This window comes from Brevibacillus brevis NBRC 100599, assembly GCF_000010165.1.
GTDB classification, from domain to species: Bacteria; Bacillota; Bacilli; order Brevibacillales; family Brevibacillaceae; genus Brevibacillus; species Brevibacillus brevis_D.
Window position 1 is genome coordinate 5,923,626 of the sequence record NC_012491.1, and the last position, 230,686, is coordinate 6,154,311.

Consider the following 230,686-nt stretch of genomic DNA (forward strand, 5'->3'; position numbering starts at 1 on the left):
TTCCCTACTTGAAGCGCTCTGAGAGAAGTATTAGCATCAACTACCCATTCTTTACCTTTTTTATTATATTTTCTTAAATCAGCGACTATTGAATCAATCTTATCAAAACCTACGTTAATAATGCTAACAGTAAACGCAGAATCGTTTACTGCGTAGTACAGATACCAAACGTTAGAAATAGCATTAGTGTCTTTATTACGTTTAATTAGTATATTTTCTTTAATGGTAACGTTGTCTGGTTTAGGTTTTTCCAGACCTAATTCGGTAGCTATCTCTTCCAATTTTTCCTCACTAATGTCAATGTCTCGCAGCGCTTCTGGTTTTTCCAATTCTTCAAGAAATAACTCCTCAGACAAAAGCTCATATTTCTCACTCCCCCTCTCTATTGTCGCACTGTCGCCCTTCAATAGATGTTCAAATCCTTGATTTCGAATGTACTCCTCAACATCTGGATGTTCTTTTAGGTCTTCCGTATTAATATTCTCTAAAACAGAGGAAGAAGTCTGTTCCTGTGCAACAGCAAAATTAGCAAAACTTCCTGTGAGCAATAAAGAGCAAAATTAGCAAAACTTCCTGTGAGCAATAAAGAGCAAAACAGTAATGGCATTAACTTCTTTAAGTTCATTAAGATTCCTCCCACTATAAATTGTTGTTTTCTCATTTTGACCGACTCGTTCTTGGATTTTTAACCATCAAGGGTTCATTCTTTTTTCATCATTTTTGACTGAACAACCAGAATGTACTGATCCAACTGCTGGCTTAATTCCACGACTTCATCATCCAAGAAATCATTCTTCTCTAAATACAATTGCACCAGTTGTCTGCGCAATTGTTCCACAATATTTTTCAAATGATCAATATCGTGATAGGTTACTCCTTCCCGATCTAGAGGTAGCGTGATACATTTACTTATAGGAGCTGTAACTGCTCCTCCTGCGGGCGTTCCTTTAACCTGTCGAAGGGGTGGAACGCCCTTTTTAAATGCAATTGCTGCTATAAGACTCACCCTACTTCCTTTACCACCGGATTATACGCTTGGTTTTAGTGGCACCTGTGGCTTCTCTTTTTAGAGATGTTCTTAGATTTCTATTATTCATGGAATATCTTCATCTCCCGCCTCCTTCTTTTTGAGATCTCTTACATAATTAACCATAAATTGATATGCAGGTTTTTACCAACTGCAAAAAATAGAATAAAAAAAACATCCTGGCAGAGGATGTTCATCAATCTACGGCATATTCACAATGACCTAACAGGGTGCTAGCCACCTAACTCGTTTTGGTTACCTATTCGCTTATTCAAATTCCCTAACCATCCAAACAATGCTATGTATGTAAGAGCCTCATCATGTCGATTCATCAAATCTGCTAGAGAAAGGTAATATATACTTTCTTCAATCCCTCTCTCGATCCGCCCCTTACCAAACTCATAAATGGCTGTCTGATACCGAAACTGGAGATGCCGATCTAATCCTATTGCTTCTGTAAATTGATCGAAACTGGCAATTTGCGAAGAAAAGCGATCCAATATCTCATCTACACAAAAATGGTAGGTATTTGCTGATTTCATAATAGAAATCATACCAGCAAGTAATTCGTTGGTGGGCAGACTTTCAAGATAGTCTACATACTCTTCTAAGACGTCTGTATTCCCAGATAACACCTCCAATGTATAGGAGTTCGCCTTTGCCCATACCTTGAATCTCTCTACCTCTTTACGTCCGTCTTCATCAAGTAATTCAAACCATCCTAAATCAGCGTAAACTCGCACATATTGCTTCGCCTCTTCATACAGTCCTTGCATTTCCAGAGCTGCACCTTTATATAAATGTCCCATTCCGTAATAATAGACAAGAGGGCGCTCCGGTTTCAGGGGTTCCCCTTTTTTGTTTCTTTTCAACCTGTCCAATTCATGCATGTGAACAGTTTCTGCAAGAAGCCGTAACTCGTCACCGTACTCTCCTGATTTGTTCCACTTTTGCAAAGCAAAACAGACCCGTGCTAATTGGAATAAAGCATCGAGTTGGTAGTTCTCTGGAAGCCTATTTCGATACGGAGAAAACCGAATCACATTCTCCCAATTTTCTTCTGCATTTGTCCCAAGTACAGCACGAAATAACCGATACTGACTCATTACAAAGTGGTCAGAATAGCTATCTTTTTCATTCTCAATGACATATTCATAAAAGGGCACTGACTCTTTTAGTTGCCCTTTCTCATATAGCTGTTCTGCAAGGGCAAACAGAATCAAGATGTTCTTCGGATTCTCTAACAATATGGAAACAACAGTCTCTATGCAATCCTTTCTCCCAACCTCCACGCATCGAGCCAAATACGGTATTAATCGCGGGCGCGAAATTCTCTGCTCTGACAAACATTCTTCCGGGTATAATTCATATAACCAACCCTGCTCGCGTCCAAATACCTTGGCGAACGCATCTAATTGCCCTATGGTCATAGCCCGCGGCGGATTTCCATTAAGAATCTCACTCAAGCTACCAGGGTTAATGCCTGTTAATTCACTTAGCTTGCTTAATGTATAACCGTGCTTTCTCCGGCATTTTTCAATTTCTGACCGCAGCCACCGATGCATTGTCCCTTGCAGCCCCCCATAAAGAATCATCTCTTGGACCCGTCCTCCATTTTACTATTTATACGACTTGGCCTTCCTATCAATTCGTAATCCAGTTCGAAACTATGATTTAAATATGTCAAGAGTCGGCAATTACCTAGATAGATAATAGTTTAATGGAGGGTTTTGGAGGCCTTGAAGTGTGCGAAGGACTTACTTTTCCGTTTTTAGTCTGTTTTGTGCAATGACAATATATTTATCCAATTGTTGGCTTACAGCCAAAACTTTATCATGTGAGAGACCGTACTTTCCCGCTAACTCCATCATTTCCCGTCGTAGCTGTTCAATTCTATTATCCAACTCTAAGTGGCAACCGATTTCCTTTACCATGCCCCGAATTGTACACTTACTTTTAGGGGCTGATGCTGCGCCTCTTTTGGGGGAGTTTCCAGGGTGAAAAGAAACATCCCTATCTAAAATATTTGCGATAGCAGTAATATCCAACGCCCCCTCTCTTTTACAATTTATTACATATAATTACTATACAGGGATGTGCAGAAATTAACCGACTAAGAAAAATTGAATAGAAAAAAACACCCCATCGATGGGATGTTTCCTGGGTACGAACTATTTAGCCACCTATTCCATGACCATAATTAGCGACTACTACATCGTTTCCTATCTTTGCTGGTTCACTTACAACATTAACACCCAAACCCAAAACGAGAGCAAGTGAGAGTAAAATCCCCTTCATCACTATACAGCCCCTTTCGTAAGGATAGTTTGATACTTGCCTTTCTGTTCATCAGACGCATATTGCAGATGCATCCAAAACAGCGTTGTACATTTTTTGAAGCTATCGTAATCTTTCATGGTATCAGACAGGCTAAGGCATCGAAGCGTTTCATTAAGCCCCTCTGCATACTTCCCTCTTTTAAACAAGTAAATCGCCATTTCATTCCGAAACTGCATATGTTCGCTCATGCCGATAGCGTCCTGACGATCCTCAAAACGATCAATATGTTCTGCAAACTGCTCAAATATCGAATCGATCGAAAAACCGTATTGATTGGCAGCACTCACAATCGTTACTAAACCTGAAAGGACCTCTTTCGGATGATCAGAAAGGAAATGAATATAATCAGGGATGACATCACTATTCCCCATAAGTATGTTCAGCGTGTACAAATTCGCTGTCGCCCATGATCGAAATTTCTGCACTTCGATTTGACCAATTTCGTCCAAGAATTCAAACCAGCTTAAATCAGCGTATCCATCAACATATCGCTTCGCTTCTTCGTACAACTCCTGTTTTTCTAATGCTATACTTTTAATGAGAAATGCTTGTCCATAGTACACAACCAAATGACGTTCAGTTGAAAGCATTTCACTGGCCTTGTTGCTTCTTCGTCTACGCAACTCATCCTCATAGATAATAGTAGCCAATTCCCTTAATTCATCGGCGTATTTATCCATTTCTCTCCATTTGTGGATAGTATAACAAACATTTGCTAATTGTAGTAGTGCATCTAACTGGTTATTTTCGGGTAGGCGTCTTCGATACGGATCAAATCGAATGACAGCCTTCCAATTTTCTTCAGAATTCGTACCTTGCACTACTACTCGAAAAAGTCTGTACTGACTCATCACAAATTGGTTAGAGTAACTATCTTTTTCGTTTTCAATCACGTATTCATAGAAAGGTACTGACTGTTTCTGTTTCCCTTCCTCATATAGCTGCTCTGCTACGGCAAAGAGGGTCGAGATATTCTTTGGATTCTCCAACAGTTTAGGAACAACCTCATCTATACAATCCTGCCGCCCAACCTCTGCACATCGAATCAAATACGGTATCAACCGAGGGCGCGATATTCGCCCCTCTGTTATGCATTCTTCCGTATACAATTCGTACAACCAACCTGGCTCGCGACCAAACACCGCCGCTAGCGCATCCAATTGACCAATGGTCATAGCCCGCGGTGGATTTCCGTTCAAGATTTCGCTTAAACTCCCATGGTTGATTCCCGTTAATTCACCTAATTTACTCAAGGTATAGCCGCACTCTCTACGGTGTCTTTCAATTTCTGACCGCAGCGACCAGTGCATTGTCCCTTGCAGCCCCCCCATAAAGAATCAACCCCTACTTTTTTCCTTAATTTTACAACAAAATATATTTTTTTGATAGATTTTTCTTTACAATCCTTAACATTTCTGTAATCTAGTTCGTCACTCTTCGCACAATTCCTCCAGTGTTTTACAGGTGTTTGCACTTCGTGACAATTACACTCAATTGAATCAGTTGAATCAGCTTTCATGCGAATACAGCTTCTTCCCTCCACTACAGCTACTCTATCCACATTGTAAAAAAAGCTCCGCCAAGATATCTGGCGAAGCCTTCATTTTCATACTATGCTTATGGCATAGCTACTTTCATAACCGCACGAACGGAATCTGCGGATTTATCCAAGGCTGCTTTCTCAGCAGCAGTCAGATCCAGCTCGATGACTTGCTCGATACCGTTTCCACCCAAGAGGGTTGGTACGCCCAGGTAGATATCATTGTAACCATACTCGCCTTGGAGTAAAGCGATGGATGGCAGGATGCGCTTCTGGTCTTTCAAGATCGCTTCTGCCATTTCTACCAGAGCTGCCGCAGGTGCATAGTAAGCGGAACCGTTGCCCAAGAGAGCTACGATTTCGCCGCCGCCTTTGCGTGTACGCTCTACGATAGCGTCCAGACGATCTTGTGGGATCAATTTTTCGAGTGGGATGCCGCCAGCGTAGGAGTAACGCAAGAGTGGCACCATGTCGTCACCGTGGCCGCCCAATACGAAGCCTGTTACGTCATTTACGGATACATTCAGTTCCATCGCTACGAACGTACGGAAGCGAGCTGTATCGAGTACGCCGGATTGACCGATAACGCGGTGTTTCGGGAAGCCGGACGTTTTGTAGAATGTATAGGTCATCGCATCTACCGGGTTGGACAGGATGAGTACGATGGAGTTTGGTGCATATGTTTTCACTTGCTCAGCAACCGAGCGCATGATGGCTGCATTCGTTGCTACCAAGTCGTCGCGGGACATACCTGGCTTGCGAGCAATCCCTGCTGTGATAATTACGATATCGGAGCCTTCGATGTCTTTATAGTCAGAAGTACCTGTAATGCTAGCATCGAAGCCGAGAACGGGAGAAGCCTCCATCATGTCGAGTGCTTTCCCCTTCGTTGGGTTTTCCAATTGAGGGATATCGACCAAAACGATGTCAGCCAGCTCTTTTTGCGCCATGATGAACGCAGTGGTCGCTCCCGTAAAACCACTACCGATTACGGCTACTTTTTTTCTGCGGAATGTCATGAAGAATCCTCCTCGTCGTCATTGGTTCTATTACAAGACTAGTTTTACACCACTTGCTTTTTGCTCCAACATTTTGGAGAGGATTGTCCCGATGTGGGCCCCCGCCTCAACCGGAGATGTACCTTGACGATGAATATTCGAGATCACTGTACGCTCTGATTCTACCATACCTTTGCGTGGACGGTAGCACATGTACGCACTCATGGAATGTGCCGTAACCAATCCTGGACGTTCTCCGATCAAGAGCACCAATACTTCTGGCTCCAGAATCTCGCCGACGTGATCCATGCTGGCTACGCGTCCGCCCTTGATAAAAAACGGAGTGCCGCAGGTCAGTCCGTAGCTTTTCAGAGAGTCCATCAGAGATGGAAGCACGTCTTTCAGGTTCGCATCCACCGCAGCGGCACTCAAGCCGTCTGAAACGACGATTTGTACCTGTGGCTTCTTTTGACCGCGCTCTTGCAGCAAGCGCACGCCTTCCTCGGTGAGGACACGCCCCATATCCGGACGCTTCAAATAGTTTTCGGTGTTGTCATACTGTGTTTCCACTGTGAACAGGGAGAATTGGTCGAGCACCGCTTGACTGACTTCGCCGTATACAGCATCTACAGCCGCAGCATGGTCGCGACGCAATTCGAGCATGGTTTTGGTCAAAGGTCTCACACCTGTACGCCAAACCCCGATGCGCGCTGGCGTGCTGGACAGCAGCTCATCCAAGCCTTCCTTGTACTTCGGATTCGGTACATGTGTGGTTCTCTCTGGTTCTGCTGATGGAGCAGGCTGCTCATTCACTACAGGAGCCGTTGTCGGTGCGGCTGTCGCATTCGCTACTGGCTCTGCCTTTGGCTCCGATCTCAGTTGAATCAAGCCTGTCTCTGCTTTTGGTGACGGAGCTTGTTCTGTGGCTTCTCCCAGCTTCTTTTGCAGCTCTGCTACTACTTTATCTACCAAGAAATCTAATTGTTGTTCCATCCGTCTTTCACCTCCTGATCTTACATGAAGATTGTCGGATCGCCTGCTTTTGCAGTCAGCCTACCGTTTTCCATGATGCCCATTTTCTCCAGCCATTTTTCAAAATCAGGAGCAGGTCGCAGTCCCATCACTTCACGGAATGCCGCAATATCATGGAAGCTCGTCGATTGATAGTTGAGCATGACATCGTCTGCCATCGCTACGCCGATCACGAAGTTAACGCCTGCCGACGAGAGCAAAATGCCGAGATTGTCCATGTCGTTTTGATCGACCTTCATGTGGTTCGTGTAGCATACGTCACAGCCCATCGGCAAACCGTGCATTTTGCCCATGTAATGGTCTTCCAGTCCAGCACGGATTACTTGACGGCTGTCGTACAAATACTCAGGTCCAATGAAGCCAACTACTGTGTTTACGATAAACGGATTGTACTTGCGAGCAAGTCCGTAGCAGCGCGCTTCCATTGTTACCTGGTCCATGCCGTGATGCGCCTCGGCAGACAGCTCAGAGCCTTGACCTGTCTCGAAATACCAGAAGTTCGGCCCGTAGGAAGTGCCTTGTTTGCGCATCAGCTCATCTGCTTCATCCAGCAGTGCTACATCAATACCAAATGCATTGTTTCCTTTTTCACTACCCGCCAAACTTTGGAAGATCAAGTCTGCTGGTGCCCCATTACGGATGGCACGCATTTGCGTGGATACGTGAGCCAATACGCAGTTTTGCGTCGGGATATCAAACTTGGTCATCACGTCTTTGGTCATGTTCAAAATATCCTTCACGCTGTCCGCTGTATCGATAACCGGGTTGATCCCGATTACCGCATCGCCGATTCCGTAGCTCAATCCTTCGTACAGGGACGCCTTGATACCTTGTACGTTATCGGATGGATGGTTCGGCTGTACACGAGAAGCCAGTACGCCCTTATGACCGATTGCCGTGTTGGCATGCGTCACAACTTTAATCTTGGACGCAGCCGTGATCAAGTCCAGGTTGCTCATGAGCTTGGCAGTCGCTGCGATCATCTCGCTGGACAAGCCGCGGCTGATTCGCTTGAGTTCATTATCGCCTGCTTGATGGCTCAAGATGTACTCGCGCAGCTCAGCTACGCTCCAGTTCTTGATTTCGTTGTAAATCTTTTCGTTGATGCCTTCTTCGATCACACGCGATACTTCGTCTTCTTCTGCCGGAACCATCGGATTGTTGCGGATATCCGCCAATGTCAGGTCAGCCAAAACTTGCTTAGCAGCTACACGTTCCCGGGAATCAGCAGCGTCGATACCAGCCAGCTGGTCGCCTGATTTATCTTCATTAGCCTTCGCGAAAACTTCTTTTAAATCGCGAAATTGATAGGTCTGTCCAAGCACAGTCGTTTTCGTGTTCATCAACGTCCACCCCTTCTTACGTTACGGCCTTTCATCAAACGCGAGTGTTTTGACGACGACGGGAATGATCGTTCCCGAGATCGGCTCACCGAGATCGATGTAATCGCCGTATTCCACACGCACCTGATCGATGCAAATGATTTCCGGTGCCCCTTTGCAACGCAGCGCCAAGGCCTGCCCGAGTGCTTTCGCCATATCTGTTTCACAGATCACAACCATGGTTTGACTCTCGGGGAAAGTTGCCCGGTATTGCTCCGACAGCTCCTGGGACAGCGTCTGCAGCAGAGCGTACGAGCAGTACCCGATGCCGGAGATCGCGAGTGCGAAAGGAATCCCTGTCGTTTTTTCAAACAGGCGCTCACCCAGTTGGTAGATCGAAGCCACTTCCTGTCGCAGTCGTGTGGCATCTGCCAATTGTTCCTCGGTAAGCTCTAGCTTGAGAATCGGAATATTTTTAATCGGCAACAGCTCCGGCTTGATATGCACGGTTGAACCACTAATCTCCGTACTCTGCATCCCCGCGCCAATTACCGTTGCCCGTACCGTTTGATCCGGGTCTAGCCACTGTACCGGATACGTTCCTTTTTCGCGCTCCTGCTGGAGTACATATCCGAGCAGTGGGCCAAAATCGCCGTATCGGCTCGCATCCGAAATAGTTTGGACGGGAGGTCCGCTCATGAGTAGACCCACACCGCCTGAGACAGTCAGCTCGGCGACAGGGATGGCATCGCGCAAATGCGGTCCCACTACGAGCAAGCCTGACACTTGGCGCTCTTTCCCCGTCAAATAATCGAGCATACTGCGTCCCAGCTGTTCGGCAACCTCTGTGAGCTGCGCGAATCCGATTTCCTGTCCGACTTGAATACGCAGTCCTTTTGCCGTCAGCCATTGTTGAATGTTCGGCGACACGTATTGAACGACACCTTGCGGACTGAGACGGATCAGCCTTCCTCCGACGTGGAATGTAACCGTTGCAATCGCTCGGCCACGTTGGAAGTAGGCTGCATTCGCTGTTCCTCCGCCAATATCGACGTTGACGATCACACCTTGTATGGCTTGCGAGCGTTTTTCTGCGCCTGCACCCTTGCCCGCCAGCACGCCTTCGAGGTCAGCACCTGCTGTCGCTACCACGAAATCCCCGGAGCGTTCAGCCAGCAGATGAACGATATGCTGTGCGTTCTTTTTGCTGGCTGTTTCTCCGGTAATGATAACCGCGCCGGACTTGATTTGAGACAAGCTGATTTGTGCCTTGTCGTACTCGGCTGCAAGAATCGCTCCGATTCCGTCAGCGTCGATTTCATCAAATCCGATGAGCGGTGTGGAATGTACTTCACTCGCATATAGCAATTGTCGCTCCACGATCTGATAACGCGGCAGCGAAAACGTACTGGACATGCGGCCCAATCGCAATCGGCTTACGATCATTTTGGTCGTGCTTGTTCCCACATCGATCCCGACGCTTTGGATCCATTGTTCGTCCATATGAACCTCCTTGAACCATTGGCGTGTCAGACGGGCCCTACGAAAAAACGCTTGAACAGCCGGTTCCTTGCTCCCGGTCTGATTCAAGCGCCTTTGCTCTCTTCGTATCTACTTGTCACTGCTTTTTATGATAACGTCAGTACTAATCTTGCGTAAAAATGGCCTGCTCGCCCGACAAAATTTCCTCTGCCAGCTTCACAAGCGGCATGCGCCGTTGCATGCTTACTTGCTGCATCCATTTGTAAGCCGCATCCTCTTCCAAGGATAGGGCACTCATCAGCTTTCCTTTTGCCTTTTCCACTGCCTTGCGATCCTCGATCTTTTGCTTCAGATCATTTATATCCTTCTTCAGGGAAACGACTTTTTCCTTTTGGCTGAGTGCGATTTCTACTGCGGGAATCAAGTCATCCTCCGACACCGGCTTCACCAAGTAAGCCGTCACACCCGCTTTTCTGGCATCCTGGACGAGTTCCTTTTGGCTGTAAGCCGTCAAAAGAAGAATGGAACTGTCTGAAAAGGAACGAATGATACTGCTTGCCTTGATTCCATTCAAGACAGGCATTTTCACATCCATAATGATCAGATCGGGCTTGTGACGATGGGCCTGTTCGACTGCCTCTTCTCCGTTTTTCGCCTCGGCAACCACTAAATACCCTTCATTTTCGAGCATCTCGCGCAAATCCATGCGAATAATCGGCTCGTCATCAACCACCATAATCTTCGGCTGTGTCATCTTCATCCTCCTTTTGGATCGGATAGAGTATGGTAACCTCTGTTCCGTTCCCAGTGTTGCGGAAATGCATCGTGCCTTCGAGGTCTTCCCTGACCAGTGTATCGACAATTTTCAAGCCCAGATGGCCCTTTTTGTGGATTTGCTCCATGTCCTCGATGCCTACCCCGTCATCTGTCACAGACAGACTCACGAAGTCCTCCTTGGCAACCAGTGCAATAGAGATTTTCCCTTCTTGCTGCTCAAGAAAACCATGAATCATGCAATTTTGAATCAGCTCGGTGACGATCAAAGCAAACGATGTTGCTTTGTTGGACGGCAGATACACCGATTCGCCCGTCACCACGACGTGTATAGCTTGCTCAGAACGTCTCATCGAAGAGACGATTATTTTCGATATTTTGGTTAAAATCTCTTTGAAGTCAATCTGCTCCAGACCATCCTGTGCCAAGTATTCGTGAATAATGGCGATGCTGTTGATGCGATTGATGCTTTCCCGGTATACCTTTTCAATCTCGTTGGACTGCGAACGCCGCATTTGCAGGCGCAACAGGCTAGAGATGGTTTGCAAATTGTTTTTGACCCGGTGGTGAATCTCTTTGATCACCGCGGATTTGATCATCAATTGCTTTTCTTTTTCCCGAATGTCCGATATGTCTCGCAGGAGAATGAATCCTCCAATGATGTCTTGTTTGCGGACGGACGAAACCGCTTTCATCATAATAAAATGTTTGCCTTTTGACAGCTCCTCCTGAATATAACCCCCGTTGCGTACAAAATTCTCCGGGGAAACTCTCCAGGAAAAAATACGTTCAATGCTCTCTCCCTTTTCTGGTCGTTCAAAGCCAATCAAGGAGAGCAGCTTGTGGGCACGGCCATTGGCGTACGTGATAACCCCACTCTGATCAAACAAAATCATGCCCTCGTGCAACAGCGACGAAATGGGCAGATCAGGCACAGCGAACTGGATGAGCGTCTCGCTTAAATGCTCTGTTGTTTCCTTGAGCATTTCGACGTTCTTTTCCTGTTCCACCTGTTTGGATATATCTTGTTCAGTTATCAAGGTCCCGATTGTTTTTCCAGCCGCATTCGTGATGGGTACGACACTTTGTCGCATCACGACCTGCTCCTGTGAAACCCCACGTGAACCGATGACGGGCTTGCCTGTAGTCAGACAATACATAACGGCCGGCTCATTAATCGCCGTCGCCAAATGCCCTACGACCGATCCACTGTACATAGAGCGTGCCGTACTCGGTGCAGCTTGTGCGACTACCATCGCAGCGCTCCGATCTACCGTTGGACAATCAATAAACATGTCCGCTTGAGACAGATCAGCAAAAATCTGAAGCTTGGAAGCCAGATCCTCCACAATCCGAATGTCGTCATCACTCAACGTCGTGGACGCTTTGCACACTTCTCGTATTGATTGCATGTGAACCTCTTTTCACCTGCTAGGAGTTGATATGACTTCATTTTCTCACAGACACGCTACGGCGGAAAGGGGTGTAATACTGGTTAATCACGCTTACTCGTTTACAATTTGTTGCAAATACGCTCGCAATTCTGGCACTCCCTCACTCGTGAGCGAGGAGGTTCGGAAAATTTTCGCATTGCCGAGCGATTGACGCAGGAATTGTTCTGCCCTCTCCACATTTGCATCAGGATGATCCATTTTGGTAATAACCCCGATGCACGATTGCGGAAACCCTTGTGAAAAGCCAGGAGGGAAATAATTGCGCTCCCGCGTAGCATCCTGCACCATCACAATGATCTTCGCCTCAAGAGAGGTAGCCATAAGCGTTCGGTAAAACATCGGGTTTTCGCTGTACTCACCCGGAGTGTCAATCGCCCAGTCCCGATATTCGAGCGCTTGTGTCTTCCGGGCAGGCTGTTCGTCATTGAACAGCGCCCGCACCAGAGAAGACTTTCCTGCTTCAATTGCACCGATAATCATTACACGGCCGGTCATGATTTCGTCACCAATGCCGGTGTAAACCGCAGTTTTTCGCTCAGCACCTGATTGACCGCTTCGACTGCCATCTCAACAGCGGATACATCTCCTACGACAATCAGTGAACCTGTAAAACGATCGAGAAACCCAAGCTCGACGCCAGCAGCCTTTGTCGCAATATCCGCGGCAATAATGGCTGTTTCGGTAGGCGTCAAAGTCAAGATGCCGATAGCACCAGCCTCATTGATACCTAGCTTGGTATAGAGCATTGGGTCAGGGTTTGCGATTACATGAGCCAACGTGACCTGTTTCCCTGGTACGAATTCCTGGATGACTCGTGAACGTTCCTGTTCCATTCCTATTCCTCTCTTCCTGCGGCACCCGGCACCTCAAACGAATCCACGATGCCTACGATGATCGCATCGATCGGCACACTGGTGCCAGAGAAAAGGATTCGGGCAGGCGTCCCACGAGAGACGATAACCTGCTCCCCGATTCCCGCACCGATCCTATCCGCTGCGATAACGGTTTGTCCGCCTTCTTCGCCACGCCAATCAATCGGCTGAACCACCATGAGCTTGAGATTTTCCATACCTGCTTCTTTTTGCGTGGCCCAGACGCTGCCGATCACTTTTCCCAAAAACATGCGATCACCCTTTTCCTAAATAGCTGACCGTAATGCCGCGTTCTCTCATGCTGTCATAAGCAAGCGGAGAAACAATTGCACCTTTTTTCACGATCAAAGTCGTATCGCGAAGCTCAGGCTGCGATCTGATCCAATCCGCTGTCAACAGCTTCCCGGAAAAGACGGCTTCTTGCTCATCCAAAGGAGTCAATGTCGGTTGTTCTGTCTTGCTAGTAGTCTCCACTTTTTGTAGCTGAGACTTCAGCTTGGAAACCACGCGATCAGCCAGACGGCGTTGCTCCGCAAACTCCACACCCAGTTCTTTCATGCCTTCAACGTGACGGTTGAACAGCTTTTCATAAGCAGGTGTCAGTGTCAATGTTTGCAGGGTACGACGGTCTGCGCGCTTGATCCCCGGCACATCGGAACCAGCAATGACGAATTTACCTGTTACCAGCGCGGAAAAGACGATTTCCGCTTTGATTGTTCCTTTTAGACCGGAAGCAATTCTCGCTGCATTATCCAAATCGATTTCTGGAATCACGATACCGACATAATCTTTCGGCACTTCCAACGGGGCAGGAGCGTACTCGTCTGCTGTAAGAATTTTGCCTGCTCCCCCACATTCGATCTTGTGCATTCCCAACCAAGAAGAGGTCTCTCCGTCCAGGAAGAGAATGTCATGGCAGATCCCGTGGTTTTTCAGTTGGATAAAATGATCCTGAAACGCCTCATGAGCCTGGCTGTCGCAAAAAACGTACAGGACACGAGGCGCTGTGCTGCTTTGCTTTTCTGTATTCATCGATTGCAAAATTTCTTTCGTAATCGACGCCACCATTTCTCTGATGTCCATCAAGCTCAACCTCCGTTAGCCGGAGTAAAATTGCCCGTTCTTGCCGATCACTTTTACCCGGTCGCCCGTTTTCAAATTAGCGGCATTTCCTTCATCCGTATCCACGTGGAAATCAAGTGCAAACTGCGGATGTACACGAACGACTACATCTGGATAGATGATAGGACGATCGCTTTGCGTCGCCAGAATCAGCGTATCGCCATCCTTCACTTGATATTGCTCGGCATCTGCTGGAGACATATGAACGTGGCTCTTCGCAACGATTACGCCTTTGTCCATTACTACTGTCCCTTTTGCCGTTACAAGTACCATACCTGGTGTACCTTCAATATCTCCAGACATACGCACAGGGGCTTGAACACCTACTGCAAAGCCGTCTGTTCTGGAAATTTCCACTTGTGTCGCGCCACGAGCTGGTCCCAAAACGCGAACCCCGTGGATGCTGCCTTTTGGTCCCACGATGGTGACTGTTTCCTGGCAAGCAAACTGGCCCGGTTGCGACAAATCACGCATTGGCGTCAATTGATGTCCGGCTCCGAAAAGCTTCTCGACATCTGCTTGCGACAAATGAATGTGACGGTTAGATACGCCCAAAGGAATTTCTCGCACTGCCTCGGCAGCTTGATTGGTGGAAGGCTGCTGGTTCTGATCAACTTGTTTCACTTGAATCCCTCTTCCTTTCAAGAAATCTGCCGCTGCTGGTGTTATTTTATCCCCTTTCTCAACGAGAAAGGGGTTTGGAATGCCTGACTTATGCATGGCTCTCAAGGATGCTTCTGTAATCACTGCCATAAGGATTTATTACCCTTCGAGTTTAGGCAGAATCAGTTCAATGTCTCCATGAGGGCGTGGGATAACGTGAATAGATACGAGCTCTCCTACTTTTTCAGCAGCAGCGGCACCTGCGTCTGTGGAAGCTTTTACTGCACCTACGTCACCACGTACCATAACCGTCACGAGACCGCCACCTACGTGTACTTTACCGATCAGTTTTACGTTCGCTGCTTTTACCATTGCGTCAGCAGCTTCAACTGCTCCTACCAAACCTTTTGTTTCTACCATTCCCAATGCGGACATTTCTCCAGCCATTTTCATTTCCTCCTTAATTATATCTCCAAAATTTTAGTGTTTTACGACATTAAGACGTCATTTCTGTTAACACGGATTTGATGATGTTCTTGATCTCATCACGGCTCAAGCCAACGTTCATGGAAGAGACAGCTTGTAGAACAGCTTCTTCCGCTTGTGTCGCAGGAGCTTGTGGTGCTGGTGTTGATTGTGGCATTTCTTTGATACCAAATGCAACACGCTTGATGTTGAACATATGCTTCGCACCGATGTTATCGGAAGTGATGTTGCCCCCTAAAGAGCCGCATCCAAGTGTGAACGCTGGTTGTACGCCAGTCGTTGCACCAATTCCTCCGAAGGTCGTACCTGTATTGACCGGAATTCTAGATGCTGGCATTGCTTGACCATACGCTGCGATGACATTTTCATCCTGGGCGTGAATACCCGCTGTATGTCCAAGACCACCATGCTCCAGCAATTCGCGGCAACGGGCAAACGCTTCGCTGTCGCCGTGAACAGTGTAGAGGGCAAGGACCGGAGCCAGTTTTTCAACGGACATCGGATATGCTTTACCTACATTGTTCTCCTCCGCAATAAGGACACGCGTATCAGAAGGGATGGTAATACCCGCCATTTGAGCGATCACATGCGGAGAGCGGCCAACGATTTTCGCGTTTAGCGAGCCGTTTATCGTGACGATGGCAGCTACCTTTTCCTTTTCTTGCTCGTTCAGGAAGTAGGCGCCTTCACGCTTCAGGGCAGCAATCAATTGGTGTTTGGTGGATTCCTCCACTACCAATGCTTGCTCAGAAGCGCAGATTGTACCATAGTCAAACGTTTTGCTCTGCACGATGCGCTTGGCAGCAGCAGCAAAGTCTGCACTGTGGTGGATGTAGACCGGAACGTTACCAGGTCCCACACCGTAAGCAGGCTTGCCGGAGCTATATGCCGCGCGTACCATCGGCGTTCCGCCAGTCGCGAGAATCAAATTGGTCAGCTTGTGCTTCATCAGCTCGTTTGTCGCTGGAAGCGTAGGCTTGGTAACGCAATGAATCAAGCCTTCTGGTGCTCCAGCCGCTACTGCCGCCTGTGCCATCAGTCGCGCTGCTTCCAGCGTGCACTTGGCTGCCGACGGATGCGGGCTGAAGACAATCGCATTTCTCGCCTTGAGGGAGACCATCGATTTATAGATAACCGTGGACGTCGGATTGGTAGAAGGCACGATACCGGCTACGATACCGAATGGCTGCGCCACTTCCCATACCTTGTTTTCTTCGTCCTTACGGATGATGCCAACCGTTTTTACATCTTTCACAGATGCGTACACATCTTGAGCAGCAAACAGGTTTTTCATCCGTTTGTCCGCGATGTTACCAAAGCCTGTTTCTTCTACAGCCATAGCTGCGAGTCGATCTGCATGCTCCACGCCTGCTTTGGACAGGGCTTCGATGATTCTATCGACTTGTTCTTGGCTGTAAGTAGCGAACTTGGCCTGTGCTTCCTTCGCTTGTGCGAGATAGGTACGCACTTCCTGTATGGAATACAGATCAGCGTCGAGTGTCATTAGGCTTTGTCACCTCCGCCTTGTTTCTCTTCCAACAGACGAATGAGATCTTCTTTCTTCGCCATGTTGATTTCGTTCGTTGTCAGCGGGAAGTCCGCATACGAACGAGCCATTTTGCGCAGATCATTGATAGACTGATCTTGCAATTTGGTCGCTGGCACTTCGGCCGGCTCTGCCTTAGCCTCTTCTTTTGCTTCCGGTTTCAGCAGGTTTTTAAGCATTTTGGGTACATTTTCGTCAGGACGTGGAATCACGTGTGAGTGTAGCAATCTTCCGACACGTCTCGCAGCGTCAGCGCCAGCATCTACTGCTGCCTGTACGGACGAGACATCTCCGATTACATACACGGTAACGATTCCTGCGTCCGCGCCTTCATAAGAGACAACTTTGACGTCAGCTGCTTTGGCAGCAGCGTCTGCGGCAGCGATGAGAGCAGGCAAGCCCAATGTCTCGATCATGCCGAGTGAATATGACGTAGCGCGCATTTACATTACCTCCCCTTCAAGAGGGAAATTCCCTATTATCGTTTGACAGGCTGTTGGGCGACACTTCTTACGGCATCGGCAAAAGCTTCGGCGGCTGCCGTGCATGCCGACTGGCTGCCAGTGAGTAGCGCTCCCCCAAAGTTCGTTTCTGTTGGTGGACCAAAAAATTGAACCATTTCTACATCTGCAGCCTTGAGGGCGGCATCAATACCATACATGGCTTCCAGCGGTGGTGCGATCAAGTAGGCAAGCGGTTCACCTTCTCTGATACCCGCCAGTTGGGACAAATAGCTGCCCGTCCGCGACACAACATGGGCGTAATACGCATGCGTCCCTTCATCATTCAAAGAGTAAAAGCATGCTCCGCTCTCCATAAATGCAACGGCTGCATCCAGTCCGCTCTGCACCTCCGATGGCGTCGCGCCTCCGATCATCCCGATGAACTCGCCGGACAACGGTCCAGACGCATGGCCTGAGCCTGCATAAAACGACTTGGCATACACAACTTCTACCGCTGCACTTTTGGTCGCTTCGTCAATGGCTGTATACCCCACATCGTCAATCGTTGAGGTCAAAAGCCCCAGACTTCGGATATGAGAAGGCAGGTTCAGCTTCTCCGCAAATTGAGGATCGACATTGGGAATCAGTCGGATCGCAAGCGGCGTCGCTCGAATTGGTTTTTCCATGCGTGTCACTCCTTTCAAGACAACTTCCCTTTTCAAAAGCAAAAAAAGGTGCCTAAACACGAAAAAATAAGCCGTGTTCAAGGGCACCTTTGCCTTTTGATTATTCACTTGTGAGTAGAAGATAACACGCGATTTACGTGGTCTTTTACCTGTCTCTAATGTAGAACAAGGCACAGAAAAATGCAAGCGTTTTCGGCATTCCGTCACTTTTCCATATTCCGGTCATATTACGGACACACGCCCCCGTTAAATTTGTGTTGTAGCCGAGACGGGCAAGCCCACAAACAAGGCTCACCACAATCTAAAGACCCCCCAAGGAGGAATTTTACAATGAAAAAGAAAATGGCAATGACAGTTATGGCTTTGGCAGTATCTGCAATGGCAGGTTCCGCGTTTGCGGCAAATGAACCAGCGAAAACGACTGGTTCTTCTGCTCCACTGAAAATGGTGAACACAGATGGTACAGATGCTCTTCTAAAACCGATTTTTAGTCTGGAAGAAATGGCGAAAGAAAAAGGCATCTCTGTAGAAGAGTTGATCGAGCAGCTTGAAAAAGAAGGCAAACTGACGAAAGCAACAGCTACCAGCAACCCAGACGGCACCATTCAGGGCTTCGCAGTCATTTCTCTCGATCCTGAAAACAAGGACGGCGGAGCATTCATCGCCCTGGCCCCTGCTATGAATCTGGAAGAAATGGCGAAAGAAAAGGGCATCTCCGTAGAAGAGTTGATCGAGCAGCTTAAAGAAGAAGGCAAACTGGCAACGACTGTTTCCACGACAACAACTATCAATCTGGAAGAAGTAGCGAAAGAAAAAGGCATCTCTGTGGAAGAGTTGATCAAGCAGCTGGAAAAAGAAGGCAAGATCGCCACTGGTGAAGCAGCTTCCTTTACTCAACCTGCAATCAGTTTGGAGCAAATGGCAAAAGAGAAAGGAATCACCGTTGACGAATTGATCAAACAGCTCGAAAAAGAAGGCAAGATCATAAAAGGTACAACAGTCTCAGTAGCTGCCATCAAAAAATAAGCGTTGCCTTTCAAGCACACACAAAAACCTCTGACAGGAAACTGCCAGAGGTTTAGTTATGCTCTTCGCCATTTAACGGACACATAACTCCATTAAGCTAAACAACAAGAACCCTTTTTACATATGATGTCAGTCAAATTGATGTCTATCATTGCTATGATAAGTACAAATTGACTTGAGATAGATAGGAGGTGTTTCTTCGTGAAACGAATTCTACTCATCGAGGATGAAATGCCGATCGCCCGACTTGTCCAGGTCTACCTGGGACGGGCGGGCTATGAGGTAAAATGGAATGAGGGTAATCACGAGGCAATCCCGACTTTTCTCTCCTGGAAACCGGATCTTGTCCTGCTTGACCTGATGCTGCCCGATCATGACGGCTTGGATATACTCGATCAGATTCGCCAATACGGCAGCTGCCCTGTCATTATCATCACGGCGCGCGGTACCGTACCAGACAAGCTCCAAGGGCTAGCACAAGGTGCAGATGATTACATCGCCAAGCCATTTGATCCAGAAGAAGTGCTCGCACGTGTACAAGCTGTGCTCCGCCGTTCCTCTTATATCTCCGAAGCAGATACGATCAGACTCGGGACACTTTCCATAGATGTTACTGCCCAAAATGCCTTGATCGGGAAAACACCCCTTGCCTTGATGCCACGAGATTGGCAGCTGCTCGTTTTCCTGGCGCGACATCCGAACCAATGCTTTAGCCGCGATCAATTACTGGATCAAGTGTGGGGAATGGATTTTGAAGGAGGGGATCGTTCTGTGGATACCGCTGTGAAACGTTTGCGTAAAAGCTTGTTGCCTTGGCCGACTTCCGAAGGGGAGATTAGCACAATCAGAGGAATGGGGTACAGCCTACGTGTTTACTAAACGATTCTCTGCCAAAAGGACTGCCGTGCCTCTCTTGCGCTACTGGACGTGGCGCTATGCCTTGATTTTATCGGTCATTCTTTTTGGCATTGGCTTTTTTGGCATCTATTGGATTAACAAAGCAGCTACAGAACAGCAGTTTCAAGTATTGGAAGCAAGAACAGAGTTGCTCGCTGATTCGTATACCAAGGTGTTGCTTGCCAAGGACACCTCGACTTCTTCTGTAAAGATAGAGGATTTAGCACAAACAACTGTTGGTATCTCCAGTCAGGCTGTCACTGCTGTGACTGGCCCTGCGTCTCCGGCTATTCCTGACACCGCAACACCCGCAGCCACTACCGCCATGATCGCATTTCGAGTCATGCCAACTGTTCCAAGCGATCACGTGGTACAGATTTACGATGATGCAGGCAAGACGTTCAAGAAGGAAATGGTGAATCAGACGATGACCGCTACCATTGCGCAGTTGCCTACTCCTGCCCAACCGGTGGACAAAACGAAAGAAATACGGGAGGTTGTTGCCACAAAGGGAGCTACCTGGCTGCGTGTGGGTGTCCCTTACTATGAACACAATACAGTCGCAGGCACCTATTACGTCAGTACCCCCCTTAACAATGATTTGGTTCACACTTATATCACGATCATGGTTTCCATCGGAATCATCACTTTGTGCGGTTGGGCCATCGTCTATGTCCTGTCTCGCTCGTTAACACAGCCCCTGCGGCAGTTGGCAATAGCGGCAGAGCAAATATCCAGCGGAAATTATACGCCTTCCTTGCCCAATTCCTCCAAAATCAAAGAAGCAGAAATCAGTCAGCTGGTTCATTCCTTTGACGAAATGGCGAAACGGCTTGGACAATTAGAGCGGATGCGCACCGACCTTTTGGCTGGTGTGTCCCATGAGCTACGTACCCCTGTCACCTCGATCCGCGGGATGATTCAAGCGGTCAAAGACGGCGTAGTGAAAGGTGCAGATGCGGATGAATTCATGCAAATCAGCATGGACGAAGCCAAGCGACTCCAGACAATGGTCAATGACCTGCTCGATTTTTCCTCCATGGAAGCAGGTGAGGTATTCGCCGAGAAGCAGTCCATACAGATCGACAGCACATTGGATCAAATAGTCGCACAGGTGCAAGCCTTGCCCTCATTTGCCAACGTATCTGTGACAGTTAATCCGACTGGACAAGATACTGTATGGATCGGTGATGAATCACATGTCAAACAAATTTTGCTCAATTTATTGGGGAACAGTGCTGCCGCAAATGCAACGCAAATCAACATCGGCGTCCATAATCCGAGTGACTTCCTCTCCATCGATATAACCGACAATGGAAAGGGAATTCCTGAGTCAGAGGTTCCCTTCATTTTCGAACGGTACTATCGCGGAGATAGCAAACGGAAAAAGAAGCAAGGCCTGGGGCTGGGCTTGACGATCTCCCGCCTATTGGCAAAAACACACGGCGGCAATGTCGAATTGGTTCAGACATCTCCAGAAGGAACAACCTTTCGACTTACACTCGCCCATCCAGACTCGTCCGCATGAAAATGAACAGAGGAAGCAGCACTGATGAATCGTGCCGCTTCCTCTTTTACGTATGGGCCCCCTCCGGCACATGCGTGCGGATGAGATCCATGAAAATGTCCAATGCTTTGGTATGAAACTCTTCAGACTTCGTGACGAGCGAAAAATCACGGGTAACCGGTGTCCCCGTCACCTTCAATGTACAGAGCGTGCCAAGCTTGCGTTCTTTGCGAATGGCCCAATAAGAAAGCAGGCTGATTCCCAAGCCAGCCTCCACTGACTCCTTGATCACCTGTGTACTGCCGAACTCCATTCGCTTGTGCGGTGTGAATTGCAGTTGGCGAAACATTTTTTCAGCCGCTTCCCTCGTGCCTGACCCTTCTTCCCGTACAATCCACGTTTCCTTCATCAGCTCGTCAATACTGACCTCCGACTGCCCGGCCAATCGATGCTCTGGGGAAGCAATCAAATACATACGATCATCAGCAAACGGCTCTACGCACATTTTTTCGTCCACATACTCGCCCTCAACAATCCCGACGTCGAGTTGTCGCTTCGCCACCAGTTCAGCAATGACGGTGGAATTGTGGATCGTAATCGTGGGGGTAATCATTGGGTAATACTGACGAAGACGGGCAATGACGTGAGGCAGCACATACTCTCCATACGTGTAGCTGGCGCCAATCGTCAAATGCCCGCTCGGTGTATTCATCAAATCATCCACAAGGCTCTGCATCCGCGTATACAAGCCCAAGATCTCCCGAGCGTGATGATAGACAATTTCCCCGGCTTTATTCAAGCGAACATATTTGTTGCTTCGCTCCAGGAGCTTTGTCCCTATCGTGCGCTCGAGCGCATGAATATACTGACTAACGGCAGGCTGCGTCATGTGGAGCTCTTCTGCAGCTCGGGAAAAGTTTTGTCTGTCTGCAACGGTCACGAACACAAGCAAATGCTGATCCAACTGCCTTCACTCTCCTTTCCACCACTAATCATTCATTTCACTTATGATCATTATCGCAATGATTTATTTTTCTTATTATAGCAGTTGCCGTATGCTGAGTTTGTAAAACTTTTCGAGGAGTGATGGCAATGGCAACTCAGATCAAAAGCAGCGTGCCATTGAATGAAAGCAATGCCAGCGTACAGCCCGCAAAAAACAACGAAAGCAAACCTGCATCCTTCTCGCTGTGGATAGCTGGAATCGCTTTTACTTTTTTCATCGCCCTGACAGGCTACGGCTTAGCAAAAATACCTGGCTTTCAACAGGTCGGCCCTCTCGCCTGTTCGATCCTGATCGCGGTCGCGTACCGGCATTTTCGTGGATATCCGGAGGCATTGCGATCAGGGATTCAATTTTCCGCCAAACGTTTACTTCGTCTGGCTATTATTTTGTACGGGCTCAAGCTCAATATCGACGTCGTCTTGAATCAAGGTCTCGGACTTCTCGTCTATGACGCTGGTGTCATTATTTTTGCCATTGTGATTACGATGCTGATAGCCAAATGGTTAAAAGCAGACTCTTCCCTCTCCCTCATGCTCGGAGTCGGTACAGGTGTCTGTGGAGCAGCGGCCATTGCAGCCGTCTCCCCTATCATTGCTGCCAAGGATGAAGATACCGCTATTGGGGTAGGTATGATCGCACTCGTCGGAACCCTGTTTGCCGTTGCCTACACGATCCTCCGTCCATTCCTTCCCCTGTCCGCGGTCGAATACGGCATGTGGTCAGGAATTAGTCTGCATGAGATTGCGCATGTTGCATTGGCTGCTGCACCAGCGGGTCAAGATGGGCTAGCGATTGCCCTGCTGGCAAAATTGGGGCGTGTACTCCTGTTGGTTCCGCTCTGTTTTATCCTGATGGTTTGGATGAAACGCTCCGGGAAATTACAAAGTGGCACCAAGATCGAATTCCCTTGGTTCCTGATCGGCTTCCTCGCCATGAGTGTTTTTGGAAGCTATGTTCTTGGCACATCCATTCCTGTCTCAGAAGCGTTTCATAATGGCATCGCCAATGTCACAACCTTCGTGCTCACCATGGCAATGGTCGGGCTCGGGCTCAATGTCAATCTGCGTGCACTACGGACAAAAGCAGCGCGCCCACTGATTGCCATGAGTATTACCTCGATTCTTTTGTCAGTGCTCTCCTTTGCATTATTGGTATAAAAACTGTGGATAACCAAACACCCGAATTCGAATTCGCCGATTTCTTGATGATCGGCGAGTTTTTTTTGGGGATAAGGACAAAGATTATCCCCATATGTTGATAAAGATGTGTACATCTTTGCCGAGGGGGATCTATATGTCGAGAAAATGGTTGAGGAGACGACCGAATATCTTATTCATCATTGTGGATCAGGAACGATTTCCCCCTGTTTATGAAGAGCCTGCGATACGTGAATGGAGGGAGGATACACTCCACGCCCATGCTTTTTTGCGAGAGCATGGGTTGGAATTCAAGCGTCATTACGTTGGCTCCACTGCCTGTTGCCCTAGCAGAGCTACCTTATTCACTGGTCAGTATCCCTCTTTGCACGGCGTCACCCAAACCAGCGGCGCTGCTAAACGCTCTGCCGACAGCGACATGTTCTGGCTCGATTGCAATACTGTCCCGACGATGGGAAATTATTTTCGCCAAGCGGGCTATCGTTGTTTCTATAAAGGCAAGTGGCATTTTTCCGATGCCGACATTTGGGTACCGGGTACCCATGTTCCTACCCCTAGCTATACCCTTGGAACAGGGGTCCCTGATCCCGATAAGGAACGCTTATACTTGCTTGCCGATCGGCTGGACGGCTATGGCTTCTCCAGTTGGATTGGTCCCGAACCGCACGGAATAGCGCCGCATAACTCCGGTTCGTCCGCAGCCATCGGAGTAAATGGTCGTGATGTGGTGTACAGCAGTGAAGTTATCGAGCTGCTCCATGCCCTAGATCAGGAGAAAGGCTCCGCGGAAAGCTACCACCCTTGGCTGATCGTGGCGTCTTTCGTCAATCCACATGATATCGCCATCTATGGGGATATCTCTGCGAGCTCACCGTTTTTTCGCTTCCATGTGGATAAGTCCGTTCCCACAGTTGCCCCGCCCCCTACTCAGTACGAATCACTTGCGACAAAGCCGCGCTGCCAAACCAGTTATCAAGAGGTATATCCACAAGCGTTCCAACCCATTTCGGACCAAGCCCATTATCGACGACTGTACTATCAACTCCAAAAAAACGCCGATCGGGAAGTGATGCGTGTCCTTGAAGCACTCGTCGCCAGCTCGTTTTATCCCGAGACACTGGTCGTATTCACATCCGATCACGGTGAATTGTTGGGTGCTCACGGCAAGCTGTATCAAAAATGGTACTGTGCCTATGAAGAGGCGATTCACATTCCCCTCATTATCCACAACCCGCTCCTTTTTCCACTCGCGACCTCCACAGAGCTGTTAACCAGTCATGTGGATATTCTTCCGACACTACTCGGGATGGCTGGAGCAGACACAGACAGGCTTCGTGACGAGCTGACCTATACACATAGCGAGGTACGCCCTCTAGTTGGTCGTGATCTTACTCCCATCATCTTGACCCACGAAACGGACACTATCCCCAGCGTGCCGATCTACTTCATGACGGACGACGATGTGACAAAAGGACAGCATCAGGTGAACGTACAACACCAACCCTATGACTCTGTCATTCCTCCGAATCGGATAGAAACCGTCATCGCCTGCATGAATTCTGCCGGGCACAGCGCTTTATGGAAATACTCCCGCTATTTTGCCGGGGATGTATACAACCCTACGATGACTGATTACGAATTGTACAATCTCACGACCGATCCTTTGGAAACACGGAATATGGTTATTCCCCTCTACAAAAACACACACTCGGAGCGCGTCCGCCTGAAGATGGAGCTGCTTTTAGAAGAACAGCGAGCCCAAAAACGGCTGACCCCCTTTTCGCCGCCTTTCGCACAACTACTATCGACGTAAAATTTCCCAGAACAACAGAAAAACCCCTCAAATTCGAGGGGCTTTTCGGCTTTCCTTTTCTCTTTCCTATTCCTGTTCGGTCAATGCTTTTTCCAATGCTGCCATCGCTTCTTGTTCATCGACACCATCGGTGATCAGAGTAATTTCTTCGCCTTTTCCAATCGCTGCTGCCATAATGCCCATGATGCTCTTGCCATTTACATTTTTCTCATTTTTGATGATTTTAATTTCACTGGAAAAAGACGTGGCCACCTTCACAAAGTTCGCAGCAGGACGTGCATGCAGGCCGTGCGCCAATTGAACCACTATTTTTTTCTCTACCATTCTGATTTACCTCCTTCCCTACACTCTCTCAAGCCATTCCTTCACGAACGCCTCTACTTGCACAGAAGTGCTCATCTGCAAAATCGTATCCATCTGTTTCGCTGCGTCCTCTGCACTCAAACGACTCAGCTGTTGGCGCGCAGGCAAAATGCTCCCTGCACTCATACTAAATTCATCCAGACCCATTCCCAACAGAATCGGGATCGCGATTGGATCGCCCGCCATCTCCCCGCACATACCGACCCACTTGTTCTGCGCGTGCCCTGCTTTAATCACGTTGTGCAGCAAGCGCAAAACGGCAGGGTGATAAGGCTGGTAGAGATAAGCGACCTTCTCGTTCATACGGTCGGCTGCCATTGTGTATTGAATTAAATCATTGGTTCCAATGCTGAAAAAGTCAACCTCGCGTGCAAATTGATCGGCCATCAGTGCCGCAGCAGGGATCTCAATCATCATACCCACTTCGTACTGATCGGATACTACAATTCCGCGATTGACCAACGATTTTTTCTCTTCCTCCAAAATCGCTTTCGCCTGGCGGAACTCCTCTAGTGTCGCAATCATCGGAAACATGATTTTCAGATTGCCGTGTACACTTGCGCGCAATAGAGCACGCAGCTGCGTACGAAACAATTCTTGGTTGTCGAGACACAGCCGGATGGCGCGATGCCCAAGAAACGGGTTCATTTCTTCTGGCAAAGCCAAGTAAGAGAGATGCTTGTCCCCGCCAATGTCCAATGTACGAATAACCACCGGGCGGTCGCCCATATGCTCCAGCACGTGCTTGTACGCGAGGTACTGCTCCTCTTCCGTCGGGAAATCATTACGTCCCATGTACAGAAACTCCGTGCGGAACAGCCCGACACCTTCAGCTCCGTTGGCGATTGCCCCAGCAACATCTTCAGGACTTCCGATATTGGCGGCAAGCTCGACATGATGATTGTCCAATGTGACCGTTTTATCGTTCACAAGCTTCGCCAGTTCGGCTTTTTGCGCTTCGTAATCAGCCTGCTTGCGTCTGTAGTCAGCGATCTCTTCTTCACTCGGGTCGATAATCGCGATTCCTTCATGCCCGTCGAGAATGATGAGCGTTGCTTGCTGAACTTCACGAGTAATCCCTTGTGTTCCGACAACAGCAGGAATCTCGAGAGAACGTGCCATAATCGCCGAATGCGAGGTTCGACCGCCAATGTCTGTGACGAAGCCTTTGACATAGCGTCGGTCTAATTGAGCCGTATCAGAAGGCGTCAAATCATCTGCTACAATGATCACTTCTTCTGTCAGCTCACCAAGTCCTGCAAACGGTACACCGAGCAAGTAAGAAAGCACACGTTTGGTCACGTCACGAATATCTGCTGCCCTCTCCCGCATGTATTCGTTGTCCATTTGCTCAAAAAGTCCGATGAATCCTTGTGCGACATCATTCAAGGCACTTTCGGCGTTTATCTTTTCACTCGTAATTTTATCTTTGACGGTATCGACCAGCTCCGGGTCTTCCAAGACGAGCAGGTGAGCTTTGAAAATGTCTGCATGATCCGTCCCCATCTCCTGCTCCACGCGCAGAACGATGCCCTCCAAATCATTTTTCGCACGAGCCAACGCCTCTTGAAAGCGCTGGATTTCATTCGCCGGCTCTTCAATCGCTACGGTATTGATCTGTAAATCGGGCGTTGTCAGTAAAAACGCCTTGCCAATGGCTATACCTGCTGAAGCTTTTACACCTGTGATCTTTTGGGACATCGTAACACCAGCCTCTCTCAATGGCTACCTGACCATTCCTTCAATCTGCGTGCCTGTTCGCGCACGATCTCCTCAAGCGGATGACCTGCCGGAATGCCGGTACAATTGTGTAATGTATTTTCCCATCCAAACTCTTTCAGGCTTGCTTGTATCCGCGCGGACTCCGCATCCTCGGGATAGTCGAATGCCAGTGCCGCTGCAATCGCTAGTCCCAAATATGATGCATTCATCCCCTTTTCCATGCATTGCAGCGCAGGTCCGACCAAACGATCATGCTGCGACAGCTTGCGAATCGGCGAACGCGCCACCCTGACAATATCGTCAGAAAGTAGCGGGTTGGTGTATCTGCCGAGGATTTTTTCTACATACTGCCCATGAACTTGCGGATCAAATCCGTACTTGGCAGCAAGCAGTGCACCTGTCTCCTGAAGAGCCCCACGTGTCGCCTGAACAATCCGGTCGTCTCGCATCGCTTCATCAATCGTTTTCATCCCCAACTGATACCCCAGGTACGCGATGACTGCATGACCTGTGTTGACGGTAAACAGCTTTCTTTCAATGTACGGCGCCAGATCCTCTACATACGTAACGCCCTCAATAGCCGGGACTTCCCCAACTATCTGTGACGAATCTACTACCCATTCAAAAAACGGTTCCACCATAACCAGAAGCTTGTCAGCATGCTGCTGCAAAGGAACAATCCGGTCTACGGCTGCATTGGGGAATCCGATCCATTGTGCTGCCTGGGCTTGAACCGATTCCGTCAGATGCTCATACACATGCTCCTTCAGCTTCTCGCTGCCGCCGATCATATTTTCGCATGCAATCACATTCAGTGGCCTTGCATGAACAGTAAGTCTTTGGGTAATACCAGCTGCGATGGCCCCTGCAATGTGCGGAAGAATGTTAGGACCAACTGCCGTTGTTACCAAATCGGCAGTGGCGATCGCTTCAGCTACCGCCGCTACATCCTGACCATTTATCGCTCGAACTCCTTCCACGACCGACTCCGGTTTTCCTGTTGTTGCTAGTTGCACGCGATACATTTTTCGCTCATTCAGCTCATCGACCAAAGCCGCATTGACATCCACAAACGCAATTTCATAACCAGCCTTTTGCAACAGTTGTCCGATAAAGCCTCGCCCAATGTTCCCTGCTCCAAAATGTACAGCTAGCATAGGGGATTACACCTCCTCGGAGAACATCGCGATGATTTCTTCCGCCGAAGCCGCGTTCACAATCCGCTTGACGTTTTCCTCCTCGGAGCAAAGAATTGCGATGTTCGAGAGCACCTCCAAATGCTCATCTCCAACAGCAGCAATGCCCACCAGCAAATAAGCTGTATTGCCCTCTCCAAAATCTACGCCCTCGGGAACCTGAATGATGGAGATCCCAGTGGATTGAATCTCTGCCTTGGATTCGTTTGTTCCATGCGGGATGGCTACGCCGCTTCCGATGTATGTGGTCGCCAACTGCTCGCGCTCCTGCATTTTCTTTAGATACGCCTCCGTTACGTGGCCTGCACGCACAAGCAATTGTCCTGCCAGTCTGATTGCTTCTTCCTTATTGGCTACCTTTGCGTTCAACATGATTTTTTCTGCTGTCAGTATGTTTTTCATTTCGTTCTCTCCAATCCTATCTTTTTGAGGCAAAACGCATACATTTTGCCCGCTATATAATCAGCAATTTGCTGTGTTTCTCCTGTTTTCAAAACTGCTTGCATTTCTTCTTCAATCAAAAGGGAGCTGATCTCGCTGAGTACTTCCAGCCCTTCCTTCGGCACTTCTTTCGGCCCTAGAAGTAACAGAAGCATATCAATGGATATCACTTCTTCATCCATCGAGCGAAGAAGCACTGGCTCTCGTAATTGGTGAAACGTAAAAGACGCCTTGTTCACTGCTTCATTTCTTCCGTGAAAAAGGGCCAAGGATGTTCCCGGAATCCCTAAACCGCCGAGCTTTTCCCGCTCGATCAGCTGCTTGACTACCGGTTCGACCTCCTCAATCGTTCCGCGCTCTTTTTGCCTCTTGATGATTTGGCTCAAAAGCTGGGCGATGTCCTGATCACGGTTATCCCATCGCATTCCCCACAGCCCATCGTAAAGCTCATTGGCATACGCAGTGTAGTATTGCATGGCCCTTAGTTGTTCGATGGACTGCTGTCCTGCGGGAACCGGCTGACTTTTCTCCTGATGGGATTGTTTTTGGCTCGTCGTGTGCAATTGATATTTAATTTTTTGGATATCGTCTGGCGGAAGCAGCGGGCTGACCACGACATACTCCGCTGGATCAAGCGGCAATGGAAGGGTGGAAATGATCAAGTCATAATCCGTTGCCGGAACCTCTTCCAAGTCAAACATGGACAGATTTTTCAAGCTGACGATCTCCGGTATTTCTTTTTTAATGCGCGTTGCCAAAATCTTGGAGGAGCCGATCCCACTGGAACAGACTACCAATGCCCGGTACCACTGCTGCTCATGGCGCGTTCTCTCCAATGCCGCACCAAGATGCATCACTAGGTATCCGATCTCTTCATCTGGAACCCGTAGCTCTGGCAAAATCGTATGGACCGCTTCACTTGTTACGGCAAACAGCTCTGGATAGTTTTGCTTGATCTGTTCGAGAATCGGATTGCGAATCTCCATCTTCCGCTGTAATCGGTACAACGCTGGCTCCAAATGCGTCAGCAGCCCATGGAATAGCGAGGCGTCATTACTAAGCGGAATGTCCAAACGTTCTTCGCAGGCTTGAATGAAGCGTTTCGTAATGACCATGAGCTCCGTATTTTCGGGCCATACCTGGTCATCCGGAGAATGCCGCAGCTTGGCTCCCCGCAAATGCATCGTAATATAGCCGATCTCATCCGCCGGGATTTCCATTTGGAAAATTTGCTTCAGCCGTTCCATGATGTTGCTGGCAATTTCGTATTCAGGAGTTCCATTCAATTCACTAAGGGTATGCTCGTCAAAATGAATGCCTTCCCCTTTTTCAATCCGTTCCATGGCCAAAGCCAAATGTGTGACCAATCCGAGATAGGCGCTGTCCGCCAAAGGATAGGGAAGCTCCTCGTCCAGATGGCTCAATGCATTCTCGACCTTGATCAGCTTTTCCCGGTCAATCAAGCCAAGTAGCCGTTCCGCTATCGAGTCGATGTCTCGCAGTGCCTTGTTTTGAATATTTTCTTTGATAATCCCTATCAGCTCGTGATCATCCAGATGCTCGGCAATCAGTCGACTAATCGCTCGCCGCTTGGACGACTCTGTACCTTGCAGCTCTACGCCGTACCCTCTTTTTCGCAAGAGTGACAGGTCGTAACGGGCGAGCATGGTCTCCAAATCATCCAGATCATGGCTGATGGTCGCGGTAGTCACTTTCAAATCGATCGCCAGCGAAATCAGCTTGACTGGCTCCGATGCCTCCAGGAGCGCGCATAGGATAATGGCCTTACGTTCCTGCGCGGTGTATTCCTTCGTCATGTGATGCAGGACAGACATTCTGAGTGCACTCTTTTGGTCGTCGGTCCCCACCACTTCAAGTCCTGAGCCTGTTTTTCTGACTAACTCCAGTTCAAATTCTTCAAACAAGGAATCCAGTGCATCCAATTCCCTGTGAACGGTACGGCCGCTTACCCCAATCTGCTCGGCGATCGAACCAACGGTAACTCCTTTTTGTTCCTTCAATAAAATCTCGATAATGGATCGCTGTCGAGAGGATACATGCATGTCTTCGTTCCCTCCTAAACGCCAAAGAGGGAAGACGCTAGCTCTCACTAGCGTTGATTCCCCTTACCCCAGGCGTTTGACCAACTTGTCATACTCGGGACTATTCAAGAAATTTTCAATGGAGATATGCTCCGCAGAAGGCGCTTTGACCTGCGCTCTCTCTGTTAAAGACTTGTGCGTAATGACGATATCAGCGTCACTTGGAATGTCGTTGATCGCCGTATTGATGACCGTAATCTCGGCCAGGCCCGCATCCTTGAACTTTTTGCGCAAGGACGCCGCTCCCATCGCACTGGAGCCCATACCCGCATCGCAAGAGAAGACGACTTTCTTCACGTCAGCAGCAGCAACCTCATGCTTCACGGGAGCTTCTACTACTTCTTGTTCCTGCGCTTTTTTGCCTTTCATCTCTTGCATTTTTTCTGTCGCTTTTTCCAGTTCATCTTCGTCTGTCTTCGCGCTCATTTTCAAGAGAGCAGATGCGATAAGGAAAGACACGACAGTCGCGGCCAACACACCAGCCAGTACCGGTAGCAATCCACCACGCGGTGCCATTGCAATCAAGGCGAAAATACTACCTGGAGACGGTGGCGCCACCAATCCTGCGCCAAGCAAGGTGAAGGTAAACACACCAGCCATCCCGCCACCAATTGCCGCCAGAATCAAGCGCGGATTCATCAGCACATACGGGAAGTAAATTTCGTGGATACCTCCGAAGAAGTGAATGATGACAGCACCCGGAGCCGATTGCTTGGCACTACCTCTGCCAGCAAGCCAGTATGCCAACAAAATTCCCAAACCTGGCCCCGGATTGGATTCAAGCAGGAAGAAAACCGATTGACCTATCTTCGCCGCTTCATCCAGACCGATTGGGCTCAAAATACCGTGGTTAATCGCGTTGTTCAGGAACAAAATCTTCGCTGGCTCGATGAAAATGCTGGCAAGCGGCAACAGCCCTGCACCTACAATGACTTCTACACCCGCTGCAAGCGCCTTGCTCAAGCCTACAACAACAGGCCCAATTGCCTTGAATGCCAAAAGTGTCAGTAAACCACCAACAATACCCGCGGAAAAGTTATTCACCAGCATTTCAAAGCCGGAACGAATTTTTCCTTCGAACAACTGGTCTACTTTTTTGATGACCCAGCCGCCCAAAGGACCCATGATCATGGCTCCCAAGAACATCGGGATGTCTGCACCTACGACAACCCCCATCGTAGCAACGGCACCTACGACCCCGCCTCGAACATCATGGACCATTTTTCCGCCGGTATAACCGATCAGCAGTGGTAGTAAATACGTAATCATCGGTCCGACCAATTTGGCCAACTCTTCGTTAGGCCGCCAACCTGTCGGAATAAATAAAGCGGTAATCAATCCCCAAGCGATGAAAGCACCGATATTTGGCATGACCATCGCACTCAAGAATCGTCCAAACTTTTGTACCGAGACCCGTATTCCACCCGAAGCGTTTTTTGCTTCCACGCTCTCCATACTGCACCCTCCTTTACCCCTATTTATGAGATGTTGACATGATTGAAAAGATAATGTGTACACCTCAAATATAAAGCGTTTTCATAGGGGCTAACAACAAAATCAAAGCGCGAATTTGTCTGACTCGTTGTTGCCAAAACTTAATAGCCCACAGTAAAAAGACCTCTGCTCAGCTGCAGAAGCCTTCTCCTTACAAATTTTCCGATTCAACTTTGATCACTTTTCCAGTCTTCGTTATATCTGTTGGCTCCATGATCGCAGAAATCTCCTTTGTTTGATCAAAGGAATGCCCAGTTGCATGAACCGACATCCCGCCTCCCAATACGGCGAGCCAAATACCAGCCCACTTCCCAATGGCTGTGTTCCTCATCCTTGACTCTCTCCCTGCGCGAAAATTCGTGCCAAAGCACCCCTAGTTTGTCACGGATTTCCCTAAATATTCGCAGGTAGTCCACACAAAAAAGACCGATGCGCACATGTGCACATCAGTCTTTGCTTGCTATACCACTCGATTCCTAGCTGCGTGGTGGACGAGATTCGCCACTGCGTGGACGGGAGTCACCGCTGCGTGGACGAGAGTCACCGCTGCGTGGACGAGATTCGCCACTGCGCGGACGAGATTCGCCGCCGCGAGGACGATATTCGCCATTGCGTGGGCGAGATGGACGCTTTCCACCAAAACCGGAACCGGAACCAAAGCCACCTTTTCCTTTTGGAGGTAGCTTTTTCTTCCCTACACGAAGTGGAGCCTCTTCTGTCAGGCGAACAGGAGTCATATCTGGCTCTTTGGTCAACAGCTTGAGTGCTGCGGATACGAGTGTTACGGAATCGACATCCTCCAGCAATTGCTCTGCCAGCGTTTTATAAGCAGACAGATCGTCTCTTCCAGATGCTTCGAGAATTTTGTCTACCGTCATCTTTTGTTGACCTTCCAAAGCCTCTGCCATCGAAGGAACCGCACGACGCTCCATGCGACGGTTCGTTGTTCGCTCAATCAGACGCAGATGGTCGATTTCACGGGAAGTCACAAACGTGATTGCCAGACCTGTTTTACCAGCACGTCCCGTTCTACCGATACGGTGAACGTAGCTCTCGGAGTCTTGTGGAATATCAAAGTTAAATACATGCGTTACACCGCTGATGTCCAAGCCACGTGCAGCCACGTCAGTCGCTACCAGCACTTCGATCGTACCTTCCTTGAACTTGCGGAGCACGCTGTCGCGTTTCGCTTGGTTCAAGTCACCGTGGATACCTTCTGCACCATAACCGCGCTTGGTCAGGGCTTCGGACAGCTCATCCACTCTGCGCTTGGTTCTACCGAAAATGATAGCCAGCTCAGGGGAGTGAATATCCAGCAAACGGCACAGTACATCGAACTTCTGCTTTTCAGCTACTTCCATGTATTCCTGTGCAATGTTTGGTACGGTTACTTCTTTTGCTTTCACTTGAATGATGGTTGGTTCGTTCATGAACTGCTGGGCGATTTCCTGAATTGCTCTCGGCATCGTTGCGGAGAACAGCAGGGTTTGACGACTTTCTGGAACCTCTTTCAAGATTTCCTTAATGTCGTCGATGAAACCCATGTTCAGCATTTCATCCGCTTCGTCCAAAACAACTACCTCGATGGCATCCAGACGAATCGTTCTTCTTCTCATGTGGTCCATGAAACGACCAGGTGTGGCTACGATGATTTGCGGGCGTTTTTTCAACGCCTTGATTTGACGCGTGATGTCTTGACCACCGTAGATTGGCAGGGCAGAGATGTTTTTAAATTGGGCAATTTTATTAATCTCTTCTGCAACCTGAACAGCCAGCTCACGAGTTGGGGTCAATACAACCCCTTGAATATTTCCGCTTGTTTCATCCATGCGTTCAATCAGCGGAATACCAAATGCAGCCGTTTTACCTGTACCTGTTTGTGCTTGACCGATCAGGTCACGACCTTGCAGTGCTACAGGAACCGTTTGATCCTGAATCGCTGTAGCTTCTTCGAAACCCATGTTGCTCAAAGCTCTAACAATGGAGTGGTGTAAGCCAAAATCATTAAAAGTCGCCAATGAATGTCAGTCTCCTTTATCAATACCTTCATCTATAAAATTCTCAAAAAAAAGGGCACTATTCCTTACGATCCGGAACATGCCCTTTTATCCCGATTGTACGTAGCGCCCTAAAGAACATAGCTGTAATCGTACCATGCAATGACCAAAAAAGCAAACAGCTTATACACCCAAATTGTTTGATTTTTTGGTGATGAATCTTGTAAAAATAACAAAGCAGCCCAGAATCAGGCTGCTTGTCTGTTATTCGACTATTTTACCCATTTGTTGTAAAGCTCATCAAACTTTCCTTGCAGTTTCATTTCATCCATCCACAGATCCAAGTAGTTAGCGAAAATCGCATCTCCGCGGTGAATCATGTACGCTTTTTCACTCTTTGTGAACGGGTTGTCGGTCAGAGCAGCGTACAGACGGGAATCTGCTTTGGAATATACAAGCGCTTCCAGCGTATCCGTGATCATCACATCGTATTTACCGCTTGCTACCAGACCAGGAATGTCGAGGTTGTTTTGTTCAACCGTCACAGTTGCTTTTGTCAGGTGCTCACGAACGAATTTTTCGTTGGTTCCGCCTGGATTCACACCAATGCGCACCTCTGGCTTGTTGATGTCTGCTACACTCTTGTACTTGTCTTTGTCTTCTGCACGGATGAGTGGAGCTTTACCGAACATAATATAAGGATCGCTCATATGCGCTTTTTTCTGACGGTCTGTGTTGCGCGTAACGCCTCCGACAGCAATATCGAATTTATTTGCCAACAAATCATCCATCAGTGTCGGCCAAGAGGTTTGGACAAAACGCGCCTCTACTCCCAGGCTTTTTGCGAATTCCTTCATCGCATCGATATCGTAACCTTCGAATTGGTTTGTTTTCGGATTCAAATATGTAAACGGTTTGTAGTCGCCTGGAGTACCTACGAGGATGTAGCCTCTCGCAATGATTTCGTCCAAACGAGACTCAAACTTCTTCACTTGTGGTTTTTTAGCAGCTTCAGCCGCTACAGTTTGGACAGGCTTAACCGCTGTTGCGGCAAAAGCACCTGTTCCTGATGTCATGAGCATAGTTGCAGCGAGTGTGCTCGCCAAGATTGTTTGTGTGATTTTTTTCATCTGGGTTCTCCTCCTGTTAAACGGTAATGAATTTAGTTATAGAAACAAACTCCATCATCCCCTAATGGCATCCCCCCTTTCAAAAAGAGGACTTACAATCAGATGAGCTGCTTCTTATACCGTAAACCTGCCGATTCCTTGCTGTAATTCTTCCGCCACTGCGTTCAAATGCTCGACAGACTTGCCAATTTCTTGGATGGCTTGAAGCTGCTCTTCGGTTGCCCTTGCCACTGTTTGCGCGTCGAGTGAAGCATGCTTTGCAATGGTATGCATTTCGTCTACAGAAGCACTCACCTGTTGGGAGCCTGCTGACATTTGCTCAGATGCTGCGGATACTTCCAAAATGTGCGCGGCAACGTTCCGGGAAGATTCCAAAATATGCTCGAAGATTTCGCGAACCTCTTCGACCAGTTGGATACCTTGCTGTGCGTTTTGGTTACCCTCGGTCATAACCTCTACCGCGTGATGAGTATCCTGCTGGATTTCCCCGATCAGCATTGCAATTTTCGATGCGGATTCCTCGGATTGGTTCGCCAGTTTTTTCACTTCACCAGCAACTACAGCAAACCCACGTCCATGCTCGCCAGCACGTGCTGCCTCAATCGAAGCGTTCAAGGCAAGCAAATTGATTTGCGAGGTCAACTGACTAATCGTATCGAGAATGCCTTCGATTTCTTTGGAGCGATTGTTGAGCTGCTCGATGGCTACAGTCGCCTTCGAAGTTCCCTCCCCAATGCTTCCCATCTGGCGAACTGCCTGCTCTACCACAGCAGTCCCTTGCTCAGCCTGCTCCGTCGCGATCTGGGCAGCCTCAGAAACATGTGCAGACGTCTCCGCGATTTTCACGATGCCTGCTGCCATGTCAGTCATCGACAATGCGATTTCCTGCGAGCTGGATGCCTGCGCCTCTGCTCCCTCAGAAATCTGTTCGATAGACAAGCCGATTTGGTTGATGTTTTCCGTCGCTTGTTTAATGCCTTCGGATACTTCCTGACTAAAACGCTGAACTTGATCAGACGACAGTGATACGTCTTCGATCAAATTTTTCAAGTGTGATACCGTCTGGTTAAAGTCACGGGACAGAACCGCAATCTCGTCTTTTCCGTCAACCGTTACGGTCTCTTTCAAGTTCCCCTGCGCCACTACATTTACTGCGTGATTCAGACGCTCAATTGGTTTCACCATGCGTACAGCCAAGAAATAAACGAGGACAACCCCAAGCCCCAATACGATGAGGGAAATAATCGTCAATCGGACTAACAGTTGATCGACAGGTGCATGCAGCTCCGCTACGGGTGCAGTGATGTATACCCCCCAGTTCAAATTGGTTGGCGCATAGGAAGCAAATCGCTCTGTATTCTCGTATTCGTATTGGGCGATTCCATGATTCCCTTGCTTGATATCTTCAAAAGCAGTCTGAAGTTGAAGAATCCCCATATTGAGAATGGATTCCTTCAGAATGTACTCGCTATTCGGATGATAAATAAATGTTCCTGTTTTGCTTACTAAAAAGGCGTAACCTAATTCGCCGAATTTCTCTTCAGACACCTTTTTTTGGATCTCATTGATTGGAATCGTAGAACCGATGTAACCGTATTGACGGTTGTCCTTCATCAATGGAACGACCAGTGTCACGATGTTATTCCCTGTCCGCTTCGAAACGACTGGCTCAGAGACAACAACCTTCCCTTCCCCTTTGCTGGCTTCCTTAATATGCGGACGATCTGAGATGTCGGTCACTTCACCCTTGAAATTGATCACTTTCTTACCGCTTAAGTCATGCGAAAAGAAGAACGTCTCAAACTCGGGGTTTTTCTTTTGGGCTTCTTGAATGAGTTTCAGGTCTTGTTCGACATTTTGATCTGCCGACATCAACCCTCCTATCGCTCTTACAATCTCAATTTTCTCTTGAAAGAAACCATCGATACGAATCGAGAGATTGCTAGCTGACAGCTCAGCTTCTTTGTCCAGACTGTTTGCCAAAAGGTTGGAAGCACTCCAATAGCTTGCACCGCAAACCGTACCCAAACTTATCACCAACAGCAGGCATAAAACGATAATTAGCTTATTCTTCAAACTATTTTTCATACCGAATCCCTTCTCCCTTCTCTTTTTTCAACAAAAAAAAGACTGCCCACCGACAGCCCATCATGACTACGGTATGGCAACCCGGCTGTCCTAGCTGCGAAAGTCATTTGACCTTCGTCCTTAGACCCGTGGCTTTGCGTCCCTGCCTTTCAGCAAGTTTGCCTTTGTCATTCCTTGTTGTTTTTCAATTAAGTTCACTTTTTTTCAATCTCACCTTTCATTTCCCATAACTTTCCGCCAATAAACCTCAAAATGGAAAAAAAGCTGACAACCTTTTACAGCTGTCAGCTTTTTGTCACACTTTTTGATTAGCTTAATCCAATCACGTGGCCATCCTCGTCTACAAATAACGATTCCGCAGCCGGCTTTTTCGGGAGGCCTGGCATGGTAACCAAGCTTCCGGTCAGTGCCACGATGAAACCAGCTCCTGCTGATATGCGCACTTCGCTCACATGAATCGTGAAGTCTACAGGTGCCCCCAACAGATCAGCGCGATCCGTAAAAGAGTACGGTGTTTTCGCCATGCACACAGGCAGATGGGACATGCCCATTTCTTCTACCTTTTGCATCGTTTTTAATGCCAACGGCGAAAAGACAACTCCTGATCCACGGTATACTTCTTTCACGACAGTCTCAATCTTGTCTTTAATGCTGAGGTCTTCCTCATACAAGAATCGGAAGGACGAAGGCAGCTCTGCTGCTCGAATTACTTTTTCAGCCAGCTCGACACCGCCTGCTCCTCCTTCTGCCCACACTTTAGAGAGCGCTGCTTCGGCTCCAGCCGCTTGGCACAGTGCAATGACAGCATCAATCTCTGCTTGGGTATCTGTCGCAAAATGATTGATGGCCACCACTGCTGGCACACCGAACTTCTGTAAGTTTTCCAGATGTCGCTTGACGTTTTCGAAGCCTTTTTCCAAAGCAGACAAGTTCTCCACTGCCAAGTCAGGTACTTTTACCCCGCCGTTGTATTTCAACGAACGAACCGTAATGACCACGACAGCAGCCGATGGAGTCAGACCTGCTTTTCTGCACTTGATGTCAAAAAACTTCTCGGCCCCCAAATCGGCACCAAATCCAGCCTCTGTTACGACGTAATCTGCCAGCTTCAAAGCCATTTTGGTTCCGATCACACTGCTGCACCCATGTGCGATATTGGCAAAAGGTCCGCCGTGAATGATGACCGGGGTTCCCTCGATTGTCTGTACGAGATTGGGCTTGATGGCTTCCTTCAAGAGAACACACATCGCATCAACCGCGTTGATTTCTTCTGCCCGTACAGGCTGATCATTGAAATCGTAGCCAATAATGATACGGTTCAACCGCTCGCGCAAGTCTGCTAGATTCTCACTCAAGCATAAGATCGCCATGATTTCCGACGCGGTCGTAATCATGAAGCCATCCTCACGTGTCATTCCATTACCCTCACCCAGACCAACCACGATGTTTCGCAGTGCGCGGTCGTTCATGTCCATAGCTCGTTTCCAGACGATTTTCTTTGGATTGAGTCCGCGCGGATTGCCATGGAAAATATGATTGTCGATCATCGCTGCCAACAAGTTATGTGCAGCTGTAATCGCATGAATGTCCCCTGTAAAATGCAGGTTAATTTCATCAGCCGGGAGAATTTGTGCCTGGCCGCTTCCAGTTGCGCCTCCTTTGATCCCCATGCAAGGACCCAAGGACGGCTCGCGAAGTGCTGCCATTGTTTTCTTCCCGAGATGATTTAATGCTTGTGACAGACCAATCGTCGTGAGCGTCTTGCCTGCTCCCGCCGGATTGGGGTTCATCGCTGTAACAAGAATCAGTTTGCCATCAGGGCGATCCTTCACTTGCTCCCATAGTTCATCTGATAGTTTGGCTTTATATTTTCCGTATAGCTCCAAATGCTGTTCTTCGATACCTGCACTTTTGGCAATTTCAACAATAGACTTCATACTTGCCTCCCTGCCACACCAGAATGTAATGCTGTAATGCACCAGTTACCAATCTTCTACATTCTGCATAATCATCCTTTCTCCTCTCCTCTTCGACACATTACTCAAAAGAAAAAGCCCACATTCCGACAAACGTTCAGAATGCAGGCCCTCTGTTATTTCCCGAAAATTTTTCCCGGATTCAAGATGCCGTTCGGGTCCAGCACATGCTTCATGGCTTGCATAACGTCCAGTGCTTCTCCATGTTCCTTGCGCTGGTATTTGATTTTCCCCACTCCCACACCATGTTCGCCTGTGCAGGTTCCTCCCCGACTCAATGCGTACTCCACCAGATGGGCATTTACTTCCTCGGCACGCGCAACTTCTTCGGGGTCATTCAGGTCGATCATTAGGATGGCGTGATAGTTCCCATCCCCGACATGCCCTGCAATCGCTCCATCCAGCCCAGCGCGATCAATGGCTTGCCGGGCGTCCACAACGGCTTCTGCCAGCTCGGAAATCGGCAAGCAAACATCTGTCACCATCAGCTTTTTCCCGGGGGATTTGTGCACAAAGGCATACGCCAGGTTATGACGAGCGTCCCAGAGCTGCGCCCTCGCTTTTGAATCGGTTTCAAAGAGAAACTGTGTGCAGCCATGTCCATCGGCGATGTTCTGCGCGAAGTCGATATCATACGCGAGCCCTTGTTCACTGCCGTGGAACTCGATAAACAGCGTTGGTGCTTCCGGGTAGCTCGTTTCTTTGTACAGATTCACTTGTTGGATGGAACGTTCATCAACCAGTTCGATTCGCGCTACTTGAATACCCGCTCCGAGAATATCTACGACGGTATCGACAGCATCCTGAACAGAAGGGAAGCTGGCACGCGCCGCCGTTGTCGCTTCAGGGATGCCGTAAACACGCAAGGTCAGCTCTGTGAATACACCAAGCGTTCCCTCCGACCCGACAAACAGCCCAGTAAGATGGTAGCCTGAGGAGGACTTGGCTGTCATGCTCCCTGTACGGATGATACGTCCGTCTGCCGTCACCACTTCCAGATCGCGAACCTGATCACGCATCACGCCATAGCGAACAGAAGTCGTTCCACTGGCGTTTGTAGCAGCCATCCCACCCAAAGTCGCGTCCGCGCCAGGATCAACGGAGAAAAACAATCCGTGCTTTTTCAACTCTTTATTGAGCTGGGTGCGTGTCACACCTGGCTGGACTCTCACGAGGAAATCCTTCGGTCGCACCTCCCGCACTTGGTTCATCAAGGAAAAATCCATGCTGATTCCGCCCGCATAAGGTATCGCATGGCCTTCCAGACTGCTTCCCATGCCAAACGGCGTTACCGCAATGCGCTTTTTGTTTGCCAGCTTCATGATTTGGCTGACTTCCTCTGCCGTCTGCGGAAACACGACCACATCGGGAAGATGCGGGGTATGGTACGATTCATCATGGCTGTGATGCTCCAGTATTGTGGGGTTGGTCGATACTCGTTCTTCCCCCAGCAATCCCACTAACGCTTGCTTGTAATCCACGTTGGTTCCCCCTCCGTTACTTGCTCAAGTTAACAAGGAATAAGCTAATTTCAGGTATGTAGGTGAGATTGTTCCACCTGTTGATCCCATTTTTTGAATAATAGGAGAATTCATCTCACTTTACTAGATCCCCCTTCCACCGTCTACATTCATGACCTCGCCCGTGACAATTTTGGATAGATCAGTAGCCAAATAGAGAGCCGCCTGCGCGATATCCTCTGGCTGAATCAACATGCCCAATGGAACACTGCTGATGAAAATATCTTTTTTCCCGGCTTCAACTTCCGCTTCATCTCCATTGATAAACTTACCCAGCATCGGCGTCTCTGCCGGCCCTGGATTGATGACATTGACCCGGATTTGAAAAGGAGCGAGCTCAATCGCCAATGCCTTGCTCAACATGATAGCGGCCCCCTTGGACGCGCAGTACGCATTCAGCCCCGGACGGGCTCTGATCCCGGCAATCGAAGCGATGTTGATGATGCTGCCTTTCCCCTTCTCCTTCATGTGGGGGACCGCATACCTTGTCGTCAAAAAGATCGACTTCGTGTTCACAGACAGGATGCGATCCCATTGCTCCAAGGTCAGCTCCTCAATGGGGGTAAACGCTTGGGGAACACCCGCGCAATTGACCAGGACATCGATCGAGCCGTACGCTTCGAGCGTCTCCTTCACAAGTGCAGCGACACTCGTATCGTCTGCCACATCTGTTTGTACCGCATGACCTTTCCCTTGTGGCAGCTCTTGGGCGACTGATACTGCCGCTTCTTTGTTCAAATCAGCCAGGATGACGTTGGCTCCCTCGTCTGCAAAAAGCTTCGCAATGGCCTTGCCCATTCCTGAGGCAGCCCCTGTTACAATCGCCGTTTTTTCTTGCAAAAGTTGACCGCTCATAGGTTGATCACCACCATTCGCTCTTCCGTCATCTCTTCGACTGCGTAACGCGGACCTTCCTTGCCCAGTCCGCTGTTTTTGATTCCGCCGTATGGCATGACGTCATTGCGGTAGGTCGAAACGTCGTTGATCACCACGCCACCGTACTCCAGCACGCGTGCCGCTTTCATCGCGACGTTTAAATCACGGGTAAAAATCCCTGCCTGTAAGCCGTACTCCGAATCGTTGGCTTGGGTAAAAGCATCTTCAAGGTCACTGTACGGAATGATCGTGACGACGGGTGCGAACACTTCCCGGCAAACCACCTTCATCTCTGGCCTTGTATCCACCAACACAGCCGGATAGAAAAGAGCACCCTCCCGTTTGACAGGCAAAAGCGATCTGGCCCCTTGGCTAATCGCTTCCTGTACCCATTCCTCTGTGCGGCTCGCTTCTTTTTCACTGATCATCGGTCCGACATCCGTCTCCGGGTCCTCCGGGTTCCCTACCTTCAACTGATGGACATGCGAGATATACAAGTCACTGAACGCCTGCATAACCGATTCATGCACGTAAATGCGCTGAACAGCAATGCACGCCTGACCCGCATTGTGAAAGCTGCGGGAGGCTGTTTGGCGGGCTGCTAACTCCAAATCTGCATCGAGATGCACGATATTAGGAGAGTTGTTGCCTAGCTCCAGTGCAACGGGACGCATGCCACTTCGTTCCTTGATGCGGCGACCAACTTCTCCTGACCCGGTAAAGGTGTACATGGCGATGCGTTCTTCGTCCAGCAGCCATTCCCCTACCTGACTGCCTGCCCCTGTCACGATATTGACGTAGCCCTTTGGCATGCCCGCTTCCTCCAGGATCTCCACCAACAGAAAGGTTGCGATAGGCGTGACTGTAGCTGGCTTAACGACCAGCGTATTGCCCGCGGCAAGCGCTGGCGCGATCTTATGTGTACTGAGCAGCAAGGGATAGTTAAACGGCGTAATAGCACCGATTACTCCTTTTGGGACCCGAATGGTAAAGCCCAGACGGTTTTCCGAGCCTTCCGTTGCTTGCAGCGGAATCATTTCCCCGTGAATTTTCTTGGCTTCCTCTGCCGACAAGCGCAGTGTATTGATCGTCCGATCCAGCTCATTCCTCGCGTCCTTGCGCGTTTTTCCCACTTCGCGAATCAAGGATCGCTCCATCTCGTCCCGGCGGTCCTCCATGAGCTCAGAGGCTTTCAGCAAGATTTGGTATCGTTGAAAAGGTGTTAATTTGTCCGCCTTAAACGTCTCCCACGCCGCTTCCACCGCTTCTGTTACATGCTGCTGACAAGCCTTGGCAATACGCGCGATGCACTCACCGGTGTATTTGTGAAGGACGGGGATGTAGCTCTCGGTTCTCACCCATTCTCCACCGATGTACAAATCATACGATCTCGCTTCCATGTCCTCTTCCTCCCTTATATTTATCTCGTTGTTTGATAGATGTGGCGAACGATTTCGTCCCCCAATTCTTTTGTGGTCGCCGTCCCCCCAAGATCAGGAGTAAGCACCTCCCCATCTTGCAGCACGTTTTCGATAGCGTTCATGATGACAGTACTGAGCTCTGGTAGATCGAGATGATCCATCATCATGGCGAGGCTCCATACTTGTGCGATCGGATTGGCGATTCCTTTGCTCGCGATATCCGGCGCAGAGCCGTGAATGGGCTCAAACATGGAGGGATACTTGCGCTCCGGATTGATATTCGCGGAAGGGGCCAAGCCCAACCCACCGACGATTGCCGCCCCGAGATCAGTCAAAATGTCTCCAAACAAGTTGCTCGCGACAACGACATCAAACGTTTCTGGTCGCGTGATGAAATAGGCAGCGAGTGCGTCGATATGATACAGATTGGTCTGGATACCCGGGTATTCCTGACTGACTTCCTTGACGATCTCATCCCAGAACGGCATGGAATGGTTGATGCCATTGGACTTCGTTGCTGCGGTCACGCTCTTTTTCGAACGCTTTTCCGCGAGTGCGTAAGCGTACTTGAGGATGCGCTCAGTGCCATACCGGGTAAATACGTTGTTTTGCACCGCCATTTCGTACGGTGTACCCTGGTGCATCCGCCCGCCCATATTGGAGTACTCACCCTCTGTATTCTCCCGCACCACGACGAAATCGAGATCGGCATGGTCCTTATAGCGAAGAGGACTTTCCAGACCTTTGAGCAGCTTGACCGGACGAAGGTTCACATACTGCTGGAATGCCCTGCGTATAGGCAAAATTAACTCCCACACAGAGACATGGTCAGGAACCTCGGGCGCACCGATTGCACCTAGCAGGATCAAATCATAGTCTTTTAAAATGTGGAGTCCATTCTCCGGCATCATTTTGCCGTGTTGAAGATAATAGCTACAGTTCCAATCCATGACATCACGGGCAAACCGAATGCCGCCGTGACTCTCTTCTATGGCTCCCAACACCTTCAGACCTTCTTCCATGACCTCGGGTCCGATTCCGTCTCCTGGAATTACTGCAATGGAATAGTGTAGCAACGGTCTCCCTCCTAAAAATCTAAATTTTTCGACTTCATACCACACTTTCCACTTGCATGATTAATGCCAAGCTCCGTATCCTGCACCCTGACCGGATAAAAGTCTTCCATCCGTTCCACTCCATGCATCACTCGAATGGTGACATTGCAAGACAACGCAACAAAATGTTGCAACACACATTGCAACATTTGTTCAGGCCAAGCTATATCGTTTCATCCATTATCGGGTACAGCCGAGATACATGCAAAAATGGGTCATAGCCTTACTTTTATTTCCAAATGATGATTTTATCGAATTCTCCTGCCATGCCACAAACTGCATTAGAAAGATGACAATTGCTGTAAGCTTGCGACCCAAAATTACTCGTATCTCGGCTGTCCCCCTAGATGTGCTACAGCTTTCCTTTGATGGAAAAGAAACAGCAACCATTTATAAATCCGGTTGCTGTTGTATCTCTCATTTTGGTTACTCAACATAACTATGTACAACATTGTGCTACTTTCAATTCATCACTTCTTCTTATCCATAAAGATCCGTCTTCTTTGATCATATAATCAATTTTATTACTCTTTAAAGCTTCTATCTGCTCTGAAGATGGTCCATCAGAAATTCTATAGTATTCGTTTCCAGTCCCCACATATAAAAATCCAAATACTAGCACCACAACTATTGCTGTTGCAGTCAAAGACACGGTTAATTTATTCTTCATAAATATCACCTTCTTTCAAAAAGGAGAATCAGGAATGATTATTCCTGATTCTCTTTTTTCTTACGTAATAGGTGGAAGATCTTGATCTACATAATCCTCTTCTTTACCTGTAAATCTTTCTAGTGTCCAGGTACTCTCTTTTTTAATGTTCGGTTTATTAATTTTTTTAAGCTTTCCGCTTTTGTATAACTCATCAATCGCAATTTTAACGTCAGAACGACTGCTATCACTGTCTATCCCCTCTTGTGCTGCTTTGTATCGTCCTTCTTCATTATTGTGCATATCCATTTTATATGTTAAAGATTTTTTGTTTTGATAGGAAGCACCATCTTCGTGTGCACTCGTCCACTTTTCTGCCCAACTATCATTCACTGCCCATACTATCCACATATTCCATAGTGCATGTCGAAAAGCATCTGATTCTTCATCAGTATCATTTCTACCGAAAGCTAGTTCTGTATAATTCCATGCCCCTTTCCCTGCCATAAGAGCTTTAAATCCTTTTGACGGCGATTGATCATACAACGCCTGCTCTTTTGGATTCAGTGTAACTACTCCATCAGCATAATCATAGAAATCATCCCAATCACCATCAGAGCTTGGAGCCAGGTTCTTTATATTTTTGTTATCCTTGTTGTATATTTCGCACAGTTCCAAAAAATGTTCATTAATTTCATCTTCAGTCGCTTTTGGGTGATCCTTTTCATATTGAGTCAACTCTTCTAAAATTTTTTCTGAAAATCTAAAGTCAACTTTCTCATAAGATTTTTCGTATTTCTTTTTCTCCTCGGCAATACTTTCAGCTATTTTCTCTGTACTTTTAGCAGATGCTGGCGTCAAGACTGACACTGGAGCAACTAATAATGAGAACACGACAAAAGGCACTAGTACTCTTTTAAATTTCTTCATAGCTTCTCTATCCCTCTTTTCATGTTTCTACATCTTTACGCTTCTGACTATAATGGGCATTGCCCGTTGTGAAAACTCCCTCCTCCTTAATGGTTTATCCAAATTGTAACATGGTTTCTAAAAATTACCTTACTTCCCTTTTACAGAAAATATAGAAAAACTGGAAAAATTATTTTTTCGATAGAATTACGTGTTATAGTATTATCCATAAATAGGAAATTGCATTGGGGGTTAATAGCTGTGGTTGTGGCGGAAATGAGATCGTCGTTTGGCTGCGTTTTGAAAAGGTATCGAGAGGAGGCGGGGCTGACTTTAGCGGAGTTATCTATAAAAACAGACATATCCTCTGGCACGATCAGTAAGATCGAAACAGACTCTCTCACTTTGCCAAAATGCGGAATGTAATTCGATTAGCTGAAACGCTAGATATATCTTTGTACGAGGCGGTTATGCCATATTTAGATAAGATTAAAAGGACTAAAACGTTTGAATTATTGCTGGAAACGGCGATTAATCAGGGGAATGCCGTTCTTACGCAAAAAATCGCATCTAAGCTATTAGAATGCCCTAAGAGCAACACGTTTCTTTCGTTAGATTATCTTTATCAATTGGCGGGAAACACGGAAAATATAGAATTTCGATTTTTAATATATGGTGTGATTTCTCAGTATTCGCGCGAACATGGTATTCCTGTATTTTTAGCCAGGTCGTTATATCAGAAATATCTTATTCAACGTGATAGCTTTAAAAAATTGGACGAGTCGTATATAGAAGGTATGGAGTTATTGCACTATATTTCGTATCTACACGTGGATGAAAGGGTTATGACTTACTATAAGTTGGGTTCGCATGCGTTATTTCGAAGATGTCATGAAGAGTGCATTCATCTATGTAAGAAAGGTATTAATGAAGATCATAAGCGAGATGAGCTGACAGCAAAAGCGTACCTAGCTATTATCATCGCTTACATTGAGTTAAGGGACTATATTCTTGCTAAAGTATATTTGGATGCGTATGAACAATTAGATTGTTTAAATGTACAGAAAGAATCTCAATATCTTCGAGCTATACTATACGCAAAGACTACGGATGATATTGAAAAGGCAGTACCATTATTATTAGATTGCTTGCACATGCGCCCGCAAAACGAAAAGTTACCAGTGGTAAATGATCTGCTGGATATTTATATAAGATTAGGTGATGAGTTGGGGGTCGTAGATATTTTTGAGTCAGAATCTTCATTTTTGCCGACTAACGTTGGTACACCGAACCAATGTACTCATCTAGGTTTATATTTTCGCGCAAAAGGGAATTTTTACATTGAAAAAGGTGATTTAGATATGGGGTGTGCCAGTTTATTAGAAAGTGCTATGTATTATAAGAAAATGATGAAATTGGAAGAAGCGATTAAAAGCATTGGGTATATATTTGAGTACTATACAGATAAAAAGGAAAATTTACCTTTCAGCATACTCCAAAAAATGGAAATATTGTATACTGTACATAATACCTAAACCCGCAAGGGGGTGATACTCGTGAAAAAGTTGATGATGTCTTTATGTATTTTATCCGCGTTATTGGTCGTACCAGTTGGGGTAGATACGTTAAGTAAAGAACCTCCGATTGCAAAACACTATCCTGACCCATGGTAAGCCTATTTGCTCCCGACTCCGGTCGGATTTTTTTGTGTTCAAAGGGGTAGCGCCAACAGTTTGACCGATTTATACGCTTAGCATTAGCGGACATGTATTTTCGTCGTTCCTGATGACCTTAGCGGACGTAACTTGCCGTTTTCTGGCATGCTGATGACCGATAATGATGTTTAGCGGTCATTCGCTTAGAGTAATAGAAATCGGCTTTTTATACGGCTTAACGTCTTTAGCGTATATTTCCGTTAAAATGTTGGCGGTCGCCCTCAAAAAACATGCTTTTTGAAATTGCTCCAAATAGATGCAATCACCATTTTTTGTAAGTGTGTGACCCAGAATTACTCGTATCTCGGATGTACCCCATTATGACTCTTCCTGATTAATCGGTGCTCCAATCTGGTATTCTTCTATTTTGCGGTACAAGGTATTTCGTCCAATTTCCAGCATTTTGGCCGCTTTACTGACATTACCGCCACTTTTCTCGAGCGCCTTTTTGATTGCTATTCTCTCTGTTTCACGCAAGGAAGGAATAGCATGATCCGAAGACTCAGGCGGATCGGCTTCCATCAATCCCTCCAGCTGGATGTGATCGCAATCAATGATGTCCCCCTCTGCCAAAAACACCGCTTGAATCAGAACACCTTGCAGTTCCCGGATATTGCCCGGCCACGAATAAGCACGCAGCTTATCCTTTGCCTCCGTGGTTAGTATGTACGGTTGTTCTGTGTCGATCTGCTGCAATAGATGCTCCGCCACCTGGATGATATCACTGCGCTTTTTCAACGACGGCAAATGTATGGAGACTCCTTTGAGCCGGTAGTAGAGGTCAGCCCGAAAACGTCCCGCCTTGATCTCCTCTGACAGGTTTCGATGCGTAGCGGCTATGATCCGCGCATAAATTGGGCGGGATTGATTGCTCCCCACCGGGGTGACGACCTTTTCCTGCAAAACGCGCAAAAGTGCCGCTTGCGCACGCAAAGACATATCCCCGATCTCATCCAAAAAGATCGTGCCTTTTTTCGCCGCTTCAAACTTTCCGATTCTTCCTTCCCGATGTGCTCCCGTGAATGATCCACTTTCATATCCAAACAATTCGCTCTCGATTAAATTTTCTGGAATCGAACTGCAATTCACTGCGATAAAGGGCTCATGCGCACGCGGCCCTGTCTCATGGACCATTTGAGCGAACAGCTCTTTTCCCGTACCGCTCTCCCCCAAAATGATCACAGGAAAATCTACCTGCGCCGCCTTTTGTCCGAGCATCTTTGCCTGCAAGAAGAGTGGGCATGAACCAGCTAGACGCGGAAACGGCTTCAGCTGTACGTTGGGTGCCGCAGACCAAAAACGCGGGCGATGATCTTTCACATGACGGCCAGCACGTTCTTGCTCCGCACTTACTCTTGTTCCCAAGGCTTCCTTTCCGAGCTGCTGTTGCGAGGCCTCATTTAGGCCCACGATACGCTCGTCCCGATCCAAGCCGACGAGCGCCAGCTTCCCTCGACCATCTCCTGGGCGGGATAGAGTTGGTAAGGCAATCACGCGCTCCGCATCTGTTAACAAAAAGCGATTTTGCAGAGCCTCTGCGATCATGCAAGCAATGGTTAGGGCAAACGGATGGGAATATTCTTTACGCGTACTAATGTCAATGATGCCTAACAGCTCACCCGCAGGTGAAAAAATAGGTGCCGCTGAGCATGTAAGAAAGCGATTTTCCAAGAAGTAGTGTTGCTCTCCCTGTACCTGAATCGGCTGCTGTGCAATCAGCGCTGTCCCAATCGCATTGGTTCCTTTGTAGTTTTCTGTCCAGTTCGCTCCAATTTGCAGCTGTACTTTTTGTGCCTGGTTGGCAAAGACCGGGTCCCCGATCGTTTGAATAATATTGCCTTCCCGGTCAGACAAGAGTGCGATGTGCTCTGTCGATAACAAAAAGGGAGCAAGCTTGTTAAAAAGCGGGAGACTCTCACGAATCAGAGGGTGATTATCCTGAATGATTTCTTTGATTCGTCGGGCAGAAATGATTTGATCATTGGTCTTCTCCGTAGCCTTGAGGTTCGATTCCTGACAGCGCTTCCAAGATTGCTGAACAATCGTCGACAACACGATTCCCTCCCCCAAAAATCATTCCCCCTCAGTATAACATGAGAGTCTTTGCTATAGAAAAAACCAGTCGAACCACGAGCACATTTGCCGTCTGGTTGCTAGCCGTCATCGGTCATTTTCCGACAGTATCCACCCTTTTGTCCCAATACGGAACATGGCATGATCCATTATGGAACAATTTCTACCTTGATCCACGCAGGAAAACGCTGTCATTTCGAGCTTTTTCACGTTGGTACGAGACTTGCTTTTAGAGAGGGCTGTAAAGAAATATGTGATAAATGAGGAGGCGCTCGCAATGATCTATGCTCAGCCCGGTCAAGCCGGTTCTAAGGTGACTTTCAAAAATCGTTATGAAAACTACATCGGGGGTAATTGGGTTCCGCCAGTAAAAGGTGAGTATTTCGAAAACGTATCACCTGTAACAGGCAAGGTCTTTTGCGAGGTAGCCCGCTCGACAGCCGAAGATATTGAGCTGGCACTGGACGCTGCCCATGAGGCAAAAGACGCGTGGGGTCGTACCTCTGTTGCACAGCGCGCAAATATGTTGTTAAAAATCGCGGATCGGATGGAAGCAAATCTGGAGATGCTGGCAAACGCAGAGACGTGGGAAAATGGCAAGCCCGTTCGTGAAACACTCGCTGCCGACATCCCGCTGGCAATTGACCATTTCCGCTACTTCGCCGGAGCGATCCGCGCGCAAGAAAGTACACTCGCCGAAATCGATAACGATACGGTCGCTTATCATTTCCATGAGCCACTCGGTGTCGTTGGTCAAATTATTCCCTGGAACTTCCCGCTCCTCATGGCTACATGGAAGCTGGCTCCAGCCTTGGCTGCGGGCAACTGCGTCGTCCTCAAGCCAGCGGAGCAAACACCTGCATCCATCTTGGTGCTGATGGAGCTGATCGGCGACCTGCTCCCTCCTGGCGTCGTCAACGTCGTGAACGGCTTTGGTCTGGAAGCGGGTAAACCGCTCGCTTCAAGCAACCGCATCGCGAAAATCGCTTTTACAGGTGAAACGACGACAGGGCGCTTGATCATGCAATACGCTTCCCAAAATATCATTCCGGTGACGCTGGAGCTGGGCGGAAAATCGCCAAACATCTTCTTCTCGGATGTAGCTGCAAATGACGATGCCTTCTTTAACAAAGCCATTGAAGGATTCGTACTGTTTGCGCTCAACCAAGGCGAGGTTTGCACATGCCCATCCCGCGCGCTCATTCACGAAAGCATTTACGACCAATTCATGGAGCGTGCCCTGCAACGCGTAGCCAATATCAAGCAAGGAAATCCGCTCGATACAGATACAATGATCGGCGCACAGGCTTCCTTGGAGCAGGTAGAAAAAATCCTCTCCTACCTGGATATCGGCAAACAAGAAGGAGCCGAATGCCTGATTGGAGGCGCTCGTGCACAGCTTGCAGGTGAACTCGAGGGCGGCTACTACATCCAGCCAACTGTCTTTAAAGGCCACAACAAGATGCGTATCTTCCAAGAGGAAATCTTCGGTCCAGTCGTCTCCGTAACGACCTTCAAGGATACAGAAGAAGCGCTCGCTATGGCAAATGATACGCTGTATGGCTTGGGTGCTGGTGTATGGACACGCGACACGAACACAGCCTACCGCATGGGCCGCGAAATCCAGGCTGGTCGCGTATGGACCAACTGCTACCATGCTTATCCGGCTCACGCAGCGTTTGGCGGCTATAAAATGTCCGGTATCGGCCGCGAGACACACAAAATGATGCTGTCTCACTATCAACAAACGAAAAACCTGCTGGTCAGCTACAGCGATCAAGCTCTGGGCTTCTTTTGATCAATGAGCCAGCCAGAAAAAGTGCTCGCGACAGATGCTGCACTGGCACTAATTGAACGGCTTCGCGCCAAACACGGTGACCTGATGTTTCACCAGTCAGGGGGCTGCTGCGATGGCAGCTCCCCTATGTGTTACCCGCTCGGTGAATTTCTCGTGGGTGAGCAGGACGTTCTTTTAGGCGAGATCGGTGGCTGCCCGTTCTACATGGGCAAAGCTCAGTATGAGTATTGGAAGCATACGCAGCTCATCATTGACGTCGTGAATGGGCGTGGCGGAATGTTTTCGCTGGAAGGATCTGAGGGAGTACGCTTCCTCACACGTTCACGGGTATTTCCAGACATGGAACCAGAATAAAAGGAAGACCGCTCCTGCCTTTTTACTGGCTGGAACGGTCTTTTTTGCTTGGATAGCTATCTCGATTTTTTGCGAGAGGTACGATTTGCAGGAGCAGAGCTTGTCCTTTTGCCTGGTTTTGCATTCGGACGGGCGGAACTGCGTTGTGCAGATACTGGCTTCTTGCTAGAGCCGCTAGACTTGCGATCAAAACCGCTTGCTGCACGGTTTCCTTCCTTCGGCTTATGTCCAGTACCGCCTGCTGCTCGGTTACCATCCTTTGGCTTGCGATCGAAGCCACCTGCTGCTCGGTTACCATCCTTTGGCTTGCGATCAAAGCCACCTATTGTTGCTCGGTTACCGTTCTTTGGTTTGTACTCAAAGCCACCTGTTGTTGCTCGGCTTCCGTCCTTTGGCTTGCGCTCGAACCCGCCTGCTGTATGGTCTCTGCCCTTTGCCTTGCCCTCAAAGCGACCCTCTACACGTTCACGTTTCCCTGAATTACGCTCAGAACCTCCACCTTTTGCTTGGCGTCGTCCATCTCCATCACGACGCCCCCTAGAACCTTGCTCCCTTCCCTCAGCTGACTTTCCTTTCCCTCTTCCCTGCTTATCCCCTTGCCGATCTGCTTTCTCGGCTCGCTCCCTCTCAGGCTTTTGCTTTTTCTGATCGCCCGGTTCCCCGCGATCCATTTCACGCCGCTCCAGAGACAGATTGATCCCTTGTTCAATCTCTCTTAGCTGTCCCCAATCCTTCGCCGTTACCAAGGTAAAAGCGGTCCCTTTTTCCTTGGCTCGCCCCGTTCTGCCAATCCGGTGTATATAGCTGTCCACATCTTCCGGGATATCATAATTGAAAACGTGCGTGACTCCCTCGACATCAAGCCCACGCGCTGCCACATCCGTTGCGACCAAGTACTGAATCCTAGCCTCGCGGAATCGCTTCATAACATCCTCGCGCTTCGCCTGTGACAAATCGCCGTGTAGCTCGTCAGACATATAATCGAGACCTTGCAGCTCCGCATTTAACTTACTGGCTCTGCGCTTTGTTCGGCAAAAGATCACGGCCAGAAACGGCCGTTGTTCATCCAGCAGACTGCACAGCGTAGCTTGCTTCGCACGATCCGTGGTCTCCACTGCAATTTGGCGAATATCATCTAACGTAATTCGCTTGCCCTGCACTTTGATGTTTTCCGGCTTTTGCATAAAGCGCTTCGCAAGTGCTTGCACCTGCTCTGACATGGTGGCCGAAAACAGCAAGGTTTGTTTTTCAAAAGGCGTGTTTGCCATAATATCTTCTACCTCAGGCAAAAAACCCATATGAAGCATTTGGTCCGCCTCATCTAGGACAAACATCGAAACCTGCGATAAATCGATCGTCCCTCTTCGCAGATGATCCAGCAAACGACCCGGTGTCGCGATGACCACATGTATTTTTCCTTTCAGCTTTCTCAGTTGCTGATTGACATCTTGTCCCCCATAAACTGCGAGTACTTGAATGTCTTCCAGCTTTTCCGTCAGCTTCTTTACCTCTGCCGTAATTTGCAAGGCAAGCTCCCGCGTAGGAGTAAGAATCAACGCCTGAACATGCGTCGCTTGTGGATCCGCGTTTTCCAAGATCGGCAGGACAAATGCGAGTGTCTTCCCGGTTCCCGTCTGTGCTTGCGCGATTACATCTTTTCCTTCCAGCACAACAGGAATTGCTTTTTCCTGAATCGGTGTAGGCTCGGTAATCCCGTTTGCTTGCAGAGCATCTATCAGTTCCTTATGTATTCCCAATCTCAAAAAATCAGCCAGTTTCGCCATCTCCATTCATAAATCAAATCCGTTATTATTTCGTACATACTGCCATGCCGATAAAGTACCGTACGCCATCGCGAGGTGTTTTTTCAAAGGTAACGCCTCTCTGATAGTACATATCCACGTCAGAATAGCGTACAAACAGCTCCGCGAACTCTTCCGCCGTCAGCTGATGAACATGGAAGGGCTCACTCGTCTGCATACCCCGCCCTCTGCCAAATGGACTGGACAGCACGAGCGTACCACCTGGTTTCAGCATCCGATACAAGTTATCCATAAACAGCAAATCGTCTGCGACATGCTCAATGGTCTCAAAGCTCAAAATCGTATCAAACAACCCCAATTGCTCCGGAAGCGCTGGATCAAGCGCGTCACCCTGCTGATACGTAATCTTTTGATGGTTGTATTCCCGATTGGCATAAAAGATCGTCGCCTCATCGTTGTCGACACCGATCAGTTCTGTCAGCTCTCGTTTTCGATCCTTTGCGATCATATGACATCCGTAGCCGGTACCGCAAGCGATATCCAGTACTCGACCTTTTACATAAGGTGCGGCAAAATAATATCTGGCTATATGCTCCAGCAGCATGCCATTCGTAGGTTTTAACAGCTTGGGGATGATTCTCTCCCCTGTCCATTCCAGCAAAGCCATCACCAATTTTCTCTTATTCTTCCTCACATCTTACCTTATTTATCGGCTTGATCCTATCAGCTAGCATTTCCTGAACGGGGTTTATTAAGAAATTTGTAAGACATTTCATTACTGTTTTGTTAGAGCTGGGCGTTAAGATAGTACCATGAATGCATTCATAAGGTGGGACGAATCATGACCAAATATCAAGTCCTCGTAGTCGACGACGAGGAAGAAATCCGCGACGCAATCGAAATCTATCTCAAAAATGAATCCATGACCGTATTCAAGGCTAGTAATGGACAGGAAGCGCTGGACGTACTGGAACGCGAAGATATCCAGCTCATCCTGATGGACATCATGATGCCAAAAATGGACGGAATGACCGCCACCTTTCAAATTCGCCAGAAAAAAAACATCCCGATCATCATGCTGTCTGCCAAGTCAGAGGATACCGATAAAATTCTCGGGCTAAACATCGGTGCCGATGACTATGTGACGAAGCCTTTTAATCCCTTGGAGCTCATCGCCAGGGTCAAATCTCAGTTAAGACGTTTTACCAATCTGGGAAGCGCTCAAATAACAGAGGATGAGATTCAGGTGCGCGGCTTGACCTTGAACAAGAGTACAAAAAATGTAGCAATTGACGGCAACGAGGTCAGGCTGACGGCTACCGAATACAAGATCCTGGAGCTGTTGATGGAAAACAAGGGCCGCGTTTTTTCTATAGAGGAAATTTATGAACGGGTCTGGAGAGAGCCTTATATGAACGCGGAAAACACGGTGGCTGTCCACGTGAGACGCATTCGGGAAAAAATAGAGATCAACCCGAAGGAACCTAAATATTTGAAGGTGGTATGGGGAATTGGATACAAAATCGAAAAATAAACGCTTTGCGGTGCCCGTGCTCGTTGTTATGATCGTGAGTATTTCGCTTGCTCTCCTAACGATGGCCGATCTGTACCATAAGCGCGAGAATCTCCAAGAGAATAATTATTTTCAAAGCTCAGGCTTCAATCGTGAATTAGAGACATTTGCCGAGCTGGTGAAAAAGGTTCATGTAGATTATACAGGCTACACTCCAGGAAAGCTCGACGAGAAGACAGCGAACCAGCTAAAAAAAGAGCATGAGGAAACCCTCCGATCGATTAAGGAAGATAACCAGTTCTTAGATCGGATAAAACAAGCAAAAAGTGAGGGGGACAACGAGAAAGTCGCCCAATTAACCGAAGAATATTCACAAAGCATGCAAGAAGACATCGCGAAAGCAACGTTGCATTATCAGGAGCAGGTGAACAACAGAATCGCCGAAAAAGATGCCGAGTACGAGGAACAAAAAAACAGCCTCACCTTGCGAAGCGGCTCCTTCAAATACTATGTCACCGATAAAAAGAACAACAAAGTTTACACCAATCTCGCGCAAGAACCTACAGAATGGGAACTGGCCCGATATGCGCGCTATACAATTAACCTCCCTAATACGATCGGGGATTTGGAAAGCATCAATCGCACTTATCAACTGAATCAACTTAGTGGTATCTTTTATGTCCCAAAAGACCCAGACGGATATAGTCAGATCCATACAGATGCCCTTTACTATGATTCCATTCGGGATCGACTGATTGGCGAGTTAGTCCTGCTCGGGGGCACTCTGCTCATCCTCGCACTCTGCTACTGGTATTTGCCAGTTAGCAAAACGTTAGAAGTACCGATAGTAGTGAAAAGCCTGGCACTGGTCCGCTTTATCCCGTTGGATATTCGGATGGTACTGTCGTTCATACTTGGCATCACGTATCTCATTATGATCGCGAACATGCGCTTTTTCTTCTTGCCAATTGATGGGGAGCATTTCTTCACCCTTGCGTTCGTTTCGTTGTTTACTGCTTACCTGCTTCTACAATTTATGGAGGCATGGCTTATGTACAACCAACCTGAGAGATTTACGCAGCAGTGGCAAAAGAGTATTTTCGCCAGACAACGTGTCCTTCTTCAAGAAAGCTATGCCAATCGCGGCATGTTCTTTAAAGTATCCACGTTGTTCATCCTGACTGTCATGTTCGGAATGAGTATCGGTTTCGGATTCGTCGCCTTAATCGAAAGTTCTGGTGGCTTACTGATTCTCAGCTTTTTGTATGGCATGTTTTACATGACCGTGGTTTTCCCATACGCGCTTAGACGCTTGGGACTGATGAACCGCATCATGCGAGGTGCCTCCGAAATGGCTGGAGGTAATCTGAACACTACGATCCAAAAGGTAAAAAAAGGGAAGTTATCTGATCTCGCGCACTCTCTCAACAACATCACAATGGGACTCAAGCACGCGATGGAAGAGCAGATGAAAAGCGAGCGCATGAAATCCGAATTGATCACCAATGTTTCTCATGATTTAAAAACACCGCTGACGTCGATTATCAACTACGTTACCCTGCTCAAGCAGGAAGATTTGACTTCTGAGGAACGCAAGAGCTACGTCGATGTCTTGGATCGAAAAGCAGATCGACTGCGCGTCCTCATCGATGACCTGTTTGACGCAGCCAAAATGTCCAGCGGCGCGGTTGAGCTGAATATCGAGCAAGTGAATGTAGCGTCCCTGCTCAACCAATCCATCGCTGAATTCAGTGACAAAATCGACCAATCGACGCTCACTTTCCGCGTAACGACGGAACAGCCGAAGATCGTCGCTCCTCTGGATGGCAAGAAAACATGGCGTGTATTCGAGAATCTGATCGGCAACGCCCTGAAGTATTCCATGCCAAACACGCGCGTCCTGATTCATTTGGCAGAGACAGAGGACGAGGTTATCCTGACGTTCAAAAATGTCTCCGCCTACGAAATCGACTTTGATGCACAGGAACTGTTTGAACGGTTCAAGCGGGCTGACCAATCCCGTCATACCGAAGGCTCTGGCCTCGGCTTGGCTATCGCAAAAAGCATCGTAGAGCTGCAAGGCGGCAGGCTGTCTATCGATATTGATGGCGATTACTTCAAAGTCACGGTCGTATTCCGCAAGCACGTGTAAGGATCAAATAGGAAAGCCAGTGCCCGATCGTCAGGCACTGGCTTTATTACGTGGTTTTATCTCTGTTAGATGGCAAAGTTCCTTTCAAATAGGGCCGCAATACTGGCAGCCACTTCTTGCTCATCGGCCCCCTCCACCTCAAACATAATTTCATCTCCGGTCTTTGCCCCCAGAGCCATTACGCTGAGGATGCTTTTGCCATTAGCCTGCTTGTCATTGTAGATCATCTTGACTGACGAGCTGTATTGATTGAGCAGATTCACCAAGACAGAAGCAGGGCGAGCATGGAGACCTCCACTCACGGCTACTTCCAGATTCATTCGGATCAATTTCACGCCTCCCTTCCTGTCCTTGTACATGCAATCCTCTCACAAGAAAAACTTCTCGATGACTTCTGCCACCCCATGCCGATCATTCGTTTCCGTGACATGCCGAGCCAGCTGTTTCAGGTCATCAGGAGCATTGCCCATCGCCACACCCATTCCGGCGAATTGGAGCATCTCTGCATCATTGTAGTTGTCTCCTACAGCAACGATCTCGTCTGGCTGAATCGCAAGCCTCTCACTCACTACCGCAAGACCACTTGCTTTGGAGATGCCCACAGGCAATATTTCCAAATTATTCGCACCTGATGCCGTCACGCGAATCCCCGAAAGCTCGGCTTTCTCAAGCTCTTGTCTTGCTTCCAACAGACGCTTCTCGTCTCCCGTGACGAATATTTTCGGAGCACACACCTCATGTTTTCGAACGTATCCGGCTATCAACCGCGAAGCCTGGATTTTGAGCGGGTATTGATTTTTCCAGAGCTGGCGCAGTGTCCAGGCATTTAACAGCGGAAACAAATCCGTCAACTTCCAGGTGCGATTCGTGACAGCATAAGCCTCATGCAGCAACATGACATCCAGGCCATGCGATACGAGTATATCTGTAATCCTCGCCGCTATCTCATGCGGAATACGCTGTACATACAGCACCTGATCCGTCTTGGGATCTGCGACGTATGCGCCATCATGGGAAACAAGCGGTGCGCTGATCCGGAACTGCTGCGCCAACGATTTGGCCGATGGGTATGCCCTGCCGGTTGCCAGTGTGACGTGGACTCCTTGCTGCACTAACTGGGTAATGGCCCGCTCTGTTACTTTGGATAAGGTGTGGTTCGACATCAAAATCGTTCCGTCCACATCCAAGGCGAGGAGTTTGTATTTCACACGAGTTCCATCCTTATGTGACAGGCTTGAAAAACTGGGGCAGATGCTCCTTGTGCGCCTCCAGCATTTCATCGAGTATTTTTTTGGCGATCACATCAGACGGCACCAGCGGGTTAATATTCATCGCCAATAGCGCCGTATGGTAATTACCCGTTACAGCTGCCTCAGCTGCCACTCGCTCAAACGATTTGATTTGCTGTACGAGTCCGCGCACAGGAACAGGCAAGTCACCAACAGCCAAAGGAATCGGCCCTTCTCTTGTAATCACGCAGTTCACTTCGACTGCCGAATCATCCGGAATGCTGGCAATCGCCCCATTGTTGCGAACATTTACCGTCTGGATATCGCGCTTGTCGTTGTAAATGGAGTAAATCAGATTGCAAGCAGCCTCACTGTAATAGGCCCCGCCACGTTTCTCCAACTGCGGAGGCTTGATATCCAAGTCTGGATCTTCGTAGAGCGCAAATAGCTCCGCTTCCACCTGCTTGACCACTTCAGCCCGCGTACCCTTCTGCTCCGCTTCTTCCAGCTCATGCTCAAGCATCGTGCGCGTCTGGTAGTAATAACGATGATACGGGCACGGGAGAATCCCCAATGCTTTGATGAAATCCTTATCCCAACCAAGGTCCAAAATGTTTTGCATCGTAATGCCCGATTGGTCGCCCGTTATTTTATCCATTACCTGGGAAATGACATTTTCCCCATCCAGGTACACACCCAGTCCGAAGATCATATGATTCAAACCGGCAAAGTCAATATGAACCCGTGATTGCTCGACGCCTAAAACAGAGGCAACACCCATTTTCATCCCGATGGGAACATTGCATAGTCCAATGACCTTTTTGCGGTTGGTATACCGCAGCACTGCCTCTGTGACCATTCCAGCCGGATTCGTGAAGTTAATCAGCCAAGCATCTGGACATAGCTCTTCCATGTCACGACAAATGTCCATAATGACCGGAATGGTACGCAGGCCTTTGAACAAGCCTCCAGGTCCATTCGTTTCCTGACCGATCACTCCGTATTTCAAAGGAATCCGCTCATCCTTGATTCGCGCATCCAATAGACCCACGCGCATTTGTGTCGTAACAAAATCTGCGCCCGCAAGTGCTTTTCGCCGATCCTGCGTCAAATGGATCTCGATAGGCACCCCTGCCTTCTCTACCATCCTTTTTGCCAAGGCACCTACTGTTTGCAGCTTTTTCTCGCCCTCTGGAATATCAACCAGCCACAGCTCTCGCACGGGCAATTCATCGTAGCGCCTGATGAAGCCCTCCACCAGCTCAGGTGTATAGCTAGACCCTCCACCGATCGTTACAATTTTGATTCCGCTCATACTCCTGCCTCCTTGCCTACATGGATTTGGCTGTACAGCTCTACAAACTCCGTTGCCAAATCCTTGACTGTAATTGCGTTCATCAAATGATCCTGGGCGTGAATCAAGAGCATGCTGATCTCAGTCTTTTCGCCCGCAATCTCCTTCTGGATAAGTGCCGTTTGATTTTGGTGTGCAAGACCGAGCTCTTCTCCCGCACGCTTCAACGCATCCTCTGCGCCTGGCAAGTCTCTATTTTTAGCCAGAGCGATCGCTTCCATTGCCAGACTCCGTGCGTTTCCTCCGTGAAGTATTAGTTGAAAAATAACGTCTGTATGGTCCAAATCTATCTCCACCTATCCAAGTTCGCTAAAAGTCACGAGCTGTATTTTTTGATCATGAATGTACTGCTTTAACTCTGCTGCTGTTAAGATCTTCAATTCTGTGGTTCGTTGCTTTGCGTATGAACTGCCTGTCAGTACCGCTTCGTCCAAATAGGCAGGGTGTGTCATGATCTCAACCACAGGATAATCTGCCATATCCTCTACGATCCTGACGAAGGATTGTACGGTTAGGTCGTCTCCATAAAAATGATGAGAAAAGCCTTCTGTCGTCAAAATACTCAACTGGTCCCGCTTCTCCTGTGTCCCGAACAGCCAGGGATAGCGAACTGGCACCCTATATTCCTCTGCCAGCTTCAGAACAATCGGCAAAATGGCTGGATGTGCATGTACATGGTGGTGGCTGTCGATATGCGTCAGCTTGAGCCCCGCCGCAACAAACCTCCCCAATTGAGCCCGCAGCTCCCGCTCAATCTCCTCCGGTACAGCAGAAATCAGATGATCTTGCCCACGTCGGAAACGCCCCTCTCCATCCGTTAGCGATGGTACATCCTGACTAACTGGCGATCCGCATGTGAGTACCAGATGAATGCCTACTCCGAGCGTCGGATGTTCTTTGGCCAGCCCTACAGCGTGCTCGAACCCCTCCATATTGACCATCAAGGTCGCAGAAGTAACGACTCCTTCCCGATGTGCTTCGACGATGCCCAGATTGACGCCTTTGGAATACCCAAAATCGTCTGCATTCACAATCAATTTCATAGATAGCCTCTCCTCTAGCGTTTACATAGACACAGCATTACTATCGGAAGCAGTGCTGGCTCTTTCTTCGCTTACCTTTTGTTTATCCCACAGACGGAAGAACGGATAGTAGATCGCGAGCGCTATCACGAAGTTCACCGCTTGGAGAACCATACCCGATACCTTCCCACCAGTAGCCAAATATCCACTGATCAACAATGGTGTCGTCCACGGAACTGCTACCCCGCTTGGTTTTGCCACCCAACCGAATGACATGGCCAAATAGCTGATAATGACCAATACGACAGGCGCCAGAACAAATGGGATGATCAAAAGCGGATTCATAACAATTGGCATACCGAACGTGACAGGTTCATTGATGTTAAACAAACCCGGTCCAAGCGAAAGACGGCCAATGTTTTTCATCTGTTTACTGCGTGCCCGAAATACCATTAAGACGACGAGGGCTAACGTAGCACCCGATCCCCCAGCGAATATCCACATGTCAAAAAATTGCGTAGTGACGACGTTTGGCAATTCACCGTTGGGATTAGCCTGGAAAGCGGCTCGGTTCTGGTCCATCAGCGTCAGCCAGATGGGACTCATAATGCCACCGACAATCGCCGCACCGTGCAAGCCAATAGCCCAGAGAATGTGAATAAGCAGCACGCATATAATGGCCCCAATCAAGCTGCTGCCAACAGCGCTGAGTGGTCCGACGAGCAAATCCTTCACAATATTGTGAATACTTCCGAAGGACGTGTTTTCAAGGAGGATACGCAACAACCAAACCACCAAAAGCACCGCACCAGCTGGGATCAATGCCACAAAGGAACGGGAAACTGCGGGAGGCACTCCATCTGGCATAGTAATGACAATTTTCTTTTGAATGATTTTGCGATAAATTTCTGTCGACAATATACCCAATAGCATCGCGACAAATAATCCCTGACTGCCCATCAGTGTGAGAGGAATGACTCCGCCCACCTCTTGAGCTACACTCGTTCCTTCCGGGGTGAACATGATTTTATATGGAGTAGCGAGCAAGAAGGATGCGACAGAAATGGCTCCTGCCGATAGCGGGTCGACCTTGTATTTCTCCGCCAGTCGGTAGGCGACGCCGAAGCTGACGATCAAGGCCATGACGTCAAACGTTGCACCTACCGGATACAGCAGCTTGGTCCGCCAGTTTTCACCGAAAATCCCAATCATGAATTCGTCATAACCAGGTATAGGTATGAAGCCAATGATGAGGAACATTGAACCAATGATCAACAAAGGCAATGTAAGGATAATTCCGTCACGAATAGCCTGCAGATGCTTTTGCTCCGCAATTTTTCCCGCTATCGGCATCATGCGGTTTTCCATAAATGAAACAAATCCGCCCACACGCATCCCCCTCCTACTGTTTTAGACGAAGCGCAAACTCAAGCACGTTTTTCCCGTTCAATGTACCGTAGTCGACCGTGCTGATTACATCTACAGGAATTCCTCTGGATGCTCCTTCTTTTTTCATCTCTGTCAGTTTGTAACGAACTTGTGGTCCCAGCAAGAGCACTGCTGCTTGATCAATATGATTTTTTACCTCATCTGCGGAAACTGCCCATATTTTGGCGTCCAACCCTTTTTCTCTGGCAGCCTCCTCCATTTTTTGAACCAACAAGCTTGTCGACATACCCGCTGCACAACACAATAAAATATTCATTGTACCCCCTCCTCTCAACGAGTGATGCCTTACTGAAAGAGCAAGTTTCGTGCCAAAACACCAAAAAATGTATGCGCTTACCAAAATAACTGCATGGTCAGGCATATTTCGCTACCTCATCGCCCGTCACTCTCACTAGTGTTTTTATGTAAGCGCTGTAGTGTTTGATTTTGAATAGGGAAAGGTCAAAAAATAAAACACTGGTTACGCCAGTGTTTTGTTGTGTATGAAGAAATTCATGATAAAACAGACATCGTCTTCGCTGATTACTACCTCATACTTGTCTTCCAGGGGCAATAATTCATGTCGGATTAAGCTGTACAGCTTGCGGTTCTCCAGCAAAAAACTGTCTTTTTGAATATACGCCACGGATTGCGTCCCTGCTTTCAAGCGATCAACCAGGCAGCAGATGTGCAAGTAGGCCCCAATTCGCGTGTCAAAAACCAAATAATTGTTCAGTCGCTCCTCCATACGGCCGACACACATCCTCACGTCTGCGAGAATATCTTGTCCGTCTACCATTTGCAGGTGCTCTCCTAGCGACTCTTGCATCTTCAAGTAAGCCTCTTCCAGATCGATCACTTGCTGGATATCAGACATCGCCTCTCCGTTCAAAACATCGTCCATGCTATGGTGGCGCAACTCGCGGTCGAGAATGTAATTGCTCACCACGAAGAGAATTTTTCTCTCCTCCTTAATTTTTCGAAGCTGACTGCGGGCTTGAGCCTTATCGATCAGTTGCAGCGGCACAAATTCCAGCAGGCTCTCATCGTACCTGAGCCTCGATTCCAGCAGCTTTTTCAAAAACAAGGCACTGCCTTCCCCAGACAAGCAGGCAGCGACGATCGTCAGCGCCGGAATATGTTTTTGCACCTGCTCCTTCGGCTGCTCCTCCCGCTGGTAGAGCGAAATGCCCAAAACATCACGGTAAACATCCTCGAGTGAATGACCGAGCATGGCTTTTCGAGTGGCTTCAATTACATGCGGCGTGCTGACCATCGGAATGACCTTGACCGGAATGCCGATCTCCCGCTCAATAATCTCGCCAAAGCCGAGCAGCGACCCCATATCTACGAGCAACAGCAGTCCAGCCTTGCTTCCGATCTCTCTGGCTACTTTCAGTGCTTTTTCCAAAACACTCATGGAATCTTCTTCAAGCGGCAGATCGATGGCTCTCGCATATTGTGTGACCAGCAATCGGTTCGTCACATCGACCATCGCTGTCGCACCGCCGCTGCCGTGCGTAATAACGAGCACCCCAATTGTTTCCCGTTCTTCCTCCATGCTGACATCGTCGAGCACGAAAAACATGGTCAAATATCCAGCCTCACCAATCGGCAGATCCATGAGTATCGCTTCTTCTATCATGCGCACGCACTCTAGCGCCACAGCAAACTCTTTCTTGTATTTGATTCGCACGTGGTTGATTTGCGGATTCACGATCTGCTTGCCTTGTGCAAGGCGCTCCTTCGATGTCTGAATATGCAGCGCGAGACCAAAGATCACCTTCTGGCTCAAAATCTTCTCCAGCTTGGCCTCTGCGAAACGAACGATCTCTTCCACGAGATGAATGATGAACGGATCAATAATCCGGGCCATGTCGCCCTTATTCACGCGTTGATGGACGCCTTTGATAAAGGTCGTAAAATAATTCTCGATGTCAAACTCCAATTCTTCTTCACTCACACCGAGGTTTTGTAGCTCGTATATTTTTTGCTCGATTTTTTCATAAACACTGTCCGTCGTATCCCCTGTTTCTCGTCCGATCCAGATGCCCTCTTTGGATGGCTGCACGACAAAGCAGTTGTGCTCCGTCCCAATGATTTGATCTAGCTCCTGTTTGTAATCCTTCACCAAAAGCAGCCCTTGCTTGACATGATGCGGCAAATCCTGAACCGATACGTGCAGCTGATTCTTTTTTAACGAAATGAATTCGGCATAGGCGCTGGCGCAGGTGAGCTGAATATCCGTTTTTAACTGTCCAATGTTATTCGGGCAGTGATAGCACAAGAATGCCTGCACAGCATTGGCCGATATCTGAATCTCTCTCCCCAACCGAAAAGCCTCTTCTTGAAAAATTTCCATCGTAATACGAAAGCGCTCTTCCAAGCCACGCTCCACTAAAGATGGCAGCTTGATGACCATGGGAATGCGCCTCATGAACGTTTTTAAGAGACTCGACTCCGGATTTTCTGTCGTGGCCATGACAATCTGCACCTGAGCCGTCCGCTCCATCTCTGTTTCCCCTACTCGGCGGAATATGCCTTTATCCATAAAGGTAAAAAAGATTTCCTGTCCTTCCGCCGGCAGCCGATGCACCTCATCGAGAAAGAGAATGCCACCGTCCGCCTTCTCCACAAGTCCTTTGCGATCCATCTCCGCTCCGGTGTACGCCCCTTTTTTGACTCCGAACAATTGACTGATTAAGAGCTGCGGGTTGTTGGCATAATCGGCACAGTTAAAAATCACGAAAGGAGCATGCTTTTCCATGCGTCCAATATCAACGGCAAACTCGTGAATCATCCCGGCGAACCACGACTTCCCTACACCTGTTTCTCCCAAAATCAAGCAATGCATCCCTCTCGGCGGATACAAAACGGCCGCCTTTGCCTGCTCAATACGCGTGATCAAGCTCTTGTTAGTTTTCGCCAGCCTGTCCAGCGACGTCTCCGCCAAATAGAGAGAATCGTTTCCTTTCTTGGCAAAAAACAGCGTCGGACGCCCTTCTTCCTTCTCGATTCGTCCTTCCTTCCACAAACGGTTCAAATCGCTGCTCACATTCGCTCGACTCAAACCAAGCCTCTCAGCCAAATCTGAAGCGCTTACTTTTCTATCAGGACCAGCGTCTACTAACGTCTGGAATATTACATCTAATCGTTTCACTCTATCACCCGCCGTTGAATTGATAGAAAGTCACGAAATGCACAACCAATCCTTTTCATTTCCACGAATATTTGGAAAAACCTGCTTGCTGCTTTTTCCCCCTTTCCCCGTTTTTGTCCCGATGATTTATTTTTCCGTCTCCTTTCCCTGGTGTACGATATAATAGAGAAATAATGATTGACAGGAGATAGCAAATCCATGATGGTTTTCATCTTGTTTACCATATGGGCATTGGGTCTGTTTGTTCTGTTCACAGACCCGAAACGAACGTCGATCCGCTGGGCTTGCGCGACTGCCTTTGTTGGGGCTGGGGGCTTTATCTCAGGCGTGATTGACGAGACGATCATGCCCTATTTTGCAGAATATCTGGCCGCAAAGCCCGGGACCACGAACACCCTGATATTGGCGAGCCGCATCTCCTCCTTTATTTGCCAGGTGGGTTTGCCTTACACGTTTCTCATGTTTGCCGTACACTCAGCTGAATTTTTGTCTCGCAAAGTAAAGCTGACGATACAATATGCTGCGCTCATCCTGCCGCTTGGGATGCTTTGGATTACACCCGTTTATCCCGAGCTGCTTTTTAACTACTGGATTATGGTGGCATGGGTGATTCCGTTTTTTCTATTCTCCTGTACGCTACTTGTCGTGCAGTACATGCGAGAAAAAGATCCACTTGTGAAAAAGAACAGTTTTTTCACGAACGTACTCATCATCATTCCGTTGTTTTTCGTCTTTATTTTCATCTATATCATGCGTATCCAGAACGATTACGAGGCTTGGCGCTACAACATGCTCGTGGTCACGATCCAGTTTATCCTGATCGTTGCCATCAGTCTGAAATACGGCTTCCTTGGCGTCCGTCTCCGAGTGGAGAAAAAACGTCTGGACAGTACCTTGCGCGCCTTGACTTCCGGTGCACAAATCATTAACCATACGATTAAAAATGAAGCAGGCAAAATCTCGCTATATGCCGACCGCATCGAGACATATGCGGATGAAACCAACCAGCCGTCGCTAAAAGAAGACGCGCTTGTGCTGATGCAATCCTCGCAGCATATGCTGGACATGATGAATCGGATTCAAAACCAGCTGCGAGACGTCGAGCTGCGCGAAGAACCATGTGACCCTGGCCAAATCATCGAGCAAGTCACACAAAATTTAACGCCCTATATCCTGAAACAGCAGGTAGAAGTCGTTAGTGAATTGGACGAAACACTTCGCTTGTATGGGGATGGCGTACAACTGCGCGAAGTCATCACCAACTTGTGCATGAATGCGCTGGAAGCCATGAAGTCGGGCGGCAAGCTCCATCTTCAGCTATTTATGTCTCACAAGCATCTGATCATCACTGTCGCAGACACAGGCACAGGCATCACAAAAGAGAACCTGCCTCACGTGCTCGATCCTTTTTTCTCGACAAAAAGGACAGGGCAAAACTTTGGTCTCGGGCTCTCCTACTGCTACAATGTCATGCAAAAGCATCAAGGCCAACTGGAAATCTACAGTGAGCAAGGCAAAGGAACTACCGTTTTCCTGTTCTTCCCGAAAAAGCGCGTCATCATAAACGACTCTGAATAGCGAAAGGACGCTCACAATCATGAATCCAATCAGGGTATTTTTAGTAGAGGATGATCCCGTCTGGCGCAAAGGTCTCATTGACTTCCTGAACAAAGAGCCGGATCTCACTGTAGTAGGGGAAGCCGGGTTCAAGGCAGAAGCAATCGAGCGCTTTTTGCCTGCCAAAGCGGATGTCGTCCTGATGGACATTAACTTGACCGAGAACAATCTGGACGGGATCGAGACGGCAATAGAATTCATGGCCCTCCAGGCTGACAGTAAAATCATCATGCTCACCTCTCTGACAGACGAGGCAGTGATCGTGGAATCATTCTCAGCAGGTGCCGTCAATTACATCAGCAAATCAAGCTTCAAGGAAATTCCCGACGCTATCCGTGCCGCTCACAACAGCCAATCTGCCATTCACCCTACGGCCGCTGCGGCACTGCGCAACGAATTTTTGCGTTTGAAAAACGATGAAAATCAAAAGCTCTTATCTCCCGCGGAACGGGACATCCTACAGCTGATCCACCAAGGTCATACGCAGACGCAGATTGAACAATCTCTCCATATCACGAAGCGTACGATCAAAAACCACATCAACCGAATCCTCAAAAAAATGGGCGTCAAAACAAGCAAGGAAGCGGCCGCAAAAGCCAGCCAAAAAAAGCTATTCTAGGTCTTATTACCAGGTACCAATGAATGTTGGTACTTTTTTTACATGCTCCACTCTTTACAATGAAAGCTATAGAGCAACTCACTTATCCCTTGTAAAGGTGTGGTCCACATGGCCCTTATTTATTCTTTCTTAAAATCGATTCTGATGCTGTGGTTTCGTCCTCGTGTGCTTGGACTCTCCAAAATCGACTTGTCGAAGCCATCTCTTATCACTCCCAATCACGTCTCCTTGCTAGATGCGGTACTCCTATCCTTTTGCTTGCCAAAAGAAGCGACCTTTGTCGTCAACACAGAGATCGCCAAGCGGTTTGCGTTTTTCCTCCGCTTCCGCAAGCATATCGCGATCGATCCGCTCAACCCGTACTCCATCCGCCACATGCTCCGCGTTATTCGCAACGGACAGACGCTGGTGATTTTTCCAGAAGGCCGGATCACGACGACGGGCGGCATCATGAAAATCTACAGTGGTGTTGGCTATCTCGCTCTGCGAACTGGTGTAACGGTTTACCCAATCATTATTAATGGTCTGGAACGTTCGATCTTCTCGTATTTGAAAGGAAAGCTGAAGCTCTCCTGGTTCCCAGATGTAACCATGACAGTAGGCACTCCGTTCACGATCGAGCGCGATCCAAACCTGTCGATGCGCGAACAAAAAGCCACGGCCAATGATCGTATTCTGCGTACTCTTCAAGAAGGCTTGTTCGAGAGCCGAATGAAGCAAAACGTGAATCTGTTTGATGAAGTTCTCGAAGCAGCTCGCCTGAATGGTGCAAAAATGGAAATCGCCAAGGACCTGACGTCTGCGATCGACTACAAGACCTTGTTAATCGGCTGCTACTTACTCGGCAACAAATTGCAGCAAATGCTCCTGGGAAAACCGGTTGTCGGTGTATTCCTTCCCAATTCAGTGGGTCATCTCGTAACGTTGCTATCGTTGTTCCGCATCGGAGCCACTCCAGCCATCCTGAACTTTTCGCTTGGTATTCGCTCCTTGCTGGATTGCTGTGAGACTGCCCATATCGATACGATCCTGACATCGCGTGTATTCATTGAAAAAGGAAAGCTGGAGCACATCATCGCCGGTCTTTCACCGAGCATGAAAATCATTTATCTCGAGGATTTGAAAGCATCCGCAACTGCTTTTGACAAAGTGTCCGCACTCTTCTCTTATTTGCGGAAGAAAAAAGCTTCAGCTGCAAATAACGAGCTGATCCTCTTCACCTCCGGCAGTGAGAGTAAGCCAAAGGGTGTCATTCTGACGCATACGAATCTGTACGCGAATATTCAACAAGTGACTAGTGTGATTGACATTACGAGTCGCGACAAGTTTTTCAATGCCCTGCCTATGTTCCACAGCTTCGGTCTTACTGCGGGAACACTTTTACCAGTAGTGAAAGGCATCCCGGTTTATCTGTATCCAAGTCCGTTGCATTACAAGGCGATTTCGGAATTGGTCTACGATCAAAACGCAACGATCCTCTTCGGAACCTCGACCTTTATGGCTGGTTACGGACGTATGGCCCATCCTTACAACTTCTACACCTTGCGCTACGTATTTGCAGGTGCAGAAAAGCTAAAGGACGATGTTCGCAAGCTGTGGATGGAAAAGTTCGGTGTGCGGATTTTTGAAGGCTATGGGGCAACGGAAACAGCTCCGATCCTGTCGCTAAACACCCCCCTGGCTAACAAACCAGGAACCGTCGGGCGTTTGATGCCAGGGATGTCCGCCAAGCTGGAACCAGTAGAGGGAATCGATGCTGGCGGAGAGCTTTTGGTGAAGGGTCCAAACGTCATGAAGGGTTATATGATTCACGGAAAAGGCTTTGTTCCCGCTGAGGAATGGTACCACACAGGTGATTTGGTTACCGCTGACAAGGACGGCTTTCTCAGCATTCAATCCCGCTTAAAGCGCTTCGCCAAAATCGGCGGCGAGATGGTTTCGCTCAATCTGGTTGAAGAACTGGCTATGCAATGCTTCGGACACTCCGGTTTTGCTGCAATCACAGTGAATGATCCGCGAAAAGGTGAGCGTGTCCTGTTATTTACCACAGATGAATCGGTTCAGCTGAGCCAATTACGCGCGTATTTGACGGAAAAACAATACTCGCCACTTCTCATCCCAGGTACGATGCAAGTCATCAAGGCTCTACCACTTCTCGGTAGCGGAAAAACGGATTACGTGAGTCTGAAACAGCTGGTCGAAACGGGAGGAAAATGATGTGAATATACGATTAAAACCACTACAAGCCCTGTACTTCACTCAATTTCTATCGGCCTTTGCCGACAACATGATTTTGTTTGTCATCGCGAATCTGCTGCGGGAGAACGGTTTTTCTCCCGCGATGCTTGCACTCGTATCGATTTCATTCTTTCTCCCTTACATTTTTCTCGCTCCATTAGTTGGGCCTTTTGCCGACAAGCATGCCAAGTCAATCGTGCTGGTGATCGGCAACCTGATTAAAGCGCTTGGTGTCGTCTTGCTGTTTTTCATTGACCAGTCGAGTATCATCATGCTGATGTTGTGTTACTTCACAGTAGGAGTCGGAGCGGTCGTGTATTCTCCAGCCAAGTACGGAATTTTGCCGGAGCTGACTCGAAATGAAGATGAACTGTTTCACGCGAATGCACGCATCGAAGCCTATACGATCTTTGCGATTTTGACAGGAATCGGTGGTGGTGGAGCCATCGCGAACATGACGGCACCGCTTATCTCGTCAGGAATTTGTCTGCTGATCTATCTGCTGTCGCTCGGTATGACTTTCTTCATTCCGCGCATGAGAGGGAATGCATCCATTCGCTATGGAGCAGAAGCACGACGCTTTTTCATCGACTTCCAGCACTTGATGAATCGTCCGGAAACGAGCTTTGCCCTGATTGGAACTGGAGCATTTTGGATGTCCTCAGCTGTCCTTCGCGTGGCCGTTCTGGCCTGGATTCCTCTCGCGCTAGGAATTAACCCGGAGAGCTTCTCTGTATCGCTGATTCTCGCAACGACATCCATTGGAATTATCGTGGGGGCTTTTCTCGCTCCGAAGCTCATTCCTTTGACTCATTTCACTCGATCGCTGACATACGGATTCGGAATGTTTCTCATCATCGTGTTATTTCCTTGGACGAATCTGACCTTTGTTGCCATCAGTTTATTGCTTCTCGTCGGGTTCATGGGCGGCGTGTTCATTATCCCGATGAATACGGTCTTGCAGGACGAAGGCAAACGGATGGTCGGTTCAGGAAAAACGATTGCGATTCAAAACTTCATCGAGAATCTGCTGATGGCAGTAGGCTCCGGCATTTACTACCTGATCACCTATATCGGCATTTCTATCTCCGGTGCGATTGTTGGTCAAGGGCTACTGCTGCTCGGGTTCCTGTTGTACTTGGTGAAGTATCGCAGACGTATCGTGCGTTGACAGATTGGCGTGATAGAAAAAGAAAAAGCCGTGACCACTAGTGTCACGGCTTTCTGGCGTCTATCTATGTTATTTCTTTTGCTGGGTGTTAGTTGTCGGTGTACCCGATTTTTCCGCAGCCTTTCTCGCTTCGTTCAGTTGATGATAAAATTCACCTTTTGTTTTGAAGGTCGAAAACTTCGCTGCATTGATTTTTACTTTTGCAGACAGCTCGGTGATCTCTTCTTTGGTTACCGCGTCCTTGATGTTGATGGAAGCGATATTGGTGTATTTGCCATCTGCCGTTTTCGGAACGCTCAAAATGCCTGCATTGATCAGCTCTACTATGTCCTTGCGTACAGGTGCTGTGGTGTCCACACCTGTAATCTTCCAATTGTTTTGTACTTTTGGCTCGTAAACGCCCTTTTTCACTTCTTTCAGGTACGCAATCGCACGGTTACGGATCGTTCCACCTGTTTCACCAAACGCAGTATTGTCTTTGGAAGACCACAGCTGTTCGAACTTGCGTCCTTCCAACGCGCCACCTTTTGCCTGCAAAGCTTCCATCCGGTATGCGTTCATTCCGAGCTTCAAGGTATCTGTAGCTTTGATCGGTGTCTCATCGAGCTTGCGCAGGTTCGTGATGCGGCTACCGTATGGCTTGGTCAGGTCGATTTCGTATTTCACGCCACCGAAGAAATCGTTGGTGCTGTATTTGGAAGCGCGGCGTTTTGGATCAAAGCTGACTGTCACGTCGCCAGGGCGCGTGGAATTGAAGTAGCCCACAGCCCATTCCATATAGTCCTTCAAGTCTTTTCCGGTTACTTTGTATACGGTAATCTCGCCACCCGCGTATTGGTAGTTGTAGGCGATATCCTTTTTCTTGATCGGACCGACATCCAGCTTGGCTTTGTCGTTGTCAATCTGGTGAGCAACCACGTCTGCTTTACTGTAGTAGAGCATCACTTCATGGAAAAAGTCAGACAAAGGCGTCTCCTGAATTTGGACCGTCGGGATACCCTCGATCTCGTTTTTCTCTACCAGGTTCATGCCTTTGAGCTCTGCTACGACGATGTTGGCATCTGCACGCGCGAACTCATGAAATGGCTGGAGCTTGGTCTCCAGCGCTGCATCAGATACCGCTGGTGTGCCATCTGCGCCTTTTACAGGGACCGCAGTCGCTTCCTTGTCAGTCAGCACGAGCTTGCCGTCTTTCTTCTCAAAAGTCAGGTCAATGCGCGAGAGATGTGTACCGTATTTGTCCGGCTCTGTAATCAAAACGCCGTTAATCTCTTCTTTTTTCACGAGCTTGTGCATGTGCCCCGCAAAAATCGCAGTCAGCTCTGGAACAGCGTTCGCGATATCTGCTACGCCCGTACCCGGAATACCGTTTTCATTCTCGATGCCCATGTGCATGAGGCCGATCATGACGTCTACTTTGCCTTCCAGCTCTTTTACGGCTTTCTTGGTTTCTTCTACCGGGTTTTTGATGACGAGGCCATCCAGATGATCGGTTCCTTTTTCGAAATCGGTAATCATCGGTGTGTTCATCCCAATAACGCCGATTTTTATACCGCCACGCTCAATGATCGTGTACGCTGGCAAGAAACGCTCGCCATTTTCCTTGTAAATGTTCCCTGCCAAAACAGAGCCTTTGTATTGGCTACTGACCTTATCCAATACATCGAGTCCAAAATTAAATTCATGATTGCCAAATGCCCACGCGTCATAGTTCATTTCATTCATCGCGACCATGATAGGAGACTGCGGTTGGTCGTTGAAAAGCTCTGCCGAGTTGTCTTGGATCGAATCGCCTGCATCCAGCAACACGGTGTTCGGATTTTCTTTGCGAATCTCTTTAATCATTGTGAACAACTGCGTCATGCTGCCATTTGGATTCGGACCATCCAAAGCATAATCCCACGGCATGAATCGTCCATGAATGTCAGATGTACCCAGCAGCGTAATTTTGGTAGGTGTTGCTGCGGCCTTTACTGGTGCGGCGATCCCCATCATCGCACTGCCTAGCACCATGGATGTAAGTGCTACACTTAATAAACCCTTCGCTAGTTTTTTCATGTTTTCCCCTCTGTCTCTCTTAATCTGTCAATGCCCCTCGATAGTGTTGCTCTAATTGTCCTCCTGTTCTATTTTGTATGAAAATTCTGGGTGCTATCTAACTATAGCAGGCATGCGAAAGGAAAAATAGCAAAAAAAGCCGTGACGTATATGTCACGACTTGATCGCTGCATAGTTCTGCAAACACTCCAGAAAGAGTTCTCCGTACTTCTCAAATTTCGCTTCGCCTACTCCTTTGATCTGAAGCATGGCCTGCTTGTCAGTCGGGCAAACACTGCTCATTTCCTTCAAGGTACTGTCTGGGAAAATCACGTACGGCGGTACTTTTTGTCGCGTCGAGATTTCTTTGCGCAACGCGCGCAGTTGCTCGAACAGCTCGTCATCCTCTGTCAGCTGCACAGGACGTATCGAGATTTTTTGCACAACGCGCTCTTCGCCCCGCAGAACTGGCAATGCCCGCTCCCCTAGCTTTACGATTGGATATTGGCTCTCCGTCACTTGCAAATACCCTTCGGCAATGAGGAGCTGGATCAAGTCTGCTATCTCTTTTTCCTTGTACTCCTTCATCAAACCATATGTCGGCAACTCATCAAAGGAAAACTGGGTGACCTTCTTGTTTTTGGAGCCTTTCAGTACCTGCGCGACGAGTGCGGCACCAAAGCGCTCTCTCATACGTTTGACGCAGGAGAAAATCTTTTGCGCTTCGAGCGTAATATCGGACAGCTCGGTCTCATCGGTGCAGTTCGCGCAGCGTCCGCACGCGACAGCATCTGCTTCGCCGAAGTATTGCACGATGTTTTGCTGCAAACAGCGCGGCGTCCGGCAATAGTCGATCATCGCGTACAGCTTTTTGTACTCCAGCTCCTTGCGTTCGTCCAGCAGTTGATTTTGCTCGATGAAAAACGTTTGCGTCTGGATATCCTGGGGCTGAAACAGTAGGATACACTCACTTGGCTCGCCATCGCGTCCTGCACGGCCTGCTTCCTGGTAATATGCCTCCAGGTTTTTCGGCATGTTGTAATGAATGACGTAACGCACATTAGACTTGTCGATGCCCATACCAAATGCATTGGTCGCGATCATCGTCCGGACATCATCGTACAGAAATGCTTCCTGGTTGGCCGCACGCTCCTCTTCCGTCAGTCCTGCATGGTATTTGGTCACAGCAAAGCCACGCTTGTCCAAATCTGCATGCAAGGCGTCCACGTCTTTTCTCGTTGCCGCATAAATAATCCCCGCCTGCTGCTTATTCGCCCGCAAGTACGCCTGAATGAATTCTCGACGGTTCTCCCCCTTGCGTACAGACAAGATGAGATTGTCTCTGCCAAACCCTGTGATAAAAAGGCGTTCGTCCTGTAATTCTAGCTGTCGCTTGATGTCCTCGGTTACCTCCGGTGTCGCTGTGGCGGTCAAGGCTGCGACGAGCGGACGCTGTGGCAAGGATTGAAGAAAACGGGCAATTGCCAAATAGCTCGGACGGAAATCGTGCCCCCACTGCGAGACGCAATGCGCTTCGTCCACTGCCACAAACGAGATCGGAACATCTTGAATCAGGTTTTGGAACGCTTCGGATTCCAAACGCTCTGGAGCGATATACAGCAGCTTGTACTCTCCTCGGGCCGCCATACGGAGTCGGTCGCGAACCTCGCTATAATCTAGTGAGCTGTTAATTTGGGTGGCGGGAATGCCCATGCTGACCAGTACGTCGACCTGATCCTTCATCAGTGAGATGAGTGGGGAGATCACGATGGTTACGCCGTCCTGAAGCATCGCTGGGACTTGATAACAGATGGATTTCCCGCCGCCGGTTGGCATGATGCCTACTGTGTCATGTCCGGCTAACAGGCTCGTGATGATTTTCTTCTGGCCTTCTCGGAATGATTCGTAGCCAAAGTACTTTCGTAAAATTTCTTGCGCTTTATTTAACAAAGAGAATCACCTTCTCTTTCGACGGATTTTCAATGGGTTTCTTACTAGTGTAAACATAGGTATTGGGACAAAACAAGAGGGATTGGTTTGTTTGGGTCAACATGGTGGAGGAGAAGAAAAAGCACAGTTCTCTTCGACTCTGACACGCCCGCAAGGGGGGATTCACTGGCCGTCTACATTTCAAAAAGGGGACCGTCGACCAAAGCCACCCTACGGGCGGACGTTTCTCAAGGGAGAAGTGTTCGACAAGCGTGGTCCCCTTATTGAAGTTCCGACTGGGTAGGCGTTGTCAAGGTCTGCGAGCCCTGTGCTTTTTCTTCTCGCCAGCTTTCTTTGCTCACCCACACCTTTTTTAATAATAAAGAAAAAAGCACCACAGGGGTGCCTAATAAGTAGCCTAGGAAGAGACGGACAAGATGAACCGTTTTTTCTGCAGAAGCCAAATGAACAAGTATACGATATACCCGATCATCCCGCCTGCTGTATTCAGGAGCAAATCATCGACATCGAACGTTCCGACATTCATTACGAGTTGTGTCAGTTCCACGCCGAGGCTTAGCATTAGGGATAGCAGGGTGACTCTGAACAGGGAACCGGCTTTTTTCGGAAACAGGAGTGGTAGCAGGAAGCCTAGCGGCATGAAGGCGATTACGTTGCCTACGAAGTTCACTGCACTATGCCAGCTTTGGTAATTTCGTATCGATTTGATATAGTTCTCGATTTCGTGAAAGGGCACCAAATTGCTCCGGTAGCGCAAGCGCTCTACAATCACAGACGGGTCGCTCCAAATGATTTTACACTGATCCAATAGCAAGCTGCTATCCAAACTACCGAATTTAAGCAGCAGTACCTTCACGACGAGAAACAAGTAAAGGGCAAACACTGCATAACCTGCAATAACAAGCAGTTCTGTCGGTGTCTCCACTTTTTGCACGTTATCCATTGTCAAACCCTCTCTCCATCAGTTTTTTGAGCCGCTTCTCGTAACCTTCATGTAGTCAGGATAGACTTTTCGATTAAAATTTACAGAAACGAAAGGTAAAGAAAAAGTAAAGCTTTCTCAAATGCTTGAGATTGTACGTGGTAGCCAAACGGTAAAGGTCGTCCATTCGCTTGTGCTTTCGGCAGAAATGCTGCCTTGGTGCAAATCGATGATGCTTTTGGCGATAGCGAGACCAAGACCCGAGCCTCCTGTCTCTTTCGAACGGGAGCCCTCCACCCGAAAAAAGCGTTCAAACAAGCTCGGCACATATTCAGCCGGGATCGGCGCTCCGTTATTAGCAACAGAAATCGCGACACCTTCTCCTTGACAGAAGACACGTATGATAATTTCCGTACCATCGTGCCCGTATTTCACGGCGTTGGAAATGAGGTTTTCCAGAACGCGAACGAGCTTGTCAGTATCTCCTGCCATTTCGATTTTTTGATCGGGCGTATCTACGATTAAGCGCAACCCTGCCTCATTCGCCACGAGTCGAAAGCCGACCGATACTTGCTCAACCAGTTCTACCAAGTCAAACTGCGTTCGCTTCAAATACGCTCCGCGATTGCGGACCTTCGTGTACTCAAATAGATCATTGACGAGCACGTTCATCTGTTTGGCCTTCTCATAGGCGATATGGGCGTAGTGCTTGAACTTCTCCTCGTCCTTGTGTTTGTTCTGCTCAATCAGCCCAAGGTAGCCAATGATGGAGGTCAACGGCGTTCGCAGATCGTGGGAAACGTTGGTGATCAGCTCGTCCTTCGATTGTTCCAGCCGCCGCTCCTCTTCCATTGCATCCAAGGCGCTTTTGACCAGAGCATGGATGCTATCGACCACTTGACCCAAGCTGCCGTTCGGACGAATGGAAATCTGGTGATGATAGTTACCTTTTGCAATGAAATGCAGCTCGTTTATGATTTGCTCCATCTGCTTTTGTTCCAGATACTTGCGGATACGAACGACCGACCACGCCGCAAACATACCGGTTGCCAACAAAACAATTGGGATTTTAAAAGAGTTGATATCGAAATTGACCCGCAACTTCCAAATGAACTCTCTGATTTCCGGGATGGTGTACAAATAGTTGTTAGCAAAAAAATCAGCCATTTGAAAAACAGCGTAGATGATCATGAGGCCAAGCAGCAAATCAAAAAGGATGCGAATAAAATCCTTGGCTCTAAGCTTCAATTTTATAGCCGACCCCCCAGACCGTCTGTATCACCTTCTCGCCATTGGTCGCCTTCTCCAGCTTTTCTCTCAGATTGCTGATGTGAACCATTACCGTTTTGTAGGAAACGAAATTCTCCATTTTCCAGCAGCGGTCAAAAATTTCTTCCGAGCTAAATACCCGATTCGGATGACTTGCAAGAAGATGCAGGACAGAAAATTCCAATGCCGTCAGCTTGATCGGGGTGCCTTCTTTGGTCTGAACGAAGTGGCTTTGCTTGTCGATAATCAGTGGCCCCGCCTCAATCACATGATCCTGTTTGCTTGCCTGCGTGTAGTTCGACCGTCGCAGGAGAGACTTGACCCGCGCAATCACTTCCAGCGGATTAAAAGGCTTCGCCACATAATCGTCTGCACCCGTCATCAAGCCCAGGATTTTGTCCATATCATTCGTTTTAGCACTCGCCATCAGGATGGGGATGGTCGAGTTTTTTCGTATGCGCTTGGTAACTTCCAGCCCATCCAAATTGGGCATCATGACGTCCAGAATGACGAGATCGATGGACTTCTGCTCCAGCTTCTCCATCGCTTCCAAACCGTCAAAAGCCTTTTCAATCTCATACCCTTCGTTGCTCAAATATATCGCCATCAGCTCTACAATCTCTTTGTCGTCATCTACAATCAAAATCCTCACAGACAAACACCTCCGAACGCGTTCGTAGTAGATATAGATAGCATTACTATAACAAGAATTGTTAAAGAAAAGGTAAAGCAAGTAAGACCAACCGTGCGAATGAGAGAGCAATATTTCAAACATCCCCTTGTGTTATAACTAACTTGAATTTCAATCAAGGGAGATGAAACCATGAATAATTTGAAAGAGAAAATTGCAGTGGTAACCGGAGCAAGCCGTGGGATTGGTCGTAGCATCGCATTACGTCTGGCGCAGGATGGCGCATTGGTCGCCGTACACTATGGAAGAAGACAGGAAGAAGCAGAAGCAGTCGTACGTGAGATTGAACGAGCTGGAGGCCAAGCATTCGCAATCGGTACAGACTTGCGTACTCTTGATGGCATTCGTGATTTCTATGCGAGATTGGACGAAACACTACAGAAACGTACAGGAGATCATCGTTTTGACATTCTCGTCAATAATGCTGGGATCGGACAAATCTTAACGTTGGAAGAGGCTACCGAAGAATCGTTTGACGAGGTCATGAACATCAATGTCAAAGCACCGTTTTTTATGATCCAACAAGCTTTACCCCGTTTAAGAGAGGAAGGCCGTATCATCAATCTCTCATCCTTTGTGACTCGTGCAGCTTCCCCAAGTGTGTTCACTTACAGCATATCGAAGGGGGCTATTAACACAATGACGCTAGCCTTGGCAAAACAACTGGGGAGCCGTCATATTACAGTAAACGCGATCCTGCCTGGCATTATTAACACCGATATGAATGCTGGTACGTTGCAAAATAATCCGGATGGACAGAAGTATGCCGCTGGACTTTCCACCTTCAACAGATGGGGAGAGCCTGATGATGTAGCGGATATTGCCTCCTTTCTCGCTTCCTCGGACAGCCGGTGGGTAACGGGACAGCTAATTGATGCCAGTGGTGGTTCGCATCTGTAATAGTTCTCAAAATAATAACCGATGGCCACAAGCACGGGACCATCGGTTTTATTTATGAAGATCCTATTCTTTTGGATGAATCATTTGTTCAGGGCGCACGACTTGATCGAATTGCTCTTCGGTCAGCAAATTGCTCTTGATTGCTGCTTCCTTGAGTGTGATGCCTTCTTTGTGTGCCAGCTTCGCAACTGCTGCCGCATTTTCATAACCGATATGCGGGTTCAGCGCCGTCACCAGCATCAGCGAGTTGTTCAGATTTTCTTTGATCACTGTCAGATCAGGCTCGATGCCTACTGCGCAATTGTCGTTGAAGGACTTCATCACGTCTGCCAACAGTCTTGCGGATTGCAGGAAATTGTAGATGATCACTGGCTTAAACACATTTAGCTCGAAGTTCCCCTGACTTGCAGCAAAGCCAATCGCAGCATCGTTGCCCATCACTTGGCATACGACCATCGTCATCGCTTCGCTTTGGGTCGGATTCACCTTACCTGGCATGATGGAGCTGCCTGGCTCGTTTGCTGGAATGATAAGTTCACCGATTCCGCAACGTGGGCCGCTCGCCAGCCATCTCACGTCATTGGCGATTTTCATCAGATCCGCAGCCAGTGCTTTGAGGGCACCATGTACATGAACGAGCTCGTCATGGCTGGTCAGCGCGTGAAACTTGTTTTCCGCTGTTACGAATTGGTGCTTGGTTTCTGTGCTGATTTCTGCCGCGACCATTTCACCGAAGCGCGGATGCGCATTGATTCCTGTTCCTACTGCCGTGCCGCCAATCGCTAGCTCACGAAGGTACTCCTTGCTCTCTTTAATCATCTTTTCGGATTTTTCCAGCATGCGTACCCAACCACTGAATTCTTGGCCCAGCGTCAGCGGAGTCGCGTCCTGCAAATGCGTGCGACCGATTTTGATGATATCCATATAGGCTTCGCTTTTTTCTTTCAATGTTGCCTTTAACAACTGGAGTGCAGGCAGTACTTGCTCCTCGATAGCGACCAGTCCAGCCATGTGCATCGCTGTCGGGAATGTATCATTGGAGCTCTGCGATTTATTCACATCATCGTTGGCGTGAATGCGTGCCGAGCTGCCTTTCGCTTCGAGCAATTGGTTTGCGCGATGAGCAATGACCTCATTGACGTTCATGTTGGATTGCGTGCCGCTGCCCGTTTGCCAGACTACCAGTGGGAAATGCTCATCCCATTTTCCTTGGATCACTTCATCTGCTGCCGCCACAATCGCTTCTGCCTTTTCATTATCGAGTTTGCCCAGCTTTTGATTCGCCAGCGCAGCGCTTTTTTTCAGAATGGCAAACATGCGAATCAGTGGAAGTGGCATTTTTTCTTCGCCGATTTCAAAGTTTTGGAAGCTACGTTGTGTTTGGGCGCCCCACAGCTTATCCGCCGGGACCTTGATTTCTCCAATCGTATCCTTTTCAATTCTGAATTCCATCTCGCATCCTCCTCGTTATCAAGCGTTTTCTTATGTAAAAAAGGATAAAGCAGTTCTTCTTCACCAAAATGATAATGATTTTCATTCTTGTTATCAAGGGGTGAAGTGCTTTTTTGGGAAAAATGAAAGAGAATGCTGTCCTCAAACGGTTGGGGTCGGGGGAAGCCCTGCCACATGTCTTCCAGTCGCCTGTATCCTCTCTTCGTTCGGGCGGTCTCCTTCCAGACATGTGACAGTGCTTTCGTACAGCTTATGTGTAGTAGGAGCTTTTACAACGTTTGGTAAGCGATTCAAAGAGACTTCATGAACTTCCTTTCAAGAAGTAACCAAAAAGCTACGTAGAAGAAGCGCATTTCCAGTCCAAGCGCCTCTGGAGCCCTACTCAGCGTAGGAAAAAATGGCGGGGAATTTCAGCTTCACTCATGGAATCCTTCTTCGAACCATCTACGTTTGAAGCGCTCCCGCCATTTTTTCCGAAGCGGACAGTCTTCACCCTCAGCAGGGCGGAGGCCGAAGCGTAGACTGGAAATGCGCTTCTTCCTTCACGACAGCCACTTGAATAATGAAATGAAAAAGACGAAAGCTACATTAGCCCCCGTCTTCTAGTATTCCATATTATCTGCTTTCTACTTCTACCGAAATGACATGATCGACAGCCTTCAACAGGCTGTAAATGTCCGTTGTATACGTATTTTCCGACGCTGTAATCATCATTTCCAGCTTTTGCAGACTATTGTCCAAGTCTTTGACCTTCACCCGCTTCACTTGCAGTTCAAGGTGCTTAATCTGCTTGAACACCAAATCCAAATTGCCCCCGCCTTCGACCACAATCTTGATCGACAAATCTCTTTGTCTGAGTGATTCTGGACCAACCAAGCGAAGGATGACCGGGAACAAATTAATCGCCAAAATAATGAGGATCGTCGCGGTTACCGCCTCAAAATAAAATCCTGCACCTACTGCAATCCCAAGTCCAGAAGCCGCCCAGACCATCGATGCTGTGGTCAAACCTGAAATAACATCATTACTCCGGCGTAGAATAACACCAGCCCCAAGGAAACCTACACCGCTCACAATTTGAGCAGCCAAGCGCAGCGGGTCCATATTCGTGTGTCCGGGCAAGGAGAACCGATGAACGGATTCAATCGAGACAATCGTAATGAGACAGCTCGCAACCGAAATAACCATGCTGGTTTTTACACCCAGTGGCTTGTGCTTGAGTTGCCGATCCATACCAATCATCAAGCCTAGAAATAATGCAACTCCTAGTTTTAGCAAAAAATCATACGTCGTGAATACCGAGAGTGACATGAGTCTCTCCCCCCATCTGCATTGATGTCAGGTTATCTTCCATCGCCTATGATAAGAAGTATATCTGGTCTTTTACTTAGTGTAAACGGGGCTTTCATTCTTCATGCAAAAAGCGGAAAACCCCCACTCCAAGGATTTTCCGCTTATCTGTTTCCTTATGAATGGCTGCGAATCATGCGTTTCTGTAACGACAGCAGACGTCCAAAAAGGAAGATGGCACCGGCAGCCAATCCCGTAATCAGACCAATCCAGTATCCGAATGCGGCAAGCGAAGTGAATTTCGCCAGAATGTATCCCAAAGGCAAGCCAATCACCCAATAAGATATCAGCGCAACGATAAAGGTAATGGTCACATCCTTGTACCCGCGCAGTACCCCTTGAATAGGGGCCGCGATGGCATCAGAGATCAGGAAAAGGATCGAGTACATCAAGAAATGCTGGGCAAGCTCCAACACCTCGATGTCGGTCGTGTAAAAACCAGCCACCTGCTCGCTAAATATCAGCAAGCTGATTCCGAACAAAAGGGCGATAACAACAGCGATGCCTATACCCAAATAACTGTACTGCTTCGCGTCCTGGAACCTCTTGGCTCCTACCTCAAAGCCGACGACAATCGTCAACGCCATGGATATGCTCAATGGCACCATGTACAGGAAGGATGCGAAGTTCATCGCTGCCTGATGCGCAGCAATCGTTATCGTGCTGTATTCACTCATGAACAAAGTGACGGCCGCAAAAATGCTAACCTCGCAGAAGATCGAAAATCCGATAGGAAGCCCTAGCTTCAGCAGCTCTTTCCATGCTTTCATCGAGATGCGATGAAATTTGGAAAACAAACCGAACTCAACGAATGGGTGCACGCGATTCACGACAAATAGAGTAATCAGCAAAATACACCAGTATGTGATGCCAGATGCAAGCCCGGCACCGATTCCACCCAGTCGAGGCAATCCGAAGTTACCAAAGATAAGAGCGTAGTTCAACAAGACATTAATCGGCAACGAAAGCAGGGTAATGAACATCGTTACCCGTGTTTGTCCTAATGCATCGATAAAGCAACGGAGCACCGTATAAAGAAACATCGGAATAATTCCAAGAGCGATGGCATGCAGGAAGCCGCGAGCAATCGTACGCACCTGTGACTCCAATTGCATCCAGTTCAGGATCGGATCGAGCACCAAACCACCGACGATGATGACACCAACCGCAATCCCCACACTCAAATACAAGGCTTGCATAACCGTGTAAGACACCTGATCTTGTTTCCTTGCACCAACCATCTGTGCAACCATCGGCATGACAGCCATCAGAATCCCCGTCAAGCCCGCTTGAACAGGTGTCCATAGACTAGCCCCAATCGCTACCCCCGCCAAATCTGTCGGACTGGCGTGTCCAGACATGATGGTATCGGCGAACGTCATCGAAAACAGCGCAAGTTGTGAGATCAAGATCGGAAGCAAAACAGCCAAAAACTGTCGCCATTTTTCTTTTAGCGAATAGGTTTCATTCATTTTTCATTTCCTTCTAACCTTATAAGATGGGCTTATCGTTCAAATTATAAGTATAGCAAAACAAGTAGGAATCGGCAAAATAGTGACTGCACTTAGACAAACAAAAGCCCAGGCAGTTCACCCGGGCTTTATTACATTATTCAGCCAGCTTCCATACATCGGCTTTCCCTGGCTCTTCGCCCTTGGTCCACCACTTTGCCTTATAAATCTTGTCTTCGTAGTTCACTTCCGCTCCACCATCATACGCTTTGCTGGAATCCCACGACAGTACGACATCGCTTACCAGCTTCCACGCATCGGAACGGTCTGGCTTTTCACCAGTTACCCACCATTTTGCTACGTATTCCAGTCCCTCATACAAGACGCGGTTGCCCTGTACATACACAGCAGAGGAATCCCACTCAGCGATTTCACCTGGTATTTCAGGCTTTTTCTCCTTTGTGCTTGCAGCAAAAGGCGCGCTCTCTTCGGAAATATTTCCCGCTGCATCAACTGCCTTGATCGTATACGTATAAGATGTTCCCGCCGTTAATCCTTTATCGACAAAGGAAGGCTTCTCAACTGTTCCTACGTGGGAGCCATCACGGTAAATTTCGTATTTCACCACACCCACATTGTCACGAGAAGGACTCCACATGAGGTCGATTTCTGTCTCTGTTGGATGGTGAGTCATGATTCCTGCTGGTGCCGTCGGTGCTTCTGTATCCACGATATCTTCAGCTTTTGTGCGAACGGTAAGTGCTTTGCTCGCATTAGACTCTTTCCCTTTGCCATCGACTGCCACAATGGTATAGCTGTAAGCCGTAGCAGGCGTCAAATCTTTGTCGATGTAAGCTGTTTCTCTCGTTGATGCGATGAATTTGCCATCGCGATACACATCGTATTGTTTGATTCCCTCAGATGCGACGGATTTTGTCCAGCTAAGGTCAATGCTTGTAGCTGTTTGTGATACGGAAGTCACATTGTCTGGAACGGTAGGCTTTTCTACGATACCTGTTCCAGGATTAATCAGATTCACATCGATGGCCTGGTAAAAAGCCATGCCTGTATCAGCAATTTCCCAAACAGCCAAAATAATGTGGTAACCGCTACGATCTGTCGGTACATTGCACGTTTGCGTTAACGTGAATGGCGGTCTTTTCCCTCCGTCCTGGAACGAGCAGAACAGTTCCAAATCCGCTCGGGCAAGCGGCTTGTTAGGATTCCAGCCTTTTTTCGTGATGTAATATTTCCACTCCGCTGTACTATGCGGGGCTGTCAGATTCCAAGTAAACGCATTTTGTCCACCCTGCAAGGTAACCTTGGTCCAGCGATCTGCTGTTTGTGCATAAAGCTCAGGATAGCGGCCTCCACCGGTAAATTCACCATCGGCAGGACCAGATAGCGGAAACCCGCCAATACCCTCTACGCTTTGCGGTTCCCACTGGATTTGACCGCAGCCTTTGTTTTGCCCCGTCTTACACAAGTAAGAACGACTCGCTGGCGATTCGATGTACCCGTGAGCCGAGGCTTTCTCAGCGAACACGAGAGTAGCTGCGCCCGCCACCAGCATCATTGCCAGCATGAATAAAAGCGACAGCCCTTTACTGAACAGATTGTTTCTCAACCCTACGTTATCCATTTATTTATCTCCTCTTTTCTGGATTAGGATCGAATACCATGTTACAGAAAACTTTTCCAGTATTACAGATTCTGAATACCTAAACCAAAACCTGCCAAATACCCTAATTCCAGTAAGGAAATAGGAGATTATTCAGGAATGTATACCTATGCATGAAAATTTATATGCTTCATTCGGGACTTTTTGATCAAAAAAAATTGCCTGCCGAAAATAATTTTCAGCAAGCAACTTTTATTACATCAAGAGCAACGGAACTATTTTCCCGTCATTTACATCGATCAACCCCATATCCGTTAGCTTCAAGGCTGGACTGACTGGTAAGGAATGCGTGCTGATCGACATGATCGGGTTGTAATGATTGTAACCGAGCGACTCCATGGCACGGCGAAGCTGTTCGACTTCCTTTGCCGTCTTTTCCAATGGTTCCTCTGTCAAAATACCTCCGACCGGTAAATGAAGGCTCGCGATCACTTTGCCATCCTCTACCACGTAAAAGCCGCCCTGGTTGCGGATGACTTCATTGGCTGCGACCATCATATCGTGCGGATTATGGCCGACAACCAAGAGATTGTGGTTGTCATGCGAGTAGCTGGTGGCTACCGCACCTCGCTTGATCGTATCGCCGCTGATCAAGCCGTAACCTCGATTGCCGTTTATACCATAGCGTTCAAAGACGGCAATCAAGCCGTACGGGCTCTCCTCCCACAAGAGTTGCCCTTCCCGTACCTCAGCGATCCCACGGTGATCCTCAGTAAATGTAGAACCGTTTTGAACGAGCATGACCCGACATGGATAGCGATTGTCCGGCACATCTACTGTGACGCGGAAGTCTTGCTCTGTAAGTGGCGATAGCTTGATGCTCTCATAAAAATGTGCAGGAAACTGCTTCTCTTTGACTACTTGTCGGTACTCTTCCTTGACGTCGTAAGCTTTCTTCCCCTTTTTGTAGACGCGCTCGATCTTGAGTTCATGCAGATCAGAAACCAGCAGGAAGTCCGCAATTTTGCCGGGAGCAATCGCCCCTCGATCCGTCATGTTCATACGTCTGGCAGGGGTAAAAGTACTTGCGTAGATCGCGCGTTCTGGCTGCATGCCCATTTGAATGGCTTTTTTCACGATATGGTTCAAATGTCCGCGATTGACCAAGGAATCTGTCATCACATCATCCGTCACAAAGCAAAAATGCTCGGAAACATCTTCTTTGATCAAATAGTCCATGACTTCATCCGTCATCGATTTTTCTTGAATCTCCAGAAACATGCCCGCTGCAATTCTCGCTTCCATACCCTCACGCGTCTGATGCGTATGATCGGAATCCACCCCCGCATAAATGACACGATGCAGGTCCAAATCAAGCAATTTCGGGACATGCCCCTCGATGACGAGCTTTGGATACGTCTTGCGGATATGCTCCAGGATGCGATTGGTCTTGCAGTCAGGGTCCTTGATGATGTCTACGTAGTTCATGATTTCGCCGAGGCAAATGATCTCTTCGGAACGCAAGAGCTCGTCCATGTCTGCAATCTCGACAGACCCACCTGTCGTTTCCATCGAGGTAGCTGGTACAGAGCTCGGGATCGCGTACAGCATATCAACGACACAATCACGGCTCGCACGAATCATTTCTTTGATCCCTTCGATTCCGAAAACATTGGCCATCTCATGCGGCTCCGGTACGATCGTCGTCACTCCGTTTTGAATCAAGCCAAAGGAAAACGTCTCCGGCGTCACCATCGTGCTCTCAATATGCAAGTGAATATCGACCAGACCAGGAATCATGTAGCGGCCTTGTCCGTCCACGATCTCGGCAGCTTCAAATGTTTCTGTACTGCGCTCACCAATATAGAAGAATCGTTCATCCAAAACAGCGACGTTTCCTTTGATGAACTTTTTAAAATAGCTGTTAAACACTTGGACGTCTTGAATCAACAAATCGACCTTCACGATAATAACCTCCTGTCTTTAGTCCACGAGCACCACTTTGTCTTTTGGAAACAACAGATTGACGTTTAGGCCAGTCTTGTACGGCGTCTCCATCTCTTGATTGACCGTGAAGTCGCCCAACTCTGTTTCCACGACATATTGATAGCTGCGTCCCAAAAACGTGCTCACCTTTACCGTCCCACGCAAACGGTTCATTCCCGGCTCGGTGCTCTCTTCTGTCGTCACGAGAAGGTCATCTGGTCGCATTGCGCATTTTTTGCCGGACGGATTCGCCGTACCCGGATTTTTGGACGCGGTAAAATGATGGTCACCGACACGCAAGCCAATTTCTCCGTTCTGCTCGTTGCGCTCTGCGAAATCGATGAAGTTGGTAAAACCAATAAAGCGAGCGATAAACTCGGTCTTCGGATATTTGAAAATTGTGGCTGGATCGTCAAGCTGCTCGATCACACCCTTGTTCATAATCGCCACCTGATCAGAAATGGAGAAGCACTCCTCCTGGTCATGCGATACATACACAGTCGTAATTCCCAACTCCTGCTGAATGCGACGGATTTCTACACGCATGTTGATCCGCAGGTTGGCATCGAGGTTACTGAGCGGCTCATCGAACAGCAGCAGGTCAGGCTGAATCACCAATGCACGCGCAATTGCCACGCGCTGTCTTTGACCACCAGACAGCTCTTTCGGGAAACGCTTTTCGTAGCCGCCGAGGCTCACTACTTCGAGGATTTGCTGCACCCGGGTCTTTACCTCTGTTTCATTGACCTTGCGTAGGCGCAAACCGAACGCCACGTTATCGAAAACAGAAAGGTGCGGAAACAGTGCATAGCTCTGAAACACAAACCCGAAGTTGCGCTTGTTGACCGGAACGCGCGTATAATCTTTTCCTTCAAACATGAATCGTCCATCTTTTGCTTCCAGAAAACCCGCAATCAGACGCAGCGTCGTCGTCTTTCCGCAACCGCTCGGACCGAGCAAAGAGATAAGCTGTCCTTTTTCGATATTGAGATTGAAGTTTTGCAAAATATATTGATTGTCATAGGCAACCGATACGTTTTCCAGCGTGAGCAATGCCATGAGTTGATGCCTCCGTTATCGTTTTGTAAAGTAGGAAAGCCCCATCAGACGTTCAATGATGAACATGAGAATAGCCGTAAAAATCATGAGCAGCACGGAAATCGCGGCGATCGTCGGATCGAAGTTGTTTTCTACGTACGTCAGCATCTGGATCGGCAGCGTGCTTACCCCTGGTCCCGTCATGAAAACAGAGATATCTACGTTGTTGAAAGACTCCAGAAAAGCGATCAGAATCGCAGCAATAATCCCGGAGCGAATATTCGGCAAGACGACTTTGAAAAAGGTTTCGAGGCGACCTGCCCCAAGGCTTAACGCCGCTTCTTCAATGGCGAAGTCAAAGTTGGACAAGGAAGATGCAATGACGCGAATGATAAACGGAAGCATCAGCACCGTATGACCGACGAGAAGTCCCGCATAAATCGGCAAATTATATACAACAATGACATATTTCAGCATGGCAAAGCCCATCACGATACCCGGAATCAGGACAGGTGAGATGAAAACGCCATTCAAGATGCCTTTGCCGCGAAAATCAAAGCGACTGAGCGCATAGGCTGCCGGAATCCCCAACAAGAGCGCCAAGAGATTGCCCAGCAAGGAAACGAACATCGACGTCTTAAACGTCGTCATGAACATTTCTACATCGAAAATGTTTTCGTACCACCGCAAGGAAAAACCCTCCGGCGGAAACTTCAAGACACTCCCCGGCTCAAACGACGTAAAAGAAATGATAATGAGCGGCCCTAGCAAAAACAGAAAGACGAGAGAGGTAAACAGGGCCAACCCGCGATTTTTCTCCTGCATAGCTTCTACCCCTTCGGATTTAATTTCGTCGCCAGCTTGTTCATGAAATAGATGACGACAAATGTAATGACAATCATGATCGTGGCAATGACGGATGCCAAATGCCAGTCATTCAGCGTAATCGCATTTTGATACAGGAACGTGGAGATGACCCGCTGTTTTCCACCTAGCAGGGCAGGCGTGGTGTAGGCGGTCAAGCTTCCGACAAACACGAGAATGCTACCGATGATGAGTCCCGGTACACTAAGCGGCACAATGACTTTCCAGAAGGCAGTCAACTTGGAAGCACCCAAGCTTTCCGCCGCCTTCAGCAAGTCTGGGTCGATGTTTTCCATCACCCCTACCAGCGTAATAATGATCAGCGGCAGGAACAGATGAATCAAACCAATCATCATCGCAGTCGGCGTATACAATATTTCCAACGGCTTATCGATGAGCCCGATTGCAAGCAGCGAGCTGTTCAATAAGCCCTTTTTTCCGAGAATAATCATCCAAGAGAACGACCGCACGACAGAGCTGGTCAGCAAAGGAAAAATAGCCAATGCCAGCAGGATGCCTTTTTTGCGTGGGCCGAGCTTGGAAATGTAGTACGCGGCAGGAAAACCGATCAGAACACACGCAATCGTCGTGACCAGACTGACCTGCAACGTTGTCAGCATAATTTTCAGGAAGTACGCATCGGTAAGAAATTGGAGATAGCCTTGGATCGTAAAGCTACCCTCTTGATAAAAGGTGGACGCAATCGTCATCACGATCGGAATGACCATGAACAACGTCAAAAAAAGCACACCCGGCAACAACAATAAATAAAGACCCGTTTTTCTCATCTGATTAACTCCTGTTCACGGTATCGTCAGGCTTTCAATGCGCCGAGAAAACGCGCAAAGAACGCATCTGCATCTACGTCCAGACAGACGTTTATGTTCGGTTCTTTTTTCAGGCGGTTTTGAAAGTCGCAAACCGTTTGCCCATCACACAGCTCACTTCTCGTTTCGATATCTACATACAGTTTCTGCGTCTTCACCAGCTTCGGATCGAGTGCGACCGCGACAGCCAACGGATCATGCATAGCGCACGCATAGATGCCATTTCGCTGAAAATAGCGATGAAGGTAATCAGACGTACTCTGTCTCACGTACTCGCCCATCGGGGTATCTCCTAGCCCGCGAATATGCTCCTCATTCAGTAGCACTCTTCGCGTTACATCCAGACCAACCATCGTCAATTGCGGGAATCCGGCATGAAATACGACCTTCGCTGCCTCTGGATCGACGTACATGTTGTACTCCGCAACTGGCGTCACATTGCCATGCTCGCGGACCACTCCACCCATGAAAATAACTTCCTTGACGTGTTGAACAAGCTCCGGATATTTTTTCACCGCCAAAGCCAAATTGGTCAGCGGCCCCGTCATGACGAGCGTAATTTCTCCAGAATGAGCGAGTACGTTTTCCACGATGAAATCAGGGGCAAAGCCAGCAGTCGGTTCCTTGTAAATCGGAACTCCGGCAAGGGCACCGCCCAAACCATCCTCACCATGTACGGCATGCTCGAAAAACAACGGCCGCAATAACGGTTTAGACGCTCCACAGATGACAGGGATTTGCTCGCCGACTTGCAGGAAATCAAGAATTTTGCACGTGTTTTCCGTGGCTTTTCGCAGCGACACGTTGCCATTCACCGTAGTAATACCAACTAGATCGAATTGCCCGCTTTTCACAGCGAGAATAATGCCAAGCGCATCGTCAATGCCCGTATCGACGTCAAGAATGATCTTTTTCACAAGTGGTCCTCCTCACTTTCATATAAATTCCTATACGTTGAAAACGAGGGTATATCCGAATTGTCTATACCCTCGCCCATTGTTTTTCTATCGTTCGTTATTGCGTTATTGCGTGATTTCACGATTCCAACGGTCAATCCATGCTTTGGAGTGCTCGTTTACGAATTTCATGTCCAGCATTTTCAGCTTGCTTACGGTTTCTTCCCCGTACGTTACACCTTTTGCTTCTTCTTCTGTCAGTTGAACGGTCTTGTTTACAGGGGAATCGATTTTCGCTTTTGCTGTTTTCTCCTGAACTTCTTTGCTCAGTTGATAGTTGATGAAGTCTTCTGCGAGTGCTTTGTTTTTCGAGCCTTTTACGATGTTAACCGTATTCATAACCGCATATCCACCGCTTGCAGGTTGTACGAAAACAGCTTCTGGAACAGCAGCTTTGATGTCTTTGAAGTACATTTCCATGATTGGTCCTACGCCGATTTCTTCTTGTCCAAACATGTTCACGTATTCGGAGGTCTTATCGTAGAACTTCACGACATTTTTGTTGACTTCTTTCATTTTCGCGAAGGCTTGATCCTCGTTAAATTCCTTGCTGCCCGCAACCGCAGAAGCACTGTCGAGAACCATCGGGCCAGTTGTGGACGTAATGCTTGGCAGTGTCAGCTTGCCTGTCAGCTCTGGATTCCACAGATCTTTCCAATCCTTGATCTCAGTTTTTACGAGCTTTGGATTGTAGGCAATCCCGAATTGGCCAATCGTGTAAGCTGGACCGTACTCCTCGCCCAGTGGTGCTTTGGCGATGTCGTAGATTTGATCCAGGTTCGGGATGCGGCTGCGGTCGATTTTTTCAAATGCGCCACTCTCAATCCCTTGCTGTGCATAGTAGTCAGAGAGGTAGATCAAGTCTACATCGGAGCTTCCTTGGCGGACCTTGTTCAGACGCTCTGCGTTGTTCCCGATTTCCAGCACGATTTTTACGTTATGTTCTTTTTCAAACGGCTCATATACTTCTTTCCGGAAAAAGTCTTCGGAGAAGCCCCATGTGGAGATGACCAGCTTTTGTGGCTCGCCCTTGGCTTCGCCGCCAGCTCCCCCCGCTTTTGGTTGATCATTGCTGCCACAGCCAGCGAGTGCCAGTGACATCATAGAAAAAGACAGGATTCCAGCAAGTAATTTCTTCATCGTAATTCTCCTCCAGTTGGGTTCATTTGATGACAAAATATGGTGATACAATAAAAAGAAAAGTACCCTTGATTAGAACGTATCATTCTAAACAAGAGCACTTTTCTTCGTAAACAAAGAGAAGTGACACCCGTTTTTACGCAAAGTCTACGGTCTCCCCTTAAGATAGATCAAAAGAGAAAATCCGAACGATTGCGTCAGGTATTCAGTTCTGATTCAGCTAAAATAACATTCGTGATCGCCCACTGCGTAGGCGCATCGTAGTCCCTGAGCACGGCTTCCAACGGCAACCCCATCTCTTCTTCCAGTCGTTCTCTCAGTCTCTTCTTATAAAGAAGGGACATGCGAAAATCGACTTCGAGCTTGAGGGCCGGTGCTTCTCCTTCCAACGCTTGTGAGCGCGGAGAGCGGCGATGCTTAGCTTGGAACGTAATCATCTGATTTTCAATCGTGACTCGGAGCAAAGTCGTTCCAAATCCGAACAACTCTTTTGCTATCTCATTATAGATGGCAGACAGCTTTTTTCTAGTTTCATTGGAGTCCACGAGAGTCATGTCATCACCTGCGATAGCTGGCATCGGGTTCATTCGCTCTCATTATACATATGATTTTTTCATTCTTCAATAGAATATTCGTATTTAGATCAATTTCACATTTTTCCACCAAGTCATTCGTTTGCAAAAACTGTTGACACCGAAAAAATCAGTCGTTATAATCCAACTATCCAAATAAGAATTAACAACAATGTTTGGAATGATAATTTCATAGCACATTCTCTTATGAAGAGAGGTTGAGGGACTGGCCCTATGACACCTCGGCAACCTATCGCAAACGATACGGTGCCAAATCCAGCGGAATTATTCCGACAGATAAGAGAGGTATTGTTGCAGTGTGGTTACATACTTGCAGTTTTCGCCTCTTCTGTCGGAAGAGGCTTTTTTCTTTTCCATCTTACATCCAGAGAAAAGGGGTATTTTCATGAAAAAAACTGGTCTACTGCTCACTACACTACTGCTCGCTGCATCGCTCGTAACGGCTTGCGGGGGTAAACAAGAAGCTGCGCCTGCTAACGGCGGTACTGCTGCTGAACAAACCTCACTCAAAGTGGGTGTCACTGGCGGCCCACACGAAGAAATTCTCAACAAAGTAAAAGAAGTCGCCAAAGGCAAAGGGCTCGACGTCGAAGTCATCGTTTTCAACGATTACGTACAGCCAAACCAAGCTCTCGATAAAGGAAATCTCGATGTGAACAGCTTCCAAACCATCCCGTTCTTGGCGAAGTTCAATCAAGATCACAAGACAAAGATCGTCGAGGTCGGAAAAACCGTGACGTACCCGATGGGCCTGTACTCCACCAAGCATAAAAAAGTCGAGGACATCCCAGCAGGCGGCGTTGTCGGCATTCAAAATGATCCGACCAACCGAGCACGCGCCTTGCTGCTCTATCAGGCAGCTGGCTTAATTAAGCTCAAGGATGGCGTGGGTGACAACGCAACACCACTGGACATCGTGGAAAATCCGAAAAATTTGCAATTCAAAGAGCTGGAGGCTGCTTTCCTGGCACGCTCGCTGAGCAACGTAGAGGTTGCTTCGATTAACACGAACTTCGCGATGGAAGCTGGCTACTCCCCGAAAAAAGACGCGATCTTCGCTGAGACGGCTGACTCTCCATACGTAAACATCTTGGCAGTCAACGAAACCAACAAAGACAACCCAGCCGTCAAAAAGCTGGTGGACATCTACCGCTCGGAAGAAGTGAAAAAATTCATCGACGAACGCTTTGAAGGAGCTGTACTGCCGTCCTGGTAAGATCGACGCCAGGAACATCAAGAACAACAAGGAGAACTCGTTATGATACAGCTAACCGATATTCATAAGTCGTATCAAGTAGGAAACAAGCAGGTAGAAGCATTGAAGGGCGTATCCCTGCAGGTGGAAAAAGGGCAAATCTACGGGGTGATCGGCTTTAGCGGAGCGGGGAAAAGTACCCTGCTCCGTACCATCAACCTGTTGGAGAAGCCGACCAGCGGTTCTGTGATCGTCAATGGCCAGAACATGCTGACCCTCAAGGAAAAAGAGCTGCGGCAAGCTCGCAAAAAGATCGGGATTATTTTTCAACACTTCAACCTGCTCTCTTCCTATAATGTCTTTGACAATGTGGCGGAAATCTTGCGGATGAATCGCGTCCCCAAAGATGTCATAAAGCGCAAGGTAGAAGACCTTCTCGGCTTGGTTGGCTTGTCTGATAAAGCAAACGCTTATCCTTCTCAACTATCCGGTGGACAAAAGCAACGGGTGGGCATCGCTCGTGCACTTGCGACCGATCCGGAAATTCTGCTCTGTGACGAAGCGACTTCCGCTCTCGATCCGCAAACAACCGAATCCATTCTGGAGCTATTGCTCGACATCAATCGAAAGTTCAACCTGACCATCGTGCTGATTACCCATGAAATGCAGGTCATTAAGAAAATCTGCGACCAAGTAGCCATCATGGAAAACGGCGTCGTCATCGAGCAAGGCTCTGTTCTGGATGTGTTCAGCAATCCGCAAGAGCAAACGACCCGTAATTTTATCAAAACGGTTTTTGATGATCAGGTACCACAGGAGATTTTGTCCAAGATAAAAGAATCCGGACCCGTTTCCAAAATTGTTCGCGTTGCTTTTCGCGGAGATGCCGCTCTCGATCCTGTTCTTGGCACCTTGTCCGCACGCTTTCCGATTAGCACCAATCTGTTATACGGCTCAATTACGACCATTAAGGGAACGGCGCTCGGCATTTTGCTTTTGCACATTTCTGGTGAAGACCAGCCCATTCAAGATGGCATTCGCTTCTTGCGCGAATCCGTCTACCGCGTAGATATTGTGTCACCAGAGGAGGTGCGGAGCTAATGGAGCGTTTGATTGAAATGATTCCGGTATTCGGGCAATCCCTGCAAGAGACCGTCATCATGGTTGGGTTTTCCTTGTTCATTGCGACACTGATCGGGATTCCGCTCGGGATTTTGTTGGTCATCACACAGGCGAATCACCTTTTTCCGAATAAAATCATTTATCACACCTTGAATACGATCATCAACATTGTGCGTTCGTTGCCTTTTATTATCCTGATGGTTGCCATCATTCCTTTTACAGAGTTGATCGTGGGCACTTCGATTGGAATTGAAGGAGCCATTGTGCCGCTCATCGTCTATACGGCTCCTTATATCTCACGCCTGATGGAAACTGCCCTGCATGACGTAGATCGCGGCGTGATCGAAGCGTACCAAGCGATGGGCGCTTCCCGGACGCAGATTATTTTTCGGATCATGCTGCGTGAAGCACGGCCTGGCATCGTCCTCTGCCTGACGATCGCGACCATTGGGTTGATCGGTGCTACTGCTATGGCGGGCGCAGTTGGTGCCGGCGGACTGGGCGATCTCGCCTTGCGCTACGGCTACCAGCAATGGGACATTGAAGTCATGATCATTACCGTCATTATCCTCGTCGTCTTGGTCCAGCTCATTCAATCGTTGGGTAACTGGGCAGCCCGAAAACTGAAAAAGAGCGCGTAAATCGAAGAACCCCTGACGAGATCGCTTGTCAGGGGCTTTTTTGTAGGTATTTAAACCGATCGTCAATGAAAGTGCATTGGATTTTCGCTCGATATTCATGTAGACTTATATGTACAAGTCATTCAAATGAGAGGTGCTACCTAAATAACATGAAAAAACTCATCATGATGTTGGTTGCCGTAATGCTCGTACTCGCTCCGGCCGGAGGATTCATTGATCACGCCGACGCGAAAGGCTATAAGTCCGGGAAAAAATCTTTTAACTCTAATACGGCTCCCACCAATACACAAACACCCAACAAAGCCGATTCAAATGTAAACGCATCAACCAATAAAGGTACGACAACAACTCCTGCTGCTACCGCAAGCAAAAGCGGCGGATTCATGAAAGGTCTCATGATTGGTGGTCTGGCTGGTTTGCTGTTCGGATCCCTATTCGGTGACATGGGTATGCTGGGCTCCATCCTTGGCTTCATGATCAACCTGATGGCGATCCTCGCAGTGATTATCCTGATCCGCAAAGCGTTCGTCTACTTCAAAAACAAGCGTGAGAAAGAACAGGAACTGAACGCATGGAAAAGATAACTTTTTCTGAACAAGATATTATTAATGCGATTTGCATTCATGCAGCTTTCAAAAAGCAGTTGAAGCCACAAGATATCTCCGTCGAGCTGATGTGGGACGAGGAGTATGGCTTCTCTGCTGAAGTACACTGGATGGATCGCCAACAAATCTTCGTCGAGATTAACATGATTGAAGCGATTCGCTACTACCTGGAGACCCAGATGCAGCGCAACCCTTATTCCGCCGGTATCGAGCTGGTATTGGACGACGAAGAAGGTATTATCGCTCATATCACCTACTAACACCGGATAATCATTTGTTAACCCAACCCAAGGCCAATTTGTTCACACATGTGAGCAGGTTGGCTTTTTCATATTGAATTTGACCTCGTTCCGTTATATACTTTATCTTAGTGAAAATGATTATCATTGTCTTTGTTTACACATACATGTACATACTTTCCTAAAAAGGAGTTGGCCCATTGTGGAGCGCTTATACACGCAAAAGCTGGACATCGGATACGGTGAGCTTTCCATTGTCAAAGACTTGAACATCAGCATTCCTTCTGGAAAAATTACTGCTCTGGTTGGTGCAAATGGTTCTGGTAAATCAACGATCCTCAAAACTCTCGCGCGGATTATGAAACCAACCGGCGGACAAGTATTTTTGGACGGAAAGTCGATCCATCAGCAATCGACCAAGGAAGTCGCCAAGCAACTCGCGATTTTGCCGCAAAACCCAACCGCACCCGATGGCTTGACCGTGTCTGAGCTCGTTACCTATGGCCGCTTCCCCCATCAAAAAGGCTTCGGCTCTTTGACCAAGGAAGACAAGGAGATCATAAACTGGGCTATCTCCATGACCGGGATGGCAGATTTCCATGACCGTCCAGTTGACCAGCTATCCGGCGGTCAGCGTCAGCGCGCGTGGATTGCGATGGCACTGGCGCAAGGAACAGACATCCTGTTCCTGGATGAGCCTACGACCTTCCTGGACATGGCTCACCAGCTGGAGGTTCTCAAGCTCCTGCAAAAGCTCAATGACGAAGAAAATCGTACGATTGTTATGGTCGTCCACGATTTGAACCACGCAACCCGTTATGCACAGCACATGGTTGCCATCTCTCGCGGTACGGTCGTCGCTGAGGGAAGCCCTGCTGAAGTCATGACGCCTGAGATGCTGCGCAAGGTATTCAACATCGAAGCAGACATCCTGACTGATCCTCGCACGGGTGTACCGCTCTGCCTCCCATATGAGCTGTGTCATGCTGTGGACCAAAAACAAGCAAACGAAAACACGACCCAACCTGTTTACACGGAAGAGCGCAAGCTGGTTGGAGCCAGATAACCGTTAGATTCCGCAAACAAAAAGCCGGTTTTCACCACGTTTTTGGTGTAACCGGCTTTTTGCTATACCGACTATTTATCTTTCCTCGTTACAGCAGCCGGCGTTTCCTCTGGTATCGACATGGCACTCCAACTAGTTGCATGGGAATTGGGAGAGGATATGAGCAAAGGGGTCCAGTTGATTTTGGAATACGATCCCCAGCCACTGTTTGACTCGGGTTCGCCAAAGAAGGCACCTGCTTTATTGGTTGAACAAATAAGAGGGATGTTACAGGAGTTTGCCAAGCGGGAACCCCGATTATAAATGAATCAGCACGTTCTATAAAATGAAAAGGCGACAGCCCCGGGAATGTTTTACTCCCTTGGGCTGTCGCCACTTTCCTTTCTAGCCTCTTACCACTTCACTTCTTTCAGAACTTCTTCTGCCATGCCAGCGGTGGATTCCAATCCCCCACCAGACAAGTACCAGTTGCTAGAATCCAGGTAAATGATGTTGCCAGTTTTGAATGCTTTCGTGTTCTTAATCAGATCGTTTTCTACTGTTTGCTGTGTAGAAGTAGACACTTCTTTATTCTTGGAAATCGCGTTACCACGATCAATTACGAACAGGTAGTCTGGATCTTTTTCTGCGATATATTCAAAGGAAACGCTTTGACCATGATTTTCTACAGAAATGTTTTTGTCTACAGGCGTAAATCCAAATTCACCGTGCAGGATACCAAAACGGGAACCAGCGCCGTAAGCATTCAGTTTGCCTTCGTTAACCATTACGATCAGAGCAGTCTTGCCACTTGCCGTTGCTTTTGCATTCAATTCTTTGATAGATGCATCGATTTTGCCCAGCTCTTCTTCTACTTGTGCTTCTTTACCGAAGATGGTACCCAATGTTTTCATGTTCTCTTTGAAAGATTCCATGTACTTCGCATTGTCTACACCCATGAAGATGGTTGGAGCAATTTTGTTCAGCTCTTCGTAAGCATCTTGTTGACGACCAGAAATGAAGATGACATCTGGTTTCAATGCATTGATTTTTTCAAAGTCTGGCTCTTTCAAACCACCAACGTTTGTGTATTTCGCATCTTTGAACTTTTCCAGGTACGCAGGAATGCTGGTAGACTGTGCAACACCCGCTACTTCAACACCCAATTTGTCCAAGGAATCCAGAACACCGAAGTCAAATGCTACAACCGTTTTTGGATTCTTTTTCAGTTTTGCTTCACCTAATTTATGCTTGATCGTAACTTCTTCGGATGTTTGTGCCGCTTCAGGTGCTTTTGTTGCGTCCGTCGCAGATGTTGCAGGAGCAGCGTTATTGGAGCCGCATGCAGCCGTGAATACAGCCAACAGTACTGCCATAAATAGCATGAGTAATTTTTTATTCACTTCTCTCACCTCTATATAGAATGTAAAAGTATATAAAATTATTGACAGCTTGCTGATGAAACCCCGGCAGGCCATCAAAATTTTAACGATGGGGAGATGGGGCTTACGCGAAATAGACACAGATTTTATTTTCTTCAATGTCTTCAATACGGATATCCATGTCATAGACATCTTTCAAGATCGGTTGGGTGATAATCTCGTCTGTGGTGCCTTCCTTCACGACCTTTCCATCCTTGAGAGCGACGATATAATCCGAGTAGACGGAAGCAAAGTTGATATCGTGAATGACAATGACAACCGTTTTACCTTTTTCGTCTACCAGACGTCGCAGCACTTTCATGATCTGGACGGAGTGCTTCATATCCAAATTGTTGAGCGGCTCATCCAAGAGGACGTATTCCGTATTTTGAGCGACAACCATCGCGATGTAAGCGCGTTGACGCTGACCGCCACTCAACTGGTCGAGGTACTTGTGTTGAATGTCCGTGAGCTCCAAATACTGGATAGCCTCGTCTACATACTTCCAATCCTCTTTTGTCAAATTGCCTTGTGAATACGGGAAACGACCAAAGCTGACCAGCTCACGAATCGTCAACCGCACCGTTATGTGGTTCGATTGCTTGAGAATCGAGATTTTCTTTGCCAGCTCACTGCTCTTTGTCTGCCCAATCTCCTGACCCTCAATGAAAACCTCGCCTTGATCCTTGGTCAATAAGCGACTAATCATCGACAGCAGCGTGCTCTTTCCGGCTCCATTGGGTCCGATAAAGGACGTAATTTTCCCTTTGGCAATCTTCACAGAGACGTTTTCCACGACATTTTTGCTACCATACTGTTTTGTGACATTCCGGACTTCTATCACGCTTTATTCTCCTTTAACAGAAGATAGATGAAGTAAACCCCACCAATAAAGTTGACGATGACACTAAGCGTCGTGGAGAACGCAAGTACACGCTCCACAATCAACAAACCGCCAACCAGTGCAATCACACTGATTAAAGCCGAGCCCACCAGCAAGTATTTATGCTGATAGGTTTTCATAAACTGATGGGCGAGATTCGCTACCAACAGTCCAAGGAAGGTAATCGGTCCAACAAGCGCTGTCGCGATCGATACGAGAATGGCAATGATGACGAGGAACCGTTTGATGACAAAATCGTACGGAATCCCCAAATTGATCGCCTGATCTCGACCGAGTGATAACACATCCAGGTACTTGATGTATCGCCAGAAGTAAATCATGATTCCGATGACCAGAGCAAAGCTCGTAATCAACAGGTCTGTTTTTACATTGTTGAAGCTGGCGAACATTCGGTCTTGCACAACCAAAAACTCATTCGGATCAATCAACACTTGCATGAACGTGGACAAACTGCTGAACAATGTGCCCAAGATCAATCCGATGAGAAGCAGGAAGTAAATATTTTGCCCTTCCCTCTTAAACAGGAATTTGTAGAGCAAGCCTGCGAAAAGCACCATCCCACCTGTCGAGATCAGAAAGTTCACGTTGTTGTTCATCAAGGTGAAATGGGTGGAGCCAAAAACAAAGATCACAAATGTTTGGATGAACATATAGAGCGAATCAAGGCCGATGATGCTAGGCGTCAAGATTCGGTTGTTCGTGATGGTCTGGAAGATCATCGTTGAGAAGGCGATGATGCAACCGGTTAAAATAATGGCAAGAATTTTCTTAGCCCGCCGAGGAAGGACGTAATCCCAGTTGCCACCGGCGTCAATCATCATAAAAATGGCTATCAAAGCAATGGCCACAATCGTCAGGGCAGCTATCTTCGCTTTCATTGTTCATATGCCTTTCTTCTCATGAGTAAGTACACGAATATCCCGCTGCCTATGACCCCAACCATCAAGCCGATGGAAATCTCGTATGGGAAGATGATGAGGCGTCCTAGGATATCACATGCAAGTACAAACACCGCGCCAAGCAAAGCGGTATGAGATAAGCTTTTTTTCAGGTTATCTCCTAGGTAGATCGTAACCAGGTTGGGAATGATCAGCCCCAAAAACGGGATTGTCCCTACTGTGAGAATAACTACCGAAGTCACACAAGCGACAATGACCAGTCCAATGTTGACGACATGCTTGTAGTTCAACCCGAGGTTGATGGCAAACTCTTCACCCATTCCAGCAATAGTGAACTTGTTGGCATACAAGTAAGCGATAATCACTAGCGGAATGCTTATGTACAAAAGTTCGTAGCTGCCTTTCATAATGGTGGAGAAATCTCCATGCAACCAAGCAGACATGTTTTGCATCAGGTCATGCTTATAAGCGAAAAACGTCGTGATGGATCCGACGATGTTTCCAAACATCAGTCCCACTAACGGGATGAAAATGGAGTCTTTAAATTTGATTCGTTCGAGAATCTTCATAAAGACAAAGGTTCCCAACAGAGCAAATGCAAAAGCAACGAGTAGCTTCACCCAAGAGCTCGCATCTGCGAATACCAAGAGTGAAACCAATATTCCGAAGCGAACGGAGTCCTCTGTCCCTGCTGTCGTCGGAGAAACGAACTTGTTTCGGGTCAGCTGCTGCATGATCAATCCGGCGATACTCATGCTGATCCCTGCGATGATAATACTAATCAAACGCGGAATTCGGCTAATCCACAGCACTTGCACTTTGTCATCTGTGAGATTAAACAGATCCCACGGGGATATATCTTTCACGCCAATAAAAAGTGAAACGAACGATAGCAAAATAAGTGCTACAACCAAATATCTCTTTTTCATCGCGTCCCTACTCTTCTTACTTTTTCATGGAGTAATGTTCCGTATTGACTCGAGCATTTGCCGGAGAGAATAATTCTCATAATCATTAATAAAGAGATTCATTCTCAATTAGAACTACCTTAGTTATATTAGCACTTCTTTATCGGAAGGGGAAGCTTTTTTTCATTAGTCGGCTAATTTCTTCCTCAACCTGTCAAAATACCGCCACAACAAGAAAACCGCCAGGGCAAAAACCCTGACGGTCCTGATTATTTGGATGTGTACGAGCCTGTTACGTTTTGAACGAGTCGATCTCCGCTCCCGTCACTCTCAATCAGCACATTTCCTTCGACTGTATCAATGACGATATCACCGCTTTGGTCCGATATCGTAACATCACCCTTATGCTTTCTAATATACATATCACCGGATTGATCGTGAATCGCTACGTTTCCACCCGTATTTTCCATGACGATCTCACCTGAATCGTCTTCGATCAGTTTGAGGGCTGACGCGTCCTTGATCTTGATATCACCGGACTGGTCACGAATCTCTACCTCTCCGTTCGTATTCGTTAATCGAATATCACCTGAGTCATCCTCAATCGTGAGCTTTCCTGTTAGATTCGTCATGTCAATATCCCCTGATCCATCGGTAAGGGCTATCGGCAGCTTGGCAGGAACGATTACCGTTATCGTCATATCCACATAGTTAAAACCGATATCTGTGTTCACTTCGGATCGTAGTGTTGCGGCGTTATTCCCATCCTTTTCGAGTGTAAGGATGATTTCTTCGGGTTTGACATTTTTCGATTTGATTTCAGCCTCTACATGAATCGCGGTTGCTTTTTCATCACCTTTGACGACCAAATCGCCCGAATCGGTCACAATATTCAACGCCTCGATGGACTCCGCAGGCAATTCAAGCTGTCTTTTTTCTTCTTCAATTTTGATCACGTTATTGTTGATCGTGCAGCCGGCCACGCCGATTCCCACAGCAATTAGGCCAACCCCTATCCACCGTTTCATTTGTTTCATCTGTTTCCCCTCGATACTTGGTTATTTTTACAGGATAAGTTCTATAACATCGTAGCAAAACAGCGTAGAAGAGAAATCAGGCTACAGGGTTGTTCTCTCGTCAGTCCGCAGACGGATATTCCATTGTAGAGATCCCGTCTTTTCCCTACACTACAAGTAAGCATATTTCTCTAATTGAGTTGTCGCGGAGGGTAAAACAATGGACTTGAATCGAATCCAACTTGTGACGAATGCTTTTCCGTGCTTTTCCTTTGTTCCGGAAGCCGCATGGCGCCATCCTGACATAACAGTGGAACGCTTTTCTCCCCAGCTTACGATGCAGCAGGGTCATCTGTTTGCCCATGCCGCTTTTGTATTGTCAGGCAAGGTCCGCATCTATATCATCAGCGAGTCAGGACGTGAGGTTACGTTATATCGGGTACAACGCGGGGGAGTCTGCGTCCTCATGATGGCCAGTATTTTAGGTGAGACGGGCTATGAAGCATCCGCACAGCTAGAAGAGGAAACCGAGCTGCTGCTTTTGCCTGTAGATGTTTTCAAAGACTGGATGGATCACTATAAGGACTTGCGTCAGTTTATTTACCGGAACATGATCAACCGAATGGTCTCCGTCACATCTCTGGTCGAGGATATCGCGTTTAAACCGATCAACGCCCGCATCGCCGAATTATTGCTCCGTCGTACCACAGATTCTCACAATCATCTTTCCATCACCCATGAAGCGATTGCCATAGAACTCGGAACTGCCCGAGAGGTAATCAGTCGGTCACTCAAGGAGTTTGAAAAAGCCGGGTGGCTTCAGTTAGGCCGAGGCCGAATCACAGCTATTCGCCGTGATGCCCTCCAGGAAAAACTTTTTCCTAGTGATTGGTGAGATTGGTGAGTAAGTTACAGAAGCAACCATTTTCTCTCTCTACAATAAAGTCGTAGTGACTACCCATGAAAAGGGAGAGGATGTTTCATGTCAAAAGCACGTTCGTATTATGAATCAGCAAATTTGTCGCATATCCCAGAATTGATGAAATTGGCGCCTGACGCTGCCGCTTCTTATTTTTCTTTCGAGCGGCAAATCTACCAGCAATCCCACCAGCTTCCGGTCAAAACGAAAGAGTTGATTGCCATTGTGGTCGCTCACGTGACTGGCTGCCCTTATTGCATCGATGTTCACGTCAAAAAGTATAAAGAACTGGGCGGCACCATGGAGGAAATTATGGAGGCTCTACTCGTTGCCGCAGTGACACGTTCTGGTGCTATCTTAAGTCATGGGGTCAATGCCTTGCTCGCCTATCATGATGCTCCTGGCAAGCCAGATTGCTTTTGCTAACCGAATACATGACCCATCTGGGAAAGCTAAACAAACGAATCCAGTTTCATCAAAAACTGGAATTCGTTTGTTTTTTTGTATGTTTGTACACTTTTTATGATCAAATGATTGCGACATTTTTCCTATAAGTGTTATGGTAAAATTAGACTGCTCACTTACTAAGGTTAACTAACCGTTTCGAAACAGGAGGCTTTATGGCTCGTATACTGATAGCAGACGACTCCCTTGTAGTACGAGATTACATGAAAATCATTTTGGAACGGGCGGGCCATCAAGTCATTGCTGAAGCGACGAATGGATTGGACGCCTATCAAAAATATACGGACCACCTTCCCGATGTGGTGACGATGGATATCAATATGCCAGGAATGAATGGCATAGAGACTGTCAAAAAAATCATCGGCACCTTCCCCGACGCCAACATCATTATGGTCAGCACCAACGGATTAAAGCCGCTCGTTTTTGAAGCAATCAACGCTGGAGCGCGCCATTACATTCTAAAACCGATCGATGAAGAACGGCTTTTGGCTTCCATTACGAATTCTCTTTAGTCGATCAAACAAAAAACTGAGGCACTGTCGCCTCAGTTTTTCTATGGATCTAGTGAATTTCTTCCAACGGGATTCGGAAGGTAAAGCGGGTCCCTTCTCCTTTTTGGGTATGAACCTGGAGGGTTCCTCCCAACTGCTCAACCTCTTGTTTGACAATGGACAGGCCAATTCCTCTGCCCGATACGAGACTTGCTTGTTCTTGTACCGTGACATCCTCAGCCAATGCCAGCTTCAGCTTTTCCCTATCTCCGCCACGCCCATCATCACGAATCGTGACACACAGGGAAGTATCCTCTTGCCAAATGCGGCATTGAATCTTGCCGCTGCGTTCTTTTCCGCATGCTAATCGTTCTTGCTCTTCTTCCATTCCATGATCGATGGCATTGTTGAATACGTGAACCAGGCTCCTCGCAAAATTCTCGAATCGCTCCGGATCGACCAGTACTTCTTCCACATCCCATTCGACCGGATCGATGGTCTTATTCAGACGGATAGCTAGCTCGCTTACATAGTCTTCATAACGGGACAACATGTCCTTCATGGGACGATAACGCAGCTTGCGGATGCGGTGGAGCAGCTCCTGCTGAGCTTCCCCCTGTACCAGACTGGTAATCTCGTGCTCGAAGCTTTCCCACCGCTCTTTTGCAATGGTGTGCACATGCTCGTTATGATCCAGGAATCCGACCCCGAGCTTGTGCTGCATGATCGACAAATCCTGTTGCATCGCAGCTTGAACCTCTGCGAATGACTGCTGGGCACGCACATCCTCGTCGGACAGACGTTCCTCGGACTTTGCCCATTGAATCAACCACGACTCCAAATCATGCAGCTTTTGTGGTGTATGAATCAGGTGTAATTGGCTGAAGTCACCTTTAAACTGATGAATCTGAGCGACCAATTTGAATAGCTTCTCGGATTCCGCCATCGCTCCTCCGAGGATCTGCTTCCACCCCTCCTCAACGAAAGCGTTGAAAGCTCGCAGTACCTTTTGGAAGAGCGGAAGACTAATCGCTACCGTTACGACCATATTCAACCTTTGCCATTCTCGCTCCATCTTTGATTTGAGCGCACGCTGCTCACTCATATCAGTCAGAATCAGCATCAAGCCCTCTGGCGAATCTCGCCGATCTTCATAAATCGGCTTACATGCCAGCTTCAACGGCATTTGATTGATCTGGACTTCCGTAGGAAAGAGGCTGAGATACAGCTCTTTTTGCCCTTGGTCTTTTGCTTCAAAGTACTTTTCCAAAAGAGATTCAATGAACACGCTGTCCTCTGGACGATCTGGATATAGTAGCTCAGCAACCGATACTCCAGCCAGTTCTCTCCCAAAAATCCGCAGACATTCCCGACTGTATTCAGAATGGACCAGCAGGTTCTTGGAAAAAGAAAGGAAGCCTTGTCCCGCATTATTTAACAGATTTTTATTCGCCTGCAAAAGTGCCTGAATCTCATTGGTACGCTCTGTCACAATCTTTTCCAAGGATTGATTCCATTGCTCCAATTGATGATACAGTCTCGCATTTTCAATAAAGATTGCAATTTGCGAGAAGATCAGCCTGAGCGGCTCCGAGCGTTTTTCGTTGAACACGTGTGTCGTCTCGTTGTTCTCCAAATAAATGACACCGATCATTTTCCCTTGCTGCCATAGCGGGGAGCATAGAATCGATTTCGGCTGGTGCTTCGCAATGTACGTATCACGGAAAAAGACGCCTTCAACCGAAGCGTTGTGGAGCACCAGCATCTCTTCTGTACGAATCGTGTAATTCACGACAGCGACAGAGAGCATCCCACTATGCTCATACGGGACAGACTGCATAATCTCCACGTCCAAATCGACAGAGCCTGCCGCTTCGATGAGCCAGTCACCATCTTTTTTCAGCAGGAGGATTCCTTTCTCCGCACCTGCATTGCTCATCACCGTGCGCAGCATCGTCGCCAACAGCATTTCCAAGCGGAGCTCGCTAGCTATCGTTTGCGACGCTTTGATAACACTCATTAAATCGACGAGGTCTGCTGTCTGGTCAGTCGTGGCAATCTCGGCGGAAGCCCCCAAGCTTCTAACCCGTTGCAAAAGATAAGGATACCGTTCCCCAATCTCTCGTGCCTTGGCGACCGCTCCCCATAGCATGTAAACCTCGTGGGCCTCCGTCATGTATGCCTTCGCAATCGTTTCCATTCCAAGTGCCAAGTAATGCTGGGCAGCCAATTCATTTGCCATTGCCTCGTTTTGCAAGAAAACATCCTTTTTGGCGAGTTGAACCGCCTGTTCATAAAAAGGACCCGCTTCTTGTTTATGCTCTGTGACACGGAGCCACTCAGCATGCATCAGCAACCACTTGTGCTGAAAATTTTCCGGGCATTCCTTTGCCCACACCTTCATCTTTTTGAGATTTGCTTTGATTTTTTTCCCATACCTCGATTTTTCCTGTCCGTTGGCGTTCTCATAGAGCCCCGTCAATGCCAGTGTTTGCATAAAAACTTGCTGGCTGACAAGTACTTGTCCGCTGACTGAATCCATCCATTGCTCCGCTTCAGCCAGCAGCTGGGCTGCCTCCAGGTGGTTCCCGTACATGAGGTGAACCATCGATTTATAGTAGTGGTACATGTACCGCTTGTAGCTGTTTCCTTCTTTTTGCAGGTTGCTTACATAGGCAACTTCATCAAAGCCATCATGGCAAAACGCCGTTCGCTCATTGTCCGTCCACCTTGTAAAAGTATGCAGCGCCTGGCGCAATAACAGGAGCCGGTCATCGTGATCAACGACCTTGATTTGTTGAATCATATCGCTGTATTCCTCGATTTGCTGCTCCAATTCTTCTACTGGAACACCACAATAGAGCATGGCCTCCAAAAGCCCATGGGCATTGTAGGCAGCATAAATGTTTCCTCCGCCGTCCAAGCCGAGCTGAATCGCTTTTTTCAGGAGAGGGATGTTCGTCCGCGCATGCTCGCACCAGTGATTGATCAGTAGGGCAAACGCGCCATACGCCTTCGTCATGGCAATCGGATCGGCGAAGCTGTCTGCTACACGGCAAGCCAATTGTCCAAATTCATATGCCTCTCGATAATTTCCGAATTGAGCAGCTTGTACAATTCCGTAACCGGTATAACCATTTGCCGAAGCGACTGCGTTTCCGTGCACGAGTGACAGATGAAGGGCACGCAAAATCGTTAAAGCAAACCAATTGAGATTGACATAATAAGCAGATGGCCCGGCGTAGCTGATGATGCTCATCGCCATCTGATAATTTTCATCGGGAACATCCGGCAAATACAGCAACTCATCTATTTTTCTGCCTTTGAGGCGTCGCTTGATATGAAACATTTCCATAATGATATCGAGCTTGCCAGGCTTTTTCGGAATCGGTACGCCCAATAACCCCAAGGCTTCGCTTGCGATCTCCATGACACGCGGAAATTCAGCCAATCGTGTATACATGCGAATTTCCATTTCCAAAATGCGAACGCGTTCCCGGTCTGTTTTGGCATGCTGCATCCCGCGTTCAAACAATTGTTTTGCCTCATCCAATTGGTTACAGAGGTACGTCGTCTCCGCAGACAACGCACACAGCTCCATGGTCAGATCATGATTGTGCTGCCAGCCCTCTTCCCCCATCAGCTCGAGACCGCGCTGGAAATACTGCAAGGCCGACTCAAATGCCGCAGAGGATTTCGCCTTTTGTCCAGCAAGCAAATGACAGTGCGCTACATGCATGCGCTCCGCTTGATCCTCCAGTATCTCTTTTCCCCGATACATATGATCGCAAATTTCGAACAGGAAGCCAGATTCGCTCCCTTGGGACATTTCCCACATCATTCTGCCCAGCTTGACGTGGATCTGACCGCGCTCTGCCTCTGCTAACAACGAATAGGCGGCCTGTTGAATTCGATCATGCACAAAACGGAAACGAATCCTCATCTGAGACGCCACTTCTTCTTCCACGAGCGCAGCGTATGTCAGATATTCCGCTCCTTCAATCGGATAGATGAGACCTTCCTCAATCGCAGGCGATATATGCTGAATGGCTTCTGACTCCGTTTGATTCCGTGACTTGGCTATCAAATGAAGCAAAAACGAATTGCCCAGACAAGCAGCATAAGCGAGCTGCTGCTGAGTAGAATCAGGCAGTCTTCTCATTTTTTCTACGAGAAGATCGGCCACATTTTCCGTTGTACCCAGCTTCTCGATTTCGACCAAATCCCATTGCCAGTTCCGCTCTTCTCTTCCATACCACAACAAGTTCCGATCATACAGCGTCTTAATGAATTCCCTTACATAAAACGGATTCCCGGCTGTTTTTTGCATAATAATCGTAACCAGCGGCTTCGTCATGTCCGTATCGCTATGCAATGTATCGGCTACTAACGCATTGAATTCGTGTTCTCGAAGCGGCAATAACGTGAATTGGCGCAAAATGCGGCTCTTGATGCCTGTCTCTGTCAAAATGGCAATCAACGGATTCATCATACTGCCATCATGCTCACGATAAGCGCAAATCAATAGAAAATGACTGATCTGCCTATCTGCAATCAACTCTCGGATCAGGAAAAGCGAAGAAGAGTCCGCCCACTGCAAATCATCCAGGAACAAGACGAGCGGATGCTCTGGACGAGCCCAAATCCGAATAAAGCGTTGCATCACCCATTGAAAACGATTTTTTGCTTCTGCTGCAGGCAGCTCAGGTACGGCAGGCTGCTTGCCGATCACTGCTTCAAGCTGTGGAATGACATCCACGATCACTTGGCCAAGGCCTTGCATGGCGTCGAGGATCATCTCTCGCCAAGCAAGCAGCTCGCGTTCGTGGCCTGCCAATAACTGCTTGATCAAATCCTGAAAGATTTGAATGAGGGCCGAATACGGAACGGCCTGATTATATTGATCGAACTTTCCAGAAACAAAACGTCCCCGGCCTCTCAAAAACGCTTTTTGCGCTTCCAGCACGAGGGCAGACTTACCCACACCGGGAGATCCACTGAGAAGAACCATCCTCGTAGCGCCGTTCGTGACTTGCTCAAATGCATCGATGAGCATCTGGATTTCTTGCTCACGTCCATACAGCCTCTCTGGAATCCGCAAGTGATCAGCACGATCTTCTAAAGCAAGCGGAAAAGGCGTAATCAAACCGTTTTGTTCAAGCTGGTCATAGCAGCGTTGCAGGTCTGCCAGTAAGCCAGACATGCTAAAGTAGCGATCCTCTGTATTTTTTGACAGACACTTCATCACAATGTCCGATAGAATCTCTGGAACGGATGGTTTTACACTGGAGGGAGCGAGCGGCTTTCTCGCCATATGAGCATGTATGAGTTCAAGCATGTCCGAAGTTAAAAAGGGCAGCTTTCCCGTCAATAACTCGTAGAGCGTGACACCAAACGAATAAATATCGGAACGGTAATCGACGGTGCGATTCATTCTCCCCGTCTGCTCCGGCGACACGTAGCGAAGATTTCCCTTCCATTCTTTTGGATTCATCACACTTTGGTATTCTTGGTGGGATTTCGTCGCCAACCCAAAGCTACCAAGCTTTACCTCATAGGTTTCAGGATGAACCAGGATATGATCGGAATTTACATCCTTATGAATGATTCCGTGCTGATGGATTTCCTTCAAACAGGAAGCCATGCGGACTGCAAGGAAGAGCATCTCCTTCAGTGACAGTCCTTTCATTTTCATAAGCAAGGAGAGCGGCACTCCCCCGAAATCTTCCGTAATCATTACCGTCTCACGGTTGTGATTAACCAGTTCGATGATCGTTTCCACTGCATGGGATTCCAATGATTGAAGAATGCGATATTCATGCTTCAGTTTCCACAGAGATTCCTTATGGGAAGGCCCCTCCATCGGTACTTTGAATAAGACAGGGAGATTGTCGTTATTTCTGTAACCCCGATAAAGTCCCAATTTTGAATGAGTGGAAAGAAACTCTGCCACCCTATAACCTGGAACCACGATCATGCCGCTCATACTATCCACTCCATCTTTAGGTAGAACATCCTATCTTTCTAATTGTTGACCCGGAACAAATAATCTATATTTAATCTATATTCTGTCTTAATATAATCTCTTTTTACTATTTTTCAAGGAGGTATAGTTTTGTCAAATCTAAGTCGCAGTGTAAGCAACCCGCACAATAACGAAGTGGTCACCTTTTTAAAGACAACGGAAGAAACGAATGGCGAATATTTGTTATTTCGTACCGATCTCCCACCGGATAATGGGATTTTTCTACACTATCATACAAAACTTGTCGAAACCTTTGAAGGTGTAATTGGAAATTTAGAGGTAACCATCGATGGAAAAAAAGTAATCCTGAAGCCGGGAGAGAAGCTAAACATACCGACGGACAAGGTTCATGGGTTCCACAATCCCTCTAACGAATTCGTCAGCTTCCATGTCGAAATCCGTCCGGCAGGTACTTTTGAAGCATTTGTCCGCTGTGGATACGGGCTCGACACAGACGGGCGCAGCTTTTATTTGCCGTTTATCAAGCAAAATATCCCGAAAAATATTCTCCTCTTGGGAACGATCTTTCAGATGGGGGGGTTTTACCTCCCGATCATTCCGCGCTTCCTGCAAAAAGGCATGTTTGCTGTGCTCGCTGCATTGGCTCGTTGGACAGGCTCAGATAAGTCGCTGGAAAAGTACTACAAAACCTCTCCAGATGCACCAGTCTCCCATTCCGAGGTCGAGCAAACAGCGCAAAAGACGTTACAGGGATAAAATGAGAAAAGACACCATAGGGATTACTCCAGCTCTGGTGTCCTCCACGCTTCTTATATCCACCTATTGCAGGATCAGGTAACTACTTCACCGTAGCAGAGCATAGAGCTGCTCTTGCACGTTGTTTTGGCACATGCCTCCATGATAACAAATGATGCTAGTAATTTCCAAGTTCTCAAACTTTTTTAATGAGTTTACTGCCATTTCCATATCAAGAGTGTTTTGCGGAATCGGTCCTCGCAGTGCTTCGTTCATGTACACCATAGCATCGCCTGCTATTAAGGTCTTGCTATCTTGTACATACAAGCTGATATGCCCCGGCGTATGTCCGGGAGTATGAATGATGCGGATTCCCCCACAATACGGCAGAATCTCTGCGTCTGCCAGTGTCTTGTGCACCATTGCCTTGGGCGGATTTTCACAAAGCCATTGCAAGTACTCGCGCTCCTTTTCAGGTAACATCGCAAGTAAAGGAGCCATGTTTTTGGGGTCTGCTTTGAGGAGTGGGCGTGTGCCTTCGATGTACGGCTGATCCAGCTCGTGCGCGTATATTTCAACCTGTCCGCCAAGCTCACGAACAATTTCTGGAAGACTGCCGATATGATCAAGGTCCTGATGTGTCAAAATGATAGCTTTTAAACGCTCAGGTGGTATGCCAGCGCGGCTCATTTCCTGACGGATAATCTCCCATGAACCCGGCATTCCTGTATCTACCAATACAGCTCGGTCATCATCCCAAAGCAAGGTGGGATAGATCACCATCGGCTTGCCAAATGCCTCTCCTTGTAGCGGAATCATTTTCACACCTGTGTTCGCTTTCATACCCTATTCCTCCTCACACCTTTTTATCGCACAACTACTTTTTATCACGGAGCGAGGAGTTTTTTCAACAGTAAAATATTTTATTATACCACAAACAAAAATATTTGTCAATATATGATCAAGGCGTCTTCTTGTACAAAAAAGACCCCCAAAATACGCGGTCGCTCCTACCCGAGCAGACCGCGTTGGCCTTCTATTATCTTAGGGTGTCGTTGTCTTAACAGGCGGTCCACCCGTAGATGCATCTTGGCTTCGCTCCCTAATAACACCATGGACAGGTTGGATGTCAGGCTCGTCCACCATCAACCGATAAACCGGCACGAACACAGCCGGTGGGCGAGTCGGTTCTGGCTGTGTTTCAGGTGGCTGTACGTGCGTACTCGTACCTCCCCAAACCATATAGCCTCCCCACGCTCCGGCACCTAGCAAAACAACTGCGCTGGATATCACCATAGCTTTGTGCCGAAACAGCTTCACGAGCGGATTGGCTGTTTCGCTGCGTACCTCGTCCAAAAGCTTGCGGAAATCAGCATTTCGGATCGCATACCACCGTTTTCGCCATTCTTTATCCCGCAATCTCCTGCCTTTCTCTTCAAGGAAAAAGACCTTCAATGCTTGTCTGTATGCAGGCAGCAAATACTTCCCTTCGAAAAACATCCGCTGGCTCATCGTCCATTGGATAAAAGACAATGTAACGGCTTCCCCACCATTTTGCTGAACATATCCTAGCAATTCTGCAAACTGGAATCCTTCCTGACCAAAATGATCTTCCCGGTAAAAGACCAGTGGGACCTGTGGGAACTCGTCTGCATGGAGTGGTTTACTCAACATATTCTGGATCATTCTTTGTTGCACAGAAATCGCTTCCCGATCCCATTTTCGGAAAAACTCTGCCGGATGTTGCGTGCTTCTCTCTTCATGCAGCTTCGCCAGATTCATGAGCATTTCTTGCTTGTGGCGACTCTCCATATCCAGCGTTCCGAAAAAGCTCTGTGGCTTCTCCTCTAAGAGGGCGATGAGAACCTGGAAATCATCCTTGGATAGCGTGTCTAGCGCGACGAGCTTCATCAAGGACTTGTCCAGTTCATCCAACAGCTCATCGGCATAGCCACGTGCCCCATCGATGTTTTCAAAGAACTGGTGGATGGTAATGGCGGCAGCTAGCTTTTGACGTTCCCGTGCAAAGAGACGCAAAACTTTTTCTGTTGTCGTAGCAATAAAGACGGCATTGCGTATCGCTTGCGGTTCTGTTTCTGACCAAAACCGGATTTCCTTTAGCATCTGGTCCAAGCTGGTCACGGCGGATACCCGCTCAGTCATATAATCCTCAAAAAGCGGCTTCACCAACTGCGGATAGCCGAAAATCGTCCGCATCATGAAGCCAAACAGCTCCCGGTTGCTGGACAAATGCTTGTACACCTCTGCCACGTAGCTACTCTGTCTTGCGGTCTTGGCCTTCATCAACACGTCCATCAGGAAGCGGATCAAATCCATTTGCAGGCGTTCCTGCTTGGTGACCCGGTAGGATTCAATTATTTGCTTAATCGTCTCGCCGTCGGGCAGCCGTTTGGACGAAAGCGCCTCTATTTCGATCCGCATCAGCATTTCCTGAAGCTCGATCAGCCGTTTCTTGCGGGTCAAGCTACTGTGCCCCAAATAGCTGTTCAATGCCTGCCAAACGCCCGCCCGCTTGCTCTCATACACGGACGTTCGTCCCTTTTCAATTAAATACAGTGCGCACAGCTCATAGTACGTGCGAAGGTTCAAGGCTAGTGCATGGTCTGCTCCAGCCAGCACATCCTCACAAAAATCGAGGAAGGCATCCAGAACCCGTGGCTCATTGACATACTCCCAGGCAAAGTCGAGGTATTCGTGTCCTCCGTCCTGCAAATCGACGTTTTGAACGCGACCAAGGGAGAAGTCGAACAAAAAGTCTTTGTCGCTGTGCCCCCCGCCTGGGCGTAGGCTTCCTTTTTCTACGAACGTAACGTGGATATGCTTCTTGCTCTGCGGCTCGTTGCTAAAAGTGAGAAAACCAAAATGTCTACGCATCTCATAAGGCAGACAACTGTACAAAATCTCCAACAAGTGAGCAGCACTCTTGGATGAGGCACTAATATCCACATCCAGGCTGATGAACACCTTCTTTTTCGCTGCGAGCGAGGACATCACCGCAAAGAGGAGCTGTTTGAATAAACGCTCATCGACACCCAACTGTCCGAGTAGCTGTTTTCGGTCTTGCGGCAAGCCTTTTTCTGAAGGGATGTCATCGACGGTAGGAATCTCCTTACCCGCTGCATCGTCGTGACGATCTGCAAAAGTACGCACTCCGAAGATCTTGCTTGGATTCTTGATAAACTCATCTCGACGCTCTACCGGAATGACATAGTTGTGGCTGAAAAACGTATTGCGCTGCCCAGTAAAGTCCGCTCCGACAAATACACTTCTACCGAGAACCATCTCTCCTGATTCGGCTTGGAAGCTAACAAGCGCCTCCGGAAAGAGCGACAGATTGCTTTCCGCCCGCTCTTGAAGCTGTCGCGGCGCGTCGTACACGCAAAACGGATGGAGCGTCTTCTTGATGAATTGGTTATCCAGCCCTGGCGTTTTGGCGACAGTATCGTATCCTTCGTTCGAACGGAAAACCCCTTGTCGCCCGCGGGTGTAGTACTGCTGCAAAATGGGCTGACGGTTGCTCACTACCGCTCCCTCCCCTCGATGTAATCAAGCTGGTGCATCAACCAAATAAACGGTTCATCGACGCGAATCGGCGTCACGACACCACTTACCCTTTGATTGACTGGATTGCTCCCCAGCGCAGATACAGCGAAATAGGCCGTATTCGTAAAGTAAACATCCAACGCGTCCTTAAACGGTCTATCTACCTTTTCGATGAATCGACGGATTTCCCCATCGATGTTCTCAAATTCAGCCGTATTTAAATATTGTTCATGGACAAAATTGCGGAAAACATTGCTGTTGGACTTGATGTATTCGCCATCGTCTTCTTTGATCAGATGCAGCATGTCGCTCTTCGTCAACACGACAGCAGTTGGAATATGGGTTTTGCTCTGCTCCTGATAGCCGATGAAGTTCTCAAACAGCGTAATGACAACCTCACGCGGCTCGTCGTACCTTGCCGTGAATTCCCCTGGCTCATCCCCAGCTTGCAGCATGACCCGATCACGAATGGTCTTGATTTGCAGTGGATCGATCAGAAACAGGATGCCAGACGAATTTTTCACATGCGACGCATACAGCTCCAAATACTCGCGGTCGACCATTCCCTCGCCTGCTACGTCGAAAAACACCAGGATCAATGGTGCCTTGTCGCTATCCTTGAAAATGAATTGGAAGATGAATGGCTCCTGACGCTTTTCTTTTTGCGTGGAATCAAGCAGCTGTCCGCGTTCAAACAAGGGTGCCTCGTAGTTCTCCCGGAACTTGCGGCTAATCTGCGCATTGAGCGGCATACACGCGGCATCAAAGTGATTCGCTGTCGTGTTTTGCAAGGTATGGATCAGTGAGGTCATGTATACGGACTTACCGACCTGAGACGCCCCGACAATCGAAATAATGTTACTCGGCGCTTTCCCTGCCGTAATCGGTAACTCGTTGTGGCATTTCGGGCACAGTCTGCGCTTGGAAACCATGCCATACCGGTCAGTCACACCTGCGAGGACGTTATCGACGTACAAATGGTTTTCCGACGGGATGGATTCCGGATCGATCACCGCTTCCAGCTCGTCGATAGCATCCAGTCCGAATTTATCCCGATACGCATTGAGAATCTCATCCTCCTGCAACGCGTAGTCTTCGTCGTCCTGGCGATGATGCGTGGCACGAAAGACAACTTGGTCCGGTCCGTATTTGGCGAAGCAATAAGGGCAGACAATATCGTAAAAAGGAAGCCGTTCCTTGACCTGCGGCTTCTTCTCAAACATGTTTTTCAAAAACGACAGCATGGCGCATCCCCTCCTATTCAGGAATCAGTTCGTACATTTCTCCGTATTTTTTCCCGTCCGTAAAAAACAGGCGGACGACGTCTTTTTTCCTGACCTCGATCTCCGGCATCAGATTGACACCGGGCTCAAGATCACGAATGAAATTGTATCGGGTACCGTCATCCTTGTGGGCGGGAGGAGAGCCTTCTTTTTTTACGTAGCAGAGTACGTCCCGCGCGATCGGAATCTCTGAAAAAATGCGAATCTGCAACGATTGATACTTGCTGAACCAGCTTCCGCCCCGTTTGAATGAGTAGTAGATTTTGGCCTTTCCTGTGCTGACGTGGACCACATGGGCATCCCCGTCTGGCATGAGCAGTAGTGGCTTGCCACTTTCCAATCGGCAAGGAAAGATGCGGTATGTGTACCTGCCGATGCCGTCTGTTTTTTCCCGTAGCCCTTTGTGGACTTTGTATTCCTCTCGGGTATACAGCTTGAACTGACGATCATCCAGCTCGCTTATGTCAAAAGGGGCGCCAAACTGCGACTTGTGCACGTACACGCACGGAATATCCTGCGCCCAATGCCAATTGAGCACGTATTCGCTCCCTTGATGCTGGCAGGTGACGTCCTTGATGAAGATTTCTGTTGTTTCCTTCCGATTAATCATGATTCATCATGCTCCCTTTACTCAAACCGCTTGCTGCTTTGGTTCCCGCCGTCCAACGCACGAGGGTTTTGTCTGTTGTTCAGTCTGCGCTTTGCAAAAGACGATCCGCCACTCGTAGAAGCTGGCACAAAGAGAGTGAACAACGTCAGGATGACCGCGAGCAAGGAGCACGCCAGCAAACGTACCACCATATCGAGCAAGTCGATCGACGACAGACCCATTTCCAAAACGAGTCCAGCTAACAGTCCTGATACCGCCCCGCCAATCGTGAAGCTTTTGGCCAGATGGCGATTGTCAAAAATCAGACCCAGCCCTAAGCCGAGCAAAGCACCGAGGATCAGAACACTGACTACACGGGTAATGGCGTAAAACATGCTTTCTTCTGTCGCTCCTGTCCGCTCGGAAACAATATTGCGGTCTGTTCGGCTCATATCGTAAATCTGACCAAAGATTCCTGTCATTTGGTCAGCGTGTTCAACATTGAAGTAGCTACCGCCAGTCTCAGCAGCAATCTTTTGAAGCAGCGCCGTTCCGTCTGCATCGATTTGGCTCATGCCTACCGTATGGACAATCACTTGATTTTGCTTGTAGGGCGCTAGTGCGGCAGGGACATCCAGATCACTATAGCCGTCTGACATCAGCACGACCGTACTGTTCGCCATTTGATTGGCTTGCAGCTGGTCCAGCCCAGCTTGCAGTGCCAAGTCAATCCGCGTGCCTCCATCCGTGCGCGGAAATTGGAGTAGCTTCTTCACAACCTCATCCTTCACAGACTGGCTACTTAGCTCGGTGAGGGGTTGCAGCACATTCGTTTGATCGTGAAACGTAACCACTGCTATGTTCATGTCACTGTCCATGCGCTGCACCATGTCGGCCGCTGCTTTGAACAATTGGTTATCCGGGTCAGACGACTGCATGCTGCCTGACGTATCCAGAACCATGACAATATTGTTGGCACCACTGGCCTGTTGAAACGATGATCCGTACAGCAGCTGAAGCAAGAGCGCCGCTACGCCCACCATCAAAAACGTGCTGGGCACGAGCATTTTCCAAGAAAAGCCCAGATAGCGCTGCTTCCAGCCGACTCCATTCAGTCGTGGCGAGATCATTTCCGCAATGAGGCACATCAATCCTACGAAAAAGGCATATTGACCAAAATAAAGTCCCATTAACAACCATTGCGGTATTTCTCCGGACAGCTTGCCGAGAATGACTTCCCCGACCAAAAATCCGATCACGCCACCTACCAGACTACACACCAGCATGAGTAAGCTTACTCTTCTCTGACTCATGACGACTCATCTCCTCCCACGCGGCGAAAGACAAACCCGCTATCCTCATAGGAAGCATGGTATTTCTTGTTATTGCGGTAAAACATCAACTCTTCCATGCCGAATCCACCCATCAGGTTCATTTTTTCTATCCCGCTTTTTTGTTCCTCGTGGATGCAGCCCAGCTTGTAGGTTCGTGTGTTCTCATCCTTGTGCAGGGCATACTGGACGAAGTCGTTGTGAATATCGGCAAACAAGTACTTCTCCTCATAGCGATGCTTTTGCAAGAAATGGAACACTTCGATGTGAACCGCTGCCCGCTCCTCCAGCACCAATGCCAGATCGAGGAATAAATCCTCCTTCGTCAGCACGGTTCGGTTATCATAAGCAGCCCCGACGTTGGCACGAGCCAGCAGCTCCGCCTCAAAAGATAAAGCAAATGGCGCACGAGTGAGAATCTCGTTCCGGCAAAACTGACACAGCCTCTCCACGAGTCCGGCGAGTCGATTCCCGCTGAGCAGAGCGCCGCTGCCAATATACCGTTGTTCCATGTAAAAATCACTGCCGCGTGAAGCTTCCAATGACCGGATCGTTTCATGGACAACCGATTCGTAATATTCATCCACGTTTTTGCCCAAGTAATCAGTTGCTTCCCGAACGCTCGTCTTGGCGATTTCCCGCAGTTGCTTATGCAAAGCTTCCAACTGCTCGACTTGCTCACCTAACTGCCGGTGAATCTGCTCTGTCTGTTTCTCATAACTCACCAGGATGGAGAGCATCATCTCCCAATCCAGCAGCTCCAGCTTTTTGCCATAAACAGCGTCCAGCAAATGGCGAATGAAGGTCCGCACACGCTCCTTATCCCGTGTGAAAAACCCTCCTACGCGAATGTCCTGCCGATCTACCCGCTCTTGGTAGAGATCGACCAGCTCGGCTTTCATCTGTTCAATTTGTCGAGATGTCTCGCGAATGCCTGTGCGCAGCTCATCCAGCAGGTTTGCTCCATTGGCGTGCTCTGCTGTGAGATAGTAAGCCGCATACAGCCCAAGCCGTTCATCCTCGATGACTGCTTTCTGAATCAAATCAGCCAAGGATTCCTGAGACAGCATGTGCTCCAGACGTTTACGCGCCCCGGAAGCGACATTCGCCTCAAAAAAGGCTTGGCTGCTGCCGTCAAACAAAGCCAGCTCTGCTTCGCGCATATTCATACTGCAAAGCTCACTGTAGCTGATGCCAGAGGTCATGAGCCCAGTCATTTCATCCAAGATGTGATCCTCAGGAAGGATACCAGCCAATTTTCGCTGCAAATCATGCGCAGTTAATCCGAGCTTCTCTCTCGCTTTTGTTTTCGGCAAAACCTCGCCGTCCTGGAGTCGCTCCCAATAGCGGTCAAATACTGCGGACAGCACCGTCAGTGCAATAGCATGAGTCGGTCGCTTTACTTTGGATAGGCCAGCAGACGCAAACTTGGTCTGCCCGTGTTCAACCGAGATGCTGCGCATAAATTGCAGCTTGTTATAACCGTCATTGCTTTCATGGAACTCCGGCTCTACCTTTTTGTTGTTTAAAAGCACCAGCTTGCTGATCAGCTCGTAATTTTCCTGCATGCCGCCTTCGATAAACAAGCCATGCTCTGTCTTGTCACTCAATAGGTACGCCAGCGAAAACAACGGCGCGTTCACATGCTCCACAGGCAGCTTCACGAGATCCTCTGTTACCAAAAGATTCGCTCGATAGCTGTAGTCGCTCTGCTGATAACGATTGACCTCTTCCAAAAAGCTGACCGAGAGCGCTGTCGAGAACCCGAATGCTTCCCCGTTGTTCTTTTCTTGGAGCAAGACGTACAGGTCGACTGATACGTTTTTAAACAGCTCATTGAGGTAGCTCTTGAGTAGCAGCGTCAGCTCTGGCAAAAGGATCGTGGCAGGGTCATCCGCCCTTGCCACGACGGCAATATTGACTTGCTGAAAAGCAGTGAACAACTTGCCCATTTCCGCTACACGTACGCTTGCCAGCTTCATTACCTTGTTCAATTCCATGGTGACAGCTTCATCGAGTAAAAAACGCTCGTGGATCGAGGTACGCATCTTTTTCTTGTCGTCATCTGCCTGTGGCAAGCGGCAGCCAATTACTTGCGGATGCTCCCAGGTTTTGTCCTGATACGCATGGACATAAAGAACACCGTGACCATTTTGCCAACTGCGTTCGTTGTGGGCACGAACAGCTTGCAGTGCCTCTACGCTCTTATCCCCGAGAAAAAGGAAGAGCACGGGGTTTTGAATGCTTCGCTGTCCGTTTCCGCTATCCAGTTGTCTTTCCAATTCCGTAACGTATTGGGTCGCGAACTCTCCTATCAAATCCCGCATGCGTCCTCCTCGATTATCAAACGATCCTGATTGTTTATTGCAGCGTCTTACGCATATCGTTTACTTTTGACCAAACCTTTTTGTAGAACTGGAACAGCTCTTCACCGTTTACGTATTCGTCGCGATCGTATTCCAGATCGTTTTTCGCTTCTTGGAAAGCAGTTGCGATTTCTTCGAGTTTTGTCAGCAGCTGCTGCGTATCCTCTGCTGAAGTCATCGCGTCACTGCGTTTTGCAGCCTTGCGCTGGATGGTTGCCATGCTCTTGTGATCCAATGCGCGGAATTTTTCATAGATAGCGAATTCGAAGTGCTTGTTGACCTTCATCAGGTTGATGAATGGCTCCCACGCATCTTCTTCCTCATCCTTGTCGTAGACGTACAGCGCACCGCGCTTGCAGATGGTGCCTGTGTAAAGGGCTTCGATGAATCGGGTCACCAGCTCTTCTTCGTCCTTGATGGCACCCACGATCTGCTCCAGCTCCTGGATTTTGGCCTCGATTTCTTCGTATTTGCGCACTTCTTGTTCGATCAGACGAATCTGCTCCGGATAGCGAATCAGGTTTTCTTTTGCCATCTCCTCATTAATACTACCGAACACATCACGTGTAAATTCTTGCTCCAGACCCTCTCTCATGAAGCCTTTGAGCTCAACCAATGCACGCTTGATCTCGCCAGGGCTCAGCTTGGTCGCGTCTCCTTGCGCTTGGTGCTTAGCCAGGAAGGCGGCAAGCGAGAACGACTTCGTCACGATGGATTCATAACGGTTGCTGGTCTGGCTGTCACTGCCTTTTTCGCGGATGGCTCCGTAGCGCACGGCACGGTCAAACAGTTCGCGTACTTTGGCGTTGTACGCTTTGATCCGCCCGTTTTGGTACGTATCTCCCCACGATTTTTCCGGAATAGGGGATGGGAGGTACGCCCAGTTGTTCTTTTCCGTTTGAACGAGGTGGCGTCCGATACCCTCTCTGTCCAGAATTGTACGTTCGTAGCTTTCCTCGTAGACCTTCAACGGTGTGTAAGCGAACAGTGGAACACCGTTTTTCGTATTCAGCCAAAAGATGCGGTTTTTGACTTCGCTTTCTTTGACGGTGAAGCGCGATCCACTAATCGCTGTATTTTGATAGTTTTTAATCCCCTTCAAGATCGATGGTGCTTTCAGCGGCACGGATACAAAGCCCCAGGAAGGGAAATGCATATTGCCGAGATTGTTGCTCAGATGGAAGACCGGAATCGCCTCTTCATCCAGCTTGCTCGCAATCTTGCGCTCTACGATGCGATCGAGTGTCTCATCCTGACCGTATTTGATCACGAGGAATTCTTCCATCGACTTGGTGATCACCTCACCGAACTTCTCCGAGAGGAATTCGGAAATCGAGCTGACGATATCCAGCTCCTGCTCTTTGACCCACTGATCGGAGTGTCGCAGCAGCTCACTGGTGAAATCGCGGATCATGTCATCTGCATCTTTTTGCTCCAGGATGTTGCTGACGACCTTGGAGATATCCGGCACACTGACAATGTTCCAGTAGTACGTTTTGTTGCCAGTGCGGTCGCTCTCTTCTCCACCGTTGATCAGGATGTCGCCGTTTTGCTCGAAAATTTGATTGAGTGCGTTCAAAATCTCAGTAAATACGCTATAAATGCGGTTGTTTTCTGCATTCAACAAACGGTGCAGCTCTTCGTAGAATTCGATCATTTGTTCCAGCTTTTCCTGATCAGCCAGGAGCTGGTATTCGTTGATCTTTGCTTCGATGTAGCTGTTTTTCTTCTTCTCCTTGGAGATGAAAGCACTGCGGGCATCGCCCAGCTTTTCATTCGCGTTCTCTCGTGCGCCCTCGATCTCAGGCGGGAAGCTCTCCAAATTCGCCTTGAGGCTCTCGATGTAGGAAAGGATCATTTTCATCAGGCAGTAGCCTTTGTCCGAATGAATCAAACGGGACGCATAGAATGGTCCTTGCTGCGGGCGCAGGAATACACGCGTGATCATTTCGCCAAAAACAGAGATCATGTCGCCTGGCATCTGCTTTTTGGACTTGATGTACGCTTCGCGCGCTTTGGCGAGATAGCCTTGTTCCAGCTCGTGGTCGATGCTCACGACTTGTTGGGTAATAACGTTGCTGTAGTTCAAACGCTCGCTGTTTTCATAGCCTGGCAACGGTTCAGGAACGCGCTCCTCGAACTTGCGGGAAATCGAGTCGATGTCGATTCCGAGCTTGCGGGCGAATTTCTCTGCATCTTCTTGCGTTGGTGCTACCGTGAACATTTTTTCCATCTTTTTAAACAAGCGATATGCTAGGTACGTTGTCATCTCTTCGATCGGCAAGACAGCAGAGGAAGCACCGATGACGTTGTACTGATAGTTGGCTGCGTACGCTTTTGGCATCTGATTGATGTTCGTACGGATGTTGCTGATATAGTCGTGGATTGCAAACTCTTCACCCGAGCGCTTTTCTTCGCTCGCCATGAAGTTCGTAATGTTTTCCGCGGTCACGTTCATGCAGTAATCGTACGCGTTTTCCAATGCTTTGCCTTCCAGATTGGTCGCAGAAATCAAATGGCACAGGTTGAATGGCGGCATCGGCGATTGTACGGTGAGCACATTGCCGTATTGCTGGCGGAAACGCTCGTTTCGCTCGTCCGCATTCATCCAGTAGTCCAGCTCTTTTAAAGCCGCATAACCATTTTTCATGATGTAGTCACGTGTGTGCGAGCTGAGACTCTTGTTGGACAGGTTGACGTCAGGCGTGAACAGGTAGCCTAGCGTATTCACCTTGTCTACTCCCGCACTTCCGAAGTCGCGCTCCAAAATGCCGCGAACGATATAGGCGATGTCGAGGAAGCAACCGCTTCCCGTTCCCCCGGACAAACCACTCAAGAGGAATACAGTCAGCTTTTTGTTCGTGCCCTCACACAGCATCTTGACCTTTTTCTCAATGGTTTGGACGACTTGCGTAATTTTCGTAAAGAGGAGAAGTCGCCCTGCCTGGCGTACACCGGATGCGCCGCTGATTCCGTCCGTAATTGTCAGCTCTGGTGAGAGCCAGTCCGTGATGTACGGCTCCAGAATGCTGCGATTCTGCAACACACCGCCGATCTCAGGATTGGACAGGAGTACGAACTCCGTCACTGGGTCGAGTCCGATGCCTTTGTACTTTTTGTTGCGGTCATGCTCATTCGTTTCAAACGCGATGAATTCAATATTGTCCGGCTTTTCCTTGCGCTTCTTGGAAAGCTGGTCTACCGGCAGCTTGAAGCGTCTGTTCACTTGGTATTTCAGGCGCAAAAGCGCATCAATTCCTGTACCGCCTAGACCGATGACGAGCATCGGGTTATCAATGGTATCTACACGAATCTTGTCACTGACGATTCCCCCGCCGAGGGATACGTCCAATTGTTGAATGTGTTCTCTCACAACTGCTTTCATATTCGACTCACTCCTAGACGATGTAATCTACATATAAGGACTTGTTCACATTCGTTAACGAAATTTTGATGCGATCGTTTTTCTTCAGCTCTTTGCCTTTGCTTGCATCGAGGACACGTCCTGCCTTTTCGATCCGGCAGCTCGAACGGTTTTCGATGATCAGCGTATCGTTTTTCCCTGGTAAAAAGATGACCTTCTCTGTCTCCGCAAACTCAGGGGCGAGCTGCATGAGCTGGTGCAGCTTCACTTTTCCTTTGAACGCGTTCAGTTTCTTGTACTGCGGGTTGGACTTTTCGCCTGTATCCTCATCCACGATCTCGATGGCGATTTGGCCCGCGAAGCCCTTATTCGCCTTGCGATAGATCGACAGCGCGTACAATCCAGCACCGATCAACAGGAGGAGAACCAAGATACCTCCTACTACGGTCAGCCATGGAAATGGTTTCGATTCTGCCGCAGGATCAGTGGTTGTGCTCGGCTTGCTCGTTCCAGAGCCTGCCGTTTTCGCAGCATCTACAAGGAGCGGCTTTGTCTCCCGGTAAAAGCTGGTGTCTTCTGCCTTGACTTTTATTTCGTAGGTATGGTCTGCCGGGATTGTGAAGCTGCCTTCGAACCCGCTGCCCGTATTGTTCAGGATGACTTCGTTTGTCTTATTGTCCGTCTTGTCATTGACGATCAGTGTCGCCTTCATTTGCTTGTACAGATCAGGACTCGCTACCTTCTGTCCGTTTGAAACAAGTGCAGCCTTGATCGGTACGACATCGCCAGCCTTGTAGCTCTTCGCTGTGACTGGCTCCATCTCCAATTGCAGATCGTAGTTGAAGATGAGGTTAATATCGATTTTTTCCTTCGGGACACCTTTTACCTGTAGCTTCCAATCACCCTGCTGTGGCTTGACCAGCTTGATCATCGTGTACGCATTGGACTTCGACAGTCTGACCTGGTTGGAAGGGATTTTTACTTCCTTGCCTGCTGGGTCATACAGCTTCACTTCCACTGCTTTTTGCGACATGATCGAGATGTTGGCTTCCATTACGCTGCCATTCGGGATGGGGATCGGAATCTCCTGAGCTTGGCCGTTTGCGACGAAGCTTTTAACCGGGACAACCTTCAGCTTCAGGTGATTCGCAAAGATTTCGCTCAAGATTTGCGGGAGCTTGTCCGCTGTACTCGTTTCAAAAAATTTACCATTTGTCTCCGCAGCAATCTGCTGTAATGTCGTGCGGTTAAGCTGACCGTCTGCGTTCAAGCCAATCGTGTAGACCGGATAGCCTTTGTCTTTGGCCTCTTTCACTGCTTGCTGCAGCTCTTGATCAGACTTTGCCTGGGTACGGCTTGATGCCTTGTTCAAAAAATTGTTTCCGTCTGCCAGCAGCACGATGATCGGCGCATTGTTTGGATTGCGTCCCGCATCAAGGATTTTTACTGCTTCCGTTACCCCGACAGCGATATCGGTGTAGGCTCCTTTTTGCAAGCTGTCGATGAAGGCTTTGATATCGTTCTTGTCTTCTTCGGAATTAATCTCAAGCAGTGCTTTTTCCCGCTCGATCTTGTCGGTATAGGCGACAACACCAACCTTGTTCGCTTGGATCGACGTCATGTCGACGAACATTTTCATTGCTTCGTTGCTGACTTTGTTCTTATCGCTCTGGGTCATGGAGTTGCTGACGTCCACGACCAGGACAGCGTCCATATTATTTCCACTCGTTTGCGCAAAACCTGGGTGAGTAACAGAGAGGACACTGACCAAGAGCAGGGCAAGACATGCTACGTATCGATATAACATTCGGAATCGTATTATTTGCATAAGAGCTCCTTTTCTTGTTCGTTACAAAGAATTTGTGAAGTGTTGCAAAGAAAGTAAGACTATGACACTATTTCAAGAAGTAGAAGACAGATGATAAAAAAGTACTAGAATGATTGCCCCTTACTCGTAATACGATACGACATGATTCTTTGTTACAGATTTCGACAACTTCGTTAGGAGAAATTTTATGTTAACTTACTTTCTTTTGTTTGCGGCTTTTTTGCTGCTAGCGGTCCGATTCCTCAAGCTGCTACGACTGAAACGGCGCAATCTCTCCAACGCCGAAATCGATCAGCATCTTCATGCCTTACTGAATGAGAAGAGGGATTCACCATGAGAAAACGAATCGGCGTCCACTTTCGCAAAACCCGTAAAACCACTCATACTTATGAAAGAATCCAAGCGTGCACGCGATGCCATACGTACCATGTCCTGTGGGAAACGCATTGCGAGAGTTGCGGGAGAGCCTACACACCGATCCGCCAGGTATCCCATACGGTGACACGCCGCTATGTGCAGACGCGCTTTTTGCTCTTGGGCTTGTTCGTCTGTCTAGCTCTCCTTTCTGCGGATACCCTTTTGCAATTGGCTCTCGCAGGTGGTATTGGCTGTGTGTTGTTCGTCTTGTTTTTCGTGATACAGAAAAAATACGGCATCTATGAAAGAGACGTACAATTCCAACACTTTTTAACACGGGAAATAGAGACGCTCAAGAAGTCACTCCTCCGTCATTTGGAGGAAGTGGGCAACGACGTCAAAGAAGGACATCTCAAGGAAGCTTATGAAAAAACGAGAGAGATCGGGCATTTCATCGATTCCGATACGATCAAGATACGCAAAATCATGTTCCTCAATCATTACGTCCTACGCAAAGACATGGAGCTAGAGCTCGAAACGCTCATCCCGTCTATGTACGACAAGGACTTCATGGAATATGTGCGCGAGGTCATCAAGGTCCAGCCTTCACTCGTCAAAAAATCCGTGCTTACTTATGTTAGACGTTATAAAAATCAAATATTGTTGCTGGAAAATGGGGATCAGCTCATCGGTCAAGTGGCAGGTGCGGCGCTCCGCATGAAGTCTTATGTGGACGAGTATCAGGATCTAATTATCGAATTCATCGATTTTTTGCCTCGCGAGCGCCTTCTGCGATTGGCAAAAATGGTACAAACCCATAGGGACGAAGGCTGGGAACAACTATATCATTCTACCAAAAACAGGGTGGATACGCATTACGCGTTTGACCCGGATTTCAAAGGCTTACTGTGAAGGAGGAGCCTTTTATGTTGCCTATCTCTCCCTATCATAGGTCCCTGTGGGTCCGTAATATTTTTCTGGGACTCTTTGCCTTGGGTTTGATCGCTGTTCTGTTCAAGCTCGGATTCGGGTACAAGCAGATTACGTTGTATAAACAAGCAAAGGCGTTTTATGAACAAAAGAACCTGCTGCAAGCCGAGGAAACCTTTTCTCGTGCGCATGATATGGCCTTCCTGTCCTACGGGGATGACGAATGGAACTCTATCATGTTCCAACTGGCTTCGATCCGTACTGAGCTGGAGGGGCTTCAACAGCAATCGCGGGCGGCCATTTTGGAAAAGAAGGTCGCAGAAATCGGTGCGGTCTATGAACAATATCAAGCTGTCAAAAAGAATTACCAGAATCAAAAGGACGTACCAGCAATGTTTTTCCAGCAATTGTCCGCACGCTTGGGTATGGATAAGAGCTTTTCCGATTATTACTTGAATGCCTTGCAAACAGCGAAGGCTCAGGCACAATCAAATCTCGAAAAGGAAAACTACCAGGACGAATCTTTCATCGAAACACTCCTTGCCGTTCCAGATGAATACTACGGCGGTAAAAAGAAGAAGCAGGCTGAACTCACGGCCTTGTTCCAAAACTATGAAAAGACGAAGCTGCGGAAATTGATCGCTTCTGCTCCTTTTGAAGAAGTCATCACCAAGACGGCTACAAGCATACGCCATTACGAAAAGCTGGGTATCGAGACAGATTGGTTAGTGGGTCAGTTGGAAAAGTATGCGCTAGCTGAAATCAAGGAAGTCATTCGTTCAAAGGATTTGAGTGCCTTCGTTGACATGGCAGCCGCCTATCGCAAAATCGAGGATGTGCTTTCCAGTGATTCACCTGTCCTCGATTCGATCACCCGCTATCTGGATGGCAAGCTCAAGCAGGCAGAACAATACATCAAGTCGTTTGAGTTCACCAAAGCGCGTGAATTATACGAACAGTTGAATCCGCTCCAGGATACGGCTACACTCCTGTCCGATCTGAATAAACTCTGGTTGGAATACGATCCAGCACGTTTATTGCAATTGAGATATCCAGACAGAACCTTCACCGACACACTCTCCGGCACAGATCGCTGGGGAGCAAAGCTTTACGCATTTGGACTCTCTGAGGCAGATCATCGTCTTTACTTCGCAGCGAAAATGCCGAATGACTCGGTCCTCTATCTGGATCAGTCACTGGATGTCGACTTAAAAACGGCAAAGGCTAAGATCGACGATAAGCTCGGAAGTAAAGAAAAGCCTGTGATTATCGTAAGTGCTTCCGGCAAGGAGCGTGCTAACGCCTACGCGGCATTCTCTCCAAATTTGACAAAAGAGTCACTGAAGAAGAGCTTTTCGGTCGAGGCAGATGAACTCAGCGTAGAAGACTCCGAGCATGTGATCCTAAAAAATGCGGTGGGGAAAGGGGAAAACGAAATCGCTTTGTTCAAGCTCGAGGACAATGGCTTGGCTTACATCGAAAAGCTGGCTGATTTGGAGCAGAGCTCCGAAGAAACGACCGAGGGAACTGGGTCAGGAGAAGCGCCTTCCCCTGCTGACAGCTCAACAGAAGCGACGGATCAACCTTCCCCTGCCACTCAAAAAACCGATGTTTTTGCAGGTCCCGGTGAAGAATATGAGAAGATCGGTCAGGTAGCAGCAGATGGTTCCTTCCAAGTCATCGCAGATCTGAATGGCTGGTACCAGATTGTGTTTGATGGAAAAGAAGGCTGGATACGCGCTACCGAATCAACGCCGTAATCAGTCCGCTTGAATAATGGGCTCCTCTCGCGATCATGGCACACACCCTTGATCTGCGTCAGGAGCTTTTCCTCATTTTTCGCATTGCGTCAGGTGTCTGATTATTCTATAATTTATTGTTGTTTTATAGACAGATGAGGAGTGAGAAGAGATGTTTGGAATCGTTCATTATGAAGCATTTCTGATGACCGCAATCATGTTGAACCTGATACCCGGCTCAGACACAATGTACATCATCACCCGCAGCATTTCGCAAGGAAAACAGGCAGGTATTCTTTCGGTTCTCGGCATTTTGACAGGCTCACTCATTCACACGCTCTTGGCTGCTTTCGGCTTGTCGCTTCTTTTGGCGCAATCCATCGTGCTTTTTAACATCGTCAAAATATTGGGGGTCGCCTATCTCGTTTATTTGGGCATTCGCATGCTCATGACGAAGGAATCACCAGCTTTTGACGCAGCCGATTCCAAGAAGCTAAAGGGTGAAAAGGTCTATCTGCAAGCGATCCTGACGAGTGTCACGAATCCAAAGGTCGCCCTGTTTTTTATCGCCTTCCTCCCGCAATTTGTTAGCGCGACGGAAGCCGGACCACTCCCTTTCCTTATTCTCGGCCTCACTTTTACCGTTACGGGTGGCATCTGGTGTAGTCTCCTCGCCCTGTTTGCTTCCTTCGCTACGCAAAAATTGCGTAATAATCAGAAGTTCTCTGTCATTCTCAACAAGCTGACGGGGATTGTTTTTATCGGGATGGGGTTGAATCTGTTGCGGGCCAAAGCGAATCCTTAGGAGGTTGTCTATGAAAAAGATTATTTCTGTACTTGCACTCATTCTTTGCTTTGCTTTTTTCCCTGTTCAAATAATTGAGGCGCATCCAGGCAGAACAGATGCAAATGGTGGACACACCTGTAGAACAAACTGTGAAAAATGGGGATTACAATATGGGGAATATCACTATCACAACGGTGGCGGTGGTTCTTCCAACAGCCAAGTGAAAAAATCGGCCCCTCCAAAACCAGCGGCCCCCCGTACACAACCAAACATACTCCCTTCGAAAACAATTGTAGCTGTAGACAATGCTACCGTTTATTCTGCTCCATCCCTTGACTCTGTCATTGCTGCAACCCTTTGGTATGGCTTTGAAATCAAAGCATCCGGTACACAGTCGGAATTTATTGCCATGGATCAAGGCTACATTTCCAAAACAGTGGTCACTTCGTATACACCGACTACTCCTAAGACTGTCAAAATTCAAGGAGAGAAAGGCTACTTCTTCTCGACCCCTTCCACAGAAAGTCCAGGCAGGGGCTACGCTATCAAAGATGCACTTGTTCAAGTAGTCGGTGAACGTGGAGATTGGTATTACGGCTCCACCGTTGATGCAAACGGGAAGGTTTTAGTTGGATTTGTTTCGAAAAGCGTCGCCTATTAACCATAGAATGAAGACCAAAAAAGCCAGAAAGGAGATTCTTTCTCCTCTGGCTTTTTTCATGTTCAGAAATTGTATAGTTCGAAAGATTACGATACCTCTAGGCATTTTTTCACAATTGGAACAGCGGGTGAATCTGTTGTTCTTGACTAGCAAGACTTGTACAACGAAGGATGCCCTTGCCAAACATAGTTAACGAAAAATTGGGACAAGGGGGGAAAGATGAATTGAGTTAACGGTGCGAAAAGGGAGTTGAAGAATGTGCGAGTGCTGTTAAGTGCCGGGTTTATCTTGGCAGGCTTATTCCTCCTTTTCTATCCTCAATGGGAAACGGCGGTATCTGCACAAAAGCAGGAACAGCTCATCGAAGCGTTCGAACAACTAAGCAACGTCAGCGAGCAAATAGAAACAACTACATCAGAGGACCCTCCAGCTCCTCAGATACAAGAGCCGCTCGCTATGTTGGAAGGTGCCAGAGGCGTGATTCGGATTCCCAAAATTGATCTGAAAATGATGATTTTTGAAGGCGCGGACAAGCATGCCTTGAGTAAAGGTGTTGGCCTGATCGAGCCAGACAAGGAATTCGGCGTGAACAATGTTGGACTGGCAGGTCATCGCGGGATTATTCACGGTAAGCAATTCAATCGCTTGGACGAACTAGCACCTAACGATGAGATTGAGATCAAGACGAAAACGGCAACCTACCAATTCGTTGTCGTGAAAGCCTTTATCGTAGATCGTGCACAAGTAGAAGTTCTAGAGGATCAAAAGAAGCCATTGATCACCTTGGTCACATGCACCCCTGTTGGAGCAAAGGATCCGAAGGACAGACTGATCGTTCAAGCTGAATGGAAACAAACGACTTCATCTCAGCCCTAACACGTCCTACTGAAAGACGGAATGAGCTAGTTTTATTTAGTACAGGAGGAGCATATGCAAAGGAAATCTTGGATCGTTGTGGTGGCACTTTTGCTCATCATCCAAAACTTTTTCGGTTTCACGACAACCACGTATGCCCAAACACAAGGTGAGGTTGTCGTAGAGAATAGTGGGGAGCCGGGAACGGGCAACCCTACTGATCCGGGCACTGGAACTCCTACCGATCCAGGAACGGGCAACCCTACTGATCCGGGCACTGGAACTCCTACCGATCCAGGAACGGGCAACCCTACTGATCCGGGCACTGGAACTCCTACCGATCCGGGAACGGGCAACCCTACTGATCCGGGTACAGGTAACCCTACCGATCCGGGTACAGGTAACCCTACCGATCCGGGCACAGGGACTCCTACCGATCCGGGTACAGGAACTCCTACCGATCCAGGTACAGGGACTCCTACCGATCCAGGTACAGGGACTCCTACCGATCCAGGTACAGGGACTCCTACCGATCCAGGTACAGGGACTCCTACCAATCCAGGTACAGGTACTCCGACTACGCCACCTGTTGAACCACCAGTTCCTCTACCAGAGGTTCCGGTACCAGTTCCAGACCCTGAAGACAACATCATCAAAGACAACATCATCACCAGCGTAGTCATGAAGGACAAAGACGGAAACAACATTGAAGACATCCGCCCCGATCAGGGCTCGCGTGTTCAAGTTGATTTCACCTGGAAAATCCCTGCCGGACATCCTTACTCAGAAGGTGCCACCTTTACCTTCCCCCTCCCAGATAAGTTTCGAACCGATCGCGTTTTGACCGGAGATCTGAACGGAGGCTACGGTACCTATGAAGTGACAACCGATGGCACCGTCACCTTCACTTTTAGCGATACCATCAATGATGGCGCTGAGATCAATGACGGAACGTTCTTTGTGTGGCGGGAATTCGATGAGAAAAAGTTTGAGGGCGGCACGAGACAGGAAATCGATTTCAAATTCGATGGCATCGCCCCGATTTCTGTCCATTTCAAAGGCAAAAACAACAATGAAATCGACAAGAACGGAAAAGCAAACAAGGGAATGAATCCTAGCTATCTTGACTGGACCGTCGATTTTAACTTAGGTGAAAATCCGATTAAAGGCGCTGTCTTTACGGATGAGCTTCCAAGCGGTCTGGATATCGACATGAGCTCGATTAAGGTCTTCCCATTAGACGTTCAGTTGAATGGCTCTGTTAAACCAAAGGCTGAGGTAACTACCTTCACTCCTGAGAAATTGACAGAAGGAAATGGGTTCAAAATGAACTTTGGCGACATCGACGGTGCTTATCGCGTCACGTACAAGACCAACGTCACCGGTACGACAGATACAACCTACACGAATAAAGCCACTGTTACAGGAACGAACCTTCCAAAGGATTTAATCGATTCCGCAAATGTCTCTGTCCGATTCAGCCAACCTCTGAACAAAAAAGCGATTGACTATGATTACACCAAACAGACGATCACCTGGGCTATTCAGTACAACTACAATGAAAAACTGATCAAGCAAGGTGATGCATGGCTCGAGGATCGCTTTGATACCAGTCATCAAGAGCTCGTGAATAATTCTTTTACCGTTCATAAAATGACCATCGACGACAACGGAAACGGAACAAAAGACGGGGCTGCCATCACAGGGTACAACGTAACCGAGTCTGCTACCGGCTTCCGCTTGGAGTTTGATCATGACGTATCGGCTGCTTACGAAATCACCTACAAAACCAAAGCTAAAAATCGGGTCCACCAAGACAGCTACCTCGTGAAAAATGAAGTAGAGATCTACGACGGAACCAAAAAAGATGCATCCAAAGAGATCACGCAAGCAATCTTCTGGAAAAACGCCAAAAAAGAAAAAGTTGATTACCTGAATAAAACGATCGAATGGACGCTGAGTCTAAACGAGGACAATCAGGTGATGGATGAAGTCGTCATTACTGACAGTTATGCGGGTCAAGGGCTGACTCTTCTTCCTGACAAAGTAAAAATCAACGATTGGACAAAGGATTTGGAAGAAGGTCCTGACAAAGACTACAGCATCTCTCCGAATCCAAAGTACGAGGATGGACTCAAGATCACCTTCCACAAACCAGTCACAAAAGCCCTTGTAATTACGTACCTGACGAAGTTCGATCCTACTTCCAAGGACCGTCCATCCGCGTACAAAAACAAGGCTGAACTGAACTGGAAGGAAAATGGGAAAGCACAAGACCCTATCACGAAATCCGCTACTGTTAAACCAGACAGCTACACCAGCAATAACGGCAACAAAACAGGTAAATACGACGCCCGCACAAAAGAAATCACGTGGACAATCGATGTGAACTATAACCTTCACAAGATTAACAACGCGATCATTCGGGATTTTTATACCGGAGAACAAACTTTTGTGAAGGACTCGTTACGCGTGCATAAGTTGCTGCTTACAGGTGGAGCAGACGGTGTGAAAGTGGTCGAAGGACCAGTTGTTCCTATCAAATTCGACCCATTAACCAACGGTTTTGAGCTGCATCTTGGCGAGATCGACTCGGCCTATCGCATCACGTACACAACCAGTTTGGCTGATCTGCCTGTCGGAGAAGTGTACGAAAACAATGCCACTATGCATGATAGTGACATAACTGGCACTCCACTCTATAAAGGCAAGACGACCGTCAGACCGACATACGGTGGGCAGTACGTCCTCAAAACAGGCGCACAAGGTACAGGAGCAGATTCAGAGTATGCAACATGGACAGTAAAAATCAATCCGAGCCAGTCGTACATTTCGGCAGGTGCTGCATTGACCGATACGCTGTCCAGCAATCAAATTCTGATGAAAGACTCCTTCAAGCTCTTTACGACAACTGTCTCTGAATCCGGTGCCCTGACTATCGGAAAAGAAGTGACTTCTGAGAACTACACATTAGAAGTAGTCGGCAACACCTTTAAACTGACTTTTAAAAACGACCTGCACACTGCCTACATCCTGGAGTACCGTTCCTTTATCAATGCTGATCATGGAGAGGTCATCAAAAACGAAGCCTCTTTTGCAGGGAAAACAGTTGTAGGTAAAGGGAAAGATGGACAAGAAGGTGTCAAAGTCAGCTTGTCCGGTGCTGGTGGCGGAGCCGGCACGCCTGGTAAAGGCGACTTGAAAATCATCAAAACAGACGCAGATACGAAAAAAGCATTGGCAGGCGCCACGTTTGGTCTCTACGACAAGGCAGGGAAAACCTTGCTGGAAACAGTCGTGACCGATGAAAATGGCATTGCTACTTTCAAAGGCTACAAATTTAAAGCGTACAAGTTAAAAGAATTATCCGCTCCTGTTGGCTACGTCATCGCAGACGAGTACAGAAACGGAAAAGACATTACGTTAAAAGCTCCTGCAGGTGCTGACCCTGCTATTCCAGTTACAATCGAAATGACCATCGACAACAAGCTGCTCCGTCAAGGATTTGAGTTAACCAAAGTTGACGCGGAGAATGCTGGCAAAGCACTGGAAGGCGCTGTCTTCAATCTGCAGGTTGAAAGAGGCGGAGCATTCGAAACGATCGCTGAGCTGACAACCGGCCCTGACGGAAAAGTCTCCAAAGGCGATCTGGCAGAAGGAAACTATCAGCTAGTCGAAACGAAAGCTCCGAAGGGATACAAGCTGGATGCGACTCCGATTTCATTCAAAATTGCCTCCAACCAGACAGAAATTGTAACCCTTACGAAAAAGAACGCCAAAAAGATCGGGTCCGTTCAATTGTTGAAAGTGGACCACTACACCAAAGAGCCACTTCCTGGCGTAACCTTTGAGCTTCAAGATGCTGACGGGAAAATACTGCAAAGTGGACTCACAACGGATAAGAACGGTATCCTTCTCCTCGAAAACCTGAAAGCAGGATTCTACCAGCTCGTGGAAACAAAAGCCCTTGCTGATTATGAGCTTGCTGAACCACTGAAATTCGAAGTGACAGAGGAAGGCATTGCCTCTCTTACGTTGACCAACAGATTGAACCCAGGGTCTGTGAAACTGACCAAAGTAAGAACAGGATACCCAAATCATAAGCTCAAAGGAGCTGAATTTACGCTCCGAGATGAAAATGGTCAGGTAGCCAAAGATATGAACGGTCAGGAGCTTACCAAGCTGACAACAGATGGCAACGGAGAGCTGATTGTCGAAGGACTGAATCCGGGCAAATATGAGTTTATCGAGACGAAAGCACCTGCTGGTTATGTAAAAAGCAGCAAGCCAATCGAATTCGAGATTAAAAGAAACCAAGTAGCTGGCGACCATGTGTTGGTCACTGCTGAAAACGATGTGCTTCCAAGCGGCGGCGGTGGTGGTGGTGGTGGCGGAAATCCTGAGCCAAAACCTGAACCGGAGCCCGAAAAGCCAGAACCGAAGCCAGAGCCTGAACCAGAACCAGAACCAAAACCAGAGCCCGAACCGGAAAAACCAGAGAAGCCAGAGAAGCCGGATAGACCAGACAAACCGGATAAACCAGACAAACCAGGTAAACCTAGCAAACCGGATCAACCTAGCAAACCAGACCAACCTGGAAACCCAGACCAACCTGGGAACCCAGACCAGCCTGGTAACCCAGACCAATCCGAAAACCCAGACCAATCCGAAAACCCAGACCAACCTGGGAACTCGGATCAACCTGGCACTCCTGATGCAAACAACAACACTTCAGGAGAGTCGAATCAAACAGGAAATACGACCAAACCGAACGATTCGGGAGCTGCTAATAACTCCAACGTCCTGGAAACCAGTAACGCATCTCCATCAACAGGTAAAGTATTGCCTCAAACGGGAGAGCAAGCGAACCCACTCCCTATCGTTGCAGGTATCGTTTCGATCTTGATCGGTATTTCGATCATGTATCGCAGAAATAAGAAGGCGTAGTTCATCTAAAGAAAGGACCGAGTCCAGGGATCTTCCCGGCTTGGTCCTCTTTTTTCCCCTACTCTAGCAATTGCCGGAGAAGCGGTTCACTTTTATACAAAATCTCCAGATGTGTAGCCTCTACGTAATAACGCTCCCCTTCTAGTGCAAATACACTGTTCGCCATGACACTCCCATCCCCAGCATCACTATTGATCGAGCCCACTACTCTTCCATCGACCCATTTATCGGGAGATAGCGAAGGGACTGTTCGCAGGTAATGAATCGTTTCATGTCCGATACCAGCTACCAGCGTGACGCGAATATTGCGGGCTGCGATAATCCCCATCGTTGCGTTCAAATTGTCCATGTATTGATTTTTCACGACCATCTGTTTATAAGGCACAAAGGCTTCTACTCCCTGTTTTTTCTCCAACAAATAATCGCCATATGCTGCTGACGGAGTAAGATCAAGGAGACTGGGAAAGTGTCTGTGAATAGCTTGTATGCGATGAAAAGGGATGCTTTGCTCCAAATAGGCCAGATATACACTCATGTATAGCTCCACGACATTTCTTTTGCCAGAAACAGAGCGCGGCAGCTTCCCTCCTGCCCAATAGCTGTAGGCAACAGGCGATCCTGCGTTAGGAGTCGCAAAGATGAGCAGTTGATCCACATCGTTTTGATAAAATTCACCCTGGACATAGGCTCTAGCAACAAGGCCCCCCATGCTATGGCAAATGAGATTGACACAAGGGGCACCAGTCGTTTGCTTCGCTCGCTCGATGACAGGCAGTAAAAAGCGCTCGGCTGAAATATCGATCTGCCTTCGCCAATCATAAAAAGCTACAAACAATTGTTCATTGAGGGGGTAACCCATTTTTCCAAGCAAACGGATAAATGGCTCGTAAGCCGTTCGAGCAAACCCGAAGCCCCAGTCACCAGTACCCGGAATAATTTGATCACTCATCGACCCAAACAGCCCCGGAACAAAAACAATCGGTGCCTTTGGCGCAAGAAAAGAACTCATGCTTGCACTCCTTTCCCTCTCTTTTGTCCCATGACCAGAAGGAAAACAACATATGCTTTTGCCTATGCCAGTGAAGCTTGGGAGGTTCCCTTGCTTCGATGAGTCTCATCATTTTTCACCGAAATGGAGCGAATCGTTACAATAATCTTCCCACTTGAGCGTAACAAAGCGATATAATAAAGCGTCTAACGAATTGGCTAATGTAGTAAGCAAATCTATACTTGTCGGAGGATTGGCAAAAATGAAGGTACGCAAGTGGTTTATGCTTTTGCTAATGTTCGTACTATGTATTCCAACGATGGGGATATCCGTGCAGGCTGCGCAGACATCCTCTGGCATCAGCATCTATTTGGACGGGCAACAAATCAAAAGTGACGTCGCTCCGTACATTGTTCCAAAAGCAGATGTAACGATGGTTCCAATGCGGGTGATCGGTGAAAATCTGGGAGCCGAAGTAAATTGGGAGCCAAAGTCTCAAACTGCAACGATCAGTAAGCAAGATACCTTGTTGTCGCTGACGGTTAATCAAAAGAACGCTCGCGTGAACAACAACAGCATCCCACTCGATGCTTCCGTTCAGAACAAACAAGGGAGAATTATGGTTCCGCTGCGTTTTGTCTCTGAGCAGTTGGGCCTTGCGGTAAACTGGGAAGACAAAACAAGAACCATCCGCCTGCAAAGCGGCAACGTCGCTACCATGACTCCGCCACCACAGGATATATTGAGTGGAAACGGCGCGATGGAACCAGGCACACCTGTCGTGACAAATGGAAATTTGCACGGGGTATGGATATCTACGGTCTACAACTTGGACTGGCCTTCTTCCGGTTCATACGGAAATCCAGCAAAGCAGCAACAAGAATACATACAGCTGCTCGATGAGCTGCAAGCCATGGGAATGAACGCTGCTTTCGTGCAAGTTCGCCCATCTGGAGATGCACTGTATCCTTCTACACTCACTCCATGGTCGAGATTTTTGACGGGAACTCCAGGGAAAGATCCTGGCTACGACCCGCTTGCCTTTATGGTACAAGAAACGCATAGACGCGGGATGCAATTCCATGCTTGGTTCAACCCGTTCCGTGCCACTACAGATGCAAAAACAGACCAATTGCCAGCGAATCACGTGATCAAGCAGCATCCTGACTGGATTGTGAATGCCAACAAAAAGCTTTACATCAATCCGGGTGTTCCCGCAGCACGTCAGCAAATTATTAATGAAGTAATGGAAGTCGTACAACGCTATGACATCGATGGTGTCCATTTGGATGATTATTTCTATCCTTCCAATGTCGCCTTTGCAGACGATGCAGCATTCAAGGCTTACAACAGCAAAAAAATCGTGTCCAAAGCAGACTGGCGCCGCGATAATATCAATCAGTTTGTTCAACAAATGAATCAGTCTATCAAGAGCGTCAAGCCTCACGTTCAGTTCGGGATCAGTCCATTCGGTGTATGGCGCAACAGCAACGTCGATCCGACCGGCTCCGATACAAAAGCTGGCGTTACTGCTTATGACCACATGTTTGCCGATGTGCGCACGTGGATTCAACAAGGATGGATTGATTATGTGACTCCGCAAATTTATTGGAGCTTTTCCTTCGCCCCTGCCCAATACGACAAGCTCGTTACTTGGTGGGCAAACGAAGTACAAGGCACGAACGTCAAGCTCTACATCGGTCATTCGCCATACAAGCTGGGAACGGCCGAAGCTGGCTGGCAGAGTGCCCAGGAGATTATCAACCAGTTGAATTTCAACGCGATGGTTCCTCAGGTTCAAGGCAGCATTTTCTTTAGTGCCAAGGATTTGCGGAAAAATCCATTGGGTCTGCTCCCAGCTCTTAGCAGCTATTACAACCGCTAAATAAATTACCCCCGAATACTTGTAGCAGAGCATACTTGCTACATGTGTTTCGGGGGTTTTTCTTCTACGCTGTTATTTTTTACTGTCGACAAGCCTTTTCTTCGCGGATTGACTTCTTAGCGTATGGAATCACTACCGTTGGAGCTATTTTGGTAAACTGCTCGATATTCTGATCCCCTTCAAACACGATAAGTAAATCAGGGTTCATCGCCAGTACTTTTTCTAGTGATGTTCCGTCACAAAAAAATGCCGCGAAGCATGTTCGCGACATTGGTAGCTTTATTTTTTTGGCATCATGGCATTTACAAACTCGCTGATGTTTCCTTTAGTCAATACATCCCCAGTCGCGACTACTTCGTACTGCATCTTCTTGCCAGCGTACTCCATCACCCACATGATGCTCTTGTCAGTCCGGTCTTTTTTGGCTTCCTCTGTATAGAGCACCTCGATTTGCCCTACTTTGACTACCTCTTTTTTCTGTTGATCCAGATTGGCTACATAAGTTGTACTTTCTTCTACTCCCTCATAATTTGTGATGTTCAAATTAATATAGCTTTTTCCAAACTGATATGTCGCATACAGATACTCCAATTCATTTGTCCATGCCAACGGCTGCATGACGTATTCTTTCTTCTCTTTTTCCGCCTGCTGATACAAGGCAGCTTTGTCATATTCGTTCTTGATGCCAAACTCGAGTCGGGCATCCAAAAAAGCATGGCGTCCCGGTAAAGTTTCTGGCAAGAATATCTGATCTCCCACTTTCTGTTGAACATCAGCCAAAGTCTTATAATCAAATGGAGCCGTCATCGTCACGATTTGTTTTTGAGGATTGTGAGGAACGATGTAGACAGCTGCGGCAGTTCCTGGCTCCATATTATCCTCAATTTCCCAACGTTTATTTAAGAAGGCATCCATTTCTTGATCTGGTTCTTTTACTGTTTTGGCGCCTGATTCTTTTACATCTTTCTCTTGATACAGCACCTCACCTTGCGGGCTCTTCAACTGATAGAATTGAACAGCAGCATACCCCGACGAAATACTTGCGATTAATCCGATCGCAACCAAAATGCTTACCTTGTACTTCACAAAAAATCTCTCCTTCTCTCGTTTGATTTTTGTCATTACTTGATGGCTAATATCAATCTCCTGCGGGATGCGCGGGTCGTTAAACAGGTCCTTAATACTCTCGTGCGATTTGTTTCGACTCATCGTGAGCTGACCCTCCCTTCCCTAAAGGAGAATAAGCGGATCGGAACTTCGATGCAGTACGCTCGAATTTTTTGCGCAGACTCGCAGCGTTTTTGTTCATGATCAAGGAAATTTCCTCGTACGTCTTTTCTTCCACGCCTCGCAGCAAGAGAAGCGTTCTTTCCTCTACCGAGAGTGTCTGCATGGCAAGAAATACATCCTCACTGAAATAAACATTTTCAATATGCCGCTCGATGTCTGATTGAGACTCTTTGTCCTGCATCAAAAATGGCAACAATTTTGTCCATTTCCTTTTTCTGATGAGATCGATGCAGTGGTGATAGGCTATTTTATAAAGCCAAGCTGCGAACGGCATAATTGGACTGTATTTTTTCAAGTTGCGATAAGCCTTGAAGAAGACCTCCTGTGTGGCATCTTCCGCTTCGCATCGATTCCCCAAGATGTGATAGCAGTAGTGAAATATCGGCGTTTGGTAGCTTTTCATAATGATAGCGTAGCGGTCATCCGCTCCCTGAATGATCTCATCCACGAGTTCTTCTATCTGTTTCGTGTCCACTCTCTCCCTCCTTCCAACTGGTATAACGCACCATAACACCCTGTATGTGACATCGCACGCAAAAAAATGCCGCGAAGCATGTTCGCGACATTTGAAGACCTTATTTTTTGCCGAGCTCCGGCTTGTCCTGGTAAAAGAAATTCGGCGTATGGATTGTGTTGTCGTACAGACTATGGAAAATGTGTGAAGCTGTACCCGAGATCGGTGGAACCAGCCATGTCCAGTCACCCGTAACGGGTCGACCACATTTCTCTTCTCTTTCCTCAAATCGTTTGAATTGCTGGCTTGCCGTATGGTGATCGACAATCGATACTCCTTTTTCCTTGAAGGAATGCAGGACGGCTACGTTCAGCTCGATAAGTGCTTTATCTCTCCAAAGTGTCACTTCCCTGCTCGTATCGAGCCCTATGACCTCTGCGACCTTTGGCAGCATGTTATATCGCTCTTGGTCGGCGAAATTGCGCGCACCGATCTCCGTTCCCATGTACCAGCCGTTAAATGGCGCAGCCAAATAGTCGATACCGCCAATCTCCATGCGCATATTTGAAACAATAGGAACCCCGTACCATTTCAATTCCATATCAGCAAAGCCCGGCAAATCGGGATGTACGATCGGCACCTCCAAGACCAGCTCCTGAGGAATCTCAAAAAACTGCGGCGTCCGATCTCCAATTTGCACGACAAGCGGCAAAACGTCGTAGTTTGTGCCTTTCCCTTGCCATCCCAGGCTCTCACATAGCTTCGTCAACGAAAGCGTAATCGGGTCACCCAGTACGCCATACTCTGTCTCGTATCCCGCGTAGCGAATCAGTTGATCATTCCAGATGCGCATGGGAGCTCTGCCTGCTACAGCAGGTGCAAATACCGTAATGGTAGGGCGAATTTTCCCGCCATTAGTGGCAAAGTCGATGTGTCGGAGCATGGCCTGCGCCATCTCCTCTTCTGTTTCGACATGCCGCTCATCTATCACCACTAGCGATTCCCAAAAGAATCGCCCAATACATCGATTGCTATTGCGCCAGGCCATTTTTGCTCCATGACGAAGCTCCTCGGCCGTGTGCTCATAGTATCCCTGCTGGTTAATCAGCTGTCGTACTTCTTGCAGCCGTTGCTCGGTTTCGTCCGTCGTCTTGTCCAGTTCACGATAGCATGTCCGGATAAATTGCTCTGCCGCTTCCATCAGTTGAATTGGTTCCATATTACCCTCTTTTCACGCTGAAGGGTGTCACTTCGCTGCTATTTTCTTCATCGTAGAATTTTGTTACTTACATTATAAAATTACTCTTGTGTGATTACCAATCATGTAGGCATTTGGACACATATCTGTAAGAAACACGGATGGATAGCAAACCAGATAAAATGGTAGGCGGAAGGGCGTAATGATTTATTACATACAAAACGGTCATGACCGTTTTGTTGACCGCAAGCGGTCGCATCCACCTTTATGAAAAACGTCGAGACGTTTTTCACAGAAAAAAGACAGGTGCTTTCACACCTGCCCTTTCCCCTAAACAGTCATATGATTCCACATCTCCGACTTACTCAACGAAACAGCATCTGCTCCACTCTTCAACGCTTCGTTGACCTGTTCCATATTCCAAATCAATCCACCCAAAATAATCGGCTGCGACAAATGCTCCTTGATATACGAAATAATAGACGGCGCTATCCCCGGCATGATTTCAATCGCATCCGGCTGGTTTTCCAAGACGTTTTTAATAGTCGTCGTGAGAGAGGTCGAATCGATCAAAAAGACTCGCTGGATCGTCAGCATCCCTTCCTTTTTGGCCGCGCGAATCATTGGACCTTTGGTAGTGACAATACCTGTTGGTTGGATATAGGTGGACAAGAAACGAAAAGCCTCCTTGTCATTGGACAAGCCATTCATGAGGTCTGTGTGCAAAAAAATCGGCTTGCTCGACTGACGAATGGTTTCGGCTTCCTCCATCAGCTTGGTCAGCTTTCCGTACATCAAAAGAATCGCGCAAGCTCGGGATACCATCGCCTCTCCCAAGCGATCCTGTTCGGTTGCCGCAATAACCGGATTCGTTTTCAAAATTGTTTGCATGTCCATGTTATTTGCCTCCTGCCCTCAGTAGCCGTTCTACACTTACCTCTGCGCAGCCAAGCTGCTTTGTCTCTACAACCCAATGACCCGCAAAGCCATTGTCTTTTAAAAGAGACAGGATAGGCTCGAACGGGATCGTTCCTTCCCCTACTGCCAAATGATCGTCGAGCTTGCCAAAGTTATCACTCAGGTGCAGAGCGGACAAATAAGGAAGCACCTTCTGCAAGGCATCGATCGCATACCCCGGACGAATCAAATGGGCATGGCCCACGTCGTACACGATCCCCACGCGAGAGGAATTTACATGACGGCATATACGCATGAGATCCTCGACGCTCCACCCCAGCACTTTGGGATAAGGGGGTACATTCTCGACCGTCAGTATGGTTCTACTCTCTGCGGACAGCTCGGAGGTCAACACGTGGAGTGCCTGACTCACATTTTCCACACCTCTGGCACGCTCTGTTTCCGCGAGTCGATCTTCTACCTCCCCTGCATGCATCACGACGTGCGTGCAGTCGAGAAAGCTGGCAATCTCTAGGCAGCGCTTCATCGTGTCCAACGTTTGATCCCGGGTTGGTCCTGCATCCGCCGCCAGATTGCAGCCACTAATCGGCGCATGAATCGACCAAGCAATCCCTCTCTCGTTTCCCTGTTGCTTCAACTCTTTCAGCTGCTCCCAGGACCAGTCTAAGAGGTCGACATGATTCTCTTCACACATAATCTCGATGCCCTTCCAGTCTTTTTGTAAAAGCTGAACAATCGCATCACGCAAGGACAGATCAAATAACGCATAGGTAGATACGGCAAACGAGCCTTTGTCTCTCATGATTCATGACCCTCCCTCTTATTTCACGCCGGAGTGGATGAAGCTGTTGATAAACTGCCGCTGGAACAACAAAAATGCCAGCAACAAAGGAAAAATCACCATGACCGTTGCTGCACTTACCTCGGCCCACTGCGCCCCCGTCTCAAACGATTGGGCAAAAATCGCCAGACCGACCGTCAATGGACGATTTTCCACGGAATTCGTAATAATCAGCGGCCACATGAAGTTGTTCCAATGGTAGCTCACCGAGACCAAACCAAAAGCAATGTAGGTCGGCTTCGCTAGTGGTACGTACACCCGCCACAAAATCTGGAACCAGGAGCAGCCTTCCATCCGTGCCGCCTCCTCCAGCTCGTTCGGGATTGTCTTGAAGGTTTGTCGCAACAGAAAGACCCCGAAGGCCGAAGCGAAGTACGGCAGCATAATGCCGATTTTGGTATCCAGCAAAGACAAGTCACGCAGAACGTTATAGTTGGGGAAAATCAAGATATCTGCCGGGACCATGAGCTGGACCAGGAACAGGACAAACAACACATCCTTTCCCCAAAATTGCAGCTTCGCAAAGGCATAGGCTGCCAGTGTAGCCGTAATCATTTGCGCCACCAAAATACCGGTCACGATCAAAAAGGTATTGATGTAGTACTGGTCAAAGGGCGCTGCGTCCCACACTTTTGCAAAGTTATCGAGTGTAAAATCTGCACTGAACGACCACGAAGTCGCCAGCTCCCTCGGGCGAAAGGAAGTCCAGACCGCCCAGAGCAAAGGAAACAACCAGAGAACGGCCAAGCCGTACATTCCAACCGTTGTGATTTTGCGAAGCATCTGCCATCCCCCCTAGTTGTAATGAATCTTTTTATCCATACCAAAAAACTGAAAAGCAGCGACTAGCAACAACAGCACCACCATGACAATCGTCAATGCCGAAGCCATTCCTTGATCCCAGAAGGAAAACGCCGTCTCGTATATGTAGTACAGCAAGAGATTGCTAGCATTATCCGGCCCGCCTTTGGTCATGATCACCAAATGGTCTACCAGCTTGAAAGAGTTAGTGAAAGCGATAATACTGACAAACATCGTGGTTGGCATAAGCAGTGGAAAGGTAATGCGGCGAAAAACCGTCCACGACGATGCCCCTTCCATGGAGGCGGATTCGTATAGCTCCTGTGAAATGTTTTGCAGCCCAGCCAAATAGAAGATCATGAAATAGCCCGCTTCCTTCCAAATGACCATGAAGATCATCGCCCACATCACATTTTTCTGATCACCGAGCCAGTTCATGTCGCCTTTTCCGAACCACTCCATCACATGACTAAGCGCTCCGTACTCCGGTGTGTAAATAAACAGCCAGATGTTCGCCACGGCAATCATCGGAACAACTGTCGGGTAAAAATAAGCCGTGCGGATAAAGCTCTTCCCTCGTAATGCCTTGTTGGCGAACAAAGCCATAGCCAGCGCGAGAGCCACACTCGTCGGCACTGTTCCGATGGCAAACCAGATATTATTGGTCAACACCTTCCAAAACACTTCATCTTCCAGCATTTGTTTATAATTATCTATCCCGTTAAAAAACGGCTCTGGAGAACCCAGATCCGCTTGATGAAAACTGAGTATGAACGTTTGTATAACCGGATAGAAGGTAAACAGCAGCAGGAAGATGAGGGAGGGAAGGAGCAAGAGCCAGGCGTACATGTTCACTTTCCATTTTGCGCGTAGTTCCCCCATTGTCGCTCCCCCATTGCCTTGCTTGATTATTTGTTGAACGGCGCCAGCATCTTGTCCGCTTCTTCCTGCGCTTTTTTCAATGCTTCCGCAGGCTCAGATTGACCAGTGATCACGGATTGCAGTGTGTCGTTCAAGAGCTTTGTCACTTTACCGTTATTGTGCGTAGACAGCTCAGCATGTCCGTATTCCAGCTGGTCACGAGCTACTGCTGCTGCCGGGAAGTCCTTAACGTATTGCTTCATCGTCTCTTCTTCGTATGCAGATTTGCGTGTAGCAACATAGCCAGTATCGACACTCCACTGAGCTGCGCGCTTAGATTCGGTCATAAAGCGAATGAACTTCCATGCCGCTGCCTGTTTCTTTTCATCCGTTCCTTTGAACATGTAGAAGTTGCCGCCACCTGTTGGGCTACCGTAGTTCTTTTTCGCTGGCAAAAACGCTACGCCAAAATCAAACTTCGCGCTTTTCTTCACGTTCGTCAGATTCCCTGTCGTATGGAACATCATCGCCGTTTTGCCTTCCAAGAAATCAGAAGGCACAGTCGCCCACTCGTTGACGCCTTCAGGCATGACTTGATGCTTTTTGGACAAATCTACCCAAAATTGCAGAGCTTCTACATTTTCTGGCGTATCCAAGAACACTTTTTTCCCATCTTCGGACATCAAGTTCTTGCCGTTTTGCAGAGCCAGCGCTTGGAACATCCAATACGTAAAGCTCGAGGAAGGAATCTCGACGCCGTAGCGTCCATCCTTTTTCAACTTGGCAGCGTACTGAACCAGCTCATCCCAGGATGTCGGCGGTTTTTCCGGATCAAGACCGACTTCCTTGAACGCGTCTTTGTTGTAATAGAGCACGATGGTGCTGCGCTGGAACGGAATGCTGTATGTCTTGCCATCTACTTGGGAATTCGCCAAGAAGCCCGGGAAGAAATCATTGACGTATTCGCTGCCGCCATCCTTGGCAATGAAGTCGTCCAACGGCAGGATTGCATCCATGTCCATCATCGTATGCAGCTCAGTAGAGAGCATCACTGCTACGTCGGGAGGAGTCTTGCCCTGTACAGCCGCCTGCACTTTTGTCGTTGTATCCTGATAACTGCCCGTATAGACTGGCTTGACTTTGATATCTGGATTTTCTTTGTTAAATTCTTCTGCCATTCCGTCCACGATCTTGGTTAAAGGACCGCCAACCGCAACTGGATAATAGAAGGACAGCTCTGTTTTGCCAGACGAATTGGCTCCTTGCGCCGCGTTGTTCGTAGACGAAGAATTGCCACTGGAGCAACCCGTGATCAGACTCATACTCATAACGACCGCAAATAAGCTTTTGACAACTTTACGCATCGCAGTACCTCTCCCTTTTCTTTTCTCAATTGGTCGTAACCGCTAGATTTTTTCCGGTTTCTCCATCAAACACGTTCACCTGAGCTGGATCAAAACGAACATGCATGGTTTCGCCTCTTTTGCAGTGCCATTGCCCGTTCCATTTGGCCTTCCACAGCTTGTCTCCCACGGTGAATTCCACAATGGTCTCAGAACCGAGAATCTCTACTCCTTGTACGGTGACAGGGAACTGGAAGGAAGCATCGACAGATTGCCCTTCAAGGGCGGGTTGAAGTGACTCTGGACGCAAACCGAGAACGACCGGGGTCTGGTCCTTGATACCGTGAAACATAGGGAGCGGTAAAAACTGCTGACCTGCCAGCTCAATCCCTGCCTGATCGCCTGCCCGCCAAATGGCAGGAACCGTATTCATCGGGGGTGCCCCCGTAAACTCCGCCACGAACAAATTGGCTGGATGATTGTAGACATCGAGCGGTTTTCCGACTTGCTGAACCTCGCCGTCACGCAGGACCATCATGCGGTCTGCCATTGTCATCGCTTCCACCTGATCATGCGTAACGTAAATCATCGTGATGCCCAGCTCTTGCTGCAAGCGACGAATTTCCGTGCGCATGTGCCCGCGCAGCTTGGCATCCAGATTGGACAAAGGCTCGTCCATGAGGCAGATAGGGTGCTGACTGACGATGGCCCGTCCGAGTGCAACACGCTGTCGTTGTCCCCCGGATAATTCCTTCGGCTTGCGTTGCAACAGATGCCCGATGCCCAGCATCTCTGCTACACGCTCCAACCGCTTGCCCTGCTCTGCTTTGTCTACCTTTCGCACCTGCAAACCAAATAAAATATTATCTTTTACCGTCAAATGCGGATAAAGTGCGTAATTTTGAAAGACCATGGAGATGTTTCGCCCGCTCGGAGGGACTTGATTCATCGGCTTGCCGCCAATCAACAGCTCTCCCGTGCTGATCTCCTCCAGCCCGGCAATCATGCGCAGTGTGGTTGATTTCCCACAACCAGAAGGCCCTACCAGCACGAAAAACTCTCCTGGCAGAATACGAGTACTCACTTCATTGACTACCTTCTGGCCCCCATACATCTTGGAAATGCGCCGCAATTCCACTTCAGCCACGACTTTCCCCCCTGAATCTCTCGCTGTTTTTTACGTATCCCTCGACTCTACCAATTGCTTACTAAGGTAATATTTGGGTATTGTAAAGTTTTTGTGCATAGTCGGTAATAATTCCCCCGACTCCCGCCTCGGTTGCCCGCTTCATATCTGCTTCCTCGTTGACTGTATACACGGTCAAAATGATTCCCCGATGCTTGGCGAAGCGGATTAGCTCTGGCGTGACAATCTGATGGTTGATATAGTATTGGGCATTCAGTTGAACCGCGTCTGTTATCTGCTTTTCGGCGTACTGTTCCAGCTGTTCCTTTGGCTTGGTTCCGCTCAAGGTAAAGCCTAGTCCCAGTTCCGGATTGAACTTGGCGAAACGCTCCAATACTTCTGAGCTGAAGCTGCTGACAATCACATCTTCAACCATGTCGTGCTCCTTGATGACCTTCGCCATTTCCTTTTCGTACCCAATCCCCTTTGCTTCCAGAATGACCACCGCTTTGCCCTTGGCCGCTTCCAGCAATTCATCCATGGTAGGAATGACAGCATCGGTAATTTCAGGCTGGTACCAGGAAGGATTTGCTGGATCGAGCTTGTTCGCATTCAATTCGCGCAGTTCCTTCAGGGTGAAATCCTTTACCTTCCCGGTCCCGTTAGTGGTACGCTCCAGATCAAAATCGTGGATCAGGACAAGGTGGCCATCCTTTGTTTTGTGGACGTCTGTCTCGATGATTTCCACACCCAGCTTCATTGCTTCTTCAAAGGCGTACATCGTGTTTTCCGGTTTTAAGGAAGGGATACCTCGATGCGCCATGACCATCGGAGGTTGCGTGATGCTTTTCTCTGGGTAAGCAGCAAGCAGCTCATGCACCTCTTTTGGATCGTGTGAGACAACCCCCGCCACCCCCATCTCGATCATTTCACTCGCTTGGCTCTTGTTCGCCCGATTAATTCCCCACACGGACAACCCGCGATTGCGGAAGTAACGAATGACATCCTCCGTCATGGCAGTTTGCGAGAGAACGATCACATTAGAACGACTGCTCCTGGCTGAGCGTACGAGCTCCTTTTGCTTCTTTTCGTTCAGCTTGCCGTCGATATACACGAGGGCACCACGGTATTCATTGTTTTTCTCCCGCATCTCTTGGACAATTTCCGGTCGGGAAGACACAATGTGCACATCAGTGAGATTCTCTTTCTGGAGCAGGCGATCGACCTCGGCTACCAATTTCTTGTCCTCGATATGAATCACCGGGATCGCCTTGCCCTTGATCTGCTCCAGTACCTCGTCCAGCGATGTGCCGTCCTGGGTGACGACTCCGTTCTTCCCGGATTTTTTCACCGGAATAAAAATGGAAGACGCTTCTGCATCCAGAATCGTATCGAGCTCGGACTTCTTGTCGTACATGGCAATCACCGTCGGCGGAAGGACAATGCCCGTCTTAGGTTCAGGGACAATCAGCACGTCGTCTTTTAGATCAGAGACCGGAATCTTGTCTTTTTGGGCATTCGGTCCAAACAACAGCTCACCAGGGGTTGGCTTGGGCTGATCAACAAAATCTTTTGAAGCATCATTCGTATCCTTTTCTGTCAGGCGTTCCATCGAGTGTCCGCCAGCTACTCCCGGATGAGAGATGACTCCCGGAACCTTCGCATCCATATAAGCCATCGAATCCACCACATTGTACGCAGGGTCCATCAAAATGACGTGGTCGCCGCCATTGGCCAAATAAATGCTGCCTGTCGCCCAATCCGTCGGCAATAGCTCAGGGACGTCCTCCATGGAATCGAACAATTCAAAATCTGGCGTGACGCCGTGGCGTTCCACGATTCCGTCTGCATAGCGGGAAATGACAATCGTCTGGTAAGGCTCAATCATGGTGCCTTCCGGAAACGCATGCATCCCTTCATTTCCGCCACGCTTTTCCTCGTCACCGATCATGTATCCACTCAAATCAATCGAATCGTTAGAGATATTGGTGATTTCGATAAACTCGCCTGTGCTTTCATCAAAAAGAGGATCATTGACAACTTCTGTGATGAGCAGGGTTTTGCTCACCGCGCTTTGCGCCATTACGGACGGCATACTGCCTGTCACCAGACTTGCTGCCATTAGTGACCACAACCACTTTTTGCTGCTTCTTCCCAACTCCATCTCCCTTGCCTCCTCGTTTTCCTACTCGACTTGCACCATGGCTTCCATCGTCGGAAGGATGTAATCTGGCTGAATCTCTGTGGATTCCAGTTCGCGGCTGGTCGTCACACCCGTCATGACCAGCGCCGTTTTCATGCCGCTGTTTTTTCCAAGTAAAATATCTGTCTCCAAACGATCGCCCACCATGACGCATCTTTCCGGCTGTACTTGAAGCTGTTGAAAAACCTGCTCGGCGTAGTACCGAGACGGCTTGCCAGTCATCGCCCAGACAGAGGCTCCACCAGCCGTTTCAATCGCTCTCGCCAACGCCCATGTATCAGGAATGGCCCCCCCTGGCACCGGACATACCGGATCGGGGTTCGCTACGATCAGGAGGGCTCCCTTTCGTACAGCGTAAGCAGCCTGTTGCAGCTTTTCATACGTAAATCCACGGTCCATTCCAACCAATACATGCGTAGCTTCCTCCGCATCTTGCACCTGCTTTATATGAAAGCTCGCAATCTCTTCCTCCAATGCAGGCTCTCCAACGATCAGAACACGCGCTTGCTCCGCATATTCTTGAAGATACAATCCCGCTGCGTAGGCAGCCGTCATGATTTCTTCCCGCCCGGCAGCCAATCCGAGCTTCTGGAGGCGAGTTTGACAAGCTGTTCTTGTCTGTACCGTCGTATTGGTCAAAAACATGATTTTCTTCTGCTTCTCCCGCAGCGTGGCAAGTGTCTTTTCCACCCCAGGAAGCAGTTCATTCCCGAGAAAAATCGTTCCATCCAAATCAAAAAAATACGCTTCGTACCTATCTGTATCTAGCAAATCCCCTGCTCGCTCCTTTCATTCGAAAACACAAAAAGCCCTCATACACGGCAATAGCACAAAGAAACAAACCGATCGAACGGTCTTTTTCAAATCTATTGCTGTATGAGGGCTTTCTCCACGTCTCGACCCACTTACAGACGTTATTCATTTGGTTGATAGCTCGATCATAACAGGTCATTGTTAAGGGATTGTTGAGCTATTTTTGGTTTTATGTGAACAACACCAAAACTAACCATTGGTAGTTAGCCAAAAAAAGATTGCAAACTGTCTAAGAAAGAGTAAAATTCTTTGTGGATGATAATGATATTCATTATCGGAATATAATCTTATAATTATACACTTATATCATATGAAGGGATGTCTTTTCATGATACAAAAATGGAGTTATCCACTCGTGGCAGTTGTTCTCGGCTCTTCCTTGCTCGCTGCTTGCGGAAACGCACAAACACAAACCGAAGAGAAAAAACCAGAAGCTGCGCAGCCTGACAAGCCTGCCGCTGCTGATCAGTCTGCGACAGCGAGCACTACTCCTTCTCCTGAGCTGCAAGCCTCTATTGATCAATATCGAAAATGGGTCGTTGACCAAACCGACCAATTCGTAAAAGCAACAGAGAGCTTTACCAACGCCGTCAAAGCAGGCGATATGGAGAAAGCGAAAAAGGAGTATGCTCCAGCCCGTGCTTACTTTGAGAAAATCGAGCCTATCGCTGAATCTCTCGGCGATTTTGACCCTTGGATCGATGCCCGCGAAGGCGATGTGCCTGATAACGAATGGCGCGGCTATCACAAATTGGAAAAAGCTCTCTGGGAAACCAAATCGGTTGCTGACCAAGGTAAAGTGGCGGATCAACTGCTGCAAGATGTGAAGCAGCTCCGCGTGAAGGTAGAGAGCGTCGAAATCGATGTGCCTATGCTGGTAACGGGTTCGGTAGAGCTCTTGAATGAGGTATCGTCGAGCAAGGTGACTGGTGAGGAAGAACGCTATTCCCACACAGATTTGTACGATTTCGCTGCGAACGTGGAAGGCGCTCACGAAATTTACAAAGTATTGAAGCCTGCTGTTACGGAAAAAGACGCTGCTCTTGCAACTGAAATTGAAGCTCGCTTTGCTGATTTGGACAAAGCCCTCGCACCATACCGCAAAGGCGACGGCTATGTGCTATACACCGAATTGAAGGAAGACCAAGTGAAAAAGCTGAGTCAGTCCCTCGATGCATTGGCTGAGCCTTTATCCAAAATGGGTAAGATCGTAGGAGGCTAACAAGATGAATGACAAGCATCTCGAAAACACCACATCGAACAAATTCACACGTCGAGAAGCTCTGAAGTTGGCTGGTGTCGGGGGGATTGGACTGCTGTTAGGAGCGACTGGGGTTAATACCCTTATGCCCTCCTCTCCTAAAAATGAGCAGACGAGTGCCACTCCGACCGGTGCAGATGAGGTCATTCCCTTTTATGGCAAGCATCAGTCCGGGATCATTACACCTATGCAGGATTTTATCTGCATGGGTGCTTTTGATTTGACAACGACCTCGCTAGGGGATGTCCGCAGCTTGTTTCAAAGCTGGACGCAGGCAGCAGCACGCATGACTGCTGGCAAAAGCGTCGATGAGGAGAGCGATCACGCCCTTCTTCCTCCTGTCGACACGGGAGAAGCCATGGGCCTTCGCCCAATGAAATTGACGATCACATTTGGACTTGGCGCTTCTTTCTTTGACGAGCGCTTTGGTCTCGCATCCAAACGCCCAGCTCCTTTGGTCGATTTACCTCGCTTCAACAGCGATGAAATGCGAAAGGAATGGTCGGGTGGCGATATTGTCGTACAGGTCTGTGCCAACGATCCGCAGGTCGCCTTCCATGCCCTGCGGAATTTGGCCCGGATCGCTCGAGGCAAAGCTGTCCTCCACTGGCTGCAAGAAGGCTTCCAGCGTACCAGCGCATCCGACCCGACTGGCTCGACACCACGAAATCTGCTGGGCTTCAAGGATGGCACGAACAATCCACCGGTGAACGATCCTGCTACCGCAAATGAAGTCGTCTGGGCTAACACGGCTGAAAGTCCCGCGTGGATGGCAGGCGGAAGCTACATGGTCATGCGTCGAATCCGCATGCGGATCGAGGTGTGGGATCGCTCCACCCTCACCGATCAGGAGAATACATTTGGTCGTCACCGTTTAACCGGAGCTCCTCTTGGCAAAGCAAATGAGTTCGACGAGCTGGAGCTGGATCGAAAGGATGCCAAGGGTAAACCCGTTATTCCTGTGAATTCCCATACCGCCCTGGCCCATATGGAGGGCAAAGTGAAAATTTTGCGGCGCGGATACTCTTATTCAAGTGGAATGGACCTTAAGACTGGTCAGCTCGATGCTGGGCTGTTGTTCATTTGCTTCAATCGTGATCCACGCAAGCAATTCATTCCGATGCAACAAAAGCTCGCATCTGTCGACCTGCTCAATGAATATATCACCCATGTCGGCAGTGGTTTGTACGCCTGTCTACCTGGTGCAAGTGAGGGCGGATACATCGGGGACACGCTATTTTAACCAACTACCTGGGATGGAGTGAACACCTTGAAACGCTACCTGTTTATCCTTTGTACATGCATGCTGCTATGGACATCTGCTCTGTCTGCCGCTGTAGCCGCGCCGCTGGTGCCAGAGCAACTCAAGCAAATGATCGCCCTCTCTAGCGATGCCTTGATTAGCAGTGGGGATAACAACTGGGAAGAAGCAGCGAAAGCGATCAGCGGTATGAAGAGCGTCTGGGAGGGCAATTCGGAAGAAACCTCGGCAGATGCACAAGCTTTGACGCAAGCAATCGCGGAAGCAGAAAAAGCCCTTGCTCAAGCAAAGGCGAATCCCGACACTGCAAAAGCAGCTATCTCCACTTTGGCAAAAGCAACAGATCGTTACGTTTCGTCCAAAGAAGAAGGCGGTCAGCCAAAAGAACGCGCACACAAGCAAATTGCGGCATTGCTACCGCTCTTGCAAAACAGCATGACAGCCATCACGGAAGGCGATCTCACAAAAGCCAAGCAATCATACAACAGCTTCGTCGCCGGCTGGTACAAGGCAGAGGGTCTTGTTCGAACGGAAAATGCCGCCGTCTACGGGGAAATGGAAATCAAAATCAGCGGTGCGCGCATTGCCCTGAACACAGAACCACCCGATCCTAAAAAGAGCGCAGAGAAAGTACAGGCACTCATTACTACCGTGGACAATTATTTGTCAGGAAAGGCAGTCAAACAGGACGCTGCGAGTCCTTCTTCCGAGCAGCCCACCATCTCGTCTCTACTGGCACTCCTTGCATCGGTAGAAACCGATATCGCCAATCACGACGCAAACGCTGCTTCGGACAAAATGGAGACCTTTATCACCTCTTGGCCCTCTGTAGAAGGCGTAGTCATGACCAAATCGCCTGCTACCTACAGCAGTATCGAAGCCAAGATGGTCGCCGTCCCGACACTCATCCTGTCCAATCCCCCGCAATGGGAAAAGGCGTCCGCTAATCTTGCGGAAATGAAGACAGAGCTTGCGCCATTTGCGACAGCGTCCTCATACACCGCGTGGGATGCGGGACTCATCTTGTTCCGCGAAGGACTCGAGGCTATCTTGATCATCGTCTCTCTCCTTACTGTCCTGAACAAGTCAGGCAATGCCGACAAGCGCAAATGGATCTGGTCTGGGTCAATTGCCGGGATTGTAGTTTCCGCTATTCTTGCCGTCATCCTCAGTGTCGTCTTCTCCAACCTGTCCACAGGCAACTCGCGAGAAACGATTGAGGGAGTAACCGGACTGGTTGCCGTCTTCTTTATGGTGACGATCGGTGCCTGGTTGCATAAGAAGTCCAATTTGCAGGCATGGAATCAATTTGTCGAGAAATCTATCGGCTCTTCTTTGGCAACAGGAGCTCTGTGGTCACTCTCATTTACCGCGTTTCTCGCTGTCGCCCGCGAAGGGGCAGAAACGATTATCTTTTATATGGGAATGGCCGCTACAATCTCCATGACAGACCTAATGATCGGCATTTTGAGTGCGCTTGTCGTCTTGGCCGTGATTGGCTTTGTCATCATCAAGCTCAGTGCACGCATTCCGGTGCGTCCGTTCTTTTTTGTTGCCAGCCTATTGCTCTACTACATGGCATTTAAATTCGTCGGCGTCAGCATCCACGCTTTGCAGGTGACGGGAAGCTTATCTGCACACAGCAGCGATTACTTGTTGTACGCACCGACTCTCGGCATTTACGCGAGCTGGGAAACGACGATCCCGCAATTGATCGTACTCGTGATCGTTCTTTTCAATTTGTTCCTGTATTCTCGAAAAAAAGCCGCCACTCCTATTCCACGAGTGAATTAAAAAGAGAAAACCTGAAAAACGCAGCTCCATCACGAGGGCTGCGTTTTCTTATAAACCCCGCTATTATTTTTGACAATCATTCTTTCTCGCAAGTTCACATTTTTTCTGGTATCCTTAAATTTTTATGGAGGAAGTTATGTTACCATATTACAGGTGTAACCTTCTTTTTACATTTTCCGTCATTAGAAGGTACAAGATTCGATATTAGGATAGGGGTTAGATATGGGGGCAACATCAAATTCTGTTAAAGTTGACGTCAAAACAACGCCACGCGTTCGACAAAATATGGTCTACCTATTAGTGAAGCAGCTTCGTCCACATCAATGGACGAAAAACTTGCTTGTCTTTGCTGCCTTGCTATTTTCCTTGCACAAAGTAAGTCCGGATGTCATTGGAAAATCAGTGCTGGCCTTCCTGCTGTTTTGTTTTGTATCCGGCTGTGTGTATATCCTCAATGATTTTGTCGATATCAAAAATGACCGAAATCACCCGGAAAAACAGTTCCGGCCCATGGCTTCTGGTGCATTGCCGCCAGCCCTCGCATTAGCATTCGGTGTGTTTTTGTTATTAGGATCCCTGTTTAGTGCTTATTACTTTGACCGATTATTCGCGCTCGTACTGCTGGTTTACTTTGTGCTCAACGTCGCTTATTCGCTGAAGCTGAAGCATGTGGTCATTCTGGACGTCATGATTATCTCTGCCGGTTTTGTTTTGCGTGCCATCGGTGGAAGTCTGATGATCCAAACACCGTTCACGCCGTGGTTTCTGCTCTGCACGATGCTGCTCGCGCTGTTTTTGGCCATCAGCAAACGTCGCCACGAGTTGATCTTGTTGCAGCAAGATAAAGGAACGCATCGCAAAGTGCTCGACAGTTATTCGTCCGAGTTGTTGAATCAGTTGAATACGATTGTGACGACCATGACAATCATCAGCTATTCCTTGTTCACTTTTACATCGGGACGCACGATTCACTTGATGTGGACCATTCCGCTCGTGATCTTTGGTATTTTCCGTTACCTGTATTTGATCACCGTTGCAGGACAGGGCGGCAGTCCGGAAAAAGTTTTGTTGCAGGACAAGCCGATTCTCATTACGGTGTTCCTGTATGTTGTTATGGTAGCCGGGATTATTTACGTATTTGAATTGAAATAAGGAAGTAAGGAAGTTCAAAAAGTTGTCTTTTGATCACGAAGTAGTCTAGAAAGCTATTTCGACATCGAATATGGCGTTCACCTCCGAAGTCCGGTGCTCATGTAGATTACCTACACTGCGCTCCTCCTTCGTTCGGTTCTCGCCATCTTCTCGGTGCTGAAAAGCCAAATTTTTGAAATTGTTTTGTACATGAAGTTACTTGCTCAGATAGGTTGTGGATCAAACTATGCCATCAATTGTTCTCATCATCATTTCTGTGATCCTCAGTGCGTGTGGACAAGTCGCGATGAAGATGGGCGCATCCTCGCTCACCAGCAACAATGACATGCTGCTACTGAAGTTCCTGCACTATTTCACGAACCTGCCGATTATGGTGGGACTTGCGCTTTACGGACTTTCTGCGTTTATCTGGATTGCTGCGCTCGAAAAGGTGCAGCTCTCCTATGCTTATCCCATGGCAGCACTCGGATACGTATTGGTAGCTGTGCTGTCCTTCTTGATCTTCAACGAACCGTTGTCCCTTACACGTATTGCCGGCCTGGCGATTATCGTCGTAGGCGTCGTCGTCATTTCTCAATCGTAATCATCACGTAGAGGAGTTTTCTCATGTTATATGCGCTAGCGCCGTTTATCGGCTGGCTCGTGTCCGGAATAACCAAATTTTTGATTAATTACCTCCGTTTTGGGTCCCGGGCCAAAGAAATGGTCGGGAACGGCGGATTTCCCAGCACGCACACAACTGTCATGGTCACGACTGTGTTTTTGATTGGTTTGCAGGAGGGCTTTACTCATCCTGCATTCGGGCTGGGTGTGGCTGTGACATTTATTGTGATCATCGATGCGACTGGCTTGCGCAGAGCGGTAGGAAAACATGCAGAGGCACTTAACAAGCTCGCAAAGGAACATCCGGACGTGTTTCCCACCAAGCCTTTGCGTGAAAGCATGGGACATACCAGATGGGAAATTGCCGGGGGGCTGGTGCTCGGGGTACTGCTTGCGACCGTATTGCATCTGCTGGCAGCGAACCTCCCTAACCTCATTGGCTAGTAGATTCGTAGACAGGAGATTATGTTCATGAATAACCGTACAGCTACGTACTCGTTCCTGCTCGGGACGGCTTTGCTATTGTTTATGGCTACGATTGTGCTTAGCACATCGGTTTTATTTTTGTTCGGCGTATCCGTGACGGCCGCCAGCTTTTGGATTGGCCTCTTTGCGGCTTTGGCTGCGATGGGCGCGATGGTGTCGGTCTTCGTAAGTTCACGTCGTCGGGCCTGGTTTTTCTCCGTGTTGGCTGGACTGGCGATTGTTTCAGGCATCAGCTACTTCATCAGCGCCAATACGTTTGATCTCTCTTTTGACGGACAAACCTATCATCAAGAAGCAATCGTGAAGCTAACCAACGGCTGGAATCCGGTTCATGACCAGCCCATCCTCAAGCCTCCTGGTTCAAAAGAAGTGGATGAGATGGATAATAAAGAGGTTCTCTCGGCCTTTCACCTGTGGATCAATCATTACGCCAAAGGTTCATGGATGCTCGATGCGGTCATGTATAAACTTACTGGTCAGATTGAGGTTAGCAAAATATTCAACCTGTTGTTGATTGCATCGTCCTTTTTCCTGACACTCGCTGCCATCCGAACTGCTTTCCCTGAGAGAAAAGGGGCGGCAATTGCCTTCGCGCTTCTCGCAGCGTTCAATCCCACCGTGATTACGCAATCGACTTCCTTCTATATTGACGGACAGCTTGGTTCACTCGTGCTGATCCTCTGTGCTCTCGGGTATCTGCTGTATAAGCGCTACCATGCCTGGACGCTACTGGCACTATGCGCAGCGCTCATGCTGCTGGCTCAGATCAAATTCACAGCATTGGGGTATGCCGGATTGCTCGGCTTGGCTATTCTCGTGCTCTTCTTTTTCTATGATCGCCGTCAGCACATCAAAAGCATGCTCGTGTGGCTTTCGATTAGTCTGGTTATCACCGTAGGGGTTGTCGGGTTCAATCCGTATGTCACCAACACGCTAACGAAGGGACATCCGTTTTATCCGTTGGCGGGAAAAGGTGCCGTTGATATCATGACCTCGAACAGCCCGCATGGCTTCAAAGACAATTCCCGCATAGAAAATCTGGCTATCTCCTTATTTTCCAAATCGGAGAATATTGCAACACCCCATAGCCCTACATGGAAGGTGCCATTTACGGTCACATGGAAAGAGCTCGCCGTGTTCTACTCTCCTGACGTGCGTGTAGCCGGCTTCGGGCCGCTTTTCGGAGGAGCTATGATTGTCTCATTGCTGCTTCTCGTCGCCTTGCTTTTGGGGACTCATCGAAAAAAAGCGGCTCCTTTCTTGTGGATCAGTCTGGCGCTCTTCGTAACCGTGCTGATTAATCCGGAAAGCTGGTGGGCGCGCTATGTTCCACAACTTTGGTTGACTCCACTCTTGATTGCGCTGGCAGTCTTGGATGTTCAGAAGGGCTTTTTCCGCAATGCGGGCAAGGTTCTGGTCGTCATTTTACTCGCCAATATGGTGATGGTAAATGCTTCTCATATCATTGGGCAGTCTGGCGCCAATACATTAGTGAAAAAGCAGCTTGAAGAGATCAAAGCAAGCAACAAAACGCTGGTCGTAGACTTCCACCATTTCAATGCAGTGAAAGTACGTCTGCAAGAAGCTGGCATTCCTTTCGTCGAGCAAAAGCTGGATAAAGGTGAAGATGTCAAAGGCTTTATGACTACGCGTGCGGTTTATCTTTTGAAATAAAAGATAGAAGGGGCGTCTCTCAGTCGGGAAATCGACTTTTGAGACAGCCCCTTTTTCTTATTAGCAGTATGTAGTGGACGATACACCTGTTTGCATAAATGTAAGAATTTTCATAATCATAATTGGAAAACTGTGGTAGAGTTTACTTGTGTTGATTATCCAGAAGGGAGTGTGCATCATGCCTGTTGAAACATTCAAAGCAACTGCACATCTACAGAAGGGAATGGTTGTGAAGGCCAGTTCCAGAAATTTCGAGATAACCATCGATGAACCGAAAAGCTTGGGAGGTACGGATACCGGCATGAACCCGGTTGAACTGGTACTCTCCGCATTAGGCGCATGCCAATCGATCGTTGCCAGAGTATATGCCAGGAAGTTTAACGTTCAACTCGACGATTTTTGGGTGGAAGTCGAAGGCGATCTCGATACGGATGGCTTCATGAACAAGTCTGATGTCCGACGCGGGTATTCTGAAATCCGATACACCTTTCATATCAAAACTGATGCTCCTAGAGAGCAAGTCGAGTCTTTTGTTGAATTTTTAGAACAGACATGCCCGGTTGGAGATACGATTGCGAATCCTGTCACTCTTAAATTAAACGGTATTGTTATTGAAAAACCGAGCGAGATAAAGGCCAATGATTAAAATAAGGCTCCCAATTGGGAGCCTTTGTCGTATTTTTGATTTTTACATATCAATGCGCTGAAAGTACATCTGCAAGAAGCGGGCATTCCTTTTACCACTACACTGAAAATTCAGTAAAGTACGAGAATTGCCACAAATAATCAGTACTGGTAATATATAGTAGATACATATTTTTGATAAAAGGGGATGTGCATAATGAAAAAACTAGCTGTTGCTCTTACTATTTTTGCTGTTTCTCTCGTAGGTTCTTCTAGTGCCTTTGCGACTGAACCTGTCGCTGAATCAAAAGCAAGTGTTACCGCAGTTAACTCGTTTTCACAAACCTTGGCCCCTAACGGGAAATCCGGTTATACTGAATTATATGAGTTTTACGTGATTCAACAAGGCAATGTAACCGTTGACCTAACACAGCAAAGTACTGCCGGTGCCGATGGAAGTTATGTCATTCTCAGTAATTACGGCCCAGATCAATGGGTATCTTCCGGAAATCCTGCCGTGTTCTTTACGGGGAACGGGAGCTTTTCCTTTACCACAACAAAAATTCTTCAACCTGGACATTACGCACTCAAGATGACCAATCGTACAAATTCAAAAGTGACAGTAAACGGTACTATTACCTCCCCATAAATCAACAGCAAATGCTATTGGACAAGCACCCTCGTGGTGCTTTTCTTATGCCCAAAAATCGAAGGAGAATAGTTAAGGGTTATGATCAATGAAATCAGTCTCAGGTTGGTTATTTTCATTTTTTGACTTTAGTAAAATGAGGGGGAATAAATTACCACAGAGAAAGAATTAAAGGAGTGACATGATGCCTTTACTCCCCCCTAAAACTTTAACTAATTTCCCGATCGGAGCTATAAAAAATCCCGCAATAGTCAAACAGATAAACGCAACTGGACTCGAGGAGCTATACATCGACGTGAATGTCCTCGGAAACCTGATCATTTGTTTTGACGCAAAATCCGATGCTACAGTGGTTTCGGCAGGTGAAGAGCACCTTCTTCCTGCGCGTATCGAACGGGTTGATCGTACTCTTGTTATTGAAGGTCGTAATATCGGGACATACTTTCGCCATAGACAGAAGCAAAAAATCCTTTCAGAGGTTCATGTTCCCATACAAACAAAGGTCAGTGCCTCATTTACCGGGGGCGTTATGATTTTGAATGGTGGAGAAGGAGATGTAGCGATACAAGGTCAATTCGGAGAAGTTGCCGGAATCACACACTCCAAAAACATTAACATTCAAATGCGTGGCGGTGACGTCTCCCTCAATGAGTTATCAGGAAATGCTTCGATTCACCTTTCTATTGGGAGTGCAACTTTGGGTTGGACAGAACTACGAGGAACCGAGCAAATCAATATCCAATGCGGATTTGGTGGGGTTGATTTACTGTTCCCTCCTCACATTACCCCTGTTGCAGAACCTGGCGGACCCTTCAAAGGGAAGAAAATTACTACTCTTCCGGGTACAAATATCCATGCAAGGGTTGGTTTCGGTGGATTAGATCTTTTAAATTGGGTTTAGAAGAATCGGATAATAACCTCCCATTCACTTCAAAAAAGCCGGTTAACGCTTAAAGCGTAACCAGCTTTTTTGTGCCCTACTTTTATGGATCTTACATAAACACAAAGTAAATAACTGCTGCCAGCACCAGACGGTAAATCGCAAAAGGTGTCAGCTTGATGCGATTAATCAGCTTCAAGAAGAATCGGATCGACAGGAGCGCAAACACAAACGCGCTAATAAAACCGATGACGAAAAACGGAATGCTGTCCATTGTAATCGCATCCCAACGCTTCAACAGCGACAAAAAGCTCGCGCCCGCCATGATCGGCACCGCCATAATAAACGTGAAGTCTGCCGCCGCCCGATGGCTCATGCCCAACAGTACGCCCCCTGAAATCGTGGAACCCGAACGGGAAAAGCCAGGCCACAGGGAGAAGCATTGAATAAGTCCGACCAGAAATGCTTGCTTGTACGTAATCTGATCAACCGACTCGATCTTGGGACGTCTTGGTCGGAACCAATCCGCAGCAAGCATGAGCAGAGCTCCCAGCACGAGTCCGATTACCACAGTCTTCGTCGAGAACAAATACTCATCGATGTAGTCGTCAAACAGAACACCCAGAATCCCCGCAGGAATCAAACCGACAATGACCGTAGCCAAATTCAGTCGAGGTCCGGCCTGAACCTCACGCTTACCCGCCAGTCTGTTGAGACCGAGCAAGCTCATGAACCGATCCCACATCAAAACCACGACAGCCAAAATCGAGCCGAGCTGAATGACAATTTTGAAGGTGTTGGCCACTTCAGGTGAGAACAAATCTTTCGTATGGAACAAAAAGTCATCCACGATGATCATGTGACCCGTAGAGGAAACAGGGGCAAACTCAGTCAAACCTTCTACTAGCCCCAGCACAATCGCAACAAAAGCTTCCCAGAGACCCAAAAATTCCACGCTCCTATGAATGATGTCCAAAATCAATAGGCAGCAGCCGCCCTGTAAAAGGCAGACTACCGCTTCTAGCATTATAACGTTCATCTCCGCTACAAAGTTACATCCTGATCGAAAAACATTCTAGTAAATTCCGGATAGATTGTCCCCACAGTGATAGCCATCTTGCTTTTCTTGATTTATATTAACTCTGCAAGATGTGAATCGAAAAGCTGCGTAGGAAGAAGCGAATTTCCAGTCCAAGCGCCTCTGGAGCCCGCCCCAGCGTAAGAATGAATGGCGGGGAATTTAAGCTTCACTTATGAACTACTTCCCCGAAACTCTACGTTTGAAGCGCTCCCGCCATTTATTCTGAAGCGGACAGTCAATCCCCCCTTGCGGGGCGTAGGCCGAAGCGTAGACTGGAAATTCGCTTCTTCCCCCACCCCAACCCCCTACCGATTCACATATTGCAACGTCCCATCCCCCATGTCACCAAGTCGCCAAAGCGCAATTTTCTCAATACCCGCTTTCTTTGCAACCGAAACCCATTGAGACAGCGTTTCTTCATCCGCATACCAGACTGTGTGCTTTTTGCCGTCTTCACCGATATAGTCAAAGTACAGACTGCCGCTCACTTTATCCCGCTTAGGTGGCTCGATACTCGACACAGCAAAGTCTGCTGCCTGCTTTTCCGTCACTGCCGTCACTTTTCCATCACTAGCCCAGTCAAATCCGCCTACAGATAGGGCCATGACTTTATCACCCGGCACTTTTTGCATGCGATGGGCAAGCTCCTCAATAAATGCATGATCAGCTTTGGGACCTGGCTCTGTATTCGTACCGTACAAATTATAAGCCATCATGACGTAAGTAGGACCCTTTGGCAATGCCAACTCTTCAATCGGCGCGCGCGGCTCCAATACGATGCGAAGTGACTTTCCCTCCTGCTCCATATGCTGATACAGGGTATGGATAAAAGTAAGGAAGTTGTCCCAGTCTTTCTCGTTAATTCTCTCATAATCAATTTCTAAACCATGAAAGCCATTCTGGATCACAGCATTCTTGATCTCCATAATGTGCTTGGTACGGCTTGCATCTGTCGCCATGAGCCGGCTGACAATCGACGGGTCCTTTTGAACCTGCGTACCATTACTGTTAAGACGATCATTCACAATGGTCAAATCGAGATCGACATAGCTACCCTGCTTCGATGCTTCCTTGATCTCAGGCATCGCCTTGGTCATGCGATCAGTAAAGTGCAGCTTGTCATTTTCATCAAAATACGCCGCGAAGACCTGCACACTGGACAAGCCATCCGTTATCCTGCGGAAATCCTCCAAACCGGATTCCCACTGCCAGTCTACCACCCAGGCAGACAATTCGGTCGTGTTGTTAGCCGCATCTACGCTCTCTAAGCTTTCGGTATCATTCCATTTCATCATGTACCATACGAGGATGACACACACTACTATCAGAAGAGCAGTCAAAATGATCGATCGTTTCTTGATGTTTGACACCTTACACAGATCCCCCTTGTTTCGGATTTAAAAGGTGTCGATGACCCAGTCCATTGTGGCAGAAATAGCTTTCTTGGTCGAACGAAAGACTCCTGCAAGCCCTGTCTGCACATTACTGAACAGCATCTGTTGCTCACCATTTGGTTGTTCCAGGGACGCAATCTGTACGTCCGCAAACACCCCGTCGTAAATGTCGTCCTTTTTGTTCACATCACTATAGGCCGCTTCCAATGCAACACCACCGCTACTAATGGTTGGGTCGATCTGTTGCTTGTCCAAGAGTATTGTATTGTCCACGGAAACACTGAGACGGTCGCCTTGAACAGTCATTTCGATTGGACGCGTATTTTTAATGTTGATCGGGTATTTTTCCAGCTTGGGAGCACCAGACTCGCCTTGCTCTCTCGTATAAACAGAGGCACGGTCGAAGGTCAAATCCTCGGGATTCCAAATCACCTGGCTCAATTCCGTCTTGAAAAGCTCCTGTACTTCGCCTTTTTCCTTCTTCTGCTCGACGCGTAGCTCATTATCATGCAGGACGACTCGTACAAAGCTGCCTTTTTCCCGATCATAGCGCAAATATATGGACTGTTTCCCAATTACATTCCCTTCAAGCTTGGCAGAAAGCTTGATATCCTTCTGGCTGTCGCTTTTTTTAAAATATAACATGCCAGAGCCAGCAGCTGGAGAGGTCAAGACGATCTGATCCTCCATAAATTGCGCGGTGCCACCGAGACGGTCCCACTCTTTGGCTTGCTCTTCATCGCCGCGAACGAAGCGAATCTTCTCGCCGGTGTCTTTTTGGATGCGCATCAACAAATGATTGGTGTACCAGTAAGGCTCCGGCTGCACGCGGGTCAGGTTGTACAGATCGCCCTCGCTGTCGTTGTAGGCGGTTCCTTCCCGATTAAAGTGCATCGTAAAATACTTTTTAATATTCGCGTCGTTCGCTTCCGCTACCAAGCGATTCATCCCGCCATACAAGGTGTTCGCATGCATGATCATATAGGTACCCGGGACAAAGCCCAATTGATTCATATACGTATCATTCATCCGCTTGTAGTCTTCGTTGATTCTCGCTTCCATCTTGCTTCTGTCTTCTATCGGGATCATATTGCTGTCACGGATAAAGTCCATCAAGTAGTGATTATAATAGCCTACCTTTGTTTTATTCGATAACTCACTCTCATCCTTCACCCCGATGAAATTGCCCTGATCATCAAACACATTGATGTACGTCAATCGATAGCCGTTGGAACCGAGCTCCCAGAAGCCATTTTCCATCATTTTTTTCATGTCTTCCGGCTGCAGGAATTTGTTCTCGCTGTTTCCCATCTTGTTGCCGTAAGACAATGCCGTTGCTTTGAAGTTGTACTTCTCCAAAAGCGGCTGGGCAAATAAACTCGAATCGTTGCGGCCATCTTCAAAGGCTAAGAACAGTGCCTTCTCAGGAAGTGGCTTCTTTTTCTTGTAAAAGTCCAAAATATCTTGTTGCGAGATCGTTTGATAGCCCTGGTCATACAACGCCTGCAGCTGCTCGTCCAATTGCTCCTTGGCTACTAATTTCGGTGTACCCGTACGACCTACGCCAAAATAGGAGATGGCGATAAAGCCTTTGTCATTCGTCCAGCTCGCTTTATTCGGCTCCTCATACTTCTTCCAATCAAATACGGCATTATATAACATGACACCCAGGACGACTAAGATAGCGACCTGGCTCAGCGTTTTGATGAATTTATTGCGATCTTTTTTCCGATAGTCCAAGACATCGCTCGTCGTTTTCCCCATAACTCCTGACACCCTCACTCCCTTTGTCTTTCCCTCTTAAAATGGCAGCCCAAAGCCTTTTTTGTTCTTCTTTCGGGCTTCTTTTTTCAATCTCGCTTCGACGTCCTGCGGCGTTTCTCGCGTACCCCACGTAGATTTCCAGAATGTCACCCAAGCCACAGGCATCTGCCACAACAGCACCAGCTCATAAAACACACAAAAGACAATCCCGAAAACCCATAGCTTGCTTCTGCGGAAAAACAGATGGGCCAAGCTCATTAAGAGCGCCATCAGCAGCAAGCCCATTAAAAACGTGCCCGGGAAAACGTGATGAACCAGCGGGACGTATATGAGGTTGTACAGGACGATGACAGGGGCAGCGATAGGAACAATCAGACCAATGTAAAAGAAGATCGCCATGAAAGGCTCCTTGCGCCAAATAAAGCCGCTGGCACGCAAAGATTCCCTCAACCACGAACGCTTCCAGCGCATCTGCTGCTTCAAAAATACATTCATGTCAGATGGCACAATCGTCGAGCAAATCGCGGAATCCTGATAGCCTGTCCGATGTGTTCGCAAAATAAAGTTGGTCATGCTTCGGTCATCGCCAAAAGTGGCAGGCTGCCCAAGAAACTTCTGATTCAGCCATGCTTCGGAATGCTGCAAAATCAATTCCTTGCGATAACAAGACAACGGCCCAGACAAGCAAGTAACACTGTCAAACCACGACTCAGCCGCTTTCATGATGCGAAAGGCAATGTAGTAACGAACGGTTTGCAGCTTGGTGATCGCGTTGGTGAACTTGTTTTCCACATCTGTACGCCCTGCAACACCACCCATTTTCGGGTCTTGGAAGGGCTGTACGAGGTTGCGAATCGCAGTCGGTTCCAAAAAGCTGTCTGAATCAACAAAGACAACCAAATCGTGCTTGGCCATTTCCACACCTTTGACCAAAGCGACCCGTTTCCCGCCGTTTTCAGAGAGAATATGCATCTTCACGCGCTCGCGGGTCATATAGCGCTCGGCCTCGTTATGAATCATATCGATGACCTTTTGAATCTCTTCTGCTGATCGGTCTGTCGAGCGGTCGTCTACCACGATGACCTCCAGCTTATCAATCGGGTAGTTCTGATTCACACAACTCAAAATCGTCCGGTGAATCCACTGCTCTTCGTTGAAGCACGGAATAATGATGCTCACGCCCGGTGTATAGTCCGGATTGACGGGAATCACCCGATAAAGAGCACCGAATAAATACCGTGTCAGCAAAAAGGCAGCGGCAATCAAGCTGTACAAATACAAGTACATGTTGTATTTGAAATAAATCACGCTCTCCGCGCGCATGAGCACGATAAACGCCGCAGCGAAAAACAGGAAAGTACTTGCAATATAAATGGCGTATCCCCAGCGTTTTTTGCGAAAATAGTCAGTCAGCGGTTTGGAAAACTCGAAGGCGAGCATGAACTTCTGACGCCCGTCCTCCTCCTGGGTAAACGAGCGAACAACCGCTGCATCCAGCTTCACCGTTGACTCATAGCCTTCTGGCATTGTACCTGGCGGGATTGTGCAATGGATCATAAACACTTGTCCCACCTGGATGTCTTCCCTCTCCGAATCTAGTTCAACTAATAGTCCAGTCGAAGAAATGTCGACGGCTCTGGCCTTGATTCCGTCCTTGATCCGCTGTTTTTTGGTCAATAGCGTCACCGGGAAATCCGCCATATAACGCAGACTCAGCATCCGAATGCGATTCAGGTATTCCGGGTCCTCCAGCTTTCCTGACTCATCCGAATCTTTAGCACCGCGGCGGTCCACTTGGACACGAATTTTCTCCGGGTCGGGCACATTCGATAGCACGCGCCTCTCTGTTTTGGAAACCGTCAGTACTTCTTCGATTTTCTCTTTCTTTCTTGGCTTTATTTTCTCGATCAACTGTTTCATCACTGCCGCTCTCTCCCCTCCACTGCTTTATAAGCTCCAGTAATGAAATCCACTGTTTACAAAGTCAGCTTTGGAATAAATCTCTTTTATATCGATCATGATTTTTGCCGCATTCTTGCCGTACATCGTGGCAAAATCAGCGACTTCCATCTGGGCAAAAGGAGCATGCGGGACCGCTACAACCACAATGTCCAAGTCGTGGAGAGCCTTCATCTCTGACAGCTCGATGCCGTATTCCTCGAATGCCTCCCGCGGATTCACCATCGGGTCCACGACTAACGGATTCATGCCGTATTCTTTCAATTCCCCAATAATATCCGTCACCTTTGTATTTCGAATATCTGCGCAGTCTTCTTTGTAGGACAGACCTAATATGCCGATCCGTACATTTTGAAGATCGAGCTTCGCGCGTACGGCCATCTTAATGATTTGTTGGGCGATATATTTCCCCATGCCATCATTAATGTGTCTAGCTGCCAAAATGATGCGGGAGCGATAGCCGCTGTCTTCTGCTTTGTACGTTAAATAGTAAGGGTCAATACCAATGCAATGCCCGCCGACCAACCCCGGTGTAAAAGGGAGGAAGTTCCACTTGGTCCCTGCCGCTTGCAATACTGCTTTTGTCGGAATATCCATCTGATTGAACAGCATCGCCAGTTCATTCATAAACGCAATATTGACATCCCGCTGAGCATTTTCAATAACTTTTGCCGCTTCCGCTACCTTGATGCTTTCCGCTCGATAAACGCCCGCCTTGATCACGAGCTCGTAGACGTTTGCAACGATTCCCAGTGTTTCTTCATCCATCCCCGATACGATCTTGACGATGTTTTCCAGACGATTTACTTTGTCTCCCGGGTTGATGCGTTCTGGTGAATAGCCGATCTTGAAGTCTATACCACAACGCATACCCGATTCCGTCTCCAAGATCGGCAAGCAGACATCTTCGGTTGCCCCAGGATAAACCGTTGATTCAAAGACAACGACTGACCCTTTTTTCAACTGTCTGCCCACCATGCGGGACGCGCTTTCTACATATTTCAGGTCTGGAACATTACCGTTTTTGACCGGGGTAGGCACGGCCACGATAAAAAATCGCGCTTCCTGCAATCTATTTTCATCTGAAGTGAATTCAATAGTAGCTTCACTCGTCAGCTCCTGATCCACGTCGGCATCATGTAAAGTTCCCTTTTGATAGGCTGCTACCTTCTCTTTGTTTACATCAAATCCAATCACAGAAGCACGTTTAGAAAGTGCCATTGCTATCGGCAAGCCTACGTACCCAAGACCGACGACAGCAATCTTTTCCTTCCTCTCCACAATCCCTTCGTACAAATTCATAAGCTGGCTCCCTCTCCCTGTTATATTTTGGGCTTTATTGGCCAAACATCTCTGTCATGGGTACAAGTGTGTATCCTTTACTTCTAAGCTGGTCAATTACGATTGGCAAGGCCTCTATTGTGTGAATGTCATCGAGCATATGTAGTAGAATCACGCTTCCGCTCCGCGTCTGCTCCATAATGTCTTTGACGATATCGTTCGCACTTCGTTTCTTGTCGTAATCGGACGGCGTCACATCATAAATCGTAATATCCTTGTAGCCCGTTGCCGCAATCGCCTTGAGTGTCTGTTCGTCGAACGCCCCGGTTGGCGGTCTGAAATACATCGTCGGCTTCTGCTGAATTGCTTCGGTAATGATCTGATGGGCTTTGACAATCTCTTTTTGCAATTCTTCCGGCGCAATTTTGGTATTCACCGGATGAGAATAGGTGTGATTGGCTACATCGTGCCCCGCTTCCGCAATCGCTCTCGCCAAGTTTGGATTTCGCTCTACACCATCTGCGCGAAGGAAAAACGAAGCCTTTACTCCTTTTTTGTCCAAAATATCGAGAATCTTCGTAACCGTTTGATCCGTACCCCAATCATCGAAGGATAAGGCGACCATCTTTTTGTCTGTTTCTTTTCGGTAGATGAGATTTGGCTTGGCTTCGTCATACGCCACATTCATTTTGGCTGCATCAAAACCCGAAATTTCTTGCAGCGGCTTACGCTCCTGACCTTGTGCAATCAACTTATGTAATGGGACGAATCTGTATCCGACATCAGTAGCTGCCTCTGCGAGAAGACGGATGTTTTCGATTACAGACTTGTTCTCTTCTGTATCCATCTCAATGATGCCGCCGCGATTCATATATTTTCGTAAATAGTGTCTCTTGTCAGCTTCCGTCTCTTTTTGCCAATTGTGCAGAAACAGACTGGAGGACACGACGGCTTCTTGTCCATTGTGAGCAGCTACCAAACGGAGATCGTCGTTGTATTCACCCGACTTCGTTCTTACATACCGCGGTGTTTTGCCCGTTTCTCTTTGAATAACCTCATTGGTCAACTCGATGTCTTGGTACATTTTCTCGTAAGGTTGGCCCTGCAAGTCCGATTTGTTCAATGTATTGTTTTCAATCTCGTGACCTCTGGCGACAATTTCTCGGGCAATGTCAGGCTCCTCAGCTACTCTCATTCCTGGCATGAAAAAAGCTGCCTTGATGTGGTACTTGTCCAACTCATCTAGCAATCTTTTCATCGTGTCCTTATCCGCCATCCCATTAAAAGTAAGAGCAAGCTGTCTTTGCGTCGTGTAGACCATCGACACTGCCTTGCTCTTTTCCCCTTGGTAACGCTCGATTTTTTCAGGTTTGGCTGGCGCAGGCCCGTTATCTGCACCATTTTCATTCCCCTGAAACGGTGAACATCCTGCCAACAATGCCACGATCGCTACCAGGGAGATCCAGTGAAATAATCGGAACCCACTGGCCCCTTTCCAATGACTAATCATGATTGTCCCCTTTTCATGTAAGAAATGCCCTTTACGCATAAAAAAACGACTATTTCATCTGCGCAACAAGCCAAGTGTAATCAAACACTCCTCCGCAAAAATGAACATAGTCTGCCTCCACACGCTAGACTAACATAACCTTCTAAACCAAACAACTTTATGAAGCGGTTTCATATATGAAAATTTATGGAAATCGGAAAAGCTGCCTGCAAAACGCTATTTTCAAAAAAAGACGAGCCTCATCGGGCCCGTCATTCGCTGTTACAGCTTGATCGCGATTAATTTTAGTTCCGTTAATTCCTCGACCGCGTACTTGATACCTTCGCGGCCAAAACCACTGTCTTTCACACCGCCATATGGCATGTTGTCTACGCGGAAGGTCGGGATGTCGTTGATCATCACCCCTCCGACCTCCAGCTCTTCCGCTGCGCGCATAGCCGCGTGAATGTCACTCGTATAGATGCCTGCCTGCAAGCCGAATCGGGAGTCGTTTACGGCTTCAATCGCTTCGTCCATCGTCTCAAACGGTGTAACGACTACGATTGGACCGAATACCTCTTGGCAAGAAACGGAAACATTCGCACCCACATTGGTCAGAATCGTAGGGGCAAAGAGGTTGTCACTGACAGGCTTCCCGCCAGTAACTACGTGTGCGCCTGCTTCTACTGCTTCCTGTACCCATGCTCCCATGCGTTCATGATCCTTGGCGGAGATCACGGAGGACATGTCTGTCGCTTCGGTCAGCGGATCACCTAGCACGAGCTTTTCTGTGCCAGTCTTAAACTTCTCCAGGAATTCTTCGTACTTGCTCTGGTGTATATAGACGCGTTGCAGCGAGATGCACACTTGACCACTAAAGGAAAAGGCACCCGTCACGCAACGATCAATCAACGCTTGCGTAATTTCCACGTTGTGGTCAATGATCACTGCGGAGTTGGAGCCAAGCTCCAAGGTCACGCGCTTGAGTCCCGCTTTGTTTTTCATGGCGATTCCAACTGCAGGGCTTCCCGTAAACGTAATTGCGGCAATTCGGCTGTCACTGACCAGCCTTTCGCCTACGACTGCGCCTTTTCCAGGCAAAATATTGAGCGCTCCTGCTGGCAAGCCTGCCTCTGCGAAAATATCAGCCAGGATCAGCGAGCTAAGCGGCGTCTGACTCGCTGGCTTCAGCACGACGGTATTTCCTGCGGCAATGGCAGGGCCGACCTTGTGCGCCACGAGATTGAACGGAAAGTTAAAAGGCGTGATCGCGCCGACTACGCCAATCGGCTTGCGTACCGTAAAAGCAAGACGTCCTTCACCACCCGGTGCTGCATCGAGCGGCACCGTCTCTCCGTGAATGCGCTTCGCTTCTTCCGCCGCGAACTTGTAGGTCTGGATTGTCCGAGCGATTTCTACACGACCCGTGCGAAGTGGTTTGGCGGCTTCCTGTGCGAGGATGACCGCCAATTCCTCCTTGCGTGATTCCATAATCGCAGCAGCCTTCTCTAGTATCAAAGCTCGCTGACTAGCTGGCATTTTTGCCATGACTTTGGCAGCAGCTTTTGCCGCCTTAATCGCCTCGTCGACGTCATGATCATCTGCCTGAGCGATTTCAGCCAGCAGCTCCCCGGAATAAGGGGAGTAGAGCGGCGCGTATTCTTTTGCTTCTTTCCATTGTCCGTTGATGTAGAGATGCTTTTTCATGAGTATGGAGACCCCCCTCGGGCGTTTTAGTTCGTCACGTATTGGCTTTTCAGTACATCCGTCATAATGTCCAGCGCCTCTTCCAGTTGCTCGTCTGTAATAACCAGTGGAGACAGGAAGCGCAGTACGTTGCTGTGGACGCCAGCAGAAAGCACGATGACGCCAGACTCGTAGCAGCCTTTGGTCAAGCCAGCAACGAGCTCCTTCGCCGGTTGTTTGGTTGTCGGATCGATAAATTCTACGGCGCACATCGCACCCAGTCCGCGCACCTCTGCGATTACAGGGAACTCTTTTTGCAACGCGTGGAAATGCGCTTTGATCTTGTCCCCGATCACCTGTGCACGACCAGACAGGTCTTCGCGCTCCATTTTCTCAATGACTGCCAACGCCGCTACACAGCCAAGCGGGCTTCCTCCATAGGTACCGCCAATCTCACCCGGGTTTGGCGCGTCCATGATTTCTGCGCGTCCCGTAACCGCAGAGATGGGCAAGCCTGCCGCGATGGATTTGGACATGGTGATGATATCTGGCTCGATACCGAAATGGGTAGAAGCAAACATGGCGCCAGTACGACCGAAGCCTGTTTGGATCTCATCGGAAATAAATAGGATTTGATGCTTTTTACAAATGTTATAGACACCTTGAACGAAGGACACAGGCGGAACAATAAAGCCGCCTTCTCCCTGAATCGGTTCCATAATCACGGCAGCCACTTCTTCCGGTGCAACCTCAGTCAAGAGGAAGTCCTCGAACTGACGCACGCAGAATTGCGCGTACTCATCATCTGTCATGGATTCCGGCTTGTTCAGTGGATAAGGGAATTGCGCCTTATACGTAGCTGGAGCGAATGGACCCATCTGGAATTTGTACGGCTTCACTTTGGAAGTCAGGGACATGCCGAGAAGCGTACGACCATGGAAGCCGCGGCTAAAAGAAATGATGCCTGGGCGTCCTGTGTATTTGCGGGCGATTTTCACCGCGTTCTCTACTGCTTCTGCTCCGCTGTTTGCGAGCATCGTCTTCTTTTCAAAGCTGCCTGGGGTGATTTGCGTCAGCTTCTCAGCCAAAGCCACATATGGCTCATACATCCCTACATGGAAGCAAGGATGAATGTATTTGTCGAGTTGCGCTTTCAGTGCCTCAACTACTTCCGGCGGGCAGTGTCCGGCATTCAGTGTCCCGATCGCTCCGGCAAAATCGATGTACGTATTGCCATCTACATCCGTAACCAATGCACCTGAAGCTGACTCTACAAAAACAGGGGTGTTGTTGCCGACACCTTTTGGAACGAACTGCTTTCTTTTTTCAATCAGGGCCGCTCCCTTAGGACCTGGCACACCTGCAGCTACGTTTACAAATTGACGTTGTTTGGACATATCGTTTCCTCTCCTCGTTCGAGATGGTATTGGTTGGATTGCTTGTAAACTCAACTACGATATGTAGCAATACCTATGCCAAACGCCAGAGCATGATGAAATCACGTTTCCCACACTACGTGTATATCGAATTATTCATTTTTGAATCAAAAACACCAGAATGCTCGATTCATTTTTGAATAAATTATTCATTTTTGAATCACTTGGAACGAATCCGATACTTTTGCAGCTTCCGTACGACAGAGGGCTGGCTAATGCCGAGAAACTCCGCGATTTCTCCCGTGGTCCTGCAGTGCTCGGATGCATAGCGCAGCCATTTTTCCTCTACCTGCTCCAGTGCCTCCCGAAGCGACATCTTGGAAGTAGCCAGACTCGGCTCCATGGCTACCTGCTCTTCCCCTGCCAACCTGATTTCCGCAGGTAGATGCGAAGGAGTGATCACCTCTTCGTCCGCTGTGACCACCATTCTCTCCAAGACGTTCTCCAGCTCGCGCACATTGCCGGGCCACTCGTGCTGCATCAAGGCATGTGTGACAGCAGGGTCCAGACGCTTGTCCATTCCGTAGCGTTCATTGAGCGAGCGCACGACGCGCTTCAGGAGAGCCGCGATATCCTCTGGCCGATTTCGTAAAGGCGGGACGTGGATCGGGACAACATTCAGGCGAAAATACAGGTCCTGCCGAAACTTCCCTTCCTTCACCATCTTCTCCAAATCGCGATTGGTGGCGGCAATCAAACGAAAATCCACGTCGCGGTACTGTGTGCTCCCAACGCGTTGTAGCCGTTTTTCTTGAATCACCTTCAACAGCTTGGCCTGCAACGTCAGCGGCAGTTCCCCCAGCTCATCCAAGAGGAGAGTCCCTTGGTTCGCCATCTCGATAATCCCTTGCTTGCCCTGCTTGGCGGCTCCTGTAAACGAACCAGCCTCATAGCCAAACAGCTCGGATTCCAGCAAGCCCTCCGGGATCGAGCCACAGTTGATCTCCACGAATTGTCCACCCGCACGACGACTATTGCGATGAATCTCTTTTGCGATCACATTTTTCCCGACCCCCGATTCCCCGAGGATCAGGACAGTCGAATCGACAGCCGCCACTTTTTTGATGAGACGCTCAATGGCTTGCATCGGCTGACTCACTGCCACGAAGCCCTCCTGATGCTTTTCGCGCAGCTCCTCAATCTCGGTTTCAAACTGCTTGAGCTGCTCAGTAAGACCTTCGTAGCGCCGTTTCAATTCCATAATTTCAGTCAGGTCATGGGAATAGCTGATGACCGAATGCATGCTGCCATCCTCGTTCCAGACGGGAAATGCCGTCACCATCAGCTTTCGACCGCCGGGTATTTCTTGCATGATCGTCTGCGGCGTCTTGGCATCCATGACTTTTCGCGTGACAGATGGAGAAAAGACCTTCCTTTTTTCCAGCTCGATGACGTTCTTGCCCAAGAGCTCTTCCTTCCCGATGCCGTATACTTCATAGGACGAATCGCCAACCAACCGGATGTACCCCTCATGGTCCGTGATTAACAAATGATCGCGAGACGTTTCAACAATGGCTTCCAATACGCGGCTCATCCACTTCTGTGTGCTCTCTTCTTTCTTCATCTCTTCGCCGCCTCTCACACGCCGTTATGTCCGATCTGTGTTTATTTTTTCATTATAGAAAACAGCAAGAACAACGACAACCTATGAAAAATATGTAAAAATGGCGATAATAACAAGCCCTGCAAGATAGAAAGGATGGTAGGAATGACGCCCACAGTCGGAGACATCTACTGTGTTTTTGTCGAGAAGCTGCAAAAGTACGCAGCTTGCCAGGTCACATCGATAAAAGAGTCTGGCTCGAGTAAATCCAACCTCATCAGTATCCTCGAGCTGGACTGGAGCAGCGATACATTGCCTGATGAATCAGAGCTGTACCAGATGAAGCCCTTATATTGCGACTACTTCTTCTGGGACAACAAGCTCGATCACATGTATGTTGATCCAGCGGTGCCCAAAGGCTACATAAAAGTAGGAAATGTACCACCTCTCGTGACAGAAGAGATAAGGAGTTACGGCAGTTGGGATGTCGGAGGGAGCTTGTACCGTCAACACAAGTGGAATCAAATTCCCGAGGAACGTCGCAAGCAGTTTAAACAGGCCGCAAAGGATGACCAGATGATTTCGCTGGGCGGAACGAGCCTGCGCCGATCTAACAACGTCATTCATGCTGACATCCTGCGAAGCCTGACGGACATCTCAGAATTGGAAAAGCTCCCTTGCCTGACAAGGATCTATGCAGAGGAGCCTACCGATTCCTTGCTTGCCTTTGTCAAAAGCAATCCGTTTATTCTGGAGCTTCACCTGGAAAAAGCCAATGGCTCCTCTCTATATCTGACAGGAAGCCGTCTCAGTAAATTCTCTCTCCAAAACGCGGACGGGCTGGAGTCACTGCATCTGAACGATTGTCTAAGAGATCTCATACTGGGCAAGAACATTTCATCAAACCTGTTGATAGAAGCCGAGCAGGATGGGCATTGGCTGACCGCCTCATTCTCAGATTCGCTGCCGCTTCACCGTGGACTCGACCAGCTAGGGGGTCTCAATCTGCATAATGTAGTGGAGCTGGACATGCAGCCACTCGTCCAACGCTATCCTTCGCTTCAGGACATCCGTCTGCGGGGCAAGCCTGGTACCCTCAGCAATCTGGGCAGTATCAAGCACTTGAAGGAGCTACTGACGTTTACGACCTACGATCTGTTTGGCTTCTCCGGAGATGAGTTCCCTTCGCCAGATCAATGTCCCAAGCTATCCAGTCTCTGGATGACAAGCCTCCCGGCAGAAGCGGCCAAAACCATTAAAGCCGCCTATAAAAAAGAAGTAAAAAACGGGCTGGATTTGTCCATCACCAAGCCGCGCAAGCCCGAATGGCTGGCCAATAATTTGACCAATCCGTTTCGCGATTGGGATGGCAGGGAGCACATCTCAACAACCCATGCCAACAAAGCCGCCAGTCTGTATAAAAAAATGAACACCGCGATCAGCGCGCTCGAAAAGCAAAGCAGCGAAGACACTACAAATGCGGTAGAAATACAAACTGCTTTGCGTGCATTGGTAAAAGAGTACACAGAGACTTTCAACAAAATGGATCGCCGGACTGGCTTTATTGAAACGGTTGAGCGGGAAGAAATTTTCGTTGTGCTCGATGAGCTGCTTCAGTCGGCAAAACAGAATTTGGCTACTGCGGGTGTAGAAGTAGATGTGGACGAGCTTTTTACTATTTTTGATCAGACACGTGATTTTTGAGTGAGAAAAAAGACGCCGCCTCTCCTACAGGAAGGCGGCTTTTGGTGCTTAGCCATTCTTTTTGATTACCCACGTACTCATGCAACGCTGTCCGGCTACATTCACCGTTTTGATTGGCTCCAGGAACACGCCTTGCAGTTTTTCCGTCATGCCTACCATCGTCCGTTCATTTACGAGAAAACGAGTGCTTCCATCCGGCAACAAATAACGTTCGTTTCCTAGTGGCTGTACAGCATCCTCAATCCCGATCGAGGAAGCAAGGCGCATGAATTGAATGCCTCCTGGCTTCAGTACCCGCCACAGCTCCTCTAGCATCTGGCGAAAATGCTCTTCGTTTTCAGCAAAATGTAGAACGGCATTACTGATGATGAAATCGAAGCTTTCTTTTTCAAAGCTCATGCTCTCAATCGGCTCCACACGAGCGTGCTCCGCTGACCAGCTCGGCGCCAGTTGCGATGCCAATCGCTGTACAGCCTCGATGGCTTTTACCGATTGGTCAACCGCATATACCGGATAGCCATTTCGCAAAAAGTAGACCAAATTTCCGCCCCGAACCGCAACCGGCATCGAGTATCTGCATTTCCTTCGTAACCCTTCCCTTTAACAACTGATCAAACAAGTAAATATCCATATCGCCAAACTGCTCGGCCAGATTCATCTCTATCACAGCCTTTATCCGATTTTTCTTCAGTGTATCAATTCGCTCGTCATCTTCCAACGATGCTCATCTGGAACGGATTTACAAAATGATAGTTGACACCCGATGACTACAAGTGTAATCTTTAAAACAGAATCAACGACTACAAATGTAATCGAGGGAGGTGTCTTACATGGACGAGCAACCGCGAATCTCGGATGCCGAGTGGGAAATTATGAAGGTCATCTGGGAAAAGTCACCCGCTACAGCAGCCGATGTCATCCACGCCCTGCGAGACAACAAGACGTGGAAAGACAACACAATCAAAACCTTGCTCAGCCGCCTGTTGCAAAAGGGTATTCTCACCTATGAGCAGGTCAATCGCGTCTACTATTACTCTCCTGTGCTCACTGAGGAAGAATGCAAGCGCCAAGAGCGCCAATCCTTTTTGCAGCGCGTGTACGGCGGGGCCTTAAAGCCCATGCTGGTTCACTTTTTAAAAGAGGAAAAGCTATCCTCCCAAGAGATTGACGAGCTGAAAAAAATCCTTTCCGAAAAGGAGAAATAAGCTGGTGGATTGGCAATGGTTCACACTCACCCTCAATCAAGCATTTACGTGGACACTGTATAACTCCCTCGAGGCTAGTCTTCTTGTGCTCCTGATCTTGCTCTGCCAGCAGCTCGGCAAAAAGCATTTCTCCATCCGCTGGCACCACGCCGTATGGTTCCTGCTTCTCTGGAAGCTCGCGGTTCCTTGGTCGATAGACAGCTCGATCAGTTTGTATAACTGGCTGCCTCCTTCGCCTTGGACATCCATGCAGGAAGTGCCCCCGCCTACGGAACCGATTGTTCTCGCTGCTGAGGCTTTACATCTGCATGAATCTGCCCTCCAACCAGATGCCTCTCTTGCAAACGAAGCGAGCTTTTCCTGGATCAGCCTGCTTTCCCTCATCTGGATCGGCGGTGTCGCCATCTTCGCTATCACCATGACTCGCAGTACATACCAATTGCTCTCACAGCTAAAAAGCGATGGGTTCGTACAGGATGAAGCTGTTTTGCGCGTCTTTTCCCACTGCCAAAAGCAGATGGGCATCTCCAAATCCATTCCCCTGCGCATGAGTCATCAGATGACAAGCCCAGCCTTGATGGGAATCTGGCAACCGCAAATCTGGCTGCCAGCAAATCTTTTGGACAAGCTCAATGAGCATGAGCTGCGCCACATCTTTTTACATGAGCTGGCGCATTGGAAAAGACGAGATATTCCTGTGAACAGCATCATGAGCGTGCTGCTGATCCTCAACTGGTTCAACCCGCTGTTATGGTACGCCGCTTCTCGCATGCGTCAGGATCAGGAAATGGCTTGTGATGCCTTGGCTTTGACTTATTTACAGGAGACAGAGGTACCTCGCTACGGATACACCATGATCAAAATGCTCGAGCTGTATGCCGACGCCAAACAAATTCACTTCACAGCCGGGTTCTCCAGCTCCAAAAAACAAGTAAAAAGGAGAATAGAAATGATTCGTCACTTTCAAAAACGGGCGTATACGTGGACCTTATCTGGTATCGTGGTCGTCTTGGCTTTAGGCGTCTTTACTTTGACGGATGCAAAAAAAGTGCTAGGGAACGAGCAGACCTTCGTCGTCCCCGCAGAAGGTACAATCAAAAGCCCTATGGATCAAACGATCGGCTTGCAAATCTTAAACGACCTGAATACGCCCGTTCAGGCAGCCGCCACAGGTAAGGTACTCAAGGCTGAATACGATACAAAAACAGGGAAAGGCAACCAGGTCATTCTGGAGCATGCAGGCGGGTATCAAACTGTTTACTCTCATTTGGAAAAGCTGGAGGTCACCGCTGGCACTACTGTGACCCAAGGCCAGCTCATTGGTCTGTTGGGAAGTACGGGACGCAGCACGGGACCGCATCTTGCTTTCCAGGTTCTCGAAAATGGAATACCCGTTGATCCGATGAAGCTGCTGGAAAATTCGAAAACACAGCAGTAACCTCATGATGAAACCCATCAGGTTACGAGCATCTGATGGGTTTTCGTTTTTAATCGCTTCTGCTTTTTTCTTATAACCCAAAATGCTGCTTCGCCAGCTTTTTAAACCGTTCCTCATCAATTGTCTCTTTCGTCATAACACCATCCACCCATTGCGTAAAAGAACTGTTCGTCAACGTAACATTGCCTCTCTCCGTTAACTGCGTAAGCAATGGGCTTTTGTTGAAGGGAGACTGTTCATGATCAGCGATAATCGTCTGAATCTCGTTTAATTCCGTTTCATCCGTCACCAGCTTCTGCGAATCAAACGTATAGCCAATCCTCCAGTCCGTATCCTTGTGCCGCAGCTTCATTTCGAGTACATAATCGCCATACTCCGTCTGCTCTTTCTTAATCCGAAACTCACCATTGCGCGAAGACACGGTCTCCCCGGTTAACGGAACAGGCTTCAACGGCAGGTTCGAGCCGAAGCCCGTGTCGAGCAAATACGTTTGCCCCTCATGTGTAAGCAAAATCGTGGCATGCGTCCGGCCAATCGTGTAATACTCGCCAACGTCATGCCTGTAAACAACGCCGCGAATCAGATGGGCGTCAAAGCCATTTTCCAGCAAGAAGAAATACAGCATCGGATTGAGCTCGTAGCAGAGACCGCCTTCGTTTCTGATCAATATCTTCTCCATAATGGACTGTCTGGAGATTACACTTGTTCGCTCATCTGTAACGCACAGGTTTTCAAAAGGAATCGCCAATGCTGTCAGATCAAGGAGGCGATCCAATGTATCGAAGGTAATCGTTTCATTTTCAGGCATGCCGATTCTTTTCCGAAATAAGGCATTCAGCTCACTCATGCTTCTTCCTCCCACATTGTTTCTCCCATAAGTTTACACCAAGCTCATGCCCGATTCCTTAAATACCGAGCAGCTTTAGCTTCCGATACAAAGTGCGGAGCCCAATCCCGAGTTCTTCCGCTACCCGCTGCTTTCCTTTCAAATCACTGCCGTGCTTTTGAAGTGAAGCGCGAATGGCGTCCGCCTGTGCATCGGCGACCCTCACTTTGATAGCTGGACCTGAATGCGAAGGAGCCACAAGAGGACGAGCACGAAGGCGCGGAGGCAAGCTGTCCGCAGTCAGAACCGTGTCTTGCTCCATGTTCATGGCGTACTCGATGGCGTTTTCCAGCTCCCGTACATTGCCTGGCCAGTGATAGTGTGTGAGCAGGTTGATCGCTTCTCGTGCTATTCCGAAAAAGGTGCGTCCTGCTTGTTCTCCGTACTTTTCCATAAATGAAACAGCCAAAAGCTCGATGTCTTCCTTGCGCTCTGCGAGTGACGGGACGTGTATCGGAATGACGTTCAACCGATAGTACAGATCGGCACGAAACGCTTTTTTCTCCACGAGCTCCTCCAGGTTCTGATTCGTCGCAGCGATGATTCGTACATGGATGGGAAACGACCTCGTGCCGCCGATGCGTTCCACGACCTTTTCTTGCAAGACGCGCAGTAGCTTTGCCTGCAACGAGAGCGGCATATCGCCGATTTCATCCAGAAAAAGCGTACCTCCCTCTGCCATTTCGAACCGCCCCGGCTTTCCTCCCTTTTTGGCTCCGGTAAACGCGCCGTCCTCGTAACCGAACAATTCGCTTTCGAACAGATTTTCCGGAATGCTGGCACAATTGATGGCGACAAACGGGGAGTAAGCCCGGGTGCTTGCCTCGTGAATCGCTTTTGCCAGATGCCCTTTGCCTGTCCCTGTTTCGCCGGTAATCAGTACCGTGGAGTTGCTGTTACCGATTTTCATCGCCATTTCTTTGACCTGCTTGATGGCTGGGCTGTTTCCCACGATTTGAGCAAGGCTATCCGCTTTTCCGGGCGAACGACTCCCTTGATGATCCATCAAACGCGGAACGGTTAGCGATCCCCTCTGCACGCGGAGCACGCCGCCGATGAGTTGATTGTTTACGATGATCGGCGTGGCCTCGGTCGGAGCATCCAGCTTGTCAACGAGACAATTGGCGATCGGCAAGGAATGCGCGGTCAGCCCGGATAATGACGGCAGCAGCATCCGTGAAACCTCCGCTGGAAGCAGGTCATGCTGGGACAGCAATCTACGTGCGCTGGCGTTCGTGTGAATGACATTGCCACTTCGGTCAAAGGTGAAATACGCATCGGCGACGGTATCGAGCGCTCCCTCCAACAGCCGCATAGAGTCATCAGACGATTCGGTCTGTCTCGTCGCATGGGATTGTACAATTGCCGTAATCATCTCGCTGACTTCTGTCAGGATTTGCTGGTATCTCTCTGTATGCTTGGACAGGCGATTTTGACCTTCCTTCGTAAAGGATGTGAGGGAAACGACCCCGATTGCATGATTGGCTACCTTAATAGAAGAGAGCAGCTCGACTTTGGCGGGGCAGCTGTCGAGAAAACGGCATCCTTTGCACATTTCCATGGAGCCGGGTTTGTCTACCACATACTGTCCTTTTGCCAACACGAATTCAATCGAGGGCACATGCACGTTTTCCCCTTTTTGTTTCAAGTAGCGCTCCGTACTCACGACCAAGTGGCCGCGCTCGTTAATCACCGCTGCATCCACGTTCAATATATCTGAAATGCTTGTAATGACCTTTTCGATGGCTGGTTTGCACAGATCCAACGAAACCATGGATACCCTCCCTGCTTATTGTCCTTACTCTCTATTTTATGAAATATTTAGACAGTTCACAAATATTTTGCCACTGATGTTTGCCAATCATGACAACTCATTGCCATTTTTGTCACTGTCATGACGGTACGAAACACAGTCGGAGCCTCGTTTTTTGCGATCCAGTAAGGAGCATGTTACCCAGCGGGATTCACTCCGCACTTGGCACAGTGATTGCAATATAAACTTTTCAACTAGGGGGAGTGATCAACCATGGTAAACACGAACGAGGTATTCCATCTGCAAGGAAAGGTAGCCTTGGTGACAGGTGCTGCTTCCGGTATCGGACTTGCCACAGCGAAACGACTGGCCCAATTTGGAGTAAACGTCATGCTGCTTGATATCAACGAGGAGCTCGGGGAAAAGGCGGCACAAGAAATCGTAGCAGAGGGCGGGTCAGCCCGTTATTTTACATGCAATGTAGTTTCCCAACAGGATTGTCGTGAAGTAACGCAAGCGATCGAGGAAGCGTACGGTCGCATCGATATTTTATTCAACAATGCAGGCGTGATCAGAAGAAAGACGGTCGTCGAGCTGGAAGAGGACGATTGGGATCTGGTCGTCGATGTCTCCTTGAAGGGTGCTTACAACCTCTCCAAATTCGTCATCCCTGTCATGGCGAAAACAGGCGGGGGCAGCATCATCAACACTGGCTCTGGCTGGGGCATCAAGGGCGGTGACAAGGCGGCGGCCTACTGCGCGGCAAAAGCAGGCGTCGTTAACCTGACGCGGGCAATGGCGATTGACCACGGTCCGGAAAACATCCGTGTGAATTGCGTGTCACCAGGCGATACCGACACACCTCTGTTGCGTGAAGAAGCACGTCAGCTAGAAAAGGATGAAGGAGCATTCCTCGCCTCCTCGGCTCAAGGACGTCCGTTGGAGCGACTCGGTACTCCGCAAGATATTGCCAATGCTGTCCTGTTCTTTGCCAGCGATCTGTCATCCTGGGTGACGGGTTCCGTACTGGTCGTCGACGGCGGCGGTTTGGCTTAATTTTTCGCATTACGACTGAATATTCGAACGAAGAGTGGAGGAACCTGAGATGAGCGTACAGCGTTATGCCCACCCGTATATTCCGAATTCTGCACCTGAAGTAAAAGAGAAAATGCTTACCGAAATCGGCTTTTCCAGCATCGAGGATATCTATGCAGACATTCCCGAGGAGCTGCGCCTAAAAGATAAAATGAATATCCCGAAAGCTTTGACGGAATACGAGCTGGAGCGCCACGTCAATCAGCTGATGAACAAAAACCAAACGACGAAAGAAAATATCAGCTTTCTCGGCGCAGGCTGCTGGCCGCATTTTGTTCCGGCTGTCTGTGATGAAATCAACTCCCGTGCAGAGTTTGTGACCGCCTATGCTGGTGAGCCTTATGAAGACAAAGGCCGCTTTCAGGCGTTGTTCGAGTACCAAAGCCTCGTAGCTGAGCTAGTCGATATGGATGTCGTGAACGTTCCGACTTTTGACTGGGCACAGGCCGCTTCTACCGCTTTGCGCATGGCAGCACGTATCACCAAACGCACCGAGCTGTTGGTCTCGAAAAATATCCATCCCGACAAGCTCATGATCATCAAAAACTATACGTCTCCTGATCTTACCGTCACCTTGATCGATTTTGAGAACGAAACAGGCAGACTTGACCTGAATGATCTAAAAGCAAAGCTCAGTGTAGATACAGCAGCGGTTTATTTCGAAAACCCGACCTTCCTCGGCTCTGTGGAAGTAAACGGACAGATAATCGCAGACTTGGCCCATGCAGCAGGTGCCATTTGCGTAGTCGGCGTCGATCCCATCTCTCTTGGCGTAATGGAAGCTCCGGCGAATTACGGCGCGGACATCGTGTGCGGAGATTTGCAGCCGCTTGGCGTACACATGCATTACGGCGGTGGGCAATCCGGCTTTATTGCGACGCATGACGATCCGACCTACGTCATGGAATATCCGTCCCGCTTGTTTGGAATCGCTCCGACAGAGGTCGAAGGCGAATACGGCTTCGGAGATGTCGCGTACGACCGCACCTCTTTTGCCAAACGTGAAAAAGGCAAGGAGTCCGTCGGAACGCAAACCGCGCTATGGGGTATTACCGCAGGCGTGTACTTGGCGACGATGGGACCTGTCGGCATGGAAGAAGTCGGGCAAGGCATCATGCAGCGCTCCCAATACGCCGCCAAACGGCTCTCTTCCATTCCCGGAGTCGAGGCCAAATTCGCCGCTCCATTCTTCAAGGAGTTCGTGATCGACTTCTCCCAAACAGGCAAAACCGTCAAAGACATCAACGCTGCGCTTCTCGCCAAAGGAATTTTCGGCGGAGTTGATTTGACTGAACATTACCCGGAATTGGGTCAATGTGCGCTCTACTGCGTCACGGAGATTCATACCCAGGAGGATATTGATACACTCGTCACCGCCATAAAAAACATCGTGTAAAAGGAGGAAACCGCCCATGAAAACATCCGAAGGAACCATCGACAAAATGAAACGGATTCCGAGAGACCATAAGGTACGCCGCTTCCACCAGGCAAAATGGGATGAGCCTGTCATTTTTGAGCTGAGCCAGCCCGGTGAGCGTGGCGTCGAGGTACCACCCGTCGAGCCACAAATCGTAGAGACCGTAGGCGATGGCATCTCTCAGCTGCCAGACAGCCTGCGCCGAAAAAAACGGCCAAACCTTCCCGAGGTCAGTCAGTACCGCGTGATCCGTCATTACTCCCGCATTTCGCAGGAGGTTTTGGGGTCAGATTTTAACGTAGAGATCGGGCAAGGCACCTGCACGATGAAATACTCCCCGAAAATCAATGAACGCTTCGTGCGCTCGCCGAAAATGGCGGAGCTGCATCCGTTGCAAGACGAGTCCACTGTCCAAGGGATGCTGGAGATGACGTATCAGCTCGATCTGTACCTGCGAGAGATATCGGGAATGGACAAATTCTCGTTCCAACCGGGAAGTGGCACACAGGCGTTGTTTACCCAAGCCTCTATCGTGCGCAAATACCACGAATCTCGCGGCGAGGGAGAGCAGCGCAACGAGTTTATTACCACCCATTTTTCTCACCCGTCCCAAGCCGCAACGGCCGCAGTCAAAGGCTTCAAAATCATTTATGTACCAGCTGACGAAAACGGCTACCCTGATCTGGAAGCGCTAAAGGGCCTCGTCTCAGAGCGAACCGCTGCCTTTGCCGTAGCGAATCCAGAGGATACAGGCATTTACAACTCTCGCATCAAGGAGTTCACAGATGTCGTCCACGCCGCAGGGGGACTGTGCTGCTACGACCAAGCAAACGCGAACGGCTTGCTCGGCATTACCCGCGCGCTGGAAGCTGGCTTTGACATGTGCTTCTTCAACCTGCACAAAACCTTCTCCGTCCCACACGCTTGCGGCGGACCTGCCACAGGCGCCATCGGGGTCACTGCCGAGCTTGCGCCATTCCTGCCAGGACCGCTCGTAGATTTCGACGGAGAGCGTTATTTCTATAATCGTGATTTACAAAACAGCATCGGAAAAGTCCGCAGCTTTTACGGCGTTCCGCCTGCTGTCTTGCGCTCTTACGCTTGGGTCCGTGCTCTTGGTGCTGACGGCTTGAAAGAAGTTGCCGAGATCGCTTGCCTCAACAACAACTATCTTTATCACAAAATCCTGCAAATCCGCGGTGCGAGCGCTCCGTATATACAAGGCAGACGTCTGGAGCAGGTTCGCTACAGCTGGCAGCAGCTAAAAGAAGACACGGGCGTCACGACATACGATGTTCAGCGACGGATGGTCGACTTTGCCCACCATTACTGGACCAGTCACCACCCGTACGTCGTGCCAGAACCGTTTACGCTGGAACCGACAGAGTCCTATTCCATGGCAGAGCTCGACGAATACGTTGCGGCACTGACCCATATTTCACAGGAAGCTTATGAAAATCCGGAGATTGTCAAAACAGCGCCGCACAATAGTACAGGTCACCGTGTGTTAGAGTCCGTGCTTGATGATCCTAATCAATGGTGCATCACATGGAGAGCTTATTTGAAAAAGACGGCACAAGGATAAAAAGAAAGAAACGCCAGCACGGGATACGACAAGTGCTGGCGTTCTTTTTGTTAGGGAAGTTCTTTTAGAACTGGTTCGGGAACTGCTTAATGATGCCTGCTGTCAGCACATCCGCCAATGAGATGATATGATCCTCTCCTTGATCAAACGCAGCAATATCCGATTGCCAGTCTTTTCTCAATCTCGCCTGGAGATTATCAGTGAGCAGCTTCAGATGCACGTACATCATCTCTTTTAGTTCTTTCTCGTTCCAATTAGGGTTGGCGCTACTTAAGAACTTGGCGATATCATCCGCATTCCGGTGCCAGTCCTTATCCAGCTTTGCCACAGTAGCCTGATCGCCTTTTTTAGCTGCGTCAATGATTTTGCCGCCTATCGTAATATGCTCGGTCAGCAATTCGGTAAGCTTTTTACCTGCTTCCTCTCCGTAATACGGCTTGATTGCGTTCCCGATGTCCACCTGGTTTTTCAAGAGACGTGCCTGTACGGCGTCTTTGTCTTCCAGCCCTGCCAAGGCGCTTACCATATAGGTGTGGTCCCACAGCAAGTGGTCAATCCAGAGTCTGCGCATATCGCCCTGTAGCTTTACTTCTTTCGGCCTTATACAATTTGCCTGCTTTACATTTCCTTGCGATTCCTTGGCTGCTGCCATTCCCGGCACACCAAGTAATGCCACGCAAATCATCAACACAGTTACTTTCCTAAGCATTGGAGTCATCTATTCCTTCTCCTTTTTGATAAGTATTAAATCCCGCTGTTATTTTGAGCAAATTTGGCTTTTTCATGCGTCCAACATATCAGCCCGGCAAATTGACACTTGTCGGAAGCATCCTTATAGTTGTCTTATCAACAGTTGCCCTGACTGCCTAACCTAGGAGGTTTCGCAATGAGATTGGATGAGTATATCGGCGTCATCGTGAAACGAACGGATTTAAAACTGAATAACTATTATCAAAAAGTATGCAATCCGTATAATATCACCATCGATCAGTGGATGATATTTGTCGTGTTATGGGAAGAAGAAGGTCTGACCCAGAACGAGTTGGCAGAACGCACCTATAAAGATAAAACGAATATCGCGCGGATGCTTTTTCTCCTAGAAGAAAGAGGGTTCATTCATCGCGAAACAGATAAAAAGGATCGCCGTTCCCTTCGCGTTTATTTGACGGAAAAAGGGCGACTTTTAAAAGATGAGGTCCTTCCTCCCTCCATTGAAGCGTACGAGAAAACCATTGCAGGATTGACCGAAGAAGAAGTGAACCAATTCCGAAGAACCCTCAATATCATTTATGAGAACGTGAAAAACTTGTAAAAACAAAACATATTGCAGGATGTTATTTTTTGTATATAATTAGTTGTTGTAGCAACAGTATTTATAACAACTTTCCGGACGCATTATATACAAAAAAGGAGTGAAAATAATGAGCACAGAAGGGATTTGGAGCACGCATTATCGAGCGTTGACGATTGGTATTATTCTTGTGGTGACTGCTACAGCATTTGAAGGCTTGGCTGTCACGACAATCGCCCCCGGTCTTTCTCGAGAGCTGCAAGGTGAGGATCTTTATGGGTGGGTATTCAGTGCTTATTTGTTGGCTCAGCTGATTGGAACTGTGGTCACAGGTCAATTCGTCGATAGAAAAGGGCCTGCCCAGCCTTTTATTGTCACTATCGTGCTCTTTGCCCTTGGCATTGTAGTTGCTGCAATTGCGCCAGATATGCTTACTTTACTACTTGGCCGAGTGATGCAAGGCTTTGGAGCCGGTGCCTTGGTCAATTGCGTGTATACCATGATTACTTTGCGTTACCCTGATTCCCTTCGCCCTCAGATTCTTGCTGTCTTCTCCAGCGCTTATATTCTTCCAGGCCTGTTCGGACCGTATGTAGCCGGGATTATTGCTGAACAGTTGTCGTGGAGATATGTCTTCTGGTTGATCCTTCCCTTTATCTTTCTGTCTGCACTCTTAACCACTCCCTCTTTCCGAGGCTTACAGCCGCCAAAAGCAAGCGCGGCAAACAATCTTAGTCTTCTTCTGCCTTTTTTCTTGGCTATAGGGACTGGTGCCTTGCTTTTTGGACTTGGCAAAATTCCCTCGATCTACGGTTTTTTGCTATCCATCGCGGGTTTGCTTGCCCTCAGTGTCCCGTTGTATAAGCTGATGCCTAAAGGAACGCTCGTCGCACGCCCAGGCTTACCTGCCGTCATGGCGTCTAGGGGTCTATTTGTCGCTGCCTATTACGGCACACAAACGTATCTCGTCCTTGGACTCACTTCGATTTTAGGATTAACCGCCGACAAAGCTGGTTTAGCTGTTGCCTCCGCAGCAATCAGTTGGTCGGTGGCAGCCAATGTACAGGCAAAGCTGGACAAAAAAGACCAAGGGGCCGGTCGAAAAAAACGAATGATCATCGGTCTCGTTATTATGCTCATCGGCGTCGCTTGCACCGTACCGCTGACGTTAATTCAGCAGGATCTTTTCGGTATTGTGGTCGCGATTTTTAGCCAGATCATTATGGGCTTCGGAATCGGTTTAGCTCACCCGACAAGCGGTGCTATTGCGTTTTCTCTTGCGAAATCTGGTGAAGAAGGAAAAGTATCTGCTGAACTATCTATCGCGGATACGTTCACGCCTGCGATTGTCATTGGAATGGGAGGAGCCATTGTTTCTGTGATGACTGCCTTTGCGTTTTCCCTTTCTGTTGGTATTACCGTTTCTCTGCTCCTTCAGACGTTTATCGTTATACTGGGGCTGGCATCTGCTACCCGACTGGCGACAGGTTCTGTGCCTGTTCAAGAAAAAGGGGACACCTTGGGGTAACCTCAAGAAAATGAAAACCTCGATTTTCCGTACGCTAAGGAAATCGAGGTTTTCATAGTGGGATGGATTTCTGTTCATGTACTTATGTAGAGTGAGCAGCATCACTAGGCGCCCTCTCCCCCGACATCCCTACTCAGCCTCCTTCTTGTACAGGTTTTGTAATTCCTCGAGTCTTTTATCTGTCTTATGGAATCGTCTTTCCAGCTGATCCTGGACTACTCTGGGCAGTTCATTTTTCAAAATGTGTACAATATAAAACAAGGTTCCGATAATGACGAACATACTCAATATCAAGGTGATTTCTGGAGTAATGACAAAAAAGCACACACCGCCTATCAAAATCGTCAGTAGAATGTATCCAAACCATCTCCCCATGCTTCATTCCTCCTTTACGATTCACCAATAACCCATATTTTACCAAACCATAAAATCACTTGTCCTTAAAAAAGGGTGCCCTCCAGTAGTGATATCTACGTGAGGACACCCTGCTAATTCCAATCAACTTCCGTGTAACCTTTACCCAATAATCTTGGTCTTCTTCGAATTCTCCATCGACTTTTCAATGATTCCGCTCAACGGACGCTTCAGCGCAAGCGCCACAAACAGGCTGATACCGATAAAGCCGAATAGGACGAGTATATCACGGATCACCGTTTCCCAGAGGATGCCGCCCACCCCTTCACGCAATAGGCTGATCGCATACGTGAAGGGCATGTATGGGTTCAGCGCTTGGAAAAATGGCGCGGTCATGCTGATCGGGAACGTACCGCCCGAGCTGGAGAATTGGAATACCATGAAGATGATCGCTATACCTTTACCCACGTTGCCGAAGACGGACACGAGCGTGTACGTAATCGTGACGAACACCAGGCTGACCAGCATACCGAATAACACAAACGGAGCTTTATCCGCTACAAAGGCCCCGAGGATGTAAATATCACCGAGCGTGACGAACAGCGCCTGAAACAGCCCGATTGTCACAAACGTTCCCAAGCGGCCAAGATACAACTGATACGGCTTGTACACTCCGCCTGGATTTTCCGGATTCGGCTTCAGCAGGGAAATCAACAAGGTCGCACCTACCCAGAGAGACAGCACACCGTAAAACGGCGACATGGCCGAACCATAATTCGGAATCGGGTATAGGCGGTTTTCCTTGATCTGCACGGGACTTGCGAGGAATTCGCTCTCCTTTTTTATGTCGCCGCGCAATAGCTTGGCAAGGTCGGCGAAATTGTTGTTCGCTTCGACTTCTCTCAGCTTATCGGCAGCCTTCCCAATGGCACTCTCCAGCTTAGGCAAATCATCGCGAACCAATGCGGCAACTCTATGAACTCCTGTCTCCACCTCCGGGAGCTTGTAGCGCACAAAATCAGCCAGCTTGGTCAAATCCGCCTCCGCTTTGGGCAAATCGTTCTGGACAAATGCCGCTGCCTCGTTAAGCTTTTTCCCGATGGCAGGAAGATTGCTCTTCAGGAATGGCGCTGCTACGCGAATGGCATTTGCAAAAGCATCCGACTTGCTTCTGAGTGTTGTTGCAAGCTCGTGGACGTGTGACCGTATTTGCGGCATCTCCTGCTGGATTCGCTTCAATTCTGCCAATCCCAGCTCCAATCCTGTCTTTGTTTCTTTGAGAATCGCTTCGACATCCGGAAGTTTTTCTTGGGCCTTATGCAGTAGATCGGCAGTTTCTCCTGTGATTACCTTCAGCCTGTCAATGCCCTCAGATATTTTCGGAACGATTTCGCTATCGTAACGAGACAGGATGTCTCCCAATTCCGCGCTAGTGTTTTTCGAGAGCTGATTCAGACTCTCCACCAAATCTTTCGCAGGCTGCTTGCCGTTTTCAATCGCGCTTGCAATCATGCCGAGAATCTCGATTTGCCGGTTCATTCTGTTCTCAATCGTGCGCAGCCTCTCTGCGAAATGACTCAATAGCTGCCCAGGAAGATAACTGTTTACTTTCTCTACAAGCGATGCGGTATGCCCCAAAACATTTGAAGCTCTGGATAACCTGTCTTTCACGGCATTTACCTCACTGGCAGTAGGCAGGCGATCCGGATTGATTTGCAACAGCCTGTCTGTGAGTTGTGTGAGCGCATCTGATGCTTGCTGGGCTAAGATGAGATTTTGCTTGATCAGCGGTGCAATCGTTCCAAAGGCACCGTCATGCTTCGTAAAAAAGTCATTGAGCTGATCGGCAACAGACGCACCCTTATCAGTCAGATCAGCGATACGCGGCAACGCTTGTTGCGCAGCCGAAACGATCTCAATGGCTCGACTCGCTTTTTCTGTGGCCGTAGTCACTGCGTTTGCGACCTTATCAAAATTTTGATCAAGCTCTTCAATTCGTCCAACGGCTTGCTCAATCACAGGCAGTTTGTCTTCCATCGCGATAATAACAGACGCCGCCTCATTGATTTTCGGCCAGTTTTGCTGAACCTTGAGGACGGCCTGCCCGGCTTGATTGATCTCGGGGATTCTTTTTTCCACTTCCAGAATGATCTGCGCTTTCTCGTGAATCTCGGGAAGTTTCTTCTCAATCTCCAGTACTTTTTGCCCCGCGGCATGAATCTCAGGCAGACTTTTTTCCAGTTGGAAAACGCCACTCTCGATTTTACGGATGGTCGGCAATTGCTCTTCAATTTTAATGCCGATCTCTGTAAGCTTCGTGAGCAAGGCTTCACTGACGCTTTCCGTAAAACTCTCGTTGATCTGCTTGGCAATCGCCGAAACGCCTGACGAGGTAATTTTAGGTGCGACGGCGTTCACTTTTTCATTGACCGTATAGATCACTTCGGGCTTGTTCAGGTTGCCATGAACAATTCCCGTGATTCTTGTGGAAAAGTCAGCGGGGATCAGGATGCTGGCATAGTAATCGCCCCGCTCCACGCCCCTTCTGGCTTCTTCTTTATCCACAAAGGTCCACCCTAGTTTCTGGTTGTTATGCAAGCTCTTTATGAGCTCCTCTCCGATGTTGACCTTTTTATCCTCAACCGTAGCTCCCTGATCCTCGCTCGTCACCGCTACCTTGACCCCTTGCGTATTGGCGTAAGGGTCCCATACTGATTTGATGTTGATCCAATCGTATAAACAAGGAATGAGAATGATGGCGATGATCAGAAAAATCCCAGTCGGGACCTTAAAAATGTTAATCCAGTCTGTTTTGTATATCTTCCATATAGACCGCATGTATGTACCACCTAGTAGGACAGAATGGATGAAGCATGACACTTACATGACAGTTTACCATGAAAGGAAATCGTCGGGAATGAGCTGTCAGTAGTAGCATGGGCTGCTGCACGCCAAATTATGAAGGATAAAAGCGATGGCTTCCTCAATGCGCTGGACTTACGATGTCAAAGCTCCAATCCACGTTTTCATACTCCCTTATAAGCTCACTGGCTGTAATCGTCACCGGTTGATTCTCCCTTCCTTTGCCTTTTGGGAAATTGCGGATGGTTATCGTGCTTATATGTGGGCGCTTACTGTCCTTGGAGAGATCGTCTTCCTCCATTTTGACACTGCCTAACCCAACAGCATCCATTCGATAGTACACTAAATTGTCCTTGTGGTAATTGATCTCTGCCTCAATGATACCGACGTATCCGGATGCACTGGTATCTGAATCAGGATCAGGATCGGGCTCAATGCGAAACGACTTCAAGACAAGCGTATTCCCTTCATTTGTAAAGGTTGCGGGCTGCTCGTTGAGTTTTGCAGGTGTAAACGTCATGAGCAAATCGGATGGTTCTGCCTTCTGGATGTAGACAGTACGATACGTCAGCTTTTTGTTCGGCTCAATCGGACCGTAAAACTCTCCATCGGCCCCATTCGTATCCATCACAACCTTGCCTGTCTCATCGACGATTTCCCACATGACTGTCGCATTCGTTCTGATGGAATCCCGCACTTCTTGGGCAGTGATCTTGTCAGGGTAAAACGAATTGTGAACCTTCATTCTTGCTTCGGCTTTCGACTCCATACGCGCCTTCTCTTGCTCACTCATCTTAGAGGAGAGGATCAGCTTTGATTCTATTGGTGTCAGCACTAATCTATCAGCTACCAAGATAAACCCTTGCGGAGAGGTGTATGTTTTCTCAATTGGGATCGTTTGTGTGGCCGATTTGCTTTTTTCCAGCGAGACGGGAATTTTCATATGCCAGCTTTCATAGATGGGATTTACCTGCTCTTCGTCTTCTTTAGATGATTCGTCGCGCAGATCGACTCTGGTTACTTTCAGGTTGAGAATCAAATCATTTGGAACGTTCTTTGGTAGATACAACGTCTCGAAGTCGTATGAATGGTCCACTTCCGTTCCGATGTACTTCCCGTTTTTGTCAGACAGAAAAATTCGGTTGTCCTTGTTTTCAAACTCAATCGAAGCTTCTAGCTCCTTCTGTTGTTCCGTGAAAAATCGAATCGGCACATACATCTTTAATGGATCGACCAAAATCTCATCTACCAGCATGACGATGCCTTGATCCGTGACTGTTTGATTCACTTTTTGAGAAAAGCCCAAATCGCCTCCACGCTTCATTTCTACGATAAACGACTCGGAAAAAATTGACGTGACATAGTTAGCGAGCGTAGGGGACGATACGACACCTACTGTCAGGGCGAGCAGCAGTATGGCTGCGGTAATGCTTGCTCGTTTCCATAGACGACTAGGCCATTTTTTTCGACGTAACGATTCTTGTTGTTGCTCTTCTACTTGTAAAATTTCCGCCATGACTTTTTCGGTGAATGGATCCGAAGCAGATACGATCGGCCAAGGTTTACTCAAGTCGGCCTCCACTTCATCGACTTCCTGAAGCAGTATGGACTGACAATGCCCACAACCAGCGATATGGTCCTGAAGCTGTCTTCCTTCCTCATGTGAAAGCTCTCTGTCGACTTGATTGATCCGTCTGATACAATCAGCACATTTCATGAAGTTCCCCCCTTTTCCCCATGAGCTCACGGAGCTTTTTCTTCGCGCGGTACAGGTGAACTTGCACGGTAGTTACCGGCACTTGCATCGTCTCAGCAATTTCTTGATAGCTCAGCTCTTCAAAATATCGTAGAGTAAGCACGATCCGGTAATGGGAAGCGAGTTCTCCCATGACAGCGAATATTTCGTTTTGTTTTTCACGAGCCAGGTAAAACGACTCCGGGTTTTCATAATTGGTGTGCGCCTTCATGGATTCTTGAAAAGGCACGATCGGATTCTTCTTCTGTGCCGTCCGCCATGCTTGCAGACAACAGTTGATTGCGATTTTATTTAACCAAGCTGAAAACGGACGGCTCGCATCATATTGCTGCAAGCTTTTATACGCATTGACGAAAGCAGTCTGTGCAAAATCCTCTGCATCCTCTGGGGAATTGCCCATCCGTACGAGTAACGAGCACACCCTGTACTTGTACTTGTTCACAAGGTGGGCAAAGGCATGCGGGTCGCCTCCCAAGACTTGCTTCACCCACTCTTGATCCTCCTCCATGAATTGTCGCTCCCTTCTATTTCTATCACCGGACATTCCGTTCACTTCTACTGTCCAGCAACCATTCTACTTTTACTATGAAAAGATCGGTTTTTTTCTTACAAGGATTGGATAAATATTTTCAGGACAGGAAAAAAGCCCAACCATCACTGGTCAGGCTCTTCTTAGTAAATTGGTATTCACGGTCCGTTCCTTTAAAAAGTAACGTTATCTTTTGGAATTGACGGCTTCGTTTGAATGATGGATGTGCGTAAGCAGAAGTTGGCTACTTTGGAGAAGCTCACTAAATTCCTTAGGATCGAGCCTACTATTATTTAATAAAGCTTCTGGCAGTTTACAGGATTGCTCTTTTAGAGAATGTCCTTTTTCTGTCAAGCGAATAACGACAACTCGTTCATCCTCTTTGGAACGGTCTCGTGTGACCAGTTTTGATTCTTGCATTCGTTTCAGGAGTGGGGTTAACGTGCCTGAATCTAGGTAAAGCTGTTCTCCAAGCTCTTTAACTGTACGTTCGCCATACTCCCATAAAACGAGCAGAACAAGATACTGTGGATAGGTTACGCCCATTTCTTCCAGATAGGGGCGATACATACGAGTAATTTCACGGGACAGTGCATATACGGTAAAGCAAAGCTGATTCTTTAGTTGTAAAAATTCATCGTTATTCATGGATAAAATCCACTCCGATATAGCATATTTTGAAAGAATCATAACGTTCAGGGTAAGTAATGTCAAATTGAATAGCGCGAAATTAAATAGCTATTCATGTTGACAAGAATTAAAGTGAGTGGTAAATTAAATTGCGTACAATATAATCGTCAACAATCAAAGGAGAGAGTGTTCATGCAACCAATTTATACAACTTCTGTAACTGCTTCTGGCGGACGGAACGGAGTAGTGAAATCGTCCGATGGCGTACTTGATCTTGAAATTCGCACTCCAAAGGAAATGGGTGGACCTGGCGGTGCTTACACCAATCCTGAACAACTTTTTGCAGCTGGATATTCCGCTTGCTTCGATGGAGCACTGAACCTCGTTGCCCGTACAAAACGGATCAAGCTGGAGAGTACGACGGTTACGGCTAACGTTTCGTTTGGAAAAGATGCGGAGGGCGGATTCCAATTACACACGGTTCTGGAGGTTAAAGTAAACGGCGTTGACCGAGACACAGCAAAGGAATTGGTAGAAGAAGCTCACCAAGTATGTCCGTATTCAAGAGCAACTCGCAACGGTAACATGCATGTTGAATTGAGAGTCATCTAAACAAAAAGGACCCGTAAGTAGGATGCTTCGGGTTTGTAGCTTCTTACAGAAAATGCGCTTGACAGAGACCGGGCATTCCCGATATTTTTCTGCCTGATAAATTGTATGCAATTTAATTTATAAAAATCAAATTTGTGGTGATTACTTTTTCCGCTACAAAACCGAATACAAGAATAGTTCAACTCATGTACAAAAAAGTAAGGGAGAATTTATTCATGAACAAGAGTAAAGCATTACTTTCTGGTATTGCGCTCACATTACTGGTTGGCGGTTACAGTGTTAATACCTTCTTACACGCAGATGCTTCTCAACAAACAAAACAAGGAAAGTTGGAAAAGAAAATGGAAAATAAAGTAGTAGTCCTCGAGGCTGAAGCTCAAAAATTCGCAGACGCAACAGCTAACCCTCCATATTTATTCGATCTTGGACCAGTAGAGGGGAGAAAGGCCGTGGATCAGGTTCAGTCCGGTCCTGTTAAGAAATTACCTGTTGATATTCAAGACCTTACTATTAACGGAGGGCCAAAAGGGTCTGTTTCCATCAGGATTGTGAAGCCGCAGAACGCCCCTCAAAACCTCCCCGTAATTTTGTACACGCATGGAGCTGGCTGGGTATTCGGAAACGAGCATACGCACGACCGATTGATACGTGAACTTGCAGTTGGTTCCCAATCTGCAGTCGTGTTTACCAACTATAGCCTCTCGCCGGAAGCAAAGTATCCTGTTGCGATCGAAGAAGTTTATGCAGCATTGGAGTGGGTATCGAGGAATGGAAAACAGCACGGCATGAACCCTGAAAAACTTGCCGTAGCAGGGGATAGTGTTGGCGGAAACATGACAGCAGCTATTACTCTCATGGCAAAAGAACGAAAAGGTCCACAAATTAACAAGCAACTGCTATTCTATCCTGTAACGGACGCGTCATTTGATACTCCTTCTTATCATCAGTTTGCCAAGAATTACTTCCTTCGTCGTGACGCCATGCAATGGTTCTGGGATCAATATACAACCGATCCGAAACAAAGAGCGGAAATCACTGCTTCCCCTTTGCGTGCAACGACAGAACAGTTGAAAGGACTTCCGGAGGCATTAATTATCACAGCGGAAGCAGATGTATTGCGCGATGAAGGGGAGGCTTATGGAAATAAACTTCGTGAGGCTGGTGTACCTGTAACAACGGTACGTTTCCAAGGAATCATCCACGATTTCGTCATGCTTAATGATTTGGCAAATACGGAAGCAGCACGTGGAGCCATGACATTGGCTAACGCATGGCTTAAACAAGAGTAAAAAGGAAATGTGGACATTGAAAAAAACCTAGGCTGCTAATATCCCCTTTGAGTAGACAGTGTAAAAACTCCGCCCACAAAACGGTGGGTGGCACACTCTACTTGGAGGGGATTTCTTATGGGTAGAAAAGGAGCGGTTCGAGAAAAAACAAACCAGTGTACCTCGGTAGAATACCGGATCACACTGGCTACTTAGGCTTTTTTTACTTTCTCTTCTCTTGACGCACCAAATACAAGAAGTACGGAACACCGATGACGGCCGTCACGATACCCGCGGGAATCTCGAACGGAGGATTCAGTCCCCTCCCCAATGCATCTGCAATGACGAGAATCAACGCTCCCAGAACCGCCGCACCTGGCAACAGATAACGATGCTGATGACCGAACAGCTTTCTCGCCATATGCGGCGCAATTAATCCCACAAAGCCGATCGAGCCAATCGCCGCTACACATGCGCCTGCCAACGCAACGGCGAGCAGCAAGAGCATATAGCGTGTTCGCACGACATTCAGTCCAAGCCCGGTGGAGCTCCCTTCATCCAGACTAATAATGTCCAGCTTTCGATGCAGGGCAAAGCTAATCGGAATGAATACGAGCAGCCACGGCAGCAAAGCGTAAATTTCATCCCAGCCTTTCCCCCACAAGCTCCCTGCCAGCCAGACAAGAGAATCATTGGCTTGCATCGGATACTTTACCATGATGAATTCCGTCAACGCTTGGCAGATCGCCCCTACTCCCATTCCAACCAAGGCAAACGTAGTTGGCTGTGCACCGCTTTTCCGAGCGAAATAGATGAGGGCAATGGCTACCGCCAGTGCTCCCAAAAACGCGACAATCGGGAGGAGAAGTGGTGAAGCGGTCGGAAACAAAATGATGACCACAACTGCGAACAAGCCCGCACCTTTCGTTACCCCTACGACATCCGGTGATGCCAGCGGATTACGAATCATTCCTTGCAAAATCACACCAGCGATCGCGAAGCCCGCTCCAGCAAGAATCGCGAGCAACGCCCGCGGCAATCGATAGTTTTCAATCATAAACGTAAGCGATGAAGCTTCGCCCATAATCACTCGAATGAGTTGATCAGGGCCGATAAAGATCGGACCGATCCCCATGCTAAGCAATGCTGCCACTAAGACTAAGGCACCGAGGCCCATCAGGAGCAGGATGTTTTTTCGCGTAGTCATACCATTTCCCTCCCCTTTTTTCTCGCCAAGTACAGAAAGAACGGAGTTCCCAGGAGAGCCGTTACAATCCCTACAGGAGACTCAAACGGATAGGAAATCAAGCGAGCCAGGACATCGGAATAGGTCACTAAAACAGCACCACCAAGCGCAGACACAGGGATGACGACGCGATAGTCCGTACCAACGAGCCTCCTTGCGATATGCGGAATCATCAGTCCGACGAACCCAACAGCTCCGGCGACAGCAACAGAGGCGCCTGCCAAAATAACGACCACAACATAAGACAGCAGACGGACGCGGGCGATTTTTTGTCCCAACCCCATCGCGACTTCCTCCCCCAGTCGAAACACAGACAAAGAGCCGGACAGCCAGATCGCCAGCAGGAGTCCCGCCATCGACCATGGCAAAATCAATTGCACATCCGTCCAGGCCGCTCCGCTAATGGAGCCAGACAACCAGTACAATACATTCGATATGTGTTCGTTAAAAATAATAATTCCCTTCGTAATGGAGGTAAGCAGCAGGTGGATAGCCATTCCTACCAAAGCGATCTTGAGATTGGTCATCCCGCGGGAAGCTGCAAAACCAAAGACCACAAGTCCCCCGAGAATCGCCCCAGCAAATGCAAAATAAATGAGGTTGGCTTTCCCGATATCCGGTAAAAACAAAATCGCAAGTACGACCACCAGACAAGCCCCCGCATTCACGCCAAACACTTGCGGGGATGCCAGCGGATTGCGGGTAACGGCCTGCATCACTGCACCTGCCACAGCTAAATTTGCCCCAATGATGGCTCCCAGCACGGCTCTTGGAACGCGGATGGTTTGGAAAATCAAGAGCTCCTTGGAGAATTCGCCCGATAACCAATGCGTTACTAATGAGCGAATCTGCAGCGAAGCTACTCCGGTAAACAAGCTCAGCAACAAACCGATCAGCAAGAGGATTACCAAGCCGATCACAATGAGGACAAAGGTACTTTTTCGTTGTCGTGTCGTTGTTTTCTGCAATACAAGCCACCTCAATCTACTACCACGTGCAGGAACACGGAAAAGACCAGATCAGCGATCGGTCTTTTCCAGAATTTGCATCGTATATTATTTTTCCTTGCTATATAAGAGGTTCACTGCCTCTTCCACAATGCGTTCTGCGGATTTCAGTCCGCGATAGCGCGTCCAGAGGTCACGATTTACTTTGTATACTTCGTGATTTTTGACTGCGGTGATATTGTTCCAGAGCGGATTTTGCTTCCATTCGTTCAACAGCGCGTCGTCAGCCTCCGCCAGGAAAATCACATCTGGGTCCCACTGCACCATTTGCTCCAGACTGATTTTTACCGTTGGCTCTGGCGCGTCTTGAATTGCATTTTTGATTCCAATCATTTCGAGCAATTCGCCATCAAACGATTTCGCACCATGTGCAGACAGAGAATCTGCGCGGAATACTCCCAGCATGACTTTGCGTGAATCGCCAGCTTGTACCTTCTTTTTAAACTCTGCGATGATCTCCTTGTGCTTGATCAGGCGCTGCTCTGCTTCTTTTTGCTTGTTCAGCGCTTCCCCTATCGTGACAAACGAGCTCAGGTTTTCCTGATACGTCGAGTTGCGGCTTTTCAAAATGATCGTCGGTGCGATTTTTTGCAAATCCTTGTAAATGTCCTTGTGGCGATTCAAATCACCAATAATCAAATCCGGATGCAACGAGCTGATGACCTCCAGACTTGGCTGCTGGCGAGTCCCCACAGGGGTATACTCGATTTTTTTGCCGATCAATCCTTCTACGTCCTTATCCTTCTCCTGCGCGATTCCTACAGGCGTCACTCCCAGCTCCCATAGTCCGTCTACAAAGGAGTACTCCAGCGCGACAACTCTTTTCGGGTCCCCGGTAATTTCCGTTTCGCCCAGCTCGTGTTTCACGATGCGCTTTTGTGCAGTTTTCGCGTTATCTTGACCTGCTGCTGGCTGTTTTTGCTCTGCGCTGCCGCACCCAGTCAGTAAGACCGTAGCTGCCAGTGTAAGCGTCCAAAGCATATAGCCGAGACGTTTCATTCCGTTTGTTCGCTTCATCTTTTGTCCCTCACTCGTTATGATTGATAATGATTATTATTACCGATAAAATGCGTTTTTTATTGTAACAATCCGCTGCCACAAATGAAACATTATGTTTATTAAACCTTTTACCGTAATAAAGATGATTAACGTCATTTTGTTCATGCCCTGCCATTACGAAAAAAAGCCGTTACGTCTGAACCATCGACGTAAACAGTTTCGCCACAATGCTATTTGTTGTTTGACGTATGACTCACTTCAGCCGTCGAGCACAGCTTCTCTAATGCTTCCTTGGCAGGCGCATGATTCTCCGCCATTGCCAATGCCGTCTGATAAGCGGCCACAGCCTTCTTCACTTGATCCAATCCTTCGTAGCAAAGCCCTTTGTAGTACCAGGCGTGAAAACTTCCCGATCCCTTCAAGGTCAGATGCCGAATGTTGCTCTCCCCTAGCTCCAAGCAGTGATCAAACGTCATCAAAGCACGTTTATAGTCGTTTTTCAAATACTGAATGATCCCTTTGTACAAATGCAAATCAACGTAGTCCGGATACATCTCGATTGCCTTTTCAATTCCTGGCCAGGCTCCCTCAGCACTGCCGATCGCGATCAACGTAGAGTATTTGAGCTTATAAAGAAGCGAAGGAGGCATCATATGGTTTTCGAGAAACCCGATAATAGACAGATTCACGAACTTGAACGTTTTCTCATGCTCCTGGATACGTGAGAATTCACTGGCAAGATGATACTCAATCCATGGAGAGTGGTCCTCTTTTTCCAATTCCTTCATAAGTAGCCCAATATTGCGCTCGAGCTTGTTCTTTCTGCCAGTACATTCATTCATGTAGCCGTAATGGTATATCCGTACAGGCAAGATTTGAATGTGGAGATCATCGGTCAGATTGGGAAGAACCTCTTCTACGTTGAGCGTTTCATGGATGGGAAAATGGAAGCGAAAACCGATGCCATTGCGAAACAAACGTGAGTGAGCGATATGAAAAGCATCGTCTTCATTTATGTCATCTCCAATGTAATTAATTAGATGGATATAAAAAAGAGAATCTTCTTGACCACGAAGCAGCTCCTTCAAGTTCTTGCTATCTTCCTGGTTCAATTCCTCATCGGCATCCATCCACAAAATCCAGTCGCCCGTTGCTTTTTCCAGTCCAAAGTTTCGGGCTTCTGCGAAGTTATCCTGCCACTCATACGAATGCATGACCGCTCCGAATGACTTGCATATCTCTACGGTGTTGTCCGTACTCCCCGTGTCTACAATAATCATTTCATCCACAAGATCTTTTACGCTTTCCAAGCACTTGTGAAGGCATTCTTCTTCGTTTTTTACAATCATACATAGGGAAATTTTGGGCGACTCAGACATGCTGCTCATCTCCTTTTACACACATCACTGAGATCGTAGTCTATCCCCCCTTTACTCTATGAGTGGACTGCTTCTTTCAGAACGCCGCCATTCCCTTGGCTTTCGAACCTTTTGCTGGAGCCGCGCATAGGTAGTCGTAGGCAGATATCACAAAGAAAGCAGGGATCGTATCCATGCATGACTCATGTCCTTTGTGCAACAGCGCTCAGGTTGCGCTTTTCCACCAGTACGCTACCTTCTCGCTCCTAACGTGCAAAGATTGTGATCTCGTTTTTCAACCTCACCTCGATCAAGTCAACGTGACACAGCTGGTTGCAGACATTTATGACGCGAGTTGGGTCTCCATGCGGGATCAATACGCCAAAAATACATTTACGGAACACGCGATCTTCCATACATTGCTGCTCGATATGTGGTTTTCGGAAAAAGGGAAGCTGCTCGAAATTGGTCCAGGAACAGGAGAGTTGTTATTCCTAGCTCGTGAGGCTGGGTGGGAGGTTGTTGGGGTAGAGCCGTCACATCAATCATGCGCATACGCCCAAGATCGGTATGGGTTACAACTGGTTCATTCGTTATGGAACTCCTCTGTTCTCGCCCCCGAACACCTTGGTACGTTTGATGCCATCGTTTTTTGTCACGTCTTTGAGCATATTTCGCATCCGAAGCAATACCTTGAAGAATTGAAGGGGTTTCTTAAACCAGGAGGAAAGATCATTTTTAGCGTGCCGAACAAAAACTCGTTTACCAATAAACTGTTTGGGGTGTATTCTCCGCTGTATACCGAAAATGACCACCTCTTTCATTACTCGCGTGACAATCTGATCTCACTGCTTCATCAAGGCGGTTGGGAGATTCTCTCCATCTTTTCTCGGGAAGAAACAAATCGCTTGGAAAACCATTTGCGCAAGACCACGCAAACACCTTTACCGATCCAGGACATCATGCAGCTAGCCGTGAACCTACAGTCGACCTTCCAAGGCCATGAAATCTTCTGCATTGCAACACGACAAGCGCAGGAGGTGCAGCACGTAGATGACCAGAACCAAACTAACTCTTTCCATGATTGTGAAAAATGAAAGCAATCGCTATTTAAGACGAGCGCTGGAAGCACATAAAGACTTTATTGATGCAGCCGTCATCATCGACGATGGCAGTATCGATCATACCGCAGATCTCTGTAGAGAGGTACTCAAGGGCGTTCCTCTTCATCTGGTTCAAAACGCTACCTCTCAGTTTTCCAACGAGGTGGCCTTGCGCAAACAACAATGGCAAGAAACGATCCAGACTGATCCAGGATGGATTTTGAATCTGGACGCCGATGAACTCATGGATAGCTCCTTCCCCTCGAAAGTCTCCGAGATTTTGGAACAGCAGACATATGAGGCGATCTACTTTCGTTTGTACGATATGTGGAGTGACACGCATTATCGCGAGGATGTGTATTGGAAAGCCCATCATTACTATCGTCCCTTTATGGTCAAGTACCGCCCTGACTTCCCCTATATATGGAGGGAAACCCCTCAGCATTGCGGCAGATTTCCTCTCTCGATCAACCAGTTCTCTTACCTGTGCCATCCATCCCGCGTGAAGCATTTTGGCTGGGCCCGACTCGAAGACAGACAAAGCAAATACAACCGTTATCAGCTCCTCGACCCCGATGCCAAATATGGCTGGAAGGAACAGTATGAATCCATCTTGGATCAACATCCCAATCTGTTGGAATGGGTGGAATGAAGATGATCATTCGCGATATTGAAAAAGCCTTGCAGCAGTCCAATTGTAATCACTGGCGGTACAACTCACTCACGTTGAGCAAGCAGGCCCTCGTACATACATGCCGACATATTAACCAAGAAAATGAGGAGTGCCAGGTGCTTCAGTTGGGTGGGGGTGACTCCGCTCTGTTTTGGAAATCACTTGGCGAGCTTGAGCTGCTCCGGGTCAAAACAATTATTGTGGAGCATCATCCGATTCGCGCAAAAGAAATCAAGGAGAGTCTAGGGGATGTACCGCATGTTACTTTAGTGACCAGCTCTTTGAAGCAGCTATCCGAAGAGGAATGGAACAAGGTCTTCGACAATCCAGCAGGGAGCAAGAGCTTGTGGCCCACCATCGGACAGTGTGTTCTCGAGAATCAATTTGATCATTTTTCCATACAAAATGCCTTTTACGCCGACTTGGACCAACTACCGCTTTCCAGTCAATCAATAGATGTCATGGTTGTTGACGGTCCGCATGGCAACGGCCGCTCTCTTGCCTATCCACTATTTGTTGATACGCTCAAGCCAGATGCGCTTATTCTCGTAGATGATTTTGATCACTATCCCTTTCTGGCTCATCTCGGAAAAATCTATCACTACGAAGAACTTTTTCGAGAGATAGCTGGAAATCGTCGCTGGGTATTGGTAAGGCTCCAGGGAACCAAAAATATAACTAAGTCCATGAGGTGATGAGTTTGTCCCAATCAATACGATTAAGTTGTCATATTAGGATCGCGGATACATAACATGTACTGCGAGGAAGTTTCCATTTCTTCACTATCAATCACGCGATCCTATGACGATCCTGTATTCAAAGCCATACAAACAAAGGATGTGGATAACGATGTCAATGCCCACGGTCCCCAATATAACACCGGAAATCATATTGAAACGAAACGAAGTATTAAATCTGCTTCTCACCTCCATTGCGCTGGAGGAAATCGGACTTTCTCACATTATTAATACAGAGGGGGAAAAAATCCAAAGGATCGTGAAGGAGCAATCCCTCTCGCTCAATGATGCGCTTGCCTTAAACAACAGCGTAGAACGCATGCTGCGCAATGTCATTAAGACCGAGATGCTCCTACAATTCAGGCTGGAGGATATTATCAAACTGGAGCAGATGCATAATCATGAGCATCATCACGATGACTTACCCGACACCCCTGACATCCCCGACCTTTCTTGCTTCAAAGAATAACCCTTACTACTTCCACTGCTTTTCATGGGATCTTAATTTTATTGAAGAGGGATGATGATGACCTTACAAGATAAAGTTCCTTCATATGATGTGCCTACGCGCGAAGAAGCTCTGAGTCATTTGCTGCAATCGATTGCCCTAGAGGAAGAAGCCTTGTCCAGATTGCTAAATGCCGAAGCAGACAAAGCCCTTGCTTTCGTTGGCAAAAATCTGGACTTCCCCAACAACCCCTCTAATGATGAGATCATTACCTTTAATCGTACAGTCATTTCGATTCTGGATTCGGTGCTCATGGCTGAGTGGCTTTTGTTAAAAAAGCTGAACGCAGCCATTCACATGTACCCTGTGGCGCTTAAATCAAATTTTGAGATGGAAGCATCCAATTTCGGGGATGAATTGGATGACGACTTCACCATCGACTATTAACGATTGATCATTTCAGGAATTCGAGGTCAATTGCCATGAAGAACAAAGGTATCGATGACCAAACCGTTCTAAAGCTAACCTATTCCATCCTCCAGTTGGTCAAAGGATTGGAATCTCGCTTTCATCATGCCAAAGATTATGAGCTCATGCTGTTTGGCTACCAAATATCAACGATGATCAATCTGCTCGTCAGACTGCATACCCACATACATAATAAGCAGATTGCTCACAGCTTCCTTTTTGAATCGCATCCCCCCCTCCATCCCACTAGTGAAATGCACACTCCTGTCCTTGCTGCGATAGCCCAGTTATCGGAATGGGTAAAGACATGGAGGTTTTCACATAAACAAATCACCACCTTGATAGAAAATCATCTGCGGCAATTACAAGCTTCTTACTCGATAGAACCGGAAGAGGATTCCCCCTACGACGAGCCGATGCAAGTGGAGCTTGAAGGAGATATTCGAGACGACGAACCTGTACAGCTTGACGTTCCACCTGTGCCTACCCCAACCCCTCCATTGCTCGCAAACAAAGCACGCATCGATACTGCCAAAAACCGAAAATCAGCACGTCAAAAACCCCCATTATTAGCACAGGCTGCGTCCGTCCCTACTCCCGATAAAAACAAAAGCAAACCCAAGCGTCCCAAGCCTGTAACAAACGTGGCAAAAGTGCGTGGCCAGAAAAAAATGCTCGCTAAGCGAGTGTCTGCACCTACAAAGCCTCCCTTTGTACCGAACTCCGTAAAGGTACGTATCGGCAATGTCACCAAGGTCATCCACATATGAACCTGAATCTAATGAAGGAGTAAGGGATATGGCTCGTTTGGAATTGATCGAAGTGGCCGGCAACAGTTATGTGGTCTCCGGTAAATACGGGATCGGTGTCTATTTGGATAGGTCCAGCAAAACTGCTGTTTGCATTGATAGCGGCCCGAATACCACTGTCATCGAAAAAGTATGCGCGAGAATCAGCGATCGAGGGTATCAAATCCTTGCCGTTGTTCATACACATGGTCACGCTGTTAACCACGGTGGCAATCCCTATTTGATAAAAAGGTTCCCCAATCTACGCATCTATGCGACACATCTAGCATCCTATATCATCGAAAATCCGCATCTCGAGCCTTTGGTTTTCGACGCAAGTGGAGGGTCTGATACGAAGCCTGATGAAAACAAAGAGAATACACGTGCGCTCGTAACGGATTATCTTCCCTCCACCGATGGTATCTTTCACGTCCATACCATTCCATTCAAAATCGTCTCCTTACCTGGACATTCGCCGGGAATGGTCGGCATTATTACCCCTGATCATGTCCTTTACTGCGGCGATGCCTTGTTTGGTCCCAAAACATTGAACAAGCAGGATCTCCTTTTTTTTGACGATCTGAAGGCTGCCAGAAGAAGCTTCAAGAAGCTTTCGATGATGAAATTGAATGCTTATGTGCTGTACCATGGCGGACCTTACAAGACAGTCACAGGGCTAATTAACAGGCATCTCACCCTTATGAAAGACACCTCTACTTTTCTTGAAGAATGGATTCATGAGCAGCCAAGCACTCTCGAACAAGTAGTCCAAAAGGTCATGAAAAAGTATGCGTTTGAAGATGACTTGCACCGCTACGGTTTGACTACCTCGATTATCCGCTCTTATTTAAAAGAACTACAGCAAGAGAACCGAATTGTCGCAAAGGTGGACAATGGTTTACTGCTATTCAGCAAACCCGCGCCAAACACTTGAACAAAGGCTGTATATGGGGGTGTACCATGGGTAAAAAACGTATTTTAATCGGGAGTCCCATTCAACAATTCCCGATTATTTTGGAGGAATTCCTTCAATCCCTCACGGAGTTGATTACTAAAAATGAACTGATCCATTACCTGTTCATTGACGATAACAAAGACCCACTTTCCAGTACACTCTTGGCTGATTTCGAGAAGGAGGACAAACGAACCGTCATCCTCAAAAACACAGACAATGATACGTATGTCCGAAATGAAATGACCCATTATTGGACGGAACGGAATATTTGGAAGGTAGCGAAAATGAAAGATACGATTATCTCCTATGCGCTCAAAGAGAGTTTTGATTACTTGTTTTTGATCGATTCCGATCTCGTTTTACATCCTCACACCCTGCAACAGCTGCTTCAAGCCAATAAAGATATTATCTCCAACATTTACTGGACACGCTGGCAGCCTGATTCGATTGAGCTTCCTCAAGTTTGGCTGATGGATCAATACACGTTAACACGCGAGGGCGCTTCCGAATCAGCGGAGAACCAAAACTTTTTGGAGATGCTGCGTAAACCGGGTGTGTATGAGGTAGGAGGCCTCGGTGCATGCACATTAATCCACCGAAAGGTCTTGGAAGCAGGCGTCAGCTTTAAACGAATTGCGAACTTGTCGTTCTGGGGAGAAGATCGGCATTTTTGCGTTCGGGCTGTAGCTATGGGCTTTTCTTTGCATGTGGATACACATCTTCCCGGGTACCACATCTACCGTCAGTCGGATCTGGCAGGAGTGAGCGATTATCGCAAAAAAAATGGCATGACAGCGAGGAAAGTGAATCAAATTTCAATCAGTTTATGCATGATTGTCAAAAATGAAGAAGACGCTCTGGAGCGTTGCCTCTCCACCGTTGCGGATCTCGTCGATGAAATCATTATCGTCGACACGGGTTCAACAGACCGCACGAAAGAAATTGCGTCCAACTATGGCTGTACCATTTATGATTTCGAGTGGATTGATGATTTTTCAGCCGCACGCAACTATGCGTTCAGCAAGGCAACCTGCCCCTATATTTTGTGGTTGGATGCAGACGATATCCTTCTGGAAAAAGACCGTCAGCTCTTCCGCGAGTTGAGGTTTACATTGAATTACAGCATCGACAGTGTCACGATGAACTACAACCTTTCTGTAGACAGCAATGGGAATGTGGCATACAGCATTCGCCGCAATCGCCTCGTAAAACGCGACCGCCGATTTCGCTGGATCGGGCCCGTCCATGAGTATTTGGAAGTAAGCGGTAACGTCATCAACAGTGACATATCCATCACGCATAACAAGCAGAAGGAATACACGGACCGCAATCTGCAAATCTATCGACGCAGAGATGCCAAAGGGGAAGAATTCTCGCCACGGGACTTGTACTATTATGCGAATGAATTACGCGACAATCAGTATCATGAAGAAGCCATTACTTTTTACACGAAGTTCCTGAACACCCAACAAGGCTGGGTAGAGGACAACATTAACGCTTGCCTGAAGTTGGCGAGTTGCTATTCCCACCTCTATGAGAGACAAAATGTTCTGTCGTCGCTATACCGTACGTTCAACTACGATCGCCCACGGGCGGAAGCGTGCTGCCAGATTGGAGCCTTTCACGTCGAAGATAAAAATTGGCTGCTCGCCATTTTTTGGTATGATCTCGCAACAAAAGTAGAACCACCTGCTGAAAAGCTCGCACACATCGACCATGTTTCCTGGACCTGGCTACCTCATCTGCAACTCTGCTTATGCTATTCTCAAATCGGGGACAACGAGAAGTCACGTCACCACAATGATATTGCCTATTTATACAACCCAACTCACCCTAGCATTCTCTACAACAAAAAGTACTTTGAGTCTCTGACCTGACTCCCCTCGTGATCATGAAAAAGTTACCCACCCTGTGGGTGAATGTATACATGCCATAAGTAATGGTGGTCTATTTTTTGATGAGCACGGGCTTACCAGTTAACACAAAGGTCAATCTGGAAATCAGATTGGCTTTTTTCCGTTTCTATACAGCCAGGCACGCGCACAGATAAAGCCTCATAGCATAGTAATAAGTTTTTGAATGTAACAGGAAGGATGAATGCCATGTCTCAAGCCAATATTCCCAATATTACTCCCACCATTACTGTAACGAGAGACGATGCTATCAATCTCCTCCTTACTTCCATCGCCATCGAAGAGCTCAGCCTCGGGCATATTATTCATGCAGAAGCAGAAAAAATGCAATATGCCATTGGTACACTACCAGGCTTGACTGTTCCTGCTTCGGTAAGCGATCTCCTTCTGGTGAATGCAAGCGTTCGCCAAACCTTGCAAGACGTTACGAAAAAAGAAATGCTCTTGCAATCGAAACTGGACAACATCCTGTCTGTTTCATCTAGCAGCACAGGTGGCATAACGGGGGCTACAGGGACCACGGGCGTTGGTGTGACGGGTGCCACCGGGGATACAGGTGCGGCGGGGATTACTGGACCGACTGGCGTAACGGGTGCCACCGGAGAAACTGGCGCTACCGGGGCCACTGGCGCGACTGGACCTGCTTTCACCACTGAAAACTTCTCAGCCTTTTTATCAACTGAAACCCTTGGGGAATCTTCCCAATTAGTTAACTGGTCAACAGCGGGCCCCTACTATGGCAGCCCAAGTTTCAATCCGCTAACTGGCACTTATACAGTACCAGCGACTGGAACTTACGCCATCAAAGCAACCATTAACTATGAAACAAGCGAAGCCATTACCGTTAGTTTAGGCCCGGAAATCACCCCTGCAATTGAAGTACAGAGAATCACCCCTACTGCAACAAATCTCATTATCGGTGATTTTCCTGTTCTCAACGTAAACATTGCGCTCGTACTCATATTAAGAACCATCCTGGGGGCGGGAACCGTCACACTCGCGGGTGACGTTCAACTCAATGCAGGTGATACACTCGGTTTGTTCTATGTTGCCAATGGATTGACCATCAACCTCAACTTAGGCGGAGGAGGCGAGGGCATCGTCTGGTCCATTCATCGTCTCACCTAACAAGACTTTGCCTTTACGAAAAAAGCTGACTGCACTCTACCATGCAGTCAGCTTTTTCCTGTCCGTTACATTCCCGGCTTACACCTTTTTCACAAATTCCGATTTCAATTTCATTGGACCAAAACCATCGATTTTGCAGTCGATATCATGGTCTCCGTCAATCAAACGGATATTTTTCACTTTTGTCCCGATTTTCACGACCAAAGAAGTCCCTTTAACCTTGAGGTCTTTAATGACGGTTACGGTGTCGCCATCGTTCAAGACATTTCCATTCGCGTCCTTGATGACTTTGTTATCTTCACCGTTGTCGCTGTCTGCTTGCAACGTCCACTCATGGCTGCATTCCGGGCATACCAAGGAGCTTCCATCTTCGTACGTGTATTCTGAATGACATTTTGGGCAATTTGGCAATTGACTCATTTTTGATATAACCTCCATTCGATACTGTCCATTCTACCATAACTACCAAAAAATACTTGCCAGCTAACCAGTAAGCCCTTCGTCCCGTGCTTTTTTAACGGCCTCTTCGCGATTCTTAACACCCAATTTTGCATAAATCACTGTGGTGCAATTGCGTACCGTTCCTTCTGAAAGAAAGATTTTCTCCGCGATTGTTTTCATGCGAAGCCCCTCTACTAACGAGGCCAGTATGCCCCTTTCCCGTTCGGTCAACCCATAGGGACAATCGCGTCCTTGCTTTTGGCGAAGTCCATTCAGCTCTTCTTGCTGCAAGCGCATTTCTTTGAAAAGGACTTCCGCAATCTTATGGTTAATCAACGCTTCACCCTGATGAACCACGCGTATCGCCTCTACCAGCTCGACCGGACTAACCGATTTTAACAAGTAGCCATTCGCGCCTCTCCCTAGCGTTTCTGCCGCAAGGGCTGTTTCTTCGAAGGTCGTCAACATAATGACACGCATATCCGGCCACCGTTCACGTATCGCTTGTATTGTCTTCGCCCCGTCCATGACAGGCATTTGAACGTCCAAAAGTACGACGTCGGGCTTTTCCTTTGGAATGATGTCCAGTGCCATCAAGCCGTTCTCTGCGACCCCGACCACCTGCAAATCCTGCTGATTCTGTAAAACGAGTTGCAAGCTTTCCCTCACAAAGGGCTGATCATCGACGATCAGGATACGTATGCCTGCACTTGGTACAGCCTGCATAGCTGGCAGACTACAAATGACCGTCACACCTCCTTCGTCCATACAATGGATCGATAATCGTCCCTGAAGTGCTTCCAGCCTTTCCTTCATCGATTGCAAACCAAAGCCAAATTCGATTGTCCCATTTCCTTGCCCATTATCTTCGACCTGCAACCGGATCTGGGCTTCTTCAAAGTAAAGCCCCACTTGAACTTGTGATGCTTTTCCATGTCGCACAGCATTGGTCAGTGTTTCTTGCAAGCAGCGGTACAAAGTCAGCTTTATGGAACGGCTCAACGCATACTCAGCACCGTACATACGCAGCTTGACGGACACCCCTGTAGCCACTTGAAATTGCTCGATTAATTCAACGAAGGCGGACTCCATCGTCGTAGCAGATTCATAGCCATTCTGAGCCCACTTGTGGAAAATCCCTCTGGACTCGTCCAAACCTTGTCGGGCCATCCGCAAAAGCATGTCCAGCCGACTAGCCTCCGCATCTGGTATTTTAGACCGAAGCATCTCCATCCCCATAATAAGCGATGTCATCGTGTGCCCGACCGTGTCATGCAGCTCTCTGGACATTTTGTTCCGTTCTTCCAGCAGCGTGATTTCCTCCACCCGGGAAGTGTATTGCTCCAATATTTGGTTCTGATGTTGAATGATCAAGCCTTGCTTATGCATATGGCTAAGCAATTGAAAGGCAAAACCAAGCGCATATGCCGCGAAATGGTACACGATTAGATCACTTACGACTATTAGCTGGAAATCAAACCCAATTGCCTCACCCACAAGAAACGGAATCGCCAAAATCGCCAATGGTCCCGTCCAGCGATAAGATCGTTCCACACTGTGATATCCGATGAGAAAAGCGATGGGGATAAACTGCCATCTTACTCCTTCAAAAAAGAAGTTCAAGGCAATGAACAAACTTCCACTCAAAATAATCTCAGCGAACAAATATAGGTTACGAGAGTATCGACGCAAACAACTTGGGACGACAAGCACGAAGAACAAAACGATCAATGTAATCGCTAGCGGATAAGGCAATTGATCGTGATGGCGGACAAAACCGAGAATAATCGTCAAACCCCACATAAAGTGGATGGTGAAGATCATCCAGTCGACCCATAACCATCGTTTAACAAAAGCAAGCAATTGGCACACCTCATCTACACCAAAACTTTCTCTCCATTATAGTATCAGATGACGATCAGCTACTATCACGACAAACAATGACATTCTGTGACTTCTCACCGTGACACTCATCGTCCTATACTCATCCCTGTCGCTGGCTTACAACAATTGACTGACGCAAAACGCGAAAGGTGATGAAACATGACATTATTTGCTCTACGAAAATGGTTTGCCGTTCTGCTCGTATCCTGCCTCATGCTGATACAGCCCCTATCTGTGGTCAATGCTCGCTCCCCTCTTACTGCTCTTTCCATCGAACAAGTAGTTGATCCCGTCATGAAAAATGAAATGAACAACTTGCATATCCCAGGCGCAGCCATTGTCATTACCCAGGGAGACCGCATCATTTTTAAAAAAGGCTATGGCTTTGCCGACGTCGAACAGCAAATCCCCGTTGATCCTGAGCGTACGGTGTTTCGAATCGGTTCCGTGACCAAGTCGTTTACTGCTACTGCAGCCATGCAGCTCGTGGAAAAAGGCAAGCTTTCCTTACGCGAAGATTTGAATACCGTCCTAAAAGACTACAAAATTACCAATAATCGTTACGGCCCGATCACACTTCACCACCTGCTCACACATACAGCCGGTATAGATGAAAAAATTTATAAAAGAGACAACCACGAGAGTGTAATACCGGAATTCTCGACTGAGACCGTAAATGAAACGCTTCAGATGCAGGAGACGATTTTCACGCCAGGCAGCAAATTTCAATACAGTAATGCGGGCACCGGATTGTTGGGAAGTGTAATTGAACAAGCTTCCGGTCAATCTTTGCATGACTATATGCGGGAGAATATCTTCCGCCCGCTAGGTATGGACTCCGCCGAACTGTATCTCCCAGAGGACAGAAGCAAGCTGGCTAAAAGCTATTATTACGACGGAAACGGCTATCAAACGATTCCTTATTCGGGGATTATTTTCCCAGGGAGTGGTGCCGCTAATATGACACCAGTCGACTTCGCCCCCTATATGATCGCCCATCTTTCTGGTGGCAGCTATAACGGCACATCTCTGCTCAAACCAGAAACTGTCCAGAGCATGCATGCCCAGCAATTCGCAGCCCATAAGCGCATGTACGGGATCGGCTACGGCTTTTTTAAAGGAGAGACGAAAAACGGCATTCCTACCCTATGGGCAAACGGTGGGATTGATGGCTTTATCTCGAAAATGGTGCTGATTCCCTCAGAATCAATCGGCATCTTTGTTGCGGTGAACGCCACGCATCCGGGCTTGGAGCTGCATGGCAAGGTCGTGAACGCGTTTACCGACAAGCTACTGACAGAGCAAGTCCGCAAGCCCTTAACTCCTGTTGATGGCACCATAGACGAAATGAAAAAGCTGGAAGGTCAATATCTGCTTACCCTGACGCCCGAGAATGGCTGGGGCAAAGGGCTTCGGCTGCTTAGTAGCTACCCTTACACAGTGAAGGCATTGGATGGGCAGACGATATCCGTAACTGGTTTATTCCAAAATGAAGGACAGCAATCCCTTGAGAAAAAGTTTGTGCAGGTAGACGATCATTTCTTTCAAGAGATCGACGGTGAGGAACAGCTATATTTTCACGAGGAACAAGGGAAATTTTATATGACAGGACCGATGAACTTTTCGCTCCCTCGTATCTCCATCATTGAAAGTCCGCCTGTTCTCCTGGCTCTATATGTGATTCCCGGAATCGTGTTCATCCTTCTTTCGCTCGTCTGGATCGCTCGTTTCGGGCTACGCAAATGGCGCAAACAATCGCACGCTATTTCGAAGGTCGTTCCGATTATGGCTCTGCTTCATAGCTTGTTTTTTATCATCCAATTCACCTATGCAAACGCAGAGCTTGTCTATGGCTACCCGGCCTTCTACCAATTCGTTGTCGCATCCCTGCCGATTGTTTCGTTGGCCGCCGCCGCTTATTTACTCCTGCGAATCGGAACAGCCAAGGAGCGCGATCGCTGGAAGGTAGTGAATAGCGCAGCAGCGATACTTTCCATCCTGTATACTGGCTATTTATTTTACTGGAACTTTCTTTCGATTCATTACTCATAGGACTCCGCGTTCAGGACTAATAGAAAAATGACTAGCAGCGATATCTGCTAGTCATTTCTATTTCGTTCCTCACTCATATCGCAACGCGTCAATCGGATGGAGCCTAGCTGCCTTATGAGCAGGATAGAGCCCAAAGAAAATACCAATGGCACTAGAGAACCCGAAGGCAATTGCGATACTTTCCCACGATAATAGCGGCGGCACATCGACATATTGCGAGGCAAACATGGCTGTCCCGATACCGAGCAGCACGCCAATCGTTCCACCAATCAGGCAGACGATCATCGACTCGATCAAAAACTGCAGCATAATATCTCCGTAACGCGCCCCTAACGCTTTGCGAATGCCGATTTCCCGCGTCCGCTCCGTGACGGAAACGAGCATGATGTTCATGACGCCAATCCCACCGACAAACAGCGCAATCCCGGCTGCAACACTAAAAATCGTGGTGAGCGTACCGGAAAAGGAATCCATCTCCCCTAGTGCGTTCTCGATACTATCGATTTGGTAATAGTTTTCGCGATCGTGCCTGCGGTTTAAGTACTTCTCTGTATGCATCTTGGCTGCTTCCATTGTTTCCTTCGACTTGGCTTTTACGGTTATCGAATGAACGTACTTGTACCCGTCCCTATTGTGCAGAAAGGTAATCGGCACATAGGCACCCTCGGATCGACCAGCGTCAATCGTCAGCTTGGCTTCCCTTACCACGCCAATAACGACGACGGATGCTGCTTGGTAAGTCAAACGCTTGCCAATCGGGTCTTCACGTCCGAAAAGCCCTGCCGCTAACTTTTCGGTTAAAACGATAACCGGCTTCCCCTCTCTTACTTCCTTCGCAGTAAAATATCTGCCTGCAACTAGTTTCAAGTTGGGTTGAACCTTTAACAGATCCTCATTTGTTCCTTGTATACTTGCGTCCTTCCCCTTTTTCGGGCCTCGAATCGTTCCAAAATAATTTGTGAACGGTACGGCCGCTTCAATGTAGGGCGATTGTTGAGGAAGTGCATAAGCATCCTCCACTGTCAAATCAGTAATCTTGCTTCCTTGGTCCCACCAAACAGTAACGCTGAAATTAGTAGCACCCAGCTTCTCCAACTGATCAGTATAGGCCTGTTGACTGCCGTTTCCTAGTGTAATCACGGCAATAACAGACATGATTCCGATGATGATCCCAGACATCGTCAAGGTAGCACGCAGCTTATTTGTCCCAATCCCTTCCAGAGCCGTACGAAAGCTTTCGAGCAAATTCACGTGAGGATCACCTCCTCGGACGCAGTAGCAAACAGGCGCTCCTCCACTCGCTCATCCCGGATAATATGACCATCTCGAAACGTAATGACGCGCTCGGCATGCTGGGCGATATCGGCCTCGTGCGTGACGAGCAGAATCGTTACCCCTTGCGCATGCAACTCCTGAAAAATCGCCATGATCTCGATGCTGGAACGACTGTCCAGATTCCCTGTCGGCTCGTCAGCAAGCAAAATGGCTGGCTGGTTAACCAACGCTCTGGCGATAGCTACCCGTTGTCTTTGACCGCCGGACAGCTGCGTTGGTTTATGATCCATCCGCTGGGCAAGTCCGACACGCTGCAACGCCGCTTTCGCTCTATTTTTGCGTTCTGTCATGCCGACGCCCGCATACATCATCGGCAGCTCAACATTTCGCAGCGAAGTAGCACGTGGCAACAGATGAAACGATTGAAAGACAAAGCCGATTTTTTGATTGCGTACCTGCGCCAGCCCACTATCCTTCAACTGCGTAACATCAATTCCATCCAAGACGTACGATCCGGAGGTTGGCCGATCCAGACAACCCAGCATGTTCATAAACGTCGATTTTCCGGAACCAGAAGGTCCCACGATCGCCACGAATTCACCTTGAGCTACGTGGATATTGATATTTTGCAAAGCGAACAGCTCCAGCTCATCCGTCTTGTACTGTTTGGTTAACCCCTCAATGTTCAGCATATGTATCCTCCTTTACCCCGCAAACTCTTCGGGAGATGCTTGGAAGATCACTTCATTTTCTTGCAAGGTTTCCGGTGGATTCGCTACCAATTCTTCACTGCCATCCAATCCGCTTTCAATTTGGATAAACAATTCACTTTCAATTCCAGTCGTCACTTTTTTCTTCTTGGCCTTGCCATTTTCCGCTACCCAGACAAAAGAAGATCCATCTTGATCCGTCACGACTGCCTCAATGGGGACTTGCATGACGTTTGCTGCTTTTTGCAGGACGATGTTCACATCCACGTGAAAACCTGGCTTCAAATACTCCCTCGTCTCATTTATATGGACAGCGACCGGCACTCCCGTACTCTCTCCACCCGGCTCTTTGCTGGTTACAGCCATAGGAGATATGCGCAACACCTTACCTTGCAACTGTTCTCCGCCTAAGGAAATGCCTGAGACCACCGCATCCTGTCCGATTTTGATTTTACGCAAGTCAGATTCTCCAACTGCTGCTTCGACCATAACATCATTGGTATCTCCAACCGTGAGAATTTCCTCGCCTTTACTTAGGTACTTCCCTTGTTTCACCTTCATGGAGAGCACCGTCCCCTCAATCGGTGACACGATGCTGCTTTGCACACGTTGCTTTTCATATTTTGCTTTTTCCAAATTCAGCTTTTGAATTTGCGCCTCGTAGGAGCGAATCTCTGCCTTGTCTGGCCCTTTTTGCTTCAAAAGTAAATCTTGCTTCGCGACCCTTACTCTTGATTCTGCGGTCTGTAGCTTTTGCTTCGCCTCCTCTACAGCCTGTTGGGTAGACACACCTGCGGTAAACAGCGATTGTGTTCGCTGGTAATCTTTTAATGCCGTTTGGTATTCGCGTTCATGCTGGGCAAGCTGCTCTTGCATTTTCGTGACTTCCTCAGGTTCCACACCTTTGGAGAGCCTTGCGATATTCGCTTCCTGAATGGTGATCTGTGCCTCGATATCCATGATTTCATTGCTGACATCGGACATGTCGATATTGCCGATCACCTGCCCTTTCGTCACTTTGTCTCCCTCCTTGATGGAGAAATTCCGCAATTCGCCTGCATAGTTAGCGAACAATGTATGTTCATTTCGTACTTTGACTAGGCCCGACGTCAAAATCGTGCTTTCCAAGTCGGCCGTTACCACCGTTGATAACATGACAGGAGTGCCATTCTTCTTTTCTCCCGAAGAAGCTGCATAGCCACCGAACCCGGCCACAAGCACGCCCACGCCCACACCCAGCCAGATCCACAAACGTTTTTTCATATTCCTTACCTCCCCCAAAAACTTTAAACCCCGATCATTTTTAGCCAATCAAAAAACCCCACTTTTTCTATTACAGGTTCCACCCTGGCTCGTCACCCGATCAGGATAAGGAAAACTTATAAAAGAAAAAGTGGGGTAATCCTTAAATTTTTTTAAAGTGAGGGAGTCTGTTCGTAAGGTAAGCGTATTTCAAAAACGGTGCGGATCAAATTGCTCTCGGCAGAAATCGTCCCTTCGTGGCGCTCGACGATATTTTTGGCGATAAATAGCCCGAGACCTGTGCTTCCGTTTTGATGGCTTCGGGCCTTGTCACCTGTATAAAACACCTCGAAAAGATGCGGCAGATCTTCCGGGGGAATCTCGTGACCATAATTGATAATCTGCACAACGACCTCGTCACCCGCAAGAAAACCGTTGATATCAACAAACTGCCCATCGTGCCCGTAACGGATGGCATTCGTCATGATGTTCTCGAAAACGCGTGCCAAGAGCTCGCCATCTCCGTAAACCGTCAATCGTGAGGCCACATTCATTCTCGTTTTCAACTGATTCTTCTCCAAGGAAGGATATAGCTCTTCGTTTAACTGCATGAGCAGTTCACTCAGGTCAATCAGGTTCTGTTGGATGGTGAGCATGCCGTAGTTCATTCTCGTAATCTCGAAGAGCTCGTCGATCAGCTTTTCCAAACGCTGCGACTTGGTAAAAGCAATATTCGTGTAATGTCGGGCTTGTTCCACCGTTAACTGCTCGTCCCGCAAGATGATGTCCAAATACCCTAAAACAGAAGTCAGTGGCGTCCGCAAGTCATGCGCCAGGTTTAAAACCAACTGATCCTTGCTGCTTTCGGCAAAATCTCCTCTTTGTACAGCTTCTTGCAACTTTTCACCCGCCAGATTGATGTCCTTGGCAATATCTCCAAACTCATCGTTTGACGGTAATTGAACATGATGGGTAAAGTCGCCGTTTGCAAGATGATGAATTCCTCTGGAAATCTCCTGAAAGTAGACGGCATACCGTTTGGTTAGCAAGAAGAAAAACAGTATGGCTAGTGGAACAAAAATAATCAGAAAGAAGTAAATGTCCCCTATTTCTCGCATAAAATAGCGAATCGGCGTCAACAAGCTTTCAAACTTTACCTGTGATCGATAGTAATACTGTAGCGCTTTAAAGATCACATAGGTAACCGAACCAGATAGAAGCAGACTTAGGCCCAGTAGCTTGACCATTTGGAACCGAAAGCTCCGTATCATCTTAGCCATGAAATGAGTAACCTACTCCCCAAACCGTTTTGATCCACTTGTTTTTCGTTTTTTCTTCTCCCAGCTTCTTTCGCAAGGTGCGAATGTGCACCATGACTGTATTGCTGCCTTCATAGTACGCTTCGCCCCACACCATCTCGAAAATATTGTCCGCACTAAACACCTTCTTTGGATATCTGGCCAGCAGGTAGAGAATATCAAACTCTTTCGGTGTTAACTCAATCGTTTCTCCGTACAGACTCACAGTTCGCTCCTCTGGATAAATGACAAGTCCACCTGCCTCTAAGACCTTGTTACTCGCTACTGCTACTGCTGGTTGATTCAGCTGCTTAAAGCGTCGCAGCTGGGCATTCACACGAGCAACCAATTCCATTGGATTGAATGGCTTGGTCATATAATCATCTGCGCCCATCACCAATCCCGAAATTTTATCCAGATCGGACGTCTTGGCACTCAAAAAGATAATCGGCATATTGTGCTGTTCACGAATGAGACGGGTGACCTCGTAGCCATCCAGTCCAGGCATCATAATATCGAGAATCGCCAAATCAATCGAATGCGTCTGCACAGCTTGGAGTGCTGCCTTTCCATCCGCTGCGATAATTGTATGGTAACCTTCTTTTTTCACATGTAAGGCAACGAGCTCCGCAATCTCCGCTTCGTCGTCGGCGATCAATATGGTGACCTGCTTCATCGTTTTCCCATCCCTTGTATACATTTCCTACCATTATAGCAGGTATCAATTAACTTTTCTGTTATCGTACACAGAGCTCGTTCATACAATTATGGATAATAATTACTTTCAGTTTGTTTTGACTTTGCAGACTTTTCTATATTACTATATTCATGTCCATATCATATCTAACATATATATACTTGGGGGTAATTTATGAAAAAACTAATGTTTGCTGTGGTTTCTGGTTTGTTGGCGCTTACAGTAAGTGCGTGTGGCACTGGCACAGATCAGGCTGCCTCAACATCCGGTGCAAAAAAGTACGTGTTTGGTACAGATGCAACATACCCACCCTTTGAGTTTGAAAAAGACGGAAAATACGTAGGAATTGACATCGACCTGATCAATGCAATCGCCAAAGAAGAGGGCTTTGAGGTAGAAATTAAGCCGATGGACTTCAAAGGAATCATTCCGGCTGTTCAAGCGAAGCAATTGGACGGTGCCATTGCGGGGATTAGCATCAATGATAAACGCAAAGAAATTTTAGATTTCTCTGAACCATACTATCAAGCAGGTCTTTCCTTGGTCGTACGTGAGGACAACACAACGATCAATGGAGAGGCAGATTTGGCTGGCAAAACGATTGCGATCAAAAAAGGCACGACTGGCGCGACCTTTGCTGATGAGCTCGGGCAAAAGTACGGCGCGACTGTCAAATACTTCGACGATAGCCCTTCCATGTTCCAAGAGGTTCAAAACGGCAATGCTGATGTAACCATCGAGGACTATCCGGTTATCTCTTATAAAATTACGGTAGACCCTGCTTCCAAGCTGAAAATTGTAGGCGATCGTCTCAATGGAGACCATTACGGCATCGCGGTTTTAAAAGGGAACAAAGAGCTGCAAGACAAACTCAACTCCGGTCTGAAGAAGCTGAAAGAGAACGGGAAATACGACGAAATCATTAACACATACTTGAGCACGAAAAAGTAAAAGGCGCAAGACGCGCCTTTTTTTCACCTTAGAAAGAATGGAGTTGTCCAAATGAGCAGTAGTTGGGATGTCATTGTCGACGCACTTCCTGTCTTGGCCCAAGGCTCTGTGGTCACGTTAAAAATAACGGTTATTTCCCTGTTTTTCGCTCTCTTAATCGGATTGCTTTTTGGCTTAATGAGCACCAGCCGTTCTAAACTACTCCGCGGCATTGCAACCGCTTACGTTGACTTTCTCCGCGGCACACCGCTGTTGGTTCAAATCTTCTTTATTTATTTTGGATTGCCGCCTGTCTTGGATATCAAAATTCCAGAGACAACCGCAGGTATTCTAGCACTCAGCCTCAACGCCGGGGCGTACCTGGCTGAAATTTTTCGCGGAGGGATTCTCTCTATCGATAAAGGACAGATGGAAGCTGCTCGTTCCCTCGGACTATCCCACGGAAAAGCCATGCGCCTGGTTATCTTGCCTCAGGCTGTTCGCCGCATGATTCCTGCTTTCGTCAACCAATTCATCGTGACGCTAAAAGACACCTCGCTCTTAACGGTCATTGGTATCCGTGAGCTGATGAACAGTGGTGAGATTATCATTTCTAGCAACTTCCGCTCATTCGAAATTTGGGCTGTAGTAGCGGTCTTCTATTTCCTGATGATTTACATCCTCAGTCTGCTGTCCCGTTCCCTTGAGAGGAGGTTTGCGAAATGATTCATGTAGAGAATTTGAAAAAGAGCTTTGGCTCGTTGGAAGTTTTAAAAGACATCTCGACTACCATTAAAGAGCGTGAAGTTGTCTGTGTCATTGGTCCCTCCGGCTCGGGAAAAAGTACGTTTCTGCGCTGCCTCAACCAGTTGGAAGAAGTAACATCTGGCAAAGTCACCATTGAGGGCATGGAGGTTACTTCCCCCAAAGTCGACATCAACAAGCTGCGAGAGCGTGTCGGCATGGTGTTTCAGCGGTTCAATCTCTTCCCGCATCTCACTGTTTTGGAAAACATCATGCTTGCGCCCAAGCACGTCAAAAATTCAGCGCGTCAGCAAAATGAACAAAAGGCGCTGCAACTCCTCAAAAAAGTAGATTTGGCGGACAAGCGAGACGTGTACCCTGATCGGTTGTCTGGTGGTCAACAGCAGCGCGTAGCCATTACCCGTGCGCTCGCCATGGACCCTCACATCATGCTGTTCGACGAGCCTACCTCAGCACTCGACCCGGAAATGGTCGGAGAGGTTCTTCAGGTGATGAAGGATTTGGCCAAAGAAGGAATGACAATGGTCGTGGTTACACATGAGATGGGCTTTGCCCGTGAAGTAGCCGATCGCGTGATTTTCATGGATGGCGGATACATCGTCGAAGAAGGCACACCTGCCGAGATTTTTGACAATCCCCAGCATGAGAGAACCAGGGCATTTCTCAGTAAAGTGCTGTAGACAAGCAACGGGCATGATGCGATTTTTTCATCCATCATGCCCACTTGGTTTTCCTATAAAACTACCTTACACATACTCATGCGCCAGCATCAAAAACACGCTGGACGTCCACGTAAAGGCCCGGTCCCTTAGTCCATCTCCTGTCAGCGCATCGAAGTTTTCCGCCATGCCACTGCGCGCTGCCATTCGGCAAAAGCGTCTGGCAATCTCCTGAGAAAACGCAACTTCACCTGCTCGCCGCAATCCATCGACCAAGAGCATCGTCACTGGCGCCCAGATCGGGCCTAACCAGTAGCCATCAGCGCGGTAGAAGGAGCTGGTTGGAATCTCTGTAGCCAGTCCATTCTCTGTCAAAAACCGCTCCTGCAAGTCCGTAATCAGCTTGGCCCGGATGTCCTGCGGCAGCTTTTCGCCTAGCACGAGAGGCATATAACGGATCAAGCTGTCTCCTTGTGTAGGCTGGTCGCTACCGGAGTGGGTCGCGAAGAAGTTTTCGCCATTCCAGTGCTTCTCCAGCAGTCGTTGCAGCGTCATTTCGGCCTTTTCCTGCCACCTCGCTGCCTCTTCGGGGCAACCCAGCCTATTCGCCAATTCCGCCAGCACATCCATTTGCAGAATCAAATACGCAGGCAAATCCGGGCTTTCAATCGGCGCCCCCTCGAGGAAAATCGTGCTGTTGTCCCAGCCGCAGTCATAGCCGTGATTGTACTGCGGAATCCCGTCCTGATCATCATCGCGGTAACGGAACCACCAATCGGTCCAGCGACAAAGCGGCTCGTACACTTCTTCCAGCATCTCGTTTATAATCGCGTCGTTCCGATCCAGCATCCAGCGCAGCGTCCAGCCGTGAATCGGAGGCTTGCAGCAATTCCACAACGCATACCGATCATTGATAAAATCAGGGAAGACACCACTCTCATCCTGCCTGTCGATAAAAATCATGAGCTGATCCCACGCCAGCGGCAAGTTTGCTCGCGTCAGTGCCATCGCATTGAAGCAATGATCCCAGCTCCAGATATTCGTCATCCAGTTTTTGGACATGTACATCGCGGACCGTGGCAGATAACCTTCAGGTCTCACCACACAAGACCAGGTGATGTACGCCGCGAGTTCTCTTGCTTCATTCAAGCCTTCGCGATGCTCCTCAGATACAGAGAGTGTCCGTTCCAGCCACTCGTCGTACTCTTTTTTTACCTGTGTCCATCCATCGGCAAAGGCAGGGTAGCTGCGCTCCTTCCATACCGTGTGGAACTCTTCCAATACGCCTTCCAGTACACCCGTTTCCTCGTCGGGAAGAAAGGTTACGCCCACTTGCTCTTCACGTGATGCCTTCGTAGGGTTGACCACAAGTGATCCAGCAAGTGGAGTCACTCGCAAGCGAATTTCCGTGGAAAAGTGATTGATTTCCCAACATCCGGCTCCAGCTTGAATCGCATAATCTGCTGCCGTCGATTCGAGCACCAGTCGCAAACCAACGCCTTGACCACGTACCTGCACCAGCTGCGGCTCGCTCATGCACAGCTTCACATCGCCTTTAGCCCCGTAAAGTCGCAGCAAGGTTGGCGTAGCCTCCGTCTTAAATGGAACTGTCACACCATCGGCTACCATTTCGATTCGAAAAATCGCACCATCGTGGTTGTCTCCTCCACGAATATTGCGCAAATATAGTCCTTCTTTTCGCTTGGCGTTACCCAGTCGCGAAAGTACGAGATACGACCCGTATCGGGTAAAAGGAACCATCCCTAAATCAAACAGCATATGTCTCACCTCGAGGTTGCTTGGTCGATCGTTTTCGATCGCGCTTTTCCAACAAACGACTCATTCTCGCGTTCATCCACCAGACAGGCAGGCTCGCCCCCAATAAGATCGGCAAAACAGGAATCGCTAGCAAGAGAATCAAGAGAAGGAGCAAGCCTCCCAGCGTGACGAGCGAATGCAACGGAAAGGCCGCGACTAGCCAAAACGATTGCTTGAGCGTCCGCTTCACGTCTGCATCCTCCCGAACAAGCAGGGAAAAAGCGTGGCAAGTGGTAGCCGCATGCAAGAATCCAATCCCCGCAAAAACAGCCGCGATCGAGAGCCCCAACAGAGAGCCCATGCGAAGGAAAAACACCACATCGACCCACAGGATTGCCCCCGTTAGCACCGTCCCTGCGCCAAGCCATTGGCTCCTCCAGAAATAGTGGCGAAAAGCATGCCAGAAGGCAGATGGAAGCCCGCGGTCATTCCACTTGCCGCTAAGTACGTCGTGTAGAGCCGCTGTCGCTGGAAAGATTCCAAAAACGATGCCTCCCAAGAGCGTGCACGCCACCCACATGAGATGCGCTGCCGCCATCCGCAACAATCGCTCACCAAATTGATGAAATGACCATGCCCAGCCTTCCCACTTCGCCCGATTCCCCACTGTGGCTCTCCCTCCTTATTTGATAGCTTCTTACTTAATAGCAACACCAGCTGAATTGTCTACGATATATCGTTGTGCGAGGAAAAAGAGGAGTAACGGCGGAAGCGAGATCAGGAGCGTTACCGCCATCAGCCCTGTAGCCTCTACTTCATACATCCCTTTAAATTGCGCCAGTCCCAGCGTCAGCGTGTACTGACTTTGGTCATTCAAGAAAATGAGTGGACCCAAATAGTCGTTCCATGTGCCCAAGATGTTGAATACACTCACCAAAATCAGAGCAGGCATCATCAACGGCATAATAATCCGGGCGTAAATCTGAAATGAACCCGCACCATCAATACGCGCCGCTTCATCCAGCTCACGAGGAATGGTCAAAATAAACTGTCGCATGAGGAAAATATAAAACGCTGATCCAAAGAACGAAGGCACAATCAACGGCTTGAGTGTGTTGATCCAGCCCAGATAGTTGAACTCCATGTACAGCGGAATCATCGTCACTTCCCACGGAATCATCATCGTCGCCAGAACGACCATAAACAGGAAGTCTCTTCCTTTAAACGTGAACCGGGCAAAGCCGTACGCGACCAGCGAAGACGATATCAATTGCCCAATCGTAGTCAGGATCGTCACTGTCAACGAGTTTTCCAAATACAAATTAAACGGCTGCGACATCCACGCATTCCCGAAGTTCTCCCAATGCAGCACATCCGGAATCCATTTGGGTGGATACTGCAAAATCTCAGCATCCGATTTAAGCGCAGTAGAGATCATCCAGTAAAACGGTGCGAGAAACAGGAAAGAGAAAAAGATCAAGCTCGCATAAGCGATTGTCTTGCGTATCAAGCTTCTTCCCCTCCCCTGCGGTTGTCGCCCTCGTAATACACCCATTTGCCGGACGTTTTAAATACGAGGAAGGTCAATACCAAAATGATCGCAAACATAAACCAGGAGTTCGCCGAAGCATACCCCATCTTGAAGTATTTGAAGGCGTTGTCATACGCGTACATGGCATAGAAATACGTGGATTGCAACGGTCCTCCTCCTGTGAGCAAGAGTGCTAGACTCAGCTGCTGGAACGCACTAATGATCGTCATAATCAGGTTGAACAAAATTGTTGGGCTGACCATCGGCAGTGTAATGCGGAAAAACTTTTGCACCGCCCCTGCCCCATCAATCGAAGCCGCTTCATACAAGCTCTCCGGGATGCTTTTGAGTCCCGCCAGGAAAATCAATACCATGGAGCCTTGCCCCCACAGACTGGCGATTACCATGGCAACGAGTGCCCACGACGTATCGTTTAGCCAATCTGGACCTGTAATCCCAACCAGACTGAGCAAATAGTTGAAAATACCGTATTCCCCGTCGTATACCCACGCCCAGATCATCGCCAGCGCCACACCAGAAATCACGCTCGGCAAGTAAAACACGGTGCGAAAAAAGCCACTGCCTTTTACCTTCTGATTCAGCATCATGGCCAAAAACAACGCGATGAACAAATTCAACGGGACAAACAACAGCGCAAATTTAATCGTGACCCAGAGCGATTGCCAAAACAATGGATCATCCGTAAACATATTGATGTAATTGTCCAAGCCGACGAACGTAACCTCACCAACGACAGGCCAATCAAAAAAGCTCATGACGAGCGAAAACAGCATCGGTCCCAGCGTAAAAGCGAGAAAGCCGAGAATCCAAGGCAAGATAAAAAGATAGGGCGTAAGAAACGCCCTTCCCTTAAGTTTTTTCGGTTGAACGGTCATGGCAGGCTGTTTGTGTGTCACAACGCTCTCTGTATTCAATTTCCTGACCCCTTCCCGTTATTTCAAGAATTTCTGGGAGTCTTTGACTGCCTTATTCAGTAATTCCTCGGCATTTTGTCCCATCATGATCGCATTGACCGCTGCAGAAAGGTTCCGGTTGATTTCGTTCCAATGCGGATTCAACAGGAAGGCTGGCGTGTCAGTTGATTGCTCCAATGTCTTGTAGAACGGCGCGTAGAGCGGGTCCTGATCGAGCTTCTTCTCTTGTACGACACTAATACGCACAGGCAAATCAGATGTACGCATCTTGATCGCATCGCTGGAAACGAAGAACTTCAAAAACTCCCAAGCCAGCTCTTTGTTTTTGGAATCCTTGGCGATCGATACTGAGGAGGTTGCAATGACACCCTTACCAGGCTTGCCAGGGAATTGTGGCATCACGACCGTACCAAAATCGACATTCGCCTTCTTGTACGACTCGAGCGACCATACGCCGTTGTCATACATCGCGAGCTTACTCGCTTTGAACAAGTCGTTGCCGCTCTGCTGGTTTTTGCCACCGACGAGCAAAGCGCTCTTGTCCTTCGCCAAATCACTGAAAATTTGCAGGGCCTCTGCTGTTTCCTTGCTGTTCATGTAGCCTTCGATGGCTTTTCCATCGGGGCTGATGAAGCTGCTGCCGTTGCTCCACACGAACTGCTGCAAATCGTACGTATCCGGCTCCGACCGAACAGCGAAGCCGTACTGCTTCTTGTCGCGAACAGTCAGCTTTTTGGCTGCCGATTTGAAATCCTCCCACGTCCAGTTGTCTGTCGGCAGTGGTACATTTGCTTCGTTAAACAGCTTTTTGTTGTAGAAGACGACCCGCGTCGAGAAGCCCGCTGGGAGTCCGAACAATTTTCCATCGAATCGATTATAGTTTAAGAGGCCTTGGTAAAAGTCGTCGATTGCCACTGATGGGTCCTTCTTTACGTACTCATCCAATGGCTCGAGCGAGGCGTTGTACGTGGGGAAATCCCACATGTACATGACATCCGGTGGGTTTTTCGCTCCGAATGCCGCTACCAGCTTCTGATCAAAACCATCTGCATATGCCTCGACTTGTACCTTCACACCCGGATTTTTCTGTTCGAATTGTTTCGCGATATCTTGTTGGATCTTCAGCATTTGGTCCGTATCCCATGTCGCAAAACGCAATGTAACCGTTTCCTTTTTATCAGACGACGCTGGCGTTGTCGTACCTGTGCTACTAGACGTCCCGTCTGTTCCTGCTGGCTGGGCTTGTGAACAACCAGCTACGACGGCCAAAAGAAGTGCCATGCCAGTTGCCATCCATTTTGACGCAACCTTCTTCATCTGTGATCCCCCCTAGATTTACCCCACATTTTTCTTTATTTTAATGAAGGGAAAAAAACGGTGAAACCGCTAATTGTTCGCAATAGTGTGTGAATTTGTTTCCTTTTTTTCGTTCTGATCAGGTTTGCGCGGTGGAGTGTACGATTGTTCGACTGGACTCCTCCTTTTGTTTGAAACGGTAGTGGCTCGGGGTCATCCCTGTATATTTTTTAAACCATTTGCTGAAGTATTTCGGGTCAGGAAGACCGACTCGCTCAGCTACCTCCTGTATGGACAGGGCTGTTTCATTCAGCATCGCTTGGGCCATTTTTACCCGGCGCTTATCGAGGAACTCCCCAAAGCTCTCGCCCACTCCCTTTTTAAACATGACGCTAAAATGACTGCGGCTCAGTCCCACCTGTGAAGCTACCTCACTGACCGTCAATGGCGTATCCAGACGATCGAGTGCGTAATGAACAGCCTGCTTGATCGGTTCCTGCCACGGGTCTTGAATGACGCCGTACTTGCGTGCCCGCTGCGTGCGCTGGTAGAGCATCCGTACCGTCTGAATCCACGATTCGAGTCCAGCAAACGGGCTTGCTGTCTCCCAACTCGTCACCTTTCCAGCCAGCTTCCACTCCACGAGCAAGGATTCTACCTGCCTGCCAGTACTTGCGGGGGTCAGCAAAAAACGAATATCACCACATGCAAGCCATTCCCATTCGCTCTCCAGCTCACTTGCTACCCATGCCCGCTCCTGTTCCTCCTGGTTCGCACTGCCCATCCCTTCCAAGAGCCAAACACGCATGGAATCGTTCATCCACGACCAGTGTGATTGCAGGAGGGAGGACAAGCTTTGCTCGAAATCCCGGCTCAAGCCAGTCAACCACGCACCGAATTCCCGCTTCCATTCATCCGGGCGTTCACGAACGTTTTCAGGTCGCGCACTCTCGCCTGCCAGCTCAGTCCGCAGCTTTTCCAACAACGTCCCCCATTCCTCATCCTGGAACTCGGTCTTCAACAAATATCCCGACACCCCGAGAGAGATTCCCTGCTGGGCAAAAGAAAAATCGCGGTGACAGCTGAGCAGAAGCACCTTTGTTTGTGGTGCGTGCTCCTTCACCCGCCTGCACAGCTCCAGCCCATCCATTTCTGGCATCACGATGTCCGTAATCACCAGCTCGGGCTGTATTTGCAGGAAAGCCTCCCAGCCTTTCCGACCATTCGGTGCATCCGCTACCACTTCCATCCCATAGCGACTCCATGGCACCATTGCCTTCAGTCCTCTTCGCACCAGCACTTCATCATCCACAATCATTACCTTGATGCTCATCAGGAATTTCCTCCCTTTTCGGCCACGTGATTTGAATTGTGGTTCCTTCTCCTCTGACAGATGAAATCTTCATGCCGTGCTCCATACGGAAATGAAGCTTGAACTTCTGATCGACGTTGTACACGCCGAGTCCCCGTTTGCTAGAACGCTCCAGATCAGGATCGAGAAGTTTGGCCAATCGCTGGGGCACAATTCCTGCGCCGTCATCTTGCAACAGTAGCGTCACAAGCCCTTCTTTTTCACTGACACTGATCCGGATCGTTCCGTGCCCATCTTCGAATGCATGGAAAAAGATATTTTCCAAAAGCGGCTGAAGAGTCATTCGCGGGATTAAATAACGGCGGCAAGCCTCTACTCCGGTCTGTTCAAATTGAAAAACAGGTCCGTACCGCAGCTCTTGGATTTGCAGAAAGTGCTCGACGGTTTGCAGCTCCTTTTCCAACGGGACGAGCTCCTGCGTGATGTCGAGGTTGCCCTCCAGTACTTTGATGAGATGATAGAGCATATTGCCGATTTCATTGGCACCAGATAATCTGGCTTTCCACTGGATCGAATTGAGTGTATTGAACAACAGATGCGGATTGATTTGGTAGTGAACGGCTCGCAGCTCTGCTTCCTTTTTCAACTGCTCGGTTCGACTCACCTCGGCGATTAGCGTCTGAATCCGCCTCACCATTTGGTTGAAGCTCACCCCTAACCGCCCCAGCTCGTCTTCCGTATCTACCTCTGCGCGAGTTTGTAGCTCGCCTGTTCCTACCAGCCGCATTGTTTCTTGCAGTCGCTTGATTTTCCCTGTAATTCGTCTGGAAAATAAATACGCCAAAAGAAGGGCCAGCACTGCCGAAAGAATCAGCGCCGCGATAAAGAAGGATTGAATCACTTCCGCAGAGCGGTTCATTTGCTCGTACGGCAAGCGGACCTGAATCATCCAGTTGTTGGACTCCAGCGGTTTGTTCCAGACGATATCGCTCTCTTGCTGGACGAACGTACCCGCAGTCTGGTAAATCAGCTCGCCATTTTTGGCTGTGATCGTCACATGCGCACTCATGTCCTTTTCCAGCTGCGAAAACAATTGAAACAGCTTGCCTGCTTTCATCTCGATCAAAATCCGGCTGTCATTCAACACGCCATAACCACTGAGAACGGGAACGACCAGGCCGAGCACCTTCTCCTGATTGCGCAGCTCCGCCTCATCCTGAAACCCGACATAATGCCTAGGCGTGTAAAAGCCAATCCATCGCTCCTCATCCAGCTTGGCGGGCAGTGCTCTCCACCACGATTCCCGCATCAGATCCTGGCCATTGATGACATTTTCCCCGAAAAAATAACCGGAGGGCGTCACGATAAAAATGCCTTTTGTATCAAGGTTGCGGTGCGCCCCCAGGTATCGCTCGAAATTTTTTTGTTCCAGAAAGCCTGTGTAGGTCTTCGGTTGTTCCTCCCGCATGACGACCAATGTCGGGTCAGACACGTACGTATTGATGTCATAGGCCATGTATCTCATTTGGCTCAGGTAGTTGTCGATCTGGATTTGCAGCTGTGTCGCGATATACTCGCCTGACTTGCTAAATTGCTCGCGAACGACCATCGACGATTTCCAATACGCCATACTCCCCAGAGTAATCAGCGGAATAATGGCTGCAATCAGCATAAAAGCGAGCAGCTTGGCATGAATGCTTCTGCGCGGGAAGAGCGACCATGACTTCATGTGACAAACCACCACCGTATTTTGATTAGTTGTACTATTCGATCTTTAGCTAGATTGTACAACGTTTCGGCGATGCCTTCGAGAGCAATCAGCGGTTAGTTACACAAATTCAAATTCCGCTTATACAGCTGAACTGGAGAAATCGTATCCTTCGAAAAAGGCGTTAGCCTCATCTGGAACTGGAACTCCTCTGGACGCAAGGCATGTTGCTCGGATTGCTTAGGTCCGCAGCTATTGCTACCCAGCCCGTTTTGTCGATAATCGAGATGCAGTGTGACATACTCTCGTTTTACGAGATCTGTCGTGTGCTTTGCTTGCTCCAGATCGTCCGTATCATAGCGAAGTGCGCTAAATTCCAAGGTTGGTTGACCCATCGCGAAAAGTCCAATGCCACGCTGATCCGTGATCGACATCCATTTGACGTCCGTGCGATTGCCATTTTCCTGCGGGAACACGTACGGCGTGTACAGCTCATCCACACTCGCGTGATACACCCCGATACGATTGGCTTCCTTGCTGTCGATATACGCCTCTCCCGGGCCGCGACCATACCACGAGACGCGCTCCATATCTTTGGCGACCAATAGCTTCAAGCCGATTCGCGGCAGCATCGCTGGCGGGGTACCTTTGGGTGTGCCTTGAACCTCTACCTGCACTTCGCCATTTCCGAATACGGTATACGTGTAGCAGCATGCAAAACCCCAGTCGTATACAGGCGGAGCAATCCGCACATCGCAGGTAATAACCACACGATCTTCTCGCTCCTGCTGGATGCTTACATGCTCCACCCGGTTTTGCAAACGATCGAGGTACACCTTGCGCCACTCTTCTACTACGTACATGTCATTGTCAATCGGAGCACGCCAAAACGTGAGGCGAGGTCCTGCCACCAACAGCTCCTTGCCTGCAAACACCCAGCTCGTCGGCACCCCGCTCACCTTGTCAAAAACGAACTGAAAATTTGCTCCTGTAAGGGTCACGTCCGTTTTCGTTTCATTCGTATCTACTCTGCCGAACACAGGCTGATAAGAAACGACCGTAACCTGTTGGGCAGCGGTCATTGGCAAGGCAAATTGTGCCCAAGCCAGCTCATGTCCAGCCTGTACCCAGCTCTCATCTTG

Annotated in this window: 196 protein-coding genes, 1 pseudogene and 2 riboswitches (2 of these 199 only partly in view); of the genes and pseudogenes, 68 read left to right on the plus strand and 129 right to left on the minus strand. The window is 48.3% G+C overall.

Annotated features, from left to right (window positions below):
• The 20 genes from BBR47_RS28025 to eutL all read right to left on the minus strand — a co-directional run.
• Positions 1 to 548, minus strand: partial view of a hypothetical protein gene (locus BBR47_RS28025; RefSeq protein ID WP_155801111.1) — the 5' portion only. 505 nt of this gene lie to the left of the window's left edge; only the first 548 of its 1,053 coding nucleotides appear in the window; the start codon lies at positions 546 to 548; the stop codon falls past the left edge of the window.
• Positions 549 to 700: 152 nt separating this feature from the next.
• On the minus strand, positions 701 to 1,006 hold the full coding sequence (locus BBR47_RS28030) for an aspartyl-phosphate phosphatase Spo0E family protein (protein ID WP_015893776.1): 306 nt from the start codon (positions 1,004 to 1,006) through the stop codon (positions 701 to 703).
• Between the two features lie 254 nt (positions 1,007 to 1,260).
• A complete protein-coding gene (locus BBR47_RS28035; protein WP_041749710.1) occupies positions 1,261 to 2,622 on the minus strand; it encodes a helix-turn-helix domain-containing protein in 1,362 nt (453 codons plus the stop codon).
• Positions 2,623 to 2,784: 162 nt separating this feature from the next.
• Complete coding sequence (locus BBR47_RS28040; protein WP_007720084.1) at positions 2,785 to 3,075, minus strand: aspartyl-phosphate phosphatase Spo0E family protein; 291 nt, start codon at positions 3,073 to 3,075, stop codon at positions 2,785 to 2,787.
• A gap of 252 nt (positions 3,076 to 3,327) precedes the next feature.
• Positions 3,328 to 4,698, minus strand: coding sequence for a helix-turn-helix domain-containing protein (locus BBR47_RS28045; protein ID WP_015893778.1), 1,371 nt, complete (start codon positions 4,696 to 4,698; stop codon positions 3,328 to 3,330).
• A 286-nt stretch (positions 4,699 to 4,984) separates the two neighbouring features.
• Positions 4,985 to 5,926: a malate dehydrogenase gene (gene mdh, locus BBR47_RS28050; protein WP_015893779.1), complete on the minus strand. Its 942-nt coding sequence runs from the start codon at positions 5,924 to 5,926 to the stop codon at positions 4,985 to 4,987.
• A 30-nt stretch (positions 5,927 to 5,956) separates the two neighbouring features.
• The gene (gene eutC / locus BBR47_RS28055) at positions 5,957 to 6,898 is read right to left on the minus strand and encodes an ethanolamine ammonia-lyase subunit EutC (RefSeq protein ID WP_015893780.1); all 942 of its coding nucleotides are present in this window, start codon (positions 6,896 to 6,898) and stop codon (positions 5,957 to 5,959) included.
• A 20-nt stretch (positions 6,899 to 6,918) separates the two neighbouring features.
• Complete coding sequence (locus tag BBR47_RS28060) at positions 6,919 to 8,280, minus strand: ethanolamine ammonia-lyase subunit EutB (protein WP_015893781.1); 1,362 nt, start codon at positions 8,278 to 8,280, stop codon at positions 6,919 to 6,921.
• A gap of 21 nt (positions 8,281 to 8,301) precedes the next feature.
• Positions 8,302 to 9,762: an ethanolamine ammonia-lyase reactivating factor EutA gene (locus tag BBR47_RS28065; RefSeq protein WP_015893782.1), complete on the minus strand. Its 1,461-nt coding sequence runs from the start codon at positions 9,760 to 9,762 to the stop codon at positions 8,302 to 8,304.
• Positions 9,763 to 9,904: 142 nt separating this feature from the next.
• A complete protein-coding gene (locus BBR47_RS28070) occupies positions 9,905 to 10,495 on the minus strand; it encodes an ANTAR domain-containing response regulator (protein WP_026133934.1) in 591 nt (196 codons plus the stop codon).
• Positions 10,467 to 11,927, minus strand: a complete 1,461-nt coding sequence (locus tag BBR47_RS28075) for a sensor histidine kinase (protein WP_015893784.1) — start codon at positions 11,925 to 11,927, stop codon at positions 10,467 to 10,469. The genes BBR47_RS28070 and BBR47_RS28075 overlap by 29 nt, the downstream gene beginning before the upstream one ends.
• Positions 11,928 to 12,020: 93 nt before the next feature.
• Positions 12,021 to 12,464 carry a EutP/PduV family microcompartment system protein gene (locus BBR47_RS28080; RefSeq protein WP_015893785.1) on the minus strand — a complete coding sequence of 148 codons (444 nt, stop codon included), beginning with the start codon at positions 12,462 to 12,464 and terminating at the stop codon, positions 12,021 to 12,023.
• The gene (eutS, locus tag BBR47_RS28085; protein WP_007720097.1) at positions 12,461 to 12,802 is read right to left on the minus strand and encodes an ethanolamine utilization microcompartment protein EutS; all 342 of its coding nucleotides are present in this window, start codon (positions 12,800 to 12,802) and stop codon (positions 12,461 to 12,463) included. Before eutS ends, BBR47_RS28080 begins: the two co-directional genes overlap by 4 nt.
• 2 nt (positions 12,803 to 12,804) lie before the next feature.
• Positions 12,805 to 13,092: a EutN/CcmL family microcompartment protein gene (locus BBR47_RS28090; RefSeq protein WP_007720099.1), complete on the minus strand. Its 288-nt coding sequence runs from the start codon at positions 13,090 to 13,092 to the stop codon at positions 12,805 to 12,807.
• A 4-nt stretch (positions 13,093 to 13,096) separates the two neighbouring features.
• Entirely contained in the window at positions 13,097 to 13,924 is an 828-nt protein-coding gene (locus BBR47_RS28095) for a hypothetical protein (RefSeq protein WP_015893786.1), read from the minus strand.
• A gap of 15 nt (positions 13,925 to 13,939) precedes the next feature.
• Positions 13,940 to 14,716: a phosphate propanoyltransferase gene (gene pduL / locus BBR47_RS28100; protein WP_041749711.1), complete on the minus strand. Its 777-nt coding sequence runs from the start codon at positions 14,714 to 14,716 to the stop codon at positions 13,940 to 13,942.
• A 9-nt stretch (positions 14,717 to 14,725) separates the two neighbouring features.
• The gene (eutM, locus tag BBR47_RS28105) at positions 14,726 to 15,013 is read right to left on the minus strand and encodes an ethanolamine utilization microcompartment protein EutM (RefSeq protein WP_007720104.1); all 288 of its coding nucleotides are present in this window, start codon (positions 15,011 to 15,013) and stop codon (positions 14,726 to 14,728) included.
• Between the two features lie 49 nt (positions 15,014 to 15,062).
• The gene (locus tag BBR47_RS28110) at positions 15,063 to 16,556 is read right to left on the minus strand and encodes an acetaldehyde dehydrogenase (acetylating) (RefSeq protein WP_015893788.1); all 1,494 of its coding nucleotides are present in this window, start codon (positions 16,554 to 16,556) and stop codon (positions 15,063 to 15,065) included.
• A complete protein-coding gene (locus BBR47_RS31860; protein ID WP_015893789.1) occupies positions 16,556 to 17,041 on the minus strand; it encodes a BMC domain-containing protein in 486 nt (161 codons plus the stop codon). Before BBR47_RS31860 ends, BBR47_RS28110 begins: the two co-directional genes overlap by 1 nt.
• Positions 17,042 to 17,076: 35 nt before the next feature.
• Positions 17,077 to 17,727 (minus strand): ethanolamine utilization microcompartment protein EutL, encoded by a 651-nt coding sequence (eutL, locus tag BBR47_RS28120; protein ID WP_015893790.1) that lies wholly within the window; start codon positions 17,725 to 17,727, stop codon positions 17,077 to 17,079.
• A 330-nt stretch (positions 17,728 to 18,057) separates the two neighbouring features.
• Here eutL and BBR47_RS28125 point away from each other — a divergent pair, with 330 nt between their 5' ends.
• The 3 genes from BBR47_RS28125 (at position 18,058) to BBR47_RS28135 (ending at position 21,178) form a co-directional block, all read left to right on the plus strand.
• Positions 18,058 to 18,753: a hypothetical protein gene (locus BBR47_RS28125; RefSeq protein WP_015893791.1), complete on the plus strand. Its 696-nt coding sequence runs from the start codon at positions 18,058 to 18,060 to the stop codon at positions 18,751 to 18,753.
• 201 nt (positions 18,754 to 18,954) lie between these two features.
• Positions 18,955 to 19,632, plus strand: a complete 678-nt coding sequence (locus BBR47_RS28130; RefSeq protein ID WP_015893792.1) for a response regulator transcription factor — start codon at positions 18,955 to 18,957, stop codon at positions 19,630 to 19,632.
• On the plus strand, positions 19,622 to 21,178 hold the full coding sequence (locus BBR47_RS28135) for a sensor histidine kinase (protein WP_015893793.1): 1,557 nt from the start codon (positions 19,622 to 19,624) through the stop codon (positions 21,176 to 21,178). The genes BBR47_RS28130 and BBR47_RS28135 overlap by 11 nt, the downstream gene beginning before the upstream one ends.
• 46 nt (positions 21,179 to 21,224) lie before the next feature.
• Here the strand turns inward: BBR47_RS28135 and BBR47_RS28140 are convergent, their stop codons facing one another.
• Positions 21,225 to 22,121: a LysR family transcriptional regulator gene (locus tag BBR47_RS28140; protein ID WP_015893794.1), complete on the minus strand. Its 897-nt coding sequence runs from the start codon at positions 22,119 to 22,121 to the stop codon at positions 21,225 to 21,227.
• Positions 22,122 to 22,249: 128 nt separating this feature from the next.
• Here BBR47_RS28140 and BBR47_RS28145 point away from each other — a divergent pair, with 128 nt between their 5' ends.
• Positions 22,250 to 23,320, plus strand: a complete 1,071-nt coding sequence (locus BBR47_RS28145) for a YeiH family protein (protein WP_015893795.1) — start codon at positions 22,250 to 22,252, stop codon at positions 23,318 to 23,320.
• 136 nt (positions 23,321 to 23,456) lie between these two features.
• Positions 23,457 to 25,133: a sulfatase-like hydrolase/transferase gene (locus tag BBR47_RS28150; protein WP_041749712.1), complete on the plus strand. Its 1,677-nt coding sequence runs from the start codon at positions 23,457 to 23,459 to the stop codon at positions 25,131 to 25,133.
• Between the two features lie 66 nt (positions 25,134 to 25,199).
• On the opposite strand, the gene BBR47_RS28155 is transcribed toward BBR47_RS28150, so the two are convergent.
• The 17 genes from BBR47_RS28155 to BBR47_RS28235 all read right to left on the minus strand — a co-directional run bounded on the left by BBR47_RS28155 (position 25,200) and on the right by BBR47_RS28235 (position 46,153).
• Positions 25,200 to 25,457 carry an HPr family phosphocarrier protein gene (locus BBR47_RS28155; protein ID WP_015893797.1) on the minus strand — a complete coding sequence of 86 codons (258 nt, stop codon included), beginning with the start codon at positions 25,455 to 25,457 and terminating at the stop codon, positions 25,200 to 25,202.
• A gap of 18 nt (positions 25,458 to 25,475) precedes the next feature.
• Positions 25,476 to 27,197, minus strand: coding sequence for a phosphoenolpyruvate--protein phosphotransferase (gene ptsP / locus BBR47_RS28160; RefSeq protein ID WP_041749713.1), 1,722 nt, complete (start codon positions 27,195 to 27,197; stop codon positions 25,476 to 25,478).
• Between the two features lie 17 nt (positions 27,198 to 27,214).
• Complete coding sequence (locus BBR47_RS28165; RefSeq protein WP_015893799.1) at positions 27,215 to 28,375, minus strand: mannitol-1-phosphate 5-dehydrogenase; 1,161 nt, start codon at positions 28,373 to 28,375, stop codon at positions 27,215 to 27,217.
• A gap of 6 nt (positions 28,376 to 28,381) precedes the next feature.
• On the minus strand, positions 28,382 to 28,816 hold the full coding sequence (locus BBR47_RS28170; protein ID WP_015893800.1) for a PTS sugar transporter subunit IIA: 435 nt from the start codon (positions 28,814 to 28,816) through the stop codon (positions 28,382 to 28,384).
• Positions 28,813 to 30,918 (minus strand): BglG family transcription antiterminator, encoded by a 2,106-nt coding sequence (locus BBR47_RS28175; RefSeq protein WP_015893801.1) that lies wholly within the window; start codon positions 30,916 to 30,918, stop codon positions 28,813 to 28,815. Before BBR47_RS28175 ends, BBR47_RS28170 begins: the two co-directional genes overlap by 4 nt.
• Positions 30,919 to 30,981: 63 nt before the next feature.
• Positions 30,982 to 32,412 carry a PTS mannitol transporter subunit IICB gene (locus BBR47_RS28180; RefSeq protein ID WP_015893802.1) on the minus strand — a complete coding sequence of 477 codons (1,431 nt, stop codon included), beginning with the start codon at positions 32,410 to 32,412 and terminating at the stop codon, positions 30,982 to 30,984.
• A 190-nt stretch (positions 32,413 to 32,602) separates the two neighbouring features.
• Positions 32,603 to 32,782: a hypothetical protein gene (locus tag BBR47_RS28185; RefSeq protein WP_015893803.1), complete on the minus strand. Its 180-nt coding sequence runs from the start codon at positions 32,780 to 32,782 to the stop codon at positions 32,603 to 32,605.
• Between the two features lie 145 nt (positions 32,783 to 32,927).
• The gene (locus BBR47_RS28190; RefSeq protein ID WP_015893804.1) at positions 32,928 to 34,469 is read right to left on the minus strand and encodes a DEAD/DEAH box helicase; all 1,542 of its coding nucleotides are present in this window, start codon (positions 34,467 to 34,469) and stop codon (positions 32,928 to 32,930) included.
• 251 nt (positions 34,470 to 34,720) lie between these two features.
• Positions 34,721 to 35,578, minus strand: a complete 858-nt coding sequence (locus BBR47_RS28195) for a transporter substrate-binding domain-containing protein (RefSeq protein WP_015893806.1) — start codon at positions 35,576 to 35,578, stop codon at positions 34,721 to 34,723.
• A gap of 114 nt (positions 35,579 to 35,692) precedes the next feature.
• The gene (locus tag BBR47_RS28200) at positions 35,693 to 37,666 is read right to left on the minus strand and encodes a methyl-accepting chemotaxis protein (protein WP_015893807.1); all 1,974 of its coding nucleotides are present in this window, start codon (positions 37,664 to 37,666) and stop codon (positions 35,693 to 35,695) included.
• 72 nt (positions 37,667 to 37,738) lie between these two features.
• Positions 37,739 to 37,839: riboswitch (cyclic di-GMP riboswitch) on the minus strand.
• Between the two features lie 135 nt (positions 37,840 to 37,974).
• The gene (locus BBR47_RS28205) at positions 37,975 to 39,603 is read right to left on the minus strand and encodes a formate--tetrahydrofolate ligase (RefSeq protein WP_041749714.1); all 1,629 of its coding nucleotides are present in this window, start codon (positions 39,601 to 39,603) and stop codon (positions 37,975 to 37,977) included.
• A gap of 155 nt (positions 39,604 to 39,758) precedes the next feature.
• The gene (locus BBR47_RS28210) at positions 39,759 to 41,123 is read right to left on the minus strand and encodes an FAD-binding oxidoreductase (protein WP_015893809.1); all 1,365 of its coding nucleotides are present in this window, start codon (positions 41,121 to 41,123) and stop codon (positions 39,759 to 39,761) included.
• 123 nt (positions 41,124 to 41,246) lie between these two features.
• Positions 41,247 to 42,017 carry an SDR family oxidoreductase gene (locus tag BBR47_RS28215; RefSeq protein ID WP_015893810.1) on the minus strand — a complete coding sequence of 257 codons (771 nt, stop codon included), beginning with the start codon at positions 42,015 to 42,017 and terminating at the stop codon, positions 41,247 to 41,249.
• Complete coding sequence (locus tag BBR47_RS28220) at positions 42,014 to 43,438, minus strand: aldehyde dehydrogenase family protein (protein ID WP_015893811.1); 1,425 nt, start codon at positions 43,436 to 43,438, stop codon at positions 42,014 to 42,016. Before BBR47_RS28220 ends, BBR47_RS28215 begins: the two co-directional genes overlap by 4 nt.
• A 20-nt stretch (positions 43,439 to 43,458) precedes the next feature.
• The gene (locus BBR47_RS28225) at positions 43,459 to 44,535 is read right to left on the minus strand and encodes a tartrate dehydrogenase (RefSeq protein ID WP_041749715.1); all 1,077 of its coding nucleotides are present in this window, start codon (positions 44,533 to 44,535) and stop codon (positions 43,459 to 43,461) included.
• Between the two features lie 478 nt (positions 44,536 to 45,013).
• A complete protein-coding gene (locus tag BBR47_RS28230) occupies positions 45,014 to 45,244 on the minus strand; it encodes a hypothetical protein (protein WP_041749716.1) in 231 nt (76 codons plus the stop codon).
• A gap of 60 nt (positions 45,245 to 45,304) precedes the next feature.
• The gene (locus tag BBR47_RS28235; protein ID WP_015893813.1) at positions 45,305 to 46,153 is read right to left on the minus strand and encodes a DUF6973 domain-containing protein; all 849 of its coding nucleotides are present in this window, start codon (positions 46,151 to 46,153) and stop codon (positions 45,305 to 45,307) included.
• A gap of 255 nt (positions 46,154 to 46,408) precedes the next feature.
• Here BBR47_RS28235 and BBR47_RS31710 point away from each other — a divergent pair, with 255 nt between their 5' ends.
• Together BBR47_RS31710 and BBR47_RS28240 are read left to right on the plus strand one after the other, a co-directional pair.
• Complete coding sequence (locus tag BBR47_RS31710) at positions 46,409 to 46,558, plus strand: helix-turn-helix domain-containing protein (RefSeq protein ID WP_231850635.1); 150 nt, start codon at positions 46,409 to 46,411, stop codon at positions 46,556 to 46,558.
• 44 nt (positions 46,559 to 46,602) lie between these two features.
• Entirely contained in the window at positions 46,603 to 47,667 is a 1,065-nt protein-coding gene (locus BBR47_RS28240; protein ID WP_015893815.1) for a hypothetical protein, read from the plus strand.
• Between the two features lie 498 nt (positions 47,668 to 48,165).
• Here the strand turns inward: BBR47_RS28240 and BBR47_RS28245 are convergent, their stop codons facing one another.
• Positions 48,166 to 49,899 carry a sigma-54-dependent Fis family transcriptional regulator gene (locus BBR47_RS28245; RefSeq protein WP_015893816.1) on the minus strand — a complete coding sequence of 578 codons (1,734 nt, stop codon included), beginning with the start codon at positions 49,897 to 49,899 and terminating at the stop codon, positions 48,166 to 48,168.
• 298 nt (positions 49,900 to 50,197) lie between these two features.
• Here BBR47_RS28245 and adh point away from each other — a divergent pair, with 298 nt between their 5' ends.
• Together adh and BBR47_RS28255 are read left to right on the plus strand one after the other, a co-directional pair.
• The gene (adh, locus tag BBR47_RS28250) at positions 50,198 to 51,718 is read left to right on the plus strand and encodes an aldehyde dehydrogenase (RefSeq protein WP_015893818.1); all 1,521 of its coding nucleotides are present in this window, start codon (positions 50,198 to 50,200) and stop codon (positions 51,716 to 51,718) included.
• Positions 51,719 to 51,721: 3 nt separating this feature from the next.
• A complete protein-coding gene (locus tag BBR47_RS28255; protein WP_015893819.1) occupies positions 51,722 to 52,072 on the plus strand; it encodes a DUF779 domain-containing protein in 351 nt (116 codons plus the stop codon).
• A gap of 56 nt (positions 52,073 to 52,128) precedes the next feature.
• Here the strand turns inward: BBR47_RS28255 and BBR47_RS28260 are convergent, their stop codons facing one another.
• On the minus strand, positions 52,129 to 53,862 hold the full coding sequence (locus BBR47_RS28260) for a DEAD/DEAH box helicase (protein WP_041749717.1): 1,734 nt from the start codon (positions 53,860 to 53,862) through the stop codon (positions 52,129 to 52,131).
• Between the two features lie 19 nt (positions 53,863 to 53,881).
• Positions 53,882 to 54,502, minus strand: coding sequence for a class I SAM-dependent methyltransferase (locus tag BBR47_RS28265; protein WP_173362212.1), 621 nt, complete (start codon positions 54,500 to 54,502; stop codon positions 53,882 to 53,884).
• Positions 54,503 to 54,676: 174 nt separating this feature from the next.
• Between BBR47_RS28265 and BBR47_RS28270 the strand changes: the two genes are divergently transcribed.
• Positions 54,677 to 55,369, plus strand: a complete 693-nt coding sequence (locus BBR47_RS28270; protein ID WP_015893822.1) for a response regulator transcription factor — start codon at positions 54,677 to 54,679, stop codon at positions 55,367 to 55,369.
• The gene (locus BBR47_RS28275; RefSeq protein ID WP_015893823.1) at positions 55,347 to 57,500 is read left to right on the plus strand and encodes a sensor histidine kinase; all 2,154 of its coding nucleotides are present in this window, start codon (positions 55,347 to 55,349) and stop codon (positions 57,498 to 57,500) included. Before BBR47_RS28270 ends, BBR47_RS28275 begins: the two co-directional genes overlap by 23 nt.
• A 65-nt stretch (positions 57,501 to 57,565) precedes the next feature.
• On the opposite strand, the gene BBR47_RS28280 is transcribed toward BBR47_RS28275, so the two are convergent.
• The 8 genes from BBR47_RS28280 to BBR47_RS28315 form a co-directional block, all read right to left on the minus strand.
• Positions 57,566 to 57,829: an HPr family phosphocarrier protein gene (locus BBR47_RS28280; RefSeq protein ID WP_015893824.1), complete on the minus strand. Its 264-nt coding sequence runs from the start codon at positions 57,827 to 57,829 to the stop codon at positions 57,566 to 57,568.
• 39 nt (positions 57,830 to 57,868) lie between these two features.
• Entirely contained in the window at positions 57,869 to 58,708 is an 840-nt protein-coding gene (locus BBR47_RS28285; protein WP_015893825.1) for a Cof-type HAD-IIB family hydrolase, read from the minus strand.
• Positions 58,709 to 58,721: 13 nt separating this feature from the next.
• A complete protein-coding gene (locus BBR47_RS28290) occupies positions 58,722 to 60,044 on the minus strand; it encodes a 6-phospho-beta-glucosidase (RefSeq protein ID WP_015893826.1) in 1,323 nt (440 codons plus the stop codon).
• Entirely contained in the window at positions 60,041 to 60,367 is a 327-nt protein-coding gene (locus BBR47_RS28295) for a PTS lactose/cellobiose transporter subunit IIA (RefSeq protein ID WP_015893827.1), read from the minus strand. The genes BBR47_RS28290 and BBR47_RS28295 overlap by 4 nt, the downstream gene beginning before the upstream one ends.
• Positions 60,368 to 60,379: 12 nt before the next feature.
• On the minus strand, positions 60,380 to 61,126 hold the full coding sequence (chbG, locus tag BBR47_RS28300) for a chitin disaccharide deacetylase (RefSeq protein WP_015893828.1): 747 nt from the start codon (positions 61,124 to 61,126) through the stop codon (positions 60,380 to 60,382).
• A 21-nt stretch (positions 61,127 to 61,147) separates the two neighbouring features.
• Complete coding sequence (celB, locus tag BBR47_RS28305) at positions 61,148 to 62,500, minus strand: PTS cellobiose transporter subunit IIC (RefSeq protein WP_015893829.1); 1,353 nt, start codon at positions 62,498 to 62,500, stop codon at positions 61,148 to 61,150.
• 7 nt (positions 62,501 to 62,507) lie between these two features.
• Positions 62,508 to 62,810, minus strand: coding sequence for a PTS sugar transporter subunit IIB (locus tag BBR47_RS28310; protein WP_015893830.1), 303 nt, complete (start codon positions 62,808 to 62,810; stop codon positions 62,508 to 62,510).
• 204 nt (positions 62,811 to 63,014) lie between these two features.
• Positions 63,015 to 65,693 carry a sigma-54-dependent transcriptional regulator gene (locus BBR47_RS28315; protein ID WP_015893831.1) on the minus strand — a complete coding sequence of 893 codons (2,679 nt, stop codon included), beginning with the start codon at positions 65,691 to 65,693 and terminating at the stop codon, positions 63,015 to 63,017.
• A gap of 198 nt (positions 65,694 to 65,891) precedes the next feature.
• On the opposite strand from BBR47_RS28315, the gene BBR47_RS28325 reads away from it, so the two are divergent.
• The 4 genes from BBR47_RS28325 to lplT all read left to right on the plus strand — a co-directional run bounded on the left by BBR47_RS28325 (position 65,892) and on the right by lplT (position 71,338).
• Positions 65,892 to 67,271: a sensor histidine kinase gene (locus BBR47_RS28325; RefSeq protein WP_015893832.1), complete on the plus strand. Its 1,380-nt coding sequence runs from the start codon at positions 65,892 to 65,894 to the stop codon at positions 67,269 to 67,271.
• A gap of 19 nt (positions 67,272 to 67,290) precedes the next feature.
• On the plus strand, positions 67,291 to 67,929 hold the full coding sequence (locus BBR47_RS28330; protein WP_007724579.1) for a response regulator: 639 nt from the start codon (positions 67,291 to 67,293) through the stop codon (positions 67,927 to 67,929).
• 108 nt (positions 67,930 to 68,037) lie between these two features.
• Positions 68,038 to 70,146, plus strand: a complete 2,109-nt coding sequence (locus BBR47_RS28335) for an AMP-binding protein (protein WP_015893833.1) — start codon at positions 68,038 to 68,040, stop codon at positions 70,144 to 70,146.
• 1 nt (position 70,147) lies between these two features.
• A complete protein-coding gene (gene lplT / locus BBR47_RS28340; protein WP_015893834.1) occupies positions 70,148 to 71,338 on the plus strand; it encodes a lysophospholipid transporter LplT in 1,191 nt (396 codons plus the stop codon).
• A gap of 69 nt (positions 71,339 to 71,407) precedes the next feature.
• Here lplT and BBR47_RS28345 read toward each other — a convergent pair whose 3' ends face one another.
• The 5 genes from BBR47_RS28345 to BBR47_RS28370 form a co-directional block, all read right to left on the minus strand.
• The gene (locus tag BBR47_RS28345) at positions 71,408 to 73,333 is read right to left on the minus strand and encodes a bifunctional metallophosphatase/5'-nucleotidase (protein ID WP_419761094.1); all 1,926 of its coding nucleotides are present in this window, start codon (positions 73,331 to 73,333) and stop codon (positions 71,408 to 71,410) included.
• Positions 73,334 to 73,549: 216 nt separating this feature from the next.
• Positions 73,550 to 75,325, minus strand: a complete 1,776-nt coding sequence (gene recQ, locus BBR47_RS28350; protein WP_015893836.1) for a DNA helicase RecQ — start codon at positions 75,323 to 75,325, stop codon at positions 73,550 to 73,552.
• Positions 75,326 to 75,722: 397 nt separating this feature from the next.
• Positions 75,723 to 76,268, minus strand: coding sequence for a VanZ family protein (locus tag BBR47_RS28360; RefSeq protein ID WP_015893838.1), 546 nt, complete (start codon positions 76,266 to 76,268; stop codon positions 75,723 to 75,725).
• Between the two features lie 117 nt (positions 76,269 to 76,385).
• Complete coding sequence (locus BBR47_RS28365; protein ID WP_015893839.1) at positions 76,386 to 77,495, minus strand: sensor histidine kinase; 1,110 nt, start codon at positions 77,493 to 77,495, stop codon at positions 76,386 to 76,388.
• Positions 77,485 to 78,174, minus strand: coding sequence for a response regulator transcription factor (locus tag BBR47_RS28370; protein WP_015893840.1), 690 nt, complete (start codon positions 78,172 to 78,174; stop codon positions 77,485 to 77,487). The genes BBR47_RS28365 and BBR47_RS28370 overlap by 11 nt, the downstream gene beginning before the upstream one ends.
• 165 nt (positions 78,175 to 78,339) lie before the next feature.
• On the opposite strand from BBR47_RS28370, the gene BBR47_RS28375 reads away from it, so the two are divergent.
• Positions 78,340 to 79,107: an SDR family oxidoreductase gene (locus BBR47_RS28375; RefSeq protein ID WP_015893841.1), complete on the plus strand. Its 768-nt coding sequence runs from the start codon at positions 78,340 to 78,342 to the stop codon at positions 79,105 to 79,107.
• A gap of 63 nt (positions 79,108 to 79,170) precedes the next feature.
• Here the strand turns inward: BBR47_RS28375 and fumC are convergent, their stop codons facing one another.
• From fumC to BBR47_RS28430, 11 genes are all read right to left on the minus strand, one after another.
• Positions 79,171 to 80,559, minus strand: coding sequence for a class II fumarate hydratase (gene fumC / locus BBR47_RS28380; RefSeq protein ID WP_015893842.1), 1,389 nt, complete (start codon positions 80,557 to 80,559; stop codon positions 79,171 to 79,173).
• Between the two features lie 615 nt (positions 80,560 to 81,174).
• Positions 81,175 to 81,870: an MgtC/SapB family protein gene (locus tag BBR47_RS28385; protein WP_015893844.1), complete on the minus strand. Its 696-nt coding sequence runs from the start codon at positions 81,868 to 81,870 to the stop codon at positions 81,175 to 81,177.
• Positions 81,871 to 82,025: 155 nt separating this feature from the next.
• Entirely contained in the window at positions 82,026 to 83,381 is a 1,356-nt protein-coding gene (locus BBR47_RS28390) for an MATE family efflux transporter (RefSeq protein WP_015893845.1), read from the minus strand.
• Between the two features lie 136 nt (positions 83,382 to 83,517).
• Positions 83,518 to 85,002: a lytic polysaccharide monooxygenase gene (locus tag BBR47_RS28395; RefSeq protein WP_015893846.1), complete on the minus strand. Its 1,485-nt coding sequence runs from the start codon at positions 85,000 to 85,002 to the stop codon at positions 83,518 to 83,520.
• Between the two features lie 234 nt (positions 85,003 to 85,236).
• On the minus strand, positions 85,237 to 86,946 hold the full coding sequence (locus BBR47_RS28400) for an adenine deaminase (protein ID WP_015893847.1): 1,710 nt from the start codon (positions 86,944 to 86,946) through the stop codon (positions 85,237 to 85,239).
• Between the two features lie 18 nt (positions 86,947 to 86,964).
• Positions 86,965 to 88,026, minus strand: a complete 1,062-nt coding sequence (locus tag BBR47_RS28405; protein WP_015893848.1) for an ABC transporter ATP-binding protein — start codon at positions 88,024 to 88,026, stop codon at positions 86,965 to 86,967.
• 15 nt (positions 88,027 to 88,041) lie between these two features.
• Complete coding sequence (locus BBR47_RS28410) at positions 88,042 to 88,830, minus strand: ABC transporter permease (protein WP_015893849.1); 789 nt, start codon at positions 88,828 to 88,830, stop codon at positions 88,042 to 88,044.
• Between the two features lie 5 nt (positions 88,831 to 88,835).
• Complete coding sequence (locus BBR47_RS28415; protein ID WP_015893850.1) at positions 88,836 to 89,657, minus strand: ABC transporter permease; 822 nt, start codon at positions 89,655 to 89,657, stop codon at positions 88,836 to 88,838.
• Between the two features lie 26 nt (positions 89,658 to 89,683).
• Positions 89,684 to 90,613, minus strand: a complete 930-nt coding sequence (locus tag BBR47_RS28420) for a nucleoside hydrolase (protein WP_015893851.1) — start codon at positions 90,611 to 90,613, stop codon at positions 89,684 to 89,686.
• A gap of 105 nt (positions 90,614 to 90,718) precedes the next feature.
• Positions 90,719 to 91,792, minus strand: coding sequence for an ABC transporter substrate-binding protein (locus BBR47_RS28425; RefSeq protein ID WP_015893852.1), 1,074 nt, complete (start codon positions 91,790 to 91,792; stop codon positions 90,719 to 90,721).
• Positions 91,793 to 91,989: 197 nt separating this feature from the next.
• Positions 91,990 to 92,346, minus strand: a complete 357-nt coding sequence (locus BBR47_RS28430; RefSeq protein WP_015893853.1) for a hypothetical protein — start codon at positions 92,344 to 92,346, stop codon at positions 91,990 to 91,992.
• Positions 92,347 to 92,566: 220 nt separating this feature from the next.
• Positions 92,567 to 92,668, plus strand: a riboswitch (SAM riboswitch).
• A 102-nt stretch (positions 92,669 to 92,770) separates the two neighbouring features.
• On the opposite strand from BBR47_RS28430, the gene BBR47_RS28435 reads away from it, so the two are divergent.
• The 7 genes and pseudogenes from BBR47_RS28435 to BBR47_RS28465 all read left to right on the plus strand — a co-directional run.
• Positions 92,771 to 93,601 (plus strand): MetQ/NlpA family ABC transporter substrate-binding protein, encoded by an 831-nt coding sequence (locus BBR47_RS28435; protein ID WP_015893854.1) that lies wholly within the window; start codon positions 92,771 to 92,773, stop codon positions 93,599 to 93,601.
• Positions 93,602 to 93,643: 42 nt separating this feature from the next.
• A complete protein-coding gene (locus BBR47_RS28440) occupies positions 93,644 to 94,681 on the plus strand; it encodes a methionine ABC transporter ATP-binding protein (protein ID WP_015893855.1) in 1,038 nt (345 codons plus the stop codon).
• Positions 94,681 to 95,343 carry a methionine ABC transporter permease gene (locus BBR47_RS28445; RefSeq protein ID WP_015893856.1) on the plus strand — a complete coding sequence of 221 codons (663 nt, stop codon included), beginning with the start codon at positions 94,681 to 94,683 and terminating at the stop codon, positions 95,341 to 95,343. The genes BBR47_RS28440 and BBR47_RS28445 overlap by 1 nt, the downstream gene beginning before the upstream one ends.
• Positions 95,344 to 95,492: 149 nt before the next feature.
• Positions 95,493 to 95,927, plus strand: coding sequence for a hypothetical protein (locus BBR47_RS28450; RefSeq protein WP_015893857.1), 435 nt, complete (start codon positions 95,493 to 95,495; stop codon positions 95,925 to 95,927).
• A complete protein-coding gene (locus BBR47_RS28455) occupies positions 95,915 to 96,208 on the plus strand; it encodes a YxcD family protein (RefSeq protein ID WP_015893858.1) in 294 nt (97 codons plus the stop codon). Before BBR47_RS28450 ends, BBR47_RS28455 begins: the two co-directional genes overlap by 13 nt.
• Positions 96,209 to 96,389: 181 nt before the next feature.
• A complete protein-coding gene (locus BBR47_RS28460; protein ID WP_015893859.1) occupies positions 96,390 to 97,253 on the plus strand; it encodes an ABC transporter ATP-binding protein in 864 nt (287 codons plus the stop codon).
• 84 nt (positions 97,254 to 97,337) lie between these two features.
• Positions 97,338 to 97,556, plus strand: a pseudogene (locus tag BBR47_RS28465) (DJ-1/PfpI family protein); the annotation flags it as partial.
• Positions 97,557 to 97,645: 89 nt separating this feature from the next.
• Here BBR47_RS28465 and BBR47_RS28470 read toward each other — a convergent pair.
• From BBR47_RS28470 to BBR47_RS28490, 5 genes are all read right to left on the minus strand, one after another.
• Entirely contained in the window at positions 97,646 to 98,635 is a 990-nt protein-coding gene (locus BBR47_RS28470) for a siderophore ABC transporter substrate-binding protein (protein ID WP_041749722.1), read from the minus strand.
• A gap of 103 nt (positions 98,636 to 98,738) precedes the next feature.
• On the minus strand, positions 98,739 to 99,497 hold the full coding sequence (locus tag BBR47_RS28475) for an iron ABC transporter ATP-binding protein (protein ID WP_015893862.1): 759 nt from the start codon (positions 99,495 to 99,497) through the stop codon (positions 98,739 to 98,741).
• Complete coding sequence (locus tag BBR47_RS28480) at positions 99,494 to 100,435, minus strand: iron chelate uptake ABC transporter family permease subunit (protein WP_015893863.1); 942 nt, start codon at positions 100,433 to 100,435, stop codon at positions 99,494 to 99,496. The genes BBR47_RS28475 and BBR47_RS28480 overlap by 4 nt, the downstream gene beginning before the upstream one ends.
• Positions 100,432 to 101,385 carry an ABC transporter permease gene (locus BBR47_RS28485; protein ID WP_015893864.1) on the minus strand — a complete coding sequence of 318 codons (954 nt, stop codon included), beginning with the start codon at positions 101,383 to 101,385 and terminating at the stop codon, positions 100,432 to 100,434. The genes BBR47_RS28480 and BBR47_RS28485 overlap by 4 nt, the downstream gene beginning before the upstream one ends.
• 248 nt (positions 101,386 to 101,633) lie before the next feature.
• Positions 101,634 to 102,401, minus strand: coding sequence for a DUF4097 family beta strand repeat-containing protein (locus BBR47_RS28490; protein WP_015893865.1), 768 nt, complete (start codon positions 102,399 to 102,401; stop codon positions 101,634 to 101,636).
• Between the two features lie 199 nt (positions 102,402 to 102,600).
• On the opposite strand from BBR47_RS28490, the gene BBR47_RS28495 reads away from it, so the two are divergent.
• From BBR47_RS28495 to BBR47_RS28505, 3 genes are all read left to right on the plus strand, one after another.
• On the plus strand, positions 102,601 to 103,275 hold the full coding sequence (locus tag BBR47_RS28495; protein WP_015893866.1) for a Crp/Fnr family transcriptional regulator: 675 nt from the start codon (positions 102,601 to 102,603) through the stop codon (positions 103,273 to 103,275).
• 87 nt (positions 103,276 to 103,362) lie between these two features.
• Positions 103,363 to 103,725 carry a carboxymuconolactone decarboxylase family protein gene (locus BBR47_RS28500; protein WP_015893867.1) on the plus strand — a complete coding sequence of 121 codons (363 nt, stop codon included), beginning with the start codon at positions 103,363 to 103,365 and terminating at the stop codon, positions 103,723 to 103,725.
• Between the two features lie 194 nt (positions 103,726 to 103,919).
• A complete protein-coding gene (locus BBR47_RS28505) occupies positions 103,920 to 104,276 on the plus strand; it encodes a response regulator (RefSeq protein ID WP_015893868.1) in 357 nt (118 codons plus the stop codon).
• A 49-nt stretch (positions 104,277 to 104,325) separates the two neighbouring features.
• On the opposite strand, the gene BBR47_RS28510 is transcribed toward BBR47_RS28505, so the two are convergent.
• A complete protein-coding gene (locus tag BBR47_RS28510) occupies positions 104,326 to 110,241 on the minus strand; it encodes an AAA family ATPase (protein ID WP_015893869.1) in 5,916 nt (1,971 codons plus the stop codon).
• A 129-nt stretch (positions 110,242 to 110,370) separates the two neighbouring features.
• Between BBR47_RS28510 and BBR47_RS28515 the strand changes: the two genes are divergently transcribed.
• Entirely contained in the window at positions 110,371 to 110,997 is a 627-nt protein-coding gene (locus BBR47_RS28515; protein WP_015893870.1) for a cupin domain-containing protein, read from the plus strand.
• 87 nt (positions 110,998 to 111,084) lie between these two features.
• On the opposite strand, the gene BBR47_RS28520 is transcribed toward BBR47_RS28515, so the two are convergent.
• The 8 genes from BBR47_RS28520 to BBR47_RS28555 all read right to left on the minus strand — a co-directional run bounded on the left by BBR47_RS28520 (position 111,085) and on the right by BBR47_RS28555 (position 125,301).
• Positions 111,085 to 111,819, minus strand: coding sequence for an MBL fold metallo-hydrolase (locus BBR47_RS28520; RefSeq protein ID WP_015893871.1), 735 nt, complete (start codon positions 111,817 to 111,819; stop codon positions 111,085 to 111,087).
• A 201-nt stretch (positions 111,820 to 112,020) separates the two neighbouring features.
• Complete coding sequence (locus BBR47_RS28525) at positions 112,021 to 114,519, minus strand: hypothetical protein (protein WP_015893872.1); 2,499 nt, start codon at positions 114,517 to 114,519, stop codon at positions 112,021 to 112,023.
• Complete coding sequence (locus BBR47_RS28530) at positions 114,519 to 115,784, minus strand: TRAFAC clade GTPase domain-containing protein (RefSeq protein WP_015893873.1); 1,266 nt, start codon at positions 115,782 to 115,784, stop codon at positions 114,519 to 114,521. Before BBR47_RS28530 ends, BBR47_RS28525 begins: the two co-directional genes overlap by 1 nt.
• A gap of 13 nt (positions 115,785 to 115,797) precedes the next feature.
• Positions 115,798 to 116,433, minus strand: coding sequence for a hypothetical protein (locus BBR47_RS28535; protein WP_015893874.1), 636 nt, complete (start codon positions 116,431 to 116,433; stop codon positions 115,798 to 115,800).
• 17 nt (positions 116,434 to 116,450) lie between these two features.
• Positions 116,451 to 117,725 (minus strand): vWA domain-containing protein, encoded by a 1,275-nt coding sequence (locus tag BBR47_RS28540; protein WP_015893875.1) that lies wholly within the window; start codon positions 117,723 to 117,725, stop codon positions 116,451 to 116,453.
• Entirely contained in the window at positions 117,722 to 120,070 is a 2,349-nt protein-coding gene (locus tag BBR47_RS28545; protein WP_015893876.1) for a hypothetical protein, read from the minus strand. Before BBR47_RS28545 ends, BBR47_RS28540 begins: the two co-directional genes overlap by 4 nt.
• 34 nt (positions 120,071 to 120,104) lie before the next feature.
• Positions 120,105 to 123,494: a tubulin-like doman-containing protein gene (locus BBR47_RS28550; RefSeq protein WP_015893877.1), complete on the minus strand. Its 3,390-nt coding sequence runs from the start codon at positions 123,492 to 123,494 to the stop codon at positions 120,105 to 120,107.
• 13 nt (positions 123,495 to 123,507) lie between these two features.
• Positions 123,508 to 125,301 (minus strand): vWA domain-containing protein, encoded by a 1,794-nt coding sequence (locus BBR47_RS28555; RefSeq protein WP_015893878.1) that lies wholly within the window; start codon positions 125,299 to 125,301, stop codon positions 123,508 to 123,510.
• A 187-nt stretch (positions 125,302 to 125,488) separates the two neighbouring features.
• Here BBR47_RS28555 and BBR47_RS31425 point away from each other — a divergent pair, with 187 nt between their 5' ends.
• The 7 genes from BBR47_RS31425 to BBR47_RS31865 all read left to right on the plus strand — a co-directional run bounded on the left by BBR47_RS31425 (position 125,489) and on the right by BBR47_RS31865 (position 135,577).
• Positions 125,489 to 125,638: a hypothetical protein gene (locus tag BBR47_RS31425; protein WP_007724683.1), complete on the plus strand. Its 150-nt coding sequence runs from the start codon at positions 125,489 to 125,491 to the stop codon at positions 125,636 to 125,638.
• Positions 125,635 to 126,570, plus strand: coding sequence for a hypothetical protein (locus BBR47_RS28560; protein ID WP_015893879.1), 936 nt, complete (start codon positions 125,635 to 125,637; stop codon positions 126,568 to 126,570). The genes BBR47_RS31425 and BBR47_RS28560 overlap by 4 nt, the downstream gene beginning before the upstream one ends.
• 14 nt (positions 126,571 to 126,584) lie before the next feature.
• Positions 126,585 to 128,348 carry an SH3 domain-containing protein gene (locus tag BBR47_RS28565; protein WP_015893880.1) on the plus strand — a complete coding sequence of 588 codons (1,764 nt, stop codon included), beginning with the start codon at positions 126,585 to 126,587 and terminating at the stop codon, positions 128,346 to 128,348.
• A 151-nt stretch (positions 128,349 to 128,499) separates the two neighbouring features.
• Entirely contained in the window at positions 128,500 to 129,132 is a 633-nt protein-coding gene (locus BBR47_RS28570) for a LysE family translocator (protein WP_015893881.1), read from the plus strand.
• A 10-nt stretch (positions 129,133 to 129,142) separates the two neighbouring features.
• A complete protein-coding gene (locus BBR47_RS28575; protein WP_015893882.1) occupies positions 129,143 to 129,775 on the plus strand; it encodes a YHYH domain-containing protein in 633 nt (210 codons plus the stop codon).
• Positions 129,776 to 130,033: 258 nt separating this feature from the next.
• Positions 130,034 to 130,651: a class D sortase gene (locus BBR47_RS28580; RefSeq protein ID WP_015893883.1), complete on the plus strand. Its 618-nt coding sequence runs from the start codon at positions 130,034 to 130,036 to the stop codon at positions 130,649 to 130,651.
• 54 nt (positions 130,652 to 130,705) lie between these two features.
• On the plus strand, positions 130,706 to 135,577 hold the full coding sequence (locus BBR47_RS31865) for a collagen binding domain-containing protein (protein WP_015893884.1): 4,872 nt from the start codon (positions 130,706 to 130,708) through the stop codon (positions 135,575 to 135,577).
• Positions 135,578 to 135,635: 58 nt separating this feature from the next.
• On the opposite strand, the gene BBR47_RS28590 is transcribed toward BBR47_RS31865, so the two are convergent.
• Positions 135,636 to 136,586, minus strand: coding sequence for a lipase/acyltransferase domain-containing protein (locus BBR47_RS28590; RefSeq protein WP_015893885.1), 951 nt, complete (start codon positions 136,584 to 136,586; stop codon positions 135,636 to 135,638).
• A 241-nt stretch (positions 136,587 to 136,827) separates the two neighbouring features.
• On the opposite strand from BBR47_RS28590, the gene BBR47_RS28595 reads away from it, so the two are divergent.
• Positions 136,828 to 138,450 carry a family 10 glycosylhydrolase gene (locus tag BBR47_RS28595; protein ID WP_015893886.1) on the plus strand — a complete coding sequence of 541 codons (1,623 nt, stop codon included), beginning with the start codon at positions 136,828 to 136,830 and terminating at the stop codon, positions 138,448 to 138,450.
• A 279-nt stretch (positions 138,451 to 138,729) separates the two neighbouring features.
• On the opposite strand, the gene BBR47_RS28600 is transcribed toward BBR47_RS28595, so the two are convergent.
• The 11 genes from BBR47_RS28600 to BBR47_RS28650 form a co-directional block, all read right to left on the minus strand.
• Positions 138,730 to 139,659, minus strand: coding sequence for a hypothetical protein (locus tag BBR47_RS28600; protein ID WP_041749723.1), 930 nt, complete (start codon positions 139,657 to 139,659; stop codon positions 138,730 to 138,732).
• Positions 139,628 to 140,215, minus strand: coding sequence for an RNA polymerase sigma factor (locus BBR47_RS28605; protein ID WP_015893889.1), 588 nt, complete (start codon positions 140,213 to 140,215; stop codon positions 139,628 to 139,630). Before BBR47_RS28605 ends, BBR47_RS28600 begins: the two co-directional genes overlap by 32 nt.
• A gap of 100 nt (positions 140,216 to 140,315) precedes the next feature.
• On the minus strand, positions 140,316 to 141,413 hold the full coding sequence (locus BBR47_RS28610) for a nitric oxide synthase oxygenase (RefSeq protein WP_015893890.1): 1,098 nt from the start codon (positions 141,411 to 141,413) through the stop codon (positions 140,316 to 140,318).
• A 309-nt stretch (positions 141,414 to 141,722) separates the two neighbouring features.
• Positions 141,723 to 142,289, minus strand: a complete 567-nt coding sequence (locus tag BBR47_RS28615; protein ID WP_015893891.1) for a glycerol-3-phosphate responsive antiterminator — start codon at positions 142,287 to 142,289, stop codon at positions 141,723 to 141,725.
• 1 nt (position 142,290) lies between these two features.
• Complete coding sequence (locus tag BBR47_RS28620) at positions 142,291 to 143,112, minus strand: sugar phosphate isomerase/epimerase family protein (RefSeq protein WP_015893892.1); 822 nt, start codon at positions 143,110 to 143,112, stop codon at positions 142,291 to 142,293.
• Positions 143,113 to 143,130: 18 nt separating this feature from the next.
• A complete protein-coding gene (locus tag BBR47_RS28625; protein ID WP_015893893.1) occupies positions 143,131 to 143,934 on the minus strand; it encodes a carbohydrate ABC transporter permease in 804 nt (267 codons plus the stop codon).
• A gap of 12 nt (positions 143,935 to 143,946) precedes the next feature.
• Positions 143,947 to 144,834: a carbohydrate ABC transporter permease gene (locus tag BBR47_RS28630; RefSeq protein WP_015893894.1), complete on the minus strand. Its 888-nt coding sequence runs from the start codon at positions 144,832 to 144,834 to the stop codon at positions 143,947 to 143,949.
• Between the two features lie 26 nt (positions 144,835 to 144,860).
• Positions 144,861 to 146,177 (minus strand): ABC transporter substrate-binding protein, encoded by a 1,317-nt coding sequence (locus BBR47_RS28635; protein ID WP_015893895.1) that lies wholly within the window; start codon positions 146,175 to 146,177, stop codon positions 144,861 to 144,863.
• A 25-nt stretch (positions 146,178 to 146,202) separates the two neighbouring features.
• Positions 146,203 to 147,303, minus strand: a complete 1,101-nt coding sequence (locus BBR47_RS28640; protein ID WP_041749724.1) for an ABC transporter ATP-binding protein — start codon at positions 147,301 to 147,303, stop codon at positions 146,203 to 146,205.
• A gap of 61 nt (positions 147,304 to 147,364) precedes the next feature.
• On the minus strand, positions 147,365 to 149,446 hold the full coding sequence (locus BBR47_RS28645; protein ID WP_041749725.1) for a glycerophosphodiester phosphodiesterase family protein: 2,082 nt from the start codon (positions 149,444 to 149,446) through the stop codon (positions 147,365 to 147,367).
• 21 nt (positions 149,447 to 149,467) lie between these two features.
• Positions 149,468 to 150,256, minus strand: a complete 789-nt coding sequence (locus tag BBR47_RS28650) for an HAD-IIA family hydrolase (RefSeq protein ID WP_015893898.1) — start codon at positions 150,254 to 150,256, stop codon at positions 149,468 to 149,470.
• Positions 150,257 to 150,626: 370 nt separating this feature from the next.
• Between BBR47_RS28650 and efeO the strand changes: the two genes are divergently transcribed.
• From efeO to BBR47_RS28700, 10 genes are all read left to right on the plus strand, one after another.
• A complete protein-coding gene (gene efeO, locus BBR47_RS28655; protein WP_015893899.1) occupies positions 150,627 to 151,520 on the plus strand; it encodes an iron uptake system protein EfeO in 894 nt (297 codons plus the stop codon).
• Positions 151,521 to 151,524: 4 nt separating this feature from the next.
• A complete protein-coding gene (efeB, locus tag BBR47_RS28660; RefSeq protein ID WP_015893900.1) occupies positions 151,525 to 152,802 on the plus strand; it encodes an iron uptake transporter deferrochelatase/peroxidase subunit in 1,278 nt (425 codons plus the stop codon).
• A gap of 27 nt (positions 152,803 to 152,829) precedes the next feature.
• Entirely contained in the window at positions 152,830 to 154,614 is a 1,785-nt protein-coding gene (locus BBR47_RS28665) for an FTR1 family iron permease (RefSeq protein ID WP_041749726.1), read from the plus strand.
• Positions 154,615 to 154,836: 222 nt separating this feature from the next.
• The gene (locus tag BBR47_RS28670) at positions 154,837 to 155,766 is read left to right on the plus strand and encodes a decaprenyl-phosphate phosphoribosyltransferase (RefSeq protein WP_015893902.1); all 930 of its coding nucleotides are present in this window, start codon (positions 154,837 to 154,839) and stop codon (positions 155,764 to 155,766) included.
• A gap of 226 nt (positions 155,767 to 155,992) precedes the next feature.
• On the plus strand, positions 155,993 to 156,349 hold the full coding sequence (locus BBR47_RS28675; RefSeq protein ID WP_041749727.1) for an SMR family transporter: 357 nt from the start codon (positions 155,993 to 155,995) through the stop codon (positions 156,347 to 156,349).
• A 23-nt stretch (positions 156,350 to 156,372) separates the two neighbouring features.
• A complete protein-coding gene (locus tag BBR47_RS28680; protein ID WP_015893904.1) occupies positions 156,373 to 156,813 on the plus strand; it encodes a divergent PAP2 family protein in 441 nt (146 codons plus the stop codon).
• Between the two features lie 27 nt (positions 156,814 to 156,840).
• Complete coding sequence (locus tag BBR47_RS28685) at positions 156,841 to 158,529, plus strand: membrane protein (protein WP_015893905.1); 1,689 nt, start codon at positions 156,841 to 156,843, stop codon at positions 158,527 to 158,529.
• 178 nt (positions 158,530 to 158,707) lie between these two features.
• Positions 158,708 to 159,175, plus strand: coding sequence for an OsmC family protein (locus tag BBR47_RS28690; protein ID WP_015893906.1), 468 nt, complete (start codon positions 158,708 to 158,710; stop codon positions 159,173 to 159,175).
• Between the two features lie 195 nt (positions 159,176 to 159,370).
• Positions 159,371 to 159,802 carry a hypothetical protein gene (locus tag BBR47_RS28695; RefSeq protein ID WP_015893907.1) on the plus strand — a complete coding sequence of 144 codons (432 nt, stop codon included), beginning with the start codon at positions 159,371 to 159,373 and terminating at the stop codon, positions 159,800 to 159,802.
• A 181-nt stretch (positions 159,803 to 159,983) separates the two neighbouring features.
• Positions 159,984 to 160,703 (plus strand): hypothetical protein, encoded by a 720-nt coding sequence (locus BBR47_RS28700; protein WP_231850532.1) that lies wholly within the window; start codon positions 159,984 to 159,986, stop codon positions 160,701 to 160,703.
• A 91-nt stretch (positions 160,704 to 160,794) separates the two neighbouring features.
• Here BBR47_RS28700 and BBR47_RS28705 read toward each other — a convergent pair whose 3' ends face one another.
• The 9 genes from BBR47_RS28705 to BBR47_RS28745 form a co-directional block, all read right to left on the minus strand.
• Positions 160,795 to 161,628, minus strand: coding sequence for an undecaprenyl-diphosphate phosphatase (locus BBR47_RS28705; RefSeq protein ID WP_015893909.1), 834 nt, complete (start codon positions 161,626 to 161,628; stop codon positions 160,795 to 160,797).
• A gap of 440 nt (positions 161,629 to 162,068) precedes the next feature.
• Positions 162,069 to 163,133: a glycosyl hydrolase family 18 protein gene (locus BBR47_RS28710; protein WP_015893910.1), complete on the minus strand. Its 1,065-nt coding sequence runs from the start codon at positions 163,131 to 163,133 to the stop codon at positions 162,069 to 162,071.
• Positions 163,134 to 163,160: 27 nt separating this feature from the next.
• Positions 163,161 to 164,921 carry a polysaccharide deacetylase family protein gene (locus tag BBR47_RS28715; protein ID WP_015893911.1) on the minus strand — a complete coding sequence of 587 codons (1,761 nt, stop codon included), beginning with the start codon at positions 164,919 to 164,921 and terminating at the stop codon, positions 163,161 to 163,163.
• A 36-nt stretch (positions 164,922 to 164,957) separates the two neighbouring features.
• Positions 164,958 to 166,841 carry a glycosyltransferase family 2 protein gene (locus BBR47_RS28720; RefSeq protein ID WP_015893912.1) on the minus strand — a complete coding sequence of 628 codons (1,884 nt, stop codon included), beginning with the start codon at positions 166,839 to 166,841 and terminating at the stop codon, positions 164,958 to 164,960.
• 27 nt (positions 166,842 to 166,868) lie between these two features.
• Positions 166,869 to 168,182 carry a nucleotide sugar dehydrogenase gene (locus BBR47_RS28725; protein WP_015893913.1) on the minus strand — a complete coding sequence of 438 codons (1,314 nt, stop codon included), beginning with the start codon at positions 168,180 to 168,182 and terminating at the stop codon, positions 166,869 to 166,871.
• Between the two features lie 34 nt (positions 168,183 to 168,216).
• Positions 168,217 to 169,671, minus strand: coding sequence for a polysaccharide deacetylase family protein (locus tag BBR47_RS28730; protein WP_015893914.1), 1,455 nt, complete (start codon positions 169,669 to 169,671; stop codon positions 168,217 to 168,219).
• 261 nt (positions 169,672 to 169,932) lie between these two features.
• Positions 169,933 to 171,357 (minus strand): aldehyde dehydrogenase family protein, encoded by a 1,425-nt coding sequence (locus BBR47_RS28735; RefSeq protein ID WP_015893915.1) that lies wholly within the window; start codon positions 171,355 to 171,357, stop codon positions 169,933 to 169,935.
• Positions 171,358 to 171,383: 26 nt separating this feature from the next.
• Positions 171,384 to 172,733, minus strand: coding sequence for a 4-aminobutyrate--2-oxoglutarate transaminase (gene gabT, locus BBR47_RS28740; RefSeq protein WP_015893916.1), 1,350 nt, complete (start codon positions 172,731 to 172,733; stop codon positions 171,384 to 171,386).
• 199 nt (positions 172,734 to 172,932) lie between these two features.
• Positions 172,933 to 174,336 carry a sigma-54 interaction domain-containing protein gene (locus tag BBR47_RS28745; protein ID WP_015893917.1) on the minus strand — a complete coding sequence of 468 codons (1,404 nt, stop codon included), beginning with the start codon at positions 174,334 to 174,336 and terminating at the stop codon, positions 172,933 to 172,935.
• 144 nt (positions 174,337 to 174,480) lie between these two features.
• On the opposite strand from BBR47_RS28745, the gene BBR47_RS28750 reads away from it, so the two are divergent.
• A complete protein-coding gene (locus tag BBR47_RS28750) occupies positions 174,481 to 176,019 on the plus strand; it encodes a hypothetical protein (RefSeq protein WP_015893918.1) in 1,539 nt (512 codons plus the stop codon).
• A 48-nt stretch (positions 176,020 to 176,067) separates the two neighbouring features.
• Here the strand turns inward: BBR47_RS28750 and BBR47_RS28755 are convergent, their stop codons facing one another.
• The gene (locus tag BBR47_RS28755) at positions 176,068 to 176,559 is read right to left on the minus strand and encodes a class I SAM-dependent methyltransferase (protein WP_231850533.1); all 492 of its coding nucleotides are present in this window, start codon (positions 176,557 to 176,559) and stop codon (positions 176,068 to 176,070) included.
• Positions 176,516 to 176,737, minus strand: a complete 222-nt coding sequence (locus tag BBR47_RS31730; protein WP_015893920.1) for a hypothetical protein — start codon at positions 176,735 to 176,737, stop codon at positions 176,516 to 176,518. The genes BBR47_RS28755 and BBR47_RS31730 overlap by 44 nt, the downstream gene beginning before the upstream one ends.
• 112 nt (positions 176,738 to 176,849) lie before the next feature.
• Between BBR47_RS31730 and BBR47_RS28760 the strand changes: the two genes are divergently transcribed.
• Positions 176,850 to 177,224 carry a BlaI/MecI/CopY family transcriptional regulator gene (locus tag BBR47_RS28760; protein WP_015893921.1) on the plus strand — a complete coding sequence of 125 codons (375 nt, stop codon included), beginning with the start codon at positions 176,850 to 176,852 and terminating at the stop codon, positions 177,222 to 177,224.
• Positions 177,225 to 177,228: 4 nt separating this feature from the next.
• The gene (locus BBR47_RS28765) at positions 177,229 to 178,662 is read left to right on the plus strand and encodes a M23/M56 family metallopeptidase (RefSeq protein WP_015893922.1); all 1,434 of its coding nucleotides are present in this window, start codon (positions 177,229 to 177,231) and stop codon (positions 178,660 to 178,662) included.
• A gap of 70 nt (positions 178,663 to 178,732) precedes the next feature.
• Here the strand turns inward: BBR47_RS28765 and BBR47_RS28770 are convergent, their stop codons facing one another.
• Both BBR47_RS28770 and BBR47_RS28775 read right to left on the minus strand, forming a co-directional pair.
• A complete protein-coding gene (locus BBR47_RS28770) occupies positions 178,733 to 179,509 on the minus strand; it encodes an arylamine N-acetyltransferase family protein (RefSeq protein ID WP_015893923.1) in 777 nt (258 codons plus the stop codon).
• Positions 179,510 to 179,567: 58 nt separating this feature from the next.
• Positions 179,568 to 181,322, minus strand: coding sequence for a sigma-54 interaction domain-containing protein (locus tag BBR47_RS28775; RefSeq protein ID WP_015893924.1), 1,755 nt, complete (start codon positions 181,320 to 181,322; stop codon positions 179,568 to 179,570).
• Between the two features lie 252 nt (positions 181,323 to 181,574).
• Here BBR47_RS28775 and BBR47_RS28780 point away from each other — a divergent pair, with 252 nt between their 5' ends.
• From BBR47_RS28780 to gcvPB, 3 genes are read left to right on the plus strand one after another with little or no spacing between them, the layout of a single operon-like run.
• Positions 181,575 to 182,357 carry an SDR family NAD(P)-dependent oxidoreductase gene (locus BBR47_RS28780; RefSeq protein WP_015893925.1) on the plus strand — a complete coding sequence of 261 codons (783 nt, stop codon included), beginning with the start codon at positions 181,575 to 181,577 and terminating at the stop codon, positions 182,355 to 182,357.
• Positions 182,358 to 182,406: 49 nt separating this feature from the next.
• Entirely contained in the window at positions 182,407 to 183,792 is a 1,386-nt protein-coding gene (gene gcvPA, locus BBR47_RS28785) for an aminomethyl-transferring glycine dehydrogenase subunit GcvPA (protein ID WP_015893926.1), read from the plus strand.
• Between the two features lie 16 nt (positions 183,793 to 183,808).
• Positions 183,809 to 185,398 (plus strand): aminomethyl-transferring glycine dehydrogenase subunit GcvPB, encoded by a 1,590-nt coding sequence (gene gcvPB, locus BBR47_RS28790; RefSeq protein WP_015893927.1) that lies wholly within the window; start codon positions 183,809 to 183,811, stop codon positions 185,396 to 185,398.
• Between the two features lie 64 nt (positions 185,399 to 185,462).
• On the opposite strand, the gene BBR47_RS28795 is transcribed toward gcvPB, so the two are convergent.
• Positions 185,463 to 186,116 carry a hypothetical protein gene (locus BBR47_RS28795; protein ID WP_015893928.1) on the minus strand — a complete coding sequence of 218 codons (654 nt, stop codon included), beginning with the start codon at positions 186,114 to 186,116 and terminating at the stop codon, positions 185,463 to 185,465.
• A gap of 168 nt (positions 186,117 to 186,284) precedes the next feature.
• Between BBR47_RS28795 and BBR47_RS28800 the strand changes: the two genes are divergently transcribed.
• Both BBR47_RS28800 and BBR47_RS28805 read left to right on the plus strand, forming a co-directional pair.
• A complete protein-coding gene (locus BBR47_RS28800) occupies positions 186,285 to 186,710 on the plus strand; it encodes a MarR family winged helix-turn-helix transcriptional regulator (RefSeq protein WP_015893929.1) in 426 nt (141 codons plus the stop codon).
• A 109-nt stretch (positions 186,711 to 186,819) separates the two neighbouring features.
• Positions 186,820 to 188,217: an MFS transporter gene (locus tag BBR47_RS28805; RefSeq protein WP_015893930.1), complete on the plus strand. Its 1,398-nt coding sequence runs from the start codon at positions 186,820 to 186,822 to the stop codon at positions 188,215 to 188,217.
• Positions 188,218 to 188,346: 129 nt separating this feature from the next.
• On the opposite strand, the gene BBR47_RS28810 is transcribed toward BBR47_RS28805, so the two are convergent.
• The 5 genes from BBR47_RS28810 to BBR47_RS28830 all read right to left on the minus strand — a co-directional run bounded on the left by BBR47_RS28810 (position 188,347) and on the right by BBR47_RS28830 (position 194,366).
• The gene (locus tag BBR47_RS28810) at positions 188,347 to 188,592 is read right to left on the minus strand and encodes a hypothetical protein (protein ID WP_015893931.1); all 246 of its coding nucleotides are present in this window, start codon (positions 188,590 to 188,592) and stop codon (positions 188,347 to 188,349) included.
• A 141-nt stretch (positions 188,593 to 188,733) separates the two neighbouring features.
• Positions 188,734 to 191,409 carry a YhgE/Pip domain-containing protein gene (locus BBR47_RS28815; protein ID WP_015893932.1) on the minus strand — a complete coding sequence of 892 codons (2,676 nt, stop codon included), beginning with the start codon at positions 191,407 to 191,409 and terminating at the stop codon, positions 188,734 to 188,736.
• A 145-nt stretch (positions 191,410 to 191,554) separates the two neighbouring features.
• Positions 191,555 to 193,150 carry a DUF4179 domain-containing protein gene (locus BBR47_RS28820; RefSeq protein WP_015893933.1) on the minus strand — a complete coding sequence of 532 codons (1,596 nt, stop codon included), beginning with the start codon at positions 193,148 to 193,150 and terminating at the stop codon, positions 191,555 to 191,557.
• Positions 193,137 to 193,697, minus strand: a complete 561-nt coding sequence (locus BBR47_RS28825; RefSeq protein WP_015893934.1) for an RNA polymerase sigma factor — start codon at positions 193,695 to 193,697, stop codon at positions 193,137 to 193,139. Before BBR47_RS28825 ends, BBR47_RS28820 begins: the two co-directional genes overlap by 14 nt.
• A gap of 207 nt (positions 193,698 to 193,904) precedes the next feature.
• Complete coding sequence (locus BBR47_RS28830) at positions 193,905 to 194,366, minus strand: MarR family winged helix-turn-helix transcriptional regulator (RefSeq protein WP_015893935.1); 462 nt, start codon at positions 194,364 to 194,366, stop codon at positions 193,905 to 193,907.
• Between the two features lie 174 nt (positions 194,367 to 194,540).
• Between BBR47_RS28830 and BBR47_RS28835 the strand changes: the two genes are divergently transcribed.
• Positions 194,541 to 194,960 (plus strand): organic hydroperoxide resistance protein, encoded by a 420-nt coding sequence (locus tag BBR47_RS28835; RefSeq protein ID WP_015893936.1) that lies wholly within the window; start codon positions 194,541 to 194,543, stop codon positions 194,958 to 194,960.
• Between the two features lie 341 nt (positions 194,961 to 195,301).
• Positions 195,302 to 196,249 (plus strand): alpha/beta hydrolase, encoded by a 948-nt coding sequence (locus tag BBR47_RS28840; RefSeq protein WP_041749952.1) that lies wholly within the window; start codon positions 195,302 to 195,304, stop codon positions 196,247 to 196,249.
• 202 nt (positions 196,250 to 196,451) lie between these two features.
• Here BBR47_RS28840 and BBR47_RS28845 read toward each other — a convergent pair whose 3' ends face one another.
• The 4 genes from BBR47_RS28845 to BBR47_RS28860 form a co-directional block, all read right to left on the minus strand.
• Positions 196,452 to 197,435 carry a FecCD family ABC transporter permease gene (locus BBR47_RS28845; RefSeq protein WP_015893938.1) on the minus strand — a complete coding sequence of 328 codons (984 nt, stop codon included), beginning with the start codon at positions 197,433 to 197,435 and terminating at the stop codon, positions 196,452 to 196,454.
• Complete coding sequence (locus tag BBR47_RS28850; protein WP_015893939.1) at positions 197,432 to 198,442, minus strand: FecCD family ABC transporter permease; 1,011 nt, start codon at positions 198,440 to 198,442, stop codon at positions 197,432 to 197,434. Before BBR47_RS28850 ends, BBR47_RS28845 begins: the two co-directional genes overlap by 4 nt.
• 87 nt (positions 198,443 to 198,529) lie before the next feature.
• Positions 198,530 to 199,498 carry an ABC transporter substrate-binding protein gene (locus BBR47_RS28855; RefSeq protein WP_015893940.1) on the minus strand — a complete coding sequence of 323 codons (969 nt, stop codon included), beginning with the start codon at positions 199,496 to 199,498 and terminating at the stop codon, positions 198,530 to 198,532.
• A 212-nt stretch (positions 199,499 to 199,710) separates the two neighbouring features.
• Positions 199,711 to 200,859 (minus strand): glycosyltransferase, encoded by a 1,149-nt coding sequence (locus tag BBR47_RS28860; RefSeq protein ID WP_015893941.1) that lies wholly within the window; start codon positions 200,857 to 200,859, stop codon positions 199,711 to 199,713.
• Between the two features lie 173 nt (positions 200,860 to 201,032).
• On the opposite strand from BBR47_RS28860, the gene BBR47_RS28865 reads away from it, so the two are divergent.
• From BBR47_RS28865 to BBR47_RS28905, 9 genes are all read left to right on the plus strand, one after another.
• Positions 201,033 to 201,935, plus strand: coding sequence for a class I SAM-dependent methyltransferase (locus BBR47_RS28865; RefSeq protein WP_015893943.1), 903 nt, complete (start codon positions 201,033 to 201,035; stop codon positions 201,933 to 201,935).
• Positions 201,892 to 202,593, plus strand: a complete 702-nt coding sequence (locus BBR47_RS28870; RefSeq protein WP_015893944.1) for a glycosyltransferase family 2 protein — start codon at positions 201,892 to 201,894, stop codon at positions 202,591 to 202,593. Before BBR47_RS28865 ends, BBR47_RS28870 begins: the two co-directional genes overlap by 44 nt.
• A gap of 2 nt (positions 202,594 to 202,595) precedes the next feature.
• Positions 202,596 to 203,309, plus strand: coding sequence for a hypothetical protein (locus tag BBR47_RS28875; protein ID WP_015893945.1), 714 nt, complete (start codon positions 202,596 to 202,598; stop codon positions 203,307 to 203,309).
• Between the two features lie 154 nt (positions 203,310 to 203,463).
• On the plus strand, positions 203,464 to 203,820 hold the full coding sequence (locus BBR47_RS28880) for a hypothetical protein (RefSeq protein ID WP_015893946.1): 357 nt from the start codon (positions 203,464 to 203,466) through the stop codon (positions 203,818 to 203,820).
• 57 nt (positions 203,821 to 203,877) lie between these two features.
• A complete protein-coding gene (locus BBR47_RS28885; protein WP_015893947.1) occupies positions 203,878 to 204,246 on the plus strand; it encodes a hypothetical protein in 369 nt (122 codons plus the stop codon).
• Between the two features lie 35 nt (positions 204,247 to 204,281).
• Entirely contained in the window at positions 204,282 to 205,037 is a 756-nt protein-coding gene (locus BBR47_RS28890) for a hypothetical protein (protein ID WP_015893948.1), read from the plus strand.
• A 28-nt stretch (positions 205,038 to 205,065) separates the two neighbouring features.
• Positions 205,066 to 205,989, plus strand: coding sequence for an MBL fold metallo-hydrolase (locus BBR47_RS28895; protein WP_015893949.1), 924 nt, complete (start codon positions 205,066 to 205,068; stop codon positions 205,987 to 205,989).
• Between the two features lie 26 nt (positions 205,990 to 206,015).
• Entirely contained in the window at positions 206,016 to 207,887 is a 1,872-nt protein-coding gene (locus BBR47_RS28900) for a glycosyltransferase (protein ID WP_015893950.1), read from the plus strand.
• Positions 207,888 to 208,112: 225 nt separating this feature from the next.
• A complete protein-coding gene (locus tag BBR47_RS28905; RefSeq protein WP_041749728.1) occupies positions 208,113 to 209,051 on the plus strand; it encodes a hypothetical protein in 939 nt (312 codons plus the stop codon).
• A 78-nt stretch (positions 209,052 to 209,129) separates the two neighbouring features.
• Here BBR47_RS28905 and BBR47_RS28910 read toward each other — a convergent pair whose 3' ends face one another.
• Together BBR47_RS28910 and BBR47_RS28915 are read right to left on the minus strand one after the other, a co-directional pair.
• On the minus strand, positions 209,130 to 209,471 hold the full coding sequence (locus BBR47_RS28910; RefSeq protein ID WP_015893952.1) for a zinc ribbon domain-containing protein YjdM: 342 nt from the start codon (positions 209,469 to 209,471) through the stop codon (positions 209,130 to 209,132).
• A gap of 63 nt (positions 209,472 to 209,534) precedes the next feature.
• Positions 209,535 to 211,364, minus strand: a complete 1,830-nt coding sequence (locus BBR47_RS28915; RefSeq protein WP_081437286.1) for a helix-turn-helix transcriptional regulator — start codon at positions 211,362 to 211,364, stop codon at positions 209,535 to 209,537.
• A gap of 171 nt (positions 211,365 to 211,535) precedes the next feature.
• Between BBR47_RS28915 and BBR47_RS28920 the strand changes: the two genes are divergently transcribed.
• Positions 211,536 to 213,428 (plus strand): serine hydrolase domain-containing protein, encoded by a 1,893-nt coding sequence (locus BBR47_RS28920; protein ID WP_015893954.1) that lies wholly within the window; start codon positions 211,536 to 211,538, stop codon positions 213,426 to 213,428.
• A 69-nt stretch (positions 213,429 to 213,497) separates the two neighbouring features.
• Here BBR47_RS28920 and BBR47_RS28925 read toward each other — a convergent pair whose 3' ends face one another.
• The 5 genes from BBR47_RS28925 to BBR47_RS28945 form a co-directional block, all read right to left on the minus strand.
• On the minus strand, positions 213,498 to 214,679 hold the full coding sequence (locus BBR47_RS28925) for an ABC transporter permease (RefSeq protein WP_015893955.1): 1,182 nt from the start codon (positions 214,677 to 214,679) through the stop codon (positions 213,498 to 213,500).
• The gene (locus BBR47_RS28930; RefSeq protein WP_015893956.1) at positions 214,676 to 215,395 is read right to left on the minus strand and encodes an ABC transporter ATP-binding protein; all 720 of its coding nucleotides are present in this window, start codon (positions 215,393 to 215,395) and stop codon (positions 214,676 to 214,678) included. The genes BBR47_RS28925 and BBR47_RS28930 overlap by 4 nt, the downstream gene beginning before the upstream one ends.
• A gap of 12 nt (positions 215,396 to 215,407) precedes the next feature.
• Positions 215,408 to 216,676, minus strand: coding sequence for an efflux RND transporter periplasmic adaptor subunit (locus BBR47_RS28935; protein WP_015893957.1), 1,269 nt, complete (start codon positions 216,674 to 216,676; stop codon positions 215,408 to 215,410).
• A 152-nt stretch (positions 216,677 to 216,828) separates the two neighbouring features.
• Positions 216,829 to 217,935 (minus strand): sensor histidine kinase, encoded by a 1,107-nt coding sequence (locus tag BBR47_RS28940; RefSeq protein ID WP_015893958.1) that lies wholly within the window; start codon positions 217,933 to 217,935, stop codon positions 216,829 to 216,831.
• Positions 217,928 to 218,629, minus strand: coding sequence for a response regulator transcription factor (locus BBR47_RS28945; RefSeq protein ID WP_015893959.1), 702 nt, complete (start codon positions 218,627 to 218,629; stop codon positions 217,928 to 217,930). The genes BBR47_RS28940 and BBR47_RS28945 overlap by 8 nt, the downstream gene beginning before the upstream one ends.
• A 195-nt stretch (positions 218,630 to 218,824) precedes the next feature.
• On the opposite strand from BBR47_RS28945, the gene BBR47_RS28950 reads away from it, so the two are divergent.
• From BBR47_RS28950 to BBR47_RS28960, 3 genes are read left to right on the plus strand one after another with little or no spacing between them, the layout of a single operon-like run.
• Positions 218,825 to 219,601, plus strand: coding sequence for a transporter substrate-binding domain-containing protein (locus BBR47_RS28950; protein WP_015893960.1), 777 nt, complete (start codon positions 218,825 to 218,827; stop codon positions 219,599 to 219,601).
• A 51-nt stretch (positions 219,602 to 219,652) separates the two neighbouring features.
• Positions 219,653 to 220,306 carry an amino acid ABC transporter permease gene (locus BBR47_RS28955; RefSeq protein WP_015893961.1) on the plus strand — a complete coding sequence of 218 codons (654 nt, stop codon included), beginning with the start codon at positions 219,653 to 219,655 and terminating at the stop codon, positions 220,304 to 220,306.
• Positions 220,303 to 221,025 (plus strand): amino acid ABC transporter ATP-binding protein, encoded by a 723-nt coding sequence (locus BBR47_RS28960; protein ID WP_015893962.1) that lies wholly within the window; start codon positions 220,303 to 220,305, stop codon positions 221,023 to 221,025. The genes BBR47_RS28955 and BBR47_RS28960 overlap by 4 nt, the downstream gene beginning before the upstream one ends.
• 66 nt (positions 221,026 to 221,091) lie before the next feature.
• On the opposite strand, the gene BBR47_RS28965 is transcribed toward BBR47_RS28960, so the two are convergent.
• The 8 genes from BBR47_RS28965 to ebgA all read right to left on the minus strand — a co-directional run.
• Positions 221,092 to 222,783 carry an amylo-alpha-1,6-glucosidase gene (locus BBR47_RS28965; RefSeq protein ID WP_015893963.1) on the minus strand — a complete coding sequence of 564 codons (1,692 nt, stop codon included), beginning with the start codon at positions 222,781 to 222,783 and terminating at the stop codon, positions 221,092 to 221,094.
• The gene (locus BBR47_RS28970; protein ID WP_015893964.1) at positions 222,773 to 223,429 is read right to left on the minus strand and encodes a YesL family protein; all 657 of its coding nucleotides are present in this window, start codon (positions 223,427 to 223,429) and stop codon (positions 222,773 to 222,775) included. Before BBR47_RS28970 ends, BBR47_RS28965 begins: the two co-directional genes overlap by 11 nt.
• Before the next feature lie 30 nt (positions 223,430 to 223,459).
• Entirely contained in the window at positions 223,460 to 224,272 is an 813-nt protein-coding gene (locus tag BBR47_RS28975; protein ID WP_081437287.1) for a carbohydrate ABC transporter permease, read from the minus strand.
• Entirely contained in the window at positions 224,269 to 225,189 is a 921-nt protein-coding gene (locus BBR47_RS28980) for a carbohydrate ABC transporter permease (protein ID WP_070105190.1), read from the minus strand. The genes BBR47_RS28975 and BBR47_RS28980 overlap by 4 nt, the downstream gene beginning before the upstream one ends.
• Before the next feature lie 57 nt (positions 225,190 to 225,246).
• A complete protein-coding gene (locus BBR47_RS28985; protein ID WP_015893967.1) occupies positions 225,247 to 226,545 on the minus strand; it encodes an ABC transporter substrate-binding protein in 1,299 nt (432 codons plus the stop codon).
• A 118-nt stretch (positions 226,546 to 226,663) separates the two neighbouring features.
• The gene (locus tag BBR47_RS28990) at positions 226,664 to 227,857 is read right to left on the minus strand and encodes a response regulator transcription factor (RefSeq protein WP_015893968.1); all 1,194 of its coding nucleotides are present in this window, start codon (positions 227,855 to 227,857) and stop codon (positions 226,664 to 226,666) included.
• Positions 227,829 to 229,565, minus strand: coding sequence for a cache domain-containing sensor histidine kinase (locus BBR47_RS28995; RefSeq protein WP_041749731.1), 1,737 nt, complete (start codon positions 229,563 to 229,565; stop codon positions 227,829 to 227,831). The genes BBR47_RS28990 and BBR47_RS28995 overlap by 29 nt, the downstream gene beginning before the upstream one ends.
• Before the next feature lie 95 nt (positions 229,566 to 229,660).
• Positions 229,661 to 230,686 carry the 3' portion of a beta-galactosidase subunit alpha gene (ebgA, locus tag BBR47_RS29000; RefSeq protein WP_015893970.1) on the minus strand. 2,085 nt of this gene lie beyond the right edge of the window, so the window shows 1,026 of its 3,111 coding nt (coding positions 2,086-3,111); its start codon lies off the right edge, out of view; the stop codon is at positions 229,661 to 229,663.

Bases quoted from the DNA above. Each gene is read 5' to 3' on its own strand.
- BBR47_RS28035 (WP_041749710.1), bottom strand. From the start codon at position 2,622: ATGATTCTTTATGGGGGGCTGCAAGGGACAATGCATCGGTGGCTGCGG.
- BBR47_RS28045 (WP_015893778.1), bottom strand. From the start codon at position 4,698: ATGGGGGGGCTGCAAGGGACAATGCACTGGTCGCTGCGGTCAGAAATT.
- mdh (WP_015893779.1), bottom strand. From the start codon at position 5,926: ATGACATTCCGCAGAAAAAAAGTAGCCGTAATCGGTAGTGGTTTTACG.
- eutC (WP_015893780.1), bottom strand. From the start codon at position 6,898: ATGGAACAACAATTAGATTTCTTGGTAGATAAAGTAGTAGCAGAGCTG.
- BBR47_RS28060 (WP_015893781.1), bottom strand. From the start codon at position 8,280: ATGAACACGAAAACGACTGTGCTTGGACAGACCTATCAATTTCGCGAT.
- BBR47_RS28065 (WP_015893782.1), bottom strand. From the start codon at position 9,762: ATGGACGAACAATGGATCCAAAGCGTCGGGATCGATGTGGGAACAAGC.
- BBR47_RS28070 (WP_026133934.1), bottom strand. From the start codon at position 10,495: ATGACACAGCCGAAGATTATGGTGGTTGATGACGAGCCGATTATTCGC.
- BBR47_RS28075 (WP_015893784.1), bottom strand. From the start codon at position 11,927: ATGCAATCAATACGAGAAGTGTGCAAAGCGTCCACGACGTTGAGTGAT.
- BBR47_RS28080 (WP_015893785.1), bottom strand. From the start codon at position 12,464: ATGACCGGCCGTGTAATGATTATCGGTGCAATTGAAGCAGGAAAGTCT.
- eutS (WP_007720097.1), bottom strand. From the start codon at position 12,802: ATGGAACAGGAACGTTCACGAGTCATCCAGGAATTCGTACCAGGGAAA.
- BBR47_RS28090 (WP_007720099.1), bottom strand. From the start codon at position 13,092: ATGTTTTTGGGAAAAGTGATCGGCAGCGTCTGGGCCACGCAAAAAGAA.
- BBR47_RS28095 (WP_015893786.1), bottom strand. From the start codon at position 13,924: ATGGACATCAGAGAAATGGTGGCGTCGATTACGAAAGAAATTTTGCAA.
- pduL (WP_041749711.1), bottom strand. From the start codon at position 14,716: ATGGCAGTGATTACAGAAGCATCCTTGAGAGCCATGCATAAGTCAGGC.
- eutM (WP_007720104.1), bottom strand. From the start codon at position 15,013: ATGGCTGGAGAAATGTCCGCATTGGGAATGGTAGAAACAAAAGGTTTG.
- BBR47_RS28110 (WP_015893788.1), bottom strand. From the start codon at position 16,556: ATGACACTCGACGCTGATCTGTATTCCATACAGGAAGTGCGTACCTAT.
- BBR47_RS31860 (WP_015893789.1), bottom strand. From the start codon at position 17,041: ATGCGCGCTACGTCATATTCACTCGGCATGATCGAGACATTGGGCTTG.
- eutL (WP_015893790.1), bottom strand. From the start codon at position 17,727: ATGGAAAAACCAATTCGAGCGACGCCGCTTGCGATCCGACTGATTCCC.
- BBR47_RS28125 (WP_015893791.1), top strand. From the start codon at position 18,058: ATGAAAAAGAAAATGGCAATGACAGTTATGGCTTTGGCAGTATCTGCA.
- BBR47_RS28145 (WP_015893795.1), top strand. From the start codon at position 22,250: ATGGCAACTCAGATCAAAAGCAGCGTGCCATTGAATGAAAGCAATGCC.
- BBR47_RS28150 (WP_041749712.1), top strand. From the start codon at position 23,457: ATGTCGAGAAAATGGTTGAGGAGACGACCGAATATCTTATTCATCATT.
- BBR47_RS28155 (WP_015893797.1), bottom strand. From the start codon at position 25,457: ATGGTAGAGAAAAAAATAGTGGTTCAATTGGCGCACGGCCTGCATGCA.
- ptsP (WP_041749713.1), bottom strand. From the start codon at position 27,197: ATGTCCCAAAAGATCACAGGTGTAAAAGCTTCAGCAGGTATAGCCATT.
- BBR47_RS28165 (WP_015893799.1), bottom strand. From the start codon at position 28,375: ATGCTAGCTGTACATTTTGGAGCAGGGAACATTGGGCGAGGCTTTATC.
- BBR47_RS28170 (WP_015893800.1), bottom strand. From the start codon at position 28,816: ATGAAAAACATACTGACAGCAGAAAAAATCATGTTGAACGCAAAGGTA.
- BBR47_RS28175 (WP_015893801.1), bottom strand. From the start codon at position 30,918: ATGCATGTATCCTCTCGACAGCGATCCATTATCGAGATTTTATTGAAG.
- BBR47_RS28180 (WP_015893802.1), bottom strand. From the start codon at position 32,412: ATGGAGAGCGTGGAAGCAAAAAACGCTTCGGGTGGAATACGGGTCTCG.
- BBR47_RS28185 (WP_015893803.1), bottom strand. From the start codon at position 32,782: ATGAGGAACACAGCCATTGGGAAGTGGGCTGGTATTTGGCTCGCCGTA.
- BBR47_RS28195 (WP_015893806.1), bottom strand. From the start codon at position 35,578: ATGAAAAAAATCACACAAACAATCTTGGCGAGCACACTCGCTGCAACT.
- BBR47_RS28200 (WP_015893807.1), bottom strand. From the start codon at position 37,666: ATGAAAAATAGTTTGAAGAATAAGCTAATTATCGTTTTATGCCTGCTG.
- BBR47_RS28205 (WP_041749714.1), bottom strand. From the start codon at position 39,603: ATGAAGTCTATTGTTGAAATTGCCAAAAGTGCAGGTATCGAAGAACAG.
- BBR47_RS28215 (WP_015893810.1), bottom strand. From the start codon at position 42,017: ATGAGCGGTCAACTTTTGCAAGAAAAAACGGCGATTGTAACAGGGGCT.
- BBR47_RS28220 (WP_015893811.1), bottom strand. From the start codon at position 43,438: ATGGAAGCGAGATCGTATGATTTGTACATCGGTGGAGAATGGGTGAGA.
- BBR47_RS28230 (WP_041749716.1), bottom strand. From the start codon at position 45,244: ATGAAGAATAAATTAACCGTGTCTTTGACTGCAACAGCAATAGTTGTG.
- BBR47_RS28235 (WP_015893813.1), bottom strand. From the start codon at position 46,153: ATGAAGAAATTTAAAAGAGTACTAGTGCCTTTTGTCGTGTTCTCATTA.
- BBR47_RS31710 (WP_231850635.1), top strand. From the start codon at position 46,409: ATGAGATCGTCGTTTGGCTGCGTTTTGAAAAGGTATCGAGAGGAGGCG.
- BBR47_RS28240 (WP_015893815.1), top strand. From the start codon at position 46,603: ATGCCATATTTAGATAAGATTAAAAGGACTAAAACGTTTGAATTATTG.
- adh (WP_015893818.1), top strand. From the start codon at position 50,198: ATGATCTATGCTCAGCCCGGTCAAGCCGGTTCTAAGGTGACTTTCAAA.
- BBR47_RS28255 (WP_015893819.1), top strand. From the start codon at position 51,722: ATGAGCCAGCCAGAAAAAGTGCTCGCGACAGATGCTGCACTGGCACTA.
- BBR47_RS28260 (WP_041749717.1), bottom strand. From the start codon at position 53,862: ATGGAGATGGCGAAACTGGCTGATTTTTTGAGATTGGGAATACATAAG.
- BBR47_RS28265 (WP_173362212.1), bottom strand. From the start codon at position 54,502: ATGGCTTTGCTGGAATGGACAGGGGAGAGAATCATCCCCAAGCTGTTA.
- BBR47_RS28270 (WP_015893822.1), top strand. From the start codon at position 54,677: ATGACCAAATATCAAGTCCTCGTAGTCGACGACGAGGAAGAAATCCGC.
- BBR47_RS28290 (WP_015893826.1), bottom strand. From the start codon at position 60,044: ATGAGCGGAATCAAAATTGTAACGATCGGTGGAGGGTCTAGCTATACA.
- chbG (WP_015893828.1), bottom strand. From the start codon at position 61,126: ATGAAATTGATTGTGAATGCAGACGATTTTGGGTATTCCAAAGGCGTC.
- celB (WP_015893829.1), bottom strand. From the start codon at position 62,500: ATGCGTGTGGGCGGATTTGTTTCATTTATGGAAAACCGCATGATGCCG.
- BBR47_RS28310 (WP_015893830.1), bottom strand. From the start codon at position 62,810: ATGAATATTTTATTGTGTTGTGCAGCGGGTATGTCGACAAGCTTGTTG.
- BBR47_RS28325 (WP_015893832.1), top strand. From the start codon at position 65,892: ATGATGGTTTTCATCTTGTTTACCATATGGGCATTGGGTCTGTTTGTT.
- BBR47_RS28330 (WP_007724579.1), top strand. From the start codon at position 67,291: ATGAATCCAATCAGGGTATTTTTAGTAGAGGATGATCCCGTCTGGCGC.
- BBR47_RS28335 (WP_015893833.1), top strand. From the start codon at position 68,038: ATGGCCCTTATTTATTCTTTCTTAAAATCGATTCTGATGCTGTGGTTT.
- BBR47_RS28345 (WP_419761094.1), bottom strand. From the start codon at position 73,333: ATGATGGGGATCGCCGCACCAGTAAAGGCCGCAGCAACACCTACCAAA.
- BBR47_RS28360 (WP_015893838.1), bottom strand. From the start codon at position 76,268: ATGGATAACGTGCAAAAAGTGGAGACACCGACAGAACTGCTTGTTATT.
- BBR47_RS28375 (WP_015893841.1), top strand. From the start codon at position 78,340: ATGAATAATTTGAAAGAGAAAATTGCAGTGGTAACCGGAGCAAGCCGT.
- fumC (WP_015893842.1), bottom strand. From the start codon at position 80,559: ATGGAATTCAGAATTGAAAAGGATACGATTGGAGAAATCAAGGTCCCG.
- BBR47_RS28385 (WP_015893844.1), bottom strand. From the start codon at position 81,870: ATGTCACTCTCGGTATTCACGACGTATGATTTTTTGCTAAAACTAGGA.
- BBR47_RS28390 (WP_015893845.1), bottom strand. From the start codon at position 83,381: ATGAATGAAACCTATTCGCTAAAAGAAAAATGGCGACAGTTTTTGGCT.
- BBR47_RS28395 (WP_015893846.1), bottom strand. From the start codon at position 85,002: ATGGATAACGTAGGGTTGAGAAACAATCTGTTCAGTAAAGGGCTGTCG.
- BBR47_RS28405 (WP_015893848.1), bottom strand. From the start codon at position 88,026: ATGGCATTGCTCACGCTGGAAAACGTATCGGTTGCCTATGACAATCAA.
- BBR47_RS28410 (WP_015893849.1), bottom strand. From the start codon at position 88,830: ATGCAGGAGAAAAATCGCGGGTTGGCCCTGTTTACCTCTCTCGTCTTT.
- BBR47_RS28415 (WP_015893850.1), bottom strand. From the start codon at position 89,657: ATGAGAAAAACGGGTCTTTATTTATTGTTGTTGCCGGGTGTGCTTTTT.
- BBR47_RS28425 (WP_015893852.1), bottom strand. From the start codon at position 91,792: ATGAAGAAATTACTTGCTGGAATCCTGTCTTTTTCTATGATGTCACTG.
- BBR47_RS28430 (WP_015893853.1), bottom strand. From the start codon at position 92,346: ATGACTCTCGTGGACTCCAATGAAACTAGAAAAAAGCTGTCTGCCATC.
- BBR47_RS28435 (WP_015893854.1), top strand. From the start codon at position 92,771: ATGAAAAAAACTGGTCTACTGCTCACTACACTACTGCTCGCTGCATCG.
- BBR47_RS28440 (WP_015893855.1), top strand. From the start codon at position 93,644: ATGATACAGCTAACCGATATTCATAAGTCGTATCAAGTAGGAAACAAG.
- BBR47_RS28445 (WP_015893856.1), top strand. From the start codon at position 94,681: ATGGAGCGTTTGATTGAAATGATTCCGGTATTCGGGCAATCCCTGCAA.
- BBR47_RS28450 (WP_015893857.1), top strand. From the start codon at position 95,493: ATGAAAAAACTCATCATGATGTTGGTTGCCGTAATGCTCGTACTCGCT.
- BBR47_RS28455 (WP_015893858.1), top strand. From the start codon at position 95,915: ATGGAAAAGATAACTTTTTCTGAACAAGATATTATTAATGCGATTTGC.
- BBR47_RS28480 (WP_015893863.1), bottom strand. From the start codon at position 100,435: ATGAAAGCGAAGATAGCTGCCCTGACGATTGTGGCCATTGCTTTGATA.
- BBR47_RS28485 (WP_015893864.1), bottom strand. From the start codon at position 101,385: ATGAAAAAGAGATATTTGGTTGTAGCACTTATTTTGCTATCGTTCGTT.
- BBR47_RS28490 (WP_015893865.1), bottom strand. From the start codon at position 102,401: ATGAAACAAATGAAACGGTGGATAGGGGTTGGCCTAATTGCTGTGGGA.
- BBR47_RS28495 (WP_015893866.1), top strand. From the start codon at position 102,601: ATGGACTTGAATCGAATCCAACTTGTGACGAATGCTTTTCCGTGCTTT.
- BBR47_RS28500 (WP_015893867.1), top strand. From the start codon at position 103,363: ATGTCAAAAGCACGTTCGTATTATGAATCAGCAAATTTGTCGCATATC.
- BBR47_RS28505 (WP_015893868.1), top strand. From the start codon at position 103,920: ATGGCTCGTATACTGATAGCAGACGACTCCCTTGTAGTACGAGATTAC.
- BBR47_RS28510 (WP_015893869.1), bottom strand. From the start codon at position 110,241: ATGAGCGGCATGATCGTGGTTCCAGGTTATAGGGTGGCAGAGTTTCTT.
- BBR47_RS28520 (WP_015893871.1), bottom strand. From the start codon at position 111,819: ATGAAAGCGAACACAGGTGTGAAAATGATTCCGCTACAAGGAGAGGCA.
- BBR47_RS28530 (WP_015893873.1), bottom strand. From the start codon at position 115,784: ATGCTGTCGTTTTTGAAAAACATGTTTGAGAAGAAGCCGCAGGTCAAG.
- BBR47_RS28535 (WP_015893874.1), bottom strand. From the start codon at position 116,433: ATGATTAATCGGAAGGAAACAACAGAAATCTTCATCAAGGACGTCACC.
- BBR47_RS28540 (WP_015893875.1), bottom strand. From the start codon at position 117,725: ATGAGTCAGAGAAGAGTAAGCTTACTCATGCTGGTGTGTAGTCTGGTA.
- BBR47_RS28545 (WP_015893876.1), bottom strand. From the start codon at position 120,070: ATGCGGGATTTGATAGGAGAGTTCGCGACCCAATACGTTACGGAATTG.
- BBR47_RS28550 (WP_015893877.1), bottom strand. From the start codon at position 123,494: ATGAAAGCAGTTGTGAGAGAACACATTCAACAATTGGACGTATCCCTC.
- BBR47_RS28555 (WP_015893878.1), bottom strand. From the start codon at position 125,301: ATGCAAATAATACGATTCCGAATGTTATATCGATACGTAGCATGTCTT.
- BBR47_RS31425 (WP_007724683.1), top strand. From the start codon at position 125,489: ATGTTAACTTACTTTCTTTTGTTTGCGGCTTTTTTGCTGCTAGCGGTC.
- BBR47_RS28560 (WP_015893879.1), top strand. From the start codon at position 125,635: ATGAGAAAACGAATCGGCGTCCACTTTCGCAAAACCCGTAAAACCACT.
- BBR47_RS28565 (WP_015893880.1), top strand. From the start codon at position 126,585: ATGTTGCCTATCTCTCCCTATCATAGGTCCCTGTGGGTCCGTAATATT.
- BBR47_RS28570 (WP_015893881.1), top strand. From the start codon at position 128,500: ATGTTTGGAATCGTTCATTATGAAGCATTTCTGATGACCGCAATCATG.
- BBR47_RS28575 (WP_015893882.1), top strand. From the start codon at position 129,143: ATGAAAAAGATTATTTCTGTACTTGCACTCATTCTTTGCTTTGCTTTT.
- BBR47_RS31865 (WP_015893884.1), top strand. From the start codon at position 130,706: ATGCAAAGGAAATCTTGGATCGTTGTGGTGGCACTTTTGCTCATCATC.
- BBR47_RS28590 (WP_015893885.1), bottom strand. From the start codon at position 136,586: ATGAGTTCTTTTCTTGCGCCAAAGGCACCGATTGTTTTTGTTCCGGGG.
- BBR47_RS28595 (WP_015893886.1), top strand. From the start codon at position 136,828: ATGAAGGTACGCAAGTGGTTTATGCTTTTGCTAATGTTCGTACTATGT.
- BBR47_RS28600 (WP_041749723.1), bottom strand. From the start codon at position 139,659: ATGAGTCGAAACAAATCGCACGAGAGTATTAAGGACCTGTTTAACGAC.
- BBR47_RS28610 (WP_015893890.1), bottom strand. From the start codon at position 141,413: ATGGAACCAATTCAACTGATGGAAGCGGCAGAGCAATTTATCCGGACA.
- BBR47_RS28615 (WP_015893891.1), bottom strand. From the start codon at position 142,289: ATGGACATGCAAACAATTTTGAAAACGAATCCGGTTATTGCGGCAACC.
- BBR47_RS28620 (WP_015893892.1), bottom strand. From the start codon at position 143,112: ATGAGAGACAAAGGCTCGTTTGCCGTATCTACCTATGCGTTATTTGAT.
- BBR47_RS28625 (WP_015893893.1), bottom strand. From the start codon at position 143,934: ATGCTTCGCAAAATCACAACGGTTGGAATGTACGGCTTGGCCGTTCTC.
- BBR47_RS28630 (WP_015893894.1), bottom strand. From the start codon at position 144,834: ATGGGGGAACTACGCGCAAAATGGAAAGTGAACATGTACGCCTGGCTC.
- BBR47_RS28635 (WP_015893895.1), bottom strand. From the start codon at position 146,177: ATGCGTAAAGTTGTCAAAAGCTTATTTGCGGTCGTTATGAGTATGAGT.
- BBR47_RS28645 (WP_041749725.1), bottom strand. From the start codon at position 149,446: ATGGAGTTGGGAAGAAGCAGCAAAAAGTGGTTGTGGTCACTAATGGCA.
- efeO (WP_015893899.1), top strand. From the start codon at position 150,627: ATGATACAAAAATGGAGTTATCCACTCGTGGCAGTTGTTCTCGGCTCT.
- efeB (WP_015893900.1), top strand. From the start codon at position 151,525: ATGAATGACAAGCATCTCGAAAACACCACATCGAACAAATTCACACGT.
- BBR47_RS28670 (WP_015893902.1), top strand. From the start codon at position 154,837: ATGGGGGCAACATCAAATTCTGTTAAAGTTGACGTCAAAACAACGCCA.
- BBR47_RS28675 (WP_041749727.1), top strand. From the start codon at position 155,993: ATGCCATCAATTGTTCTCATCATCATTTCTGTGATCCTCAGTGCGTGT.
- BBR47_RS28680 (WP_015893904.1), top strand. From the start codon at position 156,373: ATGTTATATGCGCTAGCGCCGTTTATCGGCTGGCTCGTGTCCGGAATA.
- BBR47_RS28685 (WP_015893905.1), top strand. From the start codon at position 156,841: ATGAATAACCGTACAGCTACGTACTCGTTCCTGCTCGGGACGGCTTTG.
- BBR47_RS28690 (WP_015893906.1), top strand. From the start codon at position 158,708: ATGCCTGTTGAAACATTCAAAGCAACTGCACATCTACAGAAGGGAATG.
- BBR47_RS28695 (WP_015893907.1), top strand. From the start codon at position 159,371: ATGAAAAAACTAGCTGTTGCTCTTACTATTTTTGCTGTTTCTCTCGTA.
- BBR47_RS28700 (WP_231850532.1), top strand. From the start codon at position 159,984: ATGATGCCTTTACTCCCCCCTAAAACTTTAACTAATTTCCCGATCGGA.
- BBR47_RS28715 (WP_015893911.1), bottom strand. From the start codon at position 164,921: ATGGGGAAAACGACGAGCGATGTCTTGGACTATCGGAAAAAAGATCGC.
- BBR47_RS28720 (WP_015893912.1), bottom strand. From the start codon at position 166,841: ATGAAACAGTTGATCGAGAAAATAAAGCCAAGAAAGAAAGAGAAAATC.
- BBR47_RS28725 (WP_015893913.1), bottom strand. From the start codon at position 168,182: ATGAATTTGTACGAAGGGATTGTGGAGAGGAAGGAAAAGATTGCTGTC.
- BBR47_RS28730 (WP_015893914.1), bottom strand. From the start codon at position 169,671: ATGATTAGTCATTGGAAAGGGGCCAGTGGGTTCCGATTATTTCACTGG.
- BBR47_RS28735 (WP_015893915.1), bottom strand. From the start codon at position 171,357: ATGAAAAAGCATCTCTACATCAACGGACAATGGAAAGAAGCAAAAGAA.
- gabT (WP_015893916.1), bottom strand. From the start codon at position 172,733: ATGTCCAAACAACGTCAATTTGTAAACGTAGCTGCAGGTGTGCCAGGT.
- BBR47_RS28745 (WP_015893917.1), bottom strand. From the start codon at position 174,336: ATGAAGAAAGAAGAGAGCACACAGAAGTGGATGAGCCGCGTATTGGAA.
- BBR47_RS28750 (WP_015893918.1), top strand. From the start codon at position 174,481: ATGACGCCCACAGTCGGAGACATCTACTGTGTTTTTGTCGAGAAGCTG.
- BBR47_RS28760 (WP_015893921.1), top strand. From the start codon at position 176,850: ATGGACGAGCAACCGCGAATCTCGGATGCCGAGTGGGAAATTATGAAG.
- BBR47_RS28770 (WP_015893923.1), bottom strand. From the start codon at position 179,509: ATGAGTGAGCTGAATGCCTTATTTCGGAAAAGAATCGGCATGCCTGAA.
- BBR47_RS28775 (WP_015893924.1), bottom strand. From the start codon at position 181,322: ATGGTTTCGTTGGATCTGTGCAAACCAGCCATCGAAAAGGTCATTACA.
- BBR47_RS28780 (WP_015893925.1), top strand. From the start codon at position 181,575: ATGGTAAACACGAACGAGGTATTCCATCTGCAAGGAAAGGTAGCCTTG.
- gcvPA (WP_015893926.1), top strand. From the start codon at position 182,407: ATGAGCGTACAGCGTTATGCCCACCCGTATATTCCGAATTCTGCACCT.
- gcvPB (WP_015893927.1), top strand. From the start codon at position 183,809: ATGAAAACATCCGAAGGAACCATCGACAAAATGAAACGGATTCCGAGA.
- BBR47_RS28795 (WP_015893928.1), bottom strand. From the start codon at position 186,116: ATGACTCCAATGCTTAGGAAAGTAACTGTGTTGATGATTTGCGTGGCA.
- BBR47_RS28800 (WP_015893929.1), top strand. From the start codon at position 186,285: ATGAGATTGGATGAGTATATCGGCGTCATCGTGAAACGAACGGATTTA.
- BBR47_RS28805 (WP_015893930.1), top strand. From the start codon at position 186,820: ATGAGCACAGAAGGGATTTGGAGCACGCATTATCGAGCGTTGACGATT.
- BBR47_RS28810 (WP_015893931.1), bottom strand. From the start codon at position 188,592: ATGGGGAGATGGTTTGGATACATTCTACTGACGATTTTGATAGGCGGT.
- BBR47_RS28815 (WP_015893932.1), bottom strand. From the start codon at position 191,409: ATGCGGTCTATATGGAAGATATACAAAACAGACTGGATTAACATTTTT.
- BBR47_RS28820 (WP_015893933.1), bottom strand. From the start codon at position 193,150: ATGAAATGTGCTGATTGTATCAGACGGATCAATCAAGTCGACAGAGAG.
- BBR47_RS28825 (WP_015893934.1), bottom strand. From the start codon at position 193,697: ATGGAGGAGGATCAAGAGTGGGTGAAGCAAGTCTTGGGAGGCGACCCG.
- BBR47_RS28830 (WP_015893935.1), bottom strand. From the start codon at position 194,366: ATGAATAACGATGAATTTTTACAACTAAAGAATCAGCTTTGCTTTACC.
- BBR47_RS28835 (WP_015893936.1), top strand. From the start codon at position 194,541: ATGCAACCAATTTATACAACTTCTGTAACTGCTTCTGGCGGACGGAAC.
- BBR47_RS28840 (WP_041749952.1), top strand. From the start codon at position 195,302: ATGGAAAATAAAGTAGTAGTCCTCGAGGCTGAAGCTCAAAAATTCGCA.
- BBR47_RS28845 (WP_015893938.1), bottom strand. From the start codon at position 197,435: ATGACTACGCGAAAAAACATCCTGCTCCTGATGGGCCTCGGTGCCTTA.
- BBR47_RS28855 (WP_015893940.1), bottom strand. From the start codon at position 199,498: ATGAAGCGAACAAACGGAATGAAACGTCTCGGCTATATGCTTTGGACG.
- BBR47_RS28860 (WP_015893941.1), bottom strand. From the start codon at position 200,859: ATGTCTGAGTCGCCCAAAATTTCCCTATGTATGATTGTAAAAAACGAA.
- BBR47_RS28865 (WP_015893943.1), top strand. From the start codon at position 201,033: ATGCATGACTCATGTCCTTTGTGCAACAGCGCTCAGGTTGCGCTTTTC.
- BBR47_RS28870 (WP_015893944.1), top strand. From the start codon at position 201,892: ATGACCAGAACCAAACTAACTCTTTCCATGATTGTGAAAAATGAAAGC.
- BBR47_RS28875 (WP_015893945.1), top strand. From the start codon at position 202,596: ATGATCATTCGCGATATTGAAAAAGCCTTGCAGCAGTCCAATTGTAAT.
- BBR47_RS28880 (WP_015893946.1), top strand. From the start codon at position 203,464: ATGTCAATGCCCACGGTCCCCAATATAACACCGGAAATCATATTGAAA.
- BBR47_RS28885 (WP_015893947.1), top strand. From the start codon at position 203,878: ATGACCTTACAAGATAAAGTTCCTTCATATGATGTGCCTACGCGCGAA.
- BBR47_RS28890 (WP_015893948.1), top strand. From the start codon at position 204,282: ATGAAGAACAAAGGTATCGATGACCAAACCGTTCTAAAGCTAACCTAT.
- BBR47_RS28895 (WP_015893949.1), top strand. From the start codon at position 205,066: ATGGCTCGTTTGGAATTGATCGAAGTGGCCGGCAACAGTTATGTGGTC.
- BBR47_RS28900 (WP_015893950.1), top strand. From the start codon at position 206,016: ATGGGTAAAAAACGTATTTTAATCGGGAGTCCCATTCAACAATTCCCG.
- BBR47_RS28905 (WP_041749728.1), top strand. From the start codon at position 208,113: ATGTCTCAAGCCAATATTCCCAATATTACTCCCACCATTACTGTAACG.
- BBR47_RS28910 (WP_015893952.1), bottom strand. From the start codon at position 209,471: ATGAGTCAATTGCCAAATTGCCCAAAATGTCATTCAGAATACACGTAC.
- BBR47_RS28920 (WP_015893954.1), top strand. From the start codon at position 211,536: ATGACATTATTTGCTCTACGAAAATGGTTTGCCGTTCTGCTCGTATCC.
- BBR47_RS28930 (WP_015893956.1), bottom strand. From the start codon at position 215,395: ATGCTGAACATTGAGGGGTTAACCAAACAGTACAAGACGGATGAGCTG.
- BBR47_RS28935 (WP_015893957.1), bottom strand. From the start codon at position 216,676: ATGAAAAAACGTTTGTGGATCTGGCTGGGTGTGGGCGTGGGCGTGCTT.
- BBR47_RS28940 (WP_015893958.1), bottom strand. From the start codon at position 217,935: ATGGCTAAGATGATACGGAGCTTTCGGTTCCAAATGGTCAAGCTACTG.
- BBR47_RS28945 (WP_015893959.1), bottom strand. From the start codon at position 218,629: ATGAAGCAGGTCACCATATTGATCGCCGACGACGAAGCGGAGATTGCG.
- BBR47_RS28950 (WP_015893960.1), top strand. From the start codon at position 218,825: ATGAAAAAACTAATGTTTGCTGTGGTTTCTGGTTTGTTGGCGCTTACA.
- BBR47_RS28955 (WP_015893961.1), top strand. From the start codon at position 219,653: ATGAGCAGTAGTTGGGATGTCATTGTCGACGCACTTCCTGTCTTGGCC.
- BBR47_RS28960 (WP_015893962.1), top strand. From the start codon at position 220,303: ATGATTCATGTAGAGAATTTGAAAAAGAGCTTTGGCTCGTTGGAAGTT.
- BBR47_RS28965 (WP_015893963.1), bottom strand. From the start codon at position 222,783: ATGCTGTTTGATTTAGGGATGGTTCCTTTTACCCGATACGGGTCGTAT.
- BBR47_RS28980 (WP_070105190.1), bottom strand. From the start codon at position 225,189: ATGACCGTTCAACCGAAAAAACTTAAGGGAAGGGCGTTTCTTACGCCC.
- BBR47_RS28985 (WP_015893967.1), bottom strand. From the start codon at position 226,545: ATGAAGAAGGTTGCGTCAAAATGGATGGCAACTGGCATGGCACTTCTT.
- BBR47_RS28990 (WP_015893968.1), bottom strand. From the start codon at position 227,857: ATGAGCATCAAGGTAATGATTGTGGATGATGAAGTGCTGGTGCGAAGA.
- BBR47_RS28995 (WP_041749731.1), bottom strand. From the start codon at position 229,565: ATGAAGTCATGGTCGCTCTTCCCGCGCAGAAGCATTCATGCCAAGCTG.